General features: G+C 46.7%; 160 protein-coding genes and 1 rRNA gene (1 of these 161 running past the window's edge). 70 read left to right on the top strand and 91 right to left on the bottom strand.

All coding sequences use genetic code 11. From position 1 onward, the window contains the following. Positions 1–182 precede the first annotated feature (182 nt). Positions 183–298: ribosomal RNA gene (gene rrf, locus HG547_RS06480) — 5S ribosomal RNA — on the top strand. A gap of 259 nt (positions 299–557) precedes the next feature. After that, positions 558–3,008: an EAL domain-containing protein gene (locus HG547_RS06475; protein ID WP_169547354.1), complete on the top strand. Its 2,451-nt coding sequence runs from the start codon at positions 558–560 to the stop codon at positions 3,006–3,008. Here HG547_RS06475 and HG547_RS06470 read toward each other — a convergent pair. Beyond that, positions 2,965–3,951 (bottom strand): alpha/beta fold hydrolase, encoded by a 987-nt coding sequence (locus tag HG547_RS06470; RefSeq protein ID WP_169547364.1) that lies wholly within the window; start codon positions 3,949–3,951, stop codon positions 2,965–2,967. The genes HG547_RS06475 and HG547_RS06470 overlap by 44 nt on opposite strands. Before the next feature lie 129 nt (positions 3,952–4,080). Continuing rightward, positions 4,081–5,883, bottom strand: coding sequence for a DUF885 domain-containing protein (locus tag HG547_RS06465; protein WP_169547353.1), 1,803 nt, complete (start codon positions 5,881–5,883; stop codon positions 4,081–4,083). 211 nt (positions 5,884–6,094) lie between these two features. On the opposite strand from HG547_RS06465, the gene add reads away from it, so the two are divergent. Beyond that, a complete protein-coding gene (add, locus tag HG547_RS06460) occupies positions 6,095–7,090 on the top strand; it encodes an adenosine deaminase (RefSeq protein WP_011718822.1) in 996 nt (331 codons plus the stop codon). A gap of 71 nt (positions 7,091–7,161) precedes the next feature. Here add and hemN read toward each other — a convergent pair whose 3' ends face one another. From hemN to HG547_RS06435, 5 genes are all read right to left on the bottom strand, one after another. After that, positions 7,162–8,538 carry an oxygen-independent coproporphyrinogen III oxidase gene (hemN, locus tag HG547_RS06455; protein WP_081990920.1) on the bottom strand — a complete coding sequence of 459 codons (1,377 nt, stop codon included), beginning with the start codon at positions 8,536–8,538 and terminating at the stop codon, positions 7,162–7,164. A 257-nt stretch (positions 8,539–8,795) separates the two neighbouring features. Next, entirely contained in the window at positions 8,796–9,263 is a 468-nt protein-coding gene (locus HG547_RS06450) for a DUF2489 domain-containing protein (RefSeq protein ID WP_037429860.1), read from the bottom strand. A 68-nt stretch (positions 9,264–9,331) separates the two neighbouring features. Beyond that, positions 9,332–9,883 carry a Der GTPase-activating protein YihI gene (gene yihI / locus HG547_RS06445; protein WP_169547352.1) on the bottom strand — a complete coding sequence of 184 codons (552 nt, stop codon included), beginning with the start codon at positions 9,881–9,883 and terminating at the stop codon, positions 9,332–9,334. 82 nt (positions 9,884–9,965) lie between these two features. Then, the gene (locus tag HG547_RS06440) at positions 9,966–10,604 is read right to left on the bottom strand and encodes a class I SAM-dependent methyltransferase (RefSeq protein WP_069453908.1); all 639 of its coding nucleotides are present in this window, start codon (positions 10,602–10,604) and stop codon (positions 9,966–9,968) included. Positions 10,605–11,430: 826 nt separating this feature from the next. Then, positions 11,431–12,054: a c-type cytochrome gene (locus HG547_RS06435; RefSeq protein ID WP_169547351.1), complete on the bottom strand. Its 624-nt coding sequence runs from the start codon at positions 12,052–12,054 to the stop codon at positions 11,431–11,433. Between the two features lie 169 nt (positions 12,055–12,223). On the opposite strand from HG547_RS06435, the gene yihA reads away from it, so the two are divergent. Further along, a complete protein-coding gene (yihA, locus tag HG547_RS06430; RefSeq protein ID WP_037424068.1) occupies positions 12,224–12,883 on the top strand; it encodes a ribosome biogenesis GTP-binding protein YihA/YsxC in 660 nt (219 codons plus the stop codon). A 984-nt stretch (positions 12,884–13,867) separates the two neighbouring features. Here the strand turns inward: yihA and polA are convergent. Next, on the bottom strand, positions 13,868–16,636 hold the full coding sequence (gene polA / locus HG547_RS06425; protein WP_169547350.1) for a DNA polymerase I: 2,769 nt from the start codon (positions 16,634–16,636) through the stop codon (positions 13,868–13,870). Positions 16,637–17,021: 385 nt separating this feature from the next. Here polA and elbB point away from each other — a divergent pair, with 385 nt between their 5' ends. After that, positions 17,022–17,678 carry an isoprenoid biosynthesis glyoxalase ElbB gene (elbB, locus tag HG547_RS06420; RefSeq protein ID WP_169547349.1) on the top strand — a complete coding sequence of 219 codons (657 nt, stop codon included), beginning with the start codon at positions 17,022–17,024 and terminating at the stop codon, positions 17,676–17,678. A gap of 78 nt (positions 17,679–17,756) precedes the next feature. On the opposite strand, the gene glpG is transcribed toward elbB, so the two are convergent. The 5 genes from glpG to HG547_RS06395 form a co-directional block, all read right to left on the bottom strand. Further along, on the bottom strand, positions 17,757–18,599 hold the full coding sequence (glpG, locus tag HG547_RS06415) for a rhomboid family intramembrane serine protease GlpG (protein WP_169547348.1): 843 nt from the start codon (positions 18,597–18,599) through the stop codon (positions 17,757–17,759). Continuing rightward, entirely contained in the window at positions 18,596–18,901 is a 306-nt protein-coding gene (glpE, locus tag HG547_RS06410; RefSeq protein ID WP_037429864.1) for a thiosulfate sulfurtransferase GlpE, read from the bottom strand. The genes glpG and glpE overlap by 4 nt, the downstream gene beginning before the upstream one ends. A gap of 98 nt (positions 18,902–18,999) precedes the next feature. Next, the gene (gene tdh, locus HG547_RS06405) at positions 19,000–20,025 is read right to left on the bottom strand and encodes an L-threonine 3-dehydrogenase (RefSeq protein ID WP_037429853.1); all 1,026 of its coding nucleotides are present in this window, start codon (positions 20,023–20,025) and stop codon (positions 19,000–19,002) included. 11 nt (positions 20,026–20,036) lie between these two features. Then, the gene (locus tag HG547_RS06400; RefSeq protein WP_169547347.1) at positions 20,037–21,230 is read right to left on the bottom strand and encodes a glycine C-acetyltransferase; all 1,194 of its coding nucleotides are present in this window, start codon (positions 21,228–21,230) and stop codon (positions 20,037–20,039) included. A gap of 259 nt (positions 21,231–21,489) precedes the next feature. Continuing rightward, entirely contained in the window at positions 21,490–22,137 is a 648-nt protein-coding gene (locus HG547_RS06395; protein WP_037424052.1) for a TetR/AcrR family transcriptional regulator, read from the bottom strand. A 245-nt stretch (positions 22,138–22,382) separates the two neighbouring features. Here HG547_RS06395 and waaA point away from each other — a divergent pair, with 245 nt between their 5' ends. Continuing rightward, positions 22,383–23,654: a lipid IV(A) 3-deoxy-D-manno-octulosonic acid transferase gene (gene waaA / locus HG547_RS06390; protein WP_169547346.1), complete on the top strand. Its 1,272-nt coding sequence runs from the start codon at positions 22,383–22,385 to the stop codon at positions 23,652–23,654. Positions 23,655–23,667: 13 nt separating this feature from the next. On the opposite strand, the gene HG547_RS06385 is transcribed toward waaA, so the two are convergent. Next, on the bottom strand, positions 23,668–24,420 hold the full coding sequence (locus HG547_RS06385) for a 3-deoxy-D-manno-octulosonic acid kinase (protein ID WP_169547345.1): 753 nt from the start codon (positions 24,418–24,420) through the stop codon (positions 23,668–23,670). An 88-nt stretch (positions 24,421–24,508) separates the two neighbouring features. Here HG547_RS06385 and HG547_RS06380 point away from each other — a divergent pair, with 88 nt between their 5' ends. Genes HG547_RS06380 through HG547_RS06370 form a run of 3 tightly spaced genes read left to right on the top strand, consistent with a single transcriptional unit; the run spans position 24,509 to position 27,786 of the window. Continuing rightward, the gene (locus HG547_RS06380) at positions 24,509–25,552 is read left to right on the top strand and encodes a glycosyltransferase family 9 protein (RefSeq protein ID WP_169547344.1); all 1,044 of its coding nucleotides are present in this window, start codon (positions 24,509–24,511) and stop codon (positions 25,550–25,552) included. Positions 25,553–25,604: 52 nt separating this feature from the next. After that, complete coding sequence (locus tag HG547_RS06375; protein ID WP_169547343.1) at positions 25,605–26,690, top strand: glycosyltransferase; 1,086 nt, start codon at positions 25,605–25,607, stop codon at positions 26,688–26,690. 19 nt (positions 26,691–26,709) lie between these two features. Beyond that, positions 26,710–27,786: a CDP-glycerol glycerophosphotransferase family protein gene (locus HG547_RS06370; RefSeq protein ID WP_144346351.1), complete on the top strand. Its 1,077-nt coding sequence runs from the start codon at positions 26,710–26,712 to the stop codon at positions 27,784–27,786. Positions 27,787–27,821: 35 nt separating this feature from the next. Here the strand turns inward: HG547_RS06370 and HG547_RS06365 are convergent, their stop codons facing one another. Continuing rightward, positions 27,822–28,994 carry a glycosyltransferase family 4 protein gene (locus tag HG547_RS06365; protein ID WP_144346352.1) on the bottom strand — a complete coding sequence of 391 codons (1,173 nt, stop codon included), beginning with the start codon at positions 28,992–28,994 and terminating at the stop codon, positions 27,822–27,824. Between the two features lie 316 nt (positions 28,995–29,310). Next, entirely contained in the window at positions 29,311–30,381 is a 1,071-nt protein-coding gene (locus HG547_RS06360; protein ID WP_169547342.1) for a glycosyltransferase, read from the bottom strand. A gap of 276 nt (positions 30,382–30,657) precedes the next feature. Between HG547_RS06360 and coaD the strand changes: the two genes are divergently transcribed. Then, positions 30,658–31,149 (top strand): pantetheine-phosphate adenylyltransferase, encoded by a 492-nt coding sequence (coaD, locus tag HG547_RS06355; protein WP_169547341.1) that lies wholly within the window; start codon positions 30,658–30,660, stop codon positions 31,147–31,149. A 66-nt stretch (positions 31,150–31,215) separates the two neighbouring features. Then, on the top strand, positions 31,216–32,688 hold the full coding sequence (locus HG547_RS06350) for a capsule assembly Wzi family protein (protein WP_088212768.1): 1,473 nt from the start codon (positions 31,216–31,218) through the stop codon (positions 32,686–32,688). A gap of 58 nt (positions 32,689–32,746) precedes the next feature. Here HG547_RS06350 and HG547_RS06345 read toward each other — a convergent pair whose 3' ends face one another. Together HG547_RS06345 and HG547_RS06340 are read right to left on the bottom strand one after the other, a co-directional pair. Then, the gene (locus tag HG547_RS06345; RefSeq protein WP_169547340.1) at positions 32,747–33,754 is read right to left on the bottom strand and encodes an NAD-dependent epimerase; all 1,008 of its coding nucleotides are present in this window, start codon (positions 33,752–33,754) and stop codon (positions 32,747–32,749) included. A gap of 24 nt (positions 33,755–33,778) precedes the next feature. Continuing rightward, positions 33,779–34,942 (bottom strand): nucleotide sugar dehydrogenase, encoded by a 1,164-nt coding sequence (locus HG547_RS06340; RefSeq protein ID WP_169547363.1) that lies wholly within the window; start codon positions 34,940–34,942, stop codon positions 33,779–33,781. A 234-nt stretch (positions 34,943–35,176) separates the two neighbouring features. Between HG547_RS06340 and HG547_RS06335 the strand changes: the two genes are divergently transcribed. From HG547_RS06335 to HG547_RS06325, 3 genes are read left to right on the top strand one after another with little or no spacing between them, the layout of a single operon-like run. Next, on the top strand, positions 35,177–35,908 hold the full coding sequence (locus HG547_RS06335; protein ID WP_169547339.1) for a glycosyltransferase family 2 protein: 732 nt from the start codon (positions 35,177–35,179) through the stop codon (positions 35,906–35,908). Between the two features lies 1 nt (position 35,909). Then, positions 35,910–36,569, top strand: a complete 660-nt coding sequence (locus HG547_RS06330) for a VTT domain-containing protein (protein WP_169547338.1) — start codon at positions 35,910–35,912, stop codon at positions 36,567–36,569. Between the two features lie 13 nt (positions 36,570–36,582). Continuing rightward, the gene (locus tag HG547_RS06325) at positions 36,583–38,307 is read left to right on the top strand and encodes a glycosyltransferase family 39 protein (protein ID WP_169547337.1); all 1,725 of its coding nucleotides are present in this window, start codon (positions 36,583–36,585) and stop codon (positions 38,305–38,307) included. A gap of 61 nt (positions 38,308–38,368) precedes the next feature. On the opposite strand, the gene mutM is transcribed toward HG547_RS06325, so the two are convergent. The 8 genes from mutM to HG547_RS06285 form a co-directional block, all read right to left on the bottom strand. Then, positions 38,369–39,184, bottom strand: a complete 816-nt coding sequence (gene mutM / locus HG547_RS06320; protein WP_169547336.1) for a bifunctional DNA-formamidopyrimidine glycosylase/DNA-(apurinic or apyrimidinic site) lyase — start codon at positions 39,182–39,184, stop codon at positions 38,369–38,371. A gap of 24 nt (positions 39,185–39,208) precedes the next feature. After that, positions 39,209–39,664 carry a hypothetical protein gene (locus HG547_RS06315; protein WP_169547335.1) on the bottom strand — a complete coding sequence of 152 codons (456 nt, stop codon included), beginning with the start codon at positions 39,662–39,664 and terminating at the stop codon, positions 39,209–39,211. Positions 39,665–39,745: 81 nt separating this feature from the next. Beyond that, a complete protein-coding gene (gene moaA / locus HG547_RS06310) occupies positions 39,746–40,729 on the bottom strand; it encodes a GTP 3',8-cyclase MoaA (protein WP_169547334.1) in 984 nt (327 codons plus the stop codon). Positions 40,730–40,745: 16 nt separating this feature from the next. Further along, positions 40,746–42,545: a bifunctional molybdopterin-guanine dinucleotide biosynthesis adaptor protein MobB/molybdopterin molybdotransferase MoeA gene (locus tag HG547_RS06305; protein WP_169547333.1), complete on the bottom strand. Its 1,800-nt coding sequence runs from the start codon at positions 42,543–42,545 to the stop codon at positions 40,746–40,748. A gap of 30 nt (positions 42,546–42,575) precedes the next feature. Next, entirely contained in the window at positions 42,576–43,169 is a 594-nt protein-coding gene (gene mobA / locus HG547_RS06300) for a molybdenum cofactor guanylyltransferase MobA (protein ID WP_169547332.1), read from the bottom strand. Beyond that, positions 43,153–43,860 carry an energy-coupling factor ABC transporter ATP-binding protein gene (locus tag HG547_RS06295; RefSeq protein WP_169547331.1) on the bottom strand — a complete coding sequence of 236 codons (708 nt, stop codon included), beginning with the start codon at positions 43,858–43,860 and terminating at the stop codon, positions 43,153–43,155. The genes mobA and HG547_RS06295 overlap by 17 nt, the downstream gene beginning before the upstream one ends. 3 nt (positions 43,861–43,863) lie before the next feature. Beyond that, positions 43,864–44,571, bottom strand: a complete 708-nt coding sequence (locus HG547_RS06290) for an ABC transporter permease (protein WP_037424001.1) — start codon at positions 44,569–44,571, stop codon at positions 43,864–43,866. Further along, the gene (locus tag HG547_RS06285) at positions 44,568–45,392 is read right to left on the bottom strand and encodes a substrate-binding domain-containing protein (RefSeq protein WP_037423998.1); all 825 of its coding nucleotides are present in this window, start codon (positions 45,390–45,392) and stop codon (positions 44,568–44,570) included. Before HG547_RS06285 ends, HG547_RS06290 begins: the two co-directional genes overlap by 4 nt. A gap of 284 nt (positions 45,393–45,676) precedes the next feature. Between HG547_RS06285 and HG547_RS06280 the strand changes: the two genes are divergently transcribed. Further along, a complete protein-coding gene (locus HG547_RS06280; protein ID WP_037423995.1) occupies positions 45,677–47,059 on the top strand; it encodes a sigma-54 dependent transcriptional regulator in 1,383 nt (460 codons plus the stop codon). Then, positions 47,060–49,195 carry a cache domain-containing protein gene (locus tag HG547_RS06275; protein ID WP_037428338.1) on the top strand — a complete coding sequence of 712 codons (2,136 nt, stop codon included), beginning with the start codon at positions 47,060–47,062 and terminating at the stop codon, positions 49,193–49,195. It abuts the gene before it with no gap. 253 nt (positions 49,196–49,448) lie between these two features. Here the strand turns inward: HG547_RS06275 and HG547_RS06270 are convergent, their stop codons facing one another. Continuing rightward, complete coding sequence (locus tag HG547_RS06270) at positions 49,449–49,916, bottom strand: GNAT family N-acetyltransferase (protein ID WP_037423988.1); 468 nt, start codon at positions 49,914–49,916, stop codon at positions 49,449–49,451. Between the two features lie 98 nt (positions 49,917–50,014). Further along, positions 50,015–50,674: a 7-cyano-7-deazaguanine/7-aminomethyl-7-deazaguanine transporter gene (locus HG547_RS06265; protein ID WP_169547330.1), complete on the bottom strand. Its 660-nt coding sequence runs from the start codon at positions 50,672–50,674 to the stop codon at positions 50,015–50,017. 228 nt (positions 50,675–50,902) lie between these two features. On the opposite strand from HG547_RS06265, the gene HG547_RS06260 reads away from it, so the two are divergent. Continuing rightward, on the top strand, positions 50,903–51,628 hold the full coding sequence (locus tag HG547_RS06260; RefSeq protein ID WP_037428341.1) for a transporter substrate-binding domain-containing protein: 726 nt from the start codon (positions 50,903–50,905) through the stop codon (positions 51,626–51,628). 24 nt (positions 51,629–51,652) lie between these two features. Here the strand turns inward: HG547_RS06260 and HG547_RS06255 are convergent, their stop codons facing one another. Next, positions 51,653–53,011, bottom strand: a complete 1,359-nt coding sequence (locus tag HG547_RS06255; RefSeq protein ID WP_169547329.1) for an isochorismate synthase — start codon at positions 53,009–53,011, stop codon at positions 51,653–51,655. A 419-nt stretch (positions 53,012–53,430) separates the two neighbouring features. Here HG547_RS06255 and HG547_RS06250 point away from each other — a divergent pair, with 419 nt between their 5' ends. From HG547_RS06250 to HG547_RS06215, 8 genes are all read left to right on the top strand, one after another. Then, on the top strand, positions 53,431–55,620 hold the full coding sequence (locus HG547_RS06250; RefSeq protein ID WP_169547328.1) for a TonB-dependent receptor plug domain-containing protein: 2,190 nt from the start codon (positions 53,431–53,433) through the stop codon (positions 55,618–55,620). A 1-nt stretch (position 55,621) separates the two neighbouring features. Next, positions 55,622–56,986: an ATP-binding cassette domain-containing protein gene (locus tag HG547_RS06245; protein ID WP_140907443.1), complete on the top strand. Its 1,365-nt coding sequence runs from the start codon at positions 55,622–55,624 to the stop codon at positions 56,984–56,986. Next, positions 56,976–57,659, top strand: a complete 684-nt coding sequence (locus HG547_RS06240; protein WP_169547327.1) for an energy-coupling factor transporter transmembrane component T — start codon at positions 56,976–56,978, stop codon at positions 57,657–57,659. Before HG547_RS06245 ends, HG547_RS06240 begins: the two co-directional genes overlap by 11 nt. Beyond that, on the top strand, positions 57,656–58,198 hold the full coding sequence (locus HG547_RS06235; protein ID WP_037428350.1) for a hypothetical protein: 543 nt from the start codon (positions 57,656–57,658) through the stop codon (positions 58,196–58,198). The genes HG547_RS06240 and HG547_RS06235 overlap by 4 nt, the downstream gene beginning before the upstream one ends. 15 nt (positions 58,199–58,213) lie before the next feature. Next, positions 58,214–58,951, top strand: a complete 738-nt coding sequence (locus HG547_RS06230) for a DNA-binding protein (RefSeq protein ID WP_169547326.1) — start codon at positions 58,214–58,216, stop codon at positions 58,949–58,951. Between the two features lie 7 nt (positions 58,952–58,958). Continuing rightward, positions 58,959–59,201: a hypothetical protein gene (locus HG547_RS06225; RefSeq protein ID WP_055647188.1), complete on the top strand. Its 243-nt coding sequence runs from the start codon at positions 58,959–58,961 to the stop codon at positions 59,199–59,201. Between the two features lie 217 nt (positions 59,202–59,418). Continuing rightward, positions 59,419–60,609 (top strand): HD-GYP domain-containing protein, encoded by a 1,191-nt coding sequence (locus HG547_RS06220; RefSeq protein ID WP_037428357.1) that lies wholly within the window; start codon positions 59,419–59,421, stop codon positions 60,607–60,609. 104 nt (positions 60,610–60,713) lie between these two features. After that, positions 60,714–61,349: a paraquat-inducible protein A gene (locus HG547_RS06215; RefSeq protein WP_144346374.1), complete on the top strand. Its 636-nt coding sequence runs from the start codon at positions 60,714–60,716 to the stop codon at positions 61,347–61,349. Positions 61,350–61,391: 42 nt separating this feature from the next. Here HG547_RS06215 and HG547_RS06210 read toward each other — a convergent pair whose 3' ends face one another. Genes HG547_RS06210 through HG547_RS06195 form a run of 4 tightly spaced genes read right to left on the bottom strand, consistent with a single transcriptional unit; the run spans position 61,392 to position 66,976 of the window. Beyond that, complete coding sequence (locus HG547_RS06210) at positions 61,392–61,697, bottom strand: DUF3240 family protein (RefSeq protein WP_011627657.1); 306 nt, start codon at positions 61,695–61,697, stop codon at positions 61,392–61,394. Continuing rightward, positions 61,694–64,747 (bottom strand): CusA/CzcA family heavy metal efflux RND transporter, encoded by a 3,054-nt coding sequence (locus tag HG547_RS06205; RefSeq protein WP_169547325.1) that lies wholly within the window; start codon positions 64,745–64,747, stop codon positions 61,694–61,696. Before HG547_RS06205 ends, HG547_RS06210 begins: the two co-directional genes overlap by 4 nt. Position 64,748: 1 nt before the next feature. Next, entirely contained in the window at positions 64,749–65,777 is a 1,029-nt protein-coding gene (locus HG547_RS06200; protein WP_169547324.1) for a membrane fusion-like protein, read from the bottom strand. Next, on the bottom strand, positions 65,774–66,976 hold the full coding sequence (locus HG547_RS06195; protein WP_169547323.1) for a metal transporter: 1,203 nt from the start codon (positions 66,974–66,976) through the stop codon (positions 65,774–65,776). Before HG547_RS06195 ends, HG547_RS06200 begins: the two co-directional genes overlap by 4 nt. Positions 66,977–67,120: 144 nt before the next feature. On the opposite strand from HG547_RS06195, the gene HG547_RS06190 reads away from it, so the two are divergent. After that, positions 67,121–67,666, top strand: a complete 546-nt coding sequence (locus HG547_RS06190) for a LuxR C-terminal-related transcriptional regulator (protein ID WP_169547322.1) — start codon at positions 67,121–67,123, stop codon at positions 67,664–67,666. Positions 67,667–67,778: 112 nt separating this feature from the next. After that, the gene (locus tag HG547_RS06185) at positions 67,779–67,925 is read left to right on the top strand and encodes a hypothetical protein (RefSeq protein WP_083758005.1); all 147 of its coding nucleotides are present in this window, start codon (positions 67,779–67,781) and stop codon (positions 67,923–67,925) included. Positions 67,926–67,969: 44 nt separating this feature from the next. Here HG547_RS06185 and HG547_RS06180 read toward each other — a convergent pair whose 3' ends face one another. Next, a complete protein-coding gene (locus HG547_RS06180) occupies positions 67,970–68,920 on the bottom strand; it encodes a putative sulfate exporter family transporter (protein WP_037428377.1) in 951 nt (316 codons plus the stop codon). Between the two features lie 244 nt (positions 68,921–69,164). Further along, the gene (locus tag HG547_RS06175) at positions 69,165–69,728 is read right to left on the bottom strand and encodes a malate synthase (protein ID WP_037423939.1); all 564 of its coding nucleotides are present in this window, start codon (positions 69,726–69,728) and stop codon (positions 69,165–69,167) included. Between the two features lie 183 nt (positions 69,729–69,911). Here HG547_RS06175 and HG547_RS06170 point away from each other — a divergent pair, with 183 nt between their 5' ends. Next, entirely contained in the window at positions 69,912–71,444 is a 1,533-nt protein-coding gene (locus HG547_RS06170) for a DUF3612 domain-containing protein (RefSeq protein WP_169547321.1), read from the top strand. A 242-nt stretch (positions 71,445–71,686) separates the two neighbouring features. After that, positions 71,687–73,198: a KAP family NTPase gene (locus tag HG547_RS06165; RefSeq protein WP_169547320.1), complete on the top strand. Its 1,512-nt coding sequence runs from the start codon at positions 71,687–71,689 to the stop codon at positions 73,196–73,198. 462 nt (positions 73,199–73,660) lie between these two features. Here the strand turns inward: HG547_RS06165 and HG547_RS06160 are convergent, their stop codons facing one another. From HG547_RS06160 to HG547_RS06145, 4 genes are read right to left on the bottom strand one after another with little or no spacing between them, the layout of a single operon-like run. Continuing rightward, positions 73,661–74,908, bottom strand: a complete 1,248-nt coding sequence (locus HG547_RS06160) for a glutamate-5-semialdehyde dehydrogenase (RefSeq protein ID WP_169547319.1) — start codon at positions 74,906–74,908, stop codon at positions 73,661–73,663. A gap of 11 nt (positions 74,909–74,919) precedes the next feature. Continuing rightward, positions 74,920–76,026, bottom strand: a complete 1,107-nt coding sequence (gene proB / locus HG547_RS06155) for a glutamate 5-kinase (RefSeq protein WP_169547318.1) — start codon at positions 76,024–76,026, stop codon at positions 74,920–74,922. Between the two features lie 9 nt (positions 76,027–76,035). Then, complete coding sequence (gene putP, locus HG547_RS06150) at positions 76,036–77,532, bottom strand: sodium/proline symporter PutP (protein WP_011627647.1); 1,497 nt, start codon at positions 77,530–77,532, stop codon at positions 76,036–76,038. A gap of 3 nt (positions 77,533–77,535) precedes the next feature. Then, the gene (locus tag HG547_RS06145) at positions 77,536–77,712 is read right to left on the bottom strand and encodes a hypothetical protein (protein WP_169547317.1); all 177 of its coding nucleotides are present in this window, start codon (positions 77,710–77,712) and stop codon (positions 77,536–77,538) included. A 674-nt stretch (positions 77,713–78,386) separates the two neighbouring features. On the opposite strand from HG547_RS06145, the gene HG547_RS06140 reads away from it, so the two are divergent. Next, positions 78,387–78,848: a hypothetical protein gene (locus HG547_RS06140; protein ID WP_169547316.1), complete on the top strand. Its 462-nt coding sequence runs from the start codon at positions 78,387–78,389 to the stop codon at positions 78,846–78,848. Next, complete coding sequence (locus HG547_RS06135; RefSeq protein ID WP_169547315.1) at positions 78,838–79,878, top strand: serine/threonine-protein kinase; 1,041 nt, start codon at positions 78,838–78,840, stop codon at positions 79,876–79,878. The genes HG547_RS06140 and HG547_RS06135 overlap by 11 nt, the downstream gene beginning before the upstream one ends. 314 nt (positions 79,879–80,192) lie before the next feature. Here HG547_RS06135 and HG547_RS06130 read toward each other — a convergent pair whose 3' ends face one another. Beyond that, positions 80,193–80,414 carry a hypothetical protein gene (locus HG547_RS06130; protein WP_211164565.1) on the bottom strand — a complete coding sequence of 74 codons (222 nt, stop codon included), beginning with the start codon at positions 80,412–80,414 and terminating at the stop codon, positions 80,193–80,195. Positions 80,415–80,888: 474 nt separating this feature from the next. On the opposite strand from HG547_RS06130, the gene HG547_RS06125 reads away from it, so the two are divergent. From HG547_RS06125 to HG547_RS06100, 6 genes are all read left to right on the top strand, one after another. Beyond that, complete coding sequence (locus HG547_RS06125) at positions 80,889–82,424, top strand: phosphorylase (protein WP_169547314.1); 1,536 nt, start codon at positions 80,889–80,891, stop codon at positions 82,422–82,424. Positions 82,425–82,470: 46 nt separating this feature from the next. After that, the gene (locus tag HG547_RS06120) at positions 82,471–83,418 is read left to right on the top strand and encodes a CBASS oligonucleotide cyclase (protein WP_169547313.1); all 948 of its coding nucleotides are present in this window, start codon (positions 82,471–82,473) and stop codon (positions 83,416–83,418) included. Between the two features lie 2 nt (positions 83,419–83,420). Beyond that, positions 83,421–83,921 (top strand): hypothetical protein, encoded by a 501-nt coding sequence (locus HG547_RS06115; RefSeq protein ID WP_169547312.1) that lies wholly within the window; start codon positions 83,421–83,423, stop codon positions 83,919–83,921. After that, complete coding sequence (locus HG547_RS06110) at positions 83,918–84,814, top strand: ATP-binding protein (protein ID WP_169547311.1); 897 nt, start codon at positions 83,918–83,920, stop codon at positions 84,812–84,814. Before HG547_RS06115 ends, HG547_RS06110 begins: the two co-directional genes overlap by 4 nt. 26 nt (positions 84,815–84,840) lie before the next feature. Further along, positions 84,841–85,401 carry a 3'-5' exonuclease gene (locus HG547_RS06105; RefSeq protein ID WP_169547310.1) on the top strand — a complete coding sequence of 187 codons (561 nt, stop codon included), beginning with the start codon at positions 84,841–84,843 and terminating at the stop codon, positions 85,399–85,401. A 197-nt stretch (positions 85,402–85,598) separates the two neighbouring features. Beyond that, a complete protein-coding gene (locus tag HG547_RS06100; protein ID WP_169547309.1) occupies positions 85,599–86,072 on the top strand; it encodes a DUF4231 domain-containing protein in 474 nt (157 codons plus the stop codon). A 25-nt stretch (positions 86,073–86,097) separates the two neighbouring features. On the opposite strand, the gene HG547_RS06095 is transcribed toward HG547_RS06100, so the two are convergent. From HG547_RS06095 to HG547_RS06055, 9 genes are all read right to left on the bottom strand, one after another. Beyond that, positions 86,098–86,358, bottom strand: a complete 261-nt coding sequence (locus HG547_RS06095) for a hypothetical protein (protein ID WP_169547308.1) — start codon at positions 86,356–86,358, stop codon at positions 86,098–86,100. A gap of 114 nt (positions 86,359–86,472) precedes the next feature. After that, complete coding sequence (locus HG547_RS06090) at positions 86,473–86,913, bottom strand: hypothetical protein (protein WP_169547307.1); 441 nt, start codon at positions 86,911–86,913, stop codon at positions 86,473–86,475. Further along, the gene (locus HG547_RS06085; protein ID WP_169547306.1) at positions 86,910–89,033 is read right to left on the bottom strand and encodes a hypothetical protein; all 2,124 of its coding nucleotides are present in this window, start codon (positions 89,031–89,033) and stop codon (positions 86,910–86,912) included. The genes HG547_RS06090 and HG547_RS06085 overlap by 4 nt, the downstream gene beginning before the upstream one ends. 7 nt (positions 89,034–89,040) lie before the next feature. After that, entirely contained in the window at positions 89,041–90,783 is a 1,743-nt protein-coding gene (locus tag HG547_RS06080) for a hypothetical protein (RefSeq protein WP_169547305.1), read from the bottom strand. Then, positions 90,746–92,113 (bottom strand): tyrosine-type recombinase/integrase, encoded by a 1,368-nt coding sequence (locus tag HG547_RS20970; protein ID WP_169547304.1) that lies wholly within the window; start codon positions 92,111–92,113, stop codon positions 90,746–90,748. The genes HG547_RS06080 and HG547_RS20970 overlap by 38 nt, the downstream gene beginning before the upstream one ends. Positions 92,114–92,290: 177 nt before the next feature. Beyond that, complete coding sequence (locus tag HG547_RS06070; protein ID WP_169547303.1) at positions 92,291–93,742, bottom strand: DUF2235 domain-containing protein; 1,452 nt, start codon at positions 93,740–93,742, stop codon at positions 92,291–92,293. 363 nt (positions 93,743–94,105) lie between these two features. After that, entirely contained in the window at positions 94,106–95,464 is a 1,359-nt protein-coding gene (gene gorA, locus HG547_RS06065; RefSeq protein ID WP_169547302.1) for a glutathione-disulfide reductase, read from the bottom strand. Between the two features lie 167 nt (positions 95,465–95,631). Then, positions 95,632–96,162 carry a hypothetical protein gene (locus tag HG547_RS06060; protein ID WP_169547301.1) on the bottom strand — a complete coding sequence of 177 codons (531 nt, stop codon included), beginning with the start codon at positions 96,160–96,162 and terminating at the stop codon, positions 95,632–95,634. A 100-nt stretch (positions 96,163–96,262) separates the two neighbouring features. Continuing rightward, positions 96,263–97,048 (bottom strand): hypothetical protein, encoded by a 786-nt coding sequence (locus HG547_RS06055; protein WP_169547300.1) that lies wholly within the window; start codon positions 97,046–97,048, stop codon positions 96,263–96,265. Between the two features lie 268 nt (positions 97,049–97,316). Between HG547_RS06055 and prlC the strand changes: the two genes are divergently transcribed. Both prlC and HG547_RS06045 read left to right on the top strand, forming a co-directional pair. Continuing rightward, the gene (gene prlC / locus HG547_RS06050) at positions 97,317–99,356 is read left to right on the top strand and encodes an oligopeptidase A (protein WP_169547299.1); all 2,040 of its coding nucleotides are present in this window, start codon (positions 97,317–97,319) and stop codon (positions 99,354–99,356) included. Between the two features lie 128 nt (positions 99,357–99,484). After that, entirely contained in the window at positions 99,485–100,015 is a 531-nt protein-coding gene (locus HG547_RS06045; RefSeq protein WP_037423843.1) for a thioesterase family protein, read from the top strand. 12 nt (positions 100,016–100,027) lie between these two features. Here HG547_RS06045 and HG547_RS06040 read toward each other — a convergent pair whose 3' ends face one another. Next, complete coding sequence (locus tag HG547_RS06040) at positions 100,028–100,675, bottom strand: glutathione S-transferase family protein (RefSeq protein WP_037423840.1); 648 nt, start codon at positions 100,673–100,675, stop codon at positions 100,028–100,030. A gap of 206 nt (positions 100,676–100,881) precedes the next feature. On the opposite strand from HG547_RS06040, the gene HG547_RS06035 reads away from it, so the two are divergent. Next, positions 100,882–101,571 (top strand): DNA-3-methyladenine glycosylase I, encoded by a 690-nt coding sequence (locus HG547_RS06035; RefSeq protein WP_169547298.1) that lies wholly within the window; start codon positions 100,882–100,884, stop codon positions 101,569–101,571. Between the two features lie 103 nt (positions 101,572–101,674). Here the strand turns inward: HG547_RS06035 and HG547_RS06030 are convergent, their stop codons facing one another. After that, on the bottom strand, positions 101,675–102,421 hold the full coding sequence (locus tag HG547_RS06030) for a TorF family putative porin (RefSeq protein WP_139122608.1): 747 nt from the start codon (positions 102,419–102,421) through the stop codon (positions 101,675–101,677). A 768-nt stretch (positions 102,422–103,189) separates the two neighbouring features. Here HG547_RS06030 and HG547_RS06025 point away from each other — a divergent pair. From HG547_RS06025 to HG547_RS06010, 4 genes are all read left to right on the top strand, one after another. Then, entirely contained in the window at positions 103,190–104,338 is a 1,149-nt protein-coding gene (locus HG547_RS06025) for an efflux RND transporter periplasmic adaptor subunit (RefSeq protein ID WP_037423834.1), read from the top strand. A gap of 9 nt (positions 104,339–104,347) precedes the next feature. Continuing rightward, on the top strand, positions 104,348–107,482 hold the full coding sequence (locus tag HG547_RS06020; protein WP_037423831.1) for an efflux RND transporter permease subunit: 3,135 nt from the start codon (positions 104,348–104,350) through the stop codon (positions 107,480–107,482). 134 nt (positions 107,483–107,616) lie between these two features. Beyond that, positions 107,617–107,892 (top strand): hypothetical protein, encoded by a 276-nt coding sequence (locus HG547_RS06015; protein WP_169547297.1) that lies wholly within the window; start codon positions 107,617–107,619, stop codon positions 107,890–107,892. Between the two features lie 32 nt (positions 107,893–107,924). Further along, positions 107,925–108,245 carry a hypothetical protein gene (locus HG547_RS06010; RefSeq protein WP_348981357.1) on the top strand — a complete coding sequence of 107 codons (321 nt, stop codon included), beginning with the start codon at positions 107,925–107,927 and terminating at the stop codon, positions 108,243–108,245. A gap of 82 nt (positions 108,246–108,327) precedes the next feature. Here HG547_RS06010 and HG547_RS06005 read toward each other — a convergent pair whose 3' ends face one another. Beyond that, complete coding sequence (locus HG547_RS06005) at positions 108,328–109,935, bottom strand: AbgT family transporter (protein WP_169547296.1); 1,608 nt, start codon at positions 109,933–109,935, stop codon at positions 108,328–108,330. Between the two features lie 477 nt (positions 109,936–110,412). On the opposite strand from HG547_RS06005, the gene HG547_RS06000 reads away from it, so the two are divergent. From HG547_RS06000 to HG547_RS05990, 3 genes are read left to right on the top strand one after another with little or no spacing between them, the layout of a single operon-like run. Continuing rightward, complete coding sequence (locus HG547_RS06000; RefSeq protein WP_037423819.1) at positions 110,413–110,979, top strand: LemA family protein; 567 nt, start codon at positions 110,413–110,415, stop codon at positions 110,977–110,979. A gap of 48 nt (positions 110,980–111,027) precedes the next feature. Then, on the top strand, positions 111,028–112,056 hold the full coding sequence (locus HG547_RS05995) for a DUF3137 domain-containing protein (RefSeq protein WP_169547295.1): 1,029 nt from the start codon (positions 111,028–111,030) through the stop codon (positions 112,054–112,056). Further along, positions 112,056–112,778, top strand: coding sequence for a lytic transglycosylase domain-containing protein (locus HG547_RS05990; protein ID WP_037423814.1), 723 nt, complete (start codon positions 112,056–112,058; stop codon positions 112,776–112,778). Before HG547_RS05995 ends, HG547_RS05990 begins: the two co-directional genes overlap by 1 nt. A gap of 111 nt (positions 112,779–112,889) precedes the next feature. On the opposite strand, the gene rlmJ is transcribed toward HG547_RS05990, so the two are convergent. Beyond that, positions 112,890–113,735 carry a 23S rRNA (adenine(2030)-N(6))-methyltransferase RlmJ gene (gene rlmJ, locus HG547_RS05985; protein WP_055648535.1) on the bottom strand — a complete coding sequence of 282 codons (846 nt, stop codon included), beginning with the start codon at positions 113,733–113,735 and terminating at the stop codon, positions 112,890–112,892. Positions 113,736–113,827: 92 nt separating this feature from the next. Continuing rightward, positions 113,828–116,092 carry a GGDEF domain-containing phosphodiesterase gene (locus HG547_RS05980; RefSeq protein ID WP_169547294.1) on the bottom strand — a complete coding sequence of 755 codons (2,265 nt, stop codon included), beginning with the start codon at positions 116,090–116,092 and terminating at the stop codon, positions 113,828–113,830. A gap of 265 nt (positions 116,093–116,357) precedes the next feature. On the opposite strand from HG547_RS05980, the gene HG547_RS05975 reads away from it, so the two are divergent. Further along, a complete protein-coding gene (locus HG547_RS05975) occupies positions 116,358–117,107 on the top strand; it encodes a class I SAM-dependent methyltransferase (RefSeq protein WP_169547293.1) in 750 nt (249 codons plus the stop codon). Positions 117,108–117,216: 109 nt separating this feature from the next. Here the strand turns inward: HG547_RS05975 and cyoE (HG547_RS05970) are convergent, their stop codons facing one another. The 6 genes from cyoE (HG547_RS05970) to HG547_RS05945 all read right to left on the bottom strand — a co-directional run bounded on the left by cyoE (HG547_RS05970) (position 117,217) and on the right by HG547_RS05945 (position 122,657). After that, a complete protein-coding gene (gene cyoE, locus HG547_RS05970) occupies positions 117,217–118,149 on the bottom strand; it encodes a heme o synthase (RefSeq protein ID WP_011718749.1) in 933 nt (310 codons plus the stop codon). A 13-nt stretch (positions 118,150–118,162) separates the two neighbouring features. Then, positions 118,163–118,516 (bottom strand): cytochrome o ubiquinol oxidase subunit IV, encoded by a 354-nt coding sequence (gene cyoD, locus HG547_RS05965; protein WP_099457218.1) that lies wholly within the window; start codon positions 118,514–118,516, stop codon positions 118,163–118,165. Then, positions 118,516–119,136: a cytochrome o ubiquinol oxidase subunit III gene (gene cyoC, locus HG547_RS05960; RefSeq protein ID WP_169547292.1), complete on the bottom strand. Its 621-nt coding sequence runs from the start codon at positions 119,134–119,136 to the stop codon at positions 118,516–118,518. The genes cyoD and cyoC overlap by 1 nt, the downstream gene beginning before the upstream one ends. A gap of 1 nt (position 119,137) precedes the next feature. Beyond that, on the bottom strand, positions 119,138–121,117 hold the full coding sequence (cyoB, locus tag HG547_RS05955; RefSeq protein ID WP_169547291.1) for a cytochrome o ubiquinol oxidase subunit I: 1,980 nt from the start codon (positions 121,115–121,117) through the stop codon (positions 119,138–119,140). A gap of 2 nt (positions 121,118–121,119) precedes the next feature. Beyond that, entirely contained in the window at positions 121,120–122,148 is a 1,029-nt protein-coding gene (gene cyoA / locus HG547_RS05950) for a ubiquinol oxidase subunit II (RefSeq protein WP_169547290.1), read from the bottom strand. 188 nt (positions 122,149–122,336) lie between these two features. Beyond that, positions 122,337–122,657 carry a hypothetical protein gene (locus HG547_RS05945; protein ID WP_023266127.1) on the bottom strand — a complete coding sequence of 107 codons (321 nt, stop codon included), beginning with the start codon at positions 122,655–122,657 and terminating at the stop codon, positions 122,337–122,339. Positions 122,658–123,220: 563 nt separating this feature from the next. Between HG547_RS05945 and HG547_RS05940 the strand changes: the two genes are divergently transcribed. Together HG547_RS05940 and HG547_RS05935 are read left to right on the top strand one after the other, a co-directional pair. Then, positions 123,221–126,907 (top strand): EAL domain-containing protein, encoded by a 3,687-nt coding sequence (locus tag HG547_RS05940; RefSeq protein ID WP_169547361.1) that lies wholly within the window; start codon positions 123,221–123,223, stop codon positions 126,905–126,907. A gap of 74 nt (positions 126,908–126,981) precedes the next feature. Next, positions 126,982–127,458: a cytoplasmic protein gene (locus tag HG547_RS05935; protein WP_169547289.1), complete on the top strand. Its 477-nt coding sequence runs from the start codon at positions 126,982–126,984 to the stop codon at positions 127,456–127,458. 60 nt (positions 127,459–127,518) lie between these two features. On the opposite strand, the gene HG547_RS05930 is transcribed toward HG547_RS05935, so the two are convergent. The 10 genes from HG547_RS05930 to HG547_RS05885 form a co-directional block, all read right to left on the bottom strand. Continuing rightward, positions 127,519–128,586 (bottom strand): sulfate ABC transporter ATP-binding protein, encoded by a 1,068-nt coding sequence (locus tag HG547_RS05930; RefSeq protein ID WP_169547288.1) that lies wholly within the window; start codon positions 128,584–128,586, stop codon positions 127,519–127,521. Positions 128,587–128,613: 27 nt separating this feature from the next. Continuing rightward, the gene (gene cysW / locus HG547_RS05925) at positions 128,614–129,465 is read right to left on the bottom strand and encodes a sulfate ABC transporter permease subunit CysW (RefSeq protein WP_047535583.1); all 852 of its coding nucleotides are present in this window, start codon (positions 129,463–129,465) and stop codon (positions 128,614–128,616) included. A 4-nt stretch (positions 129,466–129,469) separates the two neighbouring features. Further along, positions 129,470–130,294, bottom strand: coding sequence for a sulfate ABC transporter permease subunit CysT (gene cysT / locus HG547_RS05920; protein WP_169547287.1), 825 nt, complete (start codon positions 130,292–130,294; stop codon positions 129,470–129,472). A gap of 62 nt (positions 130,295–130,356) precedes the next feature. After that, positions 130,357–131,370 (bottom strand): sulfate ABC transporter substrate-binding protein, encoded by a 1,014-nt coding sequence (locus tag HG547_RS05915; protein ID WP_169547286.1) that lies wholly within the window; start codon positions 131,368–131,370, stop codon positions 130,357–130,359. 81 nt (positions 131,371–131,451) lie between these two features. Continuing rightward, entirely contained in the window at positions 131,452–131,628 is a 177-nt protein-coding gene (locus HG547_RS05910) for a YezD family protein (protein WP_052183974.1), read from the bottom strand. A gap of 83 nt (positions 131,629–131,711) precedes the next feature. Then, positions 131,712–132,344, bottom strand: a complete 633-nt coding sequence (locus tag HG547_RS05905) for an alpha/beta hydrolase (RefSeq protein WP_169547285.1) — start codon at positions 132,342–132,344, stop codon at positions 131,712–131,714. Positions 132,345–132,780: 436 nt separating this feature from the next. Next, positions 132,781–134,286: a DUF3300 domain-containing protein gene (locus HG547_RS05900; protein ID WP_169547284.1), complete on the bottom strand. Its 1,506-nt coding sequence runs from the start codon at positions 134,284–134,286 to the stop codon at positions 132,781–132,783. 149 nt (positions 134,287–134,435) lie between these two features. Beyond that, positions 134,436–135,800, bottom strand: coding sequence for an ATP-binding protein (locus HG547_RS05895; protein WP_169547283.1), 1,365 nt, complete (start codon positions 135,798–135,800; stop codon positions 134,436–134,438). Next, on the bottom strand, positions 135,793–136,488 hold the full coding sequence (locus HG547_RS05890) for a response regulator transcription factor (protein ID WP_099457224.1): 696 nt from the start codon (positions 136,486–136,488) through the stop codon (positions 135,793–135,795). The genes HG547_RS05895 and HG547_RS05890 overlap by 8 nt, the downstream gene beginning before the upstream one ends. A gap of 1 nt (position 136,489) precedes the next feature. Further along, complete coding sequence (locus HG547_RS05885) at positions 136,490–136,792, bottom strand: PepSY domain-containing protein (RefSeq protein ID WP_037423775.1); 303 nt, start codon at positions 136,790–136,792, stop codon at positions 136,490–136,492. Positions 136,793–137,152: 360 nt separating this feature from the next. On the opposite strand from HG547_RS05885, the gene HG547_RS05880 reads away from it, so the two are divergent. From HG547_RS05880 to HG547_RS05855, 6 genes are all read left to right on the top strand, one after another. Next, positions 137,153–138,085, top strand: coding sequence for a choice-of-anchor H family protein (locus HG547_RS05880; protein WP_169547282.1), 933 nt, complete (start codon positions 137,153–137,155; stop codon positions 138,083–138,085). A 253-nt stretch (positions 138,086–138,338) separates the two neighbouring features. Beyond that, entirely contained in the window at positions 138,339–138,707 is a 369-nt protein-coding gene (locus HG547_RS05875) for a hypothetical protein (RefSeq protein WP_169547281.1), read from the top strand. Between the two features lie 81 nt (positions 138,708–138,788). Continuing rightward, on the top strand, positions 138,789–139,058 hold the full coding sequence (locus HG547_RS05870) for a hypothetical protein (RefSeq protein WP_144375885.1): 270 nt from the start codon (positions 138,789–138,791) through the stop codon (positions 139,056–139,058). A 105-nt stretch (positions 139,059–139,163) separates the two neighbouring features. Further along, positions 139,164–139,394, top strand: coding sequence for a hypothetical protein (locus HG547_RS05865; protein WP_169547280.1), 231 nt, complete (start codon positions 139,164–139,166; stop codon positions 139,392–139,394). 102 nt (positions 139,395–139,496) lie between these two features. Next, entirely contained in the window at positions 139,497–139,847 is a 351-nt protein-coding gene (locus HG547_RS05860) for a DUF6547 family protein (protein ID WP_169547279.1), read from the top strand. Between the two features lie 200 nt (positions 139,848–140,047). Then, positions 140,048–140,524 (top strand): peroxiredoxin, encoded by a 477-nt coding sequence (locus tag HG547_RS05855; protein WP_037423763.1) that lies wholly within the window; start codon positions 140,048–140,050, stop codon positions 140,522–140,524. Between the two features lie 386 nt (positions 140,525–140,910). Here HG547_RS05855 and HG547_RS05850 read toward each other — a convergent pair whose 3' ends face one another. The 3 genes from HG547_RS05850 to HG547_RS05840 all read right to left on the bottom strand — a co-directional run bounded on the left by HG547_RS05850 (position 140,911) and on the right by HG547_RS05840 (position 143,323). After that, on the bottom strand, positions 140,911–141,300 hold the full coding sequence (locus HG547_RS05850) for a NirD/YgiW/YdeI family stress tolerance protein (RefSeq protein WP_037423760.1): 390 nt from the start codon (positions 141,298–141,300) through the stop codon (positions 140,911–140,913). Positions 141,301–141,390: 90 nt separating this feature from the next. Continuing rightward, the gene (locus HG547_RS05845) at positions 141,391–142,683 is read right to left on the bottom strand and encodes a HAMP domain-containing sensor histidine kinase (protein ID WP_169547278.1); all 1,293 of its coding nucleotides are present in this window, start codon (positions 142,681–142,683) and stop codon (positions 141,391–141,393) included. Next, the gene (locus HG547_RS05840; RefSeq protein WP_037423754.1) at positions 142,655–143,323 is read right to left on the bottom strand and encodes a response regulator transcription factor; all 669 of its coding nucleotides are present in this window, start codon (positions 143,321–143,323) and stop codon (positions 142,655–142,657) included. Before HG547_RS05840 ends, HG547_RS05845 begins: the two co-directional genes overlap by 29 nt. 89 nt (positions 143,324–143,412) lie before the next feature. On the opposite strand from HG547_RS05840, the gene HG547_RS05835 reads away from it, so the two are divergent. Continuing rightward, complete coding sequence (locus HG547_RS05835) at positions 143,413–144,690, top strand: DUF5666 domain-containing protein (RefSeq protein WP_169547277.1); 1,278 nt, start codon at positions 143,413–143,415, stop codon at positions 144,688–144,690. An 83-nt stretch (positions 144,691–144,773) separates the two neighbouring features. Here HG547_RS05835 and HG547_RS05830 read toward each other — a convergent pair whose 3' ends face one another. The 3 genes from HG547_RS05830 to ompR all read right to left on the bottom strand — a co-directional run bounded on the left by HG547_RS05830 (position 144,774) and on the right by ompR (position 148,949). After that, entirely contained in the window at positions 144,774–146,750 is a 1,977-nt protein-coding gene (locus tag HG547_RS05830) for a methyl-accepting chemotaxis protein (protein WP_169547276.1), read from the bottom strand. A 116-nt stretch (positions 146,751–146,866) separates the two neighbouring features. Then, a complete protein-coding gene (envZ, locus tag HG547_RS05825; RefSeq protein WP_037427393.1) occupies positions 146,867–148,183 on the bottom strand; it encodes a two-component system sensor histidine kinase EnvZ in 1,317 nt (438 codons plus the stop codon). Positions 148,184–148,223: 40 nt separating this feature from the next. After that, positions 148,224–148,949 carry a two-component system response regulator OmpR gene (gene ompR, locus HG547_RS05820; RefSeq protein ID WP_037423742.1) on the bottom strand — a complete coding sequence of 242 codons (726 nt, stop codon included), beginning with the start codon at positions 148,947–148,949 and terminating at the stop codon, positions 148,224–148,226. A gap of 376 nt (positions 148,950–149,325) precedes the next feature. Between ompR and greB the strand changes: the two genes are divergently transcribed. From greB to HG547_RS05805, 3 genes are all read left to right on the top strand, one after another. Beyond that, complete coding sequence (gene greB / locus HG547_RS05815) at positions 149,326–149,841, top strand: transcription elongation factor GreB (RefSeq protein ID WP_169547275.1); 516 nt, start codon at positions 149,326–149,328, stop codon at positions 149,839–149,841. A gap of 129 nt (positions 149,842–149,970) precedes the next feature. Continuing rightward, positions 149,971–152,337: a Tex family protein gene (locus HG547_RS05810; RefSeq protein WP_169547274.1), complete on the top strand. Its 2,367-nt coding sequence runs from the start codon at positions 149,971–149,973 to the stop codon at positions 152,335–152,337. A 215-nt stretch (positions 152,338–152,552) separates the two neighbouring features. Then, complete coding sequence (locus HG547_RS05805; RefSeq protein ID WP_169547273.1) at positions 152,553–154,526, top strand: LTA synthase family protein; 1,974 nt, start codon at positions 152,553–152,555, stop codon at positions 154,524–154,526. 57 nt (positions 154,527–154,583) lie between these two features. Here HG547_RS05805 and HG547_RS05800 read toward each other — a convergent pair whose 3' ends face one another. Together HG547_RS05800 and bioH are read right to left on the bottom strand one after the other, a co-directional pair. Next, on the bottom strand, positions 154,584–155,135 hold the full coding sequence (locus HG547_RS05800) for a hypothetical protein (RefSeq protein WP_069453972.1): 552 nt from the start codon (positions 155,133–155,135) through the stop codon (positions 154,584–154,586). A gap of 61 nt (positions 155,136–155,196) precedes the next feature. After that, positions 155,197–155,991, bottom strand: coding sequence for a pimeloyl-ACP methyl ester esterase BioH (bioH, locus tag HG547_RS05795; RefSeq protein ID WP_169547272.1), 795 nt, complete (start codon positions 155,989–155,991; stop codon positions 155,197–155,199). Between the two features lie 25 nt (positions 155,992–156,016). On the opposite strand from bioH, the gene HG547_RS05790 reads away from it, so the two are divergent. From HG547_RS05790 to nfuA, 7 genes are all read left to right on the top strand, one after another. Beyond that, positions 156,017–156,805, top strand: a complete 789-nt coding sequence (locus HG547_RS05790; protein ID WP_169547271.1) for a ComF family protein — start codon at positions 156,017–156,019, stop codon at positions 156,803–156,805. A 171-nt stretch (positions 156,806–156,976) separates the two neighbouring features. Next, positions 156,977–157,723 (top strand): helix-turn-helix transcriptional regulator, encoded by a 747-nt coding sequence (locus tag HG547_RS05785; RefSeq protein ID WP_169547270.1) that lies wholly within the window; start codon positions 156,977–156,979, stop codon positions 157,721–157,723. 2 nt (positions 157,724–157,725) lie between these two features. Further along, the gene (locus HG547_RS05780; RefSeq protein ID WP_169547269.1) at positions 157,726–158,403 is read left to right on the top strand and encodes a response regulator transcription factor; all 678 of its coding nucleotides are present in this window, start codon (positions 157,726–157,728) and stop codon (positions 158,401–158,403) included. Continuing rightward, the gene (locus tag HG547_RS05775; protein ID WP_169547268.1) at positions 158,390–159,634 is read left to right on the top strand and encodes a HAMP domain-containing sensor histidine kinase; all 1,245 of its coding nucleotides are present in this window, start codon (positions 158,390–158,392) and stop codon (positions 159,632–159,634) included. Before HG547_RS05780 ends, HG547_RS05775 begins: the two co-directional genes overlap by 14 nt. Positions 159,635–159,807: 173 nt before the next feature. Then, entirely contained in the window at positions 159,808–160,572 is a 765-nt protein-coding gene (locus tag HG547_RS05770) for an outer membrane protein OmpK (RefSeq protein ID WP_169547267.1), read from the top strand. 74 nt (positions 160,573–160,646) lie between these two features. Continuing rightward, positions 160,647–162,395: a urocanate reductase gene (gene urdA / locus HG547_RS05765; RefSeq protein ID WP_169547266.1), complete on the top strand. Its 1,749-nt coding sequence runs from the start codon at positions 160,647–160,649 to the stop codon at positions 162,393–162,395. Between the two features lie 251 nt (positions 162,396–162,646). Next, entirely contained in the window at positions 162,647–163,225 is a 579-nt protein-coding gene (nfuA, locus tag HG547_RS05760) for a Fe-S biogenesis protein NfuA (protein WP_169547265.1), read from the top strand. A 66-nt stretch (positions 163,226–163,291) separates the two neighbouring features. Here nfuA and HG547_RS05755 read toward each other — a convergent pair whose 3' ends face one another. Further along, positions 163,292–165,229: a S9 family peptidase gene (locus HG547_RS05755; RefSeq protein ID WP_144345314.1), complete on the bottom strand. Its 1,938-nt coding sequence runs from the start codon at positions 165,227–165,229 to the stop codon at positions 163,292–163,294. A gap of 77 nt (positions 165,230–165,306) precedes the next feature. Then, positions 165,307–166,674: an MATE family efflux transporter gene (locus tag HG547_RS05750; protein ID WP_169547264.1), complete on the bottom strand. Its 1,368-nt coding sequence runs from the start codon at positions 166,672–166,674 to the stop codon at positions 165,307–165,309. A 22-nt stretch (positions 166,675–166,696) separates the two neighbouring features. Between HG547_RS05750 and HG547_RS05745 the strand changes: the two genes are divergently transcribed. Further along, complete coding sequence (locus tag HG547_RS05745; protein ID WP_169547263.1) at positions 166,697–167,743, top strand: polysaccharide deacetylase family protein; 1,047 nt, start codon at positions 166,697–166,699, stop codon at positions 167,741–167,743. Between the two features lie 15 nt (positions 167,744–167,758). Here the strand turns inward: HG547_RS05745 and HG547_RS05740 are convergent, their stop codons facing one another. From HG547_RS05740 to HG547_RS05720, 5 genes are all read right to left on the bottom strand, one after another. Beyond that, positions 167,759–168,388 (bottom strand): SCO family protein, encoded by a 630-nt coding sequence (locus tag HG547_RS05740; protein WP_169547360.1) that lies wholly within the window; start codon positions 168,386–168,388, stop codon positions 167,759–167,761. 54 nt (positions 168,389–168,442) lie between these two features. Continuing rightward, a complete protein-coding gene (gene cyoE, locus HG547_RS05735) occupies positions 168,443–169,345 on the bottom strand; it encodes a heme o synthase (RefSeq protein ID WP_169547262.1) in 903 nt (300 codons plus the stop codon). 2 nt (positions 169,346–169,347) lie between these two features. Beyond that, on the bottom strand, positions 169,348–170,421 hold the full coding sequence (locus HG547_RS05730) for a COX15/CtaA family protein (RefSeq protein ID WP_169547261.1): 1,074 nt from the start codon (positions 170,419–170,421) through the stop codon (positions 169,348–169,350). Next, the gene (locus HG547_RS05725) at positions 170,421–170,966 is read right to left on the bottom strand and encodes a hypothetical protein (protein WP_169547260.1); all 546 of its coding nucleotides are present in this window, start codon (positions 170,964–170,966) and stop codon (positions 170,421–170,423) included. The genes HG547_RS05730 and HG547_RS05725 overlap by 1 nt, the downstream gene beginning before the upstream one ends. Before the next feature lie 67 nt (positions 170,967–171,033). Continuing rightward, a complete protein-coding gene (locus HG547_RS05720) occupies positions 171,034–171,945 on the bottom strand; it encodes an SURF1 family protein (RefSeq protein ID WP_169547259.1) in 912 nt (303 codons plus the stop codon). Here HG547_RS05720 and HG547_RS05715 point away from each other — a divergent pair. Continuing rightward, a complete protein-coding gene (locus HG547_RS05715; RefSeq protein ID WP_037423704.1) occupies positions 171,890–172,120 on the top strand; it encodes a DUF2909 family protein in 231 nt (76 codons plus the stop codon). The two genes, HG547_RS05720 and HG547_RS05715, sit on opposite strands and share 56 nt — an antisense overlap. Positions 172,121–172,148: 28 nt before the next feature. Here HG547_RS05715 and HG547_RS05710 read toward each other — a convergent pair whose 3' ends face one another. The 6 genes from HG547_RS05710 to lexA all read right to left on the bottom strand — a co-directional run bounded on the left by HG547_RS05710 (position 172,149) and on the right by lexA (position 178,282). After that, positions 172,149–173,024 (bottom strand): cytochrome c oxidase subunit 3, encoded by an 876-nt coding sequence (locus HG547_RS05710; protein ID WP_169547258.1) that lies wholly within the window; start codon positions 173,022–173,024, stop codon positions 172,149–172,151. Beyond that, positions 173,021–173,602 carry a cytochrome c oxidase assembly protein gene (locus tag HG547_RS05705; protein ID WP_169547257.1) on the bottom strand — a complete coding sequence of 194 codons (582 nt, stop codon included), beginning with the start codon at positions 173,600–173,602 and terminating at the stop codon, positions 173,021–173,023. Before HG547_RS05705 ends, HG547_RS05710 begins: the two co-directional genes overlap by 4 nt. 1 nt (position 173,603) lies before the next feature. Beyond that, entirely contained in the window at positions 173,604–175,196 is a 1,593-nt protein-coding gene (ctaD, locus tag HG547_RS05700) for a cytochrome c oxidase subunit I (protein ID WP_144345306.1), read from the bottom strand. 9 nt (positions 175,197–175,205) lie between these two features. Then, a complete protein-coding gene (coxB, locus tag HG547_RS05695; protein ID WP_169547256.1) occupies positions 175,206–176,747 on the bottom strand; it encodes a cytochrome c oxidase subunit II in 1,542 nt (513 codons plus the stop codon). Positions 176,748–177,152: 405 nt separating this feature from the next. Then, positions 177,153–177,665 carry a SulA-like leucine-rich domain-containing protein gene (locus HG547_RS05690; RefSeq protein WP_099457237.1) on the bottom strand — a complete coding sequence of 171 codons (513 nt, stop codon included), beginning with the start codon at positions 177,663–177,665 and terminating at the stop codon, positions 177,153–177,155. Continuing rightward, complete coding sequence (lexA, locus tag HG547_RS05685) at positions 177,662–178,282, bottom strand: transcriptional repressor LexA (protein WP_037423686.1); 621 nt, start codon at positions 178,280–178,282, stop codon at positions 177,662–177,664. The genes HG547_RS05690 and lexA overlap by 4 nt, the downstream gene beginning before the upstream one ends. 285 nt (positions 178,283–178,567) lie before the next feature. On the opposite strand from lexA, the gene plsB reads away from it, so the two are divergent. Next, positions 178,568–179,769: the beginning of a glycerol-3-phosphate 1-O-acyltransferase PlsB gene (gene plsB / locus HG547_RS05680; protein WP_037423683.1), read on the top strand. Its footprint extends 1,222 nt past the window's final position; only the first 1,202 of its 2,424 coding nucleotides appear in the window; the start codon lies at positions 178,568–178,570; its stop codon lies beyond the right edge, outside the window.

Genomic DNA, 179,769 nt, shown 5'->3' with positions numbered 1-179,769 from the left:
GTGTAAGCGTTGTGAGGCGTTGAGCTAACTGATACTAATGACTCGAGAGGCTTAACCATACAACCCAGATGGGTTTTGCTAAGAGACTTAGCTTGAATATGAACACTTAAGAAGTGGTACTCAATACAGCTTTCCGAATTCATTTACTGCCCACATAAGATGGGGAGTAGATACCAAATTTGCTTGGTGACAATAGCATTGTGGTCCCACCTGATCCCATCCCGAACTCAGAAGTGAAACGCAATCGCGCCGATGGTAGTGTGGGGTCTCCCCATGTGAGAGTAGGTCATCGCCAAGCGCCTAATTAAACAATGAAGCCAGCTGAACAAGCTGGCTTTTTTGTTTTTGAAATTTCAAATAGCCTGTTTTTTGTAACATAGCTATCTCATATTCAAAACATCTAAATGTTATTAGATGATTATAATCAATCACTGTCTTAATTTTTTAGGTAGTGCTCTCCAAAATACTCGTATTTATGTTAAGTCTTTTTGCTTAGTCGTAGGTTTACCGTTAGCATACAGGGCGTCTATTTCTTTATTTAAGATCATAAGCTACCAATGCTTCGCAAACTCTCACTCGCCGTATTAATTCCTGTGTGTATGCTGACACTTTATTTAGTGTTAGTGACGGCTGAGTATTTTTATGAGAGTGAGTTGGTGCGTAAGGAGTTAGCTGATCGTCAAGTTAGTCAGATAAAACAGCAGCTTTTGCGTATGCAGGCTGTCGTTCAGTCAGCACAGGCACTGCAAGATATTGAGCGGATTGAGCAGGAAGTGTCTCTAGCAACCTTAGATATGAATGTGATGGTTTATATCTTGCTGGATGCGAACAGTCGGATTCGTTTTGCTAATCATACTGTTTGGCGCGATAGCAATGCGATAGAAGTGATTGATGGATATGATGTGCTTAGACATCATGCCGTAGTGCAATCAGGTCAGGCAAGTATTTCGGTCAATCCAGAAAGGTTATCAATTCAAGCTTATTATCCAGTTGACGCCCAGTATCCTGGGGCCACAGAGCTGCTTTATCTTGAATCTGATCTAGCCCCTTTGGTCGCGAGAGCATCAAGCGAGTTACAACAGCGATTTATGCGTGTGTGGGGGCTTGGGGCGTTGCTGCTTATTGGCTTTACCTGCGTGTTATATTATCTGCTAATACGTCCACTGAAGCTGTTATGCAAATCGGCACAACATGTCGGCACATCGGCATTTTCTACTCAAGTACCTTGGAGTGCGTCCGAGATTTTATCCCTGCAAACAAACCTACAATTGGTTCATGATCGGTTAGCGCGAGCGGTTAAACAGCTTAATGATAGTGAACAGCGTTGGTTATTTGCCGTTGAAGGGTCGCGCAATGGTATTTGGGATTGGGATCTTCGTACTGGCGAAGTGTTTCTCTCTGACCGCTGGAAAGAAATGATAGGTTATCAACCCGATGAACTGGAAGGGGTATTCCAGACATGGGAAACACGTTTGCATCCCGAGGATAGACGGGCCGTATTGCATTGCTTACAGGAATATGTGAGCGGAAAAACAAAAGAGTTTGAGAGTGTTCATCGCTTACAGCACCGCGAAGGGCATTATGTCTGGGTATTTGACCGTGGCATGTTAGTCGACTGGGACCATCTTGGTAGACCGACTCGGATGATAGGCATTCATGTCGATGTATCAGAGAGTGAGAGAAACCATGCTGCGATTGCGGAGTTAGTGAAGCAATCGGCAGGTGGTCATCGGATGCTTCCTGAAGTATTTATGGCGCAATTGTCACATTACCTGACTCAACGTAATAGTTCTGGCCAATGGGGAGCATTATTATTCGTTAATGTCGATACCTTAGGCGTTAGCGAGGCATTATCATCCCACGAACTTGAGCGTTTACTGTCGCAGTTAAGTGCAAGGCTCTCGAGCTACTTTACAGAGAACATTGTCGTTGCTCATATTGAACTTGGTCATTTTGCTCTTTTAATTAAGGAGTTGGCCGTTGATGCTGAGATTGCAGGGCGTCGAGCATTAGCTTTGGCAACCGAGTTAAGACAAATTACGATTCGCCCTTTCCATTATGGAGAGTCTCATTTTAGTTTGAGTGCCAACGTGGGTATTTGTTTATTAGATCCCGTCGATACTCTCACTCCAGAACTCGTGGTTCAGCGTGCGCAACTCGCAATGAAGTGTGCTCTGTCACTGGAGCATGAGGGATGCGCGTTTTATCATCCAGACTTAGCGTCTGCTGTTGATCCTGAATCGTCATTAATCAGTGCATTGCAACATGCGATTACTGACAATCAACTCTCTTTGATGTTCCAGCCTGTTGTTGATAGGCAAGGCAAAATTGTTTCTGCAGAGGTTTTATCTCGCTGGTATTTAACCAATGGTGAAATCGTGCCTGTAGCGCAGTTTATTCGCTTAGCTGAGCATAATGGATTAATCGCCGCGCTTGATTTAAATGTTGCCGATCGAGTTTGTCAGTTAGTCAAACAGTTTAAGCAACAAGGCATCATACTGCCGCGTATGACGTTGAATATAAGTACCTTATCTTTTTGCCAAGCTGATTTTGTAGATCAATTTATTACTTTAGTTCGTTCCTATGAGCTTGATGATAAGCAACTGGGGGTTGAACTTGCTGAGGGTATATTGCTTACTGCTAACGCTTTTGTTGAGCCACGTATCCGACAGTTAACAGAGGCTGGTATTGCGATTACATTAGATAACTTTGGTGCTGGCCAGTGCGCCTTAAGTTGCCTACACCACTACCCGCTTACAGAGGTTAAGTTAGATTTGCATTGTGCTGCAAGCTTGCTGGTTGATGCCAGTTGGAGCCAAGCGCTTATCCAATCGATACAATCTTTTAAACTGCCGATAGTGGCGAAAGGTGTCGAATCTGTACAGCAACAGCAGCTATTTACAACCTTAGGATGTACGCACTTTCAAGGCTACAATATCGCTCGAGCCTTGAGTTTTAATGATTTTAAACAGCTTGTTTGTCCACGTCCCTTGTTGCGTAGCGTTTAAAAAAGTCGAGTACGTAATTGAGTGCTTGATTGCGATAGCTATCCTTCTCCATAAAAATTTCATGGGCAGCACCTGCAATCACTTTTAGTTGGCAATTAGAACTCACCGCAAGATTTTGTGCGGCATTGTCGACAATTTTATCCTCGCCAGCTTGTAGGATCAGAATAGGAGTGCGGATATGTGCCGTGGCCAAGACACAGGCATCGGCCGCATCTAAGGATTCAGTCAACCAGCGGTTAGTCGGTGAGCCTAATTGTAGCTTTGGCGCTGCATCGTACAATTCTCGGTAAGCTTGATAACGGCTCTGGCAATGGGTGAGATCATTGCCTTTAAAGGGAGCGGCCTTATAGTTTTGCCCGCTGAGAACATAGTTAGGCTCTCCACCGTTGAGGCTAGTATCGAGCTTACTGGCTAACCAACGGACAAACCCTTTAGGCATAGGTAACTTAATGCCATACATGGGGGCTGAGAATGCCGCCGCGGTAAACACATCTGGATGTTGTTTGAGATACAAGGTGCCGATGGCACCGCCCATGGAATGCCCGAGTAAGAACAGCGGCGAAGTGGCATGTTTGAGTACAACGCTTTGCATAAACAGGGCAAAGTCGTCGATATAGTCATTGAACCGCCGCACATGGCCTTGATGGGGATTTGCCGTCATGCGGCTCGATAATCCCTGCCCGCGATGATCAATGGCAAACACCGAATAGCCTTGCTGGTACAAGTCAAATACCAATTCTTGATACTTTAAGTAGGACTCAACTCGGCCACTGCTGATGACTATGCTGGCATGGGCCTTGGGATGCTTGACCATCATGTAGGCCAAGGTTAATCCATCGGGGGTTTTGAGTGTGTCTTGGATAACGGTTTGCCAAAAGGCTTGCTGTTCAGAAGTATTTAAATCGTGTTCCGTTGAAAAAGCTACCTTGGAAAACTCTTCCATAGGAAAGTTTTGGGGCGTTTGGCTCATACTCTGTCACACATCTCGGGCAAAAAGGTTTGCTAGAGTGTATCAGAGAACTGGGGCGGGCAGGAAAGGGAGCAGGAAAATACCCGCTCCCTTGGGATGAACTTAAATTGCGGCTTTTTGTGCTTCGATAAAGTCGTTTATCTGTTGCTCCAGCACTGACATAGGCACTGAACCATTTTCTAATACGGCGTCGTGGAAGGCGCGAATATCGAATTTGTCGCCTAAGGCTTGCTCGGCTTTCGCGCGTAGGCGTTTAATGGTGAGCTCACCAATCTTGTAGGAGAGTGCTTGCCCTGGCCAGGTAATGTAGCGGTCAATCTCAGTGGTCACATTGTGGAGCGATAACGCCGTGTTGCTCGCCATAAACTCGATGGCTTGTTCTCGACTCCAACCTTGGGCGTGCATCCCCGTATCGACAACGAGGCGAGCGGCGCGCCACATCTCGTAAGTGAGACGTCCAAAGTTACTGTAAGGGTCTTGATAGAATCCCGCTTCTAAGCCTAAGTACTCGCTATACAATCCCCAACCTTCACCAAAGGCCGAAATGTAGCTGTAGCGACGAAAATCAGGCAACGAGCTCAGTTCGGAGTTGAGTGAAATCTGCAGATGATGACCGGGCACAGCTTCGTGTAGCGTTAGCGCTTCGAGTTCATAGAGCGGGCGCTTATCTAAGGCGTAGGTATTAACCCAGTAGTAACCCGGCTCGTCATCACGATTAGAGCCTGAATAACGGCCTGAGGTATATTTAGGGGCGATTTCGGCCGGCACTGGCGCGATACCGTAGGGTTTTCGCGGCAATTTACCAAAATATTTGGGCAACATGGCATCGGCTTTTTTGGCAATAAAGGCCGCCTCTTTCAGGAGCTGATCCGCACTGGTGGTATAAAACTGGGGATCGGTTCTTAAGAAATGTAAAAAGTCGGCAAAGCTGCCTTTAAAGCCAACAGACTTAATGACTTGCTCCATTTCTTGGCGGATACGCTTTACTTCTTTTAAACCGAGCTCGTGCACTTCGACCGAGGTCATATTTAAGGTCGTGTAGTAGCGAACGCGGTTCTCGTAGAAGGCATCACCATCGGGTAAGCTGTTGGCGGCAATATTTTCCCGAGTGTTGGGCATATACTCCTGAGTCATAAAATCATAAAAAGCCTGATAGGCCGGGATTACATTTTGTTCGACTAAGATTTTGCCTTCTTGGGTGAGCTGTGCTTTTTGCGCCTCGGTAAAGTGGCTTGGATATTGAGTAAATGGCTTGAAATAACTGCTTTTCTCTACCGGTAAGATGTAAGCACTAATGCTGTTTTCAAATCCCTTGAGCGTCGCCTTAGGCGGTGTAATACCTTCCTTTAAGCCTTGTTTTAACCAATGGGTTTGCTGGGCAAAATAGGTCGGTAGCGCCTTAAGCTTACCTAGGTAGTTTTGGTAATCCTCTAGGGTGTTGAATCGCCCTTGTGCAATGGAAGATATATAGGCGTGGAAGCCGCTCTCTGCGGTGATTGGCAGGTAGTAATCCTTGTATTTATAGAGATCAACCTCATTTTGGATCTGATCCTCGAGGATTTGGGCGTTGATTTTATCTTCTTTACTCAGCTTGCTGCGATCCAGTGCTTTCAATTGGGCCAGAATGGCAATTTGTCCTTGATTGAGCTTGGCTAAGGCTTCTGGAGACAGATCTTGTAGTTTACCCGCAGCACTCTTATCTCCCATTCCATAGGCCATTTCTGGGCTGGCACTGAGTTGGAGTTGCCAACTTTGATCCACAATCGCTTGCAGTGCTGGAGCCATAGTCTTGGCTGGCGCCTGCGCTGTAGTGATGGTTGTCGGTGTATGTTCGACAGGAGTTTGAGCCGTGCTACAGGCACTAAGTGCGCAAATAAGTAAGCTTGGGGTAAAGAGTTTATGCATGATTTATCTCGGATATTTTCGTTGTTATTGAAGTCATTATGCCTGAGGTTTACCCCAGATTCTTGTACGCATATTAAGCAGAATTGTGACTGAATGTGAATTTAAATCCTGCCCTTAGCTAAGTGCCACCCAAGAATGCGTGTTAAACTTAGTGTCCGCCCTAGACCAAATAACAAAAGCATTGGCTGGGTAGTTCACATAGGGGTTAATTATGATCAATACATCCATTCCATTGGTGGATTTGCATCGTCACTTAGATGGTAACGTGCGAGTGAACACCATTTGGGAACTCGGACACCAACATGGCATTGCTTTGCCTGCCGATTCTTTAGAGACTCTCGCGCCATTTGTACAGATTCAGGGGAAAGAAACCAGCTTAGTCGCCTTCTTGAAGAAGCTTGACTGGATGGTGGCCGTTCTCGCTGATTTAGATGCGGTAAAACGTGTCGCCTATGAAAACGTGGCCGATGCGGCGTTATCTGGCCTTGATTATGCGGAGCTGCGTTTTAGCCCATATTACATGGCGATGAACCATAAGCTACCGATTGAAGGTGTGGTTGAAGCGGTTATCGATGGGGTGAAAGCAGGCCTGAAAGATTATCAAGTTAAGATCAATCTTATCGGGATTATGTCGCGCTCCTTCGGCCAAGCCGCTTGTACTCAGGAGCTTGAAGGTCTACTCGCCCATAAACAACACTTAGTCGCGATGGATTTAGCTGGCGATGAGTTAGGTTTTCCTGGCGAGTTGTTTAATGAGCACTTTAAGCGAGTGCGAGACGCGGGCTTAGCGATTACCGCCCATGCGGGCGAAGCGGCGGGTTCGCAAAGTATGTGGCAAGCGATTCAGGAGTTGGGCGCGACACGTATCGGCCATGGGGTGAATGCGATTCACGATCCTAAGCTGATGGAATATCTCGCTAAACATCGTATTGGTATCGAATCTTGCCCAACCAGCAACCTGCACACCTCGACAGTGTCTTCCTATGCTGAACATCCCTTCAGAACCTTTATGGATGCTGGTGTGTTGATAAGCCTTAACACCGATGATCCGGGTGTGAGTGCGATTGATATCAAGCATGAATACCGCATTGCTAAGTCTGAACTGGGACTAAGTGATGCTGAGCTGGCTCAGGTGCAACGCAACGGGGTGGAAATGGCGTTTTTATCCGAGAGTGAGCGTAAGGCGCTGTATGCGGCTAAAGCTTAAGTAATCAGCTCTATTTCCCAATAAAAAATCCGACATTTGAGTCGGATTTTTTTATTGGAGATGTGTCAGTGTTAGATCACACGGGAGAACTGTTGTTGACGCGCTTTTTGACGGTAGTAAAGGTCGAAGCACATACAGATATTGCGGATCAACAGGCGGCCCGTTGGGCTGATGGTGATCTTTCTGTCGGCGATTTCAACTAATTTATCGTCGATAAAGGTTTGCAGTAGTTTTAAGTCTTCGGCGAAGTATTCCTCAAACTTAATCCCCAGTTTTTCGTCCATTTTTGCCATATCTAAATCGAAGTGGCAGATCAATTGTTTGATCACTACACGGCGGATTTCGTCGTCACGGTTGAGGCTACAACCTTTCCACAGTGCATGGCCATCTTTATCGATGGCTTCGTAGTAAGGGCGAATGTCCTTCTGGTTTTGCGCATAACAATCGCCGATTTGGCTGATTGAAGACACGCCCAGACCGAGCAGGTCGCATTCTTCTTGGGTGGTATAACCCTGGAAGTTACGGTGCAGTTTGCCTTCGCGTTGTAACTTAGCCAGCTCATCGTCAGGCTTAGCGAAGTGGTCCATGCCGATGTACTGATAACCCGCGCCGGTTAAGGTCTCGATTGTTTGATGCAACATCTCGAGTTTCTGTTTCGGCGAAGGTAAATGTTCATCTTTGATCTTACGCTGCGCGGCAAAACGCGCGGGTAAGTGGGCATAGTTGAATACAGATAGACGGTCGGGCGACAGGTCTAACACGCGCTGCATGGTGGCGGCGAATGTTTCGGGTGTCTGGTGTGGCAGACCGTAAATTAAGTCGATATTGGTTGAGACGAATCCCATGGCCTTGGCTTTGGCCATTAAATCGAAAATAAATTGCTCGTCCTGCTCGCGGTTAACTGCGACTTGTACTTCTTTATTGAAGTCCTGCACCCCGATAGAAATGCGGTTAAAGCCCGCTTCTTTTAAGGTATCGAGCATTGAAAGCTCAATCTCACGCGGGTCAACTTCGATCGAGAACTCACCTTCAGCGGCAAAGTTAAAGTTAGCCTTGATTAAGTCGGTTAACTTCAGAATTTGCTCAGGATTTAAGAAGGTTGGCGTGCCGCCGCCCCAGTGCATTTGGGTGACTGTGTAGTGCTTAAATAGTGGAGCACGCTTAATAATTTCGAGGCTTAAATACTCAATGTATTGATCGGCCTTGTGGGCGTGGCGAGTGATGACTTTATTACAGCCACAGTAGTAGCAAAGTTTGGCGCAGAAGGGGATGTGAATATACAGCGACAGTTTGTCACTCTTACTGTTTTCAATCGCCGTTAACAGGTTTTGTTCAGTGAATGAATCATCGAACTCTAGCGCCGTTGGATAAGAAGTATAACGGGGACCGCTGTAGTTATATTTTTCGATCATCGACTGATCCCAGCTTATCTGAGTGGGCTGCTTCAAGGCGTGTCCTCCGAGGGTAAATTAGCAACAAACGAAGTATGCAAGGTTCTTAGGTAAATAACCTTGATCTAGGTTGTAAAAATGATGTCTGCCATTTTAGAAGTTACGCAATATCTATGAAAAAAGAGCGTGTGTCTGTCGTTTTTTGGAGGTTTTGTGCACAGGCTCACGGGAAGTCGCACTCTATGTGATGAACGGATTTAAATTGATCGCCTCGAAACCGATCCAAATTTGGCTTCGAGGCGGAGTAAGCGTTTTTAGTGCGGTGCTTTTAGCTGATAAGTCGACAGCTTTTTAGCATCTTCGTTAATACCTTCGGCAAGCTCAGCTTCAGATTTCATTCGTGTAAAATCGAGTTTCATTCGATCTTGCTTTGGCAGAGCTTGGCGAGCTTCCATAATCGGATGATTTTTAATTAACTCAAAATGTTGGAAGAGTGCAGGAAACTCTGGTGCGACTCGCTCGCTGAGGGATAAAATCTCAAACAAACGCCCAATCCTGACCACGCCTTCGGAGATTTCACAGCGGTCTTCAATCATGGCTGTCGCAATATAGCGGATATCTTCGAGTACTTGGGCTCGTTTGGCATTAGCAGCCACTTCGCGCTCGGCAAAAAGCGCTTGTTGACGGTGTTTTTGTTGCTTGAGTTTGAGGAGTAAAAAAGTGGCGTAGCTACTGAGGGCAACAATAATGATAAAACCAAGAACGATAAGAGTGGTAGACACGAGAACTCCTTGTTCAGACAGCATAAAAACAAAACATAATCGTTTTGTTTTTATGCATATTCTAAGATTTAAAACTTATCTTGATAATCTTTTAGCAGTTCGGCACCGGATTCAAAGCGATCGAATAGGTCGTCATCTGAATCAGCTTTAGATTTCGCTGGCACTTCATCTTCTAGCTCATCGTTAATACCCAGTTTAATCATCAGGGCTTCAATCTTATTCAGCTGCTGATCTAACCATTTTTGATCGGCATCATTTAAGTTGCGACCTTCTTCTAGCATATCGAGCAACTGATTTAGTCTTGGATCTTCTTCCAGCTTCAGTAATTTTTGCTCGTCAGTTAACTTTGGCTGCTTAACCTTTGGCGTAGCTGGCTTTTCTGTCGCGGTTGGCAACGTCAAAGCCACAGGTTTTTTACTGCCATGGCGAGGATCTTTGCTCTGTGCAGCCTTTTTCTGTGGTGCTTGAGCCTGGATCAGCGCTTCATTATGACGACTGCCAGACTTGTTACCCTTTTCTGCGCGCTTGCCTGTTACTTCAGCACGGTCCTGCTTTTTCACTCTTGGCTGTTGTTTGGGGCTATTCTCGCCGCCCTTGCGTGTTTTCTTGCTACGAGACATGATTTTCTCAATTATTTACATCGTATGGCCTAGCCGATACTGGATCGACTAAGTGCTAAATTCGGTCGGCTATTATACCAGATTATGATGTTTTTTGCATCAAAACGAGGTCTTTCGCGGCAAATAATAGTTCAAAATCACTATTACTCGCTAGGTATTCAAAAGTTAGTCTTTGGTAAAAACTCACGTGAGTGAGATTGTTTTTATAATGCCACTTAGCAAAACCTTCTAAATCAATTAATAAAGGAGTACTAATTGCTAACCAGCCTCCTGGTTTAAGCAAGCGGGTCAGTAATCTCCATTCTTTGAAGGGATACTGAAAATGCTCAAATACTCGGTAGCAGCAAATAAAATCATACTCTTGCTTTAGAGGTTCATGGTCAGGAGCAAAGAAAGGGTCATATTGCTTGAAGGTGTGCCCCGCCGACTCAATGGTCGCCAGACTGGTTTGATCTAACACGCGTCCAAAATTTAAGCCCGTAAGGCTACCTTTTTGCTGCAGTTGTATTTGTGTCAGTAGCGGCAAAATAAATTGCGAGAGTTGGCGCTGTTTGGAGGCAATCCGCGAACGGCCATAGCGCTGTTTTTCTGCCGCAGGAGGAAGATGGCTATTTGCATCAGCAAAAGTGAGTCCGCATGTCTGGCAAATATAAAAACACCGTTTTTTGTCCTGTAGGAGCAACAGTGTTTGTGTGCTATGACAAAGGGGACATCTGCGCATTGAGTCAACTGATAAAAGATTAAGGCTTTGATTGTAACAATTATATTTGCAGAGTGCACTTTCTAGACAAAGTGCGTTTTGACTGAAAATCACAAAGAAAAAAGGCGGCAGTTAAACTGCCGCCTTACAAACAGTGCATTTTAGCACCCTATTCTGATTCCAAGTATCCGTACTTGCTATGCGACTTTCCCGGTCGGTATCCTTCTTTTTTTTTACTGCTTTCCCTGCGTGTTTTTGTTAGCGGTCTTCCAGACTCTTAATTCTTTCCTGTCGCCATCCTGACCACAGTTTCCGTAGATGGTCTCAAGACACATCTTTTATAGCAGCGTCATCAATGACGTTAAATCAACCATCCTTGTTACTTGAAGTACCTTCCAGTGATAACAAGCTTCCAGCCAGTGCATCCAAAGCGATTAGCTTCCTTTGCTACAGTTTACATCATGTAAAACTGTGTCCTGATGGGGCAAGTTACCCTGAATGTAAGGCGTTTTGCTTTCGCAAATTGGCGTTATCGGCCGTCCCTTACAAAAATGTACTGACCTGGATTTCAAAGCGAAATCACTGCTCTTGTTATTATTAGAGAGTGGTCTTAGTTATATTGTTGTTATTGAGAGTCTTTATTCTTATATCTTGAATGTTAATTATACCGAAATCTGTAAGTTATTATTAATTTATTTGTACAAACAGATGGGTTTATCTCGGCACGGGGCTTATTAAACCCAAATCTGTGATCCATGTCAAGCGCGAATCTTCGTCAGTTTACGTTAACGTAAACTTGGCAGTGTAAAAAAAGGGTGACAACACCCCCTTTTTACATCGCTAAACCTTATTTCAGGCTAGCAAGATATCTAGATAGTGCATCGATATCGCTGTCATTTAACTTCTTAGCGACATCTTGCATTATACCGTTTAGGTCATTGTGACGACCTGCATCACGGAACTTAGTCAGTTGGATCTTGATATAGTTAGCGTGTTGACCGGCTAATGCTGGGAAACCAGCTGATTCAGCACCTTTACCATCTGGGCCGTGGCATGCCATACAAGCAGTGATGCCGCGTGACACATCGCCACCTTTGTAAAGTTTTGCACCTAGCTCAGGAACATCTTTCACCTCAGCAACTTGGATTGCTTGAGTAGAGAAATATGCAGTAATGTCGAGAATATCTTGATCACTAAGAGGCATTGCCATACCACTCATGATAGGATCCATACGACCATCTTTACCGCCAGATTGTGCAGCACTACGGAAATCATGTAGTTGCTTTTGGAGGTATGTGGCGTGTTGGCCCGCAAGCTTAGGGTACATATCGATCATGCTGTTACCGTCCATACCGTGACAGGCAGAACAGACGATAATTTTAGTTTTTCCCGCTTCAGCATTACCTTCAGCAATCGCAGGTGAAGATATGGCGGCAACTACAACAGACAGCGCAAGAGCTAACTTTTTCATGGCGTTCCAACTTCTGGTTAAGATTATTATCCTGAGCTTACTAGGGTGACCCGCAAGCGTGGTAAAATATGTTTAATGTGATCGGGGTAATATTTTACACGAAAACGTGGAAAAGTAAGCAATTCTTCATAAATTATGGTATTGCGCAGTAAATATATTGGAGTAAATAGTGACTGAATCTCATATAGATTTTCGCAGGGCGAAGTTTTTAATCAGTGCACCTGACATTGCACATTTGGATCAATATCTGCCCGGCGACGTTGGTGTTGAGATTGCTTTTGCTGGTCGCTCCAATGCCGGAAAATCAAGTGCACTCAATGCATTAACTGAGCAGAAAAACTTAGCGCGTACCAGTAAAACGCCAGGTCGCACTCAGCTGATCAACGTATTTGAACTCGATGCGCAGCGCCGATTAGTCGATTTACCGGGTTATGGTTTTGCCCAAGTGCCATTAGCCATGAAGATTAAATGGCAACAATCTCTAGGCGAGTATTTACAGAAGCGTGCGTGCTTAAGTGGCGTTGTGGTATTGATGGATATCCGTCATCCCCTAAAAGATCTGGATATGCAGATGATCGAATGGGCGGTTGCGAGTGAAATTCCAGTACTCGCATTACTGACTAAGTCCGATAAATTGGCGCAAAGTGCGAAGATGAAAACCGTAAACGAAGTGCGTAAAGCGCTGGTTGAGTTTGGTGATTGGGTACAGGTTGAACCTTTTTCTGCGCTCAAGGGCACGGGCAAACCTAAAGTGCTCAGTATCTTAAATGAATGGTGTCATCCGCAATGGTTGGCCGATGAGTTAGAAAACCAAGACGGCGCCGAGTAAGTCTTTTGCTTTATGGTCGGATGCCTTGAGTGCATTCGGCCATCTTCCCCTGCGATATCCCGTTATATTCCCTTATAAAACAATCGATTTCTACCTCTCAAATTTTGGGCAAAAAAATAGCCGATAACATTAGTCACCGGCCAAAATTTTAGCTCTTTTGGGGAGAAGCTAAATTCAACAAGACTCAAGCACCATCAAATTACCTTCAATGGTTCTCAATGAAGACAGCATACATCGAATTTACCTTTTATTAAAGTAAATACTCTAAAATTTACTCGCCTTTGTTGAAATCATCCCTAGGCCGAAAAAAGAGCAAAAAAAAGCCCCAGCAAACAAGTTGCTGGGGCGCCAGAATTTGGCTCGTCACTATAAGTGAAATAAAGGTCTGAAAGATAGAACATCTTAACCTCTGTACCCTACGCAGAGAATAATACGCTATTTATCTTTAAATGGAAAACAGTTTTTTTGAAAAAGTGATAATTGTGTGCGATAGATCTCAAGTTTTAGGTGAAAAAAACAGCGGAGTTTGATCTAAACTTTTCACAAAGAGTATCTAAACCACTGTTTTAGCTAAATAGACTGTATTTTTAGTACAGAATTGATCAATTCTTCAGATTTAATGTTTTTACTCTATTTTGATGATTGTTCTTGGTTGTATCCATCAGCGAACGATTGTTTAGGCTTGTGTGGAGTGTCTCGCGGATAGCAGGTTGTGCTTATGCCGGCGTTAAAGCAGCGAGAATTGAGGGGAGATTACATGTAGTGACTGAGAGCATTGTATAGTCAAATGCTGTTTCCCGCTCTTAAGGCGACTTAGCCCTTAAGGTTTTCGCCTACGTAAGTAACTTCTCGCCATGTTGTCCTCTGTGGCGTCGATTTTAGCGGTATATAAAAGTTGCACCAAATATAAAGGCCCATCCGATAATGGATGAGCCTTGTTTGGGTAAAACTCAATGTTAGAAGCTAAAGGCTTAATTTTGAATGCTAGTGGGCTTGATCCCAGTTATCACCAATGCCGGCTTCGGCTAGGAGTTCTACATCCAGATTGGCCGCTTTCGCCATGAGTTCACACACCTTGAGCTTGAGTTTTTCAGCTTTATCGGCATCGACTTCGAACACTAATTCGTCGTGCACTTGCATGATCATGGCGATTTCACCTTGGGTATCAGTTTTTATCCAATCGGCAATGCTGATCATGGCTTTTTTAATGATATCCGCGGCGGTGCCTTGCATTGGGGCGTTAATCGCGGCTCTTTCTGCTGCTTGGCGGCGCATTGCATTACGGTCGCGAATTTCGGGTAAATACAAACGGCGACCAAATAGCGTAGAGACATAGCCTAGCTCTGCTGCACTGGCTCGTGTTTCTTCCATATACCTTAATACGCCAGGATAGCGGGCGAAGTAAGTATCTATATAGGTTTGTGCCTCGTTGCGGGGGATGTCGAGCTGACGCGCCAATCCAAAGGCGGACATACCATAGATCAGGCCAAAGTTAACGGCTTTGGCGCGGCGACGCTGCTCCGAGGTTACGCTGTCAAAGTCGGTGCCAAATACTTCGGCGGCGGTGGCTCTGTGAATGTCTTTGCCTTCGGCGAAGGCTTTGAGCAAGCCTGCGTCTTGGGATAAATGCGCCATGATCCGCAATTCAATCTGCGAATAGTCGGCGGCTAAAATCTTACGTCCCTGCGGAGCAATAAAGGCTTGGCGAATACGACGACCTTCCTCGGTGCGGATAGGAATATTCTGTAGGTTTGGTTCGCTCGAGGATAAACGCCCCGTTGCGGCGTTGGCCTGATGGTAGCTTGTGTGTACTCGGCCCGTTTTAGCGTTCACCATTAAAGGTAACTTATCGGTATAAGTACTCTTTAACTTGGTCAGGCTGCGATGCTCAAGGATCACCTTAGGCAGAGGAAAATCTAATGCCAATTCGACCAGCACTTCTTCGGCGGTGGATGGTGCACCCTTAGGTGTCTTTTTGATAACCGGATAACCCAGCTTTTCAAAAAACAGCACTTGCAGTTGCTTTGGTGAACTTAAATTGAATTTTTCACCAGCAATATCATAAGCTTTAGTTTCTAACTCATCGATTTTACGGGCAAGTTCATCACTCTGTTGACCAAGCAACATACTATCGATAAACACACCTTGGCGTTCAATATCGGACAGAATTTGGATCAGCGGCAGTTCAATATCGGTAAAAACTGAGGCTAATTCAGCTTCTTTTTCGAGTCTTGGCCACAGGTGTTGATGTAGGCGTAGCGTAATATCGGCATCTTCCGCCGCATAGGGAGCTGCTGTTTCCAACGGAATTTGGTTAAAGGTTAGCTGTTTAGCACCTTTACCTGCGATATCTTCAAAGGCGATATTTTTATGGCCCAGATATTTTAGCGCCAACCCATCCATATCATGGCGTGAGGCGATCGAGTTAAACACATAGGATTCGAGCATAGTGTCGAATACCACGCCTTGGAGTTTTATGCCTGCATTGGCCAATACGCTGATGTCATATTTCAGATTTTGACCGACTTTTTTGATCTTGGCATCTTCGAGTAAGGGGCGCAGTTTTTCGAGTGCAGTCTGCTTATCTAATTGTTGAGGTGCGCCAACATAGTCGTGGGCTAAAGGCAGATAAGCGGCTTTTCCTGCTTCCACTGCGAAGGACATGCCAACAAGTTCCGCAACCATATAGTCGAGGCTGGTGGTCTCGGTATCCACGGCCATTAATGGCGCTTGTTTGAGTTTGGCAATCCACTCATCAAGCTGAGCTTCGGTCAGAATCGTATCGTATTGGGTTTCAATCGTGACGCTGGGCGCTGATTCTTCTTGGGTCTCTGTTGTTTCAGCTTTTACTGCGACCGTTGTTGGCGCCTTATTATCTAAGACTTCGGCAAGCCAGCGTTTAAACTCCATCTCGCCGTAGCATTTGATCAGTTCGTCTCGATCAGCAGGTTTGGCGGTGAGCTCATGCCAATCATGTTCGAGTTCAACATCGGTTTTAATGGTGGCAAGCTCATAGGACAGCTTTAGCATGTCGGCATTGTCGATGATCTTCGCCGCCATGGTTTTTGCGCCCCTAAAGCCTAATTCGGTGACTTTTTCGGGCTCTGCAAGCAAATTGGCTACACTACCCGCCCCCGTGAGCATAGCTAATGCGGTTTTTTCGCCAACACCAGGTAAACCGGGAATGTTATCCGCCTTATCGCCCATCAGCGCTAAGAAATCGATAATTCTGTCTGGACCTACACCATATTTAGCCGCAACTTCTTCAGGGCCCATAATGGTATCTGTCATGGTGTTGATCAGCGTGATATTGTCATCAACCAGCTGCGCCATATCTTTATCGCCTGTACTGATGAGTACGGCGCGGTTTTCGCGGCTCGCTTGGCGAGCGATAGTGCCGATAACATCATCTGCCTCAACACCTGGGATAGAAATTAAGGGCAAGCCTAAGGCACGGATAATACGGTGCAGGGGTTCAATTTGTGAGCGCAGGTCATCCGGCATCGGTGGTCGATGCGCCTTGTATTCTTCATATAAGTCATTGCGGAAAGTTTTGCCTTTAGCATCGAACACCACAGCGATATGACTAGGTTGATAACGGCTTAATAAGCTGCGGAGCATATTCACTACGCCATAAACTGCACCAGTAGCTTCGCCCTTAGAGTTTGTCAGGTGAGGAGGCGCATAATAGGCGCGATATAAATAAGAAGATCCATCCACAAGGACAAGTGGGTTATTGGCTATGGTCGGCATAAGTAATTTTCGTTTATCGATGACTTAGATGGCGCTAAGCATGCCACAGAAGTGGTATTTCAGCCATGGCAAATTGACCCTCAGCCTGTGGATAACTCTGTGAGTGAAAAAGTCAACTGTGAATAATGGCGATAATTACGGCTTGGTGCGATATTTTTAAGTTGTTGATTTTTATGTTTTTATAATATTTGTGTGAGTTCAATACTGTTTCTTGAAAAATCTTCCTGATTTGTGGATTTTTTATTGACTCCGTAAAATACCTAGAGGCTGGCTTAATTTTCACCGACCCTTAGATTCGACGAACTAAGTTAGCACGATTTTTAAGCAGATCAACCATTTTGTTTACAGTTTGTTAAAACCAAATGACATAAGAAGGATATTTATAATGAAAAAAATCGCAGTATTACTCAGTGGGTGCGGTGTTTTCGATGGAACAGAGATCCATGAATCGGTTTTAACGTTATTATCTCTATCGAAAGCTGGGGCTCAATATCAGTGTTTTGCTCCTGATATCAATCAGCTGCATGTTGTTAATCACTTCACCGGCGAAGTAGACAAGTCGGCGACACGAAATGTGCTGGTTGAATCGGCGCGTATCGCCCGCGGCGAAGTAAAGGCAACGACTGAACTCGATATCAGCGACTTTGATGCGCTAGTTATCCCTGGCGGTTTTGGGGCGGCGAAAAATCTGTGTAACTTCGCCACTAATGGCAGTGAGTGTGAAGTGAATCCACTCGTTACTGATTTTATTAATGAATTTATTCTTGCGAAAAAGCCCGTCGGCTTTATTTGCATCGCACCTATGATGATCCCGCGTTTATATGGGCACGGCGCTAAGGGCACTATCGGTAATGATGTGGATTCGGTGGCAGCCTTTAATCTGATGGGCGGCAATCATCAGGCGGCGACTGTGCATGATATCGTGGTGGATGAGGATAATAAGATTGTTAGTACGCCCGCTTATATGTTGGCGGGGAATATTGCTGAGGCACACTCTGGCATCGAGAAGCTGGTCGCCAAAGTGCTAGAATTGGCCAAGTAATTACGCCTAAACACAGCAGGGTAAGCCTTAAGGCTTACCCTGATTATTTAATCGAGCATGTAAGCTATCGCGGTGAGATTAGCGAGTAGTTTTACTGCGACTATCAAACCAGCCTTGGGCGAGACCTATCAATAGACCACCAATATGGGCGCCATTCGCAACTGAAACACCTAAGAAATCCGTAAAGCCTAACACCAGCCAAATCAGCATAAATCCCATATAGGATGGCGGTAAACCTATACCCGCCTCTGGTTTACGTAGTCCCATGACCCAAGTGTAACCGGCGACCGCATACACTACGCCTGACAGCCCGCCAAAGTTGGGACCGCTAACATAGTATTGGACGATATTGGGCAAAGTACCCGCGACCAGTAGCAGGATTAACAGCGGGGCTGTGCCTATGCGAGTCTCGATTTTTCCCCCCAAATACCACCACCAGAGCAAATTGAAGATGATATGCATGGCGGAAAAGTGCATCAGGCTTGGGGTAAACACGCGCCAGAATTCACTAAAACTGGTGTCAGACACTGCGCCAAAATAGGAGAGTGCTTCGTAAACGGGGCTGGCGAAGCCTAAATTCATCGCAGCATAAATCAGTACACAGAGGCCGAAGATGATAAGAGTAACTGAGCCTGCGCCTGTGATAAATTGGGTAAATAGCTGTAAAGAAGGAGCGCCATAGTCGAGCTTAGTATTGGTATCACCATGCTCCCACGAGGCTTGTAAGTATTTGTTATCGTAAGGATGAGCGATAAAATGGGCGAACTCTTTACGGGCTTGCTCGGCATCCTGATCGCGTATAACCAGAATAGCGACTCCCTGCGGCAATGGCTGAATTTGGCAGTCTATCTGTTCACCTTTGAGGTAATCGACAAAGGCCTGCGCGGCTCTGCTGTTGGGGAGTCTGCCAATTTCTATCATGCATTGGCCTCATGCCAAGCGCTAAAGCCACCATCTAGGCTATAAACGTCATCAAACCCTTGCTCACACAGATATTGCGCGGCATTTTGGCTGCTGATGCCATGGTAGCAAACCACTACTAAAGGACTGTCCATATCCGCTTGGCTAATAAAGTGCGCTAGATTCTCGTTATTCAAATTAAATGCGCCATCAATGTGGCCGTTGTTAAAGCTATGACCATCGCGAATATCGACGATTTGCACTGGCTTTGACTCGGTCATTTGCACTAATTGATTCACGCTAAGGTGTTTAAAGGAAGACATAATAAAACCTGAAATAACTGAAAAGGGATAAGCGATGGGATAAGTGTGCAACATGGGGCTGCATGTGTACAGCCCCGTGATTGGCATAGCTAAGAGAATTAATCCCAGCTGAGGATGACTTTACCGGATTGGCCTGAGCCCATTGCGTCGAAGCCTTTTTGGAAATCATCAATCTTGTAGTGATGCGTGATGATAGGCGAAATATCTAAGCCAGATTGGATCAAGCTTGCCATCTTGTACCAGGTTTCGAACATTTCACGGCCGTAAATGCCTTTGATGACCAGACCCTTGAAGATCACTTTGCTCCAATCAATCGCCATTTCACCACCCGGAATACCGAGCATCGCGATTTTGCCGCCGTGGTTCATGGTATCTAACATGGCGTGGAAGGCAGAAGGTACGCCAGACATTTCTAGACCCACGTCAAACCCTTCGGTCATTCCGAGTTCTTTCATCACGTCTTTCAGGTTTTCCTGAGCCACGTTAACGGCACGGGTAGCACCCATTTTACGGGCCAACTCTAAGCGGTATTCGTTAACGTCGGTAATGACCACATGACGAGCGCCAACGTGGCGACATACGGCCGCAGCCATAATTCCGATAGGACCAGCGCCAGTGATTAACACGTCTTCGCCCACTAAGTCGAATGACAGCGCTGTGTGTACTGCGTTACCGAATGGATCGAAGATAGAGGCTAAATCGTCGCTGATATCATCGGGGATTTTGAAGGCGTTAAAGGCCGGGATAACCAAATATTCGGCAAATGAACCTTCGCGGTTTACACCCACACCTGAGGTGTTACGGCATAAATGGGTACGACCTGCGCGGCAGTTACGGCAGTGGCCGCAGGTGATATGGCCTTCGCCAGAAACGCGGTCACCAATGTTAAAGCCACGAACTTCTTGACCTATATCAACCACTTCACCCACATACTCGTGACCTACCACCATAGGCACAGGAATGGTTTTTTGTGACCATTCGTCCCAGTTGTAGATGTGCATGTCGGTGCCACAAATGGCGGTCTTTTTAATCTTGATCAGCAGATCGTTATGGCCCATTTCAGGCTTAGGCGCATCGACTAACCAAATGCCTTTTTCGGCTTTTAACTTGCTTAGTGCTTTCATTTTGTAGGGTCCTAAATAATCGCCATTTCTTTAGCGATACGGGTAAAGGCTTCAATCGCTTTGTCGAGTTGCTCACGGGTGTGGGCCGCCGACATTTGAGTACGGATACGGGCTTGTCCCTTTGGCACGACTGGGAAGGAGAAGCCGATAACGTAAATATGTTCTGCTAATAAGCGGTTAGCGAAATCGCTCGCCAATTTGGCATCGCCAATCATCACTGGGATAATTGCGTGGTCGGCACCACCTAAGGTAAAGCCTGCCGCTGACATTTTTTCGCGGAAGTAACGGCTGTTTTCCCATACCGCTTCACGCAGTGCTTGGCCCGATTTGAGCATCTCTAATACATGGATAGAGGCAGTTACAATCGAAGGCGCCAATGAGTTAGAGAATAGGTAAGGGCGAGAGCGTTGACGTAACCAGTCGATGACTTCTTTTTTACCTGAAGTGAAACCGCCCGATGCACCGCCTAAGGCTTTGCCTAAGGTGCCAGTGATAATATCGACGCGACCCATCACACCGCAGTGCTCGTGGGAACCGCGGCCGTTTTGGCCAACAAAGCCCACGGCGTGTGAGTCGTCAACCATCACTAATGCACCGTATTTATCGGCTAGATCACACACGCCTTGCAGGTTGGCGATGACGCCGTCCATTGAGAATACACCGTCGGTGGCGATCAAAATATTGCGCGCGCCAGCTGTTTTTGCGGCGATCAGTTGCGTCTCTAAATCCGCCATATCGTTGTTGCCGTAACGGAAACGTTTGGCCTTACATAAACGCACGCCATCGATGATAGAGGCATGGTTTAAGGCGTCGGAAATAATCGCATCTTCGGCATCCAACAGGGTTTCGAACAGGCCTGCGTTGGCGTCGAAGCAAGAAGAGTACAGAATCGTGTCTTCCATGCCGAGGAACTCACTCAGGCTGGCTTCGAGTTGCTTGTGGATGTCTTGGGTTCCACAAATAAAACGGACCGACGCCATACCAAAGCCGTGGCTGTCTAAGCCTTGCTGTGCGGCTTTGATTAGTTCTGGGTGGTTGGCTAGGCCTAGATAGTTGTTGGCGCAAAAGTTAACAACTTCTTGGTGATTAACTTGAATGGCTGTCTGTTGCGGTGAGGCAATAACACGCTCGCTTTTATATAAACCTTCGGCTTTGATATCCGCAAGCTGTTGATTAATCTGTGCGTAGAATGAGGTAGAGGCCACCTGATATCTCCTTAGTTAACTTTATTCTGATTCTGGGAGTTGCGGCATTCTAACGCTAAACCCTATCGGCCTACAGCCTTTTTTTCATGCTGGTTAGCTAGATAAATTAGTTTAGGGCTAAAGGGGTTGTTACATTATAAAAACTAATGTGCAACATGGTCGGCATGTATGTCGCATCACCGCCAACGGCATGAATTGAGCCCGCATTTAGCGCGTTTAACCTGTTGAGTTTAGCGCTAAATGCGACGGCGTTGGACGATTAAAGCGAATCTTGGGTCGCTAACTCGTGGTAGTGCTGCTCTAAACGACAGAAGGTCGCTTGGGAGGTTGGCGTGGCGTAGGCCTTAAAAATCATCAATACCCGCAATACTCCTTCGTACAAAATGCCTTTAGTGATGGTGGACGTGCTCGACTGGGTAAGCTGATAACCAATCCAAAAACTCACAATCATCTTGATGGTGTCTGCAAGTGGGGTGATTTTATCGTTATCAATATTTAAAAAACCATCCTGCTTGAGTTTACCTAGCACGTGACTTGAACGGGTTAATACTTGCTGCTGGGCGTGCAAATATCGGCTTTTTAATTCTTCATCGCGGGCGAGGATATCGGCCAAATTGGCGTACATAAAACGGAATTGCCACAGGGTGTAAAACATCGCATCAAAATAGCCGATCAGCTGTTCTACGTTGACTTGCTCGCCCTCATAGGGCTGAAACCCAGATTCAAGGTGCGCCTCGTAGAGACTGAAGATCGACTGAATAATATCTTCCTTATTACGGAAGTGGTAATAAAGATTCCCGGGACTCATATTTAGGTGAGCGGCAATATGATTGGTGGTGATATTTCGTTCGCCATGCTCATTGAACAGCTCAAGGCTGGCGTAAATAATTTTGTCGCGGGTTTTCATATGTTTTCCAAGTGGCTAGTGAACGCTGCAAATTGACTAAAGAAGGCTAACCAACGACCGCTACACTGCTGGTAAATTATCCCTAATTTAAAACCCTATTGATTAAGCCCCAACGCACAAAAATTCAATAGGATTGGTATACGCAAACAACTTCGAGAGGCTTGAACTCGTATCTTGAGGTCGCTTGGGTATATTATGCTAACATTGCCGTTATCCAACAGGCAAAATCTCATCAGCACGATTTTATGAATCGATTTTTTTACAGTGTGTTGCTTTATCTTTTATCCCCTCTACTCATTGTCTATTTGGCTTTTAGAGCCATTAAAAGTCCAGACTATCGTGGCCGTTGGGGCGAACGCTTCGGATTAGCCCAACTTAAACCGACGGATTTACTGATCCATTCGGTGTCGATGGGAGAAACGCTCGCGGCTATTCCCTTGATCCGTTTGATTATGCAAACGCACCCTGAGCTAAGCATTACGGTTACTACCACCAGTCCCACTGGCTCTGCCGAGGTACGCAAAGCCTTTGGTGATCAAGTGCAGCACTGCTATTTGCCCTTCGATTTGCCTTGGTGTGTGAGCCGTTTTCTGCGCCAGTTATCCCCTAAATGGTGCATCATAATGGAAACTGAGTTATGGCCGAATCTGTTGGCACTGGCGGCTAAGCGCGGCGTGCGCTTGATGCTCGCCAATGCTAGGCTGTCGGCTAAATCGGCGGCGCAGTATGCCAAGCGTTCGCAATTAAGTCGTCCCATGTTGCAACGCTTAGATGTGATTGCGGTGCAGACCCAAGTTGAAGCGCAGCGATTTATCGACCTTGGAGTGCCTGCTGACAGAGTGACTGTTTGCGGCAGTTTGAAGTTTGATTTAAGTATTACGCCCGAGCGCTTAACCCTCGCACGAGCGCTTCGGCAAGCTTGGGGGCGTGAGACGGCGCCCGTGTGGGTAGCAGGCAGTGTTCACCCCGGTGAGTTTGATGCCATGTTAAGTGCCCATAAACGGTTGCTCGCTAAGTGGCCGGAGGCGCTGCTGATCATTGTGCCGCGTCACCCAGAGCAGTTTGTGGCGGTGGCGGAGGTTGCCGCTAGCCAAGGTTTTGAATATGTGCGCCGCAGTGATGCTCAAGCAATTACTGCCACGACGCAGGTGCTGGTGGGCGATACCATGGGTGAACTATTAACCTTTTATGGCGCGGCCGATCAAGCCTTTGTGGGAGGTACTTTGATTGAAAATGGCGGCCATAATCCCCTCGAACCCGCGGCCATGGGCGTGCCAGTAATGGTAGGGCCAAATCATTGGGATTTTGCCCAAATTACCCAAATGTTGGCAGATGCGGGTGGCTTGCGGATTGTGAGTTCAGGGCAAGAGTTGGGGGATAATTTAATTCAGTATTTTGAGCAGCCGATTTTACGCCAACAAGCCGCTGAAGCAGGCCTTGCCGTGGTAGAAGCCAATCGTGGTGCTTTGCAGCGTCAGTTTGCTCTCGCCGAATCGTTACTGAGCCAAACAGCCTAGTGCCACTGAGGTATTAGGCTTTTGGGATAATTGAATGATAACCCTCGAGCAATGCAGCCCAGTTAGCGGGTGTAAAGGCAAGTGTTTGCTGCTTACCTTGTTCTTTATTGAAGGAGCGTAGCAGCCTTTCAAGGTTCGCCTTCTGCCATTGGGCATTGGGCGTTTTGATTTCACCCCTGTCAAAATCAATCAGATAAAAGCGCTCTTGTGCACCGTTCATTTGCTGTGGTTGCCACAAAATGTTCTTTGCGTTTAAGTCGGCATGGTAAACGCCGCGGCGATGAAACTGGGCAATGGTGGCGCCAAGAGCTTGCCATTGGGCTTGGCTCATCGTGCCTTTGGTTAACTTAGCGACCAAGTCTTCGGCGCCATCGACCCGCTCAATAATAATGTCGGCACGGTAAAACAAGCCATCACGCACAACATTGGCGGCAATAGGTTTAGGCACGGCAAATTGCTCACGGTAAAGCAGGTCAAGCAGCCTTAATTCACCCATGGCGCGAGTGTTTTCAAGCCCGGTATAGAAGTAGGCATCCTTACTGAATTTCTCCATCAGGCCGCCGCGCCAGTAATGCCGCAGTACCCAATGACTGTGTTCAAATGCTACAAACCAAGTGGTATAGCGGCCCTTGGATGAACCCACAACTGCAGCTTTTTCGCGCCAAAAATCGACCGAGAACCAAGCCGGCGTGATGTCCTCTGGCGTATCTTGGCAAAGTGCCATATAGCCATTGGCAGTATTTATGATTTTGATTTGTGCGTTCATGGGAGATTTGTTGACTTAAGCGTGGCACCTGCGGCCATTCTACATTAAGATCCTCAGCTTGCGCCAAATAACCTTAAGGGCTATTCGCTTGAGTTTAGATATTAACACCATGAATTCTCTCTGCCTGTTGAGGCTATCGGCTATCGGTGACGTCTGTCATGCCGTGGCGATGGTGCAGGCCATTCAGCGCCAATATCCTCAGCTCAAAATCACTTGGGTGATAGGTAAACTTGAATATCAGTTGCTGAAGCACTTGCCCGGTATTGAGTTTGTAATTTTCGATAAATCCCAAGGCTGGCGTAGCTATTTTTATCTACATAAGGCATTGAAAGGCCGCCGATTTGATGTGCTGCTGCATATGCAAGTGGCGCTGCGTGCAACCTTGGCATCCCTCGCTATTTCGGCAAAGGTTCGGGTCGGATTCGACCGTGCCCGCGCCAAAGAAGGTCAATGGCTAGTCACCAATCATAGAGTAGAACCTTTAGCTCAACCCCATGTGCTCGATGGCTTTATGGGGTTCGCCAAGGCGATTGGTGTTAGCGATATTACCCCGAGTTGGAATATTCCTGTCCCTCAAGCGGACACTGAATTTGCCCAGCGCCATATTGTCGATGATGAGAAGGTATTAGTCATTTGCGCGGCCGCCAGTAAAGCTGAGCGTAATTGGCTGCCCGAGCGTTATGCCGCGGTGGCGCAACATGCGGTGAATAAGGGGTATCGAGTCATTCTCTGCGGTGGCCCAACAGCACTTGAAAAGACATTGGCCGACGATATTGCCAATGCGTGCTCTGCCAAACTCGATAACTTGGTCGGCAAAACCAGTTTGACCCAATTGCTGGCTCTACTGAAACGCGCCAGCCTTGTGCTCGCGCCCGATACTGGCCCTGCACATATGGCGGTCACTCAAGGGACGCCAGTCATAGGTTTATATGCCCATTCCAACCCAGGTCGCACCGGGCCTTATTTATCGCAGCAATATGTGGTGAGCGCCTATCAAGAGGCCATCGCCTCACAGCAAAGCGGTGAGGTGAAATGGGGCACCCGAGCCAAGGGTGAGCACCTTATGGCGCTAATTAGTGTTGACGCTGTGATAGAGAAATTTGATCAGGTTATTCAGCAGACACACAGTTAACCACTGTTAGCCTGTCACCCTGAGTTTTAGATTATCGTTTAGGAGAAAAATCATGCGGATAGCCATAGCCATCGACAGTTTAGCGGGTGGTGGAGCCGAGAAGGTCATGATTACCTTGGCAAAGCAGTTTATTAGCCTAGGGCATGAGCCGCATTTTTTGGTCATGGAAGATAATCGTTATTACGAAACCCCAGACAATTTACCTGTTCATCAATGCTTTGCCGACAAAGATAAAGATTATGACCACTTCGGGCGTCTGGGCGCATCGGTCGATAAGTTACGGGCAAAGATTGCCGAGATTGAGTCCCGAGTCGGTAAGTTCGATCTGTTTTTATCCAATCTTGATAAAACCAACTTGATGATGACCAAAACCGGGGTGACACCACTCTATGTGATTGTGCACTCATCAGTTGAAGAAGAATTGAGTCGTCAGTTTAAGTTAGGCCCCTTCGCCTACTTCAAGAAACTGCGGGCTAAAAAGGCGCTCAATGGCCAGCATTTGATCACTGTATCCAATGGCATCGCTAAAGAGATTCAAGCCAAGGGACGTTTGCACCCAGCATCAATGCGAACCATCTACAATCCATTTGAATTTAATGAGATAGTTGCTCAGTCACAGCAAGATAATTCGCAAATCCCTCAGGGTGACTATCTGATCCATGTGGGGCGTTTTGCTAAGCAGAAGCGCCACGATGTGTTGTTTGAGGCTCTAAAACAGACCCAAAATCAGCTACCCGTAGTGTTGTTATGCCATAACCATAAGAAGGCAATTAAAGCAGCGAAGAAATTCGGCATCGAGAAGCGCTTAATCATTCCTGGATTCCAGAGTAATCCTTTTCCTTGGATCAAACGTGCGAAAGCACTGGTGCTGAGTTCCGATTTCGAAGGATTGCCGACGGTATTAATCGAATCCTTAGCCTGTGGCACACCAGTGGTGAGTACCGATTGCCCACACGGACCGAATGAGATTTTGACCGGAAATCTGGCTCCCTATCTTGTGCCCCGTCGTAATCCTGCGGCCTTGGCGAAGATGATTGACGCCGTGGTCGCGCAGCCGCCATCCCTCGAACATGTTGAGATTTTAGCTAAGGTGGATGCGACTGCGATTGCCGAACAATATCTCGCGCTAGCGAAATAATTTACCCGAGGAGAAAGCGGTGGAAGCGCGCAAATCAAACAAAAGACGTTATTTGTTCTACATCGCACAGAACTATTCCTATGCGATGCTAAGGCCGCTGCAGCAAGTGATTCTGGCGCGTGGCGATGAGGCGTGTTGGTTCCTCGAGGGCCGTGAGGTAGACCCTAAATTCCTTAAAGCGGATGAAAAACGCTTACTCGATATCGATGCCGTTAAGGCATGGAAACCCGATGCCGTGTTCGTGCCGGGTAACGTAGTGCCAAGTTTTATCCCTGGGGTAAAAGTAGGGGTGTTCCACGGTTTTAACGCGGGCAAAATGAATCATAAGGGGCGAGAAGATCACTTCGAAATCCGCGATTGCTTTGACCTGTATTGCACCCAAGGGCCGGCGACGACGCTACCTTTCCTTGAGCTAGAGAAAAAATTCGGCACCTTTACCGTAGCCGAAACGGGCTGGCCAGCGCTCGATCCTTTATTTCTTGAAAATAAAGATAATCCTTACATTAAGCCCGATGATCCTCGGCCTGTAGTGCTGTTTTGCTCGACATTCTCCCCCAGTCTGACCTGTGCGCCTGAGGTATTTGAGCAGATTAAAGCCCTGTCGCAAAAGAGCCAGTGGCGCTGGTTGGTACAATTCCATCCTAAGATGAAACCTAGCATTGTTGAGCAATACAAGACTCTCGAAAATGAGAATCTGCAGTTTGTGGAAACCGACAACGTGATCCCTCTTTTGCAGGCGGGAGATGTGATGCTCTGCGATACCTCTTCGATTTTATTGATGTTTTTAATGCAGCGTAAGCCTGTAGTGACCTTTAAAAATCAGTCACCGAAGGCGCATTTAATCGATATTAACCGAGTCGAAGAGATTGAACCTGCACTCACTCGAGCGCTCAGCCGCCCCGATGATTTGATGGCGCATATCCATGATTATTGTAATCAAATTCACCCCACGGGAGATGGTCAGTCTAGCCAGCGTGTACTCGCGGCGACCGATGCTCTGATTGATAAGGGAACCGCTTGGCTTAAACCTAAGCCATTGAACCTACTGCGACACTTTAAAATGCGCCGCAAGTTAGGTTATTGGAAATTGTTTTAAGAAACAGTAAGGCCGACATAGTGTCGGCCTTGTTTTTAGCTTTGCGCTTTAGTCTCTTCAACCAGCTTAAAGATAATCTCTTGCATGTTTTTCTGAAAATCTTCAATGCTGTGGTTAGCTTTGATGTAGTTCACCGCTTTTAGCGCCAGCTCTTGGCGGAGCGGCTCGTTTTCCATCAAATGGCGGATACCGTCGACAAAGAGTGGGACTTTATCGAAACCATCCCCTAATACCGTGCCAGTAAATACCCCAAATTGGCTGGTGAGTTCATCGGGATCACGACAGCTCACGAGCAGCGTTCCGTAGGATAAGGCTTCCAAAAACGAAATCGGTAGTGCCTCGTGGATTGAGGTATTCACTAAAATCTTAGCGTCCTTAATCAACTGTGCCTTTTTCTCTCCCTCAACATGCCCCACAAAGTGTAAGTTAGGGATGTCGAGGTAGTTATTCATGATGGATTGGTTTTTCTTCGATTGTCTAAAGGATTGACCAAGCATGAAAAACTCATATTCTGGCATCAGTTTGGCAATCTCACAGAACAACCAGCCACGCTTAACCGACTCGATACGGCCGAGGAAGATAATGTGATTTTTCTTCGGGTGGGTTTCGACATCGAAGCTGTGATCGATTTCGATAGGATTAGGTAAGTATTTGATCTCGGTTTTATCGTCGAGGTTATAAAGATCCCGCGCTTTTCTATCGAGAAAACGTGCTTGAGAAATAAACGAGACTTTACCCGCTGCCCATAGGTCGTGGACAAACTGATAAATGTTGCTATCCCAATAACTTTTCTCAGGAAAGAGTTTTACGGTATTAATTTCGTCCCACTCGTAATCGGGGCGAGGATCTTGAACCCAGAACAACAGTTTTTTATCGATATTTGGGATTGTTTTAAGAATACGATAGGAATGTGTCGTCATTTCGATGGATAAGAAAAGATCATAGTTTTTCTTTTTTAAGAATCTAATATTAAGAAAATCCATAAACTTAGCAGCAAGACGATACACTTTGATACCATCAATCATATAACGACGGGGAATTAAGCGCTGTTTACTACAATCTTTCTTTATCAGTACTTCTACTTCAATATTCTCATTGGGTAAGTGTTTGGCGATCAGATGACGGGCAAGAAAGCCGTATCCACCGTACACTGTACCTGTACCACCAAAATATTCATCGACTAATAAAGCGACCTTTAGCTTACCCATAATTACCCCAAAAATACTCACAACGTCCATTTGTGAGACAAATTTATTCGAAGACGAGTATTTTGAGGTTTTTAATTCTGGCGATCAATTAAATAATTATTTTATTAATACAGAACGGAGTTTTATATAGCTAGGTTTTTTAAATGTGTTTAATTTGTATCAGTTTAATAAAAGCATTAGGGTGATTAATTGAATTAAAAACATAATTGATACAATTGTTGTATAAATATTTAATGCGCACCCATTCTGTATCAATTTGTTGCAATTTTAATTAAAACGCCAATATAAGAAATGGCGTTCTAATTAAAATGGTAATTTATTGCGCTAAGTTAATATATTGAGCGGCAATATATTGGCTATCTACTGCCTTTAATATGTCTAGATTGTTTAAAGCAGGTGGTGAGGCTAAGCACTCTAGTGCCTTTTGCGCCAGCAGCGCGGGTTGGCGAACGGGGACGAGATATTGTGCTAAATGGCCTGTGAGAATTTCATTGGGCCCGTGGGGGCAATCCGTACTGACGACAGGCGTTCCACAGGCTAAAGACTCAATTACAACGGTCGGTAAGCCTTCAAAATCTGAGCTGAGTAACATCAACTCGGCCTTGGCAATCCAAGCGTAGGGATTGTGTTGAAACCCTGGAGTGATGATTCTGTGTTCGACACCGTATTTCTTGGCCAGTTTGCGCGCCTTTTTGGGGCGGTTGCACAGCAGGACAAGTTTAGGGGCTGTTGGCATATCCCTAAGTGCCTTAAACAAAATATCGTGGCGCTTTTGCCGTGTCACGCGGCCGACATGGATCATATAAGGCTCGTTTGGGATTTCGGCAATAACTTCCTGAGTCTTCTTACGGATTTCCTCTAATCTAAAGGGATTATAGATTGTCTGAACGCTTTGTGGTTTGAGCCAGGAAGTGGCTCTGAGCTCATCGGCGATGCCATTGGAAACCGTGATGATTTTTTTGCCTATCAGTGCCTTGGCTTTTTTCCAGCGGCGCCAGAAATGCACTGGACCGCGCTTTAATTCCATCAATAGCTCTTGCTTAAGGGCGCAGTGGCAAAAGTAGTAGCAGGGTTCGAAGTCGCAACCCGATACAACTACATCGCAGTCGGTCGAGTTACTTAAAAATAGCGAGAACTTACCCGATTGTTCCGCTTCGGCCACCTTGGCCTTCAGGCGTTGTCTTTGTTCCTGTAGGCTTGGCTTTTGGCCTGCGTCAAACAGGTAATGAATCGTCACATTTTCTGGCGGCATAAAATCTCCCTCTTTATGGAACACAAAGAGGTGAACATCTTGTCCGGCTTCCTGCAGCACTTCGGCCTGAGATAAGGCAATTTTGACCGTGCCATTCGAGAAAAAGTTATGGCAAAAAATGGCGATTTTTTTCATATAAGTGCTCTGATTACGTGGACTTAATCGGTTGCAGTATGGTTTTAATTCTCCTCGGTTGGATGAAAAACCATTGCCTACTTAATCCAATATATTGCGAGTCGGTATTATATCAGTTCATGCCTTTACATGGGCTTAATCCGAGGAATTCTTGCCAGTATTTCAATTTTTAATGGGATTTTGGGTGGTTTTTATCTGGAAGATTCACTCAAGTGGCTAAAACGAGTAGACTGGCGGCAATGATTTTTAGGTATTTATCTGAGTCGAGCCAGCAAAGTGCATACAAGAGTAATTTATCCTGGGACGTTTGATCCCATTACCAATGGTCATGCCGATTTGATTGAGCGTGCAGCTAAGTTGTTTAAGCATGTGATTATTGGCATTGCGGCTAATCCATCTAAGCTGCCAAGATTTACTCTTGAGGAGCGCGTTGAGCTGGTAAACCGCGTCACGGCCCATTTGGATAATGTGGAAGTGGTTGGGTTTTCGGGCTTGCTGGTGGATTTTGCCAAGGAACAGCGTGCGAGCGTGCTAGTGCGTGGTTTGCGTGCAGTTTCCGACTTTGAATATGAATTCCAATTGGCCAACATGAATCGCAGATTAAGCCCTGATCTCGAGAGCGTGTTTTTAACACCGGCCGAAGAAAACTCCTTTATTTCTTCCACCTTAGTGAAGGAAGTTGCGCTGCATGGCGGCGATGTGAGTCAATTTGTACATCCTGAGGTGGCAAGCGCGTTGACCGCCAAGCTTAACCTTGCAAAAGCCTGATAAGGCTGAGTATTTCCATAAAACCTTTGAGGCATCAGGCCTCGCGATGATAATGAAAAGGATGTTATGAAGGCTTTTTTGACCCCCACTATCCTCGCTGCTAGCGTTGCATCTGGTTTATTGTTTTCTGCTTCCGTTGCTGCCGCCCCTTGGGTGGATGCCTCGGACATTTATTTAAGAGCCGATATTCAAGCACTGGCCGATGCGGGCGTGATCCGTGTGCCTGTGAATACCTTCCCCTTGATGTGGTCGGGGATTGGTGGCGACTTAGCAAAAGTCGAACCCGAACTATTGTCTCCCCGATTAGTGCAAGCCTTTGCCCGAGTTAACTTTTACTATCAAAATGCCGTCGATAATCGCGGCAATGCTAGAGTTAAACTCTCGGGTGCGACCGATCCTGCTCGCTTCCAGCATTATGGCTCCGACTATCGTGAAAAGGGTGAGGCTAAAGCCTCCTACGAATACTTAGGCTCACGAGTGGCTTATAAAACCACAGTCGCCGAGACGTACGATCCGCAAGATAACAAAAACTTCCGCCTCGATGAGTCTTACTTCGCGGTGATCATGGGTAACTGGATTGCGACTTTAGGTACGGTTGAGCAATGGTGGGGCCCGGGATTTGATTCGGCATTGCATCGTTCTAACAACGCGCGCCCTATGCAGTCACTGTCGCTCAGCCGTAATAATGCTGCCGCCTTCGAAACGCCATGGTTATCTTGGATTGGGCCTTGGACTTTCAAGACCGGTTTTAGCATGGCCGAAAAAGAGCGTGCCGTGCCTAAAACGGCTGAATGGGATATGCGCTTTACCGCCAAACCCCTTCAGCAGTTAGAAATAGGCTTATCTTGGTCGACACTATTTTGTGGCGAAGGGCAAAATTGCGACTTCGATTCCTGGTGGGATTCTGTCGCAGGCAATGCGGTGTGTATCGACGGTTCGGATTCTTGCTTGGCCGATCAGCGCCGTGACGCGGGCCATAGAACCCAGAGCATCGATTTACGTTATGCCGATACTTGGCAGGATATTCCCGTTGGTTTGTACCTTGAACATAGCTGTGAAAACGGCAGCGATTGCGGCTCACTTTGGGGGATAGATACCCATTTCGGCACGTCGGGTAAGCAATTCAAGCTATTTATGGAATACTCGGATACCTTTGTCGAGTGTGATGGCAAGCCTAACTGCTTCTATGAAGATCCTGTCTACCTGAGTGGAGCGCGTTACTACGGCAGAGCCTTAGGTTCGACCTATGATAGCGATGCTCAAGTCTTTGTGTTGGGTTTAGTTGGCCAGTTCCATAACAGCCGCGGTTTTACCTCGCTCCTGCGTTATGCCAAGTTGAATAAAGACGGCACTAATGTGGCGACCACATGGGCGCCACAGCCACCGAAGGAAGACTTGCTGATGCTGGAGCTTTCCTATCGTATGCCTGTGTGGAAGGGCATGTGGAGTCTGGGCGGTACAGTATCGAGATCGGAATTTGATGTACAAGAAAACGATACTAATGCGACTTTCTTCAGCAGTTTTGAATATCGTTTTTAAGCGTTAACTCAATAAAAAGGCCTGCAAATCAGCAGGCCTTTTTGTTTTCTCAAAGAGCTTACTTCGCATAAAACGCGCGGTACCACTCTACAAATCTGTTCACCCCGGTATTGATATCCACTTGGGGTTTATAGCCCACGGCCTTAAATAGATCTTCTGTATCGGCCCAAGTGGAATGCACATCACCGGGCTGCATGGGTAAGAATTGTTTTTTAGCTTCAATGCCGAGCGCACTTTCGAGTGCGGTAATAAAATCCAGCAATTGCACTGGGCTGCCATTGCCGATATTGAATACGCGATAAGGGGCGCTGCTATTAGCCGGTGTACCAGTTTCTACACGCCAGTCTGGTGTTGGGTGAGGGGGGGTGTCTTGCACCCTGATGATGCCCTCAACGATATCGTCGATATAGGTGAAATCACGGCTGAGATCGCCATGGTTATACACATCGATAGTGTCGCCCGCGAGAATGGCTTTTGTGAATTTAAACAAGGCCATATCGGGTCGTCCCCATGGGCCATACACGGTAAAAAAGCGCAAGCCTGTGGTGGGTAATTGATAGAGATGCGAGTAAGTGTGTGACATTAACTCGTTGGCTTTCTTGGTCGCCGCGTATAGGGATATCGGGTGATCGACGCTATCCTCGGTCGAAAATGGCATCTTTTGATTCAAGCCATACACAGAGGATGAAGAGGCATACACTAAATGCTCAATCTTATGGTGCCGACAGCCCTCTAAAATGGTGAGATGCCCAACTAAATTGCTATCGGCATAGGCGAGGGGATTATCGAGGGAGTAGCGTACCCCTGCCTGCGCGGCGAGATGGATAACCCGTTGAAAACCTTGCTCTGCAAACAATGCCGCTATGCCTTCCCTGTCGGCTAAGTCCAGTTTGATAAAACGGAAATTGCTTAAGGCCTCGAGCGGTGCCAGTCGGGCGAGTTTTAAGCCGACATCATAATAGTCATTGAGGTTATCGATACCGACAACCTCATGGCCCTGTGCACAGAGGCGCTCACTGACTTTGGCGCCGATAAATCCGGCGGCGCCTGTGACTAAGTATTTCATAGTAAACCTTTATATTTTGGACGCTTAGTCGTGATGGAACAGATCCCGAGTGTAGACTTTAGCGGCGACATCTTCGAGTTCATTGGCCATACGGTTAGAAATAATCACATCGCACATGGCTTTAAACTCGTGTAAATCGCGGATCACTTTCGAGTTAAAAAACTCGTCTTCCTTGAGTACGGGCTCATAGACTACGACTTCGATGCCCTTGGCCTTGATGCGTTTCATCACGCCCTGTACCGCCGAGGCGCGGAAGTTGTCCGAGTCGGACTTCATGATTAAGCGATAGATACCCACTCGCTTAGGTTGCTTACTGATAATAGCGTTGGCGATAAAATCCTTGCGGGTAGTGTTAGCATCGACAATGGCGCTGATCAGATTGTTGGGCACGTTATTATAGTTGGCCAACAATTGCTTAGTGTCCTTGGGTAGGCAGTAACCACCGTAACCGAAGGAGGGATTGTTATAGTAATCGCCGATGCGCGGATCTAAACATACGCCTTCGATAATCTGGCGGGTGTTAAGCCCACGACTTTCAGCATAGGTGTCCAACTCATTAAAATAGGCGACGCGCATGGCTAAAAATGTATTGGCAAATAACTTAATCGCTTCTGCCTCAGTGCTGTCGGTGAGCAAAATCGGAATATCTTGTTTAATCGCCGCATTAGCAAGAAGGGTTGCAAAGGTTTGGGCGCGAGCTGAACGTTCACCCACAATGATACGAGAGGGGTGAAGGTTATCGTAAAGAGCTTGGCCCTCGCGTAAAAACTCGGGTGAGAACAGAATGTTCTCACTATTTAATCTGGTTCTCAAACTCGCAGTAAAGCCGACGGGTACAGTCGATTTAATAATAATCGTCGTGTCGGGATTCAGGGCGAGGACTTCCTTGGCGACATTTTCGACCGATTGAGTATTAAAGTTGTTGGTTTGCGGATCATAGTCAGTCGGGGTGGCAATAATAACAAAATCGGCGTCTTTGACTGCGTTTTTGTCCATCGTGGCGCGTAGATTTAAGACACTATTGCACAGGTATTCTTCAATCAGGTTGTCCGCGACGGTTGATTTTCGGTCATTGACCAATTTGACTCGTTCAGGTATCAGATCGACGGCAGTGACTTGGTTTTGCTGCGCGAGCAACACCGCATTTGATAGGCCGACATAGCCCATTCCAACCACAACTATGTTCATAGATTCAATAAAGTTTGGCATGTAGTTCTCTAACCTAGCATTTTCTGTGGCGATAAAATATGTCATTTCGATGAAATCCACAGTTCCAAATTAAGTACTCTTTTCTTGCATTTTACGCCTATACAATGCTGGTCTTGCATACGGTTTAATTCATAACATCCTATCAATGCAGATTTTTATTTTGCAACAATCCTATGTTACCGTATTTATGGTCATAAACGCTGGAGTATTAATGTGATTTCAGTTGTCATCCCCGCAAAAGATGAGGTGGGCAATATTGGCCCATTAATGGAAGAGATATGCCAAGCCCTGAAAGGGATGACTGAGTTTGAAATTCTGGTCGTCGATGACGGTAGCCAAGATGACACTTTTGGTGAAGTCATCGATACCGCTGAACTGATGCAGTGCAACGCAAAAGCTATTCGTCACGAGCGCAGTACTGGCCAAAGTACCGCAATATTTACAGGCGTTTTACATGCCCGCGGTAAATACATCGTTACCTTAGATGCCGATGGGCAAAACGACCCTGCGGATATTCCCGCCATGTTGGCACAACTGCCGCAAATTCATGCCGAACACTTTTGTATTGCCGGTTACCGCAAAAACCGTAAAGACACGGCGTGGAAGCGATTCCAGTCCCGCTTTGCTAATAAAGTGCGTGATGCACTGTTACAGGATGGCGTACCCGATACCGGTTGTGGCCTAAAACTCTTCCCCCGTGAAACCTTCCTTCGTATGCCTTACTTCGACCATATGCACAGATATATCCCTGCACTCGTGCGCCGCATGGGGGGAGAAGTATTTATTGCTGTGGTAAATCATAGGGATCGCCAGGTAGGCGTTTCTAAATATACCGCTTGGAATCGGGTCTGGGTCGGGATTGTCGACATCATGGGCGTAATCTGGCTTGGGCGCAGGGCGAAAATCGCTAAGGTCGCCCGTAGCGAAACCCGCTGGCACGATTAAGATGAAGCGACTCTATAAGGCGGTGTTTATCGTCTTTATTTTGCTGGTGTTAATGTTTGCATCCCTGCAAGGGCTGTTCGAGCATGTGACCGATAGCAATTGGGTGGCGCACTTTATTAAAGCGGAAGGAAACTATGCGTTAATGGCTTTACTAGCAGTGGGCGCCTTATTTACCGCTGTAGGAGGGCCAAGGCAAGTGATCGCTTTTGTGTTTGGTTTTGCTTTAGGTGGTATTTATGGTGGTCTCTTCTCAACGTTGGCGGCTTTGCTTGGCTGTGTGCTGGCGTTTTATACCGCGAGGTTGACGATACGCAGTAGTCTACAGCGGCGTTTTGGCCATCGCTTGCAAAAATTTGAGGCGCTGATCATTCACAGGACCTGGTTAAAAGTCTTAATGATCCGCCTGTTGCCCGTAGGCAGTAATCTGCTGACAAACCTGTTTGCGGGAGCGACGCATATTTCCCCCGGGGGATTTTTATTTGGCAGTATGCTGGGTTATTTACCGCAGATGCTGATTTTTAGTTTTGCGGGTGCGGGTATTGGCTTGTCTGATCATAACCAACTGGGGATCAGTATCGGGCTGTTTATTATCTCGAGTCTTATCGGTGCTTACCTTTACCGTTCTAGCCTGCGTAAGCAGGTGGATGAATTGGAACACTAAATAGGGATTAGGAATGGATGCATTGAATCGTCGTTTCAATAGCGAAGATTATTACCAAGTACTCTGGCCGCTGCTGTTGATGAGTTTGCTGATCTTGCTGGTTGGCATTGGTTTTCGTTCCCCTTGGCCAGCCGACGAGCCGCGGTTTGTTGAGGTCGCGCGGGAGATGGTGGCCTCGGGTCAATGGCTATTCCCTACCCGAGGCGGGGAATATTATCCCGATAAGCCGCCAGTGTTTATGTGGGCGATTGCCCTGTTTTATCAACTCACGGGGTCGTTAAAACTCTCCTTTTTACTCCCCAATGCCTTTTGTGGCTTGCTGACGGTATTTCTTGTCTATGATTTGGGTGCCAGATTGTGGAATGTGCGGGTTGGCCGCAACGCCGCTTTATTGCTCCTCATCGTGCCGCAGTTTTTGATGCAGGCGAAAAATGCCCAGATAGATGCCATGGTGATGTGTTGGATAACCGTGGGATGTTACGGATTAATCAGACATTTTATGCTTGGGCCTAAGTGGCATTGGTATTTTATTGGCTGGGCATTTATGGGGCTTGGGGTGATCACTAAAGGGGTTGGTTTCTTGCCCCTATTGTTGCTCATTCCGATAGGGATTTACGCCTTCAAAGATAAGACCCGTTTCGAGGGCCGTTTAACTTGGCTCTGCCTGGCGGGGCCTTTGGCCATGCTGGCCGTGATTGCCTGTTGGTTAGTGCCAATGGTGATGACGGTTCAAGCCCATGGCACGCCCGAGATGGTGGCCTATCAAAATAACATTTTGTTTAAGCAAACGGGCGAGCGTTACGTCAATGCTTGGCACCATATCAAGCCTTGGTATTTCTTCGTGCTGAGCGTTATCCCTTGGATGTGGTTCCCGATTTCGTTGCTGGTGGTCGCCTATTGGAAACAGTGGCTGCAAAAGGTGAAAGCCGATCCTACCATCGCGATTCTGCTGATTTGGGTCGGGCTAGTGGTACTGTTTTTCAGTATCAGCCCAGGCAAGCGCAACGTGTATATTCTGCCTGCATTGCCTATGTTAGCCCTCGCGGCGTCAGCGGTATTAACGGGCGTTTCGCCCAAAGCTTGGTTTGAAAAACTGGTCACAGGTGTGCTGTGGTTCTTGGGCGCACTCGTGTTAGTGGCTGGTGCGCTGGCATTTATTCATCATCCTGCGCTGGTTAAAGCACTTAAGGATTATACCGATGATCTCACAGGTATTGGTTACTTATTTATTTTGCTCGGGGTGCTTTGGTGTGCCTTGCTGTGGCTGGCGCGTCGTCAGTTTGCACTGGTGAAGGCGGGATTAGTATCTGCCTTGGGCTGGGTGCTGGTGAGCACTTGGGGTTACGCTATGCTTGATGAAATGCGCACCCCCAGAAGCCTGATGCTACATACCGCCGAAGTGATAGGTGAGGATGCCGAGCTTGGGTTAGTAAACTTTAAAGAGCAATTTATTCTGTTCTCGCCCATGAGTGTGACGCATTTTAGTTATCTCGCGCCAGTAGAAGAGCAGGAGCGTAACGCGTGGCAATGGATGCAGGAGAACAAACAGCGTTATGTGTTAGTGCCTAGCGGTGCTGAGCTGAGTTGTTTCGATATTAAAGGCGGTAAGAGCATGGGGATTGCTCACCGTGACGAATGGATTTTGTTATCCGCTGCGGAACTTAAGCCTCAGTGCCAAGCGCCAGAGCGTGAGTACCGTTACTTTACCGATCATCCTGGCCGTTGGTTAAAAGAGTAATCAAACATTATATCGAAGAAGCTAAAAATGCCTGCAATAGCAGGCATTTTTATGAGCGAGATTAACGCGTCTGGCAGATGCCGCAAAACACTGTGGTGCGTTGACCAAGGCGGATTTCGCTGAGTAGATTGCCGCACTGAGTACAGGTTTCGCCGCCGCGGCCGTAAACATGCAGCTTTTGTGCGAAATAGCCGGGTTTACCCTCGGCATTGGTGAAGTCCTTAAGCGTGGTGCCGCCCTGCTTGATGGCGTGTGCGAGTATTTGTTTGACCTCGGCAACCAGTACCGTTAAGCGTTCAATATCTATCTTGCCTGCCTCCGCCTCGGGGTGTATCCCTGCGGCAAACAGTGCTTCGTTGGCGTAAATATTTCCCACACCCACCACAATATGATTATCCATCAGGCAGAGTTTGATGGCCTTCTTCTTGCCCGCCAGTGCGGCAGCTAACTGATTAACGTTAAAGGCATCGGTCAGAGGTTCTGGCCCGAGTTTTTCCAGCAGCGGATGGGCTTCCTCTGGCAATTGGCACCATAACCAAGCGCCGAAGCGTCTTGGGTCGTTAAAGCGCAGAATGCGGCCATTGGCAAGAACGAGATCGATATGGTCATGCTTCTCCACTGGCGTGTCGTGGGGCAGGATCCTTAGGCTGCCCGACATCCCCAAATGCACTATGCTGGTGCCAGCATCGGTATCGATTAACAGATATTTAGCGCGGCGGCGCACTTGGCGTATGGTCTGGCCAATGATCTGTTTGGCAAGTTCGGGAACGGGCCAACGCAGTGAGGCGTTACGTACTACGAGGTTAACTACGGTTTGATCGACTAAGTAAGGGGTTATCCCCTGACGGGTGACTTCGACTTCTGGTAATTCCGGCATGATTGGCTTCTTTTATTCAATGGATTAACGTGCAGGCTTTGCATCGAGGATTGGCTGTAAATCCGTCCTTAAGCTCGGTGGCACTAAGTACCAGTTGCTCGCGGGAGATTTAAGGACGCCTTCATCGGGGAAATAAATCCAGCGCTGTGATTGGCGAATATCGGTAATTTGGATCACCAGTTCCTGAGGTTTGCCTGTGGGTTGTGGCGCGTCATTCAAGGGCGAGACCCTTAAGCCTTGCCAAGCCTTTGCCCATTGCTCACAGTTGAGTACTTGTAGATCGCATTCCCAGCTTGAAGTTTGTTTGTGCAGCCAAATACCATCCAACTGCAACTGAGCCAGCGGGGCATTATCATCAAATAGTCGTTGCGCATCACTGGGCACATTTTGGTTTTTCTTATCCATAAACGTGAGCACGCCAATGATAAACACGCAGGCAAGAATAATGATGTTATTCCACTGTTTACGAGTAAGCGCCATAGGAAGAGTGACACAAAAAATAGGACTAATGCCATGAGTGTATCACGGCAAAATTGAGATGCTAGCCCTGAGGTGAGGAGGTTAACCGCCGGTGGCGTTCATAAAACGCAGAATTTGTACTTCGTTATTATCGAATACATGCTGCTGAGGTTTGCGCTTAATGCCTTGGAGAATGGCGGTTTGTAGCCGTTCAATATCGCCGGGGAACTCTCTTATAATGCTTTTTAAATCAACGGAGTGCTCATTACCCAGACAGAGCAATAGCTGTCCCTCTACGGTAACGCGCACCCGATTACACTCGTGGCAAAAATTATGGCTATGGGGTGAGATAAAGCCGATGTGAATTGGACTATCGACCATCTTGTAGTAACGCGCGGGTCCGCCTGTGCGTTTATTGGAGAGTTGTAGTGGATAATGCTCGCTAATCATGGCCTTAACTTCATCACTGCTGCAATGGCGCATGCGTTTGCGTTCATCCATTTCACCCAGCGGCATTTCTTCAATAAAGGCGATATCGAGCTTGCGGTCGCGGCAAAAGTTAACCAGATCGATGACTTCATGATCGTTTTGCTGTTTGAGGATCACGGCATTGATTTTTATGCGCGTAAAGCCTGCGGCAGTGGCCGCATCAATGCCTTCGATAACGCGTGCTAATTTGCCGTTGCGTGTCAGTTGGGTAAAGAGTTCGGGGTTAAGGGTATCTAAGCTGATGTTTAAACGCTTAAGACCCGCATCAAACATAGGTTTGGCAAACTTACTGAGTCTAGAGCCGTTGGTGGTCATCGATAAATCTTTGAGCCCTGGGAGCTTGCCAAGTAAGTGCACCAGTTGATCGCAATCGCTACGCACTAGCGGCTCGCCGCCGGTGAGGCGAATTTTGGTCACCCCCAGTTCAGTAAAGGCTTGGGCAATCCAAGCCAACTCTTCGAGGTGCAGTACATGGTCCTTGGGCAAGAAGCAGGGATCTTCGGTCATGCAGTAGACACAACGGAAGTCGCAGCGATCTGTCACTGAGAGTCGTAAATATTCGACCTGACGGCCAAAGGCATCTACAAGTTGGCTCATAGGGACTCAGTGGCTCTTATAGAAGATCGGCAAAAGGTTGAATAAACACGGTTTCACCCGCATTCACCACCTCAGCATCATCTCCAATGATGATAAGGCAATTGCCTTTGACCATTGAGCTGAGCATGCCTGAACCTTGGTTACCTGTGCTGGTCACGTGCAGCCGGCCATCATGACCGAGGCGATAAATTCCGCGGATAAACTCAGTGCGGCCCGTGCGGCTTCGCAGGGTTTCATCGGTAATCGCTGGGAATAATGGCGCCTGCCAGCGAGTTTCACCAGCGAGTTTACGCAGCGCAGGTTGCACAAATTGTAGGAACGACACCATCACAGCCACCGGATTGCCGGGCAAGCCGAAGAACAAGCTATCGCCGACCTTACCAAAGGCGAGTGGGCGACCGGGACGCATATTGATCCGCCAGAAGTCGATATTGCCAAGGCGTGCCAGCACGGCCTTGATGTAGTCGGCATCGCCAACGGAAACCCCGCCAGAGCTAATCACCACATCGGCCTGCGCCGCAGCCTTGGTTAAGGTGGCTTCGAGAGCGCTTTCGGAGTCTTCGATAATGCCTAAGTCAATGACGTCACAACCTAAACGTTTTGCCATCGCCTTGATGGTGTAACGGTTCGAGTCATAGATACAGTTTGGATTCAAAGCCTCGCCGGGTTGGCTGACTTCATCCCCGGTTGAGAACACGGCCACGGTCGGGCGGCGATAAACCGTCACACGGTCAAGGCCGAGGGAGGCTAATAAGCCCTGTTCGGCGGCGCTTAGGCGTGTGGCTTGGTTGAGGGCGACTTGGCCTTGGCCTATGTCTTCACCCGCAAGGCGAACGTGTTGGCCCTGTTGAATACGGCCATCGAAACTGACCTTGGCATTGGCCTCGTTAGCCAGTTCTCGAGGTTGAACTGTATCTGCGCCAGCGGGCACGGGCGCACCCGTCATTATGCGAACAGTCTCTCCTGCCTTAAGAATGCCCGAATATTGATGTCCGGCGAGGACTTCACCGACTAAGGTGAAGTTTGCAGGCAGCGGATCTTGATAGGCGAAGGCATAACCATCCATTGCCGAGTTGGTTTGCTGCGGTACATCCACGGGCGAAATGCTGTCGCGGGCGAGCACGCGATTATCTAAGTCGCCTAAGCCTATGTCTTCCACCTCAGTGACAGGCGTGACATGGGATAAAATCTGCGCTAACCCTTGGCTCACGCTCAGGTTTTTATCGCTGCCCAAGGTGCAGGCATCGACAGTTGCGATCGGTAATGCGGGGTTAGGGGCTTGCCAGCTATTGGCATATTCCATCACAAAGTCAGCGATTTGCGCGACATTGTTAAGGTCGAGTCTTCTTAGCTCGCTCGGTAGCTCGGTGTCATCACAGCAAGCGATGGCGAGAATATTGTCGTCTTGGGTATAGATAAACGGCTTACCGTGGGCGGCGCGGTGCAGCTCAATTTTCGGCAGCGTGAGTTTTTTAAAGCCTTCGACTAATACAATATCGACTTTATCGGCTTCAATTTGCTTGAGTAGGTGGACTAACTCTGGGTCACCATCGCGGGCATCTTCGGTCATCAGCGCCCAACGCACATGGGAGGCGACTAACATTTGCCGTGCGCCAGCTTTTCGCATCTCGTAGCTGTCTTTACCTGGAATATCGACATCGAAATTGTGGTGAGCATGTTTGATCACCGCCAGACGCAGACCGCGCTGATTTAATTCGGGGATCAATTGCTTGAGTAGGGTGGTTTTCCCCGTGCCGCTATAGGCACAAAATCCGAGAACGGGAATAGATAGCGGATTGACGAAGGGAGTACTCATTTGCACCTCTAATCTGGGAAATTTGAAGCCTTAGCTTTGGTTTATCTCTGCTGCCAGTCGTTGTTTTTGTTCTGGCGTGTTCACATTGACGAAGGCATTGGGTTGATCGGTAAAGACCGCCACCGCAAAGCGATGTTTGGCATACCAAAAATCAATTTTACGCTCACCCGCTTCGAGAAAGGCGGTCATCGACTCGCGCAGGCTCGGCTTTAATAACATCACCACCGGCTGCTCACGTTCCCCATCGCTGGCCACGGCAAGTTCTGCATCGTTTGCCTCAATGGCGGTTAATAAGCGGGCGACTAAATCCCGCGGTAGCAGCGGACAATCGCAGGGCACCACGAGTAGATAGTCTGCTTGGGTGTGACCCATAGCGGTGATCATGCCCGCCAAGGGGCCGAGAAACCCAGTATGCTCATCACTCAACACCGTAAAACCGAACTCAGCATAGCGTGTTTGGTTACGATTTGCGTTGATCAGGATCTCCTTAACCTGAGGTTTTATCCGTTCGATAGTGTGTTCTATCATGGCCTTGCCGTTTAGCTCGACGAGGCCTTTATCGTCCCCGCCCATACGGCGTGCCATACCACCGGCAAGAATAACCGCATCAATTTGCAACGACATATAAAGATCCCTGTGTGGAGTTTGTGGGCGTTTGCTGATGGGAGATTATCACCTGTTGGTCTGCAATGTGCCACTGCTGCTCGCAAATGGCGGTGAGCGCACAGTTTTGGTGGCTGCTTAGCAGCATTCCCGTCCCTTGCTGTTTGAGCTGTTGGATCATCTGTAATACCAAGGATTGGGAGTCTTTGTCCATATTGGAGGTTGGCTCATCGAGCATCAGTAACTTTGGCTGCAATATCCAAGCACGGGCAATAGCGAGGCGTTGTCTTTCGCCGCCGGATAAATTGCTGGCTCTAGCTTGTAATAGCGAGCCTAGTTGAGCCATTTCAATTGCTTGGCCTATTCTGCGTTTGGCCTCGGTTTTTGAGGCCGCAAAGGGGAGCCCGTAGGTCAGGTTGTAATTGACTGTACCATCGAATAGATAGGGGTGCTGGTGGAGATAAATGGCCTTTCCAAGCAAAGGGTTACGTTCCCACCATCCATCTTTTTTAAAGCCGCTCAACTCAATGTTACCCTGAGATGGCGCCTGTAGACCCGCGAGGATCTTCATCAGGGTTGATTTGCCTGAGCCGTTGTCACCCTGCAAATAAATGACATTCCCTTGGCATAACTCAAGGCGCTGAGCTTTGAATAATAAGCGCGGGCCAAAGGACATTTCCAAGTCACGGGCAATCAGTTTGGCTTGGGTCATAAGTTAATGGCTCCTTGGCGTTTCTTTGCCGCGTAAACTACCTAAGGCAAAGTTTAGGATCAAGGCCAAGATTAGCAGCACTAATCCGAGGGCGATAGCTTGGGCGAAATCACCTTTACTGGTTTCCAGTGCGATAGCCGTCGGGATATTGCGGGTCACGTTTAAAATATTTCCGCCCACCATCATCGAACAGCCGACTTCGGTGAGAATACGGCTAAAGGCTGCGACAATCGCCAGTAATAATGGCATACGTAGCTCGCGACACACAGTCCAGACGGCGCTTATCCAAGAGGCGCCTAAGGTGCGTGAGGTTTCCCATGCACGGCGGTCGACACTAGTGAAGGCCGCTTGACTCATGGCAATCATCACTGGAGCGCAAATCAGCATTTGGCCGAGGATCATCCCCTCTTGAGTAAACAGCCACTTTAAATCCCCAAGCGGGCCGTTGCGGGTCAAGATGAGGTACACCAGCAGGCCGATCACTACGGTGGGAATCGATTGCAGTGTCTGCACTAAGTTGGTGACAAACCACTTTCCAGGGAAATGGGCAAACGCCAACACAAAACCGAGCACCATCGACGGGACTAAGGTAATGAGAAGTGCCGCGAACGAAACCGAAAACGAGACAGAAATGATGGACCAAACGTCGGGGTCCAATGAAAACAGCAGGCTTAACGCCTGCTGTAACAGTGCTAGCCAGCCTTCGTTCATTCGCTATAGGTTGCCTTGAACAGTTGCTCGCCTTCAACTTTGAAGTTGTTGATCATGCTTTGACCTTCTTTGCTGATCAGCCAGTCACTGAAGGCTTTTGCGCCTTTGTGGTTCAGATCTGGGTATTTCGCTGGGTTGATCAGAATCACTTGGTATGGGTTCGCTAGGGTTTTTCCACCATCAAAATCCACACCTAAGTCCAACTTCGTTTTGTACGCTACGAAAGTACCACGGTCAGATAGAGTGTAACCTTGTAATTCGTTTGCCATCAGCAGGGTTTTACCCATGCCTTGACCGACTGAAGTGTAACCTTTGAAGTCAGGAGTCACGCCTGCGGCTTTCCATACTTCTAGCTCTTTGATGTGAGTGCCAGAGTTGTCACCACGAGATAAGAAAGGTAAGCCAGATTTGGCGATTTTAGCGAAGGCTTCTTCAGCGGTTTTGCTTTCACGCAGTTTGGCAGGGTCGTTTTTAGGGCCTAATACGACGAAATCGTTTTCCATAATGCCACGTGGCTCAACACCAAAACCATCGGCAACAAATTTTGCTTCAGCGCTTGGTGCGTGGGTCATCACTAAATCTACATCGCCTTGCTCACCTAGTTTCAGTGCTTTACCTGTACCAGTGGCGATAACTTGTACTTTATAGCCTGTTGCACTTTCAAACTTAGGCAGTAATTCTTGTAACAGACCAGAGTTTTCAGTACTGGTCGTGGTGGCTAACTTAATCACTTCAGCCGATTGAGCGGGTAACACTGTGAGCATACTGGCTGCAACAACTAAGCCTAGTAAAGATTTCATGTGGGATTTCACGTTTAGCATGGATACTCCTTGGCGAAAAATAGGGGTCCGACTCAATTGCCTACTGAGTGGGAGATTCCGTAAATTGTAATGCGTACGATGGAAAGCAAATAGGATGCCAAACCAATAATGGTGCATTTACCTTCACAGCATGATCTAAATTGTGAGCTCGATCCCAGGCTCAGCAAATAGTTTACAGACAAATTGTCCCAGCGCATGCTTCTGATGGTTCATAGTGACCTATTCGTCTAGTTTCAATGCTAGAATTGGTCGCAATTGAGTCAAAATGTCCAGACGTGAGCACTATGAGCCAGATAGATAATAACCTCAAGCCCCTTCCTTCCGCTGTTTCAGTCCTGATCGTCGATGACGAGCCGGGGATGCGTAGCTTTTTGAATAAGGCACTCTCGAAGAAATTCGCCTTAGTTGAAACCGCGGGCAGTATTGAAGATGCTGAGCAGTTACGTAGTCGCTGCCATTTCGACTTGCTGATTGTCGATATCCGCTTACCCGGTCGCTCGGGTATCGAGTGGCATGAAGCCTTAGACGAGCAAGGCCGACGTTCCGATGTAATCTTTATGACCGGCTATGCGGATTTAGAGGTGGCGATTAAAGCGCTGCGAGCAGGTGCCTCAGATTTCATTATGAAGCCATTCCACCTCGAGCAGATGATGTCGGCGGTTGACCGTTGTATTGAGCGCCGATTGCTGCGCCGTGAAAACTTGATGTTGCGTCGCGAAGTCTCTATCGGCTATTCCTCTACCATCATAGGGAGTAGCGACGCCATGAAGTCGGTGAAGCAAGTGATAGAGCGCGTGGCACCGACCAACGCCGTGGTGTTAATTCAAGGCGAATCGGGCACAGGTAAAGAGTTAGTCGCGCGGCAATTACATTTACTCAGCGGTCGCCAAGGGCCCTTCGTGCCAGTTAACTGTGGCTCGATAGCCCCCGAACTGCTTGAGAGTGAACTCTTTGGTCATACGGCTGGGGCGTTTACTGGTGCTAAAGGTAACCGTGAAGGCCTATTTAGTTTTGCCTCCGGCGGTACGATTTTCCTCGATGAAATTGGCGAGATGCCGCTCAAAATGCAAACAGCGTTGTTAAGGGTGCTGGAGCAGAAGGCGATTCGCCCGGTGGGCAGTGAGAAGGAAGTCAATATTGATGTCCGGGTGATTGCGGCAACTAACCGTACTCTGATGGATGAAGTCGAAGCGGGGAACTTCCGTCGCGATCTTTATTATCGACTGAATGTGCTGGATATTTTTATTCCTCCGCTGCGTGAGCGTCCGGAAGATGTGGTCGAATTGACCCACCATTTTACCCGCCAATTGGCTGCTGAATTAGGCGTGCGTGAAGTGGTGTGGAGTCATGAAGACATGGTAAAGCTGCAACAACATGAATGGCCGGGTAATATCCGCGAACTGCGTAATATGATTGAGCGCTGTATTCTGCTCGGCAAGCCGCCAGCGGAGTACTGGAAGCAGCAGGTTAAAACCGAGTCTTCGGCTTTGCAGGGTTATCCTTTAGATTGGCCATTAAAAGATGTGGAAAAACACCATGTGACGAGTGTGGTCGATCTGCATTCTGGCAATAAATCTGCGGCTGCTCGGGACTTAGGGGTTTCCCGCAAGACCTTAGATCGCAAATATAAAGAGTGGTTTGACGTTAGCGACGAGCAGGAGTTTTAAGTGTCTTTTTTTACTCACTTTTTTGGAGTTAGTTGGCAGCAAATGCAGGCTAAAGTGCGTTATCGCATTTTGATCCTCACATTGCTGCCGATTTTGCTCACTTTGGTGAGTTTAGTGTTTATCACGATTTACTGGAATATCAGCTACACAGGCAAGCAACTGTTTATGAAGGTCAAAGCCGATTTGGCTGTGGCTGAAAATACCCTGCAACAGGTGCAAGTTCGCCAAGAAAAACAGCTAGAAAGAGTGATGACCTCATGGACATTCCAGAATGATTTTAGGCCGATCCTCAGTGGTGCATTAGATCATAGGACGAGCATAGATAGTTTTCTTGATGAGCAAAAGCAGCAACTCGATTTAGACTTTTTGCGGCTGGTCAGTGTTGCTGAAGCGGCGGCTGATCCTGACTTACGACAGATTTTACCGAAAATGGGTGGAATGTTGCCTTATTCGGGACTGATGGTGTTATCTCGTGAACGTTTGGCGCGGATTGACCCTGATTTAGCGCAAAGAGCGAGTATTCCACTGTTAGCGACCTTGCGGGCACAAAGTCCCAATAAGCAAGTTGAGGACCGTGGTTTGCTCAGCCGTAGCTTGTTGCCGATCCCCGATACTGAAGGCAAAGTGGCATGGTATCTCGACGGCGGGGTGTTATTTAACCGCGACACCCGCATCGTTGATCATATCCGCGATCTTGTCTACGACAAGGGTACCTTGCCCGAACGTTCAATTGGTACTGTGACGATTTTTCTCGATAATATTCGGGTATCGACTAACGTTCCTTTGCATTTTTTTCCACAGCCGAATGAATCCCAAGGGCGTGCACTGGGGAGTTTGGTCTCTGAGGAAGTGCGAGAAAAAGTGTTAAATCACGGAGAGTTATGGGTCGATAGAGCGTTTGTGTACAATGATTGGTTTATTTCTGCCTATGCGCCGTTAGAAGATGTCCGTGGACAGCGAATTGGGATGATCTACACCGGTTTTTCGGAGTCACCTTTTATTCATAACTACCTGCTTAATATCATTGAGTTAGGTACCATTCTGATGTTAGTGCTGCTTATTTCTGGATTGCTGGTTTACCGCGGTGCCTACAGTTTATTGCAGCCGATTGAGCGGATTCACCATGTGGTGCAAGCCGTGCAGTCTGGGCGCAATGTGCGTATTGGTGCCTTGGGGTTAGATAGGGATAACGAGTTGTCGAATCTTGCCGAGCAGTTCGACCGTATGCTCGACCTATTGCAGCGGCGCAACGCGCAAATTCAAGCCGCTGCCGAACAGCTCGAAATGAAGGTCGAAGAGCGTACTCGTAGCCTGCAAGATAAGACCTTAGAGCTACAGCGTAACGTCGCTTTACTCAATGAGACACGCCAGCAGTTAGTGACTAATGAAAAGTTGACCGCTCTAGGAGAGTTAACCGCTGGTATTGCACACGAAATCAATAATCCGACCGCTGTTATCCTCGGCAATATGGAGCTACTGCGCTATGAGCTGGGTGATAATGCCGACGTCGTAAAAGAAGAAATTGATCTAGTTATTCAGCAGGTTGGTCGTATAAGCACTATTATCCGTAGCCTACTGCAATATAGTCGCCCGGGAGAGTTTAACGCTCCCTTAGAGATGCACCCTATCACGCCGATCATTGAGGAAATGCTGGTATTAGTGCGGCATTCAATTCAAAAGCAAGAAGTTGTGCTGATAACGGAACTGAACGCCAGTTGCCCTGTTCAGGTCAATCGCCCGCAGTTACTGCAAGTACTGATTAACCTTGTGGTGAACGCAGCCCATGCGATGGATGGTAAGGGACGCATTTGGGTTCGCACTTATGATTGGGTGCAGCAAGATATGCCGATTGGCGTCAAAATCGAGGTTGAAGACGAAGGGTCTGGGATTGAGCCTGAGCAATTGGGGCGGATTTTTGATCCTTTCTATACCACGCGTAAAGATGGCACTGGTCTTGGGCTGTCGCTCAGCTACGGTATTATTAAGCGCATCGGTGGCACCATAGAGGTGAGCTCTGTATTAGGTAAAGGCTCAATCTTCACCATTGGCTTGTATCACGAGGCTAAGGAAGATCAACAAAACAACCTTTACGATGGCTTACATTTTTCTGGCCAAAGCACCGAAATGTCATCTTAGAAGCGACTCTGCATAAAACGCTATCAGATTGATTCACTGAATAAAAAGCAAAAAAAAGCCGGATGATGAATCCGGCCACAAAAGAGTGTGTGAGCAATGTCGTGCTTGCAAACTCAGGAGCACTTTAACAACGTCAGATTACCAGTCATCGGTGTTAAAGATGAGTTTTGGAACGCAAGTTAACGATAATCATTCTCAATTGTGTTTGCAAGCTATTTATTGCAAAAAATGCATATTTTTATCTATGGTATGTTTATGCCGCCACAATAGACTTGCTTAAATGTAATTTATGGTTGATCAAACTCTGGGGATCGGCATTTAGCTCGGTAATTAAATATTGGTTTCTAATCAATAGATTGAGCATTGCAGGGAAACGATTCATGGTTTTAACCTGAATATGGTTATAGCCTTGGAGGCTGGCCCATTTCTCTTGGTATTCAAGTAGGCTTTGTGCTAATCCTAAACGTCTAAAGTCTGTCGCAACGCCACCTAGCCAACTGTAAAAAATTCCTTTTTCCTGTTCATATCCCAGCTTGAACCCCGCCAGTTCGCCTTCCACATAGGCTAGGAGAATCAAGCAAGTCTTGCCTGAAAGCCGTGCCGTTAAGGTGTCTGGCGTCAATGGACGGTCGAGCTCAGGAATTTGCTTACTTAGTTCGATGAGTTGTATGGCTAACTCGGGAGTCAGAGTTGTGATTGCTTTGATTTCAATTGAATACATAATTTTCTCTCACAAAAATCAGCCCCAATAGCGTATCAAACGCATTGGGGCCGAATAAAAACTGTTCAAATTATAACAGGTCTGGCCAGTTGAGTTAATCAGGAAAATGATTTTTGTGGGCTGGTTTGCAATATCTTGTCTTGTAACACTTTCAGCAGCACACCGTAGGCGGGTAAGAATAGCCCTAGGCTAACAAGCAATTTAAAGCTGTAATCGACAGTGGCAATTTCAGGCCAGTTGGCGGCCATAAAGCTGTCTGTTGAAGCATAAAAAGCGATGCTGAAGAACACTAAGGTATCGACTAAATTACCAACAATCGTCGATGCCGCAGGCGCGACCCACCATGAACGGCTCTGGCGCAGACGGGCGAATACAGTGATATCCATCAGCTGACCAATCAAATAAGCCGCAAAGCTGGCAAACGCAATACGAAACACAAAGGTGTTCCATTGGCTTAAGGAGTCCATCCCTTGGAGGCTACCCTGATGGAATACGACTCCCATAACATAGGAAATCATCAGTGCGGGCACCATGGCCTTGAGGATGATACTTCGAGCGGGTGTTTGTCCAAAAATGCGCACCGTTAGATCGGTTGCAAGGTAAACAAAAGGAAAACTAAACGCGCCCCAAGTGGTGTGATAACCAAACAATTGAAACGGCAGTTGTACCAAGTAGTTGCTTAGGCAAATAATCAGTATGTGAAATCCCACTAATAGTAGGAGTGCGCGGCGAAGCTGCGCAGGGGTTAACATTAACATATGTGGCCTTTTTAGTTGTGTAGGGCGGGGTGAGGGAACCCGCTAAATCGTCTGCTGTTATTTTATCCCGTTCCAGCGTGCTGAAATCGGGCCGCCATTATAGTGACCATGTTTGAAGATGCAAGCTTACGGTTTATATTCCAAGCAATTTAGCCGCGAATACTGCGCAAACCTAAGGCATAGGGATCGAAATTGTCCTACACTTTTAAGAAATGTTAGGAGAAACCGATGAGATTATTTCTTGCCGCCTTGTGTGTTAGCTTATTGAGTTTCTGTGCTTTCGCGACTCCCAATAAGCCTGTTGTGGTGCATCTTGTCACAGCCTCTTGGGAAGGTTTTGCTAATCCTGATGAGACGGGTTACTACTTTGATCTCCTCAGGCGTGTCTTTCCATCACCGGAATGGCAGGTCGATGTGCAGTTTATGCCTTTTGCTCGTACCTTATATCTGATTGAAAGCGGACGGGTTGATATGGTTCTCAGCGTGTACAAAGGCGATGTGAAAAATAGCCTGCTGAGTGAAAATGCCGTTGAGCTTGATTCAATTGATGCCGCAGTAACGCCTCAAATCGCAGCAACTTGGGCAGGGATGGAGAGTTTATCCCATAAGCGAGTCCAAGCCATGCTGGCTTATCGTTACAATATGCTGACCTCCATACCGATGTTTTACGAAGAAAGTAGCGACATGCTGAGTATGCTCAATAGTGTAAATGCGGGACGAATCGATGCCGTACTGGATTACAAAAAGAATATGGAGGCGCTCATTCCTGAACTGAGGGCGCCACAAACGTTTGTGATTATCCAAGGCGTGTTAAATGCAGAAACTTTTTTTGCCTTTGCCAATACCGAAAAAGGACAAATGCTAAAGCAACATTTTGATATTGAACATAAAAAAATCATTGACTCCGGTGAGCAGGATAGGCTTTACACCGAGACCAAAGCAAAGGGGTTTTAATGTTTTGGCATCAGTGTTAAATGTTTATAACTCAATCAGAATCGACATTATCGTTGCAAGTTTATTCTCTAGCTCTTGCCACTCAGCCTCGGGATCTGAACCTGCAATAATGCCCGCACCCGCAAACAGATTAATTTTACCTGGCTCAATCAATGCACTGCGGATGGCGACTGAAAACTCACTCTCATCTTGATTAAAATATCCGCAAGCACCAGCGTACCAGCCTCGCATATAGCCTTCCCGCTGGCGAATGAACTTCATTGCAGATTCTCTAGGGAGGCCTCCCACCGCGGGTGTAGGATGCAGTGCTTGTAACAGCTGAAAATCGTTCACGCCGGGCTTTAACTCGGCACGAATAGCGCGGTGCAGATGCTGAATATGATTTAACTTAAAGATTGTGGCCGCTTCTTCTGCACCGACATACTGACTCAAAGGCGTGAGCATATTGACTATGTGACGGCGAACAAGCTGATTTTCAACACTATTTTTATTGTCTTCCAGCAGCGCATTGGCTAGTGCCACATCTTCTTCTTTATTTAATCCGCGAACTGTCGTGCCCGCTAATGCCTCGGTAAACAATTGTTGCCGACGACGACGAAATAAGCGCTCTGGGGAGCAGGAGATATAAGTACGCTCAGGGCTAAATTGGAATCCAAATTGAAAGCTGTTGGGGTTACGGCCTTGCCAGCAGGCTAATACCATCCAAGGATCAACTTGCTCGTTAACCTTAAGCTCTGTCAAACGTGAGAGAACGACCTTGGGCGTATCTTGATTAAATTCAGGCTCAACGACTTGTTCGACTAAGGTTTTCCAACGAGGAAAGTCCGGAATATCTTGGCGGCTCACTAGGGTGAGTTTATTGGGGGGCGCCAAGGGGCGTGCTGGCATAACCGCTTCAATAGCGGCAATCGCAAGGTCGATCTCATTGATAGGATTGTTATCGGCAAAATTAAGATTTACCCGCAAACTAAACTGATCTGCACTGCGTCTAAACTCGATTCTGGGTAGTACAAATCGACTATTACCAAACTCAGGCCAAGATTCAATGCTGCGGTCAAAGGCTACACCGCCATAGTATCGGATGTCTGGATTGCTAGATAAAACACGTTGCCGTTCGTAAACACTGGCCAGCTCGTTATCCTGGACGCCAGTTTCAAATTTTATGTCTTTACAAGCACCTATAGCTGCAACTTCTTCAATTTTGTCACGCCCATGCCAGTAGATGCGTGGATACTGAGTTTGTGATGCCAACCATGAAATCAAAGGAATAGAGACAGTCGTTAAAGATAGCTGCACTATCGGCTCCGACGCTGGAACCTGTTTCATTTGAATGAGTTTGTCGATGAGAGACTTAAGGTCTTCAGACAGGGCATGAGCAGGCAAGTAAAACTCCAAAGATAACGGAATGAAGGTAGTGGCTGAAGTTCCGGTTCTCAGCGGTGAATATGAACTAGATTAATGCATTCTTTTTAAAGTCATTTACACCAAGTTGATTAGAGCGTGTAAATAAGAATCTTTCGCTCAAATTAAAGGCCGAGGCCGTCAGTGTCAAGAAGCAAGCCATGAGTGTGTGACTTTTACCATAGTCTCATTTTAAGACGCAAAAAAATGTGACCAAGATGGGTCTTTTTGTCGATACCGTTGCCAGTGTTGGACATTTTGTCTCTTTGTGACTAAAGGCGTGTTCCATTTGCCGTAATTAGTCGATCTGGGTTGGTTTTTAATTTTTTTTTGGTTGAGACGGAATTATCTAAGACCACAATAGGGGGCACATCTTAAATTTCCTGTATGACAACAATAATATGATTACCAGACAAACGATTTTTAGAGTGTCGTCCTTAGCGTTAGCGATTGGGCTCAGTTTAACTGCTCACGCCGATGAAATCGCCCGCGATCCCCTGCTAAATGTGAATGAAGTGATTGTAGTCCATGGCGAAGGCGCCGATGCGGAGCAATTGGCGACCACTCATTGGAGCATCAATGAGGCCGAAATCCGTGCTTTGGGTGCGCAGACATTAGACCAAGTGCTGAAGAATGTGCCCGGGGTTTATATCCGTGTGGGTGGTGATGGCACCCCTAGGGTCGATATCCGTGGTTTTAAGACCCGCCATGTCACTCTGTTGGTAAACGGCGTGCCCATGAGCAGTGCCGACGATGGGCAGTTCGACCCAAGCGTGATCCCAACCAGCCAAATTGCCTCGGTTGAAGTGTCGGTCGGCCCGACTTCAGTGCTGTACGGCCCAAGCGGTGCCGGCGGGGTGATCAATATTATTACTAAGCAAGGCAGTACTGCGCCCGCCTTGTCTGGACGTGTAGAAGCGGGTAAAGACAATACCTTTAATGGCGACATCAGCGCCGCAGGTTCGGGTGATGATTGGCAGGGATTAGTGAGTGTTAGCCGTCAACAGACTGATGGTTTCCCGATGTCGAACGATTTCGAGCCGACCAAATATCAAGACGGTGAACTGCGTGCCAACTCAGATAAAGAAGTCACCAACGTTTATGCCCAAGGTAGTTACTGGTTATCGGATAAGACCCAACTGATTGCCAACGCGGCACTGCGTAATGGCGAATGGGGCAAACCTGCCCGTGATGGAACTGGCAGTGGCAAACTTAAGTATGAGCGCACCGACGATTACGATTCACATACCTTCCAGCTCGGCTTAGCCCATCAGTTCGACGATACTTTTACCCTGCGTGGTTTTGGGTATCACAATCAAAGCGATACCTTAGAAGCCGCTTATGCCGATGAAACTTATTTGGCATTAACGCAAACTCAAGACGGTCGCTCCGTGGTTCAAGGGGTCAATTTACAGCTGATCACTGATTTTCATAAGGCCGGGCTGTTAACCACCTCTGTGATTGCTGAAGAGCAGAGCTGGAAGTCTGTAGTGGACACATACTCCAGCAATACTGGTAGTGGTACGGGGAATAACTCGGGCACTGGTTCAGGTTCCGGCAGCGGCTCTGGTAGCGGTGGCGGAACAGGTTCTGGCGGTGGCACTGGCAGCGGTGGCGGAACAGGTTCCGGCGGTGGTACTGGCAGCGGTGGTGGAACAGGCTCTGGTGGTGGCACTGGTAGTGGTGGCGGAACAGGTTCTGGCAGTGGCACTGGTAGTGGTGGCGGAACAGGTTCCGGCGGTGCTGAAAATCTAAACGATTCCGCATGGTTATATACTGCGGCGGCCGAATATCAGTATCAATCTGAGCACAACTATGGCGTTACCTTAGGTGGAGCTTTCCATTCACTCGATGCCTCTGATGGCACGGATGATAATTACTCGGCAATGGCATCTAGCTACTGGCAAGTGGTACCCGATTCACGTTTAAGCCTAAGTGTGGCACGTAAAGTCCGTTTCCCTTCCATGGTGAACTTGTACTCGCAATCATCGGGTAACCGTGATTTAGAAGCAGAAGAGTCTAAGCATGTTGAGTTGGGTTTAGAGCAAAACATACCCGCCAGCACCGACTTCTCGCTCTACGGTTATTACACGGATGCGAAGAACTACATTGCCAAAGATACTGCGGGTTTCTACCAAAATATGGGGCGCTATGAGTTCAAAGGGATTGATTTTCAAATTAATAACCATGTGATTGAACATTTGGATCTGAGCTTCTCCTACAGCTACTTAGATTCAAAAGAAATGGAAGGCGATGATACCTTAGATGCGCTGCAATACCGTCCTCGTCACCAACTGCGCTGGCAAATGAGCTATGAATTCCCATTCGAGACACAAGTCCACCTCAATGTGGAACGTATCCTCGATCAGGTTTATGCGACTCAGGTGAAGGTAAACGGACAATACCAGTATCAACAGCAATCGTTGGATAATTACACCTTAGTGGATATCAACTTAGTGCAGCCGCTGATCACCGATAAGTTAGACGTGTATCTGCGTGCCACTAACCTATTGGATGAGAACTACTACCAGAGTGAAGCCCTGCCTCAGGCTGGCCGTCAGTTCTTCGTGGGTGTGAACTGGCAGATTTAAGATGAAATTACTCGAGCTCGACGGTGTCAGCTTTAACTATGGCAGCCAGCTAGCCCCGGTTTTACAGGAGCTTAATCTCTCGATTGGCGCAGGCCAATGCCATTGTGTGAGTGGGCCCACGGGCTCGGGTAAATCGAGTCTATTAAATCTACTGGCGGGCGTACAGAATCGCCCGCATGAGGGCGATATTTGGCGTCACCCAGAGTTGGTTACTGGCTTAGTGATGCAGGATCCGCAAACTCAGTTACTGCGGCAGACTGTTGGGGCCGAAGTCGCCTTCGCCTTAGAGAATCTCGGCATCCCCGCCGAGAATATGTTACCTAAAGTGCAGTTAGCGCTGCGACGCGTCGGGCTGTTTTTACGGCTCGACACCTCAGTCAGCACCCTTTCCCTCGGTCAAAAATACCGTTTGATGATTGCCGCACAGTTGGTGTGTGAGCCGCATTTACTCTTGCTCGATGAGCCATGGGCGCAGCTCGATGACCATGGCGTGAGTGAGCTGTTAGCGGTATTACGTAATCTAATTGCCGAAGGCATGGCATTGGTGTTGGTGGAACATAATGCGGCGGCCTTTGCCGAGATTATCCAGCATTATTGGCAATTAGAGGCAGGCCGTTTATCCGAGGGGATATATACCGTCAGCGATGCCACCGTGCAGGAAGCGCCAGTGAGAGCTTGGGGAAGTACACATCACTTAGGCAAAGTACAGGTGAGCGCCGAGGCGTTTGATTTCTGCTTCGATGGTTGTCAGCCCTTGTTTAGCTGTCCACAAGGGTTTGAATTGCACGCCGGCGAGATAGTGACCTTAGTGGGGGATAATGGTGCGGGTAAAACTAGCCTATTAAAATCCATCGCGGGCATGCTGCACCTAAAGTTGCGCTTGCCGCTCAAGGTGTTGGGCCGTAAGCCTAAACTCGGTGTGTATGGCGCCGAGTTAGGGTTATTGCTGCAAAGGCCGAGTCGACAACTGTTTGAAACCAGCGTGCTGGCCGAGATGCAGTTTAGTTTGAATCGTTTCGAACTGCCTAAAGAGCGTGCCGAGCAAATGCTGCTCGATCTCGAATTGAGTGCGCTGGCCGAACAGTCGCCTCATAAGTTGTCCTACGGTCAACAGCATCTTATTGCCTTGGCATCATTAGCCTGCTTGCAACCTAAGGTGTTGCTACTTGATGATCCACTCGCGGGCATGGATAAAGAGTACTATCGCAAAGTATGGTATCTGCTCAGGCGCCTCAGTGCGCAAGGTTGCGCCATTTTAATGAGTAGTCACAGAGTAGTCGTGCATAGTGCCGTGTCTCGGCAACTCAGTTTACACAATGGGTTGTTGACGGAAGACACTCTGATGGAGGAGCGCTATGTGGGTTAGTTGTCGTCGATGGCGACTACGTGCCCGCCGGCGTTGGAGTCGCGAGAAGCAAGAAACTACGCTATGCGCGCTGTCGCTGTTTTTCGTCTGCGTACTTTCCGCCTGCGCTTTTGTATTGCCCGCCGATTTATTGCTGCCGCTGGCGGCCGTGAATGGCTTGCTAGTGCTCCATGGCTTAGCGCGCCGGGGCAGTATTATGGGCGTGGTTAAACTCGGTGTGATTCAACTGACGATTACTTTAAGTCTTTATTTATTGCTCTATGGCGTTGATCACCTCGCCCAAGGCGCCGTGGTGGTGGGACGCATTATTTTAGCGACTATCCCCGGCTGGTGGTTGTGTATCACGGCTGCGCCCGAGCGCATTGGTGAAGTATTAAGTGCATTTTTGCCGAGCAAATGGGCCTTTGTGGTGGCCGCATCTTTGAGTTTGCTGCCCTATATGGCGGACGAAGTGCGCGAGATTTATCAGATCCAATGTCTGCGAGGCGCGCGTATTACCCCTAAGGCGCTGCGAAATCCTAAAAATTGGCCTGAGCTAGTGTATTGCGTGCTGTTTCCTTTATTAATCCAATTACTTAAATTATCTCGCCAGATGGCGGTTGCGGCCCAGAGTCGTCACTTTGGCAAGAGTACGCGTGTCACCCATTGGCACTCACCGAGAGACAAAAAATGAAGAAAAAACTTCCTCTGAGTTTGCAGGACTCGTTGTTTATTGGTTTTTGCGCCACTTTGCTGGTGGCATTGACGAGTATGTTAAGGCTTAAGCTCGGGATTTCTGGCCATAGCATGTTTTTGATGAGTTTCTTCTATTTGATTTGCTACGGCGTACTTGGGCGTTTTGGCAGCATGATTGCCTGTGGTGGTGTTGCAGGGCTAGTCGCGATGGCGCTCGGTGTTGGTAAGGGCGGCCCGATGATTTTATTGAAGTTTATCTTACCTGCTATTGCGATGGATCTGGTGGCCTTGTTGCTACCTCTCACCTTAAGCCTGCACTGGCGCTGCGTGATTTTAGGCATTGTTGGCTGTATGGCCTGGGCGGTCAAAGTGGCTCTGACCAATGCGCTGGCGGGCATGGCGCTCGATGTTGTACTGATCCAATGGGGTGCGAGCGTGCTTAAGGGCGGATTTTTTGCCACCTTAGGTGCCCTGCTGGTGCCTCCCGTGCTGCATAGGCTTAAGGCCCATGACCTCCTCCACCGTGACAAGTTTTAACTACTAGGAATACCGATGAAAAATTGGCTTATTTGTATCGATGATACCGACGACATTGGCACTAAAGGCACAGGCGAGATAGCTGAGGAAATTGCACATTTGCTCGCGCAAAACTCGGGTGGCAAGGCTTCCTTTGTGACGCGGCACCAATTATTTGTGCATCCTGATATTCCTTACACCTCCCACAATAGCGCTATGTGTTTTGCGTTGCAGTCGCCGTTATCACAGGCCGAGATCTATCGTCTGGCGGTCGCGCATCTGGTGGCTGAATCTGCACCTAAGGCAGATCCTGGGATTGCAATTTTGGATGTCGATTCCGACTATGATGTGAACGCGCTGATAGACTTTGGGCTCAGAGCCAAGCGTGAAGTCATTACCAAAGCGGCCGCCTATCAGCTTGCTGAACAGTTACAGATTCATCTGACTGAGCACGGTGGTACTGGTCAAGGTGTGATTGGTGCTTTGGCTGGGCTTGGATTGCGGTTAATGGGCAATGATGGACGAGTGAAGGGCCAAATCAAACTCGGTCAACTTGAAGAGGTTTCCCTTGAGCTACCTGTGGCCGATATCCTCGAACAAACCGGCTTGGATGCGGTGATGAGTACCGATAAATACTGCTTGGCCGCAGACGAAAAAGTCCAACTCAAAGGCAAAGTAAAAGCTGTCTATCTTGAACATCAATTTGTTTTATTAGTCGCGAAGGACGGTGAGCTGTGGCGTAATGCTGGCAAGCAAGCCTTGCAGGACTATTGAGGTGGGAATGGATCAAAAGTTACTCAAACTGTTTGAATATGAGACTGAACGTTGGATTTTTCGGGCGGGTTTACAGCAATATTCAGAAGCAAGGCGGGCGGCGCGGTTGTGCACTCATTTTGCTCCAGATGATGAAGATGAGCAGATAGATGACGATCTTCATTCCTGCTATAACTGCCAATATCGCCGTTGGATGGTGGCAAGCTTCGAATGTGTAATATTAAAAAATGCTATATTATTAGACGATTAGCTCGCTCTTGAGCAATGGCATAGGATTCTACTGGGTTTTTGTCTTGTTCTTTGATGCTAATCATCAAAGCATATGGTGCTTTTATCTTCCTCAGCATAGAATGCGCGTTATACTGTCCTATACTTCCAGGAAGTAAATAACGGCATCGTGCGCCCAATAGTGCGGCATGTTACGTAGTCGATAGCAGTAATATTCTCTATGCCTTGGGGTTGCTAGTATGAGTGAGTCGGCAGAATCGGTTGACCTAATCAAATTGCCAGTGTCGAAATTGACGCTGGGAATGTTTGTCACAGCAATTGACAGAAATGATCAGGGCCGGTTGGCAATTGCAAATGCTGGACAAATCAAGCACAAGGACTCGATTCTAAAATTATCAAAGAGTGGCATCAAATATGTTTGGGTCGATACGGAGCGTTCGGCTGAACATTGTGGTTTTAAACGTAAAGCCAGCAACGATAGCCTATCAGAAGTTAAAAAATCCCTACTGACCCGTGAGAAGCAACAAGCGCAGGCGAAGGTCATTTTGACCGAAGCGAAGGATCTCATTCGCAAAGTACTCTCAGAAACATTCGAGGGTAAAGCGATTGAAGTCGCTCCTTTTGAAGCACTTGCTGACAGCATGATCGAGTCAGTGTTGTTGGATGAAGACGCCCTAAAGTGTATGTCAGCACTGCGCACTAAAGATGCTTATCTGTTAGAGCACTCAGTGAATGTCGCCTTCCTACTCGTTACTTTCGGTAAATACCTTAAACTCGACCGCGCTATGTTAAGAGAAATGGCGGTGGGCGGCATTTTGCATGATATTGGCAAGATTAAGGTCGACAATAAAGTCCTGCATAAACCGGGCAAGCTCACGCCTGAAGAATTCGAGCATATGAAGTTGCATCAAGTATATGCACTTGAAATAATGAATGAAACCAAAGGTTTGTCGCAGATAAGCAAAGATATCTGCCTAATGCACCATGAAAAATTAGATGGGCGGGGCTATCCAAGGGGATTAAAGGGAGATGAGATACCTCGCCACGGTCGGATGAGTTGTATTGTCGATATATTTGATGCCTTAACCGCGACGCGTTGCTACAAAGAGGCCATGAGTCCTGCGGCCGCCTTTAAGATCTTACTGAGCTTGACGCCATTTCACTTAGATCAAGAGCTGGTTTATGAGTTTATTCGTTGTATCGGTGTATATCCTGTAGGCTCTTTAGTCGAATTGTCCGATGGTCGAGTTGGTATTGTTTGGACCTCCAAGGATAGAGATGCATTACATCCAATTGTGAAGTGTTTTTATTCTCTAAAAGCAAAGCGTTACACTGAAGTCGCCATGGTAGACCTTCTTAAATCAGACCTTCACATTGAGCGAGGCGTATCGCCAAGCTCCTTAGATATAGATCCATCACCCTTTTATTGATTGCCCAAGTTGCACTTGATATCTACCAAGATCTTAAGTGCCATTCATTGCCCCCGCTGCGCCAAAAGCCTTACACTGGGTGAAAGTTTGCTTTGGGCTCAGTTATGAACAGTGTTCGTCAATCTCTCCTTCCCATTCTCGTTATTCTGCTGTCTTTGGCGTTGTTAATTCCCGGCGTAACTCAGCCCATTTTGAGCCTTAACGGCAGCATAAATAAGGCCAAATTAGCCGAACAGGGGATTGAGCAGGTTGCCCAAAGTTTCGATGAAGACTCGGGGCGCGACAGTGCCCGCGGCATGTTGAATATGGTTAGTGGCCTGCTGGGGCTAAATAACCTTAAAGGTGAGGTCCAAGTATTGCAGCAAACCCGTAGTATTTGGAGCACAGTCACCGAATTATATAATACTGGCAATGGCTTAGTTGCAGGACTGGTGATGCTGTTTAGTATCATTATCCCTGCGGTAAAACTCAGTCTAATGTTGGTACAACAAAGCGTGAGTTCGATTGCGCTGCAGTGGCGTATTCATCATCTAGTGTCTGCGCTGGCGAAATGGTCGATGGCCGATGTGTTTGTGGTGGCTCTGATCATTACCTTTTTGGCGGGTAATGCCTCGGGTGGCATGGGTGAAATGCTAAAGACCAAGGCGGAGTTTGAGAGCGGATTTTACTTCTTTACCGCCTACTGCATTCTCTCAATCGCCAGTGGTTACTTAGTGCGTCGTCCAACACCGATTCTGTAGTCAATCAAAGGGCATACAGCAGGTTCTGTATGCCCTTTATCGTTAGGAAAGCGTGCCGTTTTGATAGATGGGCATAATCCAATAACGGCAAGGGTTGTGTTTACAGACCTTTGCTAGTGCTTCAAGCAGGGCGCTTTGCTGGCTTGCAGGGTGCATAATCTCAAACTTACAAAACTCCCGATAACCTTCCACCTGTTCCTTGATATTGAAATGGCTGTGCTCTCGGCTAAATCCGCAAATATTGCCCAAGCTAAAGCCGGATAAAAACTCCAACTCAATCAGGGTGTCGACTATATCGTCCTTAATATCGTTTTGGGCGATCAGGACTAGCAGTTGTTCCGTGCTCATCGGCGTTTCTCCAGCCAAAAATACAACATGGGCAGTAAATACAGGGTCGTAATGGTCGATGTGAGCAATCCACCGATCACCACAATGGCCAAGGGTTTTTGGATTTCAGCACCAGGGCCCGAGGCGAACACTAAGGGGATCAAACCAAACATGGCGGTGGTGGCCGTCATCAGAATGGGTCTGAGTCGCCGCGCGGCACCCTGTTCGACTCGCTCCCTGAGACTGCCAAATAAGTATTTGGTTTGTTCGTAATAACTGACCATCACTACGCCGTTAAGCACCGCGACACCTAGCAGGGCGATAAAACCTACTGAAGCGGGCACCGAGAGGTACTCCCCCGAGAGATACAAGCTGACGATACCGCCCATCATAGCGAACGGGACGTTAGCGAGGATTAATCCCGATTTTGCTAGCGAGCCGAAGGTGGTGAATAAAATCAAAGTGATCAGTGCGATAGCTATGGGGATCACCAGCAACAAATTGCTGGTGGCGCGCTGCTGGTTTTCAAACTCGCCACCGAAGCTGACGCTATAGCCGCTGGGCAGTTTGATTTCCTTGGCGATTTTGCTGTTAAGCTCTTCCACAAAGCCCACAATATCCCGCCCTTGAACGTTGGTGGTAATCACAGAAAAGCGATTTCCCTGTTCCCGCTCGATCAGGATAGGGCCCTGTTTATAACTCAATACCGCCACGTCACTTAGGCGTTTTAGGGAATGATCAGGCATCACCAATAGCTGGTTTTGCAGTTCGTTAATGTTGCTGATCTGCGCCTGATTATTGGCGATAAGCACAGGCGTGCGCTTCTTCCCTTGCAGCACCTCGGTGACGACCACGCCTTCGAGTTGGCTCTTGAGGTAACGGGCAAACTCCATAGTGCTCATCCCAAACCCACGGGCCAGCTCGTTATCTAAGGTGAGATTGATAAAGGGGCTGCCTTCAATCATTGCCATCTTAACGTCGACGCTGCCCTGAGTTGCTGTGACCAGTTGTTCTATTTCGCCGGTGAGTTTTCCTAAGGTCTCGATATCATTACCGAATACTTTAATCGCGACATCCCCGATACTGCCTGTGAGCATTTCGGAGACACGCATCTGTATCGGTTGCGTAAAGTTAAAGTTCACGCCGGGATATTTAAGCAGTACAGTGCGGATGGCATCGATAAGCTGCTCTTTAGTGGCAAAACGCCATTCGCTGCGTGGGGCCAGTTCTAAAAACACATCGGTTTCGTTCAGTCCCATGGGATCTAAACCAATCTCATCGGCGCCGGTGCGCGCCACCATCTGTTTGATTTCGGGGATTTGGCCTAGCAGGGTTCGCTGGATCTGTTTATCGATAGCGATGGAGCCGTCGAGGGAAATCGAAGGGGATTTCTCTAACTGGAGAATAATGTCGCCCTCATCTAAGGTCGGCATAAAGGTTTTCCCCACCAGACTAAACAGGCCGAGACTGACAATCAGCAAGCTAAAGGCGATGAGCATAAAAGGCTTTTGCCAACCAAAGCAGGCCTTTAGGCTGCCAAGGTAAAGATGCTTGAGCTTTTCGATGGCCTTAGGTTCTTTCGCGGCCTTTTCGTTAACGAGGTATGAGGCAATCACGGGGATCACAGTCAGCGATAACACCAGCGCCGACAGCATGGCAAACACTATGGTGATGGCAACTGGGGTAAAGAGTTTGCCTTCTAAACCACTGAGAGTGAGCAGTGGCGAGAATACTATGATGACGATAACCGTGCCCGAGACTACCGGAATGGCGACGTCTTTGGTGGCGCGAAAGATCAAGTGTAAACGCGGCAAACGCTGTTTAGTGGCGATTAAATTCACCATGTTTTCAACCACGACCACGGAGGAGTCCACCAACATGCCGATAGCGATAACGAGGCCTCCAAGACTCATCAAGTTAGCGGAGAGATTGAAGTAATCCATCATCAAAAAGGTGAACAGTGCGGCTAGCGGTAGCGACAGGGACACCACTAACGCGGCGCGCACATTACCTAAAAACAGCGCCAGCAATACGATGACCAGCACTACGGCCTCGAATAGCGCATTGGAGATGGTCTCAATAGCGGTATTGATCAGGTTAGCGCGGTCGTAAAAGGTGTTTATCTGGCTGCCTTCAGGGAGAGTCAGACTGATTTGCGCTAGCTTTTCCTTAATGTTGTTAACCACTTGTGCCGTATTGGCGTCCTTGAGGGCAATGATTAAAGCTTCGGCGGTTTCGTTGCCATCCTTAGTGACGGCACCGTAGCGTGCAAGGTGGCCTATCTGGATATCGGCGAGATCCTGCAAGCGATAGACTTTGGCATTATCGGCTTTGATCACTAGCTGTTTAAGCTCGTCGATATCATCGATGCGTCCCTCGGAGCGCACTATGATGGTGTCAGTACCTATGGTGAGCTTACCAGCACCTTCGTTGTGATTATTCTCCACAATCGCCTGTTGCAGCGCGGCAAAGCTCACGCCCGCAGCCGCCATCGCCGCAGGATTGGGGCTGATACTAAAACTCTTGGCATAACCGCCGAGGATATTCACATCGGCAACACCCGGCACTGTGCGCAGCAGCGGCCGAATTTCCCACTCGAGTAATTGACGTCGCTCCAGCAGGGAAAGATTGGGGTTTTCGAGTGAAAACATAAAGATTTCACTCAGCGGCGTGCTCATGGGCGCCACACCGCCACTCACACCTTCGGGAAAACTGTCCCAGACCGCAGTGAGGCGCTCGCTCACCTGTTGGCGCGCCCAATAGATATCCGTGCCTTCTTCAAAATCGAGGGTGATATCGCTAATGGCATACTTAGTGGTCGAGCGTAGAATCGATTGCTGCGGAATGCCGAGCAGCTCGGTTTCAATCGGGACGGTAATCTGGGCCTCGATTTCCTCCGGCGTCATGCCGGGAGCCTTGAGGATGATCTTCACTTGGGTTGGGGAAATATCCGGAAAGGCATCCAAGGGAATGGCAAACCAAGCTCGTGCGCCAGCCAACATGAGGATCAGCGCCACAATCAGCACAAAAAGTCGCTGAGTGAGCGAAAAACGGATCACAGAGGTGAGCATCTTATTCGCCTCCTAAACCGAGCATGATGCCTTTCACCGCGGCAACCGACTGGGATAGGACTTGCAGCTGACTCAAGTCTTGATCGCTGGCGACAATATATTGCTCCGGGGTTGAGCCTAAGATATCGACCGTTAGCGCATTGAGCTGGTTATCGGACAGAGTGAACACTTGGCTGTCTTGCTCCCAACTAAACACACTATTTTTGGGGAGCAAATACACGGCTTTTTGATACTCGGGAACCACAGTCATTTGCTGACCTAACAATAGGTTACATTCCTGTGGCACCGCCGATGACCAAGCCGTGACAAAGGCGCCTTCGGCAATCGCCGACAGTGACTCAATCGCGATATGGCATTGATTAATATTGATGGCCGATAGGGAATGGGACTGCCCCGTCGGCACATTCACTTTGACACGGATGCTGTTATTGGGTACCAGTGAAAACAGCTGATCCCCCGCCATATAAGGGCCGCTGATGGCATTGAGTTTAACGATACCGTCAACGGGCGCGGCGACAATGAGGGAGTCGGTAGCCGCATCTGTGCTGTGGACGCGCTCCATAAAGTGCTGCATATGCTCGTATTCGAGGTGAGTCGTGAAATAGTCCTGACTGATCTCACGCCATTTTTCGGCGCTAATACTGCCATTGGCGAGCAAAGGTTTGTTGCGCTCATATCGACTCTTGGCAAGTTGATACAGGCTCGCCGCGGCCTCGACTTGGGCGAGATAGTGGAACACTTCTGGCCCTGTGAGTTTGACTATTGGTTGGCCTTTACTGACGCGCTGGCCTTGGCCAACGAGAAAGTGCACCTGCTGGATATTCTCGGGCGTGCTGATCCAATAATCATTGCCGGGGAGGATTTCAACCTGCGCCGGCAATGGGCTGCCCTCATAACTGGCGACTCTTTGTGGTTGGGTGTAACTGAGGTCGAGATTGCCTAAGGCGCTAATGGCTAAGCTTTCGGCCTGCGCCGAACCTACAACACTCGCGGATAAACAGAGAAGGCATGCGCCGTACTTGGCCATCATAATGAAATTCCTAAGGCTTGGAGTTGTTGAGAATGCAGTTGTTGCAAGCTGACGCGGTTGAGCGCCAAGCGGGATTCGGTGTCGAGCGCCTCCATATAGCGGCGCAGCCAGACTTCATAACTCACCTGATCTTGATCTTTTACCTTGGCGAGTTCCTCGGTAATGGTGCGACTGAGGGCGAGTGCTTGGGTGAGTAAGCGCTGTTGCTCGACGAGGTTAGTTTGCTGGCGGACCAATTGATCCCACTGGTTTTTAAGCTCGAGTGCGCTGCGGTCAAGATTGAGGCTTTGTTCGGTATTTGCTTGTTGCCATTGGGATAAATCGCTCTGTGACAGCGCCGAGCCTAAGGTTAAGGGCACTGACACGGCTATGCCTAACTGCTGATCATCCACACCCGCATCGGCGGTATTTTTTGCCGTGAGTGAGACGGTCCAAGGATCGCGCTCACCCGCTTGTTGAGTTTGGATCAGCAGCAGGTGTTGCTGTTGTTGCAGCTTCAACAATTGCCACAGGGGATGTTGGGCTAAGGCCTCGGCGCCCTTGCCAAGCGGGCGGTCAGTTTCTTCTATCGCGCTCGGCATCCGTTGTTGACCCGTCAGCTGTTGATACAGGGCTAAAGATTGAGATTGTTGCTGCAGAATGTCGGCGCGGCTTAAGGCGATATCGACACTTTCTCGCTCCAGCAACAGGGTGTTGGCCAGTGGCAGTTCCCCCGCATCAGTCAGTTGTTTTTGCTGGCGATGGAGTTTATCGAGCAACTGCTGTTTACGCTCAAGCTGCGACAGTTTGACTTCGCTCTGGCGGTAATCCCACAGGCTCTGCCTTAATAATCCCGAGAGATACAAGCCTTGCAGCGCCGTTTGTTGTTGATGAATTTGCTCGGCGAGCTGTTTTATTTGCTTATCGCTGCTGTGTAGCGCGGGGGATTTAAATGGCAAATTGACTGAGAGTTCCTGCTCGTAGCTGTTACTATTATCCAAACTCCCGAGGTGACTTAAGCTAATGCTCGGCAGGCCAGTGAGCCAGGTCGAGCTGGTTAAATTGGCCGCTTGGGTATTCGATGAAGTGAGATGAGTCAACCTAGCTTGGCTGCTCGACAGCGCTTGGGAAAGTTCGGCTTCCGCCGCAAGACATAGGAAACTACTGCCGACTAAGCTGGTCAACAGACATAACTTGATACAAGACGAACTGACAGACATGAGATGATTCTGTGGTATTAAACAATGCTGTCAGTGTAGGGATTGACGGGTGAAAGTCGTCGGGGACCTGTATCATAAATCCGCCTATGGTACATATGTCCCATAAAATAATTGATTGATTTTGCTTTTATTTAGGAGTTTTAAATGAAGGATATTGTCATTATTGGTCTGCTGGCACTGATCATGTGCTTTAAGCTTTTTGACATTAGTTCCGACATTCAATTAGGCATTCCGCAATGGCATTTAGTGCAGGAAGCTATACTCTTAGTGCTCACCGCAGTCGGGGCCATCTACCTCAGTTACGATTTAATGCGCCGCTCGCGCGAGGTTAAAGCCTTAGCAAAACGCCTCGAGTACGCCGATAAAAAAATCGACAATATGTCGACTCAAATGCGTTCCGCCAGACAGGAATACAGCCAAGCCGTTGCAAACCAGTTTGATACTTGGGGTTTTACCAAGAGCGAGCAGCAAGTCGCGTTTTTATTGCTTAAAGGGCTGAGTTTTAAAGAAATTGCCGAAGTGAGACAGACAAAAGAGAAAACGGTGCGCCAACAGGCGTCGACCATTTATGGCAAGGCCGCCGTGGATGGCCGCCACACCTTTTGTGCTTGGTTTATGGAGGATTTTATTCAAGAACATAACCAAGAACTGGCGGCAAACGAGTCCGATAGCGCCCATAAAGCCGCTTAGCCTAAACTCTCAGGCTTAGTTGTTATAGCTATTTGTTATTGAAAATCGATATTGGCTGGCTTTTTGGTTCTAAACAATAATGAGCATCCCCTAAGTTTGTCGGAGGATGCAATTGAAAAACTCGCTGCTAATTGTGTTTTGCCTTATTGCCTTGGTTGCATCCACGCAAACCACAGGGTTACTCCGCTCGCTGATTGAGTTTTCCGCCTTTTTAGGCGTACTGGGGTTGGCTTGGCGGATTAAACCCAACGCCGAATAAAGCTTCCCTCATCTGCACATTGAGCCGCTAGGCTCAAATCCAATCTATTGAAAATACAGAATATAACCTAAAGACGTTACCCCAATTGCCGTCCACAGGATCACGCCCAGCAGCAAAGGCTTAGGGCCGCTTGCCCGCATTTTTTGCACCGTAATCCCCGCACCAATCAAGAACAGACACAGAACCAAGGTACGTTTCGACACCATAAACAGCGTGTCGTAGAGCGGCTGAAACTGCGGCAACCAATGGGCGATTGCGATGGCTAAACAGTAAAATCCGATAAAATACGGTAGGTTAAGCTTACGTTTATCGCCGCCAAAGATCAGCGCACTGACAAGGGCGATAGGGATAATCCATAGTGCGCGCGCCAGTTTAATGGTCGTGGCGGTTTTAAGTGCTTCATCACCATAGGCAGAGGCCGCGCCGACAACTGAGGAAGTGTCGTGAATCGCGATGGCACTCCACACGCCAAAATCGTATTGGCTCATATTGAGTAAATGCCCGAGGGCGGGGAATAAAAACAAAGCCACCGAGTTGAGTACAAATACACAGGCTAATGCGGTGGCGGTTTGGTCTGGTTTGGCATTAATGGCGGGCGATACGGCAGCAATGGCGCTACCGCCACAAATAGCGGTGCCAGAGGCGATTAAGTGGCCTGTGATCGGGTCAAACTTTAAAGCGCGAGTCACCATAAAGCCCAAGATCAGCGTAAAAATAATCGAGCCGACAATCAGCCCGAGATTGTGGCTACTGGCCTCAATCGCGGCGTTGAAGTTAATGCCAAAGCCTAAGCCGATAATCGAATAGGACAGTAATTTTTTGGTGAGGGCGGCGATATTCCAGTCGTTTGGCACCCAACCTAGGCTGGCCAAGGTAAAACCGAGCACAAGTGCCATAGGGGATGAGATAACAGGCGCGAGACACAGTAGCGCAGCGCAGATAAACACAAGGCGATGAGGTTGCTTAAGTTGCGAGACTATCGATGAAAAATTCATAACGCCTTAGGTTTGCGACTGAGTGTTTGGTTCTAACTACTGGAGCGCGGTTTTATATGGCAACGAGGTTAGAACTGAGACGCTGATAAAAGCGGGTATTATAGCGATGAAATTAATCTTCAATAAAATCAATTTAATTTATTTTGAGAGTCAGTTTTACTGATTGTTGGGCCAATGGAATGATCATAAAGGAAAGGTGAGGAGATTCACCTATGGTTTCATCTCCTCCAACTGTAGGATTAAATTAAAGATTAACAATGCTTTGCAGGCTGTAGTCACCACCGTCTTTAGCGGTAAACAACTTGTCTTGAATATCGTTAGCGCTTGGCATTCCCGCATGTAACAGGCTTAACCAGTGGCGCGATGTGGCGTTGCGAGTGTCCTTTGGCTCAGTCGCTTGTGCCATTGGGGTTTCAATTTGCACATCTTCCAGATTCGCTAAATCCCGCGCGCCTATCATGCCAGTGCGGTCGAAACACAACTCAACATGGCAGCCTTGGTCCTGTAACACTATGGCGCTTGGCGCATCTTTAGTGCCGTTAAAGGCAACAAATTGCTTGGTTTGGCGTAATCCGCTGTGGCTGCCGTCGGCAAAAAATGCCAGCAGGTGTTGGTAGTAAACCACATAGCTGATCACATCTTGGTGCGAACCCGCATCCAGCGGGAAATGACGGTCGAGGAACTGCTTCGCCTGGGCAAGTTTTTCATGTTCGGCCACGTTCACTTGGGCGACGGCAAGCACTTCTTCGGCGATGAAGCTGTTAAGATTCGATTGGATCTGGTTGCTCTTGATAATTGACATATTCATCGCTAGTTCCTCTACACTTTCCAATTTAAAAATTAGGGCCTTGATTTCACTTTAGCTTGTCCAACAGCGTTAATCGTTAAGCAGTGCTAGGTGGATAACCCTTCCTCGATTGCTTAATTTGTAGTCTAGTCTTTTTTTGACTACAATTTCACAATAAAAATTTTACAATGTGAATTTTACAAAATGCGCAATGACCAGAGCTTGATGAGAAAATCACACTTCCTTGGGACAAAAATACGTAACCTACGGAAACGTAACAATTTAACCATGGAAGATTTATCGGCGCGTTGCATCCGCGTCGATGCGGGTAGTGCGCCCTCAGTGTCATATTTGTCGATGATCGAACGCGGCAAACGCGTGCCCAGTGCCGAAATGTTGGCCGTGATCGCCACTGTATTTCAAAAGGACGTTGACTGGTTTTTAGACGACGTGCCCGAGGAAAGTGCCATCACGCCGGACAAGGGCCGCCGTGGTGGGATCAGCGGCATGGCGCTCGAACCCAGCTTTTTGTTTTCAAATGATATTTTGCAAATAGCTATCCCTGAAATGCTATCCCAGACGGGGATTTCGGGTCGACAATTCGCCCACTTATTAATCCGCGCCCATCAGGAGCACCATCAAAACCATTTCCCCGATCTTGAACGTGCCGCCGAAGAGGTTGGGTTAAAACGTATGCCCTTATCCCTCGAGGAGATGCTGGATATTGCCAAGGGCGTAGGCTTAAAAATCAAATGGATAGATAGTACGCCCCAGGAAGTGATCGACGAGCGCGGCGTAAGCTCGCATCAGTTAGTGACTTCCTTCTTCGAGCCGCCCAGCACAATTTACATCAATAAAGTCCTTAAAAATCGCCCTAGCCGGCTAAAGTACGATCTCGCCGCCCATATCGGCCATTGTGTGTTGCACAATAAAGATGGGCTTAAAAGTGTGATGATCTCCGGCCGAAAACTGGAGATGGATGAAGAAGTGACGATGCAGTCTAATACTCTGAACGCGCAGGATATTTTACATGCGTGGCGCGACTTTGAGTCCAGCTTTTTTGCCGGAGCCCTGTTATGTCCTAAGGTGCCGTATCGACAATTGCTCGACCGCCACGGTTACGAAATTGAGGTGCATAAACAGCTGCAAGTGTCGGCTTCGGTCGCCATGCGGCGGATGACGGTCGTATCGCCTTACCCCCATTGGCATTATTTTGATGCCTATGCGCCGGGCAAACTTAAGGCCGTTTACCGTGGCAATGGCATTCCCCTGCCTTGGGGCAATATGCGGCTGGTGGAAGACCCTTGCCAGCACTGGGCGGTGTTTAGAATGATCAGCGAGCCCAAGGTTGGGACATCCGCGCAAATTTCGATTTTAAATGTGGGCAATGAACCACGGATTTACTGCTGCGAGTCGATTAAGGTCGAAGACTCGGCGAGCAACCCCCATGTGCTCTGTGCCGGTATCGATTTGAATCCGGCCATCGAAGCCCAAGGCAAAGATGCACTCTCTATCGCCCATGATTTAAAAGCCGCCTGTGTCTCTGGCGGCGGCTCAGTCGCGATTCCCAAGCATATTAAAAGCGATCTAGTAAGCGTGGCTAAAATATTGAATATCAACTGGATTGAGCGCGGCATTAAAAATGATGCTCGGCTTATCTGCTCCCGCGGCGCCGTCTGCCCGCGCCAACCCAGCTGTTATCAAGCGGGTAAATCGCAGTGTGATGGGGTGGAGTAAACTATGCCGCGAAGTTTTGCATAGGGTTTAGTAAATGGCCGCTATTAAGCACTCTCACTTCAGTGACACGCCATTAACTCATCCCTGAGGGCTCGACGGCGGCATCCATGCCGCCAACGGTCACTGCCGCGAGAGTGCTTAACTCTGCGAACTCAGGTGTCTGTATTGCTCATTGAGTTGATAGTGCACACATTACGACTTTATTCTGAAGTATGAGTAACTGATTAATAAAAAGGGATTTTATGTCTGATGATATTGTAGATTTTAACTGGAAAGAGCCTGTGTTATGCGCAGAAGGAACTGAATTATTTCCAAGAGATACATTAGATCGCGCTAGATACGCTTCTTTTTTACACAATTATTTGGCGATTAATGCTATCGATGGTGGCTATGTTTTAAACCTAAATGCGAAGTGGGGCTCGGGTAAAACCTACTTCATTAATCGCTGGATGGAAAGTATTAAAGATAGACACCCTGTTGTTTATATTGATGCTTGGAAGCAGGATTACTCTGATGATCCCATGCTTACCGTTATTTCATCTTTGATAAATGCTTTAAGTGAACAATTGCCTGCTGAAAATGAAACTCTGGCAAATATTACTGAAAAGTCAGCCCGCTTTATCAAAGCAGCTGCGCCTGCTTTACTTAAAGGATTGGTGAAAAAGGCTGTCGGTTTGAATTTAGATGATATTAAAGTTGAAGGCGAACTAAAAAATGATGACAAATTCATTTCTGATACTTTAAGTGAATCGGCCGCCGCAGTTGCACAATGCTTAGTAAAAGACCACAACGATAAATTGCAGTCAGTCAACTATTTGCGAAACGAAATTAAAGCGTTAATTACTGCAGTCATTGCACATCAACAAGGTGCTTTAAAAGCACCTGCTTTTATCTTTATTGATGAGCTTGACCGCTGTCGGCCTAGTTATGCCGTAGAAATGTTGGAAGTGGTTAAGCACTTCTTTGAATTAGATAATATTGCCTTTATCGTGGCGACTGATACTGAACAACTGCAGCATGCGGTAAAAGCTGTCTATGGTGAAGGCTTTGATGCTCAAACCTATTTAGGTCGGTTCTTTAGGCGGCGTTACTCATTAACCGAGCTTTCTCGCTATGAATTTGTAAGCCATATTTCTGAAAGTAAAGTCACTTATAATCCTAATTGGAAGGAGTTTGTACCTAGCCTAGCTGAATTAGATGACTTTACTCGTGTGGTTTCTATTGTGGCGGATAGATTTAGACTCTCGCTGAGAGAAACTGAACAGCTAATGGATAAATTTATAGCTGTTTTAAGCAATACACCTAAGACTTTAAATCCTTATTTATTGTTAATTCTATTTGTATTGAGAGATAAGCATTACTCTCTGTATGAGGAATGGATTGAGTCAACCAGTAAAGAGGCTAGTTTTGGTCAATCTATTGGACGATTAACTTATCGAATTGATATGTTTCCCATGGTTTATAAAAACCGAGAACAAGGTTTTTTTCCAAGAGATGGTAAAGATGATTCTTTGGTTAATTTTCAACAAAGCCTTGATATGATTTTATCTAATATGAATAAGGCGTGTTCACCTTGGAATCAGAGAGAAAAAGATAGGTTTATAGACAACTTGGAAGAGTCATTATATTCATCTTCATCACCGAGCTTACCCGAAAGAGCAAGTAAGGGGTATCAAATAAGACTAATGAATCTCAATGCTTATAAGTCAGATTATAAAAACTGGGTTGAGCTAGCAGTGTCTTTTGATAAATAGAAAGATGCGCTTATCTACACCCATAAATCATCTTAGAGCCAACAATTTATTAAGGTTTGGTGTTAATGTAAAAATTTTAAGCTACAAAAATACATCGAAATTAACGAGATTAAGCACTGGCATGTAAGTGACCGTTGGCGGCATGGATGCCGCCGTCGAGCCCTCAGGGATGAGTTAATAGCGTGTCACTGGAATGCCAGTGCTTAGTCATTTTTAGGGAGGCTGTTCATAATTATGGGTCAGGTTAATTTCACACCTGACCCATAGTGATATGGGAAATGTCACTATGATGTCTGGAACATCATTGACCATGTGATCGCGGCATTTGCACTTCCATGTGCAGCAGATGCCGCCGTCGAGCCTATAGGGATGACTTCTTGTCAAACCAAAGTCGGCGAGTCACTGGAATGCCAGTGCTTAATCATTTGCAGGGCTTTAGTAATTGCTTTTGGAGTCAGAAAGCTAAGCCCTAATCTGTCCTGTGCCTGAAACCAGATATTTTTCAGTGGTTAAGGCTTCGAGTCCCATGGGGCCGTAGGCATGCAGCTTAGTGGTGGCTATGCCGATTTCGGCGCCGAGGCCGAGTTCACTGCCATCGGAAAAGCGTGATGAGGCATTCACCATAACGACCGAGGCATCCACTGCGCGTTGAAAGCGGGCGGCGGTGAGTTCATTGTCGGTGCAAATCACCTCGGTATGGTGGCTGCCAAACTTAGCGATATGTTGGGTAGCGACCTCAAAGCTGTCGACTTGGCGAATGGCTATTTCTAAGTCCAAGTATTCTTGGCCAAAATCTTCTTCTGCCATATAAGTGCAGGCGTCGAAATACGCAGCGGCTTGAGGGCATGCATTGATTTTAACTTGATGCTCGGCCAGTGCTTTGGCGACGCGGGGCAAGAATCGCGGCGCGATATCCTTATGCACTAACAAGCCTTCGAGGGCGTTGCACACTCCTGTGCGTTGGGTTTTACCATTGAGCAGCAAATCCAAGGCGATATCTTGATTAGCGTCTTTATCCACATATAAATGGCACACGCCTTTAAAGTGCTGAATAACCGGAATGCTACTGTTTTCAGTGACGTAGTTAATCAATCCTTCACCGCCGCGGGGGATGATCACATCGATAAATTCCCGCTGCTGCATCAGTTCGAGCATTAGGGCGCGGTCAGGATCGGGGAGCACGCTGATAAGTGCTTTAGGCAAGCCATAGGCGGTCAGTACCGCCTGTAAAATACTGGCGATCACTTGGCTGGTGTGTAGTGCTTCTTTACCGCCTCGCAGGATCACCGCATTGCCGGATTTAAAGCACAATGCGCCAGCATCGGCGGTGACATTTGGGCGCGCCTCATAAATCATACACACCACGCCGAGTGGCACACGCATCTTACTGATGGATAAACCATTAGGTCGTTTACCAATAAAACGCTCGCGCCCAACGGGATCGGGCAGCGCGGCGATGGTTTCGATTCCTTGCGCCATTGCCTCGATACGATGCTGGTTCAGCGTGAGGCGATCGACCATTGCAGGGCTTAAGTTATCCTGAGTCGCTCGGTGCACGTCAATCAGGTTCGCGCTTTGGATTTCATAGGTTTTTTCCCTTAATGAGCGCGCCATATCCAGTAATACGGTGTTTTTTAACGACTCATCGAGTTGTGCGAGTGTGCGGGCCGCATGGGCGGCATCGGCAGATATTTGTTTAATTAGGCTCATAGTTTCTCCACTCAAATGGATTTAAGAATGGCGATATTCTTATCGGAAATGATGGGGCCGGTTTTTTGCTGGAATTCACTGGCAAACGCCTGATCATCCTGCTCGGTAATAAAACTCAGTAGGCAACTGCTGTAGTTAGATTTGGCTTTCGCTAACTTAGTGCCATCGCCTTTACGCACCAGAATGGTGTCGCCCACTGAGAAATCCCCTTTGACTTCAACCACATCATCGCTGGTTAATTGCTCGCTGTGCTGATCGAGTGCGAGGTCAAAATCATCCTCGACGATCACTTCGCCCTGCGCTTGCGAGGTGTGGGTCATCCAATGCAAATGCTCCTGCATCGGTTTTTCGTAGGGGGTAAAGAGGGTGCCCGGATTTTGCCCCTTTAGCAGTTGGCTAAAGGAGTCGGCATTAAAGCCATTGATAATAAAGGTCTCAATGCCGTGGGAGATGGCTTTCTCGGCGGCTTGGATCTTAGTGCGCATGCCTCCGGTACCAACATCGCTGCTGGCGCCTCCCGCCATCGCATAGATCTCGGCATTGATTTCAGTGACTTGCTTTATCAACTTGGCATTGGGATATTCGTGGGGATTTTGATCATAGAGTCCATCCACATCCGAGCAAATCACTAAAGTGTCGGCATCGGCCGCAGCTGCCACCATGGCCGAGAGATTATCGTTATCGCCAACCTTAAGTTTGTCGGCGGTAACGGCATCATTCTCATTGATGATCGGCATTAAACCGTGTTCGAGCAGGCTAAAAATCGTGTCTCGAATACTGATATAACGCTCGCGATTACGTAAGTCGCCATGGGTCAGCAGTAGTTGGGCGGTGGGAAAATCAAATAGCTTATTCCACGTCGCCATCATATCCGCCTGACCCGCGGCTGCCATGGCCTTTTTCACTGTGACACTGGGCTGAGCTTGGCCCTCAAAATGATGCCAACCAGCGGCAACCGAGCCGGACGAAACCAATACCACTTGGATACCTTGGACGCGGCAGTAAGTAATAAACTGCGCGATACCCAAGAGATAATGACTACTACAACCTTGCTTGTGGGGCGCGATTAAGGCGCTCCCCACTTTGACAACGATACGTTTACGGGGAGAGTCTGTCATAGCGCCTCCTTAGCTTTCCTCGGCCAACACGCGACCGGCCTGATGGAATTGCTTAGTGGTTTTAGGACAAGGATCGGTATCGAATTTGCTCACCAGATAAATCACTGTGCTGCTGACAACAAAGCCAGGGATCATCTCATACACTAAGCTACTCAATGCCTTACCATCGGCAAGCACGGGGGCATAAATCCAAAAGAGTACCGTGAGCGCGCCTGAAATAATCCCCGCAATCGCCGCTTTATGGGTGAGGTTAGCCTTATACAAACTAAACAGCACCAGCGGACCAAATGCGGCACCAAAGCCTGCCCACGCATTACTCACGAGGGAGAGGATACTGTTAGAGCGGTCGAGTGCCAGCAGTGTTGCGACAATGGCAACACCAGCGACCCCGTAGCGACCCATTTTGACCATCTCTTGCTCGCTCGCTTGTTTCTTCGAGAGGGTGCGATAAATATCTTCGGTCAGCGAACTCGACGAGACTAATAACTGCGATGAGATCGTGCTCATAATGGCCGCGAGAATCGCTGCCAGCAGGAAGCCGCTGATTAAGGGATGGAACAGCAACTCTGAAAACACGATAAAGATGGTTTCAGGATCCGAAAGCTTCATTCCAAATTTATTGGCGTAGGCGATACCGACCAAGCCCGTCGCTAAGGCGCCGATAATGGTCACTGTCATCCAACTGATGCCGATGCGGCGTGCGGTTTTAATGTCGGCGACCGAGCGGATCGCCATAAAACGCACAATAATATGCGGCTGGCCGAAATATCCGAGTCCCCATGAGAGGCTGGAGATTAAGCCTAACAGAGTCACATTTTGCATCGCGTCGGTAAAATGCGGGATCGACTGATAAGCAAAGTTCATCATACGATCTGCGCTGGTAAATTCTTGATATGCCACGAAAGGCACTAACACCAAGGCGACAAACATAATACAGCCTTGCACAAAATCGGTAAGGCTAACGGCTAAAAATCCCCCCAGCAGAGTGTACGACACCACGACGGCTAAGGTAACGACTAGGCCAATATCGTAGTTCAACCCAAAGGCGGATTCGAACAACTTACCGCCCGCGACTAATCCCGCCGAGGTATAGAGGGTGAAAAAGATCACTATGATGGCGGCGGCAATAATGCGAATGCTGTTATCGGCCTGACCAAAGCGTTTAGCGAAGAACTCAGGAATCGTCAGCGCGTTATCGGCGACCTCGGTGTAGACCCGCAATTTAGGGGCGACCACCAGATAATTGATTAGAGCACCAATTAATAATCCGAGGGCAATATACAAGGTTTCAAACCCCACCAGAAACATAGCGCCGGGTAGGCCCATCAGCATCCAGCCACTCATATCCGAGGCGCCGGCCGAGAGAGCCGTGACTTGTGGGCTCACTTGGCGGCCACCCAAAATGTAGCCAGAGACATCATCGGTCGACTTACGGTAGGCGAACAAACCAATAGCGAGCATGGCAATAAAATAAATTGCCAATGAAACGTAAGAGAGGGAATTCATCGATTATTTTCCTCCTAACGCTTTGTTATTTTGAATGAAGCTCGGTTTCAAAATGACAAAGAGATAGGTACTTAGAATGGCAAACAGGCAGAAATATTGTAGTGTTCCATTAAGGCGTTCCCGGGTGGAACGGATGATCTGTGAGATGGGGTTTTCATCTGCAGCATGCTTAGCTGACATAATGCCTCCTTGATTTATTTAAGATGAATAATAGTTAGTGCTATAACTATAATAAGATCTTTATTAGCAAGATATCAAGTTGAAATGCCCAATTTGCATACTTTTGGTTGGCGTAAAACAAGGGAAATTGATTTGAATACTGATAAATTTACCTGTGCATTTAATGGTAAATTGGGGCGAAAGAGTGGGATGTTAAGAGCGGATAAATAAGCTTGATGTCTTAGCGTTGAACATAAAAAAAGCGGCGCTGAGAATATCAGAGCCGCTTCGATAAAATGCAACACTCACAGGCTATTGAGCCAGATTTAAAACTTGAGTCATGCGCTTAGCGCATAGTCCTGGCTTACTGTCACAGGCTATTTCTGAAATAAATCTGGAAAGGTACAGAGGAAAAGGCATGTGGGCCTTTTCCAGAAAAGCAGTTAATTTTAGCCACTTTTCCTAAATTCTGAGTCATCATACTACCATTTTCCAGAAGTACTCTCACCCCTCAAAATGTCACTTTAAAGTTCTATACAGAACTGCTTTTTTGCTTATTGTTAGAAATAAGTAACATTTTTTGAACTCTCTACCTGTGACTTAGTCAGCTTTTTATTATAAGACAATAGATTACCTCTATCATTACGTCGCCTAGTGCATATAATTGCATTTGTTGTCATCTACAGGGAAAAGCAATGAATGTATTAGGGCTGAGAGCCTCCCCTAAGGAGGTTACGTTTTGTGTCTACAACACTGAATACGATGAAATTGTTAACGTGGAAGAGATTAAAATACCAAACGCTTTAGAAACGCCTGAAAGGCTAAAATATGTGCGAGCAACAATATTGGATGTATTAAGAGAATTCAATATTGTTGCAGCTGGTCTTCGTTTAACAGAGTTCAATGCAAGATCACCTAACTTTGAAAGGATTCAGCTAGAAGGAGTGATACAAGAATCTTTTGCCTCAAGCACGCTTCAATCCTATTACCAAGGAGCTCTAGTTACGATTGCATCAAAGTTAGGTGATGACAAAACACGCTTATCTAACTTGATTAAAACGGCTAACGATTATGAGAGAGTGCCTGATTGGGATGAGTTCTCCGAGAAAGAAAGAGAAGCTATTCTTACGGCAATAGGAGCTGGGAATGTCGAATAATACGATGGCTCTAGTAGAGTTTGAGAAGATTGAAGAAATTGGGCAAGAAGGCAGAAACTCTCAGGTTTTTAGAATTAATGATGTGGCTCTTTCAGCCGAAATGGTACTGAAGCAGATCAGAAAGGGTAGTTTTGACAACCCGGAAGAATACTTTGAAGAAGCACGAGTTCTTTACGATATTCGACACCCCAATGTAGTTGAGGTTAACTATGCCTGCCAAGATCAAGATTTTGTATACATAACAATGCCCTACTATGAGAAGGGCTCGTTAAGTAAATTAATGAAGGAACGGTTTTTAACTGTTAGAGAAATCATTCGTTACTCTGTGCACTTCTTGAGCGGTCTACATCACATTCATTCATTGGGGTTGTTACATTTTGACCTAAAGCCTGACAACATCATGCTATCAGCACGTAACGAAGCAATGCTGTCAGATTTTGGCTTGGCTAAATACATGGATGATTATGGGTTTACGACTCCCAAAGCCCTCTACAGAAAGCATACAGCTCCAGAAGCTACGCAGCAGCCATTATTTTCAGTCGAGTTTGACATTTATCAAGCAGGCTTGACGATGTATAGGATGTGTATTGGCAGTGACGCATTTAATCAACAGTATGCGACTTACGCACATGCAGATGGCTTTGATAAAGCTCGATTCGAGGGTGACTTAAAAGCAGGTCGCTTCCCTGACCGAAACTCTTATCCAGTACATATTCCGGCAAAATTGAAAACTGTGATTAATAAATGCTTAGAAGTTGACCCTGAAGATAGATATTCAGCAGTTATCGAGATTATCAACGCAATATCGGATATGGATGATAAGTATTTTGATTGGCAGTACTCGATTGAAGGTGATATTCGAAAATGGTCTAAAAAAACAACAACTGGTAGTATAAACTACTTAGAGATAGACCAAAATGAAAAGTCGACGGCTTACAAGGTTAGTGCGCAAGGACGCAGAACCAACATAAGGGATTATACAAAGCCAAGAATTAGTATTAGAGACATAAATCGTTTCTTTAAATGCTAACAATCTCTTTTGCTCGTCGCTTCTTGCATAGGAGCTTTTTATGAGTAGGAAAGACAGTAAAGTAAGAGCTAGGTTTAAAAGTAGAGCATCGCTTGCTCGTTCTAAGAACCAATCTCTCTCTTACAAAGAGCGTTTAGCCATGTCTAGTAAAGACAAGGATGTTCGCAAGGTAGATTTTGGTAATGTAGATGAATCTGGGTACATTAAAATGCTCTGACCCATTTCGGAAACACTATCAGACATAAGTCTATAAAAAATATGACAAACCCACCTAAGAGAGAGTTTTTAAGGTGGGTTTGTTCTTCCGAAGAGCACTATCTTATCGACATCACCTTACTTCTATTAACTTGCGCTAATTTTTCTCGAAGCTCCGCACTATCAAACTCCAACTCATCAATACGGGCTAATGCTTGAAACAACTTATCGTTTGGGTGATGCTGTGCCGCCGCAAACAGGGCTATTTTTTCTCGTTCTGCTTCGTACTTGGCTTTGTCGTTATCCTTGATGCGCTTTTGCTCTTTGATCTTGGTGAACACTGCATTGTACTGTGCTTGGAATATTTCGCCTTTTCAACAAGTTTCATGTATAAATAAGGCGCATTTAATGCGCCTTATTTTATTAAATTTCAATATTTTATCTCATGGTACTGGCTTACTACTACACTCAGAGTCTGGAAAAATGCTGCAAAGCCTGTTGTTAGGCATTTTATGTTTTTCAGAAAATCTTGTGTTTTGCTACTTTCCCAAAATTTTGTCTTTTAAACCTATTACTTTTCCAGATTTTTTTATGCTCGGAATAGCATTGAATACTGTACTAACTAAGCAATACATCTGAGGTTATTCAATCATTTGTCACAAATACCATTATCTTGCTTGAAATATTGCGCTAGTGTTCCCATATAGCAGTAAATGGCATGCTGGTTTATTGAACAATTTAGATGTTGAGATGGTAGCGTTTGGAGCTCAAGTCGACGAAATGATGTGAGCACAAAATATCCAAGAGAGATAATCATGGAAAACGATTTGATGCTGGCATCGTGCCACATCCTACTTGCTGGTAGCGTATCAAACACTACTGAAAATGAGCTTATTGATCGAGCTCATACATTTGTTGAGGAGTTTGTTGGCGAAGTGATAAATGCTGGCGGCGGTTTTGTGATTTATGTGGCTGCTGAACCTGTCAATGCCGATAACAAACCACTTTTGTTTGATTGGACGGTGGCTAAAGCTATTGACAAGATGCTCCCTGGCGAGAGTTCTCTGGTTCGCTTAAAGATTGTAGCTTCACATGAGCGTCTCCAGTCCAAGGCTAATCCTGAGCAGCGTAGGCTTTTAAACGGGATGATTGCGCGTGGTGTTGCCGAGCTCGTACCTCTTGAAGACGAAGTGCTGACTGGTGGCAATGTTGGCGATGAGCAAATTGAGCACGCCACTGCAATGGTGGCCTTGGGTGGAGGGAAGGGAGTTTTGGACCGCGCTCAAAAAATGGTCAAAAGGTCATTGCCTGTACTTCCACTTGATATGCAACTGGGTGCAAATAGTGAAGACGGAGCTGGAGCACTAGGTGTTCTGAAACGTTTTCAATCCAATCCACTTACCTATATGCCGAATAGCGGTAATAAAGTCGTTAAAGTTTTACCTTCTCTGTCTTTGCAAGAGCCCGTGCTTTCGTTGCAAGAAATAAGTAAACGTATAGTCAAAGTCTTTTATGAGGAAGAAAAGGCTAGGTTCGAGGCGTTACCCCCTGATGTACTTGTGCTCACCGCTTTAGACGTGGAGTTGGCTGCTGCTAAGCAAGCATTCGGTATCGCGGAAGATGCCGAGCACGTTACAACAAAGAACGGTTTGCATGTATGGAAGGCTCCCGTCTCCAAACGTGGCGGTAAGACGGCTAGCTGTGTGGTGGCATGCTTTGCGGGTGCAGGTAATGTAGACGCGGCTTCTGTGACCACTATGCTCTTGGGAGAACTGGAACCAGCTAACGTGATGATGATGGGTATAGCGGCTGGTCTTCGAGATAAATGTGCACTTGGAGAGGTCATCCTCGCAGAGCGAGTCGTCGCCTATGAAGGTGCCGCTCTTATTGAGGGAGGTAAGTCTGAAGTTAGACCAGAAGTAACTAGGTTGAACATGCGAGTTCGTCAAGATGTCAGCGCCTATCTTTCTAACCGAGCGACTCTCGAATCTCGCCTCACGGATATTTACAAGACGCTGGGTATTGAGTTCCCAGACCACGTCGACGCAGGCCCTGTTGCTCAGGGGGTGATACCGAAGACTGCTACTGTTGCTAGTGGAGAAAAACTCCTTCGCGACCCGGACAAGTTTCTTGGTATGCGTGAGCTTCATGGCAAAATTGAGATTGCTGAAATGGAAGGCGCGGGTCTTTTTGCCGCATGTGGAAATTTCGGCAAGCCTGTACTAATGGTGCGTAGCATTAGTGATTTCGGTGATGCGAAGAAAGACAACAGGTTCCACCTTTTGGCTGCGAAAGCTGCCGCCGCAGTAACTGTTGACTATATAGCTAACGGTATGACGTTGCAAAACTAAACGCCATGCCATTCATGAAACTAATTTACAAAAAGATTAGAGAACAATGCCACTGACAAACACTAACCTCATTTATTACGACAGCAATGTGCTAAGGCTATCGGCAGAAAAGCGAACTGAGTATCACGCACAGGTCGACCGACTCATTGAGGAACTACGTAAACACGTTACCCAAAAGTCCGATCTCAAGATTACTAAAGTGGTCAAAGCAGGCTCATTCGCTAAATACACAATTTTGCAAAAGACAACAGACGATCCCATCGACGTGGATGTTGTCTTCTACATCAGCGGTCAAGATGTAACTAAGTCCACATTGGCTGGACTGACAGAGCTTATTCACTCATTATTGATAGCTATTTATCCCACTAAGTCCGTTGAAGATTTTGAAATCCAACGCCGAGCAGCTACGGTAACATTTGTTAAAAGTGGATTAAGCGTGGATGTTGTGCCAGTTATTCAGGACAACTCCAATCCCGATCACGGTTGGCAATACGACCTGACTACGGGAGAGCGCAATCTTACCTGCGCCCCATGTCAGATAAAATTTGTCAAAGACCGTAAAGATACTGACAAACACTATCGGACTCTCGTACGGATGGCTAAGCGTTGGAAGAATTTTGCTAAGCCCCCAGGCCTAAAATCATTCCATATTGAGCTCATCCTTGCTTATCTGGTTGACAAGAAAGGCAAGACTGAGAATATCGAACAGCGCTTTCGGGATTTCTTACTTTTCATCGCGAATACAGAGTTAAAGGAACGCATCGATTTTCCAGAGAATGCGTTCAAATCCCAAAAGAGCTTTACAGACCCTGTGGTTATAATCGACCCGGCCAACCACGAGAACAATGTCGCCTCGCGTATTACGGAAGAGGAACGAAAGGAAATTGTGCAAATGGCGGATGCTGCATGGGAAACCGCAAATTACGCCTCACTTCAGGAAAATGAAGAAGCCTGGAAGGAAATTTTCGGCCCACGATTCAAAATTAAGGACTAAACATGAGCTCTTCATATTCAAGTACCTACTCATCTTCTTATACCGAGGCGGACGTAGAACAAGTTGTGTTGAACGTAAAGGCCGACCTGATCATGATTGCCGACAGTTCTAAGGCAATGAATAGGGATGAAGCAGAGAAGTATGCACATGATATTGAATTAGCAGCTAAGAACGGCTACCTCAATAAAGTCGATGTGACACTTTTAAACGCGTTTGGTAGCGAAGTCAAAGCCACCACCTACTCTTTCACAGATGGAGATGATGCCACTGGCACCTCCCGGCCGGGAGGTGTCCGTTGGCCCGAGACTCCATCCGGCCAAATTCGTGTTGTTCTCCATCCTAAAGCAGCTTGGGATAATGAGCCCGAAAAGGCTTCCAAGTTGCCTTGGAAGCTGAATTGGGGGCCAACTAACGTGGACATAAGTCATAGCGGGCTTACACCTTCTGGAAACCGCGGCTATAGCAGCAACGGTTTCGGTGCTAATAGGAATGATTTTTCATGACAAGATCGACAGCTTTTGAAGCACAGTTAGTGCTGCCAGACACCAATCTCACTCATCAAGCTGAGCGTCTCTTGGGGTTCGAGCCTAGATATTTACGAATCAAGAAGCAGTTGCAGCTCATGATTCAATCGGATGAGCTTGAGAAGTGGAGCAAGATTCACCATGGTAAAAGGCTCGATGTAGTGGGGTTACTCAGCGAGCAGTACCCTTTAGCAATCTTTCATGGTGATGTTGGTACGGGAAAAACTGCCAATGCTGAAGCCATCGCTAATCGTCTTGCTCGCGATGCAAAAATTGAAGATGCAATTCTTTTCAAACTGAGCAATAAAGTTCGTGGTACAGGTAAGGTTGGTGAGATGGGGTCGCTTATTGCAGATGCCTTTACCGAAATCCAACGGTCCATTGGTACAGGAAAAGGTCGCGCATTCCTAATCATCGATGAAGGCGATTCGTTGGGAGCATCTCGTAGTCAGGAGCATAGCCATCACGAGGATAAGGTGGGGGTTAATACCTTGATTCAGGCCATTGATAACCTGCGCAAACATGGCGGTCGCATTTTCACTATTTTGTGTACTAATCGCTTGGGAGTTCTTGACGCAGCGGTGGTCAGGCGTGCTTCGATTGTAGAAGAGTTTCAACGCCCTAACGACCTAGAGCGTAAACAATTGTTTGAGAAAGATCTCGCTGATTTGGCCTTCAACCCTGCCGATATTGCTAAGCTTGTTGAGGCGACAGCGGCGAAAGGAACAAACCCTACATGGACGTACTCCGATATTCGTACACGCCTCTATCCCGCAGCAGTTTCTATGGCTTTTCCTGATTCACCTTTGACTGCGCAGCATTTTCACCAAGCAGCAAATAACTTGAAGCCATCACCAATCATGCATGGGTAAATAGTGACTCATACGGGAGTTGAATAATGAGTAAAAAAGATGAAATATTTATCTCGGTTGATGTCGAAACTGCCGGCCCCGTCGTAAGTGAACACAGCATGCTCTCGATAGGAGCTTGCTTGGTGTATCAACCAGAGGTCTCTTTTTCTACGATGTTAAAACCTATTAGTGGGAAATCAATCGAAGAAGCACTAACGGTTACAGGTTTGACATTAGAGAAGGCTGAAAGAGACGGACTTACTCCAACTGAGGCCATGAGGCAGTTTGCTGATTGGATCGTTCATAACATACCCGAAAATAGCACCCCTGTGTTTGTGGGCTTGAATGCCCCGTTTGATTGGGGGTTTGTCAATTACTACTTCTTGAAATACTTTGGGAGCAATCCATTCGGATTTTCAGCATTAGACATCAAAGCTCTCTTCATGGGGGCCACAGGATGTACATGGCATGATACCAAATCCAGTTCTATTGATAAGGTTGTAAATCCACATCAAAAAGGGAACCACGATGCTCTTGACGATGCGAGATATCAAGCGGAACTATTCCGGTTAATTTACAGATTGTGCCAGAATTCGCAGAAGAACTAAGTTTATATAGTTATTCTGATGAGGTGAGTTTACTAAGAAATTCTGCCGATCAGATGATGCTACACAGGCAATGAAGAGTGCTTCTTAAATGTTCTCTAAAGCGTTGAAATTAAAAATGCTGATAATTTTTTCAGGCTAATCTTGCTAGTAAAAATGCTCTTTCTAAGACAATATAAATACAAATAAAGGAAGACGAAATGTCTGAAGATGAAAAATCTCTAGCAGAGAAATATGCAATAGAACAGGTAAACCATTACAAGAAAAAAGCAAATCATAACAAGTTTGAAAGTATTTGGTGTTTCAAAAGTGCTATGGTGTGCTCGCTCTTATGCCCCCTATTTGTAAGCCTCGGAGAAGGTATCTGGCTATCAAAAGTTATTCCATCCTTATTGTCTGCGTTTGCAGCTTTTTCCACAGCATGGCTTCAATTAAGAAAACCACACGCACTTTGGGCTGTATATCGAACTGCACAACGCAAAATTGAGACTTCCTTAGCTCATTATCAATTTAGGGTGGGAAAATATTCTGGCATGTCGGATTCAATAAAGGAAGCAGATAAACTGCTTATTTCTGAAGTTACCAACTTTGCATCTGAAGCTCACAATACTTGGGCAAAGAATGTACCAGATGCATCAAGTCTCAATAAAACGGTTCTTACTGGTAAAGAGTAAGCTATTTTTAGCTCGGCAATTCTATTCACAACTTGAAACCGTGGCTTGAACCGTCTGGTAAGTCAACATGAAGGTGGATCTTTCCTCCGCCTGATTCAACAATTTGTTTCAACTGCTGTAGGCTATCGATAGTACAGCTATCAATTTGGTAACTTGCATCAGCACCGATACGCTTGAGTAGCTCCATCAGACGAAGCTGGATCAACTGCTTCGACGCTATCTCTTCGGCTGTGTAAACGACCTCTTGAGGCTGCTCTGCAATGATGTCTTCAAGTTTTCTACCCATCTTCTCTGCCTTTGAGGTTAAGCAGGAAAACTTTCACATGTGAAAGTTTTCCTGGCTCTGTTTTTTTGGCTAGTTTAGCCAGCAAAGGGCAGTAAAACTAGCTCAGGTATACAATCACTTGATTCTCACAATCTGGCTTTGTTTGAGCTCAACTATCTGAAGTTCAAGATCTTCAATACGTGAAAGAGCGCTCCTTAGAGCATGACTTAGTTGATGATGTTCTGCGGCCATTGAAGTTAATCTTTGGGTCAATACAGCAACTTTTTCACGATACTGAATTTTTATCTTTCTTTCTTGGTTGCGCTTTTCTCTCAAAATCTCAATGTCGGATTGAACGGAAGTATCAGGCGTAAGGCACTTTAGTTTTTGTACTTCTGATTGAACTCTGAGCTTAAAATCTGGATAGTAATAGCAACTGCCATTTCCCAATCCGGCTTCTTCCTCTACAGCTCGAACCGATAATTTGCGGTGATCGGGTATTCGTTTGGTTTTTCGTTCGATGATTCGTTGCAAAGCTGCTTCAAGCTTGAGAAGTGTATTTTCTGACTTTTTCATAAATCGATAACCTGTAACGGGTGCTGATATTTTTCAAATTTCAGCCCAAAATCATTCAATACTTTCTCGGCAGCTCGAATTTGTGTAATACAGTGAGCATACTCTGAATGGCTGACATCGGATTGCTGCTTCAGATAGCTACTCAACGCTTGATGTTTCTTTTGCCACCATGACGCCTTTTTATCATCCACGACGCTACCGCCGCCACGGCAATCGACGCAGAATGCGGCATTTATTACTCCATCCATGTCACATTCATAGCCATTTTTACAATAGCTATGTAGGGTGCCATGTAAAGTTAATCGTTTTTCTTTAACCAATCGATACAAGCTATCCCAGTTGCTATAGATCACAGGTTTGTCGTCACGCATGGCGACAATAGCCTTACCAAAGCTTCCCGTTAGCTTTTCATCACCATTGAACCATTTATTAAAGTGCGCCGTTGTTTGTTCAAGTTTTACTTCGTTGAGCAAGTTAATTAGCTCACTGTCTACCTTTATATCCTGTAGGCGGGATTCGATTGCGCCATTGCCATACCATTCGCTCATGCGAACATGGATATGTTTGAATTGCTGCTTAATGGATATAGGGTGACCCAGTCCATTGCGGACGGCAAAACAGGCAAAAGTGCGTCGAAATTGATGGGTGAGAAAAGGCCAAGGCTTTCCTAACTTAACTTTGTCTTCTATGGCCCCGCCATTCTTGGGATTGAGCTGGCGACATTCAGTCAATGCTTTTTCATCAACGATTGCACCAATACTTTTCGCGAAGTTTTTCAGCCGATCATTCCATTTGGCACGAGATATGAGAATTGGCAAGTTTTTCCTTTGCGCTTGGCTAAGCCACAAGTTACTGGATGTTTCCATTAGCTTATCTACTTGTCCAGGATCGTTACTATGCGCTGCAAGTTTTACCAATTGTTCACGGGCACATGCGCTCAATGAAATTGCGAGCGATATGGCTTTTTCTACTATAGGGCTGGTGAGCCATTCTTCTTTTTTTCTACCAGCTGCAAGCTTATGTGTTGCCGCTGATACAGAGTGAAATAGTTGTCCATTGATAGTGTAAGTGCGAAAACTATCCTCATGGAGTTCAAACAGTTCGCTGACCCTCATTCCGCTGAATGCGCCGCAACATATAAAACAAGCGGCTTGAAGATTCGCTCTCCATTTAAATAACCAATTTCCGTCAACATTATGGTTGGGTAGTAAGCCTGTTCCCCTAAGATGTTGCGTGATGATCTCAGATTGAGAACGAGGAGTTGCTTTGTTGATTTCCTCAACGTATTTTTTGCTATTAAGCCTGCCTTCCACATCATAAAGCCACTTCCATCTACCGATGGCTAGCTTATAGTCTACGGCTGCACGGCCAATATCATAGTTTGATTGTAAATCGCGTTCGAGTTGGGCAAGTTTTTTTCTATGTGGCCATGCTTTTTCTACGTCACTGACTGCTTGGCCGTAAAGTAGGTTCACTAAATTTTGCGGTATGGCGAGTGCTTGTCTATGCTCCAATTTTTCTTGATCTGCCAACTTTCTCGCTAACTGTTTATAGTTGGTATTTGGTAGCAATAACTCAAAAGGAAGCCATGGATTCAGCCTTTCCACAGATTGAAGAGCGGTGAAAGCAAGTTCAAGCGTGCGTTTACTTAATGACTCATTTTGCAAATCCATTTCAAATTTTTGCCAGACATCGTGGTTGTTTAATTCGCTAAAACTATTGGCCCCGTTATTTTTCAAGCTGACTAACGATCTTTTTAATCCGATGTTAAATCTAGATGTTAAAGTGGAAAGTTTGCATTTTTGTCCAAAACAATGCCCTTGCTCGTATAGCCAGCCATAGGCTATAAGTTTTGCTTCAAGAAGCAAGTTAGGTGAGTCGGCTAAATAAGAGAAATCAAATTCTCTTTGGTTTTTATCACTGCCTTTATCCGAGGCATATGGGCTACAATCCCAGCGATTTTGGCCGAAGTGCGCTCTTAATATTTGATGTTGATCTATGCATACAGGTACTTCGTTCAATTTGTCCCAGTTATGCTCTCTGACTAATCGTTCCACATCTTGGGTGTAAAGATTGAGTGAACTAGGCGTTTCAATTGGCAAATGTAATAGTGGTTTCATTTTGTCCTCAGCTAATATTGACACTATCTATATCCATCCACAGGGGATGACGACCTTCATCTGCTAATTTTCTTCTGGCTTGCTGAACAACTTTGGGACTTAATTGTTTTAAGCGGAGGTCAATCTTTGCTAAGGCTTCGCCAAAATTTTTCTGATAATGAGCATTATCTATATGCAGGCATGCCGATTCTTCAATGCATTCGCGAAAACTAAGAGCACACCATAAATCAGTTACCGATTCGACAAGCACTTGATGTCCGCAGCTCCAACATTTGATTAAATCGGCACATGCTAGATTTTCACTTTCAGTTATGAGCCCATGTGCTCGTGCTCTTGATGTAAACTTCTCAGCCATTGCTCCCATCGGCTCTTTGCAATAACTGCCGTGCGCGCTACGAGTGGGAGGAGATGCTCGTCGGATGTATGCTTCATAGGCAAGTACTTCCACTTTTTGTGCTTCTCTAACCTTTTGTTTCGCTGACTCCACACTTTGTCTGTCACGCACGATCTGTTCTAAAGTTTGGCTTGTATCTCGGTTCATCAGATCGTTTTCATACTTGTTTCCACTTGAGTATGCATGAGCAACCGTCTGAGGAGTGTTATCCAGAAGAATTGCAGCTTCCAGTGTACCTTTTAGTGCCAAAGTTAAATGACTGCCTGTGGCGCGGAAGCGTCTTGGTACAGGCCATAGTATTTCTCCTTGTTCATCGGTCATCGGAAAGTACCTAGCTAACCATTTAGCTTTGAAGTCATTAAGTAGACATCCGCTCATCATCTGAACTTTTCTTTTTCTGTAGCTGTAAGCTGGTAACAGCAAACCATCAGGTTTAGGATCGACCAGTTTTGAGGCGGTCATTAACTGGTCAAAAAATTGGGTTGCATACTTAGGAATTTCTAGCTTGTTATGATCCCCTAGCTCTACAGTAATAGTTTTAAATGCCCTTCGTTTAAATGCAGGCATTTGATACCAATTACTTGATATGGCATTGGTTTTAGTTTGTGGACGTCTTAAGCTGTACAAAATGGTGCTATTGCTCCATGTGTAATAACTTAAGAGGAATGTGGCAGCATAAAAAATTTTTGATGCGCCACCGGCTACTGGGTAATCTTTTCCCTTCCAGGAGAATACCATTGTCTGAGCGTTGGAACTTGCTTGAATATGAAGCTCAGGATCGATAATAAATTGCTGATACAACTGCTTAAAAATACTTCTTAGCAAAGGAAGTAACTGCTTCAAATCTGCATCACTATATCCGCGAGTCGGCTCTGTTTGGGAGCATCTAGAACGTCGTGGTTTTAAAGGCTCGATATTTTTAACTGATAGATGTTGCCACTGATATAAGGAAGATAAGTCAGAGCGCAGTCTGCTTTCAGTACTATCCTTTATTTCTCCTCGTCGCTGACGGATGGAGTTATATTCTAACTCTTTGACATATGCCATTTCCGATAGCGGCGAAAGTGGTGGCGTTTGTGAATCACAAAATGCAAAGTGCCTTCTCGCGGCTAGAAATATGTTGCCTTTAGTCGCTGGTGATGCATCTTCTTTGCCTGTAATGGCGATGAACATTCTCTGTGCTATATCATCACGGTCTAATAGCTGAACATTTCCCTGCTTTATTTCAGGTGTTTTAGGAACCCCACGATACCTGAATCGATTAAAGTCTAAGAGTGTATGTGCGTTTGCTCCGTTTCGTATGGGAATACAAAGATGTTCAACCCAGGGTGCTATTAATTTCAATGTCTTGCTCATTAGCGTCCTCTAATGCTTGATGCATAATGTTGTCTAGTACAGATATCTTCTCTTTTAATGCTTCTTTTCTTTTGAGGTACTGCAAGTACTTCCATGTTGTGGATTCATTCTTATGTCCCATCCACCCCATCAGTAAGCTCAGTGCATTCGCAGGCTCAATACCTGCTTCAAGTAGGCTATGTAGTCGGTAGGTTGCATAACTACATCTAAGATCATGAAACTTATGATTAAATTGTATCCCTGACTTAATTATTGAGCGGCGAACTTCTCCAAAGCGAGAGCCTATTGTGTTTGGGTCGTATGGATTACCTTGTTGGCTAATAAATAAGGGTTCGTATCGCTGGGCTGTGGTCAGGGCGTCGAGTTTTTCCTTTGAGACATGAACAGAGTGGGATTTTTTTATGTCATTGATGCCTTTGTGTAACTCAATTCTGCTAAGAAGTTTGTCAAGTCGGCACATTCGTCGCTCACTAATGGCATAAGTTTTCAAATCTGATAAAAGGCGGCTTGTTATCTCAATAGTTCGAGTTTTATTGTATTTTGTAGGTACACCATTACTTGGTCCTATTGTTAGCTCGAAATGAGTTATAGAACCTGAGCGTTGAACCGATTGTTCTAGTGCGGCCAAAGTCAATCCTGACGCTTCTTGAATACGTAAGCCGGATTGAGCTGCGAGCAAACAGATCAGCCTAAATTCGCAAGGCACATTACGTAAATGTAGAGCTAAATGAGTGAGTGAAATTTGAGTTAAGGGCTTTAGCCCCCGAATATTCTTACTGGTTGCATCCCTCGGCGTTCTGATGCGCAAGTCTGTAGTTTGAACCAGAAATTTAGGCATCATATGAGCCAGCATGTCGCTTCTCTGTATTCTTACAAATTCGATTTCGAAGGGTTTGTGTTTCTCGTTGATGTGGTAATAACGTTCATGTGCTGCCCATAAATAAAACTGGACGACATGTGTCATATACGTGTTGGCAGTTGAGTATGCGAGCTCACCAGCTTTAACACTCTTGAGAAGTTTGTCATTTCTATATCGATATGTAGGCTTTAAACCTTTTGCTAATGGGAAGACATCCCAGATTAAATTTTCTGATTCTAGAAAGTTCCAATAATGCAAAAGCGCTCTTGCGTAGGAACTTAGATTTTCAAGTCGTTTGTTCGCTTTAAGATGAATGAACCAGTGGTTTACTGGTGCGACATATCCCCAGTTTTGGTCATAAATAGTAGGCAATGACCCTAGGTTTCGGCCATTCAGAAACTCTATAGGGTCCGTTTCAGTGATGATTTCACCACCTATATGTACGTCGTCTGATTTGATTAAGTAAGCCACAGGGTGAACTTTGCAATAGCCGCTGGTTCATCCAGTATCTACTACTGCTATCGAGATCCTAAGGCCTGTAATGTACCAATTTGGGCAGCTTGAGCGCTTGCAAATGAGGTTTATCGTTTACAGTGGGCTCTTTGGGGTGAGATCTAATGATGATTATTTAATAATCATTATTAGATCTCAGTGATATTCGAGTGCACGTTTGCAGTTTATGTAAAAATACAGGTTGTTGACGTTGTCATTCTTTAGCAAAATGATTTCAATTCTTGACATTTCATTGTTTGGAATTTGCTCCCAAATATTTTTATGGATCGTTACTAATGATGCTTTATTTGAATCATTGAAGCGATATTTAATTGTATGTGAAGCATTTTCATAACTGTAGCTAATGTCACTTCTTTTAATGCCACTATGATTATCTATAATTGTTAATTCATTATTTTCCTTAAATACATCAAAAACAATAGGCCGTATTTCTTTTGTGTCAGTGATGAAACTATGTGCGGAAGAAAGATACATAGAGTTCAATCTTTCATTCAATAGTACTATCTCTTCTGGCATTAGTGGTTTTGAATATATATTTATATACTTTCTAATTGGCCTCTCTCCAAAAATTGCTGATTTAGTTATATCAATATATCCTCGAGAATCATGATATCCTTGTGAATAAAATGACTCTTCGATATGAAATTTATTTTCATGGGTTAATCCAAGGCTGGAGAGTATAAACAACCCATAATTACGATAAAGCGTTCCAATGCCATTTTTATATGAGGAGCCTATATCTGAGTGGGAACCAGGTAGTTCGATTTGAAAAAGTCTACTTGATGACTTTACTTCACTTTTTGAACATGTGTGAAATTTAGTTTCATCATATATAATGGGTAGTGTAATGAAGTTGGGATCATAATCTTTTACACCATAAAATAAGTCTCGTCTTTCATTTTTTGCTATTATATGTATAAAGTAGTCAGTAGATTCTGAGATAGATAATTGAAGTTTATCTGATACATTTGTCGGAACTGTATCGAACATTATTGCGGTAGTTCTAACTAAAGGCTCTGTAGACGTTATAGATGCTAATAGGCTTGTTTGGAAATTTTCATCTAATAAATTCATAAAGTGTCTTCCAATTGCTGCACCTCTACTAAAGCCTAAGACAATAACTCTAACTTCAAGATTCGGGATGCCTCCCCATTCATTTGATATCTTCTCTTTTATATCTGTAATTGCTGTCTCAGCCTTACTTACGCATGTAGTACACAGCGCAGAATCTATAATGTCTTTGTATCCAGGCCCGATATAATACTGTCCCAGATAGTCTTTTTTTTTGAGGAAGTTGTACAAGTAGGCTACAATAGTTTCGCGTTCTGAATTTTTATCAAAATCGTACTGATTATTTTGCGTTCCATCGAAAGCTACTACATAGAATTTTATGTTTCTCTCACCGGTTGAATAGGTAATATTAGGGATTGATGATACTAGCTTAGATAATTTAATAAACTCTCTTTCTTCATAAGGCAAAGGCAATGGTGTTTCGCCTGAAATGAAGTTTGAGCACGATGTAAAAAAAATTATAAATATGAGCGCGTATAAAATCGGAGGAATTTTTTTATAAGTATTATGCATCATAAGTCCTGAATTTCATTATCATATCACTGATTCTTAAGTATGAATTTAATCTGCAGATAAATAATTTCACATCAAATGATGCTAGTCCATGTTTTAATTGGTGTATAAAGTAAAATGTTAATTGGTGTGGTTGAATTATAAAGAAAAAATAAATAAAATCTGGCACATATCGTATGTATAGAAAATATCTACCTTATCATTCATACAATATGCAGTCAGAAGAATTTTAAGTGAACTTCCATCTTTAGGCAATCATGTTGATGTGAGATATCGAAATAAACACCATGAGATACAAGGCCAGAAATAATTCTGGCCTTGCTAGGTTTTTCTACAGAAAAAACGTGTGTAGGTGGGTTTTCTACATTAACCCCTCATAGTAACAAATTCCTCAGCACCAGTGGGGTGGATGGCGACAACGGCATCGAAATCGGCTTTGGTGGCGCCCATTTTCATGGCGACACCAAACCCTTGGAGAATTTCGTCCATACCAAAACCAATGCCATGAATACCCACGACTTTCTCTTCTTTACCGGCGCAGACCAGTTTCATCTTACAGGCTTGGCGATAGCTAGTGACGGCGGTATACATGGAGGTGAAGGTGGAGGTGTAAACCTTCACATTATCCTCACCATATTGCGCGCGGGCTTCTGGCTCGGTTAAGCCCATAGTGCCAATCGGAGGATGGCTAAAGACCACGGTTGGGATTTGGCTGTAATCCATTTTGGCATCGCTCATGCCGTTGAATAGGCGCTCAGAGAGTAAGCGACCTGCCTTAACCGCAACGGGAGTCAGTTCCACGCCGCCCGCCATAATATCGCCCACGCAATAAATGCCTTTGTGGGTGGTATTTTGCTGTGCGTCGGTAATCACATAACCTTTGCTATCCAGTTGCACCTCGGTGTTTTCTAAACCGATATTGCCCGTCGCGGGTGAACGGCCAATGGCCCAAATCAGGCAATCGACGGTCACGCTTTCGCCATTCTCCAGATTCAGAGTCAGGCTGTCGTCGGCATTTTTGACTACAGATTGTGGGATGCTGTTAGTGTGCAGGGTTGGGCCTTCGGTCTTCATGGCATCGACGAGGGCATCGATTAGCATAGGATCGAAGTTACGCAGCGGCGCATGTTTACGCACAAACAGGTGAGTCTCACTGCCAAGTGCATGTAAAACGCCCGCGACTTCAACGGCGATATAGCCAGCGCCAACTACAGCTACACGTTTAGGTTGTTCGCGCAGGGCGAAGAAACCATCTGAATCAATACCGTATTCCGCACCCGGAATGTTAGGGATAGTTGGCGAGCCGCCAGTGGCGATCAGGATATGGTCAGCCGTGTAGTGTTCGCCATTTACTTCAATCGTGTTGCCATTAACGAAACGGCCATAGCCATTGAGCAGGGTGACTTTGTTATTGGTAAAGCCGCGACCGTAGGCCTCGTGGATGCGACCAATATAGGCTTCGCGGCTGTTTACTAAGGTGTTCCAGTCGAATTTGTTGACTGAAACATCAAATCCATAATCTTTGGCGTAGAGGTTCATGGCTTCGGCGATATGCGCACCATACCACATGACTTTTTTGGGTACGCAGCCGACGTTTACGCAGGTGCCGCCAACATGTTTTGCTTCGATGAGTAGAACTTTAGCGCCACGCATGGCAGCTCGGTTAGCTGAGGCGATACCGCCGCTGCCTGCGCCTAGGCAGATATAGTCAAAATGTTGAGCCATGAGTTTCTCCGTCTAACTCTAAGAATGAGGTGCTTATTAGCAGAAGGTCATTGTAGGTTGGAATGGGTTTGCAGACCAGCCCATTAGGTTGCTTTGGTATAGACCTTGTTTTGCCGCAAAAAATCTCAGCAAAGCACCTACTTTATCTTTGGGCGGTTAGCTCAAGCTTAACGGCGATATTGGCAGCGATAGTGATCGTCTTGGTTTGGCCCTTCTGCGCCGCATTTGAGGCATTGCCACTCCTGCTGACGGGCACTGAGCTCATCGCTATGGTAGTCGGCGGCTTGCTCTCGCTTATTGCCGATCTGGGTTTCGAGCTGTGACATGCGCGCATCAAGCCAACGGCAACTAGGATCGTTAGCGACTTTATCTCTGCTGGCGAGTTGTTGCTTGCGACTCAATTTTTTATTTTTAGTCTTAGTGGATTGCGTCTTGTTGGTCTTTGTTTTTGGGGACGTATTGTCAACATTGACGGTGGGAGGCGAATAATCCAAAGCGCTTTGCTCTGCGGGAATGGGCAGCGGTTTACCTTGACTGTCGAGCAGAGTCCCCAGTGGTAGTGAGTCAGTCGTGCTACTTTTTGACAGAGATTCTAATACTAATTCAGGCTCGCTCTCGGGTGCCGCTAAGGATGGCAGAGTACAAAATGCTAGTGTAATAAATGTGTTCGTGAGTATTTTAAACTGATGAGCCAACATTCCCTGTGCCTCGCTAAATCAAGGTCGTTCCATCGACATCTTGAGTGTAGTTTGGGCGGGAATGGTTTGCCAAGCCGAAGGGAGTTAGGCCGAGTAACGCTTAGAAGCTGATATTGAAGTGGATGCCCGCATAGGTTTGATCCTGTGAGCTAAAGTCGCCATTCGTGGCGGCTTCTTGCTCTATATCTGCCAGCGCAATACTGTGGCTAATATGGCCACTAATATTCATATTCTCGGTAAGGTTATAGCTTGCTTCTAGCCCAAACTGGAGATGATTTCTACCATTGTGCTCTTCTGTTCGATATTTAAAATCAACGCCTTGTGTTACGTAGGGGGAGAGTGTGAATTGCTCTGTTACTTGCCAATAGCTGTGTAGGCTCAGTTCCACAAAATAGCCCGCCGCCTCGGTGGAGTAGACATAACTCACGGAAGGCACTAGCCAAGGCTTGGTGGTGTAAGCCAATTCAGCAAACAGTTCGTTATCCTGACAGCGGCTACTGCTATAGCCTTCAATACGTTGATAGCCAAGATTCGCTTCTAAATGTTCACTTAAATCCAAAGCGTATTCTAGGCCAATATTCCACTCAGTATAGGCTTGGCTATCACCACGGCCAACGAGGGCATAGGTGGTGAGATTGCCGTATTGAATACTGGTATTCATCCAATAAATACCGCCTTTAGCCAAGTTATTGCGCCCCTGCGAAACATACTTGCTATCCCAGCCTAAATCGATGTTAGCAGTTAAAGGCACGTTAGCCGCAGATAATTTGCTGTTTAATATCCCTTCGGTTTGCGCCAAGCTCTCGTTGGCCAAACATGGATGGCTAAAGCAAACTAAGCTAATGGCGCCTACGGCGCTAATGATGGATTTAACTGATGCAGCCATAAATAAGCCAATCTAATTGAAAATATAGAATATGCACAGATGTTAGCCTATATACATATAAGCGTTAATGAGAATGGATTTGATTTGCGATCAAACTATCAAGATTCAAAGGGTAAATTTAGTGTAAATCCTAATTGAGAGCTGGTTCACTTTTTTATTGATGAAATGGCGTTAGGCCTACAAACGAAGATAGCAATCGGTTTTCTCGCCTTGATAAATTGAACATAAGCCCTTATTTATTAGCTACACAGATTGTAGAGGAATCATTATGAGCAACCCTTTGCTTAACGGCGCTGCATTACCGCTTTTTTCACAGATTAAACCTGAACATATTCAAGTTGCCGTTGAGCAAGCCATTGCTCAGTGTCGTGCCAAGATTGATGAAGTGCTGCAAAACCCTGGGCCTTTTACGTGGGATAACTTAGTCGCCCCGCTGGAGCAAGTGGATGATGAGTTAAGCCAGATTTGGTCACCCGTTTCCCATATGAACTCAGTGGTGAGCACAGATGAATGGCGCGCGGCCCATGATGCTTGTTTGCCACTGTTATCCGAATACGGCACTTACGTTGGCCAACACCAAGGGTTATACGAGGCCTACAAATCACTGCGTGCATCGGCAGAGTTTGCTCAATTAAGCCAAGCACAACAGATGGTGATTGAGCACAGCTTACGGGACTTCGAGCTTTCGGGTATCGGCTTAGACGATGCGCAAAAACTGCGTTATGGTGAAATCGTTAAGCGTCTTTCTGAACTTACCAGCGGCTTTTCCAATCAACTGCTCGATGCAACCCAAGCCTGGACTAAGTTAATTACCGATGAGGCAGAACTCGCTGGCTTGCCCGATTCAGCTAAAGCGGCCGCAAAAGCGATGGCCGAGGCCCGCGAATTAGAGGGCTGGCTATTTACCTTAGATTTTCCTTCCTATTTACCTGTGATGACCTACAGCGAAAACCGCAACTTGCGTGAAGAGTGTTATCGCGCCTTCGTGACTCGGGCCTCGGATCAAGGTCCAAATGCGGGCGAATTCGATAATGGTCCCTTGATGGATGAAATCCTCGCACTGCGCCACGAGTTGGCACAGTTATTAGGCTTTGATAGTTTTGCCGAAAAATCCCTCGCCACCAAAATGGCTGAAACGCCAGCGCAGGTGATGGCATTCTTAAATGAATTGGCGCTGCGTTCAAAGGATCAAGCCAAGGCCGAATTAGCCGAGTTAAAAGCCTTTGCACTGGAGCATTATGGTGTGAGCGAGATGGCTTCTTGGGACTTAAGTTTCTACGCTGAGAAGTTACAGCAACATAAGTATGAGATTTCCCAAGAGTTGCTGCGCCCTTACTTCCCTGAAGATAAAGTGCTATCTGGCTTATTTTACACTGTCTCACGCTTATTTGGCTTAAAGATTGTTGAGCAAACCGAGTTTGACCGTTGGCATAAAGACGTGCGTTTCTTTGATATTTTTGACGAAACGGGCGAGCACAGAGGCAGTTTCTATTTAGACTTATACGCCCGCACTGGTAAACGCGGCGGCGCTTGGATGGATGACTGCCGCGTGCGCCGTCAAACCGCCAATGGCTTACAGAAACCGGTTGCCTACCTCACTTGTAACTTTAATGGCCCTGTGGATGGTAAGCCTGCGCTTTTCACCCACGATGAAGTGACGACTTTATTCCATGAGTTTGGCCATGGCATTCACCATATGCTGACCAAAATCGATGTTGCTGGCGTGTCTGGTATCAACGGTGTGCCATGGGACGCGGTCGAATTACCTAGCCAATTTATGGAAAACTGGTGCTGGCAAGAAGAAGCCTTAGCGGAGATCTCCGGTCACTACGAAACCGGTGAACCTTTACCAAAAGCGATGCTAGACAAGATGTTAGCGGCGAAAAACTTCCAATCCGGCATGATGATGTTGCGCCAGCTCGAGTTTTCACTGTTCGATTTTAGACTGCACCACGAATACGACCCTGCAAAAGGCGCGCGTATTCAGCAGACCTTGGACGAAGTGCGTCGTCAGGTGGCCGTGTTAATTCCGCCAGCATTTAACCGTTTCCAACATGGTTTTGCGCATATTTTTGCCGGCGGCTATGCTGCGGGTTATTACAGCTACAAGTGGGCCGAAGTGCTGTCGGCGGATGCGTTTTCTCGCTTCGAAGAGGAGGGTATCTTCAATCCTGATACGGGCCGTAGCTTCCTGCACAACATCCTCGAAATGGGCGGTTCTGCTGAGCCTATGGACTTGTTCAAACAGTTTATGGGACGCGAGCCGAGTATTGATGCGCTGCTGCGCCACTCTGGGATTGCCGCTTAAGCCATACTAAATAGCTGTGCTTGAGCATAAAAAGGCGCCGAATGGCGCCTTTTTTGTGAGCTAGATCTCGCTTGCCCTCTGGTATGACCTCTGTTAGCCTGTGGCTCTTCTTTTTAGGGCGACTGCATATGAATCTGTATTTCCGTTTGTTTTGGTTGTTATTTTGGCGCACGCGCCATTGCCGTAAGATTGATTTTTTGGGGACGAGCCGCATTACTTATCGCGCGTTGCCCAGTGATTGCGATATCAATTTCCATCTCACTAACTCCCGTTACCCAGCGTTTATGGATCTGGCCCGCACCTATATGTTGGCCGAAATGGGGTTGCTGAAGCGTTTCCTCAAATTAAAATGGATGCCAATTGTTAACGCCGCCGAATTTACCTATATCCGCGATATCAAGCCCTTAAAAAAGTTTGAGATTGAAACCAAGGTCGTGGGCTGGGATGAAAAATATTTCTATATTGAACAACGCTTTATCAGTGAGCGCGGCCTGCATTGTATAGTGCATGTGCGTGGTGTGTTTGTGTGTAAAGGTAAGCAAGTGCCTTTAGAGGTATTAGTTAAAGAAGCAGGCTATACCGATCCGGCTCCTGAGTTACCGCCCGAAGTCGTGAAATGGAAAGCATTTTTACAATTAAAGAAAGAGCGCAATCTTTAGGACGCGCTGGTACTAGGGAATACTCCTAATCCCAGTGTCTTCTTCCATTTCGGCTAGTAGCACTTCTTCAAGCACGAGTGTCCAGGCGCCGCGAAGCTGCGCCTGTTGCCAATAACGGACTAACTCATCTAAATCCAATAGGTTTAAGTGAGCAAAGCTGTAGCTTAAGCAGGGGATCAGTGCACAGTCGGCTAAGGTAAAACTGTCGCCACACACCCAATGATTTTGACTAAGATGGCTATCTAAGCGTTGAAATTGGGTAAGCATTTGTTTTTCAATCTGCTTGATTTCGAACTCATGCCCATCAGGGGCATACTTTAATTTTTCTAATTGGAATAGTGGGTTATTGATATCAAAATCAATAATGCGATCGAATAGGCGCACCGCCAAATTCCGTTCAGCCTCCGCGGGTAATAACTCTGTACCGTTTTGAAAATGCCTGTCTAAGTATTCAATAATAATGCTGGATTCGGGGATCAGTTGGCCTTCTTGCGTTTTGAGCAATGGCAGTTTGCCAGGAGGATAAAATTGCTGGAAGGCCTTGCGTGCCAGTGGGTCGCGTAAATCAGTGATCCGCGGATAAAAGTTCGCTTGTTTCTCATAGAGAGCAATTAATACTTTCTGTGAATATCGTGATAACGGATGATAGAAAAGCTCCATAGGTACCGACCCCATAACCACTGCATTTTTTTGACTCTACGCCTTAACTTTAGTCGGTATCAACATGCGTGCAGTGGGAATTTCTTCAAAGGGCCAGAAATGGACGTAAAACAGGTTTTCCATACGGAATGATCCCCGTGGGCTCAAATTCGGTACTATTAACGCCTAGAAACGCTAGTGAAATATCGATAATCAAAGGTAACAGCATGAGCCAATTAGAAAGTTTCTCATCCATCTATGCCAGAGCGAGTGAGCGCAAAGGCGGTAAAAAGGGACTCGAAGCCTTACTTCCTGGGTGCCTAACGAGTGCTGAAATTCGTCAATACGATGATGCTACGCTGCTTTCTGCCATGAGCCGACAAGTGTTCCAGAGTGGTTTTGTCTGGCGCGTGGTCGATAATAAATGGCCTGCTTACGAAAAATCCTTCTTTCATTTTGTGCCCGAGAAGGTATTAATGTTGTCACCCGAGCAGATCCAATCTCGCGCTGCGGATGCGACCTTGATTCGCCACCTAAAGAAAACCCAAGCAATTTATGATAATGCTTTGATGATCCATGATATTGCCCGCGAACATGGCAGCTTGGCTAAGCTGATTGCCGACTGGCCGACCGAAGATATCGTCGGGCTTTGGGCGCTCTTAAAGAAGCGCGGCGCTCGTCTCGGTGGCAATACCGGGCCGTATTTTTTGCGCGCAATCGGTAAGGATACCTTTTTGTTAACCGATGATGTGCAAGGCTATTTTAAAGCGCACAAGCTGGTAGATGTCGGCTTTAGCTCGCAAACGGCGTTAAAACAGGTACAGGCCCTGTTCAATCAATGGCAGCAGGAATCGGGCCGTTGTCTTGCGGATATCAGCCGGGTGTTAGCCTGTAGCGTGGGTGATAATCGTATTTAGATAAAAAAAGACCAGCCAAATTTGGCTGGTCAAGGCTCGATATTTCAAGCAATTGGAGTACTGCAGGGAAGCAGCGGGATGAACGTATAAGCAAAAAACAGGATTAGAAACTTTTACTGATCCCAATGACGACTCTGTCATCGAAGATTTCAGTTTGTGTACCATAGACTTTATGGTCAGTGTCGACAGTGCTGCCGTGGTAGCGTAAATCGAAGTTAAGGCCGTAATAGGCTTTGCTTAAACCTATGTTCCAGTGGCCCCAACCTTCGGCGCCATCACCCGTTAGGTCTTGATAACCCACAGATGCTGAGATTTTTACACCGTTGTCAAAGCTATAGCTTGGGTGTAGAGCGTAGTTCACCCCGTGCCAGCCATCGACACCAAACCAGTCATCCACCGTTGGGGTGACTTCGAGTTGCAGATTGGCTCGACCGAATTGTTTACCCACTTTTAGCCATAATTCGGTGTAGTTGGAATAGGAAGCACCGGGGTAAAGGTATGAAAACAGCATGACATCATAGGTAAAGCCAGAATCGCCAAACTCTCCCGCTTTACCAATAAAAGGCGCGGTAACAATTTCTAAGTTTGGGTCTGCAAACTTAATGTTGGAGCTAAATACCCCAGCATACCAGCCTTGATTGTGGTTCCAACTTAATGTGCCTTGGACGACCGGAATATCGCCGTCTAAGGTCTCGGATTCACCACGAAACACATAGTCCGAAGCAAAATTAACATTGCCGTTAAGGGTGCCACCAAAGAGTTGATTATCTTCAGCAGCGTGGGAGCTGGCCGCCAAAGAAAGTAACGCCCCAGTGAGCAGCAATTTAGTACGAATCTTCATAATCATCATCTCAAAGTGATTGGAAATTGTTAGCGCACCTATATCGTAAAAATAAATTGTTAATAGCGGTGCAGCCTGGGATGAACCAATAACGAAAAGATATGAATGAATGTGAATAAGCAGCGAAATAACAGGGTCAATAAAAGCGTAATTTATAAAACTGCATTTTTTTGGGAAGCTGAGTTTCATTAAATGGGGTGCAAAATGTAATATCCAATTTGCGCTATACAACGCTTGGTCATAAAATGTCGCGTCCAAAGGTTTGAATATCTATTCGTTTCCCTGACCCATTTGTAACAAGGATTTACGTAGCAATAGTATGCATTCGGATAGCAAGGTATGGTCATTCCATGCTTGATCCAATATGACCACACAAGGGTTATATATGCACAAAACCTTATGTAAAAGCTTGTGCTAATATGCCCTAGCTGTATCAAATAAATGTTTACTCAGGTTAATCGAGTATAAACATTTGTGTCGCCAAACATGTTTGCAACATTTTTGATATAGAGTAGGCTGAATAAGTGCTTTGTATCGTATAACGCTAACAATCTTATCTACAGTTAACATACTTCTTAAATAGGATAACAATTCTACTAATAAGGTATTGGCAAAGGTGTGAATATTTTCATTAGTTTACACTTTTGTTTGTTTATCTTTCTTGTTGATCCTTATAGGGTATACGATAAGTAATAGCTTTGATTTTAGTTATAATTATGGCCGTGAAATCATCCATATTGTGTGAACACGGTGGCGTTAAAATTTAAAGGAGTTCTCATGCGGCAGACAATTAAACTTGCCTCAGTAATCAGCGTGGCGTTGTGGATGGCAGCTTGTAGCCCTCAAGAGGATAAAGCCGCTCATGGCGGCGCGGGGCCGCAGAGCATGGAAGTTGGGATAATTAAAGTGGAAGCTAAGCCACAGGTTATCCAAGTCGAGTTACCGGGTCGTAGCAAGGCATTTCTTGAAGCCGAAGTTCGTCCTCAAGTGAATGGCATTATCACTAAGCGTAGCTTTGTCGAAGGCGGCAATGTGAAGCAAGGCGAATCTCTTTATCAAATTGATTCTGCGCCTTATAAAGCCGCACTTGTCAGTGCAAATGCTGACTTAGCTCGAGCAAATGCAAGCCTTGCTTCTGCCAAGGCAAAAGCGGCTCGTTATCAGCAGTTAGTTAAAACTAACGCGATCAGTAAACAAGATTTCGACGAAGCCGAAGCCGCTTACAAAGAAGCGCTGGCCAGTGTGACTGTGGCGGAAGCGGCGATTAATACTGCGAAAATCAATCTTCAATACACTGAAGTATTAGCGCCGATTTCAGGCCGTATCGGTAAGTCGAGTGTAACAGCGGGTGCGCTAGTAACGGCTAACCAAAGCCAAACTCTGGCAACCATTCAACAGCTTGATCCTATCAATGTGGATATCGCTCAATCGAGTGCTCAGCTGTTACGCCTAAAAGCCAAGCTGAAGCAAGGTAAGCTGCAGGCGGCGGATAACGCTGACGTGCAGCTAGTCTTAGAAGACGGCACGATTTATGGTCACAACGGTAAGCTGCAATTTGCAGAAGTGAGCGTGGATGAAAATACCGGCTCAGTGATCCTACGCGCCGAGTTCCCTAACCCAGATGGCATCTTACTGCCTGGCATGTATGTTCGTGCTGTATTGAATACCGGTACCGATCCTCAAGCCATCCTAGTGCCGCAAAAAGCCATTACCCGTAACGCTAAGGGTCAGGCCGTGGCGATGGTGGTGAACGATCAAGGTCTAGTGGAAGCAAAAATTGTTACCACAGCGGAAGTTATCGACAATCAATGGCGTATTACTGCTGGTTTAGAAGCGGGCGATAAGTTGATTGTGGAAGGATTACAAAAGATCCGTCCAGGTGCACCAGTCACCACCAAAGTTATTTCTGAAACCCAAGCAAAATAGGGCATAGCTATGGCACGTTTTTTTATTGATCGTCCCATCTTTGCGTGGGTGATCGCCTTAATCATTATGTTGGCGGGGATTTTATCGATCCGATCCCTGCCAGTCTCGCAGTACCCCAGTATTGCGCCACCGACAGTAGTGATCAGTGCGAACTATCCAGGTGCATCGGCCAAAATCGTTGAAGACTCAGTAACTCAGGTGATTGAGCAACGTATGAAGGGTATCGACCACCTACGTTATATCGCTTCAACCAGTGATAGCTTTGGTAACGCATCGATTACCTTAACCTTTAACGCTGAGGCTGATCCGGATATCGCGCAGGTTCAGGTACAAAACAAGTTACAGGGCGCAATGACCTTGTTACCACAAGAGGTGCAATCTCAAGGGGTTAACGTTAACAAGTCAAGCTCTGGCTTCCTGATGGTATTGGGCTTCGTATCGACCGACGGTTCTTTGGACAAGGGTGACATCGCCGACTATGTGGGCGCTAACATCCAAGATCCTATGAGCCGTGTACCGGGCGTGGGTGAAATTCAGATTTTCGGTGCTCAGTACGCGATGCGTATATGGTTAGACCCGCTGAAACTGACTCAATATAACCTCACTAGCTTAGATGTGGTGAGTGCTATCCGCGCGCAAAACGCACAGGTATCTGCTGGTCAACTCGGTGGTACGCCATCACTGCCAGGACAAGAGCTAAACGCGACCGTATCGGCACAGAGTCGTCTGCAAACGCCAGAACAATTCCGCAAGATTATTCTTAAATCCGATACGTCGGGTGCGAACGTGTTCTTGGGTGATGTGGCACGTGTCGAGTTGGGTTCAGAAAGTTATGCCGTAGAGTCTCTGTATAACGGTAAACCAGCCTCGGGTATTGCGATTAAGCTGGCAACCGGTGCTAACGCCTTAGATACGGCGGCAGCGGTTCGCGCTAAAGTGGAAGAGTTGCGTCCCTTCTTCCCTGCTGGGTTAGATGTGGTTTACCCCTACGATACAACACCATTCGTTGATAAATCGATTGAAGGCGTAGTCCACACTCTGCTTGAAGCGATCGTACTGGTGTTCGTCATCATGTATCTCTTCCTGCAGAACTTCCGTGCGACTTTAATTCCAACGATTGCAGTACCTGTGGTATTGCTGGGTACCTTTGCGATTCTGTCGGCAACGGGCTTCTCCATCAACACCCTCACCATGTTTGCAATGGTACTGGCGATTGGTCTACTCGTGGACGACGCGATTGTGGTGGTTGAAAACGTTGAGCGGGTGATGGCCGAAGAGGGCTTAAGTCCACTCGAAGCGACCCGTAAGTCGATGGATCAAATTACTGGCGCGTTAGTCGGTATCGGTCTGACCTTGTCTGCGGTATTCGTACCTATGGCGTTTATGTCGGGTTCTACTGGGGTAATTTACCGTCAGTTCTCGATCACTATCGTTTCTGCGATGGCGCTGTCTGTGCTGGTGGCCTTGATTTTAACCCCCGCACTCTGTGCGACTATGCTCAAACCGTTGAAGAAGGGTCATGGCCATATCGAAACGGGTTTCTTCGGTTGGTTTAACCGTGGTTTCGATCGCTTAACGAACCGTTACGAATCGAGCGTGGCTGGTATTGTGAAGCGTGGCTTCAGGGTCATGATGATTTACGCTGCATTAGTGGTGGCAGTGGGCTGGATTTTCATGCGCATGCCAACGGCATTCTTACCAGACGAAGACCAAGGTATCTTGTTCACGCAGGCAATTTTGCCAACCAACTCTACCCAAGAAAGCACCATGAAAGTGTTAGAGAAAGTCTCTGATCACTTTATGGCTGAAGAAGGCGTAAGGTCGGTATTTAGTGTTGCGGGCTTCAGTTTTGCGGGTCAAGGCCAGAACATGGGTATTGCCTTCGTTGGTTTGAAGGATTGGTCAGAGCGTGAAGCGCCAGGTATGGATGTTCAATCCATTGCGGGCCGCGCTATGGGTGTATTCAGCCAAATGAAAGAAGCCTTCGTATTCGCCTTCGTACCGCCAGCGGTCATCGAGTTGGGTACGGCCAATGGTTTCGATATGTACCTGCAAGATAAAAACGGCCAAGGTCACGATAAGTTAGTGGCGGCGCGTAATCAATTGCTGGGTATGGCAGCTCAAAATCCAAACCTTGTGGGGGTTCGCCCTAATGGTCAGGAAGATGCGCCAATTTATCAATTGCACATTGATCATGCTAAGTTGAGCGCATTAGGCGTTGAGATTGCTAACGTTAACAATGTGTTGGCAACAGCTTGGGGTGGTTCTTATGTTAACGACTTTATCGACCGAGGCCGTGTTAAAAAGGTATTTGTGCAAGGTGATGCTCAATACCGTATGCAGCCAGAAGACCTAGACACTTGGTATGTGCGTAACAACAAGGGCGATATGGTGCCGTTTTCAGCCTTTGCGACAGGTTCTTGGGAATACGGCTCACCACGTCTAGAACGTTTTAACGGTTTACCTGCGGTGAATATTCAAGGCGCGACAGCACCTGGCTTTAGTACTGGTGCGGCCATGAATATTATGGAAGACCTAGTTAAACAGTTACCACCGGGCTTTGGCATCGAGTGGAACGGCTTATCCTATGAGGAGCGTTTATCGGGTAACCAAGCGCCTGCGCTATATGCGTTGTCGATTCTGGTGGTATTCCTCGTATTGGCTGCACTGTATGAGAGTTGGTCAGTTCCGTTTGCGGTAATCCTAGTGGTTCCGCTAGGTATTATCGGTGCCCTGCTGGCGATGAATGGCCGTGGCTTGCCAAACGACGTGTTCTTCCAAGTAGGTCTGCTGACGACCGTTGGCTTGGCAACCAAGAACGCCATCTTGATTGTGGAATTTGCGAAAGAGTTCTACGAGAAAGGGGCGGGTCTGGTTGAAGCGACGTTACATGCTGTACGTGTGCGTTTGCGTCCGATTCTGATGACATCGCTCGCGTTTGGTTTGGGGGTTGTGCCGTTAGCCATTAGTACGGGTGTAGGTTCAGGTAGCCAGAATGCCATCGGTACAGGTGTACTTGGCGGTATGATGAGTTCGACGTTCTTAGGTATCTTCTTCGTGCCACTGTTCTTCGTTATTGTTGAGCGGATCTTTAGTAAACGAGAGAGAAAAGCGAAAGACGAAAAGCCAACATCGGCGGAGTAATCTAACGTTCTAATCAAAGCCCTGTATTTACAGGGCTTTTTGTTGGGCGAAAAATATTATCGTTACAAGGATGGATAGCTACCTTGAATCAATTCGGGCATATTAAATGAGTCAAGATAAAAAGGGAGCAGGTGATGTCTGCAGTCAGTAAGGATCAATTAATCAAATTAGAGGCATCTCTCGCAAAGGGAAAGTGGTATTTCATCTTGGTGATTGGCGTACTGTATTGGGGGAGTGTGACGTCACTTTTGGTGGTGGGGTTTCAATACCTCACCGCTGAGACACCATTTTGGCTGGCAATGAAAGTCGCACTATATATTTATCCCGCGAGTGGCGTGCTATTTGGCTGGACGCTATGGATGCAGTTAAATCACAGAAGAGATAAACTGCGCGGCAAATCTCGTCCATAATCAATACATAGCGCTGGCGTAGGAGCAAAATCGTGTCATCGGTGAGCAGTCTTATCACTAAGCAACTTGTCGTAGCGATGATTTGCCATGCTATCGCTATTGGCATTTTGGCCTATGGTGCCTATGAGTTTTATCTTGAGAAGCTTGTCGTCCCCGAGCTCATCCGTAGTGTTGCCGTAGCAGTATTTTTTATCGGCATGGGACTCGAACCCAATATGTTTTTTACACCGTTAAGTCAGGTCATGACCCAAGCCGACGATAAGTCGCCTAAGTCGAAATTACAAACGATGGTGTTTAACTTTGGGGTTTTCTTACTGATTTGTGGCTTTTTAATGGAATGGTTGTACGACTAGCCCGTTAAACCTGTCCATGAAAAAGGCGCCGAGACTAGCTGCGACGCCTTAATAAACCTAGCGATTCAGGCATCACTCGTGCCTAAGGCGTATAGTAAGTTGCTGCCCCTGGCCCTACTGGTAAACCAAAACCGAATACCCACAGAAAGAAAAACGCCGTCCAGCCGATGAAGAACACTAAGGTATAAGGCAACATAGTGGCGATCAGTGTGCCTATGCCGAGGTTTTTCTGATAGCGACAGGCCACCGCTAAAATCAATCCGAAATAACTCATCATTGGCGTGATTAAGTTAGTTACCGAATCCCCAATACGGTAGGCCGCTTGAATGGTTTCTGGCGCATAGCCAACCAACATCAACATGGGCACAAAAATGGGTGCGGTAATGGCCCACTGTGCTGAAGCACTGCCCAGCATTAGGTTGATAAAACCGCACAGCATAATAAAAAACAGGAACAGGATTGGCCCAGTTAACCCTATGGATTGCAAGGCATCTGCGCCCAGCACGGCTAACACGGCACCGAGATTACTCCAGTTAAAGAAGGCCACAAATTGTGCCGCAAAGAACACCAGTACGATATACAGTCCCATTGTACTCATACTGTGCGACATGGCATTGATAACATCTTTATCGTTTTTAATGCTGCCAACGACCTTGCCGTAGACAAAACCCGGGATCGCAAAACAGATAAAGATAAAGGCGACAATACCCTTGAGGAAGGGTGAGCCCGAAACCAGACCGGTTTTAGGATCGCGCAGTGGCGCACCCTCTGGCACGACTGACAGCGCAAGGATCACCGCTAGCACCAGCATAGATAACCCCGCCCACTTGAGGCCGCGTTTTTCCAGCTCAGTGACATTGCCCATGGATTGATGCACGGTTTCATCGGCATCATCGCCCTGATACTTGCCCAGTTTCGGCTCGACAATTTTCTCGGTTACAAAGGCGCCGAGGAAAGTGATCACAAAGGTCGAGACAAACATAAAGTACCAGTTAACCTCAGGGCCGACGTTGTAGTCGGGGTCGATCATCCGCGCCGCAGCTTCAGTTATGCCCGATAACAGTGGATCGACAGTACCGAGCAGCAGATTTGCGCTGTATCCCCCTGATACTCCTGCAAATGCAGCGGCTAAGCCTGCTAACGGATGACGGCCTAAGGAATGAAAAATCATCGCCGCCATGGGAATTAATACCACATACCCAAGCTCTGCCGCAGTGTTTGACATAATTCCCGCAAACACGATAGTCACTGTCACTAAACGCTTAGATGCACCCATGACGAGTGCACGCATGGCGGCGGATAATAGTCCTGAACGCTCGGCGATACCCACACCCAGTAGGGCAACCAGAACCGTGCCCAAGGGAGTAAAACCGGTAAAGTTAGTGACCAAGTTGGACACTATCATCCGCAAGCCTTCGGCATTCATCAGGCTGACCACATGGATAAGTCCATCGGCACCTCGGCCGTGCGCGCCCTCGGGGCGTGGATCGGCCACCGTCAACTCAAAGTAGCCAGCAATGCCAGACACCAGAATCACAGCGACACAAAATAGAGCAAACAGGGTAATAGGGTGTGGCAATAAATTACCTAACCGTTCGACAATATTCAGAAAGCGTACAAACCAGCCACTTGAGCTGATGTCATGTGGGGGCGGTGTCTTTATGGGAATATGATTGGATTTCAAACTCATGCCTTGCCTCTGTCGACCTTTGCTAGCGCATTTTTTATCCGTGAGCTGAATCGATGCGGCGTGACTTGGCTGAGGAGCCTCTCGCTCAAGTGATTAGATTAACGCTAAGGTAAAAGTGAAAAAATTGGCCGAAAAGTATGATGCTTGTGCTTTAAATAAAACTTAAATGTGGCTAGAGCAGTATGTAGGCAGATTTTGGATAAAAAAATGGACTCACGGGGAGTCCAGTATTCACGAGCAAAAAGGTTGCTCTAAACGTTGTGCAAATTAACTATAGCTTAGTTTTTCTGTATCCAAGCTGAATGTTTTCAATCAATTCGGGTTTAATCTTGTCACAAAAAATCTTGGGTCAGATGCTCTTACCTGTGCAGTAAAAGATAACATTTCATTGCACTAGCTAACGCTTTAGATGAAATTCTTGCTTATTTATGGTTAGCTGTAGCCATTAAAAACAATAATAAACACTAAGGATGGAAGATGGACAAACTGTTACTGGGATTAGCGCTGATTTTTATCGTGACCTATCTTTGGTATGTCAGCCTAGTCAAAAAACGCAATACCGCCCTTGAGGCTCTGTCGGGGATCGATGTGCAGTTGGCTAAACGCGCCGATCTCGTGCCCAATATCCTCAAAATCGCCAAGCGATTTATGGATCATGAAAAGTCATTGCTCACTGAAATTACTGAGCTACGCACGCAATTAACCCGTCATTACAACAAGACTGACCCCAATGCGGTTAAAGAGCATATTGCACAAGCCGAGCAATTAAACGACAAAATGGCTACCTTGATGGTTAATGTTGAAAACTATCCCGAGCTGAAGTCCGACAACACTATGCTTGAAGCCATGCAAACCTATAACGAGGTCGAAGCACATATTTCGGCGGCTCGTCGTTTCTATAACTCAGCGGTATCGGAGTTAAATACAGCCGTTGAAATTTTTCCCGGGTCGATTATTGCGTCAATGGCTAAGATTAAAGTGATGCCATTTTATGAAGTCAGTGAGGCATCTAAAGCACCAATAGACGCGGCAGATTATCTGTAATCTTTAATATTTGCGGGGGTAAAATACCCCCGTAAAATAACGATCTCAATGAATATACTCACCTTTATCTTGGGCAGTCCCATAAAGGCCCAGCGACAGACGGTAAAACTGTCGGCAGAGCCTGCGGATAGGGAGTCGCTGCAACAGTATTATGATTCCTACCTTGCACCGCTTGCTGCCCGTTATGAAACCAAGCGTGTAGCTAGCCTTAAGGCAACACGTCAACGCTTGTATCTCAGTTTAGTGATTGTTGCGGGTCTCGTACTATTAACGATATTGGGACATAGCCGTGGGCTGGTGTTGTTTCCGCTACCAATGATTGCACTACTGTTATTAGGTTTTTGGAGTTTTACCCCGACAAGGCAGTTTACGCGTCAAGTGCAGCAAGAAATCTATCCCATCATGTTTAAGTATTTTGGTGAAGACTTTATCTACAATCGCGAGATGCGCCTTGATATGAATCGGCTCTCGGCGGCAAAAGTCTTACCTCATTACGACAAGGTGAGTTTTGGTGACTATATTCACGGTCAATACAAAGGCGTAGAACTAATCGTCAATGAGTTAACCCTGACCAAAGATGTGCGAGTGGAAGAGTGGGACGGTAATAAACGCAGAACCGTAACCCGCACTGAAACCCGTTTTCGCGGCACTGTGGTCGAGCTCAGTAGTCACAAGCAGTTTATCGGCCATACCGTGGTATTAAAGGATCGTGGCGGATTAGCGAATTTCTTATCCGACAGTCATTCGGGGTTGCAAAGAGTGCGACTAGAAGACCCCTTGTTTGAAAAAGAGTTTGATGTGTTTTCAACAGATCAAATTGAATCACGTTATTTGCTCAACACCGCTTTTATGGAGCGATTACAGCAACTGGCAAAGGTCTTTGCTGGTGATATCCAATGTGCCTTCTTTCGCAACCGGCTGATCCTATTTTTGCCCAATCGTAGGAGTCGCTTCCAAATGCGCTCTATCTTTGATAGTGCGAATTTTTCGACAGAATTTAGCCAGTTAAACCGTGAGATGAAGCAACTCTTTGCTATTATTGAAATACTTAAACTAAACGAATACACGGGACTTTGATGATAGCAATGCACCAACCACCTACTTACCTTAAGTCGATTGCGCTATATGGGCTCGGCTTATTGTTAACTTGGGGGAGCTTTGCAACCGTGTTCGCCGAAGAGGTCAAACCGACTAAGCCGCGCATTGTGGCGCGCTATTCTGACAGTGGCATCGTCAGCGCGGAAGGCCAAGAAAAATTTAAGGTTTATCAATATCAACAGGCCAATGGCGTAACAGTTTTTACCGATAAAGCGCCATCGAGCAGCGATTACCAAATCCTACTGTACGATTGCTTTGCTTGTCGCCCAGACTCGACTATCGATTGGAATGGTATTCGGTTGTTTACCCGTAATTACGAGAGTTTAATCAGCCGCGCGGCCCATAAACATCGGTTAGATCCTGCACTTATCCGTGCGGTTATCCATGCTGAGTCAGCATTTAATGCTAGAGCGATATCCCGCTCAGGGGCTATGGGGTTAATGCAATTGATGCCCGAAACCGCCAAAGAGATGGGTGTGACTAATGCCTTTTTGCCAGAGGAGAATATTCTCGGTGGCAGTAAGTATTTGGCGCAAATGCTAAAACAGTTTAATGGGGATATTGCGCTGGCCTGTGCGGCCTATAATGCTGGGCCTACAACTGTGACTCAGTACAACGGTATTCCGCCCTATCCAGAAACCCAAGCCTACGTAGAACGGGTGCAAATTCTGCTCAAGCGTTACCGCAGCACTAAGGTATAAGGTTCGCTGTAACTATCGATATTCTGCTTTAACAACAAACGCAGCGGGACAAGTAAAGTATCCGCTGCGCTATGTTGCAGCTTCATAATGTTGAAGCCAATCTGGCTGAGCTTATTCGCCAACTTCCCATTTTACGCTGACATGACCATCTGCTTGGCCTAAGGTTTTACCTAAGTAATCGAGCACTTCGGTTGCAATTTCATCCAGTTGCCAAGGTGGATTGATAACCCATAGTCCTGCGGCTGTCATGCCAAACTCGTTAGAATCGGGCTTGATGGCTTGCTCTATACGTAGTTGGCGCTTAATACCGCTAGTGGCTAAGCGGGAGAGCATTTCTTCTGTTTGCGCGCGGTTGACTACCGGATACCAGAGCATAAATACGCCCGTGGCAAAGCGTTTGTGCGCCTTGATTAACGTGTCGGCCACTGTTTGATAGTCGGTCTTAATCTCATAACTGGGGTCAACAAGTACCAGTGCGCGGCGCTCTAGTGGCGGTACTGCGGCAATCAGCCCTTTTAAGCCATCGCCTTTAATCACTTTAACTTGCTTATCTTGTTCGAAATACTCATCCAGTAGCAGATGATCGGTACCGTGCAGCTCGTGCAGCAGCATACGATCCTTTGGCCCAAGATCCATATCGATAAAGGCTGGCGAACCTGGGTAAAAGTTCAGTTCTTCTGGATTGTCTTCATTAAAATGACGCACCGCATCTATATAATCTTGCAAGGATTTGGGCAGATCGGTTTTGTCCCACAGTTTTGCCACCCCGTCGAGATATTCACCTGTCTTTTGGGCAAACTCATCCGTTAACGCATAACCGCCTGCACCCGCATGGGTGTCGATATACACGAGCGGTTTGTCTTTTTTATGCATTAACTGCAAGGTTTGCAGCAACATAGCGTGTTTCAGCACATCGGCATAATTGCCAGCGTGATAACCGTGACGGTAACTTAACATGGGGGATCCTAGTTATTTGCAAACAAAGCAAAGGGAGGCAAATGCATGTCGGCAATTATACCTAGGATGCCCTATGGCGTAAAATTAATGCCTCACTTCGCCCGTTTTTTATGGGTGAGCCAATGTGAAGGGGTTTGCATCTGGAAGGTTTTTAGCCAAAGCCCAGCGGGGGCGGGTTTACCAAATAAGTAACCTTGAAACTGTTCACACCCTAGTGCGGTCAGTTGCATTAATTGCGTTTCGGTTTCGATCCCCTCTGCAATGACATTCAGATTTAAACTTTTAGCTAATAAAATTGCGGCGTTGACAATTTGAGTATGGCGCTCGCTAATACCTAGCTGACTCACAAAGTAACGGTCGATCTTAATGGTGTCGGTACTGATATCGATTAACTGGCTTAGTGACGCATGGCCAGTGCCAAAATCGTCAATCGCAATGGATACGCCCATACGAGCAAGAGTGTTTAAACGTCTGCCAGTTTCTTTATATGTTGAAAATACTGAAGTTTCTGTAATTTCAATTTCTAATAATGGGATGAGTTCAGGATGATTCATATAGGTTTGGATCAAGACTTTAAAGAAGCGATCCGACAGTATATCTTGCCCTGACAAGTTGAAAGCTATCCTGACCATAGGGACATTTTTTGGCCAAGAGCGGATCAGTTGGAGTAACTGTCTAAGCACTTTCATCGCAAAAATCGCCTGTAATTGTGACGACTCTATAATGGGGATAAAGGTGCTTGGCATGATCATAGTGCCGTCTTTATCGAACATTCTGGCGAGCGCTTCAAAGCTAATGATATGGCCATCAGCCATCACTTTAGGCTGTAACCACATTTCAAGACGGTTGTGTTTTAACGCATCGCGGATTTTACTTTCTTGCGAGGAGGCCTCAAGTAAATTGTTAATCAAACCAACGTAATACACCATGACAGGGTTAGCTTGGGTGGTTTGTTTGATGGCAATTAAGCATTGCTCGGCGGCTTGCTGCGGCGCGGACTTATTACCTGAACAGCAACCTATTCGACATTCGAGATGATATTCAATTTGCTGTTCTTGCTTCAGTTTTAAACTGGTTGGTATGCGTTGCCGTAATTGTTGTGCAAGCGTCTCTGGGGAGATTAACGGTAGTTCGGTGAATTCTAGGGCAAAGGATGCGCCCCTAAAGCGGTATATTTTGGCCTGATGGCCGACACGTTCTTTCAGTTCTATGGCAAAGGCTTTTAGAATAGCATCACCAACGCCGATCCCAAATGCGGCATTGATTTGACTGAGATTATCTATCTTAACTAAGGCGACGGTCATTGCTTGATGAGTCACGCTTGGAGCGGGGTTATACCAATGATTCTCGTTGGGTAAACCCGTGACTAAATCATAAAAATGGGTGCTGATATGGTGCTTTTTAAGTCGACTTAATTCAAGCGCATGATTGGTTTGCGCCGTGATATCGTGACAGTGAAATAACAAGGTATCGTGGTGCTCCAATGAGGCTTTTTGCAGGAGATATCGATTGCTTTGGTTGTTTTTTAAACGGGTCTGAAATGACGCGGCGAGTAAATTGACGCTGGCATCTTCAGTTAAATCAAAAATGTCACATAGGCGAGTGCTATTGAGTGTGATATCGGTAGCAATGTTCTTTGCCGCATTATTTAGGTTGAGAATCACCCCATCCTCATTACAGAAGAAAGACGCTGTGCCATTATTCTCAAAAATCTCAGCATATTGATCTAAGGTATGTTGCAGTGCTTTTTGATGCTTAATCATCTGTTGTGCATGGATTTTTTGGGTTTTTAACAGCCGCATTGCCGATAAGGGGATACAGATATTAAAAAACATAAACAGTAACCCGTTTAGATAGGCGTGAGTTGCGGGCAGGCTAATATCCACATCGACAAGGGGCGGGAGGTTTTGGTTACGCAGCAATAATAAAAAAGGCAACACATTGAAGCACATCATCCAGCAGGCGACTTTTCTGCCAAACAGAAAAAGCGCCATCAGCGGCAGCGTATACAGAAAAGTAATACCCGCCTGCGACAAATTGAAATTAGGTACAAACAACAAGATAGACAAACAGGCTGCAACAACCATGACCAGCAAGCTGATTGAACTCGCCAGTAAACACCGACGGGTAAACCATAGCGCAAGAAATAGCACAGTTAAAAAACTGACCGTAATGCCAATAATAAAACTGAGGTTGAGTTCATATGCAATCAATGAACTGTGCAGCACTATGCTGGTGGTCAATACTGCACCACTTAGCAAAATAATCCGCAATAAACTGGTTTTTAATATGGTTCTATCAGGGTTTAAAAAGTCTTGCTCTCTGATAAACAAAAAACCTTTCAGCCAGTTAAGCAAAAAATGTCCTTATTCCATACGGAAGTCGCTAAGGTTGACTGGGAATAAAACATATAACATAAATCGCTAATTTGTTACATAAATAGATTTCTTCCATTATAAATCAGTCGATTACATTGTGATTGATGTTTGAGTTTTTATTGGAGCAGTGAGACAAATTGACCAACAACTTAATACTCACAAACAAGGTGATTTGCTTGCATGTTCATCAAGGCGGTTCTTTGGCATAATGGCCGCAATTTCTACCCGTTAAACAGTGATCCCTTTGCCTATTCCAGTCTTTTTTAATCAGCAATTTCCAACACTTGTGGACATTTGTGCCCGCTGGCAACTGGTTTTTGATGTCGATGCGCCATTTGAGTTACGTTTTGAATCAGACACCTTGACGCTACATAAGCGTGATGAGCCTAAGCTCGATGGCATAGTGGTGGATTTTGTCACTGGCGCGGTTGCCCATAGACGCAAGTTTGGTGGCGGTCGTGGTCAGTCGATTGCCAAGGCTGTTGGGTTAAAGCAGGGCGTTACGCCAAAAGTGGTCGATGGTACTGCGGGCCTCGGCCGCGATGCCTTTGTGCTGGCAAGTTTAGGCTGCACTGTGACTATGGTAGAGCGCCATCCTGTGGTGGCCGCATTATTAGAAGACGGTCTACGCCGCGCCTATCAAGATGCCGAAATCGGCGACTGGATGCGTGAACGTATGCAGCTTTTCCATGGTTCCAGCCTCGAAGCACTCGCAAAATTGGAGCAAGAAGTTGATGTCGTCTACCTCGACCCTATGTACCCCCACCGTGACAAATCAGCCTTAGTAAAAAAAGAAATGCGAGTCTTCCAAACCTTAGTCGGCGCGGATCTTGATGCAGACGGTTTGCTCGCCCCCGCCATGGCCTTAGCCAATAAGCGTGTTGTGGTGAAGCGCCCCGATTATGCCGAAGACCTCGCCGGCGTTAAGCCCAGCATGGTTATCGAAACTAAGAAAAACCGCTTCGATGTCTATATAAAATCGGCAATGAAGTAGTGCTCGCCATCCATTTTTAACGCCCTTTTGTCCCTTAGTTATTGAGGATTAAGGCAATAAAAAAGCGCTAACCTAGGTTAGCGCTTTTGTTTTTGAATAAAGGTTATGTTTATCGCACTAAGGTAAACAGTGGGGTTTGACTGACCGCTTGAAAATCCAGCGCCATGGTTACACTGAGTGCTGTGATGGTAATAATTGAAAAACCAAACACTTGTCTGGCCCAACGTGGCATATCCACATCTTGACGATAACCTTTGAGGGCCATAGTTAGCCACCAGAGGCTGGTGGCACAGGTCACGGCCATAAAGGCGGTGCCTGTGTAACCTGCGAGTGGCAGCATGGTGCTGACCAAGGCGAACACTGCGATATAGAGCACTATATGGTGCTTCGCCTTGGCCATCCCTTCGGCGACGGGCAGCACGGGGATCTTCGCGGCTGCATAGTCATTAAAACGGAAAATCGCGATGGCGTAGGAGTGTGGCATCTGCCAGAGGCTGAACATCAGCAATAAAATCACTGCGCCCATATCCATTTGCCCCGTTACGCTGCAATAGCCCACCACGGGCGGTACTGCGCCCGAAAAGCTGCCGACTAAGGTACCGTAAACCGAGTTTCGCTTCATATAGAGGCTATAAATCCCGACATAAACGACATAACCAATAGCGGCAAACAGCAGGGCTAAGGCATTGGTGAACAAGGCTAAGATACCAAATCCAAGCACGCCTAAGGCGATGCCAAACAGCAAGACATGGCTTAGGGGGATTTCGCCCGTGACGGTGACGCGTTTGCAGGTGCGCTGCATTTTGGCGTCAATATCACGGTCAATACAGTTATTAATCGCGCAGCCTGAGGCGACGACTAAGGATAATCCCACTAAGCTTGCCAGCATCAAGACCAGATCCACATCGCCCTTCGCGGCCAATAGAAAGCCGCCAGCAACGGAAATCAGATTCCCGAAAATGATGCCAGGCTTAGTCACCTGAACATACCCTTTGAAGCGTGCTTTCCATTGCGTCGATGTCAATCTAGCTTGTGTGTTCATTTGCTGTGTCTCGTTACATCATCAAAGCGTTAGCTTCGAGAATGATCCATACCGACAAGCCAACCACCATCACGATGATCAGTGCGGTAAATAGGAAGGAGAAGGTGTTGATCTTGCCTTCCTTAGAGAAGTCCAAATGCAGGAAGTACTTAAGGTGTACCAAAATCTGCACCAGTGCCGTGACAACGACGATGGCAAGCGTTGTCGATTGCTCGAAGTGATGGGTCATTACCGCCCAGAATGGGATGGCAGTTAACACCACTGACAGCACAAAACCGACTAAGTAGGACTTGATGCTGGCGGCCAGATCGTCTGCGCCATGGCTATGATCATGGCTATTATGCTGGGATTGAGTATGTGCGCCCATTACAGTGCTCCCAATAAGTACACAACGGTGAATACGCAAATCCACACGATGTCGAGGAAATGCCAGAACAAGCTTAAGCAGCTCAGGCGAGTGATACTGCGATTGCCTAAGCCCGTTTTGGCGACTTCAATCATCATGATTGCCATCCAAATTAACCCTGCGGTCACGTGCAAGCCGTGCATGCCCACTAAGGTGAAGAAAGATGACAGGAAGGCGCTGCGTTGTGGACCGTTGCCATGTTCGATCAGGTGATGGAACTCATAGACTTCCATGCCGATAAACACACAGCCCAGTGCAAAGGTAATAGCTAACCAAGTGAGGGTTGCCGCCTTGTTGTGACGCTTAGCGAAAATCAAGGCAAAGCCATAGGTAATACTACTGAGCAGCAGGGCTGCGGTTTCGATCAGCACAAAGTCCAGTTCGAAAATGTCTTTACCCGAAACGCCACCGTCGGTGTTCATATAGAGCACGGCGTAAGTAGCGAATACCGATGCAAACAGGATGCAGTCGGTCATCAGGTAGAGCCAAAAACCAAACAGAGTGTTGCCACCCGTATCATGGTGCTCGTGGTGCTCCTCGGCGTGAGCAACTTCTATATTAGCTGGGATTGCAACACTCATATCAGCCCCTTACTACATTGTTTAAGTGAGCATTTTCAATGCGTGCCACTTCATCGGGTTGAACGTAATAGTCGACATCGTTGTTATAAGCACGGAATAAGAACACGATAAACGCGCCCACCATGCCCACAATCGCGAGCCACAGAATGTGCCAAATCGCAGCAAAACCCGCGGCAGTAATGCCCAGCGCCATTAAGATACCGCTAGGGGTATTTTTCGGCATGTGGATTGGCTGATAGTGCTTTTGGCGTTGATAGGCGCTGCCTTTTTCTTTCGCATCGGTAAAGGCATCGATATCAGACACTTGTGGCAACTTAGCAAAGTTGTAGAACTGCGGTGGTGATGCGGTTGACCATTCCAGCGTGTGGCCATTCCATGGGTCGCCCGTGGTGTCACGGTTTTGGTCGCGGTCACGGATACTCACGTACAGTTGCACGAATTGCAGAATGATACCGACCATGATGATGCAAGCACCCACGGCAGCGATATAGATCCACAGGTTCCATGCTGGGTTATCAATGTGGTTGATACGGCGAGTCATACCCATAAAACCGAGTACATACAGCGGCATAAAGGCCACATAGAAACCAATTTGCCAGCACCAGAATGACGCTTTACCTAAACGCTCATTTAAGTGGAAACCCGTCGCTTTCGGGAACCAGTAAGCAAAACCGGCTAAGTAACCGAACACAGCACCACCGATAATGGTGTTATGGAAGTGAGCGATCAGGAACAAGCTGTTGTGCAGTACGTAGTCGGCGCCAGGTACGGCCAATAACACGCCCGTCATACCACCAATGGTGAAAGTCACCATAAAGCCTAAGGTCCACAGCACTGGCACTGTTAAGCGCAGGCGGCCGCGGTAAATGGTGAACAACCAGTTAAACAGTTTTACCCCAGTCGGGACCGCAATCACCATGGTCATCACACCGAAGAAAGCATTGACGTTGGCACTTGAGCCCATGGTGAAGAAGTGGTGTAACCACACGATAAAGCCGAGGATCGAAATCGCGCCACTGGCCCATACCATTGAGGAATAGCCAAACAGACGCTTAGCCGTAAAGGTTGAAATCACATCCGAGAAGATACCGAACGCAGGTAAAATCAGGATGTACACTTCAGGGTGACCCCAAGCCCAGAACAGGTTGATATACATCATGGCGTTACCACCACCATCATTGGTGAAGAAGTGGAAACCCATGTAGCGATCGAGTGTTAATAGCGCTAAAACGGCGGTCAGGATCGGGAACGATGCCACGATCAGTATGTTGGCCCAAGTACAAGTCCAAGTGAAGATGGGCATTTGCATCAGCTTCATGCCTGGAGCGCGCATCTTAAGCACAGTCGCGATAAAGTTGACCCCGGTTAAGGTTGTCCCTATCCCCGAAATCTGCAGTGCCCAAATATAGTAATCGACCCCAACGCCCGGACTGTAAGCCAGCTCAGACAAGGGCGGGTAAGCCACCCAACCCGTCTTAGCAAACTCACCTAAACCCAATGAAATATTGATCAGCACGGCGCCCGAGGCGGTAAGCCAGAAGCTGAGGTTGTTCAAGAAGGGGAAGGCAACGTCGCGGGCACCGATTTGCAGCGGCAGCACTAAGTTCATTAGACCGATCATAAATGGCATCGCCATAAAGATAATCATGATCACGCCGTGGGCAGTGAAGATTTGGTCGTAATGTTCAGGCGGTAGATAACCTGCGGCGCCATTGGTGGCCAGTGCCTGTTGAGTACGCATCATGATGGCGTCGGAAAAACCGCGGATCAGCATGATGAAGGCAAGCACTATGTACATGATACCGAGGCGTTTATGGTCAACCGAGGTTAACCAGTCGTGCCAAAGCACGCCCCATTTTTTGTGTTTAGTGATCAAGGCTGCGACGTACAGGCCTATCACAGCAACAACCGCAAGGGTCACCATGATGATAGGCTCATGATACGGGATCGCATCTAAGCTTAATTTACCGAGAAAAGACATGATTACTCCGCCTCCACTGGGTGAGTGGATGAGTGTTCTGTTGATGAAGTGTCAGAATGGGTTGAGCTTTCCATGTCGGCCATCTTCTGGTCGCTCGCCATATGCGCCATATCGTGGTGCATGCCAGCCATATTGTGGTCGGCACTCATGTGTTCCATACCTTCATGGCCTGCCATGTGCTCGTTTGAGTCCATGTGCATGTATTGCATAACGATTTGATCGAACATGCCGTGACTCACTGAGCCAAAGTATTCAACAGGATTGTTTTCACTCTTCTGTGCTAAGGCTTGGTAAGTCGCAGAGTCTAAGGTCTTAGTCGCCTGTTGTTTTGCCTTGGCAACCCAAGCATCGAAGTCGGCGGCCGTTGGCGTGGCAATGGCTTTAAACTTCATGCCCGCAAAACCTGCGCCGCTATAGTTAGCGGAAATACCGTCATAGGTACCGGGTTCGTTGGCAATCAGGTGCAACTTAGTCGTCATCCCAGCCATTGAGTAGATTTGGCTACCTAACTGCGGGATAAAGAAAGAGTTCATGGCGGTATCAGAGGTGATCTTAAAGTTCACCGGTACATTGGTTGGGAAAGCCAGTTCGTTTACCGATGCAACGCCTTGTTCTGGATAGATAAATAACCATTTCCAGTCCATAGAAACCACTTCAACCGTAATCGGCTTGGCCTGGTGTTCGAGTGGTTTGTAAGGGTCGAGATCATGGGTCGAGCCCCAGGTAATCACCCCTAGAATCACGACGATTACTATCGGCACAATCCAAACCACGGTTTCAATCGCGCTTGAATGGGACCATTTAGGGGCGTAAACCTCCTGATCTCGGCCATCACGGTATTTCCATGCGAAGAACAAGGTCATAAAGATCACGGGGATAACCACAATCAGCATGAGTAGGGTAGCGATGATGATCAGGTGCTTTTCATCGGCACCGATCTGGCCCTTGGGATCCAATACGCCGCCATCACAGCCTGCGAGCATCAGGGCAAGCGCCGCGAATGCTACTTTACTTAAATTTCGAATTAACAAAGGAAGATTCCTCTAACCCTAAGGTTTACAACTCTGCCCAGAGAGATTGGCAGTAGCATTGAGCGGCGTTATCCGAAGGCAAATCCGAAAGTGGCTCGAGCGTGGCACAAAAGTGCCTGCCACCTCAATACGAGATTGAAGATCGACTTTCAGCGCTTAATGCTAAATTTGAATTTTAAAACAAAGAGTTACAATGGTGGGGCGCGACAACCGTGCGCAAGGTGCTCGAGGGATTTTAGCCTTGGGGGTGCTAAAAACAGGGCAGCATTAGTTAAATCTAAGCTGTTGAAAAACTTGAAGCCATTGTCGAACAAATTCCACAATTGCTTAATAATCTGGGGATTGAGCAGCAAAATGCTCAGCAGCGTGGCGCCGAAAAACTCGATTAAAAATCCATCGCTCAGGGTGATTAATTCGCCAATATCGATGCAGCCGCCGACCATCACTGACACTAAGTCAGCTGCGGGCAGCACAAACAGTAACCCAAAAATCAGGGCTAAGTTTGTCATGCTGAAGTGGGATAACCTCGCAACGAGATTCAATCCTTCAGCGCAAAATTGGCTGAGTGCGAATTTCAATTAACAGGTCCAGCGTTAAGCGAGAAGAATTGTTGGCTGAATAAAAATTCAAGCTGCAACTTTTTTGTGCGGGCGGGAGGATAACAAGAAGCGGGGATTGATTGAAAGTAGATCTAGGTCACAAAAGGGCTTTTGCATTAAAAAAACCTTAATTAAAACCATAATTAAACATGGTGGTTACATATTTAACTAAAAATAAACTGATTTCACTCGCATTCTGTGTGGAAATTGTGATGAAGATATGCAAATGTCTTGGCTTTACTGTGAGTCGTTTAGCGCGCTTATTTGCCGAGTTGGTTGTTTATAGTTTCTGATTTTAGTGATGCCTTGCCGATATTCAATGCTGAATCCTACAATAAAGCATAGCTATCACCCTAGGGTGTTTTGTGGCAGTTTAACTGGTTAGACAGCGTAAAAATAATTTTTACATCATGGTACCGCTTTGGCTTTCAACCCCCCAATGAGCTAACGGTTTGACTACTCTTGAGATTGATTTGCAGATTAAGGCATTATGGGCCCATTCTGATTATCAACCCAATTACTACAAGGGATTAAATATCAACGCATTTGTGCACTATTTTAAGGTCAATTTATTCATAGCCTTAGCCTACTTTATTGTCGGTAAAATGGGTTTGATGATTGCCTTACCTCCCGGATATTCTGCGGCAATTTGGCCCGCGGCAGGGATAGCAATCGCTGCTTGTCTTTTATGGAAAGCATATGCGCCTTGGATTGGGGTTTTTATAGGGGCATTGCTGATTAATATTAATATTGGTGGGCAACTACATCTCGGTTGGTTGCCCGTCAGTATTGCCTTGGGCACGTTACTACAGACCATTATATCTGCTCGAATTATTCGATACATCGATCCTTTACTGACCTTTGATAAACCAGAAACTGTTATTAAATCAATGATTAGTCTCAGTGCTGGTTGTATTATTGCCTCTCTATTGGGTAATGCTGCACTTGCAGTTTACGGCATGATTCCAAGTTCGGATCTCGTTACCAGTATGCTCAATTGGTGGATGGGCGATTTCCTTGGAGCGGTCATTTTTATCCCGCTAACCATATTAGTGTTTGATAGGCGACCCATTTGGCGCTCAAGGCGGATTCAAACAGGACTACCTTTGGTGATTGGTTTTTTACTTTGCGTGGGGATTTATTATTACGCAGATATGAACCAGCGGCAGCAACTGCAGGATAAGTTTCAAATTCAATCCAATGCGATTATCAGTAGTGTGGAAACTTTTCAGGGAACCAATCTACAACAATTAGTTGCCCTTGCCAGCCTGTTTGATAACAGTGAAATAGTCACGGAAGATGAATTTATTCAGTTCGGTAAACGTAATCGACTCCAATTAGATGGCTTTAAGGCTTGGGCTTGGTCACCATTGATTGCGGCGAGCGATAAACAGAGTTTTGAGTCTGCAACCACAGCTGAGCTGGGGCGACCTTTCAATATCAAATATTTAGAGGGGGGCAAACCAAACGCCGACGGCTGGCTTGTGCCTGTTAAGTATGTGCAACCTATGTATAGCAGTCGCGCCGTACTTGGATTAGATCTCAACAGCGAGTCTGCGAGGGCGGCAGCCATAGCAAAAGGGAGATCAACGCTTGCGCCGGTCATCACAGGCAAAATCCAATTAGCTGAAGATCCTCATGGCCTTGGAGGCACGCTACTATTGGTGCCTTCTTTCGATCGCGTTGGTAACATTAAAGGATTTTGTTCGGCGGTGATCGATATCCAAAGCATCATCAATAAAGTCGAACAGGTAAAAGGTTTGCATTGGCGGCTAACGGATATGAGTGCTGATGGAGCCTTGCTCTATGCGAATAGTCAGAAAGAATTTCCTACCTTTTCTGGTAAGTTACATAGCGATAAAACAGGCCAATACTATCAGGCCCACTTAACGCTTGCCGATAGGCAATGGCATATTGTGATTTACGAGTCGTATGCTCAACTGATGGGTGAATCTTACAGTCTGTCACTGTTGCTATTACTTTTAGCCTTTATCACCTGTGCCGTTGTGAGTGGTGTGACATTAATCTCTTCCGGTGAGCGTCATCGGATTGAGGATAAAGTGGCAGAAAAAACTATGGCACTTTCGAAGGAGATTGCGCGTAATCAAGCATTTCAAGCCACCCTCGTCGAGAGCGAAGAAAAATACCGTAACCTATTCGATAAGGCACCCGTTGGCCATGTTTTAAAACGTCTTGAGGATGGGCACTTTGTCGCCATTAACCAAGCATTTACTGAAATTACGGGCTACACACTAGAGGAGCTTCAAGCGCTTGATCCTTGGGAGCTTACCCCGATTCGTTACCAAGTGACTGAGGCTGAACAGCTCGAACGCCTCAAGCAAACACGCCGTTATGGTCCTTATCAGAAGCACTATCGGCATAAAGACGGACAGCTAGTAGCCGTCAGACTGAATGGCTCCTTAGTAGCCGCAGCTAATGGTGAGCCGCTTATCCTGTTTATTGTGGAAGATATTACCGCGCAAGAGCGCACTATTGCCCGAGTTAACTTGCTGGCACAGGTATTCCAGCAAAGTGGGGAAGGTATCACTATTATCGATGCCAATGACGTCATCGTGGATGTTAATAGCGCCTTTAGCCAAATTACTGGTTACTCAAGGGATGAAATCATAGGTAAAAACTGTCGTTTTATTGAAGCCGCTCGAACCGATAAAAACATTGATGCTCAAGTGCGAGCTGCGCTTGAGCAAACGGGATTTTGGCAAGGAGAAGTGTGGGATCGCCACAAAGATGGCTATGATTTCCCGAAATGGCTGATGATGTCTGTGGTTCGCGACGAAACTGGGGCAATCAGCCATTACATCGGCAGTTTTACCGATATCAGCGAACGCAAAGTGAATGAGGAACGCATTCACTTCTTAGCGCATCATGATTCCTTAACTTTGCTACCGAATCGTTTGAGTCTGCAATCGCGTTTGGAGATGGTTTTTCAGGAGGCTTTTGTCAGCCAAACCCAGATTGCCGTAATGTTTATCGATATGGATCATTTCAAAAATATTAACGACACCCTAGGACATCATGTCGGCGATATGTTGTTGCTCGAAGTGGCGCGGCGCTTAAAGAGTATTGTAAGCAGTGACGATATCGTCGCGCGCTTAGGCGGTGATGAATTTGTCGTGGTGTTGTCCGATACGGATCACGATAGCGTCGCTAAGGTGGCGGAAGCCTTGCGCAGCGGTTTGAATCAAGTCTACATCATAGATAACAAGCCCCTACATTCATCACCTAGCATAGGCATCAGCCTGTTCCCAACCGATGGTGACAGTGTTGAGGCATTGATGAAAAATGCCGATATGGCCATGTACCGCGCCAAGGCGGCGGGACGAAACAACTATCAGTTTTTCACCGCTGCAATGAATACCTTAGTGACTGAGCGCCAGCAAATTGAAACTGGGCTCAGGCAAGCCATTGCCCGTGATGAGTTACTGCTGCATTATCAGCCGCAGATCGATATCAACACCGGACAAATGGTGAGTGTTGAGGCGTTGATCCGCTGGCAGCATCCTGAATTGGGATTGGTTGCTCCCGATCGCTTTATTCCTATTGCCGAGGAGATCGACATGATTATCCCCATCGGCCAATGGGTATTAGAGCAAGCACTCGCACAACTGGCGCAGTGGCGTAAAAAGGGCGCGAAAGACTTGCGAATGGCGGTTAATCTGTCGGCGCATCAGCTGCGTAAAGAGACCATAGTTGCTGATATTATCAATGTGTTAGCTCAATATGATCTTGGCAAGGGAGCATTGGAGCTTGAGATCACTGAAAGTGTCGCCATGCAGTATCCTGAGCAAAATGCCAAGTTGCTGGCCGAGTTGCGTCAATATGGGATTGAATTGGCAATTGATGATTTTGGCACCGGCTATTCGTCACTCTCGTACTTGAAGTTGCTCCCCCTCGATAGGCTAAAGTTAGACCGATCCTTTGTGAAGGATATTGAAAATGATCCAAACGATGCGGCAATCAGCGCGGCCACGATTTCGATGTCCCATGAGTTAGGGTTAACCGTGGTGGCTGAAGGGGTGGAAAACGAGGCACAATTGGTGTTGCTCTCGAGCATGGGTTGCGATCTGGTGCAGGGATATTATTTCAGTAAACCCTTATCTGCCGATGATTGTTTGCGTTTTATTGAACGCAATTTTTAGGCCGTTTTTTATCCATTTAGCACTATACTTGAGTCAGTCTGGCGATCGGACATGGATACATTAAGGACAGCGCTATGCAAGTTATCTTCACTAAAGGTTCGACCCGTTACGCTCAATTACGTTGTGTTCGCATGGATGGTAGTGCCACACAAACTCAGATGCCTGAACAGGGGATTGCTCCCCACGATATGATTCACTACGTCGTTGAAAAACGCCTGCGGATTCAGGGGGCATTCTTCTCACAAATACGTGCTGGTGCCGATATCAATTTCACCCTTGAGCATAACGAAGCTTCTTTAGCGGTTGCTGATAAAACTGACATTTGGCAAACCGAATCGATCGTCGAAGCATTGCAATCATTGTTGTGGTCGGCCGACGCGCCTAGCTATGCGGGATTTATCTATTTACTTGAGCAGGCCTGTAGTAACCGAAAATTAGCCGTGCCTGAGATTTCAGAATCTGATTTTGAGCATATTATCAATGAGATAATGGAGCTTACCATCGAGTGGCAAGGTATGGGTGAAGGCCAGTCCTTGACCCTAAAGTTTTAACGACTGAGCTATCAATAAGAGCGCGAATCTTCGCGCTCTTTTGCGACACACTCTAAACCGTTAAATACCCTCTCCTAGAAACACTTTGGAATAGCGCGGCTGTATCCAAGCATTATCGCCTTTACTGATCCCGAGCTGTTTAAATTGCACTTTGGACAGTTCAACGTGGATCAGTTGCTCATCGATTTCGGTCAACACTTCTAATCGTGCAACTGGGCCGACAATGGTTACTAGATCTAAGTTAACTTTTATAGCATTTTCCGTTGGTTGGGTTAAAACTTCGATTTCATGTGGACGTACATAGGCTAAACCTTGTTGTTCTTCTTCTCTCTCCGCATGTTCTGGTGAGGGAATATGAATATTGCCGATAGTGCTATGGCCGTGTTTTACCCTTGCGTGGAATAGATTTACGTTACCCAGAAATTCATACACAAAGGGATTGCTTGGGGTGTCATAGACTTCTTCTGGTGTGCCTTGCTGCTCGATACGACCTTTATTCATCACTACAATTTTATCTGCCACCTCGAGTGCCTCTTCCTGATCATGGGTGACAAATACCGTAGTCACATTGATTTCATCGTGTAAGCGTCTGAGCCAACGGCGTAATTCAGCGCGGACTTTTGCATCAAGTGCGCCAAAGGGTTCATCAAGCAGTAGGACTTTTGGCTCTACCGCCAATGCGCGTGCGAGGGCGATGCGTTGTCTTTGCCCTCCAGAGAGTTGTGATGGATAGCGATCAGCGGTCCAATCTAATTGGACGAGTTTGAGTAATGAATGCACCTTCTCGGCAATTTCCGCCTTGCTTGGGCGTGTTTTTCTTGGCCTGACCGTCAGTCCATAGGCCACATTTTCGAACACAGTCATATGCTTAAATAGGGCGTAGTGTTGGAATACGAAGCCGACGCCACGCTCACTCACATGTTGAGTGGTAATGTCTTCACCGTTGAATTTGACGATTCCGCTGTCGGCCTGCTCGAGTCCGGCAATGATACGTAATAATGTTGTTTTGCCTGAGCCAGATGGACCTAACAGGGCTGTTAACTCGCCTGTTTTTATCTCTAAGTTCACAGAGTCAACCGCGACAAAGTTACCAAAATGCTTATTAACTTGCTGGATATGTATGCTCATAGTGGTCTCTTCAATAAAGTAGTGCGCTTAGTGGGTTTTATGTTTACGTTCATCTTTCCACTCCACCATGCTTTTGAGCACGATAGTCACCAGTGCTAAGCCTGTGAGCAGGGACGATACTGCAAATGCGGCTGTAAACATGTATTCGTTGTAGAGCACTTCTATATGTAGCGGCATAGTATTGGTCTCACCGCGAATGCGACCTGACACCACAGCGACCGCACCAAACTCGCCCATTGCACGGGCATTACAGAGGATCACGCCGTAGAGTAAACCCCATTTAATATTCGGTAGCGTGACGTACCAGAAGGTTTTCAAACCATTGGCGCCTAAGGTTAGCGAGGCTTCTTCCTCATCTTTGCCCTGTTGTTGCATCAGTGGGATCAATTCGCGCGCCACGAAGGGTAAAGTGCCAAACATAATGACAATAATGATTCCTGGGACGGCAAATATGACCTTTAAATCATGGGCAGCGAGCCAAGGTCCAAACCATCCTTGGGCACCGAAGAGGATTACGAAAATCAATCCCACGACGACAGGTGAGATGGCAAAGGGCATATCAATAATCGAGATCAGTAAGGTTTTTCCCCTAAACTCAAATTTAGCAATAGCCCAAGCGATTGCTACGCCGAAAATGGCATTGGTTGGTACAACAATAATTAATACCAGTAACGTTAAGCGAATGGCTGCAAGCGCGTCAGGATCTGTGATTGCTTGCCACCAAACATTAATACCAGCCTCGAAAGCCCCGTAGAGTACGACCGCTAAGGGTAGAACTAAAAATAACGCGAGAAAACTTAACGCAAGGCCAATCAAACTCCACTTTATCCAAGGTGCTTCTGTGGTGGCGTGGTTGGTTGCCGGAGATAACGTGTTCATTCAGTTAGCCTCTTTTACTCGCCCACCACTGTAGGCTATTAATGATTAACAATAAGATGAATGCGGCTGCGAGCATAACTACGCCGATGGCGGCGGCACCGTTATAATCATATTGCTCAGCTTTGGAGACGATCAGTAGCGGAGTAATTTCGGTGCGATAGGGCAAATTGCCTGAGATAAAAATCACAGAACCATATTCGCCCACGGCTCTGGCAAACGCTAAGGCGTAACCCGTCAATAATGCAGGCAATACTGCAGGTAAAATGACTCGTTTTATCGTTGTGAATCGACTCGCACCAAGGGAGGCAGAGGCTTCTTCTAATTCCTTAGAAAAGTCGGCTAAAACGGGTTGAACGGTGCGAACTACAAAGGGCAAGCCTATGTAAGTTAACGCAATAACAACGCCTATCTCACTGTAGGCGACTTTAATGCCCCATAAATATAGATATTGGCCAACCCAACCCGTGGTTGAATAGAGCGTAACCAATGCAATACCAGCCACTGCAGTGGGTAATGCAAACGGGAGATCCACCAAAGCATCAACGACTTTCTTACCTAAGAACTGATAGCGCACAAGCACCCAAGCGACTAACGTACCAAAGACAGCGTTTATCGTGGCGCCAATAAAAGACGCCGCAAATGATAGTTTGTAGGAGGCTACAACCTGAGGATGACTAATAGCGACCCAAAAATCAGCCCAACTCATTTGCAGCGTAAACAGGAGCAATCCAGCCACAGGGAGTAGAAACAGGAGGCTTAAATATAAAACTGAGAAGCCCAAGGTAATACCAAAACCTGGCAAAACCGATTTCATAGCTGCCTTACTCATATTCTTATTCCATGGTGAATCAAGTAGATAAGCGGTTTCTCGTGGACGAAACCGCACTAAGTTTATTTACTGATTTTGCTTAAAATGGCATCGAAATAACCACCATCATTGAAATGAGTTTGTTGTGCCTTGTTCCAGCCACCGAAGACGTCATCAATAGTAAATAGGGTTAACTGGGGAAACTTATCCTTATATTGATTAGAAATGGTTGGATTAGCTGGGCGATAAAAGTGTTTTGCAGCAAGATGTTGCGCTTCATCAGAATAAAGCTGAGCCAAATAGGCCTCTGCCAGTTTGCGAGTTCCTTTGCGATCAACATTTTTATCGACAATAGTGACGGGTGGCTCTGCAAGAATACTGACACTCGGGACAATAATCTCAAACTCCCCTTTACCTAGTTGTTCGACAGCCAGAAATGCTTCGTTTTCCCAAGCGATAAAAACATCACCAATTTGTCGTTGTACAAAAGTATTGGTTGCACCGCGGGCGCCTGAGTCGAGTACAGGTACGTTTTTATAAATCTGCGTGACAAACTCTAATGCTTTTTCTTCAGAGCCGTATTGCTTCAGTGCATAACCCCAAGCGGCGAGGTAGTTCCAACGTGCCCCGCCCGAAGTTTTAGGATTCGGGGTAATAACCTCTACACCTTTGCGGGCTAAATCATTCCAATCATGGATATTCTTGGGATTTCCTTTACGTACTAGCAACACAATAGTTGAAGTGTAAGGGGAGCTATTATGCGGGAGGCGGCTTTGCCAATTTTCAGGAATTAAATCTGCTTTTTGTCTCAATGCATCAACATCATAGGCTAATGCTAGAGTGACAACATCTGCTTCTAAGCCATCGATAACTGAGCGAGCTTGCGAGCCTGAGCCACCGTGAGATTGACGAACGGTAGGAGTTTTATGGCCTTGTTTTTGCCAATATTGGCTGAAGAGTTGATTATATTCCCGATAGAATTCACGGGTTGGATCATAGGAAACATTCAATAGTGTATCTTCAGCGAGGGTAAGGAAACTAGCTGAGACCAAAACTAAGGTGAGTGTTGCTTTTTGTAGGTGAGATAAAATATTCATACCGAAATCCTCATATTATTTAATAAGGCTTCCGGTGGACCGGTCAGCGATGTTGGGTTGTCACTAATTATCTTTTTACAGCTACTTCGATTGGGATAATTGGTCTAATCGAAATTTCTCTTTCTTTTCTAGTTGGACTAATTTCCCATGGTGAAAGGTTAATTCCACCGTTCCAAACTCAATACGCCCGAGTAATTTTTCAAGGTTGTTGAGCAGCGTTGGAACTAAGGTTTGCTCTAACTCTTCTTTGGTTGCCATTGATGCCCTCATTTAGTGGTTTTTGACACCATAACGATGATTATAGGGTAACGTTGATAACTAAAAAGGTATATTTTGTGATTTTATATTCCATTTTGAAATAAGTGTGGTGTGATTTTGTCCTGAGCTATGTTTATGGATGGCATTGGTGGCACATTTTCATTTTTAAACAAAAAATTACCTACCAGAACATCAATCAGTGGCCATTGCCCATGCCCTGAATCCACATTGATATGGCCACTTAAGCCTAGGTTAATGGTCGGGAAACCAAAGGATTTGGCCAATGAAGCTGCTTGATTGAAAGGCATCCAAGGATCGTTTTCACTGGCAATCACTAGACCTGTGACACCAAGTGTTTGTTTCGGTAATAAATTCCTAATTGTCGGCGTATCATCGTGTTCGGGCAAAATATGGCCATTTTCTGAAAAACGTTCTGGTGAGGCAGGTGCAACTAAAATCGCCGCGACTACTCGTTGTGGATGACGAGCAATTGCTAGACTTGAGGCTAAGCAGCCAAAACTGTGGGCTAAAATGAGGATTTTCCCCTCGATGTTATCCATTGCACGGGATATTGCATCGGCCCAAATATGGATTTTTGGTTCTAGTAAGGGTAAGTCATTGACCCATAAAGATGATGTGTACTTTTGAGCAATCCAACTTTGCCAATGTAAGGGGCCGCTGCCACCAAATCCTGGCACTATTAATAACGTAGTCATATTGTTTCCTCCGAGTGTGTGTCGATACAACCTCACCGCATAAAACGATAAAGCCACATTTTAGGCTTCTCTATGACTATATAACTAATTTGGGTTATTAAAATCTGTTGATTTAGTTTATTTGGGAATATGAGATGAGTTTAGGATCTTAATCGAAAGATGGTTGGTCCTCACCAGCGCAACAATATGTCCAGAAGGTAGTTGTTTGTGGGACTAAACGGGAAGCTGTGCTTAATTAACTTCTGCTATGGATAATAAATGCACATCAAACAGATCGTTGCACCACTCACAGCATTGAATTGACTTGTAATAAACTCACTATTAACCCATCAATTAGCCCTATTGTCAGTACAACACGCAAGTTTGAGGGGACATTACTTGAATTTTTTGCTGTATTGATGGCATTTATCCATTACTTAACCTGAGTTGAAGTTAATTATTCCCGTTGGCGACGTTCTTGGCTCTGATTCGAGCGGCTTTGATTACGCTCCACACTGCGTGCTGCCTGCATGTGTTGGCGCGACTCACTCGGTCTTGTTCGCACTTCTTCCCGTTGTCTTGGCTGTACTTGACGGGGCTGCTCGATACGTTGCGGTTCGGCGCGTCTTACCTCGGGGCGAGCTTCCTGTCTTTGTGGCTGAGAGCGAGTCTCGACGTTACGCGGCTGCTGGTCTCGACTCTGGTACTGCCTTTGTGAGATATCCTTAGCTTGTTCCCGCGATGCCTTAGCCTGCATTTGCCTTACCTGATTATCATTGCGGACATTGTCGTTACGCTCTTTTTGGTAACCTTCCCTTTTGGTTTGCGCCGAGTTCGTCGGTGCCACGCGGCGCTCTTTTAACTCGGCTTGAGTATTCTGAAAGCTGGGCGCCCGCTCGCGGCTATAGTTATTGTCGCGGCTTAAGTTATTGCCTCTATCCTTATCATGGCTTTTATCATAGCCCTTGCTGTCTCGGTTATAACGTGTGTCTTGGTGTTCCCTTGATTTCGAGTACTGGCTGGTAAAGTGCTGGCTGCTGCCACTGGAGTGGGAGTCGCGGCCACGGAACTTGCTGTCAGCGTAGTAGCGCTCTTTTACCACGGGATTATGGTAAACCACGCCGCGTCTGTGCTCGGGTTTATGCTTCCAAGGTTGAGCACCATGACTGACAGAGTACCTTTCCCGTGGACGATAATGGTGGGAGTGATGGTGATCTATCACGACGACTTTATGGCGATGCCAATGAAATGAGCTAAAGAAGTAGTTAAAGGAAATATGGATCCCAGGCGACCAGTAAAAGTAGCTATGGCTTGGGCGGTAAGGGTAGCCAACATAGCCGCCAAACTCCCAATATACAGGCGGATAGGCCACACCCCAACGCCAAGTACCGTAAACTACGCGGGGGTCATAATAAGGCACATATACCACTTCGCGGCGTACAGGCTCGATGATGATCTGGTTATTGGCGCGAGTTACCGCCATATTCTCCATATTGGCTAAACTGTTGGCTTTATCCGCCTGCTGTCTGAGTGATTGAATACCGTCCATCACTTGCGCCTCATCGGCCAAGAAGGCTTCGCCAAGCCTTTGGGTCCAATCCAAATCTTCGCTCATTTTCTGTAAGACATTGGGGAAAGCCATGAGTGCTTTAACACTCGGGTCCCAGTCCTTGTCTTCGGTGCGAGACATCACTTGATCAGTCGACAACTTAGGATGATCTTCCAACCAACGTTGCGCTTGTACTACTTCGAGTGGATAGGTTGAGGCGATCAAAATATGGCTCAACAAACTATCGGGATAGAGGGCAATAGGCGCAAGCATCTGCTCGAGTTCGGCTTGGCTCAATGAAGCACTTGAACCTTGGCTAACGGATACGCCCGCAGCTTGCGTCGGCGCGGTGAAAGGCAGAGCAACTAAAGCCGCCGATAACACTAGCCATTTCCATCGATATAATCTGTTCATGGTTCGCTCCAATAATCCTATTTGCGGATGTTATTGGCATCATAGGCGCGTGAATATGAACATAAGCTGAAAGTATATTGTGCGGCAAAAGCGTGTTGTAGATTTATTTTCTTACCAATAAAACGATATATGATATTGAAAATAAAAGATTAAGCAGAATGGGTAAAGTTAACGGTAAACTTGGCTCCGCCTAAATTTTCTGAGCGGGAAACAGAAATTCGACCGTTATAGCTATCCACTAAATCGCGGACAATTGCTAAACCTATGCCGTTACCTTGATGGTAGGAATCGGCGCGGATCCCGCGCTCAAAGATTTGCGTTTGCAGGGTTTCGCTGATCCCTGGGCCGTCATCTTCGATACAAAGTTGCAATTGATAAGCATCGCCAGTGACGGTTAATTTGACCGTTGATTTGGCAGCTTTGCAGGCGTTGTCGAGTAAGTTACCTAAAATCTCGGTGAGATCGGCTTCATCGCCCTTAAAAACCGCTTGTTCAGCGATTTCGCCACCGAGGTTAATTTGCGGTTCTCGATAAATCTTGGCTAAGGTACGTAGCAGTTTATTGGCCACCTCATCAACCTTAATCCCTAAATGCCATGAGGCGGCCGCCGCAGTTTGGGCGCGTTTAAGCTGGTGGCTGATGATGCGACTGATGTTAGACACTTGTTCGCTCGAGGCTTCACTTAAATCCACCTGACTTTTAATCACCGCCAGTGGTGTTTTGAGGCTATGGGCTAAATCCGCAAGGGCATTGCGATAGCGCTTACGCTGGGTTTGTTCGGTATTGAGCAAGATATTGAGCTGCCTCGCCACCGCCTGTAACTCGCTGGGGTACTGGCTGCTCAGCTGGGTTGATTTACCTTGTTCCACATCGTGCAGCTCTTGGGTAAAGCGTGCCAGTGGTCTAATGGTCCAAATCAACCAGCTCAGCTGAAATATCAGCATCACGAGAATTAAGATCAGTAACCAAGTCCAAAGCTGTTGATTAAATTGAGCTATCTGCTGCTGAAATTCATGTTCATCTTTAATGATATGGATAGTCACTGGCACATTTTCATTCAGGCTGGCAAAGCTCACACTAAAGCTATAGATAAGGTGTGGCGCGCCCGCGAGGTCGATTTGCTCAAAGGCACTTTGGCCCGTTGGCGGAATGGTGAACTGTGCTGGTGGCGTGATGCCCATAAAGGATTGCGAATGCCAGACGATGCTCTGTTTATGCTCCGCATCTTCGGTGGTGGCTATGGCATAGAGGCCTGATTGAATAAGGTTAAAGCGGTTCTCGAGCACTAATTCAGGAATGAAAATCCGTTTGTTTTCGACTTCAGTCACCGCTAATACTGAATATACATAGGCACTTAGCTCATTTTTAGCGGCACTCTTTACCTGTTCAGCAAAGGCGTCATTGAGGGCGACCCCAATCAGCGGCAGCAGCACCAATATAAACAACAGCGCGCTGAGGACGAGCCGAGTCTTTAAGGAGTTGAGTAACTGCCAGACAAGCGCGCGTTTACTCATCAGTACCTTGCTCAGGAGCAATGACTCTTAAACGATAACCCTGGCCGCGCAGGGTTTCGATTAGATTGTATTGGTTATCGGGGTCGAGCTTTTTGCGTAAACGGCGGATAAAGACTTCGATAACGTTAGAGTCGAGGTCAAAATCCTGATCATAAATATGTTCGGTGAGTGCTGTTTTAGATTTCACTTCACCTTGATGCAGCATAAAAATCTCAAACAGCTTGTATTCAGAGCCGCTGAGGGTAACGAGTTCGTCCCCTTTGCGGACCTCTAAGCTACTGGTATTTAAACTAAAGGGACCGTTAGTGATGATTGGACTTGCTTTACCTGCCGAGCGTCGGATCAGTGCTTTAAGGCGGGCAACCAACTCCTCGGGATGAAACGGTTTAGTGAGATAATCATCTGCACCGGCATCGAGGCCTTCGACTTTATCTTGCCAGCTGTCGCGCGCGGTTAAAATTAAGATCGGGAAAGCGCGCTCTTTTTGGCGAATGCGGCGGATAAGGCTAATACCGTCGAGTTTAGGTAAACCGACATCGATAATGGCGGCGTCATAGTTATATTCAACGGCTTGAAACAAGCCTTCTTCACCGTCGCTGGCGACATCAATGCTGTAATGGGCATCCAGCAAGTGCTGTTTTAAGTTGGTTTGCAGTGCTACGTCGTCTTCAACGAGTAAGAGTCGCATATTAATTCCTCGACACGCGTCCTGTGGCGGCATCCACCGAAACTGAAAAAACCTGGCCATCATTATTGAGGATTTTGACGCGATAGCCTGAGCCGCTCGACTGCACGCTGAGCACTTTGCCTCGATATTGACGCTGCGCCATAGCCACGGCTTGGTCTGGACTATTCACCACAAGGCGGCGCTGCTCATTCTTAACGCCTTGGTCGCGCGATTGATTGCGATCATCGTGTTTATCATTGCCCGCTATGCAGCCAAAGGAGGCACATAAACAAGCGACTAGGGTCAGTGTCAAACCAAGTTTCATATCTGTTACCCGTACAGGTTCGGCGATCTTAAGTAAGTGGCGAGCTTGATAGCTTATCGAGTCGACTAAGAATACCTCATCACCATAACAAACACATAGAGATCAGCCAATTGGTAAACACAATTCCTTTAAAATTCACTGTGATTCGTGGGATTTTATCGAGTTAATCCTCATCGAACCTCTTTACATATCAGGAGTCATATCCTGTGACATATTAGCAGTGTTAACCACAGCAGATGAATTAAGGCTGAACAGTAGTGTTGCTCTGAAATACAGCAGATTTTAATGTTCAGCTTATGTTCACCTTGAGTGCCCTCTAATGTCACCAATTTGAGCGGATTATCCAATGGGGTATTCAAGATGAACACAGTGAAACAACAAGTTATCGCAACCACGACGTATGTGAAGGCTGTGGTATTGGCCAGTGCATTTCTGGCATCGACAATGGTGAGCGCGCAGCCGAGCGACGAGTCAAACTTGGCGCCTTTTAGTGCAGCGAGTATTGGGATGATGAAAAAGACCGATGCCGAGCAAGCCGTCAAGCAAGAGCAGCAAGCCTTAAGCCTATTGCAACAGTCGGCTCCCGCTCAAAGTGTAGCGGAAGCTACTGCCGCTGCGGTTAAATCGCTGGCGCCGTCCTTCTCGGCACAAGGTGCGAATGTTCAGCGAGTACAATTGATGGGTGCAACTCCCATGACTCGCGAACAAGTGATCGCCAAACATACGAGTCAGCCGATCCCCAGTTCAAGCGCCGCCACTGAAGATCCCTATCGCGCCCCTATTTATCACAGCTTTGCGATTTTTGATGCCAGCAGCCGTTTGTTTGAAGACTTTGATTACGATGGGTTTTATCAAACCTTTAGCGTAACCTTCGATGTAGATGTGTTTGGTGCATATCTTAATGAGCGCGCCGACCTGTTTGCCGAGTTATACCTCAGCCGTAACGGTGGTCCTTGGGTGCATTACTACACCACGGACGTGTTTACCATCTACGGTGACTCGACTCAGGATGATTACGAAGTACTGACAACCCTCTACACTGGCTATCAAACGGATCACTACGATGTATTAATTGATATTTATGAAGTGGGTTATAGCGATATTGTTGCGACTATTAGCGCCGATGATACCGATGGCTTATATGCCTTGCCGCTAGAAAGTCGTGACCGCGATAGCTCTGGTGAGGTAATTATTGTCGAAGAAGGCGGCGCAGTTTCTTTCTTTGCTCTGCTTGGCCTTGGGTTGCTGGCGGCAGCCCGTAATCGTGTAAAATGGATTAATACTCTGAAATAAAATCTTATGTAAATTATCACAATTAATACTTGAGTAATACCGACTAAATTAAAAAGCAGTGTATCTATCGATGCGCTGCTTTTTTACTTCGAAATGTTTATAACAAAACCAGCAGAAATCATATGCTTGCTTTCTACCCAGCTTGATTCTTGCTATTGTTTAAATGAATTTATAAAACAGTTGGTTGTGAATGATTTTGCCAAGCGTATGTGTATGCACACGATATAAATATTAGGGCTTACGAGGCAAGCTGATGGAGTTTTCTTGTTTAACTCAGATTGTTAACACTGAACAAGATTTAGACTTACTTCCAACTAGTTCTGAATGGGCAGTTGTAGATTCTAGTATTTCTGTCGATCATGGTTGGATTACTGAGGATGAGTTTAATCAGTGTCTTGGACAATTTATTGGACAACAGGTTTTTGCCTTTGAAACGTTTGTACGGATTTACAAATCAACAAATATTCAAAAGCGTTTAGAGGATTCATTCGTTTTAAGTTGGTCGAATTTTAAAAAATTCCAAGAAACTACAGACATCTTGTTTGTTTACGTGGTTTCTAAACAACTAAACTGGGTATTTTATGCAAATAGGGACAAGTGGTATTTTGCTGTACATCCCTAATAACTCGAGTTGGAACTTAGGACTCTTGCGACACGCACAAGTTTCGCGCATGTGCGGGGTGTTATATGTCAAGGACATCAAATGAAAAGTCAGCTATCGCCCGAGGCAAGTGCCCACCTTGAGGTCTTGCGTCAAGCAATATTGCTTGCGAGAACTATAAGTTGGGATAACTTAAATGGTGAAAAATCAGAGTGTGTGGCAGATTTAATGGATGCTGTACATAACATTCCGTCACACATTGAATCACCATTGAATTCAGATCAAGATTTTATCCAAATGTATTATGTTGCTTTTGATAGGAAGCACCCTATGAGCATATCCTTGGTAAATATCTATAGAGGATGTTTGTAGTTGTTAATTGTATATAATCAAGCCTGCATAGCTTCCGTTGGTCTCTGATCTCGTTCCATTCGGCCGCTGCTGGCGGCGTTGTGTGGCAATAATTGAGTAGCAAGTATGGGTGAGCACTCCAAGTTAGAAAAATACATCATTGCTAGTGATGTTGGCGGTAGTAGGGATGGTATCGGAATAGAAGTTTATTCTGGTAGCGAAATACTTATGGAAGTCTTCCGGGATGATACTCAAAAGACCCGAGAGGTCACCTTATACAAAAAGGACCTTGATCTTGAGCTTGTTGAGCAGGCAATTGCTCTATTCAAAAAGGAAATCCCGTGGGAATTTCAATAATGACATCGGCACGCAAGTCACCACATAACAAGATCCTGCTGCTAGCAACCTTTGCCGCTTGGCACCGCTGTGGACGTTCGTTATAACCCTCTTAAGGATAGTGTGAATTCACTGGATGAATACAAATCGATGATTGATGAACTCGTTAAACGAAGTCGTTCAGTTAAATCAGAGTGGGTGAAGAAAGGTCAATTTCCAGCAACATCGGAAAACGAGGAAATAAATAATCTCTTAGTTAGTTTATCCACAGAGCAAAAGAACCTTATTGCTAGGTTAATAAATGAAACTAAATCGAGTGGAATCCATGATACTTTGGCTTACTTTAGCGAACTTCAACACTTAAGCAATCTCACAATCTCTATCAACGGCAAAGAGTTACCTAATCAGCCTTTTGGGACAGAGTTAAATTTTGATTATTGCGCAAGGCAATCAGGAGATGATTGGCCGGAGTGATAATCTGCCGTTCAATATGAGTTGGTTTGTGCTGATTTTGGCCAACAATTTTCCGCCTTTGGCGATGCAAGACTAAGCAACTCTCGTTATTTATCGGTACTTTGTTCCCTCTGCTACAAATCCCCCCTCTTTCTCTCTGTGTTTATCATTTCGGATTCGGGCTAGTATGGTCGAGTTACGTTAACTAAAGGAAGAGAGACATGATTGCTCAAGGTCAAAAATTACCAGCGGCGACGCTAAGCCAATTAACAAAAGATGGCATGGTAAATCATCAAGTTACCGAGCTGTTTGCGGGTAAAAAAGTGGTGTTATTTGCAGTGCCTGGTGCTTTCACACCAACCTGTTCTGAAGCGCATTTGCCCGGTTATGTGGTGCTGGCCGATCAGTTTAAAGCCAAAGGCGTTGATTTAATTGCCTGCGTATCGGTAAACGATGCCTTTGTGATGAAAGCGTGGGGCGAAGCGCAAAATGCGTCTGAACTACTGATGTTAGCCGATGGCGATGCCAGCTTTACTAAGGCGCTCGGATTAGAGATGGATACCGCTGGCTTTGGTGGTGTACGTTCACAACGTTATGCGATGATTATCGATGATGGCGTGGTGACGTTACTGAATGTAGAAGCACCTAAGTCATTTGAAGTGAGTAAAGCCGAAGTGGTGTTGGCGGCTTTAAGTTAAGATAAGCGGATGCCCCTGCGCTTATGGGGCTGATGTGTCGCTTGCTTGAGCGAGAACAATAGCCAGTAGGGCGTGTTAACGTTTCGAGATTAGATTTTGTTCGTTCTGGCAAGCACGTGCTCGCGAAACGAGGAATGATGTGTAGTTATTCTACTCAAATGACGAGCGGCTCTTATGACAGAAAGTAAGAGCAAGTGCTTGCCAGACGAACCCTTCGGGCAGCATTTGGCTGGCGTTTCTGCTGCGTTATCGTCCGTTTATGTAGAATAACTACACAGCACGGACTTTGCCTTGCATAAAAGCCAGCCAAATTGCTGCAAAAATAACCCTGAAACGTTAACACGCCCTAGATGAGGCTGGCTTTTTTATTCGGGCTTTTTATACGGTTATTGAACGAGTTGAATGCTGTCGGCATCGATAGTGACTTCTGACCAGTCCTTATCCACTTCACCGCGAATAATGACTTGGGTTTCAGGCGTGACGGTATGTCCGAGCCACAGATCATCGTCAATTTCAATTTTAATCTCTCCCGTGCTGTCACGGAAAATATAATCATCGTGGCCAATTGAAGACATGATATGGCCGGTTAACTCCACTTGAGTGTCATCGCTGGCATTGAGCGCACTGACGACATCATGAATGATTTGCCGTGCACTAGGGCCTTGAAAGCCGCCACGTAATTGGGGTTCGCCCGTTGTTGGTTGAAATCCAGCTTGGCTGCACAAGGCACTCAATGACAATGTGATTGCTAACATGCTTAAGGTGATTTTATTCATCTAAATGTCCTCTTTCTAATCTTACGCCGCTGGGCGACTCATCTGCGGCGAGTATCATGCCAAGACGAGCGTGAAGCAGTTGTGAAGAATTTAAGCGGATTCATTTAGATGCTGTTGTGGCTCGCCGTTATCCATAAATTGGATTGTTGCCAGATAGTCATTCCCTAGGCTTTGGGCCGAAAAGTGCCACCCCATACGCTCGCAGACACGTTCAATAATAATCAAACCACAGCCATAGCCAGTTGGCTCGGCGCTGTGATGGCTAAGCGGATTTTTTATGGTTAGTTGATTGTTATTCAGCGTGATTTCAATATCGCCACTGCTGTAGTTAAAGGCATTTTTAATTAAGTTGCCTATCACTATGTCCACAAAACTCACCGGTGCGCAAATGGCGGTATTTTCGTTAACGCTGAGCTGATAGCGGATTTCGTGTTTGGCAAAATGCTGCGCCATTTCACTTAATAGCTGCGTAAGTCGTGCGGCTAAATCAACTTGGTCATAGTGTTGCGATTCAATCTGTTCCTTACCTAATAACAAAAAGGTTTCGGTGAGGGTTTTCATTTGTTGGCTTGCGTAATCAATGCGGGCAATGGCTTTGTTAGCGATCCGCTGCTGGGCTTCGTTCCCGTTGTTTGGCAGTTTTTTAAGTAATTCTGTCGAGCCTTGGATCACCATAATGGGCGTGCGCAGTTCATGGGAGGCAAAGCGGCTAAACTCCTGCTCCCGAGTAAAATAGGCGGCAATTTTGGCTTTATTTTCCAGTAGCGTTTGTTCGATATGGCGGGTTTCACGGTAGGGCGTGCTAGGGATAAAGCTTGGCTCCTCTGGCGTCAGCGCATTGATTTTGCGTTCAATTTCAAAAAATGGTGCCGATAGTAGCCGCACAAAATATAAGCCATAGGCCATGATGAACAGCAGTAAACCTACTCCGAAGAGGGATATCAAAATATGCAGCCTGTCCTCATATCCATCGAGAAAGTCATCCGCATCATCCTTATACACCACATACAATAAACCTTGTCCTGATGGGTGCGGCGAAATCAAAAAGTGCTTATCTTCGGCGCCCAATTGGTGCTCATAAAAACCCGTTTGTTGATAAGCTTGCAGCCATTGCGGCACAAACTCTTTGCTCCAATAGGTGGTGAGTTCGTGGATATCGGGGAGCTGGGCTTTATCGCCAAATCGTTGATAGTTTTTTTGGTATTCGCGGGTTTCGGTCGCCAGTTTGTGTTCAAGGCTAATGACCTCAATTTGTTCTTCGGCGATATAAATCAAACCCCAGAAAATCGCGAACATTAGGCTCGTGAGCACTAAAAACGTTAGGCGAATTTTTTTGTATAAGCTCGGTAATGGCTTAGGGGAGGAGTCGGTAACCTTGGCCATGAATCGTCTCTAGTTTGGAATCTGTAAAGCCCTTATCCAATGCACTACGCAGGCCGTAAATATGGCTACGAAGCGCGTCGCTACAGGGGGCTTCGTCACCCCAAACCGCATCGATAACTTGTTCTTTACTCACAATGGCGGGGGCATGTTTGAGCAGTAGCGTCAAAATCGTGCGTTGGATTTTACTCAGCTTGATTTCCTTACCCGCGCGGCATACTTGCTGCGTTGCGACATTTAAGCTGATTTCACCAAAGCGCAATATACCTACATCTAAACGCGGCCCGCGGTTATGCAGTGACCGTAGACGCAGGCATAGTTCTTCCATGGCGAAGGGTTTATTTAAAAAGTCATCACCGCCCGAGGTAAAGGAGTCAATTTTGTCCTGCAGGCTATCTCTAGCGGTTAAAAACAAAATCGGCGTATTACAAAACAGCTCTTCGCGCAGTTTTTTGACCGTACGAATACCGTCTAATTTGGGCATCATAATATCCATAATGATCACGTCATAATGGTTTTGCTGTATTAAATTGATGGCGCTTTCACCGTGATAGGCGCAGTCAGCAATAATGCCTTCGAGGGTTAAATAGTCCATGATTGTTTCTATAACATCATGATTGTCATCAACAATTAATACTTTCATTAGTTATCTTCATTTCTTCACGTTTGCTTGACGTTTCCCATACTAAGATGCCAGCCGTTGATTTAACAAGGTAAATAAGGGAGAAAAAAATGAATAAGCACTTAGTAGGTATTAGCGCATTACTATTAACCGCTTGTGGTGGCGACGGTTCATCAACGGATGTGACGCCACCTCCCGCGAATTTACCCGCTAAAGTGATGGGGACTGTGACCCAGGTGTCCGCAGACCATCAACAGATCACTGTGAATGGATACAAGATTAATATCGCCAATGCAGATATTCGTTATCAACAACAACCACTGGATGCCAAAGCAATTCAAGTGGGGATGCGCCTAGATTTGGTTAACCAAGGTCAGCAGGCTAAAACGGTTGCTGTCGATCCTGCGCTGGTCGGTGAAATCAGTGCCATCAATCAAAATAATATTACGGTCAATGGCATACAGTTAGCCGTTGCATCAGCTAGCCAATATAAAAAGGGCGATTGGGTAGCGGTAAATGGCTACCCCACAGTGGTCGGACAATGGCAGGTAGAGTCGATTAACCTTTTCCCTAATCTCGCAATTGCTGAAATTGAAGGTCGAGTAACAGAGCTTGATCCTGTTATGCAGCAATTCCGCCTAGGCTCAGCCTTGATCGATTACGCCAATGCCGAGTTAGAAGGGCAGTTAGCCGAAGGTGTGTGGGTTGAGGTTGAAGGTCAACAGGATGGTGCCGTATTTAAGGCCCATGAAGTCGACGTAGAAGATGCGAGTGATGTGCCGACGTTCAACGAGATGGAGTTAGAGGGCACAGTAACTTGGGTTAACCAAGACAAGAGCCAGTTTGAGCTTAATAGCCGCACACGACTCTATGTGAATGAACAGACTCAATTTGAAGATGGTAATCGCACCAATTTGCTGGAAGGTAAGCGCCTAGAGGTGGATATTCAATCTACTGCGCAGGGCCTGTGGGCCAAAGAGGTCGACTTTGAAAGTTCAGATGCGGGTGGCCCATTACCCGATTTAGGCAACAAGTTTGAGCTTGAAGGGCGAGCTACGCTCGATAGCGATAACCAGCTACAAATCAATGGCTTTACCTTTATTATCGACGCGAGAACCCAGTTTGATGATGGCTTAACCCTTGCAAATCTTGATCAAAAATGGCTGCAAATTGAAGGTGTTGAATTAGCCGATGGCCAATGGCTAGTGAAGGAAATTGATCTTGAACAGCAGAGTAATGAGTTGGATCTAAACGGAAAGGTGAGCCAGAACAGTCTGTGGGGTTACCATGCTAGTGATGCCTCATTAGCAAGCTTTGATAGTAAATGGGTTAATGTGGAATGTCAGTTTGATGGCATGCAAATCCACAGTTGTCGCATTGACGACTAATGCCTGTTAACGACTAACGCTCGTTAACCCCTGCAAATGGCAGCGAGATTATTTTCTCGCTGCCATTTTTTATGTGCTTAAGCTTAAGCCGCGCGCATTGGCACGACACGACTGTCGGCAATACCTAAACTGGTTTCGATATTTTCCACGCTTTGCTGCACTTCTTGGGCGATGACTTCGCTCTGCTGCGAACTGGTTTGCGCTTGGTCTTTCAGGTTATCCATGCTGCGAACAAATTCATCGAGGTAATCCACCTGTTCCTTGGCGTTGAGCGAGCCTTGTTTGGCGGTATTGGCCATTTCACTCGCTTGATTTTGTACGGTTTGTGCCATTTGCCATAGGCTTTGTGCCCGCTGTTTTTGGCTATCGGTCGCTTGGGCAATGCCATCGACACTCTCGCCGAGAGCAAGGTTAGATTGGGTGAGCTGATGCAGGATTTTCACAATTTCATTTAACGATACCTGAGTACGTTGGCTAAGGCTGCGCACCTCATCGGCGACCACGGCAAAACCGCGACCTTGCTCGCCTGCACGGGCGGCTTCGATAGCGGCATTAAGTGCCAGTAAATTAGTTTGCTCGGCGATATTGCCAATTACATCAATGATTTTTGCCACATCTGCCACTGAGTTATTCAGGCTTTCGAGCGAGGCATGGCAAAGGCCAACCGCCGTTTGGGTTTGCTCTGTGGCACTCAGTACCGCTTCGGCCTCGGCTTGGCTCGACTGCATTTGGCGCATGGTTTCGACCGCACTCTGCTCGACTAGAGCCGAGGTATGACTGACCTCATTGGCGAGGCTACGGATATGCTCGGTTTGCGACTGCGTGTCGGCGACTATGGTCTGAGTGTGTTCGGTGTGCTGCGACAGTTGAGTAATGCGCGCGACCAACTGACTTAAGGATTGAGAAACCTTAGTCATTTGTTGGCGTTGGAGTTCATCTTCCTGTTCAAAACGATGCAGTAGCTGATTAAAATGCCCTGCAATTTGGCCGGTTTCGCAGCGGCGATTGATGTCCAAACGTTCACGGCTGTTGGACTCGCTTAATTGCATAAAGGCTTGATTGAGGCGTTTAAGGGGTTTAACCACGCGGTTCTGTTGCAGGATTAAATAGCCGATAGCAAACAGCGCCATAATCGAAACCATTGCATAAAGAATGACTTGTAACTCATATTTGAGCTGTTGGTTTTTGGCGGCCTGTGCCTCACCGAGGGCAATGAGCTGCTGTTCAACTCTGCCAATCGCTTGAATTAATTGCGCTTGCATCTCCTGATTGGCTTGCAGCAATTGGTGGGTGTTGGCGACTTCTTTATTGTATCGATTGGCAAGGCTTAGCAGCTCGTAGCGATCATTTTCGCCCACTTCAATTTGCTGCGGCTCACTTGCGCCGAGGGCAAATTCATCGGCTTCCTGTTGTTCATATACACCGATTAATGGCAGGGTGTTGAGTTGATCGCGCCATTGGTTAAGTGCTTTACTGGTGCTGTCGAGAATGTTCTTAAGTTGCTGGTTTTTATCAATGAGATAGCCATCGGTAAGCTGCGACAGTTGATAAACAATGCTGGGAAAGTCACGGCTTAATTGCAAATATTGCTCGGCTATTGCTGCATTAACGGCTAAGCCTTTGTCGGCATAGCTACCAAGCCTGCGGTTATAGTCGAGCATTTCGGATTCGGCGTGGGCCAGCAGTTGTCTTGGGTTGCCTGCGAGTTTGCCCGCCGCGCGGTATTTAGTGTCTAAGTCTTGAATGAATTGATTCAGGCCGGCCTGTAATTCCTCATCGGCATTACCTGATGCGGCAAGGTTGAGTTCGCTGAGTTGGTTTTTGATTTTGCTCAGCTTGGCTTTGGCTTCTTCGAGTTGGGTCGCGTTGCCGCTGGTTAAATAGCCATCAAGATCGCGGCGAACGCCTACGAGAAAGTCCTGTTGCAGGCCTTGGAGTACTTGGGTTTGTTGCTCAATCTGCTGTCTTTGATCGCTACTCCAAAGTACTACTGCTGCTAATAATCCCGCAAGCAATAACAACAGCGCTGAAGCAGTACGTGACAAGGTCGAAATCTTCATGATGCAATCTTCATTGGAAACTTAAGGTAAGTTAACTTCCTAAAGTTTATGAATTTCGCGTGACATAAATATGACAGAACCAATCAAATGTCAGCGTTGTCATTATGATTTTGGGATTATTCTAGCGGTAGCCAAACTTGGGCTTTTAAACCGCCTGCGGCGCGATTCGAGAGGGTAATTTGGCCTTGGTGGCGGTCGATAATTCGTTTGATGATGGCGAGCCCAAGCCCTGAGCCGACACTGCCACGGGCAATATCACCTTGGGTAAAAGGTTGGAAGAGTGTAGGAATTTGTGATTCATCTATCCCTGGGCCATTATCTTCAACGCTAAAGCCGATGCGTTTGCCGTCAAATTGCGAGCTTATCCGCACCCAGCCGGAGCCATAACGAAAGGCGTTTTCAACTAAGTTGCTCAACACCCGCTTAATCGCCAGCCCTTGAAATAAGGCCTCGGGGCAATCGCTCAGCACGACTTCAATTTCACCGTCGCGGTTGGCTTCGGCTTGGGCAATATCTTGAATGAGTTTATTGATTTGCCCGGGCTCGCGGCTGGCTTCCTGATCTTGGCGAATATAGGCAATAAATTGGCTGATAATGGCATCCATATCTTCAATATCGTTGACGATACCGTCTTTAAGATATTGATCTTCTTCAACCATCATCTCAGAGGCAAGGCGGATGCGGGTCAGCGGCGTGCGCAAATCGTGGGAAATTCCCGCCATCAACAGTGCACGATCTTGCTCTAGCTGCTTCATGCTATGGGCCATTTGGTTAAAGGCGTTGGTCACTTCCACCAGTTCGCTGGAGCCTTTAAGCGGCAAAGGATCGGGAAACTCGCCACGGGACACCGAGATCGCGGCTTTTTGTAAGCGCCTTAATGGTCTGTTTTGCTGGCGAGCAAACCACCATCCGCCGGCAACACTGAGTGCGCCGATCACCATCAAGTACAAGGTCAGTGGCGACAAGTCGGAAACATTTTGCCCAATCAGCGGCACTTTAATCCACACAGACGGCGCCTGCGGTGGGCGGATCCAAATTTGCAAAACACTGCCGTGGGTAACACGGACTTCGGCATCGCCACCGAGATATTCCGACATCTGTGATGACCAAAAACCGTAGTAGGTGGCTTGTTCGATGCCCGCTTCACGGGCTTGCTGTTGGTTATACACCTTCATACCATCGTCGCGGACTTTGGCATTGAGCGCATCGACTATGGTTAAATGCTCGCGGCCGATATCGACACCATCGACAAATAACAGATTGATTTGACGGGCGATTAACTGGTTGATTTGTTGATAGCTGGGTTTCAACACATACACAGCGACAGTGACATAGGACACCAGCTGATTGATCAGCAGCAAACAACCAATCAGCAGTACCGTTTGACTAAAGGCGCTGCGCGGAAGGAGTCGCTGCCACCACTTAAGTTTCATAGTCGTGCCAAAAAAGCGTCAACAACAGGCCAAAAGCAGCTCATCGACGGGCGGCACCGTCGGGTACAAATACATAGCCTAATCCCCACACGGTTTGAATGTAGCGCGGATTAGCGGGGTCTTTTTCAATTAAGCGCCGTAGACGCGATACCTGCACGTCAATCGAGCGCTCGAGCGCCGAATAATCACGGCCACGGGCGAGGTTCATCAGTTTGTCCCGCGATAACGGTTCCCGTGGATGGGTAACTAACACTTTTAATACCGCAAATTCGCCACTGGTCAGCGCGATGGCTTCATCACCGTGGTACATCTCGCGGGTTGCTAGGTCGAGGGAAAACTCACCAAAGCTAATTTCGGCTTCTTGTTGCGCGGGCGCGCCGGGCACATCCTGAATTTGGCGGCGCATCACCGCTTTAATCCGCGCTAATAATTCCCGTGGGTTAAAGGGTTTTGGTAGATAATCATCGGCACCGAGTTCTAAGCCGATAATGCGGTCGACTTCATCGCCTTTGGCGGTGAGCATCACAATCGGAATGGTGCTGCCCTGTTGGCGCAGACGACGGCAGATAGATAAGCCATCTTCCCCGGGCAACATCAGATCGAGCACAATCAAATGAAAGTTTTCTCGCTCCAGTAAACGGTCCATCTGCTCAGCATTGGCCGCACTGCGTACCTGATAGCCTTGCTCCATCAGGTAACGCTCGAGTAGTGCTCGTAGGCGCATATCATCATCGACAACGAGGATTTTCGAGGTTTCTTGTCCCATGGGATGTCCTTAAATTGCTCGGATTATTGCTTTTATTTTTTATGCCGTCATACAACAAAGATTAACTGGCTGAAATTGAAAACGAATCTGCCAAGAATGCGCTTAATATAGCTGGATTCAATCTGAGCGACTAGCTCATGATGTAAGCCAACCACGGTCGAATGCGACAAATTGCCAACTCATGTTAATACTAAGCAAATGAAATTGCATGGGAATCGTTGAATATATTCACTATACATATGAAATTGTAACTAAATTGGCATTTCTGGCAGCGGTGCTTTTTGCTAGTCCTTAACTTTGGCGGCGACTCTGAGTATCATCAGTGCCACGCCTGTTTAAAATTATGCTCGTTGTTAGTTAACTATAGAGTCTTAACATGAAAGCGCATTTGATCACCCGCCAAGGCTGGATGACCTTAGATAAAGAATTAAAATACCTGTGGAAGGAATATCGCCCGCAGATCACCCTCAAAGTGCAAGAGGCCGCCGCGCAGGGCGATCGAAGTGAAAATGCGGATTACACTTACAACAAAAGGCTTTTGCGTCAAATAGATAGTCGTGTCCGCTATTTAGTTAAGCGCCTCGAAGAGCTTAAAATTGTCGATTACTCGCCGCAGCAGGAAGGCAAAATTTACTTTGGCGCTTGGTTTGAGCTTGAAAACGACGCCGGTGAGCGGGTGCGTTATCGGATTGTCGGTAAAGATGAGCTCGATACTAAACTGGGTTATATCACCATTGATTCTCCCATGGCGCGGGCACTTATCGGCAAGCAAGTTGATGATGAAGTGGTAGTGCAAACGCCCTCAGGCCCAAAGACATGGTATATCAACGAAATCCGTTATACGCCGTTCGAGATTCCGCTTGACTCGATGTGCGAGGGCGAGGGCGAATAAGCCTTGCGAGATCAAACTCTCGGCGATTTTCAGCGGCAAATCGCTCGCATCATATGAAACAACGACTGCGCCTGTGGTATCTTGGGCGCAATTAGGATTAATCAAACCGTTAGGCACGATACTTTATTTATGCAGACTATTGCCCAAATTATTGCACAGGAACTCAATGTTCGTGAGCATCAAGTCACTGCCACCATAGATTTGCTCGACAATGGTGCTACTGTTCCCTTCGTTGCCCGTTACCGTAAAGAGGCGACTGGTGGTTTAGACGACACCCAGTTACGTACGCTGTACAGCCGTTTAGGTTATTTGCGTGAGTTAAATGACAGACGTCAGGTGATTTTATCCAGCATTCAAGCGCAGGGTAAATTAACGCCTGAGTTGCAACGGGAAATCGAAGGCGCCGATAGTAAAACGCGTCTCGAGGATCTGTATCTTCCCTTCAAACCTAAGCGTCGCACTAAGGGCCAAATTGCCATTGAAGCGGGATTAGAGCCGCTGGTCGAAACCTTGTTAGCGGATCGCAATGCCGATATTGAAGCATTGGCTGCGGGTTATCTGAATCTAGAAGCGGGTTTTGCCGACACCAAAGCGGTATTGGAAGGTGCCCGTTATATCCTGATGGAGCGCTACGCCGAAGATGCGGAATTACTGCGTAAAGTTCGCGAACATTTAAGCCAAAACAGTGTGTTAGAGAGCCGTGTTATTGCCGGCAAAGAGAAGGAAGGCGCGAAGTTTCGCGATTATTTCGAGCACAACGAACCTTTGGCCAAAGTGCCATCTCACCGCGCCTTAGCTATGCTCCGTGGCCGTAATGAAGGCTTCCTGTCGTTATCGATGAATGCCGATCCTGGCGCAGAGGCGGGTCAAGGCAGTTACTGCGAAGTCATTATTAGTGAGCATTTAGGCTTAAAGCTGGGCGATAGCAGTCTGGATCAGTGGCTCAAAACGGTCGTTACTGCCACGTGGCGAATTAAAATTGCCCTGCAAATGGAAACCGAGTTTATCTCGCAAATGCGTGAGCGCGCCGAAGCGGAAGCCATTAACGTATTTGCCCGTAACTTAGGTGATTTGCTGATGGCCGCGCCAGCGGGCGCCAAGGCAACCATGGGCCTAGACCCAGGTCTACGTACTGGCGTTAAAGTCGCCGTGGTGGATAACACGGGTAAGTTGGTGGCACACACCACGATTTTCCCCCATGCACCACAGAATTTATGGGACAAGTCGATTCGTACCCTCGCCAACTTAGTGCAAATGCATAAGGTAGAGTTAATCGCGATTGGTAACGGCACCGCCTCCCGCGAAACCGATAAATTAGCGGCTGAGTTGATTACCAGCCTCAAGGATAGCCAACCACAGCTGACCAAAGTGATGGTGAGCGAAGCGGGCGCCTCGGTGTATTCCGCATCAGAACTGGCGGCATTAGAATTCCCTGAGCTAGACGTTTCGATTCGCGGCGCGGTCTCAATTGCCCGTCGTTTACAGGACCCATTAGCGGAACTGGTGAAGATTGAGCCTAAGTCTATTGGCGTTGGTCAATATCAACACGATGTGAGTCAAAGCCAGCTTTCTAGCTCGCTCGAAGCCGTGGTCGAGGATTGCGTAAACGGTGTGGGCGTGGACTTAAACATGGCGTCTGTGCCTTTGCTATCGCAAGTTGCAGGTTTAAATAAAACCTTGGCCAAAAACGTGGTGGATTACCGCGACGCCAACGGCGCCTTCAAAAATCGTAAAGAGCTGTTAAAAGTACCGCGTTTAGGCCCTAAAGCCTTTGAGCAAGCCGCAGGCTTTTTACGTATTCGTGACGGCGATAATCCATTGGATATGTCAGCGGTTCACCCCGAAGCCTATTCGTTGGTCGAAACGATTGCCAAGACCAAACAAGTCGATGTGGCGAGCCTTATCGGCAATTCAGAATTATTACGCAACATCAAACCGCAGGAGTTTACGACTCCTGAGTTTGGTCTGCCGACAGTGACCGACATCCTTAGCGAGCTGGATAAACCTGGCCGTGACCCCCGTGGCGAGTTTAAAACCGCTAAGTTTAAAGATGGGGTTGAAGAGCTTAAGGATCTGAAACCTGAAATGATCCTCGAAGGCGTTGTCACCAACGTGACTAACTTTGGTGCCTTTGTGGATATCGGCGTGCACCAAGATGGTTTAGTGCATATCTCGTCATTAACCGACAAATTTATTACCGATCCCCATACCGTGGTCAAAGCGGGTGATGTGGTAAAAGTGAAGGTGATGGAAGTGGATGTGGAGCGTCGCCGAATTGGCCTGAGTATGCGTCTGGATGAGGCGATTGATCAGAGTAAGTCGCAAACTCGCACGCCAGTGCAGGGTAAGCATCAGGGTAACAAGCCGAATCAGCACAAAGCGTCACAACACAAATCATCACAACCTCAGTCTGGGCGGTCAGCACCCAAGCCAGCCCCTGTCAATGCGGCGATGGGCAATGCCTTTGCTGATGCTTTCGCTAAGTTGAAAAAGTAAGTCATCTCGATGCGACTCGGGCGTTAGCATGTGCCCGAGTCGACATTTTTTACCCCTCAATCACAAAATTGTTGCATGTTTGCTACGACAGGTAATATAAAGGCGGCAATTTAATGCAACCTTAAGCCAGATCGGTTGTCATATAACAACTTCTGGTAATTTTTCAAATTGACACTCCAAAGCTGAGTGTGCGTTTAATGTTTTTGGGGTAATACATGCAGTCAGGTTTATCTGCTGGTGGACGCAAGGGCGCCCACGGGCCCTTTCGCGTCATTCTTATTTTCAGTCTGTTAGTACTGGCTATAGCTACCGCTAGCCGAATCGGTTTAGGCCTGTGGCAGGGCGAACGTGTAGCCGCTGTTGACGGTTGGTCGCATTTGTTGCTGCAAGGTATTCGTGTCGATATTGCAACCCTATGTTGGTTATGGGGTGTGGCAGCCTTAGGTACGGCGATATTTTCGGGCGATCATTTGATTGGCCGAGCATGGCAATGGATTCTGCGTTTATGGCTAACCATAGGCCTCTGGACTATATTATTCCTCGAAGTGTCGACGCCCGCCTTTATTGAGGAATACGGCATTCGCCCTAATCGTTTGTATGTGGAGTATTTGATTTATCCCAAAGAAGTGCTGTCGATGCTGTGGGCGGGACGCAAGCTTGAGCTGATTTTTTCTGTAGTGCTGAGTATCGCAACCCTATGGGGCGGCTGGGTATTGAGCGGTAAGTTGTGTAAAAACCTGCGTTTCCCCCGTTGGTATTGGCGCCCGGTGTTAGCCGTGCTGGTTATCGTTTTGACCCTATTGGGTGCGCGTTCAACCTTAGGTCATAGACCGATTAACCCTGCGATGGTGGCATTTGCCGATGATCCATTAGTAAACTCCTTAGTGATTAACTCCGCTTATTCTTTAGTATTTGCGATCAAACAAATGGGCAGTGAGGAAGATGCTTCTAAGGTGTATGGCTCCTTGGACAAAGATGAGATTATCAAGGTCATTAGGCAGGAGAGCGGTCGCCCTGAGAGTGCGTTTACCTCAAATGAACTTCCCTCTCTGAGTTTTAACCAAGCCAGTTATACCGGAAAGCCTAAAAATTTAGTGATCTTGCTGCAAGAAAGTCTGGGAGCCCGTTTTGTGGGGAGTTTAGGCGGTTTGCCGTTAACGCCGAATATCGATGCCCTCTCACATGAAGGCTGGTATTTCGATAATCTCTACGCCACTGGCACACGCTCTGTGCGCGGAATTGAAGCTGTTACGACTGGTTTTACCCCTACGCCAGCCCGTGCGGTGGTGAAATTAGGCAAGAGCCAGACGGGTTTCTTCAGTATCGCTGAATTGTTAAAAAATCACGGCTATACCACCCAATTTATCTATGGTGGTGAGAGCCATTTTGACAATATGCGTAGCTTCTTCCTCGGGAATGGTTTTAGCGACATTATCGATCAGAAGGATTATAAATCTCCTGCGTTTGTCGGCTCTTGGGGTGCTTCTGATGAAGATTTAATGCGTAAGGCAAATAGTGAGTTTGAGCGTCTGCATAGCGAAGGTAAGCCTTTCTTTAGTTTAGTGTTTAGCTCGAGTAACCACGATCCATTCGAATTCCCCGATGGCCGTATTGAGCTGTATGAGCAACCAAAACAAACCCGTAATAACGCGGCAAAATATGCCGATTATGCGATTGGTGAGTTCTTTAAGCTGGCCAAAAATGCCGACTACTGGAAGGACACCGTCTTTATTGTGGTAGCTGACCATGACAGTCGAGTCGGTGGTGCGGATCTGGTGCCAGTATCGCGTTTCCGTATTCCTGGGTTAATCCTTGGGGATAATGTTGCACCAAAACGCGATCACCGTATCGTGAGTCAAATCGACTTGCCACCGACCTTGTTATCTTTGATTGGTATTTCAGACTCTTACCCTATGTTAGGGCGTGACTTAACTCAGGTCAGCGATGATTGGCCTGGACGTGCACTGATGCAATACGACAAAAATTTTGCGTTGATGGAAGGCAAGGATGTGGTGATCCTGCAGCCAGAGAAAGCGGCGCAAGGTTTCCAATATGATGAAAAAACTGAGCACTTAACGCCTTATGCGCCCGCGGCGCAGGCGCTAGAGAAAAAGGCCTTAAGTTGGGCTCTGTGGGGCAGCCTAGCCTACCAGCAAGAGCTGTATCGCTCGGGTAACTCGAGCAAATAACCGCATAAAAAATGCCGCTTAATCAGCGGCATTTTTATTTCTACACGCCATAACCCATCAAATCCATGACGACATGGCGGGCTCGGCCTCTGGTTGAGTCTGCTGCGCATAATATTGGCTAATACGTTGCCCAACTTGTTGATAAAACTGAGGTGACTCCCCTTGTATAGGTTGACGAGCGGCGCTGGTATTGGTTTTTGCATTAGTATTTGTTGGCGGAGTATTGTTTTGGCCAACCTTTAAGCGAATATCCTTGCGTTGCAAGGCCGCAGGACCTCGGACTGGCACCCTAAGCGTCTTAGGAAGTGCGCGATCAGCAGCCACAACTGGAGCTTGTTTTTCTTGCTGTTGTTGACTCTGTTGCTGCGAGGATTGCTGTTGCTGCTTTTGTTGAACTTGTTGCTGATTTTGCTCAAGTAATCGAGCCTGTTGCTGAGCTTGGTCTGCAGTACGTTCATTTTGCGGGTTAAAGGCGCGTTCTTCATGGCCTTTAGTCGCAGCCTGAGGTGGGATTACCACTGGTTTTAGCTGATTGTCGACCCGAGCCGAGTCCGTCGCGACATTCGTGGTCGCTAGCGGAACTTGGGGGTAGTTACTGACAAGCAGCATGAAAAATTCCTTGTAGCCTTAATGGTTAAATACTAGCCACTAATTGCACAAAGATAAAGCATTAGTCCTTGAATTGTGCCAACCAAGGTAAGAGTGTTTGTAAGAATTCTTGCCTATGTGACACGAATGGCGCGTGGGATGCTTTGGCGAGCATCACATCGGTGATATGGCTTGCTGTTGGCATTTTAGGTTGGACGCGTTTGGGCACGAGTCCATCTAGTCTGCCCCATATCCGCAGCCAAGGTAGGTTGATGCTCGATAACTGCGGTCTGAGATCAATTTGATTCAGCATATCAAGGCCTTGAGTTAATGCCGCAGCATCGGGAAGTGGGCGAGCTAAGACTAAATCCCGTAGCTGTTTGATATCGTCTTTGGCAGTTTCACTGCCCATGGCTTGAATTGCTAAAAAACGTTCAATGGTTTTTGGTAAATTTTGCCCAAGCTGTTCGCCAAACATACTGAGTACTTGTGGTGGGATACCGGGCCATGCTTCTTCTTCTCTTGCCATAAAACAGGGGGAAGAGGCGATAGAGACTAATCCTTTAATCTCCAATGGATAGCGAATGGCAGCTTGAGTTGCCACTAAACCGCCCAGCGACCAGCCAGCCCAAATTGCATTGGCGGGTAAGCTACTGATTAACGCATCGACCCAAGCAGATAAATCGCCCGCTATCGGTTGGCTTAAGCCAAAACCCGGCAGATCGACATAGTGCACTCTATACTCAGACAGTTGCTCATGCAGCGGCGTAAACACGGCGCTATTAACCCCCCAACCGTGGATCATCACCAGATCTGGCCCTTGGCCAATGGTTTCGATATGCAGTTGGGGATGATGAGTAGACGTTGTAGCGTTCACTAAAATACCTCAAATAGGATGTTGTATGTCGGGCGATAGCAAATGGATTTGGTCGCAACAGGGGGCGAAGCTATTACGCTTAGTCTCGCATTGGGGGCCTCGTTGCTTGGTGGGCAGTTTACCTAACCGCTGCTTACTGTGCCACCAATCCCTAAATTCAACGGAAGCAGGATTTTGCCAGATATGCCTGCAAACTGGCTTGTATCACAGCCCCATTTGCTTAGGTTGCGGCAAATCCATGCAACTTGAGCTGGAATATTGTGGTCAATGCCAAAAGCATCAGCCGCGAAAAGTCATCGCTCCTTGTAGTTATCATCAAGGCTTTGGCCCTTGGATAGCCGCTATCAAATATCAGGGACAACTCGCCGCCTTACCCTTATTGTGCCAAGCCTTAGTGGCGCGCGTTGGTCAGCTTGAACAGCAAGGATTAACCACTCTACCACAGGCCATAGTACCAGTTCCTTTACACCCCAACCGATTAAGGCAACGCGGATTTAATCAAGCATGGTTAATCGCCCATGAGTTATCGCAACGCTTACAGTTGCCCTTAGTTGACCAAGGATTAACGCGGCGGCAGGATACCCGCCCACAGGCTGGACTCAATGGTACGCAGCGGCGACGAAATCTACAGGATGCCTTTGAGTTAAATGCTGATTTTGCCTATCAACGCATTGCATTAGTGGATGATGTGGTGACGACAGGCACGACGGTTGCGGAAATCGCCCAGTTATTCGAAGCGCGATATGTGCATGTTCAAATATGGTGCCTTGCACGAGCCGAAGCGCCAGGCTTGTTGGAGATAACGGACTTATAGTTAACAAAGATCGTTGCAGTGTAGCGTTACGAACGTCAAAACTATGTCAAAAATATGGGATATAAAAAATAACTTTTAATTTTGCGATCAAATGTAAGTATATGTATCTATAGATTTTGTTTGTTACTCGTATTGAGATACCTTCTAATCATATTTTGTTTGGGGGTATTTATGGACGCTAAACGGGCGCTATCAAATGCCAATATGGCATCGACATTACAAGACGTTATTCAGGCGATAAGTGCTGCTTTGAAACCGCACGGTTTTAGTGGATTCTGGTTTCAAGGGGTCGCACATTGTGCGTATGAAAACTATCACTTCCCAAAAGAAACAAATTTGTTCTCGCAAGCCTCGCTGCGTAAACCCACTGCCAGCGTAGCTTCATCCCCAAAAGTTGCCCAATTGCAGCGTTTTTATTTAAGTCAGATTGCCGCTAGTGATTTTAATTTTGGTTTTTCGTTAGATACATCAAGATCTTATCTTTATCGCTTGTCGTGTGAGAAAAGTGACAAGGCTCGCCGACTTTTTAATAAGCACCATATTCAAACCGTATTAAGTTGGCCCGTTGCATGCCATAGCAATCGACATTGGGCGGGTCGCTTTATTCTACTGAGTCATTTGGATGATTCGGACATCCAATTAACGGATTTGAGCGCGACCTTAAAGGATGCCCAAAACAAGCTATTTGAATGTAATAAGTCATTGTTTAATCCGTTTCTTCAAAGTTCTCTACTGAAAGATAATGCGAGAGATATCTTAGTTATGGTCGCAAACGGCCTGCAGAATGACGAAATTTCAACCCAGCTCCCGATAAGCATTAGGGGAGTTGAATACCATATGGAATCAATGCGTAGGAAGTTTGGGGCGACGAATCGAGCAAACTTAATTCATCTCGCCCATCAATATGAGTTGATCTAAATATGTTGGTATTACTGGTTGAAGACAATCGGCTGCTCTCTAACAACATCATTCAATATCTTGAATTGAGTGGCATAGAGTGCGATTACGCGTTCAACCTAGCGCAAGCAGATATGCTCATTAGCCAGCAGCAATTTGACGCAATTATTCTCGATCTAAATTTGCCGGATGGGGATGGCATTGAAGCGTGTGAACGCTGGAAAGCACAGTGCATTACCTCACCAGTAATCATGTTAACTGCACGTAGTAGTCTGAATGATCGCTTGAGTGGTTTTGCTGTTGGCGCAGACGATTATTTAGTCAAACCCTTTGCGATGGAGGAGCTGGTCGCGCGGCTGAAGGTGGTAGCCCAGCGTCGTCCCGCACCCCAAAGGTTGATTATTGGTGACCTAGAAATCGATTTTGCAAACCACATGGTGTATCGGCAAGGGCAACAGCTGGCTTTGTCTAAAACCGGATGGCAGATCCTAGCTTTATTGGCGCGTCGTAGTCCAGAAACTGTGACTAGAGAAGAGATTGAGCGAATGCTTTGGCCCGACTGTGCACCAGATAGTGACAGCTTACGCAGCCATATTCATCTTTTACGCCGAGTGATAGATCGCCCGTTTGAGCGGCAAATATTACATACAATTCGTGGTGTTGGCTTAAGCCTTAGGGATGAAATCAATGCAAGCGCCTAAATTTAGCCTTAAGCGTAGCTATCAAGTGTGGGGAGTGATTTTTCTATTAATAACCTTAGGCGTGAATAGTTTTATCCCGCTTTGCATGATGTGTGCAGGTATGATTTCTATGCATGAAGTCACAATGCATAATGCAGGGCAAGCAGCCGAAGCATTACTGAAGCTGGCGCAGCCAACTCAGCAACCATTACAGCATCAGCCGATTCTAAAAACCGATAACTTAACCGTCTATTCTCATTGGCTAGATATTCCGCCACACATTCGTGAGTTAAGTCACAATGAAGTCTTAAAAGATGCGAGCAAAATTCGCTATGAGCATGCAGAAGGCCCCATTGTTAACGCGCTGAGTGTGTACTACACCCAAGCTGGCCAGCCGCTCTACGTTTGGCTGCAGTTTAGTGTTACCCATGATCTGCAATTCGCCCCTAAAAACATGACGGCCATTTTGCTGCTAGTGCTGATAACCTTCTGTGCCAGTGCAAGCTTAGCGTTTTATATGCAAAGCAAAGTGATTACGCCTGTGCATCAAATTAGCCATGCGATTAAGCAGCATGACTGGGAAGCCGGAGGCAAACTGAGTTTGCCGCAACAAGAATATGCTGAATTAAAAGCTATTGTTGATGCTTTAGATAACTCGATTTTACAGCTTCAAGAGGCTCAGCAACGCGAACTTAATTTTTTACGCTTTGCTAGCCATGAGTTAAGAACGCCAGTTGCCATATGCCAATCTTCATTCGAAATCCTTGCATTACAACAAGGTGAGCTTACAGGGGCAACGCTGTATGCTTCCCAAGCGACCAATCAAATGAAGTCACTCATCGAAACCTTGCTGTGGTTGACCAATAAAGAGTGTTCCAGCTTAGAAAAGGAAAACGTCGCGTTATCGCCTTTGCTTGCCAGTATTATTGAGGAGCAGCAACGGGTTCATGGTCATGAGCAAAAAATTCAATTATTTTCTGACGATACTTGTTTGCCCGTTCAGCTTCATCCACTAAAAATAATATTAAGCAATTTATTAAGGAATAGTATTGAGCATGGAGGGCGGGATATTCGCATTACTCAAGATGCTTGTTGTATAGAAATAACTAATTTCTACAATAGTAATGGCCGGCATGGATTTGGTTTAGGACTTTTACTGGTGAAACGTCTCGCAAATCAATTGGGTTGGATTTTTACTAGCTCATCTGAAAATAATTTATTTTTCGCCAGGTTAGAAATATCTAACGGCTAAATAATGGAAATGATAAGTTTACTGCATTAAACCACACACTTTTAAAATGCAAAAGCGCCGTTGGGCTTAGATCACATAGTCATCATGATATTCGTAGTAACGTTATTATAAACGTTTACTGGTCGATAAGTATTTTAAAATACTTCCTAGAATACATGATTGAGAGGGGATCTATGTGTAAAAAAAGTGTGGTATCTATTTTAGTCGGTGCAATTGTTTTTAGTGGTTCAGTATGTGCTGATGTGAATAAAACGAGCGTGGATTTAGGTTATAAGTTTTATACCATTGACACAAAAAATGATAACCCAGGTGTTTTTAATCAACCTTTTATTAAGTTGAATCATTTGGGAATTGCTGACTGGGGGACTTACTTTGCTAATCTTAAGCTCGAAAACCCGGCTGAAATCGCGGAAAATCAGAAACATCTTGATGGTAAAACTACCATTAAGTCATTATTAATACTTGAAAATAATCTAGGAGAATCGCAGTTCAACTTTTGGACTCAGAACTTTATCTCTGCGAGTGAAACGCTAGTTGAAGATAATCTTTATTTAGGTGTTACCCATAATGCAAAAATTCAAAAGCTATCACTCAACTATGGGGTTGGTTTAAATTATACCATTGGTAGCTTTTCCCCCACATCAGAAAAATTTAACGACCTGTCAGGTTATGCAGTAGTTTTAAATGCAAAGTATCCATTTGAGTTGCTAGGGTTTAAACATAGTTTAAGTTTGAATTATGAGGCGCAAATTGATAGGGATAAAGCGCATCAAGCATTATTTTCATACGACAGCTATGGCCATCAGATAATCACAACGTTACAAACAAACCTTACTGATTCAGTTTTTTCGAAAATATATGTCACTCATTATGATAGCTGGGGGTCACAATATAATGATGGGATTGAATACGGTGTATCTGTTGGTTATCAGTTTTAACGGTTTAATAAGTTAAATCTCATTTAATTTGGTGTTGTTCTATTTTTTTCATCAAAAATAATAAGGGAATTGTAATGCATTATAAAAAATCCATTATTGGTATTGCTGTCACTGCAACAGCAATTATTGCCGGCTGTCAAGTTACCCATCAAATAGTAAAAAGCCAAGGAACCGCTCAAGGCAAGCATGGCGAAGTACAGGTCGAAACCACATTCAAAGACGGGCATATTGTGGCGATTGATGTACTGAAGCAAAAGGAAAATAAAGTCCTTGCTGGTGCCGTATTTAAAGATGTTAAACAGGCGATTATTGATAATAACTCTATCGAGGTTGACGGTATTGCAGGCGCCACCGTAACGTCTAAAGCGCTTAAAGAAGCCGTGGGTAAAAGTATTGAAGCCGCGGGTGTTACTCTTGTTGCAACGGCTTCTGCTAAGAAAAGTGAGGCGCTAACCCCTGCAGAATATACCTATGATGTGGTGATTATTGGCTCGGGTGGAGCAGGTTTTAGCGCGGGTTTAGAGGCGAAAGCCGCAGGTCGCTCCGCCGTTATTATTGAGAAAATGCCAATTATTGGTGGTAACTCATTGATCTCTGGCGCAGAGATGAATGTGGCCGGTAGTTGGGTGCAAAAAAATATGGGAATTACCGATAGCAAAGAGCTGTTTATCAGCGATACGCTAAAAGGTGGCGATTTCAAAGGTGATCCTGAAATGGTTAAAACCATGGTCGATAATGCCGTCGGTGCAGCCGAATGGCTAAGGGATTACGTCAAAGTAGAATTCTACCCAGATCAATTATTTCAGTTTGGTGGACACAGCGTTAAACGGGCATTAATCCCTAAAGGTCATACTGGGGCAGAGGTCATTAGTAAGTTTTCGATTAAAGCGGATGAAGTCGGTTTACCGATCCATACCAATACTAAGGCTGAAAAGTTAATCCAAGATCAAACGGGTCGCATTGTGGGTGTAGAAGCGACACATAATGGCAAAACCATCACTTACCATGCTAAACGCGGTGTTGTGATTGCAACGGGCGGTTTCTCCTCGAATATGGAGATGCGCAAGAAATACAATCCAGAACTCGACGAGCGTTATGGTAGTACAGGCCATGCGGGCGGCACCGGTGATGGCATTGTGATGGCAGAGAAAATTCACGCAGCGGCGAAAAATATGGGCTATATCCAGTCATATCCTATTTGTAGCCCAACCTCCGGCGCGATTGCCTTGATTGCAGACTCTCGTTTTTTTGGTGCGGTGTTAATCAACCAGAAGGGTGAGCGTTTTGTTGAGGAATTGGAGCGCCGAGATGTGATTTCACATGCCATTCTAGACCAACCTGGCCGCTATACTTATGTGCTCTGGAATCAAGATATTGAAAACGTTGCCCATACAGTTGAAATGCACCAAGGTGAACTGAAGGAATTCACAAAAGACGGGTTAATGTATAAGGTCGATACCCTAGAAGAGGCTGCTAAAGTCTTTAATATTCCTGAAGATAAGCTGTTATCAACGATTAAAGACGTTAATCACTATGCCGCAACAGGAAAGGATGAGGCCTTTAATCATCGCTCAGGATTAGTCGATTTAAGTAAAGGACCTTATTGGATTTTAAAAGCGACACCTTCCGTGCACCATACGATGGGCGGCCTTGTGGTGGATACACGTACTCGTGTACTAGATGAACAAGGAAAGGTGATTCCAGGCTTGTTTGCTGCGGGTGAAGTGACGGGTTTAACCCATGGAACCAATCGCCTCGGTGGCAATGCTTATACAGATATCATTGTTTTTGGCCGTATCGCAGGACAAGAAGCTGCAAAATAATTTGTCTTTTATCGGATCTTTTTAGCGACTCAATTGAGTCGCTTTTCTTTTTATTAATGATTGTTTACTCATGCATAATGCTGATGTTTAAGTGTTATTTATAAATTGCTTAATAAGGTATGAATCGTGATCACTATGGCAAAAATCCATAAACTTGCACCCAAGGGGACTACAAAGCGTGAGTGACTAGGAGTATCATACGGCTAATTCTTACTAAAACACTCAGGTATCCCCTGACGGAGCTGGTTTCCATGATTACGATTTCCGATGCGGCTCAGGCCCATTTTGTAAAGTTGTTAGCCGATCAACCTGAAGGCACTCATATTCGCGTATTTGTGATTAGTCCTGGTACCGCACAAGCCGAGTGTGGCGTGTCTTACTGCCCACCTGACGCCGTTGAAAGCGACGATATTGAATTAGAATTCAATGGTTTTAGCGCTATGGTCGACGAAAAGAGTGCGCCATTCTTAGAAGAAGCCTCAATCGACTTTGTGACCGATCAATTAGGTTCGCAATTAACCCTGAAAGCACCTAACGCGAAAATGCGTAAAGTCGCTTCCGATGCGCCATTAGCTGAGCGTGTTGAGTACGTGATCCAATCAGAAATCAACCCACAACTAGCAAGCCATGGCGGCAACATTATGTTGGTTGAGATCACCAATGAAGGCGTTGCGGTATTGCAGTTTGGCGGTGGTTGTAACGGTTGCTCGCAAGTGGATATCACTTTAAAAGATGGTATCGAGAAGCAACTATTGGATATGTTCCCAGGCGAGTTGTCTGGTGTACGTGACGTAACCGATCACCAACATGGTGAGCACTCTTACGCTTAAGCTTTTGAGTTGAGCTAAATGAAAAAACGCGACCTTGAGTCGCGTTTTTTATATTTGGCTGTGATGCTACAACTGAGTTTTTAGGTTATCTGCTAAAAACTTATCCAGCGCCTTAAAGGTGGTTAATCTGTGGTCATTGTTACTCAAATAATGGTCACCATTTTCAAGCTCAATATATTCGACGTTTTTCTTACGAGATTTTAGCTCGTCAAACATTTCGCGGCTGTGTTGTACCTTGACCACTCGGTCCTTATCGCCATGCAGTAGTAATACTGGGATGGTGATCTTATCGGCTTTACTGATGGGCGAGCGTTCATAGAGGACGTTAAAGTCATCGCCAATTTGTTCTTTGACGACTTCATAATTGGTAAAACGGCGACTGGATTTTACCAGGTAAGCCACGTCTGTCACCCCAGCAACACTGACTGCGCAGCGATACAGTTCGGGTGTCATTGCGGCGCCCATTAGTGCTGCATAACCACCATAACTCGCGCCGACAATACAGATACGTTGCGGATCGCTAATCCCTTGATTGATTAGGTAACGCGTGCCATCTTCCACATCGTTTTGCATTTCGAGCCCCCAGCTTTTTAGGCCGGCTTTCATAAACTCATAGCCATAGCCTGCTGAACCCCGAAAGTTCATTCTGAATACTGCGTAGCCACGGTTGGCAAAAAACTGTGCCCAATAATCGAAGTCATTACTGTCGTAACTAATGGGGCCGCCGTGGGGGAAGATAATGGTTGGCAGTTGCTTGGCTTCGAGGCCCTTTGGCACTGTCAGGTAAGCATCGATTTTGAGTTTATCCCGCGCTTCGTAGCTTAAGTATTGCGTGTCGGCGAGTTGCTCGCTGCTGAGCTTGCTATATCTCTCAGCAATCGGAAACAGCGCCTTCTCATCCCTATCGCCAAAGTAATAGGTGCCGGGCTGAGTCGAGCTGGTGGAGTAGACGATATAGCGGCGTTCATTGGCGCTAAATTGGGTGATGTAGTTGTGGGCATTGGGTAATACCGCTTTCAGCCCATTTTGTAGGCCCGCATATTCAGGATCCCAAAAAGTATACTCTTCGCCATCACCCTCACTGATCCCAATAACTTTTTTCTTTAATTCTGAATAGATGAGATCGCCTTCGACATCGGTATTTTCGTTGGCGTACACCAGCTCCTTGGTGAGCTTAGGATCGGTTAAATTCACCTTAAAGATAGCTTCAAATCCTTGGTGATAGGCGCGTACGTACAGAATATTCGGGTCGGCATCAAACCCCAGTGGCCAGACACTCTCTTCAGAGAAAGCTTTAAAGCTCCAAAGCAAGCGAGACTCTGCTTTTTGTTCGGGCTGTTCGTAGATGCGGTATTCAGTATCATCGTTATAGATGGAAATTCGGACCTTGTGCTGCCTGTCGGTAACCCAGCCGATGATATTACGCTTAGCATTTTGAATGTAGGAGGACTTTCCCTGTGACAGATTGACTTTGAGTACGCTGTCTTCCCCTACATTTTGGCCCATGCCATCAAGGGATAGCAGAATATGTTCCGAGTCATCTGGCATCAGATCGATAATTTGCCCTTGATGTTGGGGGATCCAACTGAGTCGATCGATAACACTAGGAGCAAGTACACTCGAAGTCTTTCGAGTGGTTAAATCGTACTTAACTAGGCGGGTTTCGGTTGTTGGTGTTCCATAACGATTTGCTGGAAACTGAGCTTTTATTAACAATGTAGTATTGTTTGCCCACCTTAACGACAGCATTACAAATTTTTGGTTATCAGTATGAACTGCAACGCCTTTTTCACCCGTTTCTAAATCGAGAATGCTGACAACGGTTCCCTTGAGTTTAGGTTGTTCGACACGAACAATGGAGGCAATTTTTTTACCATCGGGTGACAATTGCACAGAGCTGACATCGGGAATACTAGCAAAAGCCTCGACGGGAAGTTGTGGTACCGTTTGGGCAAGCAGTGGCAGGCTTAGCCACAGGAGCAGTAGAGGTAAAATCCTTTTCATTTTATATCACATTTATATTACAAAAGTTGTGCGTATATTAATCGGTCAAACCTAAGTAAGCTACTGTCTTTACTGAGTTAACTAACAATAAATGTCTTACTAAAGCGATAATGTGCAGCAAGGGTCAGGCTACGCATTAACATAAAGGCCGTCATGGCCGCCCACAGAGCATGGTTAGCCTGCTCAGAAGGCAATAGCGATTGTAGTAAATACCATGTCGGAAAGAAGGCACCAAATGTCGCAATAATCATGCTATTACGCATCACTTTACCCTGCGCCGCACCGATATAAACACCATCGAATAGGTAAGAGCTAAAAGACCAAAGCGGTAGCAATACCAACCAAATCAGATAAGTCTGTGCTGTGGTTCTGACCTTATCAATACTGGTCAACAGTTCGATAATATGGCTTCCCCAAAGGCTAAAGATCAGTGTAAACCCAACTGCTGTGATGGCAGACCAACACCAAGCCAGCACCACGGCTTCATGCAATTGCTGCGCACGCTTTTGACCATAGGCTTTGCCCACTTCGGCCTCGGCATAATAGGCGATGCCATCGAGGGCGTAGGAGATTAATAGCAGTAAATTTAATAACACTGCATTGGCTGCGACGGTATTGTCCCCAAGGCCTGCACCGTGAAAGGTCATAAAGGCGAAGGCAGCTTGCAGGCATAGACTGCGGATAAAAATATTGCTATTGAGTTTGAGCAGTTTGCCGTAACCGGCAAACGTCAGATGGACACGCAATTGGTCAAATTTAAATTGAGACGACAGCTTAAGCTGTTGTAATACCATGTAGAGAGCAACGCTAAAGGCGGTGATATCGGCGCATACTGAGGCGAGTGCTGCGCCTTTTACACCCCAGCCGAATCCTAATACAAACAGCACATCGAGGATAATATTGGCTAAGTTGGCGAGGATAAGCTGCCACATCGCCGCCTTGGGTTGTTGCCGGCCAAGGAGCCAGCCCAGCATGACTAAATTTAGCAGGGCGAATGGCGTCGACCAAACGCGAACCTGAAAATATTCTCGGCAATAACGCTCCACTTCCACACTCGCCTCGGAGAAGCTGAGCGCTAAACTGAGAAGCGGGACTTGTAGCAGGATTACCGCGATGCCAAGCCCTGTCGCCAGCATGGCGCCTTGAACCAACAGTTTTAATTGGGCATTAATATCATTTGCACCATAGGCCTGTGCGACTAAGCCGGTGGTTGCCATCCGTAAAAAGCCTAATAACCAAATGATTAATGTGATAATCGTTGACCCGAGTGCAACACCCCCTAAATAATAGGCGTCACTCAAATGGCCGATGACAGCCGTATCTACCAATCCCAATAGCGGAACCGTGATATTGGAGAGGATCATCGGCAGTGCAAGCGCGAACAGTTGGCGATTCTTGGTGCCATTAAATAGCAGCGTGAGTGCGGTGGATTTTGCAGTAGTCATTGATATTAGAGGTGTTCACATTATGGTTAAACGTGCGTTATTGGCACTCTTCGGACTGATGACTTTTTCAGCCAATGCCGTGGTCATTTTACAGTACCACCATGTGTCACAAACCACACCGGCGGCAACGAGCGTCACGCCAGCACAATTTCGTGAGCAAATGCAGTTTCTGGCGGACGATGGTTTTAAGGTGGTGTCGTTATCGCAGGTGGTTGAGGCGATAAAAAATAAACAAGATTTGCCCGCCAAAACGGTCGCGATCACCTTCGACGATGGTTATCGCAGCATTGCGACCACAGCGCATCCTATCCTAAAGGAATTTGGTTATCCCTACACCTTATTTGTGGCAATTGAGCCGATTAAACAAAAGTTTACCGAGATGATGACTTGGGAAGAATTAATTCAGCTCTCCAAGGAAGGGGCCGCTATTGCTAACCATAGTTGGGCCCATGAACATCTGATCCGCCGTTTAGACAACGAATCCCAATCACAATGGCTAGCGCGAATTAAGGCCAATATTCTGGACACCGAAAACGCGATTCGTGAGGCGACTGGGCAGAATTTTAAAATGCTGGCCTATCCCTATGGCGAATACAATCAAGCAGTTCAAGACATGCTGACCGAAAACGGTTTTGTTGCCTTTGGCCAACAGTCAGGGGCAGCGGGGCCTTATTCGCCACTCACGGCGCTGCCGCGCTTCCCTGTAGCGGGGCAATATGCGGATCTAAAGAGCCTAAAAGCCAAGTTATACAGCCTCAATATGCCAGTGCTTGAGCAAACGCCTAGCGATCCTGAGCTGAAGGGCGGACATTGGCGCCCTGAGCTTAAGGTTAAGCTGGATATGAGCGATATTTCGGCCAAGCAAGTGATGTGTTATATCCAAGGGCAAGGCGCTAAAACACCTACTTGGTTAAGTGAAAACGAGTTTAGTATTCAAGCCGATTTAGCCCTGCCGGCGGGTCGCTCGCGCTACAATTGCACGGCACCAAGCAAGACGCGCAACGGCTATTACTGGTTTTCGCAGGCATGGGTGAGACCCAAAGACGACGGTTCTTGGGTCAAAGAATAGTCTCATCTGCGATGGCTATTTAGGTTTATAGCTGTTGACGATTTTATCGAAGTCGCTGATCAAGGCTTGGTTGAGTACTTGAGGGGCTTTACCTAAGGCTGCCGTGGGTTTAAACACTGCTACCCGCGTGCCTTGAGGGGAAACCAGCACATAGCCCGCACTATGATCGACCTGATAATTTTCTCCTTCACCTACCATAGCATAGGTGAGTCCTAGGCTGCGGGTGAGGGGGAATATTTGGGTTTGCTCACCCGTCACCGCCTTAAACTCAGGATTAAAGAAATTCACATAGGTGAGGAGTTTATTTGGGGTATCCCGCTTCGGATCCACGGATAAAAACACGATTTGAATGGGCGCAATTTTTTTCAGCTCAGGATAGGCGGCGGCGAGCTTGTTTAAGGTGGTCGGACAAACATCGGGGCAATAGGTAAAGCCGATAAAGAATAGGCTCCATTGATCCTTCAAATTGGCATTAGTAAAGGGTTTCTGCTGTTGATCGACAAGCTCAAAGGGCGCTAGCTCGAAGGCCTCTGGAAACAAAAAACCGCTCTCTAACTCAACGGGCTTAGGTGGATTGAACTTCACTGCAAATAGTCCGCCCAATCCTATTAGTAGAATCGCTATCACTAAGATCTTGTTGGAGATTCTTGCTTGCATATTTTGTCCTTTGATCATGCTCGCCCCATCGCTCGTTGCACATTAAGCCCAAAGATAGTGGTCGAGCAGTAATGCCATGAATAACAACATTAAATGATAAATCGAAAAACGAAACACCTGCATCGCCAGCCCTTCGCAATCCTGATACTTTAACTGCCACGCTTTATAAATAAATCCCGTGCTGAGCAAGCTTGAGCACACAAAGTAGAGCGGTCCACTCATCCCGACTAACACAGGCAATAGACAAGCTATCGCCAGCAAAATCGTATAGAGCAAGATACAGGTCTTAGTAAATTCTACCCCATGGGTTACGGGCAGCATGGGAATATCCACTTTGGCATATTCTGCGCGTCTGTGAATCGCCAGCACCCAAAAATGCGGCGGCGTCCACAGGAATATGATGATCACTAGCAATAGCGCATGACCATGGAATTGATTCGTCACCGCTGTCCAACCCAACAAGGGTGGCATCGCGCCCGCTAAACCGCCAATTACAATATTTTGCGGGGTGGCCCGTTTTAAATAGGTGGTATAAACCAAGGCGTAACCAATCAAGCTGGCAAAGGTGAGCCAAGCGGTGAGCGGGTTAGTAAAAACATAGAGGATCACAAAACCTAGGCTGCCTAAGAGTGCCGCGAACAACAACGCCCTCGTCGCCGAGACCTGTCCTTTGGGGAGTGGGCGATTGTAAGTGCGGGCCATCATGCCGTCGATTCGCCTATCTATCAGGTGGTTTAAGGCTGCGGCTGACCCCGCCATCATGGCGATACCTAAAAGTCCTGCGACCAAAGGTTGTACGGGTAATATCGTTGGCATGGCCAAGCACATGCCGACTAAGACGGTGAGCAGCATTAAAGCCACTACCTTAGGTTTGGTCATCTCGAAATAGGCACGCCAAGCCACATTAACACTAGGGTGACTACTGATTGAGAGCGGTTTTGCCATGGTTAAACCCTCGATGTTGAAGATGGCTTATGCCAAAGAAAATAGTTAATTGCGACTAGGGCGAGTAGCAATAATGCCGCGCCGCCATTGTGGGAAACGGCAATCCCTAGTGGTAAATGCATCACCACGTTTGAAATCCCTAAACTGACTTGCAGTATCACTAAGGCGACCAACAACAGGCTTAGGGCCTTGAGCTGAGTGCTGAAAAATAATTGATAGGCGAGCAACAACAATAGGCTGGCGGTAATGATGGCGCCAATGCGGTGGGCGATATGAATGGTCATGCGGGCATGGTAATCCAATACGCCAAATTCAAAGCTTGGGTGTTGCCCTTGGAAAGGGGAAAACGCATCGGCAATAGCGAGGTTGTCCATCCAATTACCTTCACAAATCGGTAAAGCTGTGCAGGCGAGGGCCGCATAGTTGGAGGAGGTCCAAGCGCCGAGCATGATTTGGCCGATAAGCACCAGCAGACTCAACAGCGCCAGTTTCGGCAAGTGTTTACTCTGGCCAATGAATTTAAGGCTCGTGCCAATCCGCGAACCATGGGAGCCATTAAATCCTGCATCCGCAACACGCTGACTGTGAATATCAGCGGTTTCGAAAATTCGCTTGGGTCGTGTTCGCAGATACAGCAATAGCAAGAGCGAGAGTAAACTAAAGCCGCCAATTAAATGGGACATCACGACAATCGGCATTAGTTTCATCGTTACAGTCCACATCCCCAACGCTGCCTGAAATATGATGAGTAACACTATGGCCAAAGGTAGTTTTTTGGGAGCTTCGGATGTTTTTAGGCAGAGAATAAAAACCAGTAAGACGAGGATGCCCAAGGCGCCCGCAATATACCTGTGGATCATCTCGAGCCAAGCTTTTTCGGGATGGATATCGTGGTCGGGAAATAGGGTTTGGGCATGGGAGATCTCATGGTCGTGGGTGGGCACTTTGATATGGCCGTAGCACCCTGGCCAATCTGGGCAGCCAAGTCCAGCGTCCGAGAGCCGAGTGTAAGCTCCCATTAAAATCACTAACAGGGTAAAGACTATGGTGACGCGGAGGAGCCAAGTCAGTTGCATTAGTCTACCCTCGATAGTTTCAATAACTTACGGAGATCCGCGACCAAGGCCTTACCCTGAGCTAAATGTGCCGCCTTGCCTTGCACTTGGGGGTAACGCAGCACGAGTGCGCCGAGTGGATCGACAATAATCAGCTGTTGTTGGTCAAGCCATTGGCTGAGGCTTTGGCTGGCGGGCTGAGTGTTAAAGTTAAAGCTGCTTAATGCGTTTAAGTCACTGTCTGGATTCACCAGAATAAGCGGTTCGACACGAGCCTGATCTGGCCCTAAGGCGGTATGACTCTGACGCAGGATATACAAGCGTTCGCGGCAAGCTTCATCGCACTTTGCGGGCAATAAATACAGCAGTTGCCATTCCTTAGGCTGAGGATTGTTAAGGCCAAGACTGGTATAACTGGTTTCTGGGCTGATGAGCTCACCGTGGTTGGTGGAGCCGCCTTGATACCAATGCATGCTCAGCACTAACTTAGCGATGACCACAGGCGCGATAAAGGCTAGTAGCAATAACCCCAATGCGCGGTATTTGGCTGTTTGTTGGGAGTCCATATTTGCTCCTCTTATTGTTCCTAATGCTTTGTTTTATTGTTTTTTATTAACATCTTGCTGGTATCTGTTACTCGGTCTTAGTCGCTTCCTTATCGGCTTGATGCCGGTGTCGTGATTTTTTGAGGTATTTCATTGTTTGCCAACCCATCAGCCCCACAAACACAGTTGCCATGGCAAACCATTGCAATGCATAACCCCAATGTTTTTGGGCCGAGAGGGGGAAAGGCTGCCAAGGATGAGGCAAGGTCTGCGCTGGTTGTAATTGGGGTAAGGCATCGGGTTGTAACACCGCGGGCAGGATAGGATGTTCTAACATTTGTGCCATCTCGGGTAGATTAAGATTTTGAAACCGAATCCGTTCGCCTTGTTCCGTGGTGAAGGGTTCTGCCAATAAGTGATGGCTCAAGGGATTAATCTGTTTTTGATAGAGGCGGCCTGTAAGAACCAGTTCACCGACTATGGGGCTGACTTCGGGCAAGGCATCTCGGTGGGATTTAGCGGCAATAAAGCCAAGTTCGAGTAACAGCCAAGGTTGCTCGCGATTATTTGTCTGATTCTCTGACGTTATTTGCAGTAATTGAAAGGCGAGATAGCCCACTTGCCCTTGATAGACCTGATTTTCGAGCAACCAGATTTGTGGATTCGCGGGTTTTGCTTGAACTTGTAAGCGGTAGCCCGTGACGCTGCCTTTAGCCAATTCAGCGATGAGCTGTTCAGGATTGAGTGTGGCAGCGGATTGTCTCGCCTCCATTTGTGCTAACAGTTCGGTTTTTTCAACTGCCCTATCCATTTGCCACAAACCCAGCTTGACCAAAACCACGAATACCACCACAGTCAATATTAGTAGTAACGACACTCCCCTATGCAACCAAATATATCTTGGTAACCAAATCAATTTGGCCAGAAAAACATAAGGATAGCGTATGAACATCCCGCTCATTTTTAAGTGTGTTTTAGTACTGCTGTTGCTGTTTATCATTTTTAACCTAGGCAGAGCCTTAATTATTATGGTTAAAGGTGACGACCAAACCGCTGAACACCCGGTGCCAATGAGCCGCTATTTGGGCCGTAGGGTGATTTTTTCTGTACTGGTTATCCTGCTCTTGCTGGTGGCTTTAGGGACTGGACTGCTTGGTCTCAATCCCACGCCTTAAGTTTTCAACTTATTGTTTTAATGAATATTTAAAGCACATAAACAAAGATAAACAGGCAGAGCCAAACCACATCGACAAAGTGCCAGTACCAACTGCCTGCTTGGAAGGCAAAATGCTTATCCGCACTAAAGTGGCCTTTTAACACTCTGAAAAACAAGACTAATAGAAAGATAGTGCCCAAGGTTACATGCATGCCGTGGAAACCCGTCAGCAGGAAAAAGGTGTTGCCATACACGCCCGAGGTGAGCGTTAGCCCCATCTCATGGTAGGCATGGCTATATTCCTCCGCCTGCAAAGCAAGGAAGCTAATTCCCAGTAAAATCGTGAGCCCTAGCCAGAGGGTGATGGCCGAACGCTTACCCTTTTCTAAGCTGATATGGGCAAAATGCAGCGTGACTGAGGAAGTCAGCAGCACAATGGTGTTGATTAGCGGTAGCCCATTCCATGGCATGGCTTCGGTTTTGGTGCCATCGGGTGTGGTGACGAGTGGCCAAACGGCCTCGAAGTGTGGCCACAGGACTTCGTGAGTCATGGCATTGTTGGACGCGCCGCCGAGCCAAGGCACTGCGATCATGCGGGCGTAAAATAAGGCGCCGAAAAAGGCGGCAAAGAACATCACCTCGGAGAAGATAAACCAGCTCATGCCTTGGCGAAACGATCTATCCATCTGATGGGAATAGAGGCCCGTCATCGATTCTTGGATTACAGTTCTAAACCAGCCAACCAGCATAAACAGGATGACGGCTATGCCTGCCAGTAGAATATAGCCGCCACCCGAAGCGCCAGATTTGAGTTGATGTACAAAATGTCCTGCCCCAAAGGCGATTAAAAACAAGCCGATAGCACCAACAATCGGCCAAGCACTCTGGGCGGGGACGTAGTAAGTCTCATGTTTAGTGGTCATTTTGCAGCTCCTTGCTCTATGGCAGACGCTAACTGCTTGTCGGTAATGTCGTAGAGGGTGTAAGAGAGGGTTAAGGTGTGGATAGACTCGGGTAATTGAGGATCCACGAAGAAGATCAACGGCAGCTCGGCTCGACTTGCGGCGGCTAAGTGTTGTTGGTTAAAACAAAAACATTCGGTTTTATTGAAATAAGCCGCGCCTTGGCCGGGCGAAATTGAAGGAATCGCCTGGCCCACAATTGCTCTATTCGAGATGTTTTGCGCCAAAAATGCCGTGTGGATGAGTTCTCCCGGATGCACTTCGAGCCGTTTCGTTTGTGGCTCAAATTTCCACGGCATGCCCGTCTGTACCTGCGAGATAAACTCCACCGTTACCACCCGGTTCTTATCTACAGTAATCGCTTGATAACTGCTGGCAGTATTAGAGGTTTTGCCATTAATGCCCAGTTTTTCGCACAGCACATCGTAGAGCGGCACTAAGGCGAACCCAAAGCCAAACATCGCAAGGCAGCCCAGCACCAACAGGCTAATGAGCTCACGGTTGGACTTGATGTTTTGCTGATGGGGTTGGCCTTGCATGTTATTTCACCTCGGGTGGCGTGGTGAAAGAGTGATAGGGCGCTGGGCTTGGTAGGGTCCACTCTAAGCCTTCGCTGCCTTCCCAAGGTTTGGCGGGCGCCTTTTCACCGCCCCGAATGCACTTAATTACCAGCACGAGGAAGATCAGCTGTGATAGGCCAAAGGCAAAACCCCCAATCGACACGATTTGATTTACATCGGCAAATTGAATCGAGTAATCGGGAATTCGCCTTGGCATACCCGCAAGACCTAAGAAATGCATCGGGAAAAATAACACATTGACCGAAATCACCGAACACCAAAAATGCCACTGGCCTAGCTTTTCGCTGTACATATACCCGGTCCATTTTGGTAGCCAGTAATAGGCCGCTGCCATGATGGAGAAAATCGCACCCGTGACCAACACGTAGTGGAAGTGAGCCACCACAAAGTAAGTATCGTGGTATTGGAAGTCGGCTGGCGTGATGGCGAGCATCAGGCCAGAGAAGCCGCCAATAGTGAACAGAATAATAAAGGCCACCGCGAACAGCATTGGGGTTTCAAAACTCAGTGAGCCGCGCCACATGGTCGCTACCCAGTTAAACACTTTTACCCCTGTCGGCACGGCAATCAGCATAGTGCAGTACATAAAAAACAGCTCGGCAAACACAGGCATACCGGTGGTGAACATATGGTGCGCCCACACGAGGAAGGACAAAATCGCAATACTCGCCGTGGCATACACCATGGATGCATAGCCGAATAATGGTTTACGGCTGAAAGCAGGAACTATGGCAGAGATAATGCCGAAGGAAGGCAAAATCATGATGTAGACTTCGGGGTGACCGAAGAACCAGAAGATATGCTGGAACATCACAGGATCGCCGCCGCCTGCCGCCTCGAAGAAGCTAGTACCGAAAAACTTATCGGTTAACACCATAGTGACGGCGCCAGCGAGTACGGGCATAACGGCGATCAGCAAGAAGGCGGTAATCAGCCAGGTCCATACGAACAGTGGTAACTTCATCCACGTCATGCCGGGAGCGCGCAGGTTGACTATGGTTACGATCACGTTGATGGCACCCATGATCGAACTTATCCCCATGATATGGATCGAGAATACAAATAATGCTGTGCTGTCAGGGCTATAGGTGGTCGAGAGTGGTGCGTAGAAGGTCCAACCAAAGTTAGGGCCGCCGCCTTCCATAAACAATGAACTCAACAATATTGCAAAGGCGAAGGGCAGGATCCAAAAACTCCAGTTGTTCATACGTGGAAGCGCCATATCAGGCGCACCAATCATCATCGGGATTAACCAGTTAGCTAGTCCGGTAAAGGCTGGCATCACTGCGCCGAATACCATGATTAGCCCATGCACTGTGGTCATCTGGTTGAAGAAGTTAGGCTCAACGAGTTGTAATCCGGGCTGAAAGAGTTCGGCGCGGATCACCATGGCCATCGCACCACCAGTTAAAAACATAATGAAACTAAACCATAGGTACAGGGTGCCAATGTCCTTGTGGTTGGTGGTGAGTAACCAGCGCATGATGCCTTTAGGTGCACCGTGATGGTGTTCATCATGGGCGGCAATTTGATCTTGAGTCAGTGTGCTCATCTTAATCCCCTACTGTCCATGGCGTGCAATATCAGCGGGTTGCACTGTATTGCCGGTATTGTTGCCCCACGCATTGCGCTCATAGGTAATGATGGCGGCAAGCTGTTGTGGCGTGAGTTGTGTGCCAAATGCCTGCATCGCCGTGCCCGGTTTACCGTGCATCACTATATCGATGTGATTGGCGACCGGGCCTGTTGCAATAACGCTACCAGCAAGGGCGGGGAAGGCGGGAGGCATACCAGCACCCGTTAGCTGGTGGCAGGCGGCGCAAATCGTGGCATAGGTTTTTTCCCCTTCGGCCATCAGTTCATCATGGCTAAGCGTGGGAAGACTCGCGGGGTCGACACTGGCGGCGGGCTCTGTCGCCGCTTTGGGCGCATCGGTGGTTGAGGGGGGCTGAGTCGTTGCTACTGGTTCGCTATTGGTGCCACCGGATTTATGGGCATCAACGTCTTTGGCTTGCACCGCATCCCCCGTGTTATTGCCCCACGCATTACGCTCATAGGTAATCACGGCGGCAATTTCTTGGGGCGATAATTGTTTACTGAAGGCTTGCATGGCCGTACCCGTTTTACCATTGAGCACGATTTCAAGATGACCGCTCAGCGGCCCAGTAGCTATGGGGCTGCCTTTGAGATGAGGGAATACGCCTTTGAGACCTTCGCCATTAGGTTGATGGCAGGCTGCGCAGTGACCAAGGTAAACTTGCTCACCCTGAGTCATCAGCTCTTCTTTACTCAGTGTTTGCGATAAGGCGGCTTGTGCGGCTTGCGCTGCGGCATTGGCAGCTTGTTTTTGTTCTGCAACCCAAGCATCGAACTCGGCTTCGGGCAGTGCCTGAACCACTATCGGCATAAATCCATGATCTTTACCGCAAAGCTCGGCACATTGGCCACGGTAAATGCCGGGTTTATCGATACGGGTCCACGCCTCGTTGATAAACCCTGGGTTAGCATCTTTTTTCACTGCAAAATCTGGTACCCACCATGAATGGATAACATCTTCAGAAGTCATCAGAAAGCGGATTTTTCTATTTACAGGCAGGACAAGGGGCTTATCGACCTCAAGTAAGTAGTGCTCTCCCTTGGCCTCACTACCTTCGATTTGAGGTCTTGGTGTGGCGAGGATACTGTAAAACTCAATATCTTGATCGAAATAGCTGTAATGCCACTTCCATTGCGATCCTGTGACTTTTACCGTGAGATCGGCATTGCTGGGGTCTTCCATGGCAATCAGAGTTTTAGTTGCCGGAATCGCCATTAAGATCAGAATGATAAAGGGAATTATCGTCCAAGCGATTTCAACTTTTGTACTCTCATGGAAGTGTGACGCGACCGCGCCCTTGGATTTTCTGTGGTTGATCATGGCATAAATCATCACGCCAAAAACCACTAAGCCTATCGCGCAGCAGATATACAGAATCGTCATGTGCAGGTGGTATACCTTGCCACTGATTTCTGTTACGCCAGGCGTCATATTGAACCGCATGTCTGCTGCGGCCAACGGTGGGGCGAATAGCACCACGAGTAAACAATACAACCATTGCTTCACAAGACTTCTCCTCTGCTAATTGCAAATAGCAACTACAAAGAAGAGCAACACAGTAAGTCTCAACTCTATGCAAACTCTTCAGTTCCCAAAAAAGTGTTTCTGACTTCAACGTGCGTTGGCGGCTTACTTATGATCAAGTATTGTTACTGCTGGTATTAGCCACACTGGCACATACTGCTGAATAAACCCATTATTCTCAATTTTTGTGGGCGAGCGATATTCGAAAATAACGCGATATTTCTGCCTAAACAGGCCATATATCATGTGCGCCTAAATCAAACATACTTGCTGTTTAAAAATTGATCAAGATCACTTCTTTTTCTAATTGTCTGAAAAATTGCCAAAAAAAAGCCTCACATTCACAGGTGAGGCGGCTTTCAAGGCTAAATACGGTATGAAAAATTTTTAATGAACAGAGCTGAAAAATGCGGGTTGAGTAAATTTAGTCGATTGGGTGAGATTGGTGCTAGAAGGTTGGTCATTCGTTGAACCTTCAAGCACGATACCCATTGCACGTGCGCTCTTTGCTACAATTTGTAGGCGACGATTATCGCGAGTATCTAGGGCGTTAATCCAAGTAATCACTGCGCTAGATGTGCCACTGGTTAAGGCTTTTTCCATCGCCCAAAGGGTTTCGACCTCATCTTTTGCGTGAACCAATAGTACGCGATCCATACGCACACCTGCGTTTGCTAATAGCTGCTTGTAGCCAATACTAGGTGGGTTGATGAGCACTATCCATCTTCCCTGTTGGCTCAGTTGGGCAAGTTGTTTGCTCAGCTGTGTCAGCTCTTGGCGCCCTTGGCTCTGAGTTGGCATAGTGACTATTGATGTATGCTGCCAGTCGGTCTCTGTATCTCGAACCGTATCGAGCCATAAACCGGGGTGACGCGGGGCATTACCTAATAGTTTGTTCATAGCCAATCTCCATTGCGGATCACCCCTACGGCGAGCCCTTCAATTGTTAGACTTTGGAAACTCAAATCGACTTTAATCGGTGAATAGTCTTCATTCTCGGCATGTAGGTAGACTAAATTACCTTTTTTTTCAAAGCGTTTTACGGTTACATCATCATCAACGCGAGCAACAACAACTTGTCCATTGCGCGCTTGTTGTACTTTATGAACGGCAAGCAGGTCACCCTCAAGGATGCCGATATTCTTCATACTGTCGCCTTTTACGCGCAGCAGGAAATCGGCAGCAGGGTGGAACATGCTGGGGTCGACTTGGTAATACTGTTCGACATGCTCTTGGGCGAGAATAGGTTCACCCGCTGCCACTTGGCCGATAAGTGGCAAGCCTGTTTCGCGGTTATCTTCTTCCTCTACAGGGAGACGGATCCCGCGGGAAGTACCAGGCATGATCTCGATGCAGCCTTTTTTCGCCAATGCCTTAAGGTGTTCTTCTGCGGCATTTGCACTTTTAAAACCCAAACGGGTGGCAATTTCGGCCCGAGTGGGTGGCATGCCAGTCTCGGCAATATTACGTTTAATCAGCTCTAAAATTTCGGCTTGGCGTGGCGTCAACGGTCTCATGGTCTTTCCTGTTTTTCTATACAGTTACTGTTAGTATATACAGTATTATTGGTAGTGCAAGTATTAACCACTTTTAACTTGGTCAGCTAGATCTGCAAATAACCGTAATCGTCATCTATGGGGTGAATGCCACTTGCACGGTAGCAATAAATGGCGTTGCCTAAAGTGCGTTACTAAGTCATTAAAATCAGCAGCTGAATCCTGCATCTTTAGGTTGTTTGGGTATATTCTCTATAATCTGGTATTCTATGGGGCTAATGAACGTACTTACATTGCATAAGAATAATGCCTAAACAAGACTCTCTTTGGTTGAAATCATTACGTTGGATCCAAAAGCACTTAGTGCACACTATTGTTGTGCCACAGGATCCCTTTGCCGATCTGAATCTGGATGCCTCCAGACCGCTTGCTTATGTAATGAAAACAGAATCCCTGAGTGATATTGCTGCGTTAAGCGAGATCACCACGAAACTTGGTTTGCCAAGCCCTTACGAGCCGCTGGTGGTGAATGGCGTTGTGGCGCCACGGGTGGTATGCCTTGAAGGTCGTAAGCCCTTATTTGGTGAACGCGCCAGCAATGAGCCATTCCTCGAATGTTTTATGCGTTTGTTGGCCGTCCATAAGGAAAAGCCAGAGTTAGATATACAGCTGGTGCCTGTGAGTCTGTATTGGGGTCGTACTCCGGGTAAAGAAGACGACACCATGAAGGCGGCAGTGCTTGAGCGCGAGAATCCTACTTGGTTACGTAAGTGCTTGATGATCCTATTTTTGGGCCGTCACAACTTTGTGCAATTTTCTAATGCGGTATCGCTGCGTTACATGGCCGACGAACATGGTACCGATATGGGCATTGCCCATAAATTGGCTCGAGTAGCGAGAGTGCATTTCCGTCGCCAACGTAAGGTGATGACGGGGCCTGTGTTGCCTAATCGTCAGGCGTTATTCCATTCCTTGCTGAAATCTGAATCCTTACGTAAGGCGATTCAGGAAGAAGCCGCGAGCAAGAAGATTTCTGAAACCCAAGCGCGTGAAACGGCAATTGAATATCTTGATGAAATTGCGGCGAATTATTCCGATAGTCTCGTACGTATTGCTGAGCGCTTTTTAACGTGGTTATGGAACAAGCTCTACAGCGGTATTAACATCAAAGGTGCCGAGCATATTCGGCAGTTACACCACGATGGTCATGAGATTGTGTATGTGCCCTGCCATCGCAGCCATATGGATTACCTGCTGTTATCTTACATTCTGTATTACCAAGGTATGGTGCCACCGCATATTGCTGCGGGTATCAACCTAAACTTCTGGCCTGCGGGGCCGCTGTTCCGCCGTGGCGGGGCTTTCTTTATTCGCCGTAGTTTTAACGGCAACAAACTTTATACGGCCGTGTTCCGTGAGTACCTCGATCAGCTGTTTGCTAAGGGATATTCGGTTGAGTATTTCTCTGAAGGTGGCCGTTCTCGTACCGGTCGTCTATTGGCGCCTAA

Source organism: Shewanella sp. DNRA4 (genome assembly GCF_012843185.1).
Classification (GTDB): domain Bacteria; phylum Pseudomonadota; class Gammaproteobacteria; order Enterobacterales; family Shewanellaceae; genus Shewanella; species Shewanella xiamenensis.
The sequence above is the reverse complement of the archived record's forward strand: the minus strand, read 5'-3'. Positions and strand labels throughout refer to the sequence as shown.

Coding starts and splice junctions, on each gene's coding strand:
- HG547_RS06475 (WP_169547354.1), top strand. CDS start 558: ATGCTTCGCAAACTCTCACTCGCCGTATTAATTCCTGTGTGTATGCTG.
- HG547_RS06470 (WP_169547364.1), bottom strand. CDS start 3,951: ATGGAAGAGTTTTCCAAGGTAGCTTTTTCAACGGAACACGATTTAAAT.
- HG547_RS06465 (WP_169547353.1), bottom strand. CDS start 5,883: ATGCATAAACTCTTTACCCCAAGCTTACTTATTTGCGCACTTAGTGCC.
- add (WP_011718822.1), top strand. CDS start 6,095: ATGATCAATACATCCATTCCATTGGTGGATTTGCATCGTCACTTAGAT.
- yihI (WP_169547352.1), bottom strand. CDS start 9,883: ATGTCTCGTAGCAAGAAAACACGCAAGGGCGGCGAGAATAGCCCCAAA.
- HG547_RS06440 (WP_069453908.1), bottom strand. CDS start 10,604: ATGCGCAGATGTCCCCTTTGTCATAGCACACAAACACTGTTGCTCCTA.
- HG547_RS06435 (WP_169547351.1), bottom strand. CDS start 12,054: ATGAAAAAGTTAGCTCTTGCGCTGTCTGTTGTAGTTGCCGCCATATCT.
- polA (WP_169547350.1), bottom strand. CDS start 16,636: ATGCCGACCATAGCCAATAACCCACTTGTCCTTGTGGATGGATCTTCT.
- elbB (WP_169547349.1), top strand. CDS start 17,022: ATGAAAAAAATCGCAGTATTACTCAGTGGGTGCGGTGTTTTCGATGGA.
- glpG (WP_169547348.1), bottom strand. CDS start 18,599: ATGATAGAAATTGGCAGACTCCCCAACAGCAGAGCCGCGCAGGCCTTT.
- glpE (WP_037429864.1), bottom strand. CDS start 18,901: ATGTCTTCCTTTAAACACCTTAGCGTGAATCAATTAGTGCAAATGACC.
- tdh (WP_037429853.1), bottom strand. CDS start 20,025: ATGAAAGCACTAAGCAAGTTAAAAGCCGAAAAAGGCATTTGGTTAGTC.
- HG547_RS06395 (WP_037424052.1), bottom strand. CDS start 22,137: ATGAAAACCCGCGACAAAATTATTTACGCCAGCCTTGAGCTGTTCAAT.
- waaA (WP_169547346.1), top strand. CDS start 22,383: ATGAATCGATTTTTTTACAGTGTGTTGCTTTATCTTTTATCCCCTCTA.
- HG547_RS06385 (WP_169547345.1), bottom strand. CDS start 24,420: ATGAACGCACAAATCAAAATCATAAATACTGCCAATGGCTATATGGCA.
- HG547_RS06375 (WP_169547343.1), top strand. CDS start 25,605: ATGCGGATAGCCATAGCCATCGACAGTTTAGCGGGTGGTGGAGCCGAG.
- HG547_RS06365 (WP_144346352.1), bottom strand. CDS start 28,994: ATGGGTAAGCTAAAGGTCGCTTTATTAGTCGATGAATATTTTGGTGGT.
- HG547_RS06360 (WP_169547342.1), bottom strand. CDS start 30,381: ATGAAAAAAATCGCCATTTTTTGCCATAACTTTTTCTCGAATGGCACG.
- HG547_RS06350 (WP_088212768.1), top strand. CDS start 31,216: ATGAAGGCTTTTTTGACCCCCACTATCCTCGCTGCTAGCGTTGCATCT.
- HG547_RS06345 (WP_169547340.1), bottom strand. CDS start 33,754: ATGAAATACTTAGTCACAGGCGCCGCCGGATTTATCGGCGCCAAAGTC.
- HG547_RS06340 (WP_169547363.1), bottom strand. CDS start 34,942: ATGAACATAGTTGTGGTTGGAATGGGCTATGTCGGCCTATCAAATGCG.
- HG547_RS06330 (WP_169547338.1), top strand. CDS start 35,910: ATGAAGCGACTCTATAAGGCGGTGTTTATCGTCTTTATTTTGCTGGTG.
- HG547_RS06325 (WP_169547337.1), top strand. CDS start 36,583: ATGGATGCATTGAATCGTCGTTTCAATAGCGAAGATTATTACCAAGTA.
- mutM (WP_169547336.1), bottom strand. CDS start 39,184: ATGCCGGAATTACCAGAAGTCGAAGTCACCCGTCAGGGGATAACCCCT.
- HG547_RS06315 (WP_169547335.1), bottom strand. CDS start 39,664: ATGGCGCTTACTCGTAAACAGTGGAATAACATCATTATTCTTGCCTGC.
- moaA (WP_169547334.1), bottom strand. CDS start 40,729: ATGAGCCAACTTGTAGATGCCTTTGGCCGTCAGGTCGAATATTTACGA.
- HG547_RS06305 (WP_169547333.1), bottom strand. CDS start 42,545: ATGAGTACTCCCTTCGTCAATCCGCTATCTATTCCCGTTCTCGGATTT.
- mobA (WP_169547332.1), bottom strand. CDS start 43,169: ATGTCGTTGCAAATTGATGCGGTTATTCTTGCCGGTGGTATGGCACGC.
- HG547_RS06295 (WP_169547331.1), bottom strand. CDS start 43,860: ATGACCCAAGCCAAACTGATTGCCCGTGACTTGGAAATGTCCTTTGGC.
- HG547_RS06290 (WP_037424001.1), bottom strand. CDS start 44,571: ATGAACGAAGGCTGGCTAGCACTGTTACAGCAGGCGTTAAGCCTGCTG.
- HG547_RS06285 (WP_037423998.1), bottom strand. CDS start 45,392: ATGCTAAACGTGAAATCCCACATGAAATCTTTACTAGGCTTAGTTGTT.
- HG547_RS06280 (WP_037423995.1), top strand. CDS start 45,677: ATGAGCCAGATAGATAATAACCTCAAGCCCCTTCCTTCCGCTGTTTCA.
- HG547_RS06270 (WP_037423988.1), bottom strand. CDS start 49,916: ATGTATTCAATTGAAATCAAAGCAATCACAACTCTGACTCCCGAGTTA.
- HG547_RS06265 (WP_169547330.1), bottom strand. CDS start 50,674: ATGTTAATGTTAACCCCTGCGCAGCTTCGCCGCGCACTCCTACTATTA.
- HG547_RS06260 (WP_037428341.1), top strand. CDS start 50,903: ATGAGATTATTTCTTGCCGCCTTGTGTGTTAGCTTATTGAGTTTCTGT.
- HG547_RS06250 (WP_169547328.1), top strand. CDS start 53,431: ATGATTACCAGACAAACGATTTTTAGAGTGTCGTCCTTAGCGTTAGCG.
- HG547_RS06245 (WP_140907443.1), top strand. CDS start 55,622: ATGAAATTACTCGAGCTCGACGGTGTCAGCTTTAACTATGGCAGCCAG.
- HG547_RS06240 (WP_169547327.1), top strand. CDS start 56,976: ATGTGGGTTAGTTGTCGTCGATGGCGACTACGTGCCCGCCGGCGTTGG.
- HG547_RS06235 (WP_037428350.1), top strand. CDS start 57,656: ATGAAGAAAAAACTTCCTCTGAGTTTGCAGGACTCGTTGTTTATTGGT.
- HG547_RS06230 (WP_169547326.1), top strand. CDS start 58,214: ATGAAAAATTGGCTTATTTGTATCGATGATACCGACGACATTGGCACT.
- HG547_RS06225 (WP_055647188.1), top strand. CDS start 58,959: ATGGATCAAAAGTTACTCAAACTGTTTGAATATGAGACTGAACGTTGG.
- HG547_RS06220 (WP_037428357.1), top strand. CDS start 59,419: ATGAGTGAGTCGGCAGAATCGGTTGACCTAATCAAATTGCCAGTGTCG.
- HG547_RS06215 (WP_144346374.1), top strand. CDS start 60,714: ATGAACAGTGTTCGTCAATCTCTCCTTCCCATTCTCGTTATTCTGCTG.
- HG547_RS06210 (WP_011627657.1), bottom strand. CDS start 61,697: ATGAGCACGGAACAACTGCTAGTCCTGATCGCCCAAAACGATATTAAG.
- HG547_RS06205 (WP_169547325.1), bottom strand. CDS start 64,747: ATGCTCACCTCTGTGATCCGTTTTTCGCTCACTCAGCGACTTTTTGTG.
- HG547_RS06200 (WP_169547324.1), bottom strand. CDS start 65,777: ATGATGGCCAAGTACGGCGCATGCCTTCTCTGTTTATCCGCGAGTGTT.
- HG547_RS06195 (WP_169547323.1), bottom strand. CDS start 66,976: ATGTCTGTCAGTTCGTCTTGTATCAAGTTATGTCTGTTGACCAGCTTA.
- HG547_RS06190 (WP_169547322.1), top strand. CDS start 67,121: ATGAAGGATATTGTCATTATTGGTCTGCTGGCACTGATCATGTGCTTT.
- HG547_RS06180 (WP_037428377.1), bottom strand. CDS start 68,920: ATGAATTTTTCATCGATAGTCTCGCAACTTAAGCAACCTCATCGCCTT.
- HG547_RS06175 (WP_037423939.1), bottom strand. CDS start 69,728: ATGAATATGTCAATTATCAAGAGCAACCAGATCCAATCGAATCTTAAC.
- HG547_RS06170 (WP_169547321.1), top strand. CDS start 69,912: ATGCGCAATGACCAGAGCTTGATGAGAAAATCACACTTCCTTGGGACA.
- HG547_RS06165 (WP_169547320.1), top strand. CDS start 71,687: ATGTCTGATGATATTGTAGATTTTAACTGGAAAGAGCCTGTGTTATGC.
- HG547_RS06160 (WP_169547319.1), bottom strand. CDS start 74,908: ATGAGCCTAATTAAACAAATATCTGCCGATGCCGCCCATGCGGCCCGC.
- proB (WP_169547318.1), bottom strand. CDS start 76,026: ATGACAGACTCTCCCCGTAAACGTATCGTTGTCAAAGTGGGGAGCGCC.
- putP (WP_011627647.1), bottom strand. CDS start 77,532: ATGAATTCCCTCTCTTACGTTTCATTGGCAATTTATTTTATTGCCATG.
- HG547_RS06145 (WP_169547317.1), bottom strand. CDS start 77,712: ATGTCAGCTAAGCATGCTGCAGATGAAAACCCCATCTCACAGATCATC.
- HG547_RS06140 (WP_169547316.1), top strand. CDS start 78,387: ATGAATGTATTAGGGCTGAGAGCCTCCCCTAAGGAGGTTACGTTTTGT.
- HG547_RS06135 (WP_169547315.1), top strand. CDS start 78,838: ATGTCGAATAATACGATGGCTCTAGTAGAGTTTGAGAAGATTGAAGAA.
- HG547_RS06125 (WP_169547314.1), top strand. CDS start 80,889: ATGGAAAACGATTTGATGCTGGCATCGTGCCACATCCTACTTGCTGGT.
- HG547_RS06120 (WP_169547313.1), top strand. CDS start 82,471: ATGCCACTGACAAACACTAACCTCATTTATTACGACAGCAATGTGCTA.
- HG547_RS06115 (WP_169547312.1), top strand. CDS start 83,421: ATGAGCTCTTCATATTCAAGTACCTACTCATCTTCTTATACCGAGGCG.
- HG547_RS06110 (WP_169547311.1), top strand. CDS start 83,918: ATGACAAGATCGACAGCTTTTGAAGCACAGTTAGTGCTGCCAGACACC.
- HG547_RS06105 (WP_169547310.1), top strand. CDS start 84,841: ATGAGTAAAAAAGATGAAATATTTATCTCGGTTGATGTCGAAACTGCC.
- HG547_RS06100 (WP_169547309.1), top strand. CDS start 85,599: ATGTCTGAAGATGAAAAATCTCTAGCAGAGAAATATGCAATAGAACAG.
- HG547_RS06095 (WP_169547308.1), bottom strand. CDS start 86,358: ATGGGTAGAAAACTTGAAGACATCATTGCAGAGCAGCCTCAAGAGGTC.
- HG547_RS06090 (WP_169547307.1), bottom strand. CDS start 86,913: ATGAAAAAGTCAGAAAATACACTTCTCAAGCTTGAAGCAGCTTTGCAA.
- HG547_RS06085 (WP_169547306.1), bottom strand. CDS start 89,033: ATGAAACCACTATTACATTTGCCAATTGAAACGCCTAGTTCACTCAAT.
- HG547_RS06080 (WP_169547305.1), bottom strand. CDS start 90,783: ATGAGCAAGACATTGAAATTAATAGCACCCTGGGTTGAACATCTTTGT.
- HG547_RS06070 (WP_169547303.1), bottom strand. CDS start 93,742: ATGATGCATAATACTTATAAAAAAATTCCTCCGATTTTATACGCGCTC.
- gorA (WP_169547302.1), bottom strand. CDS start 95,464: ATGGCTCAACATTTTGACTATATCTGCCTAGGCGCAGGCAGCGGCGGT.
- HG547_RS06060 (WP_169547301.1), bottom strand. CDS start 96,162: ATGTTGGCTCATCAGTTTAAAATACTCACGAACACATTTATTACACTA.
- HG547_RS06055 (WP_169547300.1), bottom strand. CDS start 97,048: ATGGCTGCATCAGTTAAATCCATCATTAGCGCCGTAGGCGCCATTAGC.
- prlC (WP_169547299.1), top strand. CDS start 97,317: ATGAGCAACCCTTTGCTTAACGGCGCTGCATTACCGCTTTTTTCACAG.
- HG547_RS06045 (WP_037423843.1), top strand. CDS start 99,485: ATGAATCTGTATTTCCGTTTGTTTTGGTTGTTATTTTGGCGCACGCGC.
- HG547_RS06040 (WP_037423840.1), bottom strand. CDS start 100,675: ATGGAGCTTTTCTATCATCCGTTATCACGATATTCACAGAAAGTATTA.
- HG547_RS06035 (WP_169547298.1), top strand. CDS start 100,882: ATGAGCCAATTAGAAAGTTTCTCATCCATCTATGCCAGAGCGAGTGAG.
- HG547_RS06030 (WP_139122608.1), bottom strand. CDS start 102,421: ATGATGATTATGAAGATTCGTACTAAATTGCTGCTCACTGGGGCGTTA.
- HG547_RS06025 (WP_037423834.1), top strand. CDS start 103,190: ATGCGGCAGACAATTAAACTTGCCTCAGTAATCAGCGTGGCGTTGTGG.
- HG547_RS06020 (WP_037423831.1), top strand. CDS start 104,348: ATGGCACGTTTTTTTATTGATCGTCCCATCTTTGCGTGGGTGATCGCC.
- HG547_RS06015 (WP_169547297.1), top strand. CDS start 107,617: ATGTCTGCAGTCAGTAAGGATCAATTAATCAAATTAGAGGCATCTCTC.
- HG547_RS06005 (WP_169547296.1), bottom strand. CDS start 109,935: ATGAGTTTGAAATCCAATCATATTCCCATAAAGACACCGCCCCCACAT.
- HG547_RS06000 (WP_037423819.1), top strand. CDS start 110,413: ATGGACAAACTGTTACTGGGATTAGCGCTGATTTTTATCGTGACCTAT.
- HG547_RS05995 (WP_169547295.1), top strand. CDS start 111,028: ATGAATATACTCACCTTTATCTTGGGCAGTCCCATAAAGGCCCAGCGA.
- HG547_RS05990 (WP_037423814.1), top strand. CDS start 112,056: ATGATAGCAATGCACCAACCACCTACTTACCTTAAGTCGATTGCGCTA.
- rlmJ (WP_055648535.1), bottom strand. CDS start 113,735: ATGTTAAGTTACCGTCACGGTTATCACGCTGGCAATTATGCCGATGTG.
- cyoE (WP_011718749.1), bottom strand. CDS start 118,149: ATGAACACACAAGCTAGATTGACATCGACGCAATGGAAAGCACGCTTC.
- cyoD (WP_099457218.1), bottom strand. CDS start 118,516: ATGGGCGCACATACTCAATCCCAGCATAATAGCCATGATCATAGCCAT.
- cyoC (WP_169547292.1), bottom strand. CDS start 119,136: ATGAGTGTTGCAATCCCAGCTAATATAGAAGTTGCTCACGCCGAGGAG.
- cyoB (WP_169547291.1), bottom strand. CDS start 121,117: ATGTCTTTTCTCGGTAAATTAAGCTTAGATGCGATCCCGTATCATGAG.
- HG547_RS05945 (WP_023266127.1), bottom strand. CDS start 122,657: ATGACAAACTTAGCCCTGATTTTTGGGTTACTGTTTGTGCTGCCCGCA.
- HG547_RS05935 (WP_169547289.1), top strand. CDS start 126,982: ATGCAAGTTATCTTCACTAAAGGTTCGACCCGTTACGCTCAATTACGT.
- HG547_RS05930 (WP_169547288.1), bottom strand. CDS start 128,586: ATGAGCATACATATCCAGCAAGTTAATAAGCATTTTGGTAACTTTGTC.
- cysW (WP_047535583.1), bottom strand. CDS start 129,465: ATGAACACGTTATCTCCGGCAACCAACCACGCCACCACAGAAGCACCT.
- cysT (WP_169547287.1), bottom strand. CDS start 130,294: ATGAGTAAGGCAGCTATGAAATCGGTTTTGCCAGGTTTTGGTATTACC.
- HG547_RS05915 (WP_169547286.1), bottom strand. CDS start 131,370: ATGAATATTTTATCTCACCTACAAAAAGCAACACTCACCTTAGTTTTG.
- HG547_RS05910 (WP_052183974.1), bottom strand. CDS start 131,628: ATGGCAACCAAAGAAGAGTTAGAGCAAACCTTAGTTCCAACGCTGCTC.
- HG547_RS05905 (WP_169547285.1), bottom strand. CDS start 132,344: ATGACTACGTTATTAATAGTGCCAGGATTTGGTGGCAGCGGCCCCTTA.
- HG547_RS05900 (WP_169547284.1), bottom strand. CDS start 134,286: ATGAACAGATTATATCGATGGAAATGGCTAGTGTTATCGGCGGCTTTA.
- HG547_RS05895 (WP_169547283.1), bottom strand. CDS start 135,800: ATGAGTAAACGCGCGCTTGTCTGGCAGTTACTCAACTCCTTAAAGACT.
- HG547_RS05890 (WP_099457224.1), bottom strand. CDS start 136,488: ATGCGACTCTTACTCGTTGAAGACGACGTAGCACTGCAAACCAACTTA.
- HG547_RS05885 (WP_037423775.1), bottom strand. CDS start 136,792: ATGAAACTTGGTTTGACACTGACCCTAGTCGCTTGTTTATGTGCCTCC.
- HG547_RS05880 (WP_169547282.1), top strand. CDS start 137,153: ATGAACACAGTGAAACAACAAGTTATCGCAACCACGACGTATGTGAAG.
- HG547_RS05875 (WP_169547281.1), top strand. CDS start 138,339: ATGGAGTTTTCTTGTTTAACTCAGATTGTTAACACTGAACAAGATTTA.
- HG547_RS05870 (WP_144375885.1), top strand. CDS start 138,789: ATGAAAAGTCAGCTATCGCCCGAGGCAAGTGCCCACCTTGAGGTCTTG.
- HG547_RS05865 (WP_169547280.1), top strand. CDS start 139,164: ATGGGTGAGCACTCCAAGTTAGAAAAATACATCATTGCTAGTGATGTT.
- HG547_RS05855 (WP_037423763.1), top strand. CDS start 140,048: ATGATTGCTCAAGGTCAAAAATTACCAGCGGCGACGCTAAGCCAATTA.
- HG547_RS05850 (WP_037423760.1), bottom strand. CDS start 141,300: ATGAATAAAATCACCTTAAGCATGTTAGCAATCACATTGTCATTGAGT.
- HG547_RS05845 (WP_169547278.1), bottom strand. CDS start 142,683: ATGGCCAAGGTTACCGACTCCTCCCCTAAGCCATTACCGAGCTTATAC.
- HG547_RS05840 (WP_037423754.1), bottom strand. CDS start 143,323: ATGAAAGTATTAATTGTTGATGACAATCATGATGTTATAGAAACAATC.
- HG547_RS05835 (WP_169547277.1), top strand. CDS start 143,413: ATGAATAAGCACTTAGTAGGTATTAGCGCATTACTATTAACCGCTTGT.
- HG547_RS05830 (WP_169547276.1), bottom strand. CDS start 146,750: ATGAAGATTTCGACCTTGTCACGTACTGCTTCAGCGCTGTTGTTATTG.
- envZ (WP_037427393.1), bottom strand. CDS start 148,183: ATGAAACTTAAGTGGTGGCAGCGACTCCTTCCGCGCAGCGCCTTTAGT.
- ompR (WP_037423742.1), bottom strand. CDS start 148,949: ATGGGACAAGAAACCTCGAAAATCCTCGTTGTCGATGATGATATGCGC.
- greB (WP_169547275.1), top strand. CDS start 149,326: ATGAAAGCGCATTTGATCACCCGCCAAGGCTGGATGACCTTAGATAAA.
- HG547_RS05810 (WP_169547274.1), top strand. CDS start 149,971: ATGCAGACTATTGCCCAAATTATTGCACAGGAACTCAATGTTCGTGAG.
- HG547_RS05805 (WP_169547273.1), top strand. CDS start 152,553: ATGCAGTCAGGTTTATCTGCTGGTGGACGCAAGGGCGCCCACGGGCCC.
- HG547_RS05800 (WP_069453972.1), bottom strand. CDS start 155,135: ATGCTGCTTGTCAGTAACTACCCCCAAGTTCCGCTAGCGACCACGAAT.
- HG547_RS05790 (WP_169547271.1), top strand. CDS start 156,017: ATGTCGGGCGATAGCAAATGGATTTGGTCGCAACAGGGGGCGAAGCTA.
- HG547_RS05785 (WP_169547270.1), top strand. CDS start 156,977: ATGGACGCTAAACGGGCGCTATCAAATGCCAATATGGCATCGACATTA.
- HG547_RS05780 (WP_169547269.1), top strand. CDS start 157,726: ATGTTGGTATTACTGGTTGAAGACAATCGGCTGCTCTCTAACAACATC.
- HG547_RS05775 (WP_169547268.1), top strand. CDS start 158,390: ATGCAAGCGCCTAAATTTAGCCTTAAGCGTAGCTATCAAGTGTGGGGA.
- HG547_RS05770 (WP_169547267.1), top strand. CDS start 159,808: ATGTGTAAAAAAAGTGTGGTATCTATTTTAGTCGGTGCAATTGTTTTT.
- urdA (WP_169547266.1), top strand. CDS start 160,647: ATGCATTATAAAAAATCCATTATTGGTATTGCTGTCACTGCAACAGCA.
- nfuA (WP_169547265.1), top strand. CDS start 162,647: ATGATTACGATTTCCGATGCGGCTCAGGCCCATTTTGTAAAGTTGTTA.
- HG547_RS05755 (WP_144345314.1), bottom strand. CDS start 165,229: ATGAAAAGGATTTTACCTCTACTGCTCCTGTGGCTAAGCCTGCCACTG.
- HG547_RS05750 (WP_169547264.1), bottom strand. CDS start 166,674: ATGACTACTGCAAAATCCACCGCACTCACGCTGCTATTTAATGGCACC.
- HG547_RS05745 (WP_169547263.1), top strand. CDS start 166,697: ATGGTTAAACGTGCGTTATTGGCACTCTTCGGACTGATGACTTTTTCA.
- cyoE (WP_169547262.1), bottom strand. CDS start 169,345: ATGGCAAAACCGCTCTCAATCAGTAGTCACCCTAGTGTTAATGTGGCT.
- HG547_RS05730 (WP_169547261.1), bottom strand. CDS start 170,421: ATGCAACTGACTTGGCTCCTCCGCGTCACCATAGTCTTTACCCTGTTA.
- HG547_RS05725 (WP_169547260.1), bottom strand. CDS start 170,966: ATGGACTCCCAACAAACAGCCAAATACCGCGCATTGGGGTTATTGCTA.
- HG547_RS05715 (WP_037423704.1), top strand. CDS start 171,890: ATGAACATCCCGCTCATTTTTAAGTGTGTTTTAGTACTGCTGTTGCTG.
- HG547_RS05720 (WP_169547259.1), bottom strand. CDS start 171,945: ATGATAAACAGCAACAGCAGTACTAAAACACACTTAAAAATGAGCGGG.
- HG547_RS05710 (WP_169547258.1), bottom strand. CDS start 173,024: ATGACCACTAAACATGAGACTTACTACGTCCCCGCCCAGAGTGCTTGG.
- HG547_RS05705 (WP_169547257.1), bottom strand. CDS start 173,602: ATGCAAGGCCAACCCCATCAGCAAAACATCAAGTCCAACCGTGAGCTC.
- ctaD (WP_144345306.1), bottom strand. CDS start 175,196: ATGAGCACACTGACTCAAGATCAAATTGCCGCCCATGATGAACACCAT.
- HG547_RS05690 (WP_099457237.1), bottom strand. CDS start 177,665: ATGAACAAACTATTAGGTAATGCCCCGCGTCACCCCGGTTTATGGCTC.
- lexA (WP_037423686.1), bottom strand. CDS start 178,282: ATGAGACCGTTGACGCCACGCCAAGCCGAAATTTTAGAGCTGATTAAA.